The organism is Luteimonas sp. TWI662 (assembly GCF_039673825.1).
GTDB lineage: Bacteria > Pseudomonadota > Gammaproteobacteria > Xanthomonadales > Xanthomonadaceae > Luteimonas.
The window spans coordinates 1-173,298 of record NZ_JBDJMI010000005.1; the positions used below are offsets into that span (position 1 = coordinate 1).

152 protein-coding genes, 1 tRNA gene and 2 pseudogenes are annotated in these 173,298 nt (G+C 69.6%); 109 read left to right on the plus strand and 46 right to left on the minus strand.

What is annotated here, in order from left to right; translation table 11 throughout:
• Window positions 1-120: 120 nt before the first annotated feature.
• Window positions 121-666, minus strand: a complete 546-nt coding sequence (locus ABE488_RS05375; protein ID WP_346442177.1) for a Smr/MutS family protein — start codon at window positions 664-666, stop codon at window positions 121-123.
• Between the two features lie 123 nt (window positions 667-789).
• Between ABE488_RS05375 and surE the strand changes: the two genes are divergently transcribed.
• Genes surE through ABE488_RS05395 form a run of 4 tightly spaced genes read left to right on the plus strand, consistent with a single transcriptional unit; the run spans window position 790 to window position 3,570 of the window.
• The gene (surE, locus tag ABE488_RS05380; protein WP_346447408.1) at window positions 790-1,572 is read left to right on the plus strand and encodes a 5'/3'-nucleotidase SurE; all 783 of its coding nucleotides are present in this window, start codon (window positions 790-792) and stop codon (window positions 1,570-1,572) included.
• Window positions 1,569-2,264, plus strand: a complete 696-nt coding sequence (locus ABE488_RS05385) for a protein-L-isoaspartate(D-aspartate) O-methyltransferase (protein WP_346442175.1) — start codon at window positions 1,569-1,571, stop codon at window positions 2,262-2,264. The genes surE and ABE488_RS05385 overlap by 4 nt, the downstream gene beginning before the upstream one ends.
• Window positions 2,264-2,848 carry a YqaA family protein gene (locus ABE488_RS05390; RefSeq protein ID WP_346442174.1) on the plus strand — a complete coding sequence of 195 codons (585 nt, stop codon included), beginning with the start codon at window positions 2,264-2,266 and terminating at the stop codon, window positions 2,846-2,848. Before ABE488_RS05385 ends, ABE488_RS05390 begins: the two co-directional genes overlap by 1 nt.
• Entirely contained in the window at window positions 2,845-3,570 is a 726-nt protein-coding gene (locus ABE488_RS05395; protein WP_346442173.1) for a peptidoglycan DD-metalloendopeptidase family protein, read from the plus strand. The genes ABE488_RS05390 and ABE488_RS05395 overlap by 4 nt, the downstream gene beginning before the upstream one ends.
• A gap of 77 nt (window positions 3,571-3,647) precedes the next feature.
• Here ABE488_RS05395 and ABE488_RS05400 read toward each other — a convergent pair whose 3' ends face one another.
• Window positions 3,648-4,031 (minus strand): Mth938-like domain-containing protein, encoded by a 384-nt coding sequence (locus ABE488_RS05400; RefSeq protein WP_346447409.1) that lies wholly within the window; start codon window positions 4,029-4,031, stop codon window positions 3,648-3,650.
• 17 nt (window positions 4,032-4,048) lie between these two features.
• Window positions 4,049-4,354, minus strand: coding sequence for a ribosome assembly RNA-binding protein YhbY (gene yhbY / locus ABE488_RS05405; RefSeq protein ID WP_346442171.1), 306 nt, complete (start codon window positions 4,352-4,354; stop codon window positions 4,049-4,051).
• An 82-nt stretch (window positions 4,355-4,436) separates the two neighbouring features.
• Here yhbY and rlmE point away from each other — a divergent pair, with 82 nt between their 5' ends.
• From rlmE to ABE488_RS05505, 20 genes and pseudogenes are all read left to right on the plus strand, one after another.
• Window positions 4,437-5,063: a 23S rRNA (uridine(2552)-2'-O)-methyltransferase RlmE gene (rlmE, locus tag ABE488_RS05410; protein ID WP_346442240.1), complete on the plus strand. Its 627-nt coding sequence runs from the start codon at window positions 4,437-4,439 to the stop codon at window positions 5,061-5,063.
• Between the two features lie 115 nt (window positions 5,064-5,178).
• Window positions 5,179-7,107 carry an ATP-dependent zinc metalloprotease FtsH gene (ftsH, locus tag ABE488_RS05415; protein ID WP_346442170.1) on the plus strand — a complete coding sequence of 643 codons (1,929 nt, stop codon included), beginning with the start codon at window positions 5,179-5,181 and terminating at the stop codon, window positions 7,105-7,107.
• Between the two features lie 234 nt (window positions 7,108-7,341).
• On the plus strand, window positions 7,342-8,241 hold the full coding sequence (gene folP / locus ABE488_RS05420; RefSeq protein ID WP_346447410.1) for a dihydropteroate synthase: 900 nt from the start codon (window positions 7,342-7,344) through the stop codon (window positions 8,239-8,241).
• 82 nt (window positions 8,242-8,323) lie between these two features.
• The gene (putP, locus tag ABE488_RS05425) at window positions 8,324-9,808 is read left to right on the plus strand and encodes a sodium/proline symporter PutP (RefSeq protein WP_346442168.1); all 1,485 of its coding nucleotides are present in this window, start codon (window positions 8,324-8,326) and stop codon (window positions 9,806-9,808) included.
• 67 nt (window positions 9,809-9,875) lie between these two features.
• Window positions 9,876-10,856 carry a tRNA (adenosine(37)-N6)-dimethylallyltransferase MiaA gene (gene miaA, locus ABE488_RS05430; protein ID WP_346447411.1) on the plus strand — a complete coding sequence of 327 codons (981 nt, stop codon included), beginning with the start codon at window positions 9,876-9,878 and terminating at the stop codon, window positions 10,854-10,856.
• A gap of 144 nt (window positions 10,857-11,000) precedes the next feature.
• Window positions 11,001-11,279, plus strand: coding sequence for an RNA chaperone Hfq (gene hfq / locus ABE488_RS05435; protein ID WP_346442166.1), 279 nt, complete (start codon window positions 11,001-11,003; stop codon window positions 11,277-11,279).
• Window positions 11,280-11,299: 20 nt separating this feature from the next.
• Window positions 11,300-12,622 (plus strand): ribosome rescue GTPase HflX, encoded by a 1,323-nt coding sequence (hflX, locus tag ABE488_RS05440; RefSeq protein WP_346447412.1) that lies wholly within the window; start codon window positions 11,300-11,302, stop codon window positions 12,620-12,622.
• 197 nt (window positions 12,623-12,819) lie between these two features.
• Window positions 12,820-13,983 (plus strand): FtsH protease activity modulator HflK, encoded by a 1,164-nt coding sequence (hflK, locus tag ABE488_RS05445; protein ID WP_346442164.1) that lies wholly within the window; start codon window positions 12,820-12,822, stop codon window positions 13,981-13,983.
• The gene (gene hflC, locus ABE488_RS05450; RefSeq protein WP_346442163.1) at window positions 13,980-14,843 is read left to right on the plus strand and encodes a protease modulator HflC; all 864 of its coding nucleotides are present in this window, start codon (window positions 13,980-13,982) and stop codon (window positions 14,841-14,843) included. The genes hflK and hflC overlap by 4 nt, the downstream gene beginning before the upstream one ends.
• Window positions 14,844-14,851: 8 nt before the next feature.
• Window positions 14,852-15,043 carry a DUF2065 family protein gene (locus tag ABE488_RS05455; RefSeq protein WP_346447413.1) on the plus strand — a complete coding sequence of 64 codons (192 nt, stop codon included), beginning with the start codon at window positions 14,852-14,854 and terminating at the stop codon, window positions 15,041-15,043.
• 240 nt (window positions 15,044-15,283) lie between these two features.
• Window positions 15,284-16,576 (plus strand): adenylosuccinate synthase, encoded by a 1,293-nt coding sequence (locus ABE488_RS05460; RefSeq protein ID WP_346442161.1) that lies wholly within the window; start codon window positions 15,284-15,286, stop codon window positions 16,574-16,576.
• A 200-nt stretch (window positions 16,577-16,776) separates the two neighbouring features.
• Window positions 16,777-17,832: a DUF2931 family protein gene (locus ABE488_RS05465; protein WP_346447414.1), complete on the plus strand. Its 1,056-nt coding sequence runs from the start codon at window positions 16,777-16,779 to the stop codon at window positions 17,830-17,832.
• 175 nt (window positions 17,833-18,007) lie between these two features.
• Window positions 18,008-18,619, plus strand: coding sequence for an RNA polymerase sigma factor (locus ABE488_RS05470; RefSeq protein ID WP_346442159.1), 612 nt, complete (start codon window positions 18,008-18,010; stop codon window positions 18,617-18,619).
• Window positions 18,612-19,763 carry a FecR domain-containing protein gene (locus tag ABE488_RS05475; RefSeq protein WP_346442158.1) on the plus strand — a complete coding sequence of 384 codons (1,152 nt, stop codon included), beginning with the start codon at window positions 18,612-18,614 and terminating at the stop codon, window positions 19,761-19,763. Before ABE488_RS05470 ends, ABE488_RS05475 begins: the two co-directional genes overlap by 8 nt.
• Before the next feature lie 103 nt (window positions 19,764-19,866).
• Window positions 19,867-22,155 carry a TonB-dependent receptor gene (locus ABE488_RS05480; protein ID WP_346447415.1) on the plus strand — a complete coding sequence of 763 codons (2,289 nt, stop codon included), beginning with the start codon at window positions 19,867-19,869 and terminating at the stop codon, window positions 22,153-22,155.
• Window positions 22,156-22,278: 123 nt separating this feature from the next.
• Window positions 22,279-24,396: a TonB-dependent receptor gene (locus ABE488_RS05485; RefSeq protein WP_346442156.1), complete on the plus strand. Its 2,118-nt coding sequence runs from the start codon at window positions 22,279-22,281 to the stop codon at window positions 24,394-24,396.
• A 55-nt stretch (window positions 24,397-24,451) separates the two neighbouring features.
• Entirely contained in the window at window positions 24,452-26,602 is a 2,151-nt protein-coding gene (locus ABE488_RS05490) for a prolyl oligopeptidase family serine peptidase (RefSeq protein WP_346447416.1), read from the plus strand.
• Between the two features lie 448 nt (window positions 26,603-27,050).
• A pseudogene (locus ABE488_RS05495) lies at window positions 27,051-27,751 on the plus strand (EAL domain-containing protein).
• A 150-nt stretch (window positions 27,752-27,901) separates the two neighbouring features.
• On the plus strand, window positions 27,902-28,342 hold the full coding sequence (locus tag ABE488_RS05500; RefSeq protein WP_346447417.1) for a DUF2231 domain-containing protein: 441 nt from the start codon (window positions 27,902-27,904) through the stop codon (window positions 28,340-28,342).
• Entirely contained in the window at window positions 28,339-29,742 is a 1,404-nt protein-coding gene (locus ABE488_RS05505) for a sorbosone dehydrogenase family protein (RefSeq protein WP_346447418.1), read from the plus strand. The genes ABE488_RS05500 and ABE488_RS05505 overlap by 4 nt, the downstream gene beginning before the upstream one ends.
• 75 nt (window positions 29,743-29,817) lie before the next feature.
• On the opposite strand, the gene ABE488_RS05510 is transcribed toward ABE488_RS05505, so the two are convergent.
• The gene (locus tag ABE488_RS05510; protein WP_346442152.1) at window positions 29,818-30,219 is read right to left on the minus strand and encodes a RidA family protein; all 402 of its coding nucleotides are present in this window, start codon (window positions 30,217-30,219) and stop codon (window positions 29,818-29,820) included.
• Between the two features lie 121 nt (window positions 30,220-30,340).
• Between ABE488_RS05510 and ABE488_RS05515 the strand changes: the two genes are divergently transcribed.
• The 4 genes from ABE488_RS05515 to ABE488_RS05530 all read left to right on the plus strand — a co-directional run bounded on the left by ABE488_RS05515 (window position 30,341) and on the right by ABE488_RS05530 (window position 33,701).
• A complete protein-coding gene (locus ABE488_RS05515; protein WP_346442151.1) occupies window positions 30,341-31,267 on the plus strand; it encodes a LysR family transcriptional regulator in 927 nt (308 codons plus the stop codon).
• 249 nt (window positions 31,268-31,516) lie between these two features.
• Window positions 31,517-32,284, plus strand: a complete 768-nt coding sequence (locus ABE488_RS05520) for a histidine phosphatase family protein (protein ID WP_346442150.1) — start codon at window positions 31,517-31,519, stop codon at window positions 32,282-32,284.
• Window positions 32,281-33,177: an NAD(P)H-hydrate dehydratase gene (locus tag ABE488_RS05525; protein ID WP_346447419.1), complete on the plus strand. Its 897-nt coding sequence runs from the start codon at window positions 32,281-32,283 to the stop codon at window positions 33,175-33,177. Before ABE488_RS05520 ends, ABE488_RS05525 begins: the two co-directional genes overlap by 4 nt.
• 191 nt (window positions 33,178-33,368) lie before the next feature.
• Window positions 33,369-33,701, plus strand: coding sequence for a hypothetical protein (locus ABE488_RS05530; protein ID WP_346447420.1), 333 nt, complete (start codon window positions 33,369-33,371; stop codon window positions 33,699-33,701).
• Between the two features lie 109 nt (window positions 33,702-33,810).
• Here the strand turns inward: ABE488_RS05530 and ABE488_RS05535 are convergent, their stop codons facing one another.
• On the minus strand, window positions 33,811-35,202 hold the full coding sequence (locus ABE488_RS05535) for an NAD-dependent succinate-semialdehyde dehydrogenase (protein ID WP_346447421.1): 1,392 nt from the start codon (window positions 35,200-35,202) through the stop codon (window positions 33,811-33,813).
• A 288-nt stretch (window positions 35,203-35,490) separates the two neighbouring features.
• Here ABE488_RS05535 and ABE488_RS05540 point away from each other — a divergent pair, with 288 nt between their 5' ends.
• A complete protein-coding gene (locus ABE488_RS05540; protein WP_346447422.1) occupies window positions 35,491-36,000 on the plus strand; it encodes a hypothetical protein in 510 nt (169 codons plus the stop codon).
• Window positions 36,001-36,005: 5 nt separating this feature from the next.
• Here ABE488_RS05540 and ABE488_RS05545 read toward each other — a convergent pair whose 3' ends face one another.
• Window positions 36,006-36,689, minus strand: coding sequence for a hypothetical protein (locus ABE488_RS05545; RefSeq protein ID WP_346442145.1), 684 nt, complete (start codon window positions 36,687-36,689; stop codon window positions 36,006-36,008).
• A gap of 277 nt (window positions 36,690-36,966) precedes the next feature.
• On the opposite strand from ABE488_RS05545, the gene ABE488_RS05550 reads away from it, so the two are divergent.
• The 4 genes and pseudogenes from ABE488_RS05550 to ABE488_RS05565 all read left to right on the plus strand — a co-directional run bounded on the left by ABE488_RS05550 (window position 36,967) and on the right by ABE488_RS05565 (window position 42,058).
• On the plus strand, window positions 36,967-37,515 hold the full coding sequence (locus ABE488_RS05550) for a YaeQ family protein (RefSeq protein WP_346442144.1): 549 nt from the start codon (window positions 36,967-36,969) through the stop codon (window positions 37,513-37,515).
• Window positions 37,516-38,502: 987 nt separating this feature from the next.
• The gene (locus tag ABE488_RS05555; protein WP_346442143.1) at window positions 38,503-40,704 is read left to right on the plus strand and encodes a tetratricopeptide repeat-containing diguanylate cyclase; all 2,202 of its coding nucleotides are present in this window, start codon (window positions 38,503-38,505) and stop codon (window positions 40,702-40,704) included.
• 433 nt (window positions 40,705-41,137) lie between these two features.
• Window positions 41,138-41,637: pseudogene (locus ABE488_RS05560) on the plus strand (winged helix-turn-helix domain-containing protein); the annotation flags it as partial.
• A 76-nt stretch (window positions 41,638-41,713) separates the two neighbouring features.
• Entirely contained in the window at window positions 41,714-42,058 is a 345-nt protein-coding gene (locus ABE488_RS05565; RefSeq protein ID WP_346442142.1) for a DUF3024 domain-containing protein, read from the plus strand.
• Window positions 42,059-42,160: 102 nt separating this feature from the next.
• On the opposite strand, the gene ABE488_RS05570 is transcribed toward ABE488_RS05565, so the two are convergent.
• The 3 genes from ABE488_RS05570 to ABE488_RS05580 form a co-directional block, all read right to left on the minus strand.
• Window positions 42,161-44,635, minus strand: coding sequence for a hypothetical protein (locus tag ABE488_RS05570; RefSeq protein WP_346447423.1), 2,475 nt, complete (start codon window positions 44,633-44,635; stop codon window positions 42,161-42,163).
• A gap of 399 nt (window positions 44,636-45,034) precedes the next feature.
• On the minus strand, window positions 45,035-45,607 hold the full coding sequence (locus ABE488_RS05575; RefSeq protein ID WP_346447424.1) for a hypothetical protein: 573 nt from the start codon (window positions 45,605-45,607) through the stop codon (window positions 45,035-45,037).
• Between the two features lie 20 nt (window positions 45,608-45,627).
• Window positions 45,628-47,259, minus strand: a complete 1,632-nt coding sequence (locus ABE488_RS05580; RefSeq protein ID WP_346447425.1) for a hypothetical protein — start codon at window positions 47,257-47,259, stop codon at window positions 45,628-45,630.
• A 169-nt stretch (window positions 47,260-47,428) separates the two neighbouring features.
• Between ABE488_RS05580 and ABE488_RS05585 the strand changes: the two genes are divergently transcribed.
• Both ABE488_RS05585 and ABE488_RS05590 read left to right on the plus strand, forming a co-directional pair.
• On the plus strand, window positions 47,429-47,692 hold the full coding sequence (locus tag ABE488_RS05585; protein ID WP_346447426.1) for a YlcI/YnfO family protein: 264 nt from the start codon (window positions 47,429-47,431) through the stop codon (window positions 47,690-47,692).
• A 3-nt stretch (window positions 47,693-47,695) separates the two neighbouring features.
• The gene (locus tag ABE488_RS05590; protein ID WP_346447427.1) at window positions 47,696-48,004 is read left to right on the plus strand and encodes a type II toxin-antitoxin system RelE/ParE family toxin; all 309 of its coding nucleotides are present in this window, start codon (window positions 47,696-47,698) and stop codon (window positions 48,002-48,004) included.
• A gap of 22 nt (window positions 48,005-48,026) precedes the next feature.
• On the opposite strand, the gene hxsA is transcribed toward ABE488_RS05590, so the two are convergent.
• The 6 genes from hxsA to ABE488_RS05620 all read right to left on the minus strand — a co-directional run bounded on the left by hxsA (window position 48,027) and on the right by ABE488_RS05620 (window position 54,033).
• Window positions 48,027-48,608 carry a His-Xaa-Ser repeat protein HxsA gene (gene hxsA / locus ABE488_RS05595; protein ID WP_346447428.1) on the minus strand — a complete coding sequence of 194 codons (582 nt, stop codon included), beginning with the start codon at window positions 48,606-48,608 and terminating at the stop codon, window positions 48,027-48,029.
• Window positions 48,608-49,825 (minus strand): His-Xaa-Ser system radical SAM maturase HxsC, encoded by a 1,218-nt coding sequence (hxsC, locus tag ABE488_RS05600; RefSeq protein ID WP_346447429.1) that lies wholly within the window; start codon window positions 49,823-49,825, stop codon window positions 48,608-48,610. The genes hxsA and hxsC overlap by 1 nt, the downstream gene beginning before the upstream one ends.
• Window positions 49,812-51,317, minus strand: coding sequence for a His-Xaa-Ser system radical SAM maturase HxsB (gene hxsB, locus ABE488_RS05605; protein WP_346447430.1), 1,506 nt, complete (start codon window positions 51,315-51,317; stop codon window positions 49,812-49,814). Before hxsB ends, hxsC begins: the two co-directional genes overlap by 14 nt.
• A complete protein-coding gene (locus tag ABE488_RS05610) occupies window positions 51,314-51,619 on the minus strand; it encodes a hypothetical protein (RefSeq protein ID WP_346447431.1) in 306 nt (101 codons plus the stop codon). Before ABE488_RS05610 ends, hxsB begins: the two co-directional genes overlap by 4 nt.
• Window positions 51,620-51,766: 147 nt before the next feature.
• The gene (locus ABE488_RS05615; RefSeq protein WP_346447512.1) at window positions 51,767-53,503 is read right to left on the minus strand and encodes a DUF2075 domain-containing protein; all 1,737 of its coding nucleotides are present in this window, start codon (window positions 53,501-53,503) and stop codon (window positions 51,767-51,769) included.
• Window positions 53,504-53,682: 179 nt separating this feature from the next.
• Window positions 53,683-54,033: a nucleotide pyrophosphohydrolase gene (locus tag ABE488_RS05620; protein ID WP_346447432.1), complete on the minus strand. Its 351-nt coding sequence runs from the start codon at window positions 54,031-54,033 to the stop codon at window positions 53,683-53,685.
• A gap of 132 nt (window positions 54,034-54,165) precedes the next feature.
• Here ABE488_RS05620 and ABE488_RS05625 point away from each other — a divergent pair, with 132 nt between their 5' ends.
• From ABE488_RS05625 to ABE488_RS05645, 5 genes are all read left to right on the plus strand, one after another.
• Entirely contained in the window at window positions 54,166-54,417 is a 252-nt protein-coding gene (locus ABE488_RS05625; RefSeq protein ID WP_346447433.1) for a type II toxin-antitoxin system Phd/YefM family antitoxin, read from the plus strand.
• Between the two features lie 9 nt (window positions 54,418-54,426).
• A complete protein-coding gene (locus ABE488_RS05630) occupies window positions 54,427-54,855 on the plus strand; it encodes a type II toxin-antitoxin system VapC family toxin (protein ID WP_346447434.1) in 429 nt (142 codons plus the stop codon).
• Window positions 54,856-55,140: 285 nt separating this feature from the next.
• Window positions 55,141-55,794, plus strand: a complete 654-nt coding sequence (locus tag ABE488_RS05635; protein WP_346447435.1) for a hypothetical protein — start codon at window positions 55,141-55,143, stop codon at window positions 55,792-55,794.
• Between the two features lie 134 nt (window positions 55,795-55,928).
• Window positions 55,929-56,414 carry a hypothetical protein gene (locus ABE488_RS05640; protein WP_346447436.1) on the plus strand — a complete coding sequence of 162 codons (486 nt, stop codon included), beginning with the start codon at window positions 55,929-55,931 and terminating at the stop codon, window positions 56,412-56,414.
• Window positions 56,415-56,656: 242 nt separating this feature from the next.
• Entirely contained in the window at window positions 56,657-57,373 is a 717-nt protein-coding gene (locus tag ABE488_RS05645) for a hypothetical protein (protein ID WP_346447437.1), read from the plus strand.
• Between the two features lie 838 nt (window positions 57,374-58,211).
• On the opposite strand, the gene paoC is transcribed toward ABE488_RS05645, so the two are convergent.
• From paoC to fabR, 5 genes are all read right to left on the minus strand, one after another.
• Complete coding sequence (gene paoC / locus ABE488_RS05650) at window positions 58,212-60,410, minus strand: aldehyde oxidoreductase molybdenum-binding subunit PaoC (RefSeq protein ID WP_346447438.1); 2,199 nt, start codon at window positions 60,408-60,410, stop codon at window positions 58,212-58,214.
• The gene (locus ABE488_RS05655; protein ID WP_346447439.1) at window positions 60,407-61,366 is read right to left on the minus strand and encodes a xanthine dehydrogenase family protein subunit M; all 960 of its coding nucleotides are present in this window, start codon (window positions 61,364-61,366) and stop codon (window positions 60,407-60,409) included. The genes paoC and ABE488_RS05655 overlap by 4 nt, the downstream gene beginning before the upstream one ends.
• A complete protein-coding gene (paoA, locus tag ABE488_RS05660; RefSeq protein ID WP_346442127.1) occupies window positions 61,363-62,016 on the minus strand; it encodes an aldehyde dehydrogenase iron-sulfur subunit PaoA in 654 nt (217 codons plus the stop codon). The genes ABE488_RS05655 and paoA overlap by 4 nt, the downstream gene beginning before the upstream one ends.
• Before the next feature lie 340 nt (window positions 62,017-62,356).
• Complete coding sequence (locus tag ABE488_RS05665) at window positions 62,357-63,367, minus strand: XdhC family protein (protein WP_346447440.1); 1,011 nt, start codon at window positions 63,365-63,367, stop codon at window positions 62,357-62,359.
• A 277-nt stretch (window positions 63,368-63,644) separates the two neighbouring features.
• Window positions 63,645-64,316: an HTH-type transcriptional repressor FabR gene (gene fabR, locus ABE488_RS05670; protein ID WP_346442125.1), complete on the minus strand. Its 672-nt coding sequence runs from the start codon at window positions 64,314-64,316 to the stop codon at window positions 63,645-63,647.
• 134 nt (window positions 64,317-64,450) lie between these two features.
• Between fabR and ABE488_RS05675 the strand changes: the two genes are divergently transcribed.
• A complete protein-coding gene (locus tag ABE488_RS05675) occupies window positions 64,451-65,557 on the plus strand; it encodes a ferredoxin reductase (protein WP_346447441.1) in 1,107 nt (368 codons plus the stop codon).
• An 18-nt stretch (window positions 65,558-65,575) separates the two neighbouring features.
• The gene (locus tag ABE488_RS05680) at window positions 65,576-66,712 is read left to right on the plus strand and encodes an acyl-CoA desaturase (protein WP_346447442.1); all 1,137 of its coding nucleotides are present in this window, start codon (window positions 65,576-65,578) and stop codon (window positions 66,710-66,712) included.
• A 22-nt stretch (window positions 66,713-66,734) separates the two neighbouring features.
• On the opposite strand, the gene ABE488_RS05685 is transcribed toward ABE488_RS05680, so the two are convergent.
• Window positions 66,735-67,226 carry a GNAT family N-acetyltransferase gene (locus ABE488_RS05685; RefSeq protein WP_346447443.1) on the minus strand — a complete coding sequence of 164 codons (492 nt, stop codon included), beginning with the start codon at window positions 67,224-67,226 and terminating at the stop codon, window positions 66,735-66,737.
• A complete protein-coding gene (locus ABE488_RS05690; protein WP_346447444.1) occupies window positions 67,223-67,525 on the minus strand; it encodes a DUF1778 domain-containing protein in 303 nt (100 codons plus the stop codon). Before ABE488_RS05690 ends, ABE488_RS05685 begins: the two co-directional genes overlap by 4 nt.
• A gap of 146 nt (window positions 67,526-67,671) precedes the next feature.
• Between ABE488_RS05690 and ABE488_RS05695 the strand changes: the two genes are divergently transcribed.
• From ABE488_RS05695 to ABE488_RS05710, 4 genes are all read left to right on the plus strand, one after another.
• Entirely contained in the window at window positions 67,672-70,191 is a 2,520-nt protein-coding gene (locus tag ABE488_RS05695) for an excinuclease ABC subunit UvrA (RefSeq protein ID WP_346447445.1), read from the plus strand.
• 116 nt (window positions 70,192-70,307) lie between these two features.
• Window positions 70,308-72,653, plus strand: a complete 2,346-nt coding sequence (locus ABE488_RS05700) for a DPP IV N-terminal domain-containing protein (protein WP_346447446.1) — start codon at window positions 70,308-70,310, stop codon at window positions 72,651-72,653.
• A 23-nt stretch (window positions 72,654-72,676) separates the two neighbouring features.
• A complete protein-coding gene (locus ABE488_RS05705) occupies window positions 72,677-74,473 on the plus strand; it encodes a DUF885 family protein (RefSeq protein ID WP_346447447.1) in 1,797 nt (598 codons plus the stop codon).
• Between the two features lie 74 nt (window positions 74,474-74,547).
• Entirely contained in the window at window positions 74,548-75,882 is a 1,335-nt protein-coding gene (locus ABE488_RS05710) for a DUF763 domain-containing protein (protein ID WP_346447448.1), read from the plus strand.
• 271 nt (window positions 75,883-76,153) lie between these two features.
• Here the strand turns inward: ABE488_RS05710 and ABE488_RS05715 are convergent, their stop codons facing one another.
• Window positions 76,154-76,732: a nucleoside triphosphate pyrophosphatase gene (locus ABE488_RS05715; RefSeq protein ID WP_346442113.1), complete on the minus strand. Its 579-nt coding sequence runs from the start codon at window positions 76,730-76,732 to the stop codon at window positions 76,154-76,156.
• Between the two features lie 260 nt (window positions 76,733-76,992).
• Between ABE488_RS05715 and ABE488_RS05720 the strand changes: the two genes are divergently transcribed.
• From ABE488_RS05720 to fabF, 8 genes are all read left to right on the plus strand, one after another.
• Window positions 76,993-77,511 carry a YceD family protein gene (locus ABE488_RS05720; RefSeq protein ID WP_346442112.1) on the plus strand — a complete coding sequence of 173 codons (519 nt, stop codon included), beginning with the start codon at window positions 76,993-76,995 and terminating at the stop codon, window positions 77,509-77,511.
• Window positions 77,512-77,533: 22 nt separating this feature from the next.
• Window positions 77,534-77,728, plus strand: a complete 195-nt coding sequence (gene rpmF, locus ABE488_RS05725) for a 50S ribosomal protein L32 (protein WP_183425630.1) — start codon at window positions 77,534-77,536, stop codon at window positions 77,726-77,728.
• Window positions 77,729-77,890: 162 nt separating this feature from the next.
• Entirely contained in the window at window positions 77,891-78,874 is a 984-nt protein-coding gene (locus tag ABE488_RS05730; RefSeq protein ID WP_346447449.1) for a beta-ketoacyl-ACP synthase III, read from the plus strand.
• 73 nt (window positions 78,875-78,947) lie between these two features.
• Window positions 78,948-79,742, plus strand: coding sequence for a serine/threonine protein phosphatase (locus ABE488_RS05735; RefSeq protein WP_346447450.1), 795 nt, complete (start codon window positions 78,948-78,950; stop codon window positions 79,740-79,742).
• 139 nt (window positions 79,743-79,881) lie between these two features.
• On the plus strand, window positions 79,882-80,829 hold the full coding sequence (gene fabD / locus ABE488_RS05740) for an ACP S-malonyltransferase (protein ID WP_346447451.1): 948 nt from the start codon (window positions 79,882-79,884) through the stop codon (window positions 80,827-80,829).
• Between the two features lie 139 nt (window positions 80,830-80,968).
• Window positions 80,969-81,712: a 3-oxoacyl-ACP reductase FabG gene (gene fabG / locus ABE488_RS05745; RefSeq protein ID WP_346442108.1), complete on the plus strand. Its 744-nt coding sequence runs from the start codon at window positions 80,969-80,971 to the stop codon at window positions 81,710-81,712.
• Between the two features lie 131 nt (window positions 81,713-81,843).
• Window positions 81,844-82,083: an acyl carrier protein gene (acpP, locus tag ABE488_RS05750; protein ID WP_047137282.1), complete on the plus strand. Its 240-nt coding sequence runs from the start codon at window positions 81,844-81,846 to the stop codon at window positions 82,081-82,083.
• Between the two features lie 154 nt (window positions 82,084-82,237).
• The gene (fabF, locus tag ABE488_RS05755; RefSeq protein ID WP_346447452.1) at window positions 82,238-83,476 is read left to right on the plus strand and encodes a beta-ketoacyl-ACP synthase II; all 1,239 of its coding nucleotides are present in this window, start codon (window positions 82,238-82,240) and stop codon (window positions 83,474-83,476) included.
• Window positions 83,477-84,085: 609 nt separating this feature from the next.
• Here fabF and cysS read toward each other — a convergent pair.
• Window positions 84,086-85,453: a cysteine--tRNA ligase gene (cysS, locus tag ABE488_RS05760; RefSeq protein ID WP_346447453.1), complete on the minus strand. Its 1,368-nt coding sequence runs from the start codon at window positions 85,451-85,453 to the stop codon at window positions 84,086-84,088.
• A 184-nt stretch (window positions 85,454-85,637) separates the two neighbouring features.
• On the opposite strand from cysS, the gene ABE488_RS05765 reads away from it, so the two are divergent.
• The 12 genes from ABE488_RS05765 to ABE488_RS05820 all read left to right on the plus strand — a co-directional run bounded on the left by ABE488_RS05765 (window position 85,638) and on the right by ABE488_RS05820 (window position 98,768).
• Entirely contained in the window at window positions 85,638-86,108 is a 471-nt protein-coding gene (locus ABE488_RS05765; RefSeq protein ID WP_346447454.1) for a hypothetical protein, read from the plus strand.
• Between the two features lie 271 nt (window positions 86,109-86,379).
• A complete protein-coding gene (locus ABE488_RS05770) occupies window positions 86,380-87,390 on the plus strand; it encodes an N-acetylornithine carbamoyltransferase (RefSeq protein WP_346447455.1) in 1,011 nt (336 codons plus the stop codon).
• Between the two features lie 54 nt (window positions 87,391-87,444).
• Entirely contained in the window at window positions 87,445-88,653 is a 1,209-nt protein-coding gene (locus ABE488_RS05775; protein WP_346442103.1) for an argininosuccinate synthase, read from the plus strand.
• Window positions 88,654-88,771: 118 nt separating this feature from the next.
• A complete protein-coding gene (locus ABE488_RS05780) occupies window positions 88,772-89,884 on the plus strand; it encodes an acetylornithine deacetylase (protein WP_346447456.1) in 1,113 nt (370 codons plus the stop codon).
• A gap of 114 nt (window positions 89,885-89,998) precedes the next feature.
• Window positions 89,999-91,315: an acetylglutamate kinase gene (locus tag ABE488_RS05785; protein ID WP_346447457.1), complete on the plus strand. Its 1,317-nt coding sequence runs from the start codon at window positions 89,999-90,001 to the stop codon at window positions 91,313-91,315.
• 10 nt (window positions 91,316-91,325) lie between these two features.
• On the plus strand, window positions 91,326-92,273 hold the full coding sequence (argC, locus tag ABE488_RS05790; protein ID WP_346447458.1) for an N-acetyl-gamma-glutamyl-phosphate reductase: 948 nt from the start codon (window positions 91,326-91,328) through the stop codon (window positions 92,271-92,273).
• Window positions 92,274-92,346: 73 nt separating this feature from the next.
• Complete coding sequence (locus tag ABE488_RS05795) at window positions 92,347-93,642, plus strand: argininosuccinate lyase (protein WP_346447459.1); 1,296 nt, start codon at window positions 92,347-92,349, stop codon at window positions 93,640-93,642.
• Between the two features lie 2 nt (window positions 93,643-93,644).
• Complete coding sequence (locus tag ABE488_RS05800; RefSeq protein WP_346447513.1) at window positions 93,645-93,905, plus strand: YciI family protein; 261 nt, start codon at window positions 93,645-93,647, stop codon at window positions 93,903-93,905.
• 10 nt (window positions 93,906-93,915) lie between these two features.
• Window positions 93,916-95,064, plus strand: a complete 1,149-nt coding sequence (gene proB, locus ABE488_RS05805; RefSeq protein WP_346447460.1) for a glutamate 5-kinase — start codon at window positions 93,916-93,918, stop codon at window positions 95,062-95,064.
• Between the two features lie 91 nt (window positions 95,065-95,155).
• Window positions 95,156-96,631, plus strand: coding sequence for a PA2928 family protein (locus ABE488_RS05810; RefSeq protein ID WP_346447461.1), 1,476 nt, complete (start codon window positions 95,156-95,158; stop codon window positions 96,629-96,631).
• Window positions 96,628-97,446, plus strand: coding sequence for a hypothetical protein (locus ABE488_RS05815; RefSeq protein ID WP_346447462.1), 819 nt, complete (start codon window positions 96,628-96,630; stop codon window positions 97,444-97,446). Before ABE488_RS05810 ends, ABE488_RS05815 begins: the two co-directional genes overlap by 4 nt.
• A 71-nt stretch (window positions 97,447-97,517) precedes the next feature.
• Window positions 97,518-98,768 carry a glutamate-5-semialdehyde dehydrogenase gene (locus ABE488_RS05820; protein ID WP_346447463.1) on the plus strand — a complete coding sequence of 417 codons (1,251 nt, stop codon included), beginning with the start codon at window positions 97,518-97,520 and terminating at the stop codon, window positions 98,766-98,768.
• A 34-nt stretch (window positions 98,769-98,802) separates the two neighbouring features.
• Here the strand turns inward: ABE488_RS05820 and ABE488_RS05825 are convergent, their stop codons facing one another.
• Window positions 98,803-100,485 (minus strand): AMP-binding protein, encoded by a 1,683-nt coding sequence (locus ABE488_RS05825; RefSeq protein WP_346447464.1) that lies wholly within the window; start codon window positions 100,483-100,485, stop codon window positions 98,803-98,805.
• Between the two features lie 152 nt (window positions 100,486-100,637).
• On the opposite strand from ABE488_RS05825, the gene ABE488_RS05830 reads away from it, so the two are divergent.
• Complete coding sequence (locus ABE488_RS05830) at window positions 100,638-101,006, plus strand: hypothetical protein (protein WP_346447465.1); 369 nt, start codon at window positions 100,638-100,640, stop codon at window positions 101,004-101,006.
• A 17-nt stretch (window positions 101,007-101,023) separates the two neighbouring features.
• Here the strand turns inward: ABE488_RS05830 and ABE488_RS05835 are convergent, their stop codons facing one another.
• Window positions 101,024-102,268 (minus strand): MFS transporter, encoded by a 1,245-nt coding sequence (locus ABE488_RS05835; protein WP_346447466.1) that lies wholly within the window; start codon window positions 102,266-102,268, stop codon window positions 101,024-101,026.
• A gap of 84 nt (window positions 102,269-102,352) precedes the next feature.
• Window positions 102,353-102,429, minus strand: a tRNA-Pro gene (locus ABE488_RS05840).
• A gap of 185 nt (window positions 102,430-102,614) precedes the next feature.
• Between ABE488_RS05840 and cydD the strand changes: the two genes are divergently transcribed.
• The 5 genes from cydD to ABE488_RS05865 are packed head-to-tail and all read left to right on the plus strand — an operon-like array spanning window position 102,615 to window position 109,753.
• Complete coding sequence (cydD, locus tag ABE488_RS05845) at window positions 102,615-104,333, plus strand: thiol reductant ABC exporter subunit CydD (RefSeq protein ID WP_346447467.1); 1,719 nt, start codon at window positions 102,615-102,617, stop codon at window positions 104,331-104,333.
• On the plus strand, window positions 104,330-106,012 hold the full coding sequence (gene cydC, locus ABE488_RS05850; protein WP_346447468.1) for a thiol reductant ABC exporter subunit CydC: 1,683 nt from the start codon (window positions 104,330-104,332) through the stop codon (window positions 106,010-106,012). Before cydD ends, cydC begins: the two co-directional genes overlap by 4 nt.
• A gap of 39 nt (window positions 106,013-106,051) precedes the next feature.
• Complete coding sequence (gene hisS, locus ABE488_RS05855) at window positions 106,052-107,437, plus strand: histidine--tRNA ligase (protein WP_346447469.1); 1,386 nt, start codon at window positions 106,052-106,054, stop codon at window positions 107,435-107,437.
• A 40-nt stretch (window positions 107,438-107,477) separates the two neighbouring features.
• Window positions 107,478-109,394, plus strand: coding sequence for an aromatic amino acid lyase (locus ABE488_RS05860; RefSeq protein ID WP_346447470.1), 1,917 nt, complete (start codon window positions 107,478-107,480; stop codon window positions 109,392-109,394).
• Window positions 109,391-109,753 (plus strand): hypothetical protein, encoded by a 363-nt coding sequence (locus ABE488_RS05865; protein WP_346447471.1) that lies wholly within the window; start codon window positions 109,391-109,393, stop codon window positions 109,751-109,753. The genes ABE488_RS05860 and ABE488_RS05865 overlap by 4 nt, the downstream gene beginning before the upstream one ends.
• Window positions 109,754-109,856: 103 nt before the next feature.
• On the opposite strand, the gene ABE488_RS05870 is transcribed toward ABE488_RS05865, so the two are convergent.
• Window positions 109,857-110,180 carry a tetratricopeptide repeat protein gene (locus ABE488_RS05870; RefSeq protein ID WP_346444724.1) on the minus strand — a complete coding sequence of 108 codons (324 nt, stop codon included), beginning with the start codon at window positions 110,178-110,180 and terminating at the stop codon, window positions 109,857-109,859.
• A gap of 225 nt (window positions 110,181-110,405) precedes the next feature.
• On the opposite strand from ABE488_RS05870, the gene ABE488_RS05875 reads away from it, so the two are divergent.
• From ABE488_RS05875 to ABE488_RS05935, 13 genes are read left to right on the plus strand one after another with little or no spacing between them, the layout of a single operon-like run.
• A complete protein-coding gene (locus ABE488_RS05875) occupies window positions 110,406-110,735 on the plus strand; it encodes a YerC/YecD family TrpR-related protein (RefSeq protein WP_346447472.1) in 330 nt (109 codons plus the stop codon).
• Window positions 110,736-110,744: 9 nt separating this feature from the next.
• The gene (hisG, locus tag ABE488_RS05880; protein WP_346447473.1) at window positions 110,745-111,659 is read left to right on the plus strand and encodes an ATP phosphoribosyltransferase; all 915 of its coding nucleotides are present in this window, start codon (window positions 110,745-110,747) and stop codon (window positions 111,657-111,659) included.
• On the plus strand, window positions 111,656-112,993 hold the full coding sequence (gene hisD, locus ABE488_RS05885) for a histidinol dehydrogenase (RefSeq protein WP_346447474.1): 1,338 nt from the start codon (window positions 111,656-111,658) through the stop codon (window positions 112,991-112,993). Before hisG ends, hisD begins: the two co-directional genes overlap by 4 nt.
• Window positions 112,990-114,072 (plus strand): histidinol-phosphate transaminase, encoded by a 1,083-nt coding sequence (gene hisC / locus ABE488_RS05890; protein ID WP_346447475.1) that lies wholly within the window; start codon window positions 112,990-112,992, stop codon window positions 114,070-114,072. The genes hisD and hisC overlap by 4 nt, the downstream gene beginning before the upstream one ends.
• The gene (gene hisB / locus ABE488_RS05895; protein WP_346447476.1) at window positions 114,069-115,148 is read left to right on the plus strand and encodes a bifunctional histidinol-phosphatase/imidazoleglycerol-phosphate dehydratase HisB; all 1,080 of its coding nucleotides are present in this window, start codon (window positions 114,069-114,071) and stop codon (window positions 115,146-115,148) included. Before hisC ends, hisB begins: the two co-directional genes overlap by 4 nt.
• Complete coding sequence (hisH, locus tag ABE488_RS05900) at window positions 115,145-115,762, plus strand: imidazole glycerol phosphate synthase subunit HisH (RefSeq protein ID WP_346444714.1); 618 nt, start codon at window positions 115,145-115,147, stop codon at window positions 115,760-115,762. Before hisB ends, hisH begins: the two co-directional genes overlap by 4 nt.
• Window positions 115,759-116,496 carry a 1-(5-phosphoribosyl)-5-[(5-phosphoribosylamino)methylideneamino]imidazole-4-carboxamide isomerase gene (gene hisA, locus ABE488_RS05905; RefSeq protein WP_346447477.1) on the plus strand — a complete coding sequence of 246 codons (738 nt, stop codon included), beginning with the start codon at window positions 115,759-115,761 and terminating at the stop codon, window positions 116,494-116,496. The genes hisH and hisA overlap by 4 nt, the downstream gene beginning before the upstream one ends.
• The gene (hisF, locus tag ABE488_RS05910) at window positions 116,490-117,263 is read left to right on the plus strand and encodes an imidazole glycerol phosphate synthase subunit HisF (RefSeq protein WP_346447478.1); all 774 of its coding nucleotides are present in this window, start codon (window positions 116,490-116,492) and stop codon (window positions 117,261-117,263) included. Before hisA ends, hisF begins: the two co-directional genes overlap by 7 nt.
• A 55-nt stretch (window positions 117,264-117,318) precedes the next feature.
• On the plus strand, window positions 117,319-117,927 hold the full coding sequence (hisIE, locus tag ABE488_RS05915; protein WP_346447479.1) for a bifunctional phosphoribosyl-AMP cyclohydrolase/phosphoribosyl-ATP diphosphatase HisIE: 609 nt from the start codon (window positions 117,319-117,321) through the stop codon (window positions 117,925-117,927).
• Between the two features lie 11 nt (window positions 117,928-117,938).
• On the plus strand, window positions 117,939-118,466 hold the full coding sequence (locus tag ABE488_RS05920) for a GNAT family N-acetyltransferase (RefSeq protein WP_346447480.1): 528 nt from the start codon (window positions 117,939-117,941) through the stop codon (window positions 118,464-118,466).
• 28 nt (window positions 118,467-118,494) lie between these two features.
• Window positions 118,495-119,283: an SAM-dependent methyltransferase gene (locus ABE488_RS05925; RefSeq protein ID WP_346447481.1), complete on the plus strand. Its 789-nt coding sequence runs from the start codon at window positions 118,495-118,497 to the stop codon at window positions 119,281-119,283.
• Between the two features lie 27 nt (window positions 119,284-119,310).
• Complete coding sequence (locus ABE488_RS05930) at window positions 119,311-119,553, plus strand: hypothetical protein (RefSeq protein ID WP_346444703.1); 243 nt, start codon at window positions 119,311-119,313, stop codon at window positions 119,551-119,553.
• Window positions 119,504-121,417 carry a GGDEF domain-containing protein gene (locus ABE488_RS05935; RefSeq protein WP_346447482.1) on the plus strand — a complete coding sequence of 638 codons (1,914 nt, stop codon included), beginning with the start codon at window positions 119,504-119,506 and terminating at the stop codon, window positions 121,415-121,417. The genes ABE488_RS05930 and ABE488_RS05935 overlap by 50 nt, the downstream gene beginning before the upstream one ends.
• A gap of 22 nt (window positions 121,418-121,439) precedes the next feature.
• On the opposite strand, the gene ABE488_RS05940 is transcribed toward ABE488_RS05935, so the two are convergent.
• From ABE488_RS05940 to xseA, 3 genes are all read right to left on the minus strand, one after another.
• Window positions 121,440-122,906, minus strand: coding sequence for an aldehyde dehydrogenase family protein (locus ABE488_RS05940; RefSeq protein ID WP_346447483.1), 1,467 nt, complete (start codon window positions 122,904-122,906; stop codon window positions 121,440-121,442).
• Between the two features lie 41 nt (window positions 122,907-122,947).
• Window positions 122,948-124,597 carry an acetolactate synthase large subunit gene (locus tag ABE488_RS05945; protein WP_346447484.1) on the minus strand — a complete coding sequence of 550 codons (1,650 nt, stop codon included), beginning with the start codon at window positions 124,595-124,597 and terminating at the stop codon, window positions 122,948-122,950.
• 82 nt (window positions 124,598-124,679) lie between these two features.
• Complete coding sequence (gene xseA, locus ABE488_RS05950; protein ID WP_346447485.1) at window positions 124,680-126,008, minus strand: exodeoxyribonuclease VII large subunit; 1,329 nt, start codon at window positions 126,006-126,008, stop codon at window positions 124,680-124,682.
• A gap of 118 nt (window positions 126,009-126,126) precedes the next feature.
• Here xseA and ABE488_RS05955 point away from each other — a divergent pair, with 118 nt between their 5' ends.
• Window positions 126,127-126,633, plus strand: coding sequence for a copper chaperone PCu(A)C (locus tag ABE488_RS05955; protein WP_346447486.1), 507 nt, complete (start codon window positions 126,127-126,129; stop codon window positions 126,631-126,633).
• Between the two features lie 1,151 nt (window positions 126,634-127,784).
• Here ABE488_RS05955 and mtnC read toward each other — a convergent pair.
• From mtnC to ABE488_RS05990, 7 genes are all read right to left on the minus strand, one after another.
• The gene (gene mtnC / locus ABE488_RS05960; protein ID WP_346444692.1) at window positions 127,785-128,474 is read right to left on the minus strand and encodes an acireductone synthase; all 690 of its coding nucleotides are present in this window, start codon (window positions 128,472-128,474) and stop codon (window positions 127,785-127,787) included.
• Window positions 128,471-128,677, minus strand: coding sequence for a hypothetical protein (locus ABE488_RS05965; protein ID WP_346444690.1), 207 nt, complete (start codon window positions 128,675-128,677; stop codon window positions 128,471-128,473). Before ABE488_RS05965 ends, mtnC begins: the two co-directional genes overlap by 4 nt.
• Window positions 128,678-128,759: 82 nt before the next feature.
• Complete coding sequence (locus tag ABE488_RS05970; protein ID WP_346447487.1) at window positions 128,760-129,317, minus strand: acireductone dioxygenase; 558 nt, start codon at window positions 129,315-129,317, stop codon at window positions 128,760-128,762.
• Window positions 129,318-129,425: 108 nt separating this feature from the next.
• Complete coding sequence (locus tag ABE488_RS05975; protein WP_346444686.1) at window positions 129,426-130,070, minus strand: methylthioribulose 1-phosphate dehydratase; 645 nt, start codon at window positions 130,068-130,070, stop codon at window positions 129,426-129,428.
• Between the two features lie 30 nt (window positions 130,071-130,100).
• On the minus strand, window positions 130,101-130,352 hold the full coding sequence (locus ABE488_RS05980; RefSeq protein WP_346444684.1) for a hypothetical protein: 252 nt from the start codon (window positions 130,350-130,352) through the stop codon (window positions 130,101-130,103).
• A complete protein-coding gene (locus ABE488_RS05985) occupies window positions 130,349-131,656 on the minus strand; it encodes an amino acid permease (RefSeq protein ID WP_346447488.1) in 1,308 nt (435 codons plus the stop codon). Before ABE488_RS05985 ends, ABE488_RS05980 begins: the two co-directional genes overlap by 4 nt.
• A 76-nt stretch (window positions 131,657-131,732) precedes the next feature.
• Window positions 131,733-133,235 carry an amino acid permease gene (locus tag ABE488_RS05990; RefSeq protein WP_346444680.1) on the minus strand — a complete coding sequence of 501 codons (1,503 nt, stop codon included), beginning with the start codon at window positions 133,233-133,235 and terminating at the stop codon, window positions 131,733-131,735.
• A gap of 312 nt (window positions 133,236-133,547) precedes the next feature.
• Between ABE488_RS05990 and ABE488_RS05995 the strand changes: the two genes are divergently transcribed.
• From ABE488_RS05995 to ABE488_RS06005, 3 genes are all read left to right on the plus strand, one after another.
• The gene (locus ABE488_RS05995) at window positions 133,548-134,696 is read left to right on the plus strand and encodes an acyl-CoA dehydrogenase family protein (RefSeq protein ID WP_346447489.1); all 1,149 of its coding nucleotides are present in this window, start codon (window positions 133,548-133,550) and stop codon (window positions 134,694-134,696) included.
• A gap of 306 nt (window positions 134,697-135,002) precedes the next feature.
• Window positions 135,003-139,925 carry an NAD-glutamate dehydrogenase domain-containing protein gene (locus tag ABE488_RS06000; protein WP_346447514.1) on the plus strand — a complete coding sequence of 1,641 codons (4,923 nt, stop codon included), beginning with the start codon at window positions 135,003-135,005 and terminating at the stop codon, window positions 139,923-139,925.
• Window positions 139,926-140,052: 127 nt separating this feature from the next.
• Window positions 140,053-140,820 (plus strand): NAD kinase, encoded by a 768-nt coding sequence (locus ABE488_RS06005; RefSeq protein ID WP_346447490.1) that lies wholly within the window; start codon window positions 140,053-140,055, stop codon window positions 140,818-140,820.
• Window positions 140,821-140,887: 67 nt separating this feature from the next.
• Here the strand turns inward: ABE488_RS06005 and ABE488_RS06010 are convergent, their stop codons facing one another.
• On the minus strand, window positions 140,888-142,945 hold the full coding sequence (locus tag ABE488_RS06010; RefSeq protein WP_346447491.1) for a glycosyl hydrolase family 18 protein: 2,058 nt from the start codon (window positions 142,943-142,945) through the stop codon (window positions 140,888-140,890).
• Window positions 142,946-143,504: 559 nt separating this feature from the next.
• On the opposite strand from ABE488_RS06010, the gene ABE488_RS06015 reads away from it, so the two are divergent.
• The 5 genes from ABE488_RS06015 (at window position 143,505) to ABE488_RS06035 (ending at window position 148,650) form a co-directional block, all read left to right on the plus strand.
• Window positions 143,505-144,410 carry a 5'-nucleotidase gene (locus ABE488_RS06015; RefSeq protein ID WP_241943588.1) on the plus strand — a complete coding sequence of 302 codons (906 nt, stop codon included), beginning with the start codon at window positions 143,505-143,507 and terminating at the stop codon, window positions 144,408-144,410.
• Window positions 144,411-144,418: 8 nt separating this feature from the next.
• Complete coding sequence (locus ABE488_RS06020) at window positions 144,419-145,228, plus strand: transferase (RefSeq protein WP_346447492.1); 810 nt, start codon at window positions 144,419-144,421, stop codon at window positions 145,226-145,228.
• A 197-nt stretch (window positions 145,229-145,425) separates the two neighbouring features.
• Entirely contained in the window at window positions 145,426-145,749 is a 324-nt protein-coding gene (locus ABE488_RS06025) for a DUF2834 domain-containing protein (RefSeq protein ID WP_346447493.1), read from the plus strand.
• A gap of 135 nt (window positions 145,750-145,884) precedes the next feature.
• Complete coding sequence (locus tag ABE488_RS06030; protein WP_346447494.1) at window positions 145,885-147,930, plus strand: S9 family peptidase; 2,046 nt, start codon at window positions 145,885-145,887, stop codon at window positions 147,928-147,930.
• A 261-nt stretch (window positions 147,931-148,191) separates the two neighbouring features.
• On the plus strand, window positions 148,192-148,650 hold the full coding sequence (locus ABE488_RS06035; protein WP_346444670.1) for a PA2169 family four-helix-bundle protein: 459 nt from the start codon (window positions 148,192-148,194) through the stop codon (window positions 148,648-148,650).
• A gap of 113 nt (window positions 148,651-148,763) precedes the next feature.
• Here the strand turns inward: ABE488_RS06035 and ABE488_RS06040 are convergent, their stop codons facing one another.
• Window positions 148,764-149,354 carry a TetR/AcrR family transcriptional regulator gene (locus ABE488_RS06040; RefSeq protein WP_346447495.1) on the minus strand — a complete coding sequence of 197 codons (591 nt, stop codon included), beginning with the start codon at window positions 149,352-149,354 and terminating at the stop codon, window positions 148,764-148,766.
• Window positions 149,355-149,484: 130 nt separating this feature from the next.
• Here ABE488_RS06040 and ABE488_RS06045 point away from each other — a divergent pair, with 130 nt between their 5' ends.
• Entirely contained in the window at window positions 149,485-150,693 is a 1,209-nt protein-coding gene (locus ABE488_RS06045; RefSeq protein ID WP_346447496.1) for an MFS transporter, read from the plus strand.
• Between the two features lie 48 nt (window positions 150,694-150,741).
• Here the strand turns inward: ABE488_RS06045 and ABE488_RS06050 are convergent, their stop codons facing one another.
• Window positions 150,742-151,518 (minus strand): DNA alkylation repair protein, encoded by a 777-nt coding sequence (locus ABE488_RS06050; RefSeq protein ID WP_346444664.1) that lies wholly within the window; start codon window positions 151,516-151,518, stop codon window positions 150,742-150,744.
• Window positions 151,515-152,018, minus strand: coding sequence for a MarR family transcriptional regulator (locus tag ABE488_RS06055; protein ID WP_346444662.1), 504 nt, complete (start codon window positions 152,016-152,018; stop codon window positions 151,515-151,517). The genes ABE488_RS06050 and ABE488_RS06055 overlap by 4 nt, the downstream gene beginning before the upstream one ends.
• 301 nt (window positions 152,019-152,319) lie before the next feature.
• Between ABE488_RS06055 and ABE488_RS06060 the strand changes: the two genes are divergently transcribed.
• The 9 genes from ABE488_RS06060 to ABE488_RS06100 all read left to right on the plus strand — a co-directional run bounded on the left by ABE488_RS06060 (window position 152,320) and on the right by ABE488_RS06100 (window position 161,036).
• Complete coding sequence (locus tag ABE488_RS06060; protein ID WP_346447497.1) at window positions 152,320-154,542, plus strand: TonB-dependent siderophore receptor; 2,223 nt, start codon at window positions 152,320-152,322, stop codon at window positions 154,540-154,542.
• 377 nt (window positions 154,543-154,919) lie between these two features.
• Window positions 154,920-156,191: an MFS transporter gene (locus ABE488_RS06065; protein WP_346447498.1), complete on the plus strand. Its 1,272-nt coding sequence runs from the start codon at window positions 154,920-154,922 to the stop codon at window positions 156,189-156,191.
• 59 nt (window positions 156,192-156,250) lie between these two features.
• Window positions 156,251-156,715, plus strand: coding sequence for a DMT family transporter (locus ABE488_RS06070; RefSeq protein ID WP_346447499.1), 465 nt, complete (start codon window positions 156,251-156,253; stop codon window positions 156,713-156,715).
• Window positions 156,712-157,335 carry a hypothetical protein gene (locus tag ABE488_RS06075; RefSeq protein WP_346444654.1) on the plus strand — a complete coding sequence of 208 codons (624 nt, stop codon included), beginning with the start codon at window positions 156,712-156,714 and terminating at the stop codon, window positions 157,333-157,335. Before ABE488_RS06070 ends, ABE488_RS06075 begins: the two co-directional genes overlap by 4 nt.
• A gap of 53 nt (window positions 157,336-157,388) precedes the next feature.
• Window positions 157,389-157,754 (plus strand): DUF6164 family protein, encoded by a 366-nt coding sequence (locus ABE488_RS06080; protein WP_346444653.1) that lies wholly within the window; start codon window positions 157,389-157,391, stop codon window positions 157,752-157,754.
• Between the two features lie 124 nt (window positions 157,755-157,878).
• A complete protein-coding gene (locus tag ABE488_RS06085) occupies window positions 157,879-158,094 on the plus strand; it encodes a hypothetical protein (RefSeq protein ID WP_346447500.1) in 216 nt (71 codons plus the stop codon).
• A 108-nt stretch (window positions 158,095-158,202) separates the two neighbouring features.
• Complete coding sequence (locus ABE488_RS06090; protein WP_346447501.1) at window positions 158,203-159,762, plus strand: leucyl aminopeptidase; 1,560 nt, start codon at window positions 158,203-158,205, stop codon at window positions 159,760-159,762.
• 300 nt (window positions 159,763-160,062) lie between these two features.
• Window positions 160,063-160,815, plus strand: a complete 753-nt coding sequence (locus ABE488_RS06095) for a sulfurtransferase (protein WP_346447502.1) — start codon at window positions 160,063-160,065, stop codon at window positions 160,813-160,815.
• Window positions 160,812-161,036 carry a hypothetical protein gene (locus ABE488_RS06100; protein WP_346447503.1) on the plus strand — a complete coding sequence of 75 codons (225 nt, stop codon included), beginning with the start codon at window positions 160,812-160,814 and terminating at the stop codon, window positions 161,034-161,036. The genes ABE488_RS06095 and ABE488_RS06100 overlap by 4 nt, the downstream gene beginning before the upstream one ends.
• Before the next feature lie 479 nt (window positions 161,037-161,515).
• Here the strand turns inward: ABE488_RS06100 and ABE488_RS06105 are convergent, their stop codons facing one another.
• The 3 genes from ABE488_RS06105 to ABE488_RS06115 form a co-directional block, all read right to left on the minus strand.
• Complete coding sequence (locus ABE488_RS06105) at window positions 161,516-162,271, minus strand: glutamine amidotransferase (RefSeq protein ID WP_346447504.1); 756 nt, start codon at window positions 162,269-162,271, stop codon at window positions 161,516-161,518.
• 110 nt (window positions 162,272-162,381) lie between these two features.
• The gene (locus ABE488_RS06110) at window positions 162,382-164,211 is read right to left on the minus strand and encodes a DEAD/DEAH box helicase (RefSeq protein ID WP_346447505.1); all 1,830 of its coding nucleotides are present in this window, start codon (window positions 164,209-164,211) and stop codon (window positions 162,382-162,384) included.
• Window positions 164,212-164,397: 186 nt separating this feature from the next.
• Entirely contained in the window at window positions 164,398-165,030 is a 633-nt protein-coding gene (locus ABE488_RS06115; protein ID WP_346447506.1) for a Type 1 glutamine amidotransferase-like domain-containing protein, read from the minus strand.
• A gap of 127 nt (window positions 165,031-165,157) precedes the next feature.
• Here ABE488_RS06115 and ABE488_RS06120 point away from each other — a divergent pair, with 127 nt between their 5' ends.
• Genes ABE488_RS06120 through ABE488_RS06130 form a run of 3 tightly spaced genes read left to right on the plus strand, consistent with a single transcriptional unit; the run spans window position 165,158 to window position 168,143 of the window.
• The gene (locus tag ABE488_RS06120; RefSeq protein WP_346444641.1) at window positions 165,158-165,838 is read left to right on the plus strand and encodes a glutathione S-transferase; all 681 of its coding nucleotides are present in this window, start codon (window positions 165,158-165,160) and stop codon (window positions 165,836-165,838) included.
• Window positions 165,835-167,427, plus strand: a complete 1,593-nt coding sequence (locus tag ABE488_RS06125; protein ID WP_346447507.1) for a protein adenylyltransferase SelO — start codon at window positions 165,835-165,837, stop codon at window positions 167,425-167,427. Before ABE488_RS06120 ends, ABE488_RS06125 begins: the two co-directional genes overlap by 4 nt.
• Complete coding sequence (locus ABE488_RS06130) at window positions 167,379-168,143, plus strand: hypothetical protein (protein ID WP_346447508.1); 765 nt, start codon at window positions 167,379-167,381, stop codon at window positions 168,141-168,143. Before ABE488_RS06125 ends, ABE488_RS06130 begins: the two co-directional genes overlap by 49 nt.
• Before the next feature lie 104 nt (window positions 168,144-168,247).
• Here the strand turns inward: ABE488_RS06130 and ABE488_RS06135 are convergent, their stop codons facing one another.
• Complete coding sequence (locus ABE488_RS06135; protein ID WP_346447509.1) at window positions 168,248-169,237, minus strand: LysM peptidoglycan-binding domain-containing protein; 990 nt, start codon at window positions 169,235-169,237, stop codon at window positions 168,248-168,250.
• A gap of 185 nt (window positions 169,238-169,422) precedes the next feature.
• Between ABE488_RS06135 and ABE488_RS06140 the strand changes: the two genes are divergently transcribed.
• Window positions 169,423-171,318 carry an ATP-binding cassette domain-containing protein gene (locus ABE488_RS06140; protein WP_346447510.1) on the plus strand — a complete coding sequence of 632 codons (1,896 nt, stop codon included), beginning with the start codon at window positions 169,423-169,425 and terminating at the stop codon, window positions 171,316-171,318.
• Window positions 171,319-171,341: 23 nt separating this feature from the next.
• Window positions 171,342-172,691 carry an aminodeoxychorismate synthase component I gene (locus ABE488_RS06145; protein WP_346447511.1) on the plus strand — a complete coding sequence of 450 codons (1,350 nt, stop codon included), beginning with the start codon at window positions 171,342-171,344 and terminating at the stop codon, window positions 172,689-172,691.
• The last annotated feature ends 607 nt before the right edge of the window (window positions 172,692-173,298 follow it).

Here is a 173,298-nt window from a genome sequence, read left to right on the forward strand (position 1 = left end):
TTTCTGGGGCGGCCCCCCGCCCCCCACCCCCCCGCCACCCCCGGGGCTCCGAGTCCCCGGCCGCGAGACAAATGCGCCCGCCCCCCCCGGTTCTGCCGGTTTGCAGCGTCTGCCGGCCGGTCAGCGCCGCGGGCGCAGCAGCACCAGCACCGCGCCGGTGCCGCCCTGGGCGCCGGGCGCGCTGTGGAATGCGAGCACATCGCCGCGCTGGCGCAGCAGGCGATCGACCAGGTTCTTGATGACCGGCGCGTCGGGCGAGGAGTTCATGCCCTTGCCGTGCACGATGCGCACGCAACCCACGCCGGCATCGATCGCGTCGCGCAGGAATAGCCGCAGCAGCGCGGTCGCCTGGGCGGCATCGGCATGGTGCAGATCGAGTTCTTCCTGGGCCGCGTACTCGCCGCGGCCGAGCCGGCGCAGCACCCGGGCGGGAACATCGTCGCGACGGTACTGCATCGCATCGCCGCCCTGCAGCAGCGGGCCGTCGAGCAACTGCCGGAACTCGCTGCGCGCCTCCTCGTCGTCGCGCTCGGCCATGCGCGTGGCCGGGCGCGGGCGGGGCGCCTGCGGCGGCGGCGGGGCGCTGGGCAGTTCGCGTACCGCGCCAATGGCGGCGCGGAACAGCGCGGCATCGTCGTCGTCGGGCGCGTCGTGATTGCGGCTCATGGCATCAGCGTAGCGCGGACGCCGGTCGTGCGCAGGATCGCGCGTCCGCGCAAGCTGGGGCGCGTGGGACGCATCCGCTATCATGTCCGCTTCGCCAACCGCAGGGGGCTTTCGGAAACGTTCATGCGCGTACTGGTCAGCAACGACGATGGCGTCGACGCACCGGGCATCCGGATCCTCGCCCAGGGGCTGCGCGATGCAGGACACGAGGTGCTGATCGTTGCCCCCGATCGCGACCGCTCCGGGGCCAGCAACTCGCTCACACTCGACCTGCCGTTGCGCGTGGTGCAGATCGATGAGACGACCTGGCGGGTCCATGGCACGCCGACCGACTGCGTGCACGTGGCGATGACCGGCCTGCTCGAGCGCGAACCCGACATCGTCGTGTCGGGCATCAACAACACCGCCAATCTCGGCGATGATGTCATCTATTCGGGCACCGTCGCTGCGGCGATGGAGGGGCGCTTCTGCGGCTTGCCTGCGGTCGCGATGTCGTTGGTCACGGCCAATCACGACGGCCGCCATTACCAAACCGCCGCGCGCGCGGCGGTCGAGATCGTCGCCCGGCTCAAGGCCGATCCGCTGCCGGCCGACACGATCCTCAACGTCAACGTGCCCGATGTCGCCTGGGACGCGCTCGCCGGCTTCGAGGTCACGCGGCTGGGCAATCGCCACCGTGCCGAAGGCTGCACGCCGATCGTCGACCCGCGCGGGCGGACATTCTGGTGGATCGGCGCTGCCGGCCCCGAACAGGACGCCGGCCCCGGCACCGATTTCCACGCCGTGCGCACGCGGCATATCTCGATCAGCCCGATCCATGTCGATCTCACCCGATACCAGGCGCTCGAGCATGTCGCCAGCTGGGTCGGCGGACTGGAGGCCGGGCTCCGGGCGACGCAGGCATGATGGCGCGCTTGCGGCTGCAACCCGAGGCGTTGGGCGTGGGCATGACCTCGCAGCGCGTGCGCGACCGCCTGATCGAGCGACTGCGCGATGGCGCGCATCCGGGCGGCGGAATTTCCGATGAGCGCGTGCTCAACGCGATCCGTACCGTGCCCCGGCACCTGTTCGTCGATGAGGCGCTGGCGACCCGCGCCTACGAGGACACCGCGCTGCCGATCGGCCATGGCCAGACAATCTCCCAGCCCTGGGTGGTCGCGCGCATGACCGAGGCGCTGCTGGCCAACGGCATGCCGCGCAAGGTGCTCGAAGTGGGCACCGGCTCGGGCTACCAGGCGACGATCCTCGCCGCGCTGGGCATCGAGGTGCACACGGTCGAACGCATCGGCGAGCTGCTGCGCGTGGCGCGCAAGCGCTTCCGCTCGCTCGGCCTCAACGTTCGCAGCAAGCACGACGACGGCCGCATCGGCTGGCCGGAGAACGGCCCGTTCGACGGCATCGTGGTCACTGCTGCAGGCCCTGCGCTGGTCGATGCGCTGACCGCGCAGCTCGCCGACGGCGGCACGCTGGTCGCGCCGGTCGGCGCGGCGGGTGCGCAGCGGCTGTTGGTGCTGCACAAGCAGGCCGACGGTCGACTCGTGCAGCAGGATGTGGCAGCGGTGGCGTTCGTGCCGTTGCTTTCGGGGTATATCGACTGATGCGCCTGTTCGAAGCGCTCTACGAGCGCGTGCTGTCCTGGTCCCGGCATCGTCATGCGCCGCGTTACCTCACTGCGATGAGCGCGGCCGAATCGGTGGTGTTCCCGATCCCGCCCGACGTGATGCTCGCGCCGATGGCGCTGGCCCAGCCCCGGAATTGGTGGCGTTACGCGTTGCTGTGCACCCTCGGGTCGGTGATCGGTGGCCTCTTGGGCTACGTCATCGGTCACTACGCGCTCGATCTGGTCTGGCCATGGATCGTGCGCATGGGCTGGCAGCCTGCTTTCGAGCAGGTGCAGGCGCTGTTCCTGCGGCACGGTTTCGTCTTCGTTTTCCTCGCCGCCTTCACGCCGATTCCGTACAAGGTGTTCACGATCGCGTCGGGTTCGCTCGGTGTCGGGCTGTTACCGTTCATCGCCGGCTCGTTGGTCGGGCGCGGCGCGCGGTTCTTCCTTGTGGCCGGACTGATGGCCTGGGGCGGCCCGCGCGTGGAGCCGATCCTGCGGCGCTACATCGAGTGGCTGGGCTGGCTGATGGTCGGCCTGGTCGCGGTCGGACTGGTCTGGATGGAGTTTCGCCGATGAGGATCGTGGTACTGGTGTTGACGGCCCTGTTGCTCGTCGGTTGCGGCAGCAGCCGGGTGGTCCGGGAGGGTGGGGCGACGCGCGTCTCGACGCCCAAGCCCGGTCAGAGCGTGGTGGTGCAGCGTGGCGACACGCTCTACCGCATCGCGTCGGGCAATGGCATCAGCGTGCTGGACCTGGCGACCTGGAACAGCATCCCGCCGCCGTACACCATCTATCCCGGCCAGCGGTTGCGTCTGTATCCGGGCGGGCGCGGCACGGCCACCGCGGCGTCGTCCGGAGGCGGACGGCAGCCGGTCCGGCCGACGCAGTCGGCGCCGCAGCCGCCCGCGCCACCGCCGGCACGCAGCCCGTTCCAATGGCAGTGGCCGACCGACGGGCAGTTGATCGCGCGCTATGTCGCCAACGAACCCACCAAGCAGGGCATCGATATCGCCGGCACCGGCGGGCAACCGGTCCGTGCGTCCGCCGACGGCGTGGTGGTGTATTCGGGTTCGGGCCTGGTTGGCTACGGCGAGCTGATCATCGTCAAGCACGATGAGCAATGGCTGTCGGCCTATGGCCACAACCGCACCCGCCGGGTCAACGAGGGCGAGCGCGTCCGTGCCGGCCAGCAGATCGCCGAGATGGGCCGCAGCGGCGCGGCGCGCGACATGCTGCATTTCGAGATTCGCTACAACGGCAAGCCGGTCGATCCGCTGTCGTACCTCCCGGCTCGGTGAGCCGGCGTACGTAAGGGGGCAGGCGTGAAGGCGTGAGGCGTCGATGTCAGCGGTGAGTCGCTGACGTCAATCAGCGATCACCACGCGCCGCCGTCCAACACGAACGCCGCCACCACCCGCCGGCCTTCGCCGGCCAGCACGTTGAACGTACGCGCCGCGGCCGCATTGGTCATCGCTTCCAGGCCGACGCCGCGCGACAGGCAGGCGGCCATTGTCGCCGCCGGCGGGAAGGCCTGCGTGGCGCCGGTCCCCAGCAGGATCACTTCCGGCTCGAGCGCCAGGACCGGGGCGAGGGCGTCGAGATCGAGCGTGCGCACCGAGGTGGCCGGCCAGTCCTCGACCAGCGCGCGCGGCGCGACGATGAAACTGCGGGTCAGCAGGCGATCGTTGACCCGCGCACTGGTGCCGTCGGCGCCGCGCAGGACGTAATCGAAATCGGGCGTTTCGAGGCTGAGCTGCATCGGCGCGAACCGGCTGCTCAGGCCCGCGGCAGCACGATCTGGCGGCGGTCGCGGCTCTGCCGGTAGAGCACGGCGACGTGGCCGATGCGCTGGACCAGCGCGCTGGCGGTGCGCTCGGCCAGTTCTGCGGTCATCGCGTCGCGGGCCTCGCGGTCGGCCGCCCCGACCTTCACTTTGATCAGTTCGTGATGCTCGAGCGCGGCATCGATCTCGGCGACCAGCGCATCGGTGATGCCCTTGCCGCCCACCTGCAGCATGGCCTTGATGCCATGGGCCTGGCCGCGCAGAAAACGGGTCTGGGCAGCGGTCAGGACGTTACTCATGGATGAACCGGTCGCAGGAATGAAAACGGCCCGCAGGATATCATGGCCGTTCGCGTCCTCCGTTCAGCCCGACGAGCCGGCAATGGCCTCCCGCAGCAAAAGCAGCCAGCGCTGGCTGAAGGAACACTTCTCCGACCCCTACGTGAAGAAAGCGCAGGCCGAGGGCCTGCGCTCGCGTGCGGCCTACAAGCTCGAGGAACTGGTCGAGCGCAGCCGGCTGCTGAAGCCAGGCATGGTGGTCGTCGACCTGGGAGCCGCGCCCGGTGGCTGGTCGCAGTGGGTCCGGCAGGCCTTGGGCGACAGCGGACGGGTGATCGCGCTCGACATCCTGGAGATGCCGTCGCTGGCCGGAGTCGAGTTCCTGCACGGCGATTTTCGTGAGGATTCGGTGCTGGCCGCGCTCGAGGCTGCGCTCGGCGGCCAGCAGGTGGACCTTGTGTTGTCGGACATGGCCCCCAACAAGAGCGGTATCGACGCTGTCGACCAGCCACGGGCGATGCACCTGGCCGAGCTGGCGATGGCGTTCGCCGACGACCACCTGCGCACCGGTGGCACCTTCCTCATCAAGCTGTTCCAAGGCACCGATTTCGACGCCTACGTGAAGGACCTGCGGCAGCGGTACGAGAAGCTCTCGATCCGCAAGCCGGCTGCTTCCCGGCAGCGCTCGCCGGAGGTCTACGCCCTGGCCCAGGGCAAGCGGCCGCGCTGAGCGGACGCCGCTCCGGGCCTCGGGACCATGAACGGCGGCACCACATGGCCGTAGTACCATCGGCCGGCGTGGCGACGGTTTTCTCGCTCCACCTAATGAAGAGTCGAACAATCACATGAACGATCTGGTCAAGAATCTGTTGCTCTGGGTGGTGGTCGCCATCGTGCTGATGGTGGTCTTCCAGAGCTTCAGCCCCCGCACCGGCGCCGCCGGCGGCCAGGACGTCCAGTACTCGCAGTTCATGGAGCAGGTCCGCCGCGATCAGATCGGTTCGGTGAAGATCGCCGAGGACGAGCGCACCATCACGTTCAAGACCAAGGGCGGGCAGACGGGCACGGTGATCGCACCGCGGCGCGACGACCGCATGATCGACGACCTGATGAACCACAACGTCGCGATCGACCAGGCACCGCCGTCGAGCGGCATCTCGCTGGGGTACATCCTGATCCAGCTGTTGCCGGTCGCGCTGATCATCGGCTTCTGGTTCTTCATGATGCGGCAGATGCAACAGGGCGGCGGCAAGGGCGCGATGTCCTTCGGCAAATCGCGCGCCAAGTTGCTGAGCGAGGAGCAGACCAAGGTCACCTTCGCCGACGTCGCCGGTTGCGACGAGGCCAAGGAGGAAGTGTCCGAACTCGTCGAGTTCCTGCGCGATCCGTCCAAGTTCCAGAAGCTCGGCGGCAAGATTCCGCGCGGCGTGCTGATGGTCGGCCCGCCGGGCACCGGCAAGACGCTGCTCGCCAAGGCGATCGCCGGCGAAGCCAAGGTGCCGTTCTTCTCGATCTCCGGTTCGGACTTCGTCGAGATGTTCGTCGGCGTCGGTGCCTCGCGCGTGCGCGACATGTTCGAGCAGGCCAAGAAGCAGGCGCCGTGCATCATCTTCATCGACGAGATCGACGCGGTCGGCCGCCATCGCGGCGCCGGCCTGGGGGGCGGTCACGACGAGCGCGAGCAGACCCTCAACCAGTTGCTGGTCGAGATGGACGGCTTCGAGGGCGGCGAGGGCGTGATCGTGGTCGCCGCGACCAACCGGCCCGACGTGCTCGACCCGGCGCTGCTGCGTCCGGGCCGCTTCGACCGCCAGGTCGTGGTGGGCCTGCCCGACGTCAAGGGCCGCGAGCAGATCCTCAAGGTCCACATGCGCAAGGTCCCGCTGGACGAGGACGTGCAGCCGCTGGTCGTGGCCCGCGGCACGCCGGGCTTCTCCGGCGCGGACCTGGCCAACCTGGTGAACGAGGCGGCGCTGTTCGCCGCGCGCGAGAACGCCAAGGAGGTCCGCATGGACCACTTCGATCGCGCGCGCGACAAGATCCTGATGGGCGCCGAGCGCCGCTCGATGGCAATGAGCGAGGACGAGAAGAAGCTCACCGCCTACCATGAGGCCGGCCACGCGATCGTCGGTCGCCTGGTGCCCGAGCACGACCCGGTCTACAAGGTCACGATCATCCCGCGCGGTCGCGCGCTGGGCGTGACCATGTACCTGCCCGAGGGCGACAAGTACTCGATGAACCGCGTGGCGATCGAGTCCCAGCTGTGCTCGCTCTACGGCGGGCGCGTGGCCGAGGAACTGATCTTCGGCGAGGACAAGGTCACCACCGGGGCCTCGAACGACATCGAACGCGCGACCAAGATTGCCCGCAACATGGTCACCAAGTGGGGCCTGTCGGACGTCATGGGGCCGATCGCCTACGGTGAAGAGGACGATGAGGTGTTCCTGGGCCGTTCGGTCACCCAGCACAAGAGCGTCTCCGACGACACCGCGCGTAAGATCGACGAGGTGGTGCGCGAGATCCTGGATCGTGCCTATTCCCGCACCCGCGAGATCCTGACCGGCAACATCGACAAGCTGCACGCGATGTCCAAGCTGCTGCTCGAGTACGAAACGATCGACGTGCCGCAGATCGACGCGATCATGGAAGGCCGCGATCCGCCGCCGCCGATGGGCTGGGGCAAGGCCAACCCGCCCGGCGGTGGGAGCGACGACGGCGACACGGGCGGCAAGCGCCCGCTGCAGCCGATCGGCGGCGCTGCCGAGCAGGCCTGACGCAGGATGTGATGATCCGCAGAACGGGATGCGTCCTGGGTGAGCGGTGATTGGACAGCGGCGCCGGAGACGGCGCCGTTGTCGTTTGCGCGTCCGTCAGGCGGCTGCCGGGCACGTCGCGCCGACTCACGATGCCCGCGCCGCGTATACGATGGGCCCGACAGCCGCCAGCCGCGGCGCCGTTTCGCGCTTGCGGCCCCCCCCGCTCGAATGACCGATCACCATCACACGCCCATGTTCGACACCGCTCCCCAGCTCGATTGCAATGGCCGCGTCCTGCGGCTCGACCGCCCGCGGGTCATGGGCATCGTCAACGTCACGCCCGATTCGTTTTCCGACGGCGGCACGTACGCGACTGCCGAGGCCGCGATCGCGCACGGGCTGCGGCTGGCCGAGGCGGGCGCCGACGTGCTCGACGTCGGTGGCGAGTCGACCCGGCCCGGCGCCGATGACGTGCCGGTCGACGAGGAACTGCGGCGGGTGCTGCCGGTCGTCGAGGCGCTGGTCGCGCAGACCGGGCTGCCGGTCAGCATCGACACCTCCAAGCCCGAGGTCATGCGCGCCGCGGTCGCGGCCGGTGCGGGCCTGATCAACGATGTCTACGGGCTGCGCCGCGAGGGTGCACTCGAGACTGCCGCCGCGCTCGGCGTGCCGGTCGTGCTGATGCACATGCTCGGCGAGCCGCGCGGCATGCAGGATGCGCCCGAATACGACGACGTGGTCGCCGACGTGCACCGGTTCCTGGCCGAGCGCATGTTCGCTGCCGAGATGGCGGGCATCGAGCGCCGTCGGATCGTCGTCGACCCGGGCTTTGGCTTCGGCAAGACCACCGCGCACAATCTCGCGTTGCTGGCGCAGCTCGCGCGCCTGGGCGAGCTCGGCGTCCCGGTGCTGGCTGGCCTGTCGCGCAAGCGCAGCATCGGCGAGTTGACCGGGCGCGAGGTGGCGGCCGAGCGCGTCGCCGGTTCGGTCGCAGCCCACCTGATCGCCGCCCAGAACGGCGCTCGGCTGCTGCGCGTGCACGATGTGGCGGCCACCGTCGACGCGCTGCAGGTCTGGCGCGCGGTGGCGGCGGTGCCGCGTCCCCGTGCCGCGTCGGCGGCGCCGGCGATCCAGTGGCCCGACGATGCGTAGCGCGCGGCGCGCGCTCACGACCACGGGCGATCGCGGTTAAGCTTCCGTCCCTGTCGCCGCCGCCCGCGGCAGGGGAGCCCGCATGACTGTCACGCCGCTGTACGTCACATTCGCCGCCTATCTGTTGCTGATGGTCGGGATCGGCCTGTGGGCTTGGTACCGCACGCGGACCTTCGACGACTACATCCTCGGCGGCCGGTCGCTGGGCAGCTATGTGACTGCATTGTCGGCCGGCGCCTCCGACATGAGCGGCTGGTTGCTGATGGGCCTGCCGGGGGCGCTGTACCTGACCGGCGTCTCTGAGGCCTGGATCGCCATCGGGCTGACGATCGGCGCCTGGTTCAACTGGCGCTATGTTGCCGGGCCACTGAGGCTCTACACCGAGCGCACCCATAACGCGCTGACGTTGCCGGACTACTTCACCCATCGTTTCGACGACCGCCGCAAGCTGCTGCGCGTCCTTGCTGCGCTGGTGATTCTTGTGTTTTTCGCGGTCTACTGCGCCTCGGGCATCGTGGCGGGCGCGCGGCTATTCGAAAGTGTCTTCGGCATTCCTTATGCGCAGGCGCTCTGGTGGGGGGCGGCCGCGACGATTGTGTACACGCTGATCGGCGGCTTTCTGGCGGTGAGCTGGACCGATATGGTGCAGGCGACGCTGATGATCTTCGCCTTGTTGCTGGTGCCGACCATCGTCGTCGTCGCCAACGGGGGGATCGGGCCGAGTCTGGCATTGGTGGAGCAGGTCGATCCGACCCGGCTGGAATGGGTGGGCGCCGGAGGCCTGGTGGCCGTGGTGTCGGCGCTCGCCTGGGGCTTTGGCTACTTCGGTCAGCCCCACATCCTGGCTCGCTTCATGGCCGCCGAGAACGTGGCCACGATTCCCCGCGCGCGCCGCATCGCGATGACCTGGATGATCCTGTGTCTGGTGGGTGCGATATCGACCGGGTTCTTCGGAGTGGCGTATTTCTCGGCCAATCCCGGCCTGGCCGGCCCGGTCGATGACAATCCCGAACGTGTGTTCATCGTTCTGGCCGAGTTGCTGTTCAATCCCTGGATCGCTGGCGTGCTGTTGTCGGCGATTCTGGCTGCGGTGATGAGTACGCTCTCGTGCCAATTGCTGGTGTGTTCGAGCGCGCTGACCGAAGATTTCTATCGCGGTTTCCTGCGGCCGGACGCAGGGCACCGCGAGCTGGTTTGGGTGGGCAGGCTCATGGTCGCGGCGATTGCATTGCTGGCAATCTGGATCGCACGCGATCCCGACAGCCGTGTGCTCGGATTGGTGGCCTACGCTTGGGCCGGCTTCGGCGCGGCGTTCGGGCCCGTCGTGCTCCTGTCGCTGTTCTGGCAGCGCATGACCCGCAATGGCGCGATCGCTGGCATGCTCGCCGGCGCATCGACCGTCGTGCTCTGGAAGCTGACGGGCAGCGCGCTCTACGAGATGGTGCCTGGCGTGATCGTCTCGACCGTGGCGATCGTCGTCTTCAGCGTGCTGGGCAGGGCGCCGCCGCAGCACGTCCAGGACACGCATGAGCAGGTGCGGATGGCGCTGAAGGAAAGCGGCTACTGAGCTGCTGGACGCGATCGCCGTGGTCGACCCGCCGGCTGGACGAGAAGAACGACATGAGAGATCGCGCATGACCGACGCGCGACCACCCGCGATCGCGCTGATGGGCCCGACCGCGTCGGGCAAGTCCGCGCTGGCGCTGGCCCTGGCCGAGCGCTTCGGTGGGGAGATCGTCAGCGTCGATTCGGCGCTGGTCTACCGCGGCCTGGAGATCGGCGCGGCCAAGCCCGATGCCGCCGAGCGCGCCCGTGTCGCGCATCACATGCTCGACCTGCGCGATCCGTGGCAGACCTACTCGGCGGCCGAATTCGCCGACGATGGGCGCCGCGCGATCGACGCCATCCTCGTGCGTGGGCGGCTGCCGATCCTCGTCGGCGGTACCGGGCTGTACTTCGCCGCCCTGCTCGAAGGCCTGTCGCCGATGCCGGCGGCCGATCCGGCGGTGCGGGCGGAGATTGCGGCGCAAGCCGCCGCACTCGGCTGGCCGGCACTGCACGCCCAGCTTGCGGCGGTCGACCCGGACGCCGCGGCGCGGATCGGCCCGGGCGATCCACAGCGTATCCAGCGGGCGCTCGAGGTGCATCGCCTGAGCGGCGTGCCGATCAGCGAATGGCAGCGCCGCCCGCCCGAGGTGCCGCCGCTGCCTGTGCGCGTGCTGCAACTGGCGATCGCGCCGCGCGAGCGCGCCGAGTTGCATGCGCGGATCGCCGCGCGCTTCGACGCGATGGTCGCGGCCGGCTTCCTCGACGAAGTGCGTGCACTGCGCGCCTTGCCGCAGTTGCGCGCGCATCCGGCGCCGCTGGAACTGCCGGCGATCCGTGCGGTCGGCTACCGCCAGGCCTGGGAGCACCTCGATGGGCTGGGCGATGCGGCATGGATGCGCGAGCGCGCGATCGCTGCGACCCGGCAACTGGCCAAGCGCCAGTTCACCTGGCTGCGCGGACGCAGTCAGGTGCGCTGGTTCGACCCGGCGCGCGAACGTGCCGCGCTCGATGCCGCCGTGGAACAGGCACTGGCTGCGCATCCCGGGGCGCCGGCAGTCGGCGGCTGAGCGTCTGGTTCGGCCGCGCGGGCCGCTCGAGACGAACCGTCCCGTACGCGTGAGGCGAGGGTTGTGTAACATCGGCGGGTCGCGTCACGGGGAGTGGCGTCGACGGGCCAGCGCCCGACAACAATAACCAAGCTGGGGAACACGATGTCCAAGGGACAGTCCTTGCAGGATCCTTTCCTGAACGCACTGCGCCGTGAGCGCGTACCGGTCTCGATTTACCTCGTCAACGGCATCAAACTGCAGGGCACGATCGAGTCGTTCGACCAGTTCGTGGTGTTGCTGCGCAACACCGTGAGCCAGATGGTCTACAAGCATGCGATCTCGACCGTGGTGCCGGCGCGCAATGTGCGCATGGCGTCCGGTGGCGGTGTCGTCGAGTCTGCCAACGGGGCAGGCGATGATCCCGCCGAACAGCCCGAATGACCCCAGAGGCCTGACCCCGCTTGTTTGAACGCTCCCGCAAGGGTGAAAACGCGCTGCTGATCCAGCCCCACGCGCACGGTCCGGCCGACGAAGGCGTGCTCGAGGAATTTTCCGAGCTCGCACGGTCGGCCGGTGCCCATGTCGCGATGGTGATCCCTGCGCGCATCGACCGCCCCAATGCCGCCACGCTGATCGGCAGCGGCAAGCTGGAGGAGGTCAAGGCCGCCGCCGAGGCCAGCGGCGCCGACCTGATCCTGGTCAATCACCGTCTCTCGCCTGGACAGGAGCGCAACCTCGAGCGTGCGCTCGAACGGCGCGTGGTCGACCGTACCGGGCTGATTCTCGACATCTTCGCCCAGCGCGCGCGCAGCCATGAAGGCAAGCTGCAGGTCGAGCTGGCGCAGCTGCGGCACATGGCCACGCGCCTGGTGCGCGGCTGGACCCACCTGGAGCGCCAGCGCGGTGGTTCGATTGGCCTGCGTGGGCCCGGCGAGACCCAGCTCGAGACCGACCGCCGCTTGCTGCAGAAGCGGGTCGAGCAGTTGCAGGCCAGACTGGGCAAGGTCGAGGTGCAGCGCACGCAGATGCGCCGTGCACGCGTGCGCAGCGAACTGCCGCGCGTCGCCCTGGTCGGCTACACCAACGCCGGCAAGTCGACGCTGTTCAACACGCTCAGCGGCGCGGATGCCTACGCGGCCGACCAGCTGTTCGCGACCCTGGACCCGACCGTGCGCCGGGTCGATCTGTCGGGCGGGGCGATCGTGCTCGCCGACACCGTCGGCTTCGTCCGCGACTTGCCGCACGAGCTGGTCGCCGCGTTCCGCTCCACGCTGAGCGAAGCGCGCGAGGCCGACCTGCTGCTGCATGTCATCGACGCCGCCGATCCATTGCGCAACGAGCGCATCGCCCAGGTCGACGCGGTGCTCGGCGAGATCGGCGCCGGTGAGCTGCCGCAGTTGCTGGTGTTCAACAAGATCGACCGTATCGAGGGCGCCGCGCCGCGCTACGACATGGATCCGGCCGCGCTCGCCGACGATGCGGTACGCGAGGCGGTGTGGATGTCCGCGCGCGATGGGCTCGGCCTGGATCTGTTGTCGCAGGCGCTGGCGCGTCGGCTGGGGATACGGCGGATCGTCGGCAGCTTGGCGCTGCCGCCCGAGGCCGGCCGGTTGCGCGCACGCCTGCATGCGCTCGAGGCGGTGCGCGAGGAAGCGGTCGAGGAGGCCGGCGGCTGGCGGCTTGAGATCGACCTGGCGCATGCCGACGCCGCGCGTCTGGCGGCACAGCCCGAAGGTGCTCCGTTGCGCGCGCTCTTGCCTGTCGACGACCCCGACACCATCTGATCCCTAGGGTGCGGGCGTGGGCGCGCCGGCGCCGGCGCACCGATCACGTCCGTTCCCCGATCTTCCCCCGCGTTTCCCCGACATCGACGACCGTGTTGCCTGCTGCCGCCGTGGCGTTCGCAGACCGGGAGCCGGTTAGACTATGCAATCCCCGCGCCGTCGCCGACGCAGGCTGCGCGCCCGAAACTGGAGCAGGCATGGCCTGGAACATTCCCGGCAAGAACAAGGACAACGAAACCCCGGACCGTCGTGGATCCGGCGGTGGCGACCGCAATCCCTGGCCACCGCGCCGCAATGGCGGTCGGCGTGGTCGCGGCGGTGGCGGTGCGTTTGACGGCCTGATCGACCAGTTGCGCGGCCTGTTCGGCGGCGGCGGTGGCGGCAACCCGCTGCGCTGGATTGCCGTCGCGCTGGTCGTCGTGCTGCTGCTCAACTGCTTCGTGCTGATCGGCGAACAGCAGCGCGGCGTCGTGCTGCGTTTCGGCCAGGCTGCGCGCGTCATGGGCCCGGGTCCGAACTTCAAGCTGCCCTGGCCGATCGAGCGCGTGACCAAGGTCGATGCGACGACGGTGCAGTCCTACAGCAACACCGTGCCGGTGCTGACCCGCGACGAGAACATCGTCGTGGTCTCGTTCAACGTGCAGTACCGGGTCGGCGATCCGATCAAGTACCTCTACGGGACCCGCAACGCGCGCGAGATGCTCGAGCAGACCGCGGTCAGCGCGGTACGCGAGCAGATCGGCCGTGCCAACCTCGACGCCGCGCTCAACGCCCGTGGCCCGTTGTCGACCGCTGCGCAGGAATCGCTGCAGGCCTCGCTCAACAGCTACCAGACCGGTCTGGCGGTCACCGAACTCAACCTGCAGGACGCGCGTCCGCCCGAAGAGGTCAAGCCGGCCTTCGACGAGGTCAACAGCGCCCAGCAGATGAACGAACAGCTGGTCAAGGAAGCCGGGGCCTACGCCGCCAAGATCGTGCCCGAGGCACGCGGTGAGGCCGCGCGCATCCGGGCGCAGGCCGAGGGTTACAAGACCGCCGAGATCGCCCGCGCCACCGGTGATGCGACCCGCTTCTCGTTGCTGGTCGACGAGTACGCCAAGGTGCCCGAGGTCACCCGCAAGCGCCTGTGGCTGGATACCGTGCAGCAGGTGCTCGCCAAGAACCGCACCGTGGTCGGCGGCGATGGCCGCCAGTTGATCTACGTGCCGATGGCCGGGGGTGGGGCGTCGTCGCAGCCGGCGCCGTCCCTGGTTCCGCCCGAGGTGCTGTCGCCGACCGTCGAGGCCACCCGCGAGGCCGCCCAGGCGCCCGCGCGGTCCTCGCAGTTGCCGCGCCCGCCGCGCGATGGAGGCTCCCGATGAGACTGAACTTCGTCATTCCGCTGCTGATCGTCGTACTGCTGGGCCTGATGGGCTCGGTATTCGTGGTCCGTGAAGGCCAGGTCGCCCTGGTGCTCAACCTCGGCCGTGTGGCCCGTACTGATATCGGCCCAGGCCTGCACTTCAAGATCCCGCTGATCGAGTCGGCGCGGATCTTCGACCGTCGCTTCAACGCCAGCGCGTTCTCGCCCGAGCGCTCGCTGACCTCCGAGCGCAAGGACGTCAGCGTCGACTTCGTCGCGATCGTCACCATCAGCGACGCCGCCGCGTTCTATCGCGCCACCCAGGGCCGGGAGGACGATGCCAGCCTGCGTCTGGAGCCGATCATCAAGAACTCGCTGCGCAACGAGATCAACGCCAACACGCTGACCGAGCTGGTCTCGGGCAACCGGGCGCAGTTCGTCGACCGCCAGCTGCCGGGCATCAACGAGGCCGCCAAGTCGCTGGGCATGCAGATCGTCGATATCCGCCTCAAGCAGATCGACCTGCCCACCGACAGTCAGGTCATCGTGCAGGTCTACGACCGCATGCGCGCCGAGCGCCGCGAGGTCGCCACCCGGCTGCGTGCCGAGGGCGAGGAGCAGGCGCGCGCGATCCGTGGCCAGGCCGACCGCGAGCAGACGGTGCTGCTGGCCGAGGCCGAGCGCGATGCGCAGAAGCTGCGAGGTGAGGGCGATGCCGAGGCGACCCGCATCTACGGCGAGGCCGCCAGCCGCGATCCGGGGTTCTATGCGTTCCAGCGCAGCCTGGAGTCGTACCGCAAGGCGTTCGAGAAGGGCGACAGCGTGATCGTGCTCGAGCGCAACGACCCGTTCCTGCAGTACCTGCGCAGCGACCGCTGAGTACGTCGATGTCGCAGCTGTGGGCGGCGCTGTGCCTGGTAGCGGTGATCGAGGGCCTGATCCTCTTCGTCGCTCCAGGGCTGTGGAAGCGCACCGCCGCCCAGATGCTGGCGATGTCGGCAGGATCGCTGCGGCGCGTGGGCGGGGTGATCCTGCTGCTGGGCGTGACCGCCCTGGTGTTGGTGCGCGGCGCAGGCTGAAAGGCGCCCGTGCGCGGGGGCTGAACCTCTGGCCCCACTGGGGTGGCCCCGCGCGAAGAAAACCCGGAGAATGCACAAAAGCCGGCTGGCCGCCCCTGTAAGGGCGCGCTTGCCGGCTTTTTCCGTGTCCGGGTCCGGCGCGGCGGACGTGCCCCGATGGCACGGTCCGCAGCAGCGCGTCGTCCCAGGTGCGGACCCACTCTGCGGCCCCGATGGCCGCACGCAACAGGAGTCATCAAGATGGGTCAGTCAGTCGTAGTGCTCGGCGCGCAATGGGGCGACGAAGGCAAGGGCAAGATCGTCGATCTGCTCACGCAGGATATCGGCGCCGTGGTGCGCTTCCAGGGCGGCCACAACGCCGGCCATACGCTGGTCATCGGCGGCAAGAAGACCGTCCTCCACCTCATTCCCTCGGGCATCCTGCGCGACGATGCGCTGTGCCTGATCGGCAACGGCGTGGTGCTCAGCCCCGCGGCGTTGATCAAGGAGATCGGCGAGCTCGAGGCTGCCGGTATCGAGGTGCGTTCGCGGCTGAAGATCAGCCCGGCCACGCCGCTGATCATGCCCTACCACATTGCTCTCGATCAGGCCCGCGAGAAGGCCGCCGGCGGCAAGGCCATCGGTACTACCGGCCGCGGCATCGGCCCGGCGTACGAGGACAAGGTCGCCCGTCGGGGTATCCGCGTCGCCGACCTGCACTATCCCAAGCAGCTCGAGGACCAGCTGCGCACCGCGCTCGACTACCACAACTTCGTGCTGACCCAGTACCTGGGCGTGGAGGCGGTGGACTTCCAGAAGACCTACGACGAGGCGCTGGCCTTCGGCGAGTACGTCGAGCCGATGAAGTCCGACGTCGCCGGCATCCTGCACGACCTGCGCAAGCAGGGCAGCAAGGTGCTGTTCGAGGGTGCGCAGGGGGCGCTGCTGGACATCGACCACGGCACCTATCCCTACGTCACCAGTTCCAACACCACCGTCGGCGGCGCGCTGGCCGGCGCCGGCGTGGGCGCGGATGCGATCGACTACGTGCTGGGCATCGCCAAGGCCTATGCCACGCGCGTGGGCGGCGGCCCGTTCCCGACCGAGCTCGACGACGAGATCGGGCAGGGCATCCGCGACCGCGGCCAGGAGTACGGCGCCTCGACCGGTCGCCCGCGTCGCTGCGGCTGGATGGACATCGTCGCGCTCAAGCGCGCGGTCGCCATCAACGGCATCTCCGGGCTGTGCATCACCAAGCTCGACGTGCTCGACGGCATGGAGAAGCTCAAGGTCTGCATCGCCTACGAGTACCGCGGCAAGCGCACCGAGTACGCGCCGCTCGATGCCGCCGGCTGGGACGAGTGCACGCCGGTGTACCTCGAGTTCCCGGGCTGGGAAGAAACCACGCACGGCATCACCGAATGGGACGATCTGCCGCCCGCAGCCCGCGCCTACCTGCGCGCGCTCGAGGAACTGGCCGGCTGCCCGATCAGCATCGTGAGCACCGGCCCCGACCGCGCGCACACGATGGTGCTGCAGGACCCGTTCGCCTGATCGCGGACGCGGCCTGAACGACACGGCCCGGCACGTCCGGGCCGTGTCGTATCCGGGCGCCGGCATTGCCGGCCGCGGCGGCCCGGCGGGCAGGCCACGTGCGTGCACGCCGGGCTTGCGCGCAGCGACGCCGGACGCAACGATGCGTCCATCACGCCGCCTCCGGCGTGCGATCGCCCGTTGCCGCCACCGAGACCCCGATGCGCCTGTTCCCCGCCGTCCTCGCCGTCGCCGCCGCCCTGTGTGCAGGCTGCCAGGCCGACGCGAAGGATCCGCCGCTGCCGTCGTTCGGCATCGACCTGTCGCATCCCGACAATCCCTATCTGGTCACGCCGGTCGAAGGCCATGTCGTGCTGCTCGACGGTCGCCAGGTCGCGCTGCCCTACGGCAGCAGTTCGGGCACTTGGGGCCAGTCGGGCAAAGGCGCCGGCGAGGATCGCGGCATTCCGGTGGGCGCGCAGATCGTCTACTACGCCCGGTACGACGACACCTTCTACCGGCTGGATGCGGCCTTCCCGCGCGCGCTGATGGAGACGCTGGCCTACCGGGCCTATCCCAACAGCGAGTCCGACTCCAGCGAGCAGCCGCTCCAGCCCTATATCGACGTGCGCCAGGTGCCGGACTACGCGCGGCAGTTCAATCGCTTCGGCACGAGCTACTACCCGATGCGCGGGCTGGTGTTCGGCTTCGCGCCCGAAGGCCTGGTCGCGGTCTGGGTGCGCTACGGCGCTCAGCAGGTCCAGATCGGCACGTTCCGGGCCCAGCCGATCGAGGACGATGCGCGCTATGCGGACGCGCTGTTTTCGACCATCTCGGTGACGCGCGCGCAGATGCGGGCCCAGGTAATGCCCGACGCCTCGGCCCGTCCTTGGCTGGACTACCAGCAGCGCTACGACCGGGCCCCGGTGTTCGAGCCGCCCAGTTCCGATGCCGAGCTCTACCAGGTCGTCACCGAGTACTTCAACGGCGAGCGCGAGATCATGCTGCGTCCCTGGGTGGGTCAGGGGATCGCCCAGTCGCGCGCGGTGCCCCGGGAGATGACCCTGTACTGGCGCTCGCCCAGCGGCACGACGCTCGAGACCGCGGCCCGGTTCGACTGGGCCGTGTTGAACCGGCTGTTCGCCAGCCAGTCCGGCGCCCGTGCGCTGCGCTTCGTCGACGATGGCCACGGCGGCCTGGACGTCATGCTGGGCGATGTCGCCGTGCCGACGCTGCACCTGGATTCGGCGCGCAGCGGGTTCACGTTCAAGCCCTGAGCGGGGCCTGCCCGGCGCCGGGCCGAGACCGCCGCTGACAGCGGTCGGCGGGGCGCCGAGAAGGCAGCGATTGTCGGCGGCATCGCGGCTTGCCATGATGCGGGCGAGGGTTCATCGGTTTGCCGGATGCAGGCCACGCATTTCACTTTTGCAGGGCTGGTTCGTCCAGGCATCCATGGAGTCCGTCCGTCATCCCATCGAGCCCTTGCCCGAGGCCGGCGCGCCCGCTGCGCCGCCGTCGGGCCGGCCTGCTCCCGGCGCCCCCGGCACACTCGATGCGGCCGAGTTGGTCCGCAACCTCAACACGACCCTCGTGCGCTCGCTGCAGCACCGGCTGGGGTCCTACGAGGACGCGCGCGAGGTCGCCCAGGAGGCCTATGCCCGGCTGCTGCACTTGGGCAATGCCCAGGTCGTCAGCTTCCAGCGCGCGCTGCTGTTCAAGATCGCCCAGAACCTGGCCACCGACCTGCTGCGGCGACGCGCCTACACCGAGCTTCCCGAGCCGGACGGTCTGGAGCTGTGGCCCGACCCGGGCACCGATCCCGAGCGCTCCGCGCGCGCCCGGCGGGTGGTGGAGCGGCTGCCGGCCGTGCTCGCCGAGCTGCCGGAGAAGTGCGCCGAGGCGTTCCGCCTGGTGCGAATGGAGCAATGCAGTTTCAAGGAAGCGGGGGAACGTCTGAACCTCACCGACCGGATGGTGCGAATCCATGTCGCGCGCGCGTTGGCGCTGTGCCAGCAGCGTTTCGACGAACTCAGGGACGATGCGGAAGGCGACGACCATGCATGACCCCACTGCCGCGCGCCGCGCCCAGGCGCTCGAAGAGGCCGCGACCTGGCTCATCCGGCTGGGCGAGCACGACCTGAGCGACGCCGACGTCGACGCCTGGAATGCCTGGATGGAGGCCTCGCCGCTACATGCGCAGGCGTTCGCCGACATCGATCTGCTCTGGGAGGCGGCCGCCGACGTCGACCCCGGCCGCGTCCAGGCCGCGCGCGAGACGCAAGCGACGCGCGCAGTCCCGGCAGGCGGGGATGGGGCGCGCGCCGCGACGATTCCGGCCGTCACTGAGGCCACGTTCCGGCCGCGTCCGTCGGTGCGCACGACGCGTGCGGGCCGCCGCGGTCGCCGTGCCGGCGCCTGGGCGGCGCTTGCCGCGGGCGTCGCCGCGGTCGCAGTGACGGTGGGCCTGTGGCGAGCCGATGTGCCGGACGCCGGGCCCGAGATGCACCTGGTCGCTGCCGTCGGCATGCCGCGACAGGCGACGCTCGCCGACGGCTCGCGCATCGATCTCGATGCCGGCAGCGAGGTCGTCGTGCAGTACAGCAGCCAGCGGCGACAGGTGGAACTGGTCCGCGGGCAGGCCTATTTCTCGGTTGCGAAGGATCCTGCGCGGCCGTTCGAGGTTCGCGCCGGTGGCGCGATGGCGCAGGCGCTGGGCACCCGTTTCGTGGTCGCGCGCCGCACCGAGGGCGAGCGCGTCTCGGTCACCGAGGGCCGCGTGCAGGTGACCGACCTGCGGGTCGACGGCGGTTCGGCGCACCAGGTGGTGCAACTGGCGGCGAACCAGAGCACCACCCTGGTCGAGGACGGGCCGCTGCTCGCGCCCGTGGCGCACGAGCCCGCGTCGACGCTGTCCTGGCTCGACGGCAAGGTGACCTATCGGCGCGAGTCGCTGCGCAACGTGGTCGCCGATCTCAATCGTTACTCGTCCCGCCCGATCGTGCTGCAGGACGAGGCCATGGCGCGGTTGCAGGTCACCGGCCGCTGGCAGACGGGCGACCTGGACGCCTGGCTCGACAGCGTCGCCCGTGCGCTGTCGCTGCGCGTCGTACGCGATGGCAAGCGGATCGTGCTGACCCGGTCCGGCCCCGACCCGCGCACGTCCGATCACAGTGGGCCGGATGCGGCGGCCGCGCGGGCGCTGCAATGACCGGGAGACGCCGAAGAACTTGAGCGCACACCGTCGCCGGGCGGCATCCTGCGTTCCCCGCGCTCTGCGGTCGGGGGCGGGCGCGCGATGGCTGCTGTCGGCGGTGGCGGCGTTTTCGCTGTGGACCGCCCCCCTGCACGCCGCCGAGCCAGCGGCCACGCGGACCGTCTTCGATCTGCCGCCGCAGGCGCTCGAGGATGCGTTGATCCAGTTCTCCGAGCAGTCGGGGCGGCAGTTCGTGGCGATCGGCGATCTGCGCGCCGCGCCCAGGACACCCCGGGTGCACGGCGCGATGGACGATCGCGATGCCTTGCGGCGATTGCTCGCCGGCAGCGGCTTCGATTTTCGCGTCAGCGAGGACGGCGTCGTCGCCATCGCGCCGGCGGCGGCGCCACCGCGCGTCCCGGGGCCGCCGAGGCAGCCGGCACCGGCGTCGACGCGTACGCCGGTCGATATGGGCAAAGTGCAGGTGACCGCACGGCGCCGGAGCGAGCGCAGCCTGGATGTGCCATTGGCGGTGACCGCGCTGCGCGGCGCGCAGCTCGAGGCTGCCGGTGTCATGAATGTCGCCCAGGCGATCGATTCGGTGGCCGGCGCCTCGACGGTCGATGTCGGCGGCGGCTTCACCCAGGTGCAGATCCGCGGGGTGTCGAGTTCGCTGGGCGGCAACGACAACGGGTACTACATCGACGAAATCCCGTTCACCGGCGTCACCGTGCCCTGGCATCCCGACGCGCGCGCATTCGACCTGGACCGCGTCGAGGTCCTGCGCGGCCCGCAGGGCACGCTGTTTGGCGAAGGCTCGATGGGCGGAACGGTGCGCATCCTGACTCATGCGCCGGCCTTCGATGGCGTCGCGCTGCGCGCCACCGCGGGCCTGTCGACCGTGCGCGGCGGCGGCAACGGCCGCAGTGCCAAGCTGATGGCCAATCTGCCGCTGGTGGCCGAACGCCTGGCGCTGCGTGCGGTCGCCACCGACGAATCGCTGCCCGGCTGGGTCGATGACGCCCGCGACGGTCGACGCGACATCAATACCCAGCACGTGCGCACCGGCCGCCTGCGCCTGTCCGCGCTGCCCACCGACCGCTGGCGGCTCGACGCCGCGCACTGGACTTACGACTCCGACGCGCCGGGCGGCGGTTATGCAGCCGATGACGCGATGCGGACGTCGTACTTCTACGGTCGCGATGTGCGTTGGACCACGTCCAACCTGGTCAGCACCTTCGAGGCCGACGCCTCGACGCTGGTCTACACGCATGCCCAGGCCGACCTCGCACAGCAGCAGGCTGGCGAGATCCTGCCCGGCGTCGCCTACGCCAGCGCGATCGACATCGCATTGCGGACCGACGAGTTGCGCTGGAGCTCGACCGGTCGCGGCGCGCTGTCGTGGACGCTCGGTGCCTACCGGCGGCATGCGGCCCGCGCCGATGTCGCCGCGATCGGGGCCGTTGCGCCCAGCCGCGCACGGCAGACCAACGACGGCGCGGCGTACTTCGGCGACGCGACGCTGCAGCTGCCGATGCCGGACTGGAGTGTCAACCTGGGGTTGCGCTACTTCGAGGATCGTGTGCGCGGCGCGTCGCTGACCACAGATGCCCAGACGCTGCTCGACGAGACCTTCCACAGCTGGAATCCCCGCTTGGGGGTGTCGTGGAAGCCGACCGCGGACGCCACTGTCTACGCGAGCGTTGCCAAGGGCTTCCGCTCCGGCCAGTTGCAGCCGGTGACCTCGGTGCTGCTGGCGCAGGCGGCCGGCATCGCACTGCCGACCAAGATCGACGCCGACCGCATCCTGACCAGCGAAGTCGGGGCGAAGCTGCTGCTGCACGATCGCCGGGTGCTGCTCGAGACCGCGGTGTTCGACAGCCGCTGGCGCGACGTGCCCATTCGCGTGCCGGTGACTGACGTGTTCAACGGCCTGGCCAATTCGGAAGGGGCGCACATCCGCGGGGCCGAACTCGGGCTGACCGTGCAGTCGCGCGCCGACACCGACTTCCAGCTCGAGGCCGCATGGATCGATGCCGCCTACATCGCACGCGTCGAGGGCACGACCATCGTGCCGGGCACGCCGGTCTACAACATTCCGCGGCTGACCGCGGGGGCATCGGCCGAGCATCGCTACGATGTGCGCAACGGCCTGCAACTCGTCACGCGTGCCGGGCTGCGCTATCACAGTGCGCGCCGGGTCTCGTTGACCCAGGGCACGCCGGGCGACGCCATCGTGTGGGCGAATGCCCGGGTGGGATTGGAGTCGGACGCGGGCTGGAGCCTGGCGCTGTACTGCGACAACCTGACCAACGAATCGGGCGCCGACGATGCCCGCAACATCCGCGGCATGGCGACGCGCCTGCGGCCGCTGACGGTGGGCGTGGAGTTCGAGACACGCTACTGATCCATGCGCATGACACGCGCATTTCACTTTTTCTTCATCCAATCGTCACGGCTTTCGGAAGGCCACGCACACCGCGGGTCTTCGACGCGCACATCGCGCCCCACCGATCGCCAGGAGAGAGCCGTGACCCGTATCGCCCGAGCTTCGCATCGTCCATCCGCCCCCGTTCGCCAGGTGCTGTGCGTGGGTATCGCCACGGCCCTGCTGTTCGCGGCGAATGCGCATGCGAACGACGCCATCGCCACCGACGCCCAGGCCGACGGCGCGGCCCAGGCCACCTCGCACGACGCCACGGTCAAGGAGCTGGGCAGCGTCACTGTGACCGCGCGCAAGCGCAGCGAGCGCCAGATCGACGTGCCGATCGCGATGTCGGCCATTACCGGCGAGCAGATCGACGCCTTCGGCATCAACAACGTCTCGGAGATCATCACGATGACGCCCGGTGCCGCCTCGGTCGACAACGGCGGCGGCTTCACCCAGGTGCAGATCCGCGGCGTGTCCAGCTCGCTGGGCGGCAACGACAACGGCTACTACCTCGACGAGATCCCGTTCACCGGCGTCAGCGTGCCGTGGTATCCCGAAGCGCGCTCGTGGGACATCGACCGTGTCGAGATCCTCAAGGGGCCGCAGGGCACGCTGTTTGGCGAAGGCTCGATGGGCGGTACGGTGCGCATCCTCACCCGCAAGCCCGACTTCAACACCTTCGGCGGCGCCTTCGAGGGGTCGGCCTCGACGACCAAGGGCGGCAGCAACGGCTGGGGCGGCAAGGGCGTGGTGAACATTCCGCTGATCGAGGATCGTCTGGCCGCGCGCGTGGCGATCACCGACGAAAAGCTCTCGGGCTGGACCGACGACAATGTCACCGGCAACAAGGACATCAACGAACAGCGCGTGAAGACTGGACGGGTGAAGGTGCGCTTTGCGCCTGTCGACCAGTGGACCATGGACCTGGCGTACTGGAAGTACGAATCCAAGGCGCCCGGTGGCGGCAATGGCGCACTCGACGACCTGACGACCAACTCGTTCTACAGCAATGACGACAAGTGGCACACCGCCAGCTTCGTCAGCACCTATGACTTCGGCGGCTCGGAACTGTTCTACTCGTTCGCCGATGCCGAGCTCGATTACGCCAACGACGGCAAGCTCAACCCGACGACGACCTACGTCAGCAACATCAACCTGCAGGTGCGCACTCAGGAATTGCGCTGGTCGTCCACCGGCGACCGCCAGGTCGACTGGACCATGGGCTACTACCTGCGCAAGGCGCAGCGCAATGACGGCTCGCAGGTCGGCGGCGCGCCGCCGAGCCGGTCCAGCCAGACCAATGACGCCTACGCGGTGTTCGGCGAGGTCACGGTGAAGTTGCCCGATCCACGCTGGGCACTGACCGGCGGTCTGCGCTACTTCAGCGACGACGTCGACGCGATCTCGGTCTCCACCACGCGCACCTCGACGCTCAATGCGAACTTCGACAGCTGGAACCCGCGCGTGTCGGTGTCCTTCAAGCCTGAGCGCGACACCACGCTGTACGCCAGTGCGGCGCGCGGCTTCCGCTCCGGCCAGTTGCAGCCGATCTCCTCGATCCTGCTGGCCGAGCAGAACGGCATCGTGTTGCCGTCGACCATCGATCCCGACTCGATCACCACCTACGAGCTCGGTGCCAAGTCGCTGTTCCTCGACGGCAGCCTGCTGGTGGAAGGCGCGCTGTTCTACAGCGACTGGAAGGACGTGGCGGTGCGCGTGCCGATCACCTCGACCATCAACGGCCTGACCAACTCCAAGGGCACCGAGAACAAGGGCGTCGAATTCAACCTGGTCTACACGCCGACCGCATCGCTGATGCTGCAGCTCGGTGGCGCGGTCATCGACGCCACCTACGTTGCCGACGTGCCCGGCACCCCGCTCAACAAGGGCACTGACGTCTACAACGTGCCGCGCAATAGCCTGTCGGCCTCGGCCGCCTACAGCTGGGACATCCGCAGCGACCTGCGCGGCGTGGTGCGTTCCGGTCTGGTCCACGACTCGGCGCGCAAGACCGCGTTGACCGCGGGTTCGCCAGGCGATGCGATCACGATGCTCGATGCGCGCATCGGCGTCGAGGCCGATGCTGGCTGGTCGGCCTTCCTCTACGGCGAAAACCTCACCAATGAGGACGGTGCGCTCAATGCCCGCACGACCCTGGGCGTGGCCAACCGCTTGCGGCCGCGGACCTTCGGCGTGCTGGTGCGCTACAGCTTCTGACCCGCCCCGGCCGGCGCCCGGTGACGGGCGCCGGTCTTTCGACAGGACCGACCTCATGCCTTTCTCGCAACGGATTCACCCCGGTGCCCGGCTGCTGGCACTCTCGGCGCTCGCGGCCCTCGCACCGGCGATGGCGCAGACCGCCGATCCGCAATGGCTGGAACCGCCGCACGACGCCCGCGCGTTGGAGTGGGCGCGCGCCAAGACCGCGGCCTCGGAAGCCGCGATCCGCGCGATGCCCGCCTATGCCCAGGTCAAGGCCGAACTGGCCGGTGCGCTCGCCACCGGCGCCGCTGAACCGGACATCACCTTGATGGGCCCGCGGGCGCTGCGCTTCTTCCGCGACGCCGCGCATCCCTATGGCCTGCTGCAGCGCGCCGACCGCGACGCAGACGGCCTACCTGGGCCGTGGCGCACCGTGCTCGATGTCGGGCAACTGCGTCAGGCCGAAGGCACGCCGTTCGAGCTGCAGGCCTACGACCTGTCCAGCGCCTGCCTCGCGCCGACGTTCGCGCGCTGCCTGCTGCGATTGTCGCCGGCGGGCGGCGACGAGGTCGAGATCCGCGAGTTCGATCTGGACGCCGCGCGCTTCGTCGACGACGGCTTCCGCACACCGAAGGCCCGCGCCTTCGCCGAATGGATGGGCCCCGACCAGGTGCTCGTCGAACACACTGCCGATGGCGCGCCGACAACGATGGCCGGCTGGCCGGCGTCGGTACGTCTGTGGCAGCGCGGCGAACCATTGGCGCGCGCGCGTGAGGTTTACGCCGCCCAGCCGACCGATGCGATCGTGCAGTTGTTCGCGGTCGGCGAAGGGGCGCAGCGCCGCGGCGTGATCGTGCGCGCGATCGATTACTCGACGTTCGAAGTCTTCGGCGTCGGCCAGGATGGCGCCGTCGAACAAGCGCCGCTGCCGCGCGCGCTCAAGCCGATGGCCGTGCAGGCGCTGGTCGGCGGGCAGGTGGTCGTGCAACTCGGCGTCGATGCCACGGTCGAAGGCACGGCGTACCCGGCCGAGACGCTGCTGGCTTGGAACACCGATCCGGCGACGGCCGGTGCGCGCGTCACTCGGATCTATACCCCCGCCGACGGCGATTACCTGGGCGGCCGCAGCGACATCGCCAGCGCCCAGGGCAAGCTGGCGTTCGTGGTCAACCAACTGCTGGTGCCGCGCGTGCTGCTGGCGACGCCGGGCGAGGCGGGCTGGCGCGTGGACGAAGCGATCGCCGGCGCACCGGGCGATACGCTGTCGGTGCGTGGCGGCGGCAGTTCGGCCGACGACCTGATCGTGACTCGCGAAGGGTTCGTCGCACCGCGCCGGCAGTCGCTGTACCGGCCCGGACAACCGCTGCGGCTGCTGGCCGAGGACCGCAGCCTGTTCGACGGCGCGGGCTACATCACCGAGATCCGCACCGCGACCTCGCGTGACGGCACCACGGTCGACTACTGGCTGCTGCGACCCAAGACACTGGCACCCGGCCCGCAGCCGTTGTTCATGACCGGCTACGGCGCGTTCGGCATCTCCTACCGCCCCGGTTACTTCGATCACACGGTCGGCGGCCCGGCCTTCAAGCTGTGGCTCGACCGCGGCGGCTCGCTGGCGATTCCGGCGGTGCGCGGCGGCGGCGAGCGTGGCGAGGCCTGGCACCAGGCGGCGATCCGCACCCAGCGCCAGCGCTCCTACGACGACTTCATCGCCGTGGCCGAGCAACTGGTGTCGAGCGGCTACACGGTGCCGGCGAAGATCGGCGTGTTCGGCATGTCCAACGGCGGCCTGCTGTCGGCGACGCTGGGCACCCAGCGTCCCGAGCTGTTCGGTGCGGTGGTCAGCGATGTGCCGCTGACCGACCTGATCCGGATGCGGCACATGGGCATGGGCGCGGCCTGGATCAACGAGTACGGCGATCCCGACAAGCCCGACGAGGCGGCGGCGATGCTCGCGTACTCGCCGATGCAGAACGTGCGTGCGGGCGTGACCTATCCGCCGTTCCTGGTGACGATCTCGACCGAGGACAACCGCGTCGGACCGGGCCATGCCCGCAAGCTGGCGGCGCGGCTCGACGACGTCGGCGCACCGGTGTACTTCCTCGAGAACGAGGAGGGCGGGCACGGCGTCAGCGACGCATTCCGCAACCCCGAACTCATGGCCTTGCGCATGACCTTCCTGATCGACACCTTGCTGCCTGCGACGAACGCCACGCCCTGACGGCGTTGGTATGACTGCCCCAAGACCACGCCGGGCTCGACCTGGCGTGGTTTTTTGCACGTGGCGCTGGCAAGGGCGCCGGCCTGCGTACCCTCCAGCGCGTGACGCCTGGCCCCACCCAATCCTCCCCCGCGAGCGGGGGAGGGCGACAGGGACGCGTCCGGCGTTTCGGTCGCTGATGTGACCCGGACTCGTGTGCGGTCGCTGATGTGAACAGGGTTCGTGTGCGTGGGAGCGCTTCAGTCTGGCGTAGAGCAGGCGCGCGATCGCGCTGCTCGCATCACGTGGCATGACGGGACTCGGGGGCACGATCGCGCCCGCGACCCACCGCAAGACCCGACGGCTCGAGGGAGCGCCCGTGTACCTGCAGACTGTGTTCGGCGATGCGCGCCATCCCAATCCCTGTCGTGGCTGTGGCGCCGACGATCCGCTCGGCTTCGATGTCCGCATGGCCTTCCAGCCGATCGTCGATGCGCGCGACCGCTCGATCTTCGGCTATGAAGCGCTGGTGCGGTCGATGGATGGCGGTGGCGCTGCGGCGCTCATCGCCCAGGTGCGCCCCGAGCAGCTTTATCGCTTCGACCAGACCTGCCGGGTCAAGGCGATCGAGACCGCCGCGCGTCTGGCCTGCGCGAGCGCCTGTCGATCAACTTCTTTCCCAACGCCGTCTACGAGCCGGCGACCTGCATCCGTCTGACGCTCGCCGCCGCGCAGACCTTCGGCTTCCCGACCGACAAGCTGATCTTCGAGACTGCGGAATCGGAACAGGTGCACGACCACGGCCACCTGACCCGGATCTTCCGCGACTACCACAGCCGCGGCTTTCTGACCGCGATCGACGATTTCGGCGCCGGCTACGCCGGCCAGAGCCTGTTGGCGGACTTCCAGCCCGACCTGCTCAAGCTGGATATGGCGCTGGTGCGCAATGTCGACGCCGACCCCAACCGCGCCGCGATCATCGGCGGTGTGGTGCGAATCGCCCAATCGCTGGGCTGCACGGTGCTCGCCGAAGGCGTCGAACGCGACGCCGAGTACCACGCGCTGCGGGCGCTGGGCGTGCCGCTGTTCCAGGGCTATCTGTTCGGCAAGCCCACGCTGGAAGCCCTGGCGCCGGTCCCGGACGCCCTCTGGGCCCATCTCGAGGCCTGAGGCGCCGGTGGCGGCCGCCTGGGCGTGGTCGGCGCGGGCAGGGCGCCCACATTGCGGCCGTTTCACCAGCTCTTGCCGCCGCTTCGGGGAGGATGGCCGGTGCCGCGCGTAGCCCGCGCGCGGCGCGTCCCGCCCTCATCGAGACCGTCCATGGACACACGCCCTGTCGTCGTGGCGCCATTGCACAGGCCGCTGCACCCCTTGCACATGCTGCTGGTCACCAGCGCATTCCCGCTGTTTCTCGGCGCGCTGATGGCCGATATCGGCTACGCGCGCAGCTACGAGATCCAGTGGACCAATTTCGCGTCCTGGCTGCTGGTCGGCGCGATGGTGTTCGCGGTCATTGGCCTGGTCTGGGCGCTGGTCTCGCTGGCCACGCCGACCGCGCGCACGCGCACTCGGTTCCTCTATGTCGGCCTGCTGGCGCTGACCTGCGTGCTGGGCTTTCTCAATTCGCTGATCCACGCGATGGATGCGTGGCAGAAGATGCCGCAGGCACTGGTGTGGTCGACGCTGTGCGTGCTGTCGATCGCCGCGACCCTGTGGTTTGCACTGGGCGGCACGCTCCGCCGCCGGGAGGTCGTGGCATGAACATCCGGCATTCCCGATCGAAAACCGCCTTGCGTGTGCTGGTGCCCGCGCTGGCGTTCGTGCTCGCGTCCTGCAGCGGTACGCCGGACGAGACCTATGTCGGCCCGTCGCCCGACCTGCCCAAGCCGCAGCGCGGCCTGTTCCCGACGCTGAAGGTGTCGCTGCCGGCGCAATGGGGCGACGCGCGCCCGCAGGTGCCCGAGGGCTACGAGATCACGCCGATCGCCGACAACCTGCAGATTCCGCGACAGATGCTGGTGCTGCCCAACGGCGACATCCTGGTCGCCGAGGGCCGCGGCGGCCGCGCGCCCAAGCTCACGCCCAAGGACATCATTGCCGGCGTCATCAAGGGCCGCGGCAATACCCAAGTCGAAAGCGGCAACCGCATCACCTTGCTGCGCGACGGCGATGGCGACGGTGCCTACGAGAGTCGCTCGATCTTCGCCGAGGGCCTGGATGCGCCGTATGGCCTGGCCTTCGGCAACGATTCGATCTATGTCGCGACGCAGGATGCGCTGCTGCGCTTCGACTACACGCCCGGCGCGGTCAATGCCGCCGGGCCGCCGCAGGAGATCACCCGGCTCCCGGCGGCGATCAACCACCACTGGACCAAGTCGCTGGCGATCAGCCATGACGGTCGCTACCTGTTCGTGGGCATCGGCTCGGACAGCAACATCACCGAGCGCGGGCTGGCAGTGGAAGAGAACCGCGCGATGATCTGGCAGGTCGACGCGCAGACCGGCTTCCATCGCGTCTTCGCGACCGGCCTGCGCAACCCGACCGCGCTGGCGATGCAGCCGGGCATGGACCAACTGTGGGCGGTGGTCAACGAACGCGACGAGATCGGCGACGAGCTCGTACCCGACTATCTGACCAGCGTGCGCCCCGGCGGCTTCTACGGCTGGCCCTACAGCTACTGGGGGCAGCATGTAGATGAGCGGGTGCGGCCACAGAAACCGGACAAGGTCGCCAGCGCGATCGTGCCGGACTTCGCACTCGGCTCGCACGTCGCCGCGCTCGGCCTGGCGTTCTCGTCGCCCGCGATGGGCGCGCAGTTCGCCAACGGCGTGTTCGTCGGCCAGCACGGTAGCTGGAACCGCGATCCGCCGGTTGGCTACAAGGTCTCGTTCGTCCCGTTCCGCGACGGCCGTCCGTCGGGCGAGGCGATCGACTTCGCGACCGGCTTTCTCGGCGAGGACGGCAAGGCCCGTGGCCGCCCGGTGGGCGTGGCGGTGGACCCGCGCGGCGCGCTGCTGGTCGCCGATGACCTGGCCAACACCATCTGGCGGATCGTGCCGACCGGGGCAGCGGCGGCCACGGCCCCGGCCGCAACCTCCGCGCCCGCGGAGCCCCCATCTGCCGACGCGCCTGCGCCGGCATCACCGCCGCCCGCCGGCTGACGGCGCTTCACACACGATGACGGACGGGGCCTGCGGGGCCCGTCCTGCCGATTGCCTTGATTGCGCCGTGGCGGCTCAGCCCGCGTCGCGCGGGAGCTTGGCGACCACCTTGATCTCGAAATCGAAGCCGGCCAGCCAGGTCACACCGACCACGGTCGCAGTCGGGAACGGCGCCTGTCCCCAGTACTCGGGCACGATCGCCCACGCCTGCTCGAAGCGGGTCGCCGGGTCGACGACGAAGAACGTCACATCAATCACGTCGTCGAATGTGCAGCCGGCGGCATCGAGTACCGCATTGAGGTTCTCGAACGCCCGGTGCACCTGGCGTTCGAAGTCCGGCTCCGGCGATCCGTCCTCGCGGCTGCCGACTTGACCGGAGACGAACAGCAGGCCGTCGGCGCGGACTGCCGGCGAGTAACGATGGCGCTCGTACAGCGCATGGCGGTGAGCGGGAAACACGACATCGCGTGCGGTCATGGCGGTGCACCTTCCAGAACAGGACAGACCCCAGTGTGGTGGCCGCCGGCGGCGGGATAAACGCGCTGCGCTGTCCAGCACTGTTCGTAGAATCCGGACAATCCTTTCTGTGGGACGCCCGATGGACCGTTTCGATGCGATGCAGGCCTTCGCGCGCGTGGTGGAGACCGGCAGCTTCACCAAGGCCGCGGCCACGCTGCACATGAGCCGCACGACAGTGACGCAGTTGGTCCAGCAGTTGGAGGCGCGGCTGCGGGTGCGGTTGCTCAACCGCACCACGCGCCAGGTCAATGTGACTGCCGATGGCGCCGCCTATTACGACCGCGTGGTGCAATTGCTGGCCGACATGGATGATGCCGAGACCAGCCTGTCGAGCGCCGTCGCCGCGCCGCGCGGGCGGCTGCGCGTGGACGTGCCCAGCCCGTTCGCGCAGTTGGTGCTGGTGCCCGCGCTGCCGCAGTTCCATGCCCGCTACCCGGACATCCAGCTCGACCTCGGCGTCAGCGACCGCCGCGTCGACCTGATCGGCGAACACGTCGATTGCGTGGTGCGCGGTGGCACGATCACCGACCAGTCCCTGATCGCGCGGCACGTCGGCGACCTGCAGCTCGGTGTGTACGCCGCGCCCGCGTACTTGCAACGCATGGGCCTGCCGGCGCATCCGCGCGAGCTCGAGGACAGCGCGCACCGCATCGTCGGCTTCCTGTGGGCGCGCACCGGCAGGGCGCTGCCGTATGCGATGCGCCGCGGCGACGAACACCTGCAGGCGCAAGGGCGCTACGTGGTCGCACTCGACGACGGCAATGCCTACCTCGCCGCCGGCCTCGCCGGTCTGGGCGTGCTGTGGCTGCCCGACTACATGGCCAAAGCCCCGGCGGCGAGCGGCGCCCTGGTGCGCCTGTTCGAGGACTGGCAACTCGATCCGATGCCGATGCACATCGCATTCCCGCCCAATCGCCACGTCAGCGCGAAGGTGCGGGTGTTCATCGACTGGATCATCGCGCTGATGGCCGAGCACGCCCCGCTGGCGCGACAGCCACCCACCTGACGCCCACCGCACGCAGCATCACTCCCTCCCCCGCATGCGGGGGAGGGCTGGGGTGGGGGCGGCCTCCGCCCACACGCGGATTCGCGCCTCCTTGACGATTCGCTGGCGATCCTGCGGTGCCACACAACGGAGATTTGCATGATGATGCGCGCCTGCGGCCTCGGCCGCGTCCCGATCGCAGTGTGGGCCAACCGCCTCACGTCGGCTTCGCCCCTTGCCCGCGGCGCACGCCGCGCGGAGCGCTGAGCGATGGCGCGGCTCCGTCACACCGATTGGCCTGACCGGCTGTGGATCGTGCGGCATGGACAAAGTGCCGGCAATGTCGCGCGCGATGAGGCCGAGCTCGCACAGACCCATCTGATCGACATCGAGACCCGCGACGCCGACACCCCGCTCTCGGACCTCGGACATCGCCAGTCCGAAGCGCTGGCCGCCTGGTTCGCCGAGCTGCCGGCCGACGAACGCCCCAACGTGCTGCTGACCTCGCCGTTCGTCCGCGCCCAGCAGACCATCCATGCGGTGGCCGATGCACTGTGCATCGATCGCGCCGACATCGGCGTCGACGAGCGCCTGCGCGAGAAGGAGTTCGGCATTCTCGACCGCTACACCGTGGCCGGCATCCAGGCCACGTTCCCGGAGCTGGCGGCGCAGCGCGCGCAGGTCGGCAAGTTCTACTTCCGCCCGCCAGGCGGCGAAAGCTGGTGCGACGTGCTGCTGCGCCTGCGCAGCGTGACCGAGGTGTTGCGCCGCGACCATGTCGGCGAGCGCGTGCTGATCGTCGCCCATCAGGTCATCGTCAACTGCTTCCGCTATCTGCTCGAGTGCATGGACGAACAGCAGATCCTCGCCATCGACCGCGAGGCCGACGTGCCCAACTGTTCGATCACCGAGTACGCACTCGACCGCAACTGGCGCGACGCCCGCTTCGAGCTGAAGGTCGCGAACTTCGCGCTGCCGGTCGAGGCGGGTGGGGCGCCGGTGACCGACGCGGCCGACACCCCGGCCGGACCAAAATGACCGCACGCACGCCGCGCCGGCCTGCCGTGCGCCGGCTGACTGCGCCGCTGCTGCGTGCCTGGCCGTTGCCGGACCCTTCGGCTGGCGAGAGCAAGGAGGACCGCGGCCGCGTGCTGGCGATCGGCGGCAGTGTGCAGGTGCCAGGTGCCGTGCTGCTGGCCGGTCTGGCGGCGCTGCGTGCCGGCGCGGGCAAACTGCAGGTAGCGACCGTCGCCGAGGCCGCGCTGCCGCTGGCGATCGCAATGCCCGAGGCCAAGGTCATGGGGCTGCCGGGCACCCGGCACGGCGCGATCCGCGACCTCGGCCGCGACGTCGTCGACGCAGTCTGCAGCGCAGGCGCGGTGCTGGTCGGCCCCGGCATGGACTGCACCACGGCCACGCGACGCGTCGTCGCGGCGGTGCTCGAGGCGGCGGCATGCCCGGTCGTGCTCGACGCGGGTGCCTTGCAGTCCGACGTCGTGCGCGCAGTGCGGCGACGGGCCGGGCAGGGCGCGACGATCATGACGCCGCATATCGGTGAGATGGCCGGCATGCTGGACACCGATGCCGACGCGATTTCCGCCGACGCGCAAGCCGTCGCCCGCGATCACGCACGCGACTGGAACGTGGTGCTGGTGCTCAAGGGCCCGACCACCACCATTGCCGCGCCCGACGGCCGCATCTGGATCAACACCACCGGCAGCGCAGGTCTCGGCACATCGGGCTCGGGCGATGTCCTCGCCGGTCTCATCGCCGGCCTTCTCGCGCGCGGCGCGGCGCCCGAACAGGCTGCCGCCTGGGGCGTGCACCTGCATGCCCGCGCGGGCGCACGGCTCTCGCGGCGGCGGGGCCTGGTCGGTTTCCTCGCCCGCGAAATCGGCGACGAGATTCCCGCGCTGATGCAGCGGCTGTAACCGGGCAGGAAGCAGGCGCGATTCGTCGCCATTGCGCGATGCCGCGTGAGCAAAGGCGCAGCGGGGCGCTGGGCATCGCCGCGTTGCAGCAGAACTCAGCACAGCGGCCCGGCCGGAATCAGCATCGGTCCGATGGGCCTGGCCGGCGGCCGGTTGCAGGCTGGGCTTGTCATCCAGGCAGGAGCAAGGCAATGCCGATCATCGACACCAACAAGAAGGCCACCACCGCCCGCAACAGCGCGATCAGCGAACGGCACAGCGAGAAGCAGAAAGGCATCGCAAAGTGGAGGTCGTACCTCAACCGCAACAACACCAATCCGGACCTGTATGTCCTGGCCGGCGCTGTCGTCGTGCGCCTGGATCACTTTGAACCGAGCACCGACGACGGCCCGGGCACGGTCTACAAGGACAAGAGCGGCTATTACTACGGCGAAATCGTGCCGCCGAGCGACCAGGGCGGCGACGACATCCCCCCGCAGCCCGACCGCGGCATGCCGCCGTCCTCGGACGACGAGGACGACTAATGCCCCCAACGAAGTCGTCGTCAGAACACCCGCGGCTATCCGCCATCAGCGCGCCTATCCACTCCCTCCCCCGCACGCGGGGGAGGGCTGGGGTGGGGGCGAGCGTGCCTCAGAACGACCCGTGGATGTCCGTCACCACGACGACCTTCTCATTGACGAACTCCGTCAATCCCAGGTCGATCAGCTCGTGGCCATAGCCCGAGTTCTTGACGCCGCCGAACGGGATATCGGCTTTCACGCCGGTGGGCTGGTTGATGTAGACCATCCCGGTCTCCAGCCGCGCGGCCACGCGCTTGGCGCGCTCGGTGTCCTGGCTGAAGACCGAACCGCCCAGGCCGTAGGGCGAGTCGTTCGCCAGCTGGATCGCCGCGTCCTCGTCAGCCACGCGGTAGACCTGGCTCACCGGTCCGAAGAACTCGGTGCGATAGGCCGGGTTGTCGGCGGTGATGCCGGTCAGCAGCGTCGGCTGGTAGAACGCCCCCTGCGTGGGCACCGGCGCACCCAGCGTCTCGGCCTTGGCGCCGTTGGCGATCGCTTCTTCGACCTGCCGCGCCAGCCCGTCGCGCGCGCTCTGCGAGGACAGCGGCGCCAACGTCGTGGCCGGGTCCATCGGGTCGCCGGCCTGCAGCGCGGCCACGCCGGCGCGGTAGTGCTCGAGGAACTGCTCGTACACCGGCGCCTCGACGATGATGCGCTTGGACGACACACACACCTGGCCGGCGTTCCAGTGGCGGCCGAACACCGCCCACTTCGCGGCTTGTGCCACGTCGGCATCCGACAGCACGATGAACGCATCGGCGCCGCCCAGTTCCAGCGTGCTCTTCTTCATGTACTTGCCCGCCAGCGCCGCCACCGCCGAGCCCGCGCGCTCGCTGCCGGTCAGCGCCACACCGCGCACGCGTGGGTCGGCGACCACGCGCTCCACGTTGTCATGCGAGACGAACAGGTTGGTCAGCAGCCCGTCCGGCGCGCCGGCGTCGCGGAACAACTGCGCCATCGCCAGCGCCGATTGCGGCACATTGGCCGCGTGCTTGAGCACGATCGCGTTGCCCGCGGTCGCCTGCGGCGCGGTGATGCGGATCACCTGGTAGAACGGGAAGTTCCACGGCTCCACCGCGAACAGCACGCCCAGCGGCTCCTTGACCAACTGCACGTCGGTCTCGCCGAAGCCTTCGGCGGGCAGGTAGCGCGGGCCCATCGCCTTGGCGCCGTGCTGGACGTAGTAGTCAAGGATCTTGGCGCACAGCTCGACCTCGGCCTCGGCCTCGCCGATCAGCTTGCCCATCTCCAGGGTCAGGATCTGCGCGAACGCACGCGGCTTGGCGCGCAGCAGTTCGGCGGCGCGGCGCAACACCTGTGCACGCTGCTCGAACGAGGTCTCGCGCCAGCGCAGGAACGCGGCGTGCGCGCGGCCGACGGCCGCGTCGATCTCAGCCGGCGTGGCCTCCTCGAACGTCTTGACGGTCTCGCCGGTGTAGGGATTGGTGGTCGCAAATGCCATGGGTGTCTCCTTCGCAGGGATGGGCAGCTCGTGGACACAACAGGCAGGGAGAGCTGTCCAAGGAGACCCTGCGTCGGCGGCGTCGCGATGCAAGCGGCTGCGTCCGGTCCACAGCACGTTGGGGCGAACCGGCGGGGTGCCAATGCGACACGATGCCGCGGGCGCAGAACGATGCGTGCCGCACGCAGGCGTGCCGCCGGCGGGAAGATCTGCACAAGACGGCGGCCAGCGCGTGTCCGCTGTACGCCGGTGTCCTACGATGCCCGCCCGCTCGTCCACGACTGGGTCATGTCCGCCCGACCATCTGCCACGTCGCCCCGTAGCGCCCGCTTCGCGAGCGCCGATTCGCCTGACGTCGCCGCCGCCCGGCTGGCTACCGGGGTACGGCGACGCGGCATCCTGCCGCCACGCGAGGAGGTCATGATCGGCCGCGTCTCCGCGGGCCGGGTCGTACTCGAGCGCCACGTCCCACGCACGCGCAGCGCCTTCAAGCCGGTGTTCGTCGGCAGGTTCGAACCCGCGGGCACCGGCAGCGTGCTCGTCGGCCGCTTCGCGATGCACTGGAGCGTGCGCGCCTTCCTCGCGTTCTGGTTCGGCTTCGCCTTGCTTTGGACGGGCGGTGCCGTCTTGCAGGTGATCGCCGGAACGCCACGCGCCTGGCTGTTGCTGCCGGTGGGCGGCGTGTTGGGGCTGATCGGCGCCGGTCTCGTCGCATTCGGCCGGAGCCTGGCGCAGACCGACGTCGCCTGGCTGTCGGCCCGCATCGCCGCCGCGCTCGACAGCCCGCCCGATCGCTGATGCGACTAAGGCGTCTGGGCTTCCGGCGCCAGGGTGTGCACCACTTTGCCCTGCGCATCGAGGAACTCGATGGCGCCATAGCCTTCCGGCGTGACGGTCAAGCGCAGCCGGGTCCGGTCTTGCGCATCGCTCAGGGCGATCGCCGGCGTGCCATCGGCGGCCACGCGCATCTCGATCCGCGTGGGGACCTGCACGCCCGGCACCAGCTTGTTGTCCAACGCGGGTTCGCGGATCGGCGGCGGTGCCTGGTTGATCGAGAACCGGACGTCGCCATCAGGCGACACCCGCCAGCCGATCGCATCCATGGCCGGATGATCCAGTGCGAGCACCGCCATCCCCCCATCGATATCGGCGGTTCCCAAGCCGCCGCGCTCGCTGCCGGTCTCGTCGTACAGCACCATGCCCGCCACGTTGAACGCGCGCTTGTACTGGATGCCGTCGATGATCGGCGCCGGGGTCTGCCCCGAAAGCGTCATGCGGATCACGCCCTTGTCATCCACGATGTCGATGCGCCGTGCAGTGATGCGCTCGCTGTCGGGCGTGTCCACCCGCGTCTGCGGAGACCGATCGACGATCAGGCGCTGCAACTGCTCGGCCGAGGGGCGCTTGGGGGCGTCCGTGGAGTCGGCCCATGCATCGGCGCCCAGGAGTGCGGCCATGGCGATGGCGAACTGTCCGATCTGCTTCATCTGATCCCCTTCGTGGCGAGTGTTGTCCGCAACAGGTGCTTGCCGCACCGAGTGCCTACCAGAACGGCACGCGGACGCGCCAAGATGGCACTGTCCGCGACCGGGGCCGCGGCGCAGTCGGCGGTGCGCGCAGTAGACCACAGCGCAGGCCGTCGGGATCGAATGCGCCTCCGGCCGATGCGCGTCCACGGGGCGTCGGCGGCAAGACAGCAGCGGCGCGACCGGCGGCGACCGCGCCGCGCGCCTACAATGGCGCTCCTCTCCAGATGGCCTGCGCATGGCGCCCAACGCGACGATCTACCGGCTGGAACTGCAGGTCAGCGACATGGACCGGCATTACTACGCCGAACACAACCTCACGCTCGCCCAGCATCCGTCGGAGACCCCGAACCGGCTGATGGTGCGGCTGATCGCGTTCGCGTTGTACGCGCACGAGCGGCTGGAGTTCGGCCGCGGCCTGAGCAACGACGAAGAGCCCGACCTGTGGCTGCGCGATTACACCGGCGACACCGAGCAATGGATCGACCTCGGTCAGCCCGATGAAAGCCGCATCCGCAAGGCCTGCGCCCGGGCGCGCAGCGTCGTCGTGGTGAACTACAGCGGCGGCAGCGCCGAGATCTGGTGGAGCAAGCAGGCCGCCGCGCTCGCGCGGCTGAAGAACCTGACCGTCCTCGATCTCGACCCGGCCGACGTCGAGGCCGCTGTCGGCCTGCTGGAGCGCGGCATGCGCCTGACCGCGATGATCCAAGATGGCGAACTGCAGCTGATGAGCGACCGCGCCAGCGTCGCGCTGACGCCGCGGGTACGGATGGCGCCGACCGGGTAGGGCGCACGTCGGGTTCGGAACGAACGCGGGCGGCATCTCCCGCATGCCAACACGCCGGTGACGCAGAGCCTGGGCAACGGGTGCGAAGCGGACTGTTCGTCCTTCTCCGAGTTCATGCTCGACGCGATTGAGACGAGTCTTCAGGAGGCCATCCAACCAGAGACGCCGGGGAAAACGCCGGGGAAAACGACGGACCGCATCCTGGACGTGTTGGCCAAGGCGCCGACACTGTCGTTTCTCGAGATCCGCCCGGCTCGGCAAGTCCGAACATGCCGTTGAACGCGCCATTCGCACGCTGCGCGATGCCGGGCGTCTGGCCAGGATCGGCCCGGCCAAGGGCGGGTGCTGGCAGGTGTTGTCCTAGCGGCGAGCGTGGCATTTCGAATGCGCTCGGCCGGCGAACCGCAACCGCTGCGCCGTCGATAGGCACTCGCGCTGACCCCAGGGCAGGCACCACCGCCGAACAGCTCCCATCTTGCCTACCGCGCCGCGACGCCGCTGGCCCTGCTGCCACCGCGCCGGGTCCAGCCTTGCACCGGCAGCGCAAACGCCAGTAACACCAGCAGCGCGGGCACGAAGCTGCCCGGGCCCAGGCGTTCGAGCAGTAATCCGCCGATCAGGCCGCCGCCGGCGATCGCCGTGTTCCATGCCGGGCGGACGGCGGCGTTCCACCTGCTCTGGCCGGCAAGCCGGCATCCCGCACCGAAGGTCCGCGCGCTGGTCGACTTCCTCGGCGCACGGCTGTTTCCTGCGACCGTGCCTGGTCACGATGCCAGCCTGTCCCCCGCGAGGGACGCAACGTGATGCATTCCACCTCCCGTACGTGACCATCATCACTTAATCTTCACTACAGGTCGGGCAGCCGCTGCCGATACGAGACATCCGGGCAATGCGACACCGCGTCGCAGACCGGGGAGGGCGATCGACGGCGGCGCGCCGGTCGGCCAGGGAGCGCCAGCGCGCCAGTGTCTTGCTGGGGACCTGTCCATGTCGCATCGCGCCCGTTCGCATTCGTTGCTGTTGCCGTGGCTGCTCGCTGCCGTGGGCCCCTCGCTGGCCGCCGACCCGGCCACCGCCGCATCCTGCACGACGCCGGACGACCTGCCGGCCTGCGTCGCCGACCTCACCTCGCGCGACCCGGCCGCGGCCCTGCGCATCGGCGAGCCCGCCTGGCAGGCGAGCGTGGCCGCTGCGCCGGATGTCGCGCTGGGCCTGGTGCTGGTCGACGCCGCGAGTGCCGCCGGCCGACGCGATGCCGTGATCGAGATCGGCAGCGCGCTGCGCACCGGCGCGCACCTGACGCCCGAGCAGACGCTGCGCCTGCTCAAGAAGCTCAACGGCGCCATCGGGCAGGCCCGCGATGCCGCGCGCATCGCCGAACTCGAAACCGAGACCGCGCGGCTGGAAACTCGTCTCGGCGGCGAGCAGGACCTTGCCGAACTGTGGCGGCAGCTCGCCGCGTCCTACTACAACATGGGCGCGCAGGACGACGCCTTGCGCGTGGCGCGCATCGCGCTGTTGAAGGTGCCCACGCACCCGCACCTGGTGGAATACAACGCCAACCAGATCGTCTTCATCATTTCCGCCCAGCAAGGCCGCATGCCCGAGGCGATCGAGGCCTTGCTGGAGGTCGAGCGCGTGGGCAAGGCGCTCAACCGCCCGGCCGACCCGGCCTTGCTCCAGAACGCCACCGGCGTGTTCGTCTACGCCCAGGACTGGCCCAAGGCCATCGAGTACGGCCGTCGCGCGCTGGCCGCCTACGACGCCAAGCCCCGGCCCGGCCTGCCGCGTGCCGAGATCCTCAGCAACCTCGGCTCGGCCTACGAAGGCGCCACCCGCCTGGGCCAGGCCGAAGCGCTCTACCGCCAAGCGCTCGACAGCGCCCGCGCCGAGGGCGCCTCGCCCGTCGCCGCCCTCAACAACCTGGCCAACGTGCTGCGTCGCCTCAATCGTCCGCGTGAAGCATTGCCGCTGCTGCGCGAGGCCGCGGACGCGATCGAAGGGGCCGGCGACAACGGCGATGCCGCGATCGTCTACTCCAACATCGGCGCCGCCCATGCGGACCTGGGCGAACACGAGGCTGCGGCCGTCGCGTTCGAGCGCTCGCGTGCACTGTTCGCCCAGTCCGACAACGTGCCGCGCCGGCTGGAGCTCTACCCGCGCATGATCGACACCCTCGATGTGCTGGGCCGCCACCGCGAGGCGCTTGCGCTGATGCGCGAATACAAGGCACTCAACGACGCATCGGTGAACGTCGAATCGCGCACGCGCATCGCCGAACTCGAATCGGCCATCGGCCTGGCCCGCAAGGAGAGCGAACTGGCCGCCGTCGAGCGTGCCCGCGCCGACGAACAGGTCGCCTTTGCCGCGCTGCAGACCAGCGAACAGCGCCAGCGCAGCATCGTCTACGGCCTGCTGGCGGCCCTACTGGCGCTGGGCACCTTCGTCGTACTGAAGCTGCGCGAAGGCCGCCGCCGCCGTCAAGCCAACGCCGAACTCGCCCGCAAGAATGTCGAGATCGAGGCCCAACACCGCGAACTCGAACTGCTCAACGCCGCGATCCGCCGCCAGAGCGAGGAAGACGCATTGACCGGCCTGCGCAATCGCCGCTACGTGCAGACCTGGTTGGACACGCGCGTCGCCGCCCAGACACAAGGTCAAGTGCAGGCACCGATGCTCGTCGCGCTGCTCGATCTCGACCACTTCAAGCGCGTCAACGACCTGCACGGCCACGAAGGCGGCGACCACGCCCTGATGCACCTGGGCGACATCCTGTGCGACTGCGGCCGCACCGGCGACGTCATCGCCCGCTGGGGCGGCGAGGAGTTCCTGTGGATCTGCCCCGGCAGCACGTTGGCTGACGCGCCCGCGCTGTTCCGCCGCCTGCGCGAACGCCTGCAGGCCGAACCGCTGGTGCGCCCCACCGGCACCGTCGTGCTCAGCGTCTCGATGGGCGCCAGCCTATTTCCCGCCCACCCCAGCCGCAGCGGCGACTGGCCGCTGAGCCTGCGTATCGCCGATGCCGCGCTGTATCGCGCCAAGCACGAAGGCCGCGGCCGCTGGGTGGGCTATGCCGTTGCCGGCGACGGCCCGCTGCTGGCCGACGACGAACTCGACCTGGCCGTGGACCTGCTGGAAACGCGGGGGCGGCTGCGCCTGGTGGGGGATGTGGCGCCTATGACGGTGTAACGGGGCGGGCAGGGCGGACGATGCAAGGCTGCTGTCACGCCGAGGTGTAGGCCACGCCTCTCCTTTGCTGATTGCAAGCGCGCTCGACTTGCAGCTTCACGCTCAACGCCGTCGGTGTCTCGGTTGTCATCGTACCTGTGACCCTGAGGCCATATACGGTCTGAAACGCACGCAGCGCCGTTTGGATCCCGAGTCTGACGAATGCGACCGGTGCGAACTGTGGGACCGGTGTGAACGATGGCTTCGATGGCCTGCATGGAGGTTGTCGAGCCCGGCGTTGAGCGATGAGCTCAATACAGTCGAATACTTGGCATCAGCGGCGACGAGTCCAGCAGGTCTGTCGGGCGCTGTGGGGGGCTTTGGCGCAAAGGCGCTTGTAGATTCGGCCCATAAATAGTGTGGGCGATCTGCCGCCCGTGGTGTCCACTGCGTCATGGAGAACGAAGGCGCACGCCGACTTAGCCCGTCAGAGCAACACGAACGTCGCCGGCAGGTCATCCGCAGCTGGAAGCGGGGCATCAACAAAAGGCTGATTGGCCGTGATGTTGGCTGAGCTACTCAGCGGTCCGCAAGATCATCGACCGGTACGAAGCTGGTGGGCCGAAGTCGCTGGTACGGCGCACACGCGGGCGCAAGGCAGGCGAGCAACGCAGGTTGAGCACCGGGCAGGAAGAGCACATCCAACGGCTGATCTGCGAGCGTCGGCCCGAGCAGCTGAAGATGGTTTTCGCGCTGTGGAGCCGGCCTGCGGTGAAGTATCTGGCGTATTGGGGATTCACGCCACAGAAGCCGATTCGGCGTGCTTATGAGCAATCGCCGCAGGCGGTGAGGGTTTGGCTGGACGATGAATATCCGGCCATCGCCAAGCGCGCGAAGGCCGAGAGTACCGAGATTCACTGGGGCGACGAGACGGGGTTGGAGGATAGGCGTGGCGCTTGCGTGTAGTGAGTTTGGAGACCGCGCGCCTCTTGGCAGCCAGCGGCTTTGCAGGCAACCTGTGTGCATGACGATGAGCGAGTTCGAGATCCACCGTGTCGAGCGGCTGCTGGCCGGTCTCGTGGAACGCAAACGCCCGCCACCGCATCTCCGCCCGCAGTTGGACCTGGCCTGGCGGCGCGAGGGGCATCGGTTCGAGGTGTTCGAAGTGCGGGCGCGCTGGCAAGGCGCTCCGGGCGAGACCATCGAGAACCCTGTGGCCCGTACTACCTGGGTCAAGAGCCGCCGGCTCTGGCGGCTTTACTGGATGCGTGCCGACGGGAAATGGCATCGCTACGACCCCTTACCCGAGGCCAGGACCCTGGAGGCAGTGCTCGAGGAAATCGAGGCCGACCGCTTCGGATGCTTCTGGGGGTGAAGCGGAGCCTCGTTTGGCGCGGCGTGTCGGCATCGCGCGACCACCATGGTCTGAAACGCCGATAGCGGCGTCATGGCGCGCTCCTGCGCTCGTGGTGGCGCCTCAGCGCGGTTTGCGCTTGCGGCCACGGCCGGGGCGCTGCGTGTCCAGCCCCAAGCCGCCCGACAGACCGAACAAGGTTTCGAACTGTGCCAACTCGGCTGCAGCCTCCCGTTCCTCGGCGCGGAAACGCGCCTGCAGTCTGCGGGTCAACATGTCCACGCGCCGCGCATCGCCGAGTGCATCGATCTCGTCCTGGATTTCCTGGCACCACTGCCGGCACTGGGCGATGCGCATCCGCAAGGCACGTTCCAGCTCGCTGCGGCGAGGCCGGGCACCGATCAGGTCCATCTCCATCGCCACCGGATACAGCAGGGCGTCGAGCTCGCCGTCCAGGGCCTGCGCCTGATCGCGCAGGACCGCGTTGTAGTGCTTGAGCCGCGCTGGCGGCAGCGCGGCCATGTGCGCCGCGTCGATCTGCTCGATCTGCAGTTGCAGGGTCAACAGCTGCAGCAGATCGTTGGCGCGGTAGGCGCGGTTGACTTGCTGCATCAGCTCGGTTTTGCGCGCACGTTGCGCAGGATCGGGCTCTCGGTCGGGATGCAGGCTGGTGATCAGCTTGCGGAAGAGCTCCTTGACCGACTGGCTGGCTTCGCGCTCGGCCTGTGCCCGACGCTCGGCGGCCGCCCGCGTGCGTCCGTCGACCGGCTCGGCTTCCTGCTGCTCGGCCTCGCGCTCGCGTAGCCGCGCCTGGACGTGTTCGAACAGGCTCTGCGCGTCCTCACCCTCGTGGCCATCGACCACGTCATCGCCCAAGAGCCCGCCCAGCATCGTTTCGGCCATCGCCTTCTCGAATACCCGGTCATGGTCGCGCAGTGCCTCGATGTCGTCGCCGGTGTGCTTGCGCAGCAGTGCGGCCAGTTCCGCCTCGTCCGGGCCGTCGTGGATCTGGAGCAGTTCGAGCGCGCGCTCGCCGAGGTAGGTGCGCAGGGTGTCGCGCTGCGCCTTGCGCAACTGCGGCTGTGCATCGGATGCGAGTGCGGCGTCCAGGCGGCGTACCAGCTCGACCTCGGCCGCGTACTGCTGCCGCCGCAGCGGCGCGTACTCATCGGTCATGCGCTCGGCATAGGTGTCCAGCCACGCCCGCCAGTCGGTGAGTTCGGTGCGCTTGCGTTCGATCTGCCCGACCAGGCGCGCGAAGGTCTTTTGCTCGCGCGTGGGAGCCGGGCCGGGCGTGGCGAGCGCGACCAGTGCATGGCCACTCGAGTGGGGCGATGCGGCCGCGCCGTGCGATGCCTTGGCCGATGCTGTCGCCTGTGGCTTGGACGGCTCAGGCCCCGGCGCCGCAGCGGCGCGTCCGGATGGCGGCAGCAGCGCATCGTTGGCGTAGCGGCCCTGCGCACGCAACTGCGACAGTGTGGTGGTGTAGCTGCGGCGCAAGTCCGGGCCGAGCCAGGCGCTGCTCAACAGCAGCGAATCGCAGACCAGGATGCCGCGATAGGGCAGTACCGCCGTCTCGACGAATAAGCCGGAACCGCCGGTGATGTCGCGCAGCCGTTGGGTCAGGCCGAGCACACCGTAGGCGACATCGCCTTCTGGATCGATGAAAATCGAATGGCTGCGCGTGTCGCGCAGGTAGACCCAGCGCTGAACGTGCAGCGCTCGCATTGCGTGCAGCAACTCGGCGTCCAGCGCCGTGCCGGCCTTGCGCAGCGTCTTGATCGCGGTCTCGAGCAACGCCGGCTCGCGGACCAGACGCGCGCGCGCATCGACCAGATGCTGGTGGAAGGCATCGCCGTCGGGCGGCGGCCCGCCGATCTGCAGCAGGACCGCCTTGTAAGTCTGGATGAACGTCTGGGCCGAGGCCGGATCGAGCATCAGCGGTTGCGAGGCGGCGCGGGTCGTGTTCGCAGACCGTTCCGCGCTCGGGGCCTTCGCCGCGTTCTCAGTGACCGACGGCAGCTTCCAGCGCCGCGCAAGCTTGACCAGTGCGGCATTGATCGCCTCGACATCGCAGGCATCCGGGTCGAACCCCTCGCCGAGCCATTCGCGCAGATCGTCGTGATCCTCGTGATCGGGATCAGCCAGCGCATCGCGCAAGTGCGCATAACCTGGCGGGCCGCCGCAGTCTTCCGGCGGGCAGGCGCCCGTCGCGCCCAGGCAATGCAAGGCGACCGTGGTCGGTGCAGGCGCGTCCACGGCCTCGACCACGATCGCGTGTTGCCAATCGTCGCCGAAATCGTAGCAATACCCGAACCGGCTGCCGGCATGCGGCGCGATCTGCGACAGCGTGTGCGCCGCCTCGCTCAGCGGCGGTGGGCCGAAACCGAAGGTTTGCAGGCGCGGGCCGAAGCGCTGGCGATGGCGCCCCTTGCCAACAGAGAACTCGTGCAGATGTTCGTCCTGCCAGCCCATTACGACCTGGATGACGGTGTGCAGCCGGGCCAGCGACAGATCGGCGGGCACCAGACAGATGCGTTCGACAGGCGGCGCCACATGGTTGAGGCGGAGACGCAAGCGGTAGAGCGGTGCGGACATCGGAGCGGCGGAAGGATGCGAAGCGATGTGGAGGGACAGCATACTGCCGCCTCGGGCGGTGGGGGCAGCCCGGCCTGGGTGAGGGCCGGGCTGCTCCAACGTCGATGGCGCAGGGGACCCGTCCCGCGAGGTTATGGCTCGGTGTCGGTCGCGATATCGAGCCGGACATTTGCCGGAGGGCGTCAAGCGCCGCGTCGGCTCTGCGCCCCTATGCAGGACGAACAACGATCTGCATTTGTTGCGCTCGCTACTTGTCAGATGCCTGGGCTGCATCGAGCTTGTGCTGCAGGCGCTCCCTGACGGCATCCGGGTGGCCTCAAGCAGCTACGCGCCGACATGGGGGACGATCGGCGGCTGTGGTCGCGTACTGAGGGGGGGGCAGGGCGTCCGCCTCGTGCCTCAGCGCGCGACAGGCGTCGCCGTCACCTCGATGGCGGCATCGCCCTGCAGCCGCGCCACGACCTCGGCCGCGCGCGTGGGTTCGTAAGCGATCGCGACGAAGCGCAGCACCGCCCCGGTGCCCGTGCGTTCGAGCGACGGCGCTGCGTAGGCGCCGCCCAGCGCGGCGATGGCCTCGATGTCGGCTGCATTGCGCGGGTGCACCGCCTTCCCATCGACGGCATCGGCGAAGCGCGCCACCACGTCCGCCCACCAGTCCGTCGGTGCGTCCGCACCGCAGGTCGAGAGCAACCGGGCCAGCCCCGCGGCGTCGCCTGCCGCCACGACCGTGCCGTCGGGCAGCGTGGCGAGCGCCCGCTCAGGCGCATCGAAACGGTCCTTGGCGAGCGCGGTGTGGAACTGGCAGCCGGCATGGTCGAGCCGCGTGTTGCGCAGGATCTCGATGTCCTCGCCGTGCGTGCCCGCAGCCGTGGCCGCCTCGAGCAAGGCATCGTGTCGGTCGGTGTGGTCCATGGTCGTATCCCGTGCGCAGGCGGTGGTGGCGAGCGCCAGGAGCAGGGCGGAGCCGAGCATCCTGGCCATATCAGGCGGGGTCATGCGTTGTCGATATTGCCGGGCGGCACCGGCGCATCACCGGTGGGATCGGCGTACTGCGAGGACGGCAGATCCACCTGGTCCTGAATGTACTGCTTGAGCTCGTCATGCGTCGCATTCTCCGGCACCGGCACGCCGGTCATCAATGACAACTGCTCGGCGAACTTCAATGCCTCCTCGGGGCTGCTGTCGATCGCGGCCTCCGACCTTGCGCGGTAGCCGCCGGTGATCTGGTTCTGCCAGCGGTCCATCGCCTCGGCGTTCGTCGGCTCGCGCCCGAACTCCGCCTTGAAGCCCGTGTACCAGGCCCGGTACTCCTGCTCCAGGTATTCGAAGGTGTTGGAGACGCGGTCGCCGGCCAGGATGTGGTTCACCTCGTGGGCGACCGTGTGCAGCACCACGTGCTTGGAGTTGTAGGTCTCGTTCAGCGGTCCATTGCCGGCGTTGACCATGTTGGCGTTGAACGTGATCGTGCCGTTGCCGGCCGTCCCGTACAGGCCGAAATTGGAGTTGATGTCGCCTTTGTAGCTGTCGTCCCAGGCGAACACGATGTCCGAATCGGGCGAAAGCACATGGTCGAGCGTATTCGCGTTGATCTGCGCATCGCCCGCATCGTTCTGCGAGATGTACGCGATCGCCTTGAGCGTGCGCTGCTTGTCGTCGAGGTCGAAACCCTGGAACCAGTCCTTCGCCAGCAGCCGTTCGATGTTCGCCACCGAGCGTCCGTCGGGATAGTTGGCCGCTTGACTCAACACCGCCGTCTGCTCGGCAGCGCCCAGGCCCTGGAAGTCCCCGCTTTCGAGCAGGGACTTCAGCGCGCCTGGCAGGGCGGTGTCATCGGCGCCACGCCCCTCCAGCGCCGTACGCACCAGCCGCTGGTCGGACGCCGACAACGCCTGATACTCGGGCGACTGCAACACCGCGAACTCGGTGAGCTTGGCCTGCTGCTGCGCCGGAGGCAGTGCCTGGAAGGCCGGATCGCCGATCAGCGCCTGCAGGTCGCGTGCCACATCGGCTTGGGCGCCGCCATCGCGCAGCGCCTCCACGACCAGCGCCCGCTGCTCTGGCGATAGCGCCTGGAACGCCGGGCTGGACTGGAGCGCGGTCACGGCCTCCCAGGCATCGCCATCCATGCCGGCCAGCACCTCGCCGACGGGCCGGCCCTCGGTGCCGGACTGCAGCAGCCGGAGTGTGTCTTTGACCTCAGCCGGTACTCCCGGATCAGCGAGGGCCGCCTCGATGTCCCGCGCGCCGATCTCCCCGTCGCGCGCGCCCTGCACGAACGGATTCCACGACCCGCCGCGGCCGGCTGCCGTGTCCAGCAACTCGTCGTAGTACTCGCCCGACGCAATGGTTTCCAGCGCTGCTTCCAGGTCCTCACGGCTGATCCGGCCATCGGCGCCGCCCTTGCCGGCGCCGACATCGAGGAAGTTGCGCGACACCTCGCTGTCGAGCAGAAACTGCGCCGCATCGCGCAGGTCCTGCGGCGCGTCGGCATCCTGCGCAATGCGTTCAAGGTCTCCCTCGCGGATATTGCCGCCGCCGAAGACACTCAACAGGCCCGTGCGCCCGTCAAGCACCTGGTCGTAGTGGGTGAGCAGGGTGTTGGTGGCGGACTGGAGGGTGGTCATGACACGGCGTTTCCATACGGGATGTTGTGACGCTATGCCGATAGCTGGCCCGATGAAAGCTGGGGCGTGTCCCAGGGGATCGCCATCCCAGACATAGCGTGAATGGGCCGGGTTGAAAAAGCCGTGTCCAGCGCGGATGATGCATCGCAATTGCAACGCAAGGTGCCGCATGAAGACTGCCACCCTCCCATCTCTGCGTGTCGACCCCGCACTCCGCCAAGCGGCGGAAGCCGTGCTGCAGGAGGGCGAGACGCTCTCGAGCTTTGTCGAACAATCGGTACGCGCCCAGGTCCAGTTGCGGCAGCAGCAGGACGCCTTCATTGCCCGCGGCCTGGCTGCGCGTGAGAGCGCACGACGCTCCGGAAAATACGCCTCCGCGCACGACGTTCTTGAAAGCCTGAAGAACCGATTGGACCAAGCTCGGGGAGTTTGATTCTTGGCGTTCGACGTTCGTTTCACGGAAGAGGCGCAAGACGACCTTGAGCGCCTCTACGACTGGCTGCTGCAACGCGCAGACGGTGACTTCACTACGGCCGAGCGTGCGCTGCAGGTGATTCGGGACGGCATGTCAGTGCTGGCAGTCGCGCCGCTCGCATGTCGAAAGGCGACCGCCCATGATCCCTTTCTACGCGAGCTAGTTATCGGTTTTGGCGCCAGTGGCTATGTGTTGCTGTTCGAAGTGGAAGACAGCCGGACTGTGACCGTGCTGGCGGTGCGCCACCAGCGGGAAGACGATTACCATTGAGTGGTATCGTGACGCGTGCGTATTACAACCTCACGCTCAACGCTGTCAGTGTCTCGGTCGTCATCGTGCCTGTGACGTTGAGACCGTAGGCAGCCTGAAACGCACGCAGCGCGGCTTGCGTCTTGGTGCTCATCACGCCGTCAATTGCGCCTGGGTCGTAGTTGCGAGAGAAGAGCGCAGCTTGGACACGCATGATCAGCATGCTCAGGTCTTCAGCATTCCGCCGCGGCGCCTGAGTCTGCAGAGTTGCCGGGCTCAAGCTGGTGCTCGTGGATTGGGTGCTTCGTGATTCGTCGAGTGGTCTCACCTGACTCGGTGTAGGCGTTGGCCGTGGCGGGGGGGTGTAAGTCGACGGTGGCGTGTAGGAGCGGTAGGAACTGCCCGAGCCTGACGAATGCGACCGGTGTGAACTGTGGGATCGATGTGAACTGTGGCTCCGATGGCCTGCGTAGAGGTTGTCGAGCCCAGCGTTGAGTGATGAGCTCAATACAGTCGAATACTTGGCATCCGCGGCGGCGAGTTCCAGCAGGTTTGTCGGGTGCTGCGGGGGTTCCGGCGAAAAGGCGCCTAATGCGCCGCTGGTGAGGATGAGAGCAGTGGACATCAGGCGGCCTCCAAGTTGAGTTCAATTGGGGTAATTGCTCGGCTCGTCCATTGGGGCGTTACCCAGGAGAAGAAGCCACCGCAACGATGCTTCACGGCGCACGCGGCACAAGCATCGAGGTAGTCGTTCTTCCAATTGGAGATGCTTTGGCGTGCAAATGACCAAAGCGACTTTGGAATAATGCACAAGGGCAGGTTGTAGAGCGAGACATCCAGTCCGCGATGGCTCAGGGCATCTACTGCACCTTGCAGTTGCGCGCTGTAGTCGGCCGGATCTGCCCAGAGTGCTGCGTGATGCGCCTTGGCAAAGCCGATCGGCTCGATGCCCATCAGCGCAACATGCTCGACGAACGGAAGATTGCGAAGAATGAAGCGAACGAGCGCCTCCAGACGCTCGAGCGATGGCTTCACCAGTACGATGCGGATCTCGATGCGTTGCCTGGCGGCCTCGAGTGCATACAGACCACGCAATGTTTGTGCGAATGCGCCCTCACTCTGGACCACATAGTCGTGCAAGGCGTAGTGGTCACCATATAGAGGGATGCCCCAGGTCAAGTGAGGGTGGATGCCCTCGAACTGCTTAGCGAGATCGGTGCTACCGAGAAGACGACCATTGGAAAGTACGTGCAAGTGGGTATCGGGGAGGCCCCCCGAGCACTTGGCTACAACACTGGCAAGACCATCGCCCAGCAGTGTCGGCTCTCCACCGCTGATGGCCAGCGATGGCTCAGTGGCATCGATGAGATCTACCAGATCGCAAAGATGCTGGATCCGCCAATCATCCTCGACTTGGCGCGGCGGCTGGGAACACATCAGGCAGTAGCTGTTGCAGCGCTCGGTGGCGAACAACACATTGCCGTTGTCACCACGGCGATAGCGTACAGCGGCGCGTTGACGGTAGGGATCGAGCTCAAGGACGTCGCCGGGCTTGGCGATGGCGCTGTCACCTTGCAGTGCCGCCACCGGACGCCCAGACGACCAGGGCTGCGCGAGCATGCCGTCTGGAACGACGTCCTCCCATGGATGGGCGCCAATGAGTGCGCCCCATCGTAGGTCGAGAAGTTCAGGCGTCATCGCATCCCTGGGAAGCGATCTCAGGTCCAAGGCCATCCGCTCAAGTGGGTACTGGCCCTCGGCGAGTTCGGTTAGGCCAGCGAGCTTGACGAGCAGCGGACTCGTCAGGCCGGTAATCTCAGCTCTGGTTTCAAGCGGCAGCATCGAGTGCGTCCTGTGCTTCGTGGCTACCGGTATTCCCGAAAGCCCAGCTTTCCAGCACATGGCGGTCCGTGGAATCTGCGGATTCGTAGCGTTGCAGCAGCAAATCGAACATCCCCATCTGTCGCTGGCAGAAGTCGCTTGTTGGGCGGTGGCCGGTGGTGTCACCCTGACGTGCATAGTGCTCAATGGGGTCTGCGCCGCACATCGGGACATAGGCGCACTCGCTGCAAGTAGGCAGTGATTCGGCAACGCCAGCAGCCATCAGGCTTGCCATGGCGGGTGAAGCCAACCAGTCGCTCACCGGCTGACCGACGTGGCCGAGCGCGAACGAGGTATCTCCCATGGCAGCCAACATGCGCGCCTCGTCGGATGGGTAGACCCGTCCATCGTAGTCGTAGATGACGGCGCCAAAGCCTCCGCCTGTAGGCGAGCGCAAGTCCACATAGCCGTGGCCAAAAGGGCCAAGAAGCTGCGAGAGCAGCAAGCTGGCAAACGTCTCATCCATGACGTAGCCGGAGCGATTGACTGCCAGCAGGTGCTCCAGCGCCTGCCTGTAGAACGCAAGATAAGTCGCTGTGCTGTAGCCATTGCGCTCGCGGGTCTTTGCGGCAAAGCCGTAGGGGCTCAGCGGACGCAGTGAGATGGAATGGAGGCCCAGCTTCCGATACTCGTCGATGATGGCTTCAGGCGCTTCAAGGCTGCGACGGGTCAGTGTGGTCAGCGCCGACACCGCATCATCCCCCAGCACTTTGCGGCCGCGCGCCATGCCCTCGACCGTACGCCGGTAGCTATCGCGCTCCGGCCTTGGACGATTGGCGTTGTGGAGCCACTCTGGACCATCGAGCGAGGTCGAGAGTTTGAAACGGTGCTCTTGGAGAAACGCCAGCTGGGCGTCGGTGAGGTCGTGCAAGGTGGAGGCCAGAACAAAACGTAATGCGCGCTTCTCGAAAATATTGCGCGCCACGATTCGCTCGGTAATGGCACGCACCTGGTCGAAATTGAGTAGGGGCTCCCCACCTTGGAACTCGATGGTCAACTCGCGCGAAGGCCATTCGAACAGGCGCTCTACCGCGAGACTGGCGGATTTCTGGTCAAGATCGAAGTCTGTCGCCGAGGTCTGTTGACGGGATACTTGGCAATAGTTGCAAGTGTGGTGACATCGCAGCGAGACCACGAAGATGTGAAGCGCCGGGCCTCCGAACAAGTAGGACTTCCGTGTCCGGTATTGGCTTAGTAACGGGGCAAACGTGCTGCGCTGGGGATCGATCACCGCTAGGTGACGCGCCTGTAGGTCGGCCAGCAAGGGGTCATGCACGTCCAGCGCGTGGTTGACGAACCGATCAAATTCGTCGCGGGGCATCATCAGCCAGTCGCCCGCCAGCGATGAGACGAACACGCGGTCGCGATCCCACGGAAGGCGACGAAAACGAAGCGGAAGCAGCCGGTAGCTCTGGGTAGAACCAGTAAACGAGTCTGGGAGGCGAAACTTCATGGCCTGCCATCCGTGCGCCGCGGCATCGCTTCGCGTAGCGCTGCACGGATCAGTTCCGCATGTAGATCGCACGTCTCTTCGCGAACAGATTGCCGCAGCCGTTCGTCCAGCGCGTCGTCCCGAAATCGGGCTTCCAAGTCAGACGGCCGCTCGACGCCGGCACGCGGTGTGAGCGCCACGCCTATCTCGTCCGCAGTGCTATGGACGGAAACGTGAAAGAAATTCGTATAGCGATGCGCCGTGCGCGCGATGATCTCGTCGCCGAAGAGACCGCGGTCAAACCGGATCGTGGAGCTGTCCATCGCTCATCCCCTGTGCCGCCCCCCGCGGCTTAGGAACTGTGCGCTAGGTCGCGATTTTGCGCAAGTGAAAATTCGGTGGGAAGCCGATTCAGCGCCAGAGCCCTATTCACGTTGCGTCGAGCGAACCGGCGCAACTTCAAACGCCTGTCAATCATCTGTTTTCCGGCTTCGGCGCAGATCGGGGAATTTGTGCGGGATGCGATTGATATCCGTCGCATACACATAGCACCCCTTCATCCCCCGGCTCATCAGCGTCTTATAGGTGTTACGAATGATCCGATCCACCCGCTCCCGGGTGGCCTCGGGGTCCTGCTTCATCAGCGTCTTGTAACCGCGAATCGAGCGGTCCATGCGTGAGCGGTGTTCGGGGGCTGTGACCAACTGGCCGTCGCGTGATTGCAGGTCCGGGCCGATGATCACGCCGACGTAGTCCAGCTCCAGGCCCTGACAGGTGTGGATGCAACCGACCTGTTCGACGGAACCATCGGCGACGATCCAGAGGCTTTCGTCCTTCGTCAGGTTCCATTGCGCGCGGTAGTCGAACGCCGGGATCACGATGTCGTCGGCGTTCGGGTTCTTCTTGCTGTTCCAATCCCAGCAGTAGCCCGCCACGACGCGCGACTTGTTGTTGACCTTGTTTTTCTCTCGGATCAGGTCGTGCAGCTCGACCGGTGAATCAACGATGCGGAAGTCGAAGGCATCGCGGTCGAAGTCCGGGTTGGCGGTCTCGCGCAGGCCCAGCCAGTCGTCGAGCCAGGCGATGTAGCCGTCCGAGCCGCTGCAGCGGAACTGCGAGGCCAGTTCCAGCATCGTGACCTGGGCGCCGGCGGCGTTGGCCCACTGGACGAGTTCGCTCGTGTGTCCGATATCGGCCAGGGTCACGATCTGGTCGTCGTCGACGAAGAAGATCGTGCACTTGGCGCTGCGGATCAGTTCCATCACCTGGTTCTGGCCGAGGTTGCCGTACAGGCCGCTCTTGGCGTTGAGGCGGTGGGCTTCGTCCACGACCAGCGTGTCGAAGACATGGGGCTCGGCGGTGTGGAACCGCCCGGAGCCCGAGAACAGCGCGCTGATCTCGGCTTTGCGCAGGTGACCGGCCAGCTTCTGCGCATAGACCGCGCGAGGGGCCGCGTTCTTGGAGACGTATTGGGTCAGCAGGCCGCGCTTGGTCAGTTCGACCAAGAGGTTCACCGCCACCACGGATTTACCGGTGCCCGGGCCCCCTTTGACAATGACCACTTGCTTGCGCTCGGGGCTGGCCTCCACAGACCGCGCCAGGCAGGTCTCGTAGACCACCTTCTGGTCGTCGATCAGCACGAATTCGCGGTTGCCCTTGAGCATCTTGACGACGCTGTCGGCCAGCATCTTGGACGGTCGGATGCGGCCGTTCTCGATCTGGTAGAGCAGGGCGCCGCCGTCGCCCTTGCGCACGTGCTGGCGGATGAACGCGCGCAGGCGCTCCAGTTCATCGTCGCCCCGCAGGAACAGCGGCGCCTTGTCGAGGTAGGGAGCGTAATGCGGGTGGCGGATGACGCCGTCATCGCGGTAGTTGTGCAGGTAGGCGCATGGCCGCAGTTCGGTGCCGCTGTCGTAGACGGCCGCGTTGAAGCCGTCGAGCAGGGCAGCGTAGGACCACGCCTGATAGCTGGGGTGTGGGCCTTCGGTCTCGCTGCGGCCGCCACGGTTGGCGACGATGAGGCCGTCCTTCTCGCTCAGTCGCGCGCTCGACCACTGTTTGAGCTCCACGATCACCACATGCGGTGTGCCGTTCTCGGCATGACCGGAGAGGATGAAATCGATGCGCTTGCCGCTTTGCGGAATGCCGAACTCGACGCCGACGCCGGTGTCGTCGGGAATCTGGCGGTCGCGCAGCACGCGTGCCATTTCGCGCAATGACCCGTGCCAGGCGCGGGACTCGCTCTCACTGGCGTAGCGCCCGGTCTTGCGCACGTACGCATCGCGGATCAGGTCCTCGATGTCGCGGTTGTCGCTGTCGTCGAGGAACTGCTGTTTGGTGGACTGGTAAACGATCACGCGGCCGGCTCCCCCCGGTAGGCCTGTGGCTAGAGCTCGGTGTACTTGGCGCTGCTGCCCTTGGCGCGCTCGACGGGATAACGCTCGGCATTGCGGGCGAGCTTGTCGCGTGCGGCGGTCAGGGGGTCGATGCCCAGTTTGTCGGCCAGTTGCAGCAGATAGAGCAGCACATCGGCGATCTCGTCGGCCACCTGCGCCGTGCGCTCGGCATCGAGCTGGCGGCTCTGCGCATCAGTGAGCCACTGGAAGTGCTCCAGCACTTCAGCGGCCTCGATCGATAGCGAGGCCGCGAGGTTCTTGGGGCTATGGAACTGCTCCCAGTCGCGCGCCTGCGCGAAGGCACGCAATGCGGCCTGGAGGGCCTTGATGTCCTGGCTCAAGCAGTGAGGTCCGTTCCCTGTTGGCTGGCAGTATAGCGATGAGATGGCCGTCACATACCACGGTTTAGATCCCGTTCGCCCATCTCTTCAAAATTGTAGTAATGTTGCTACACCCGGTTTGGAGCGCCCGTTATGACCACCTTAACTAGCCGCGAACTCAACCAAGATGTTGGCCGTGCCAAGCGCGAGGCTAACCACGGCCCAGTGTTCATCACCGATCGTGGAAAGCCTGCGCACGTGTTGCTGTCCATTGAAGACTATCGGCGATTGACTGGGCGCCGCCGAAGCTTAGCCGAGGCGTTGGCAATGCCGGGGGCGGCTGATATTGAATTTGATCCGCCGCGCCCGCGCGACGTACCGCGCCTTCATGAGTTCGATCTGTGAATCGCCGATATGTACTTGTTGGATACCAATGTCATATCCGAGCTACGTAAGGCGGCTGAAGGGAGAGCTGATCCGCGGGTTGCCGCATGGCAGGCCAACGTTGATGAGTTTGCATGCTTCCTCTCAGTTATCACGCTGCAAGAGTTAGAATTCGGCGTTCTGCGCCTTGAGCGGCGAGATGCTCCACAGGGCGAGACATTGCGAGGCTGGTTGAATCAACGTGTAGTTCCAGCATTCGCGGGCCGTATCCTGCCGATCGACGACGCCGTCGCATTGCGATGTGCGCAGCTTCATGTGCCGGATCCGAGGCCCGCGCATGACGCTTTGATTGCTGCAACCGCGCTGACACATGGCCTCAGAGTGGTGACGCGTAATGCCGCCGATTTTGCGCCGATGGGCGTCGACTTGCTTGATCCGTGGCAGTACAGAAGCGAGTAACTAGCTTGCGATTTAGGGCTTGACATCCCGTTCTTTCAGTAGCACGCTCGTCCATGGAGCCTCGAAACTCCGCACACAGCGGTACCCACCTCCGAAAAACCGGTGGGTTTTTTGTGCCTGAGATGTTCGCAGGTGCAACCGGCGCGATTGTCTGCGTCGGGAGGGCGGTGAATACAACACCCGAAAGGGGAATAAGCCCGCCGGCTGTGTGCGGTTTCGAGCCTCCCGACTTCCCGTCCACCGTGCGCGGTGGCGGGTACTTCCCATGGAATGGAGGCAAACGCGATGTCCAAGCATGACCATGATGATCAGCATCAGCCTGGCTACTTCGTACCGGAAGACAGCCGCACGCGGCTGCGGCAGCTGATCGAGCATATGCAGTTCTTGTCGGAACTGGCGCAGCCGCGCTCGCTGGCGGATGAGGAGCAAGGCATCCCGCAGGTGCGTGGCGGCGATGTGGCCACCTGCCTGACGCTGTTGGCCGAGCAGGCCGATCAGTTGCTCGAAGCGATGACGTGGCGCTCGTCGCGGGCGGCGCGGCAGGATGCGTACACGCCGCCGGAGGACGTGGAAGCTACCGAGGCTACGAGTGCCGATGATGCGCCGCACGAAGCCACGATGGGCGCGTACGCGAAGGCACGCGCAGCGGAGGCGTTTGATGTGCCGGACGACTTCGTGTTCGGGGTGACCATCGATCAGGCCGATGCGCTGGACCGTCTGGTGCAGACGCTGATGGCGCATGGCGATGTGCTGGCGTCCGGTCATGAAGGCGATCTGGCTGACGCCACGATCTCGACGCTGGGGCTGGCGATCTCGGAAGGTGCCGACACGGTGCGCGAGATTCTGGAGCAAGTGCAGGAGCAGCAGTTGCACGCGCCGTCGCGGCCGGCCACGGGTGTGCGTGAGCCGCGACCTGCCTATGGGGCCGCGCTGCACTGATCGGGTGAGGTGTGGGGCCGGGCGTGCGGCAACGTTGCACGTCCGGCTCCGATTATCTAAACTTCAGATTGATGGTGCAGGGAACCTCGGCTGGATGGGTGCCGCGGATGGCACGCGGCGGAGGGTTCCACGCCATGCACGTACTGACTTCTCTGGACTCACTGCACAGGAAGCTCAACGCCATGACAGCGCAAAGGATGAGGGCCGGCGTCACGCTGGACCAAGTGGATCGCCTCGACCACCTACTGCAATCGATCACCGCCCTGGGTGATGTGCTCGCGATGGGGGATGTGCCCGTGCTGCACAAGGAAACCGTGCCCACGATCGGGCACGCGGTCTTCCGGGCCGGGTGCGAGGCACGGGAGATTCTGGACACGTTCGACGTGCCTCGGCCCGACGCGGACGCGTCAGATGCAACGGTGGAGGAGAGCGACGACCCGATGGACGCCGCCGCTGCGGCGCGTGCCGCAAAGGAAGAGGATGTGCGACGCCGCCTCGACGAAGCGCGCACGCCAGAGGAACTTAACGCGGTGCTGGCAGACAGCTACTTCGACAAGATCCGCCAGGTGCTGGCCGATGGGCCTGGGGGTGATATCGAGGACGAGGATGAGGATGAGTAGTTCGGTGGGGCTGGCCCGTGTCTTTCGATCGTGACGCGCGCGTGGTCCTGCCCATCACACCGAAACGCGTACGCATCGAGGCAAACCCCGACACCGCAGACCGGACATTTCCGATAGCGCGTGTCGGGCATGCCTTCGATGATTGAGCTCGACGCCTTCTTCGACGCAGTCACGCATAAGGCGTCGTCCCCCACACACGGAGGTGAGTGATGACCGGATCATCGAACGACACGCCCGAAGGCTTGGGCTACTACCTGTCGGTGGATGCGCAGTTCCGCCTGGAGCGGCTGCGCGTGTTCATGCGCTTTATCGCGCGGTTGGCGGAGCCGCGCACCAGTGACGACGACCCGCCGCAACTGGACTGGCAGGAACTGCAGTTCTGCATGGAGCAGTTGGCCGAGCAGATCGACAGCGTGATGGAGGTGCTCGACTGGCCGGCGCGGCGGAATGCGGCTGACCACGTTGACGGGGATGCAACGTCCGCGTCGTTCGACGAGGACGTGCACGACGCGGTACCTGCCGAACGTGCGGCCAAGACGGCACGGCCCGGCGACCAGGCGTCGCGCGCGTCGACCGGCCAGGCTGAGGACGCACCTGCGGCGACCTCGTTCGGCCAGTGCACGGACGGCGAGCCGTTTGTCTTCGGCCTCACGACGGACCAGGCCGATGCATTGGGGCGGCTGTTGCAGACGATTGCCGCCCATGGCGACGTCATCGCCTCCGATCACGCGGACGACCTCGCCGACGACACCTTGTCGACGTTGGGTCTGGCGATCTCCGAGGGCGCGGATGACGCCCGTGTGCTGTTGGATCAGATCGAGGCGCAGCGCCTCGGCGTCGCCTCGCGGCCGATCCACGGCGTCGAAGAACCCCGGCCTCGCTATGGCGCTGGCGTGGTGCAGCTCGCACATCGCCGCACCCATCTGCGCACGGCCGCACCGGCGTATCAGGTGCATTGATCGGAGTGGCGCTGCCGGACGCGGCACGGCGTCCGGCAGTGCCAGTTCCTCTTAGGGCCGTGCAGGGCAGGCCGGCGGCGATCGCCAGCAGCACCAGCGCGAGCGCGCCGACGAGGTTGGCCAGCCAGACCACGCTCCAGGCACGCAGCAGACGCGTCGAACCGAGGCGGCGCTGGGCGAGCGGCAAGGTCATCAGCGTGTTGCCGGTGAACAGTTCGGCGCCGGCCAGCAGCACCAGGATCAGGCCGAGTGCGAAGCCGGTGCCGATCGCGAGTTGCGTGGGGCCGTAGGGCAGGTCCTCGGTGCCGGCGCCGAGCAACGCGGCCATCAGGCTGCCGAAGCCGATGTAGACGCCGGCCAGGATGCCCAGGCCGATCATCGCGCCGAGCGGCCGATGGGCCTTGTCGACGCAGGTCTCGGACAGGGTCTTGGCGATGGCCTCGGGCGGTGGCATCGCAAGGGCAGGCGTCGTCATCGGCGCGGTCCGTGCGGAGGGACAGATGTAGCGGATGCGCGGTGAATGCAGCGGCCAGAGCTTTTTTCGCGAACGGCGGCCCCCATCCCAACCTTCCCCCGCGCGCGGGGGAAGGAGACCCGGTTCCTCGCCGTCTGGTGCTCCCGTGGCAATCTTCCCGCGCGCGCGCGGGAAGGAGACGGGCGGTCGCTCGCGTGGTCGCCTCCACCGCGAGCGGAGAAAGGAAACACGCGATGATCTTGATCGTGACCTTCCCCGCGTGCGCGGGAGATCGGTGCCGTGGGCACCGGCACGACACGCACGAGACGAGATTGTCGCCTTGTGCGTGTCGATGCAGAGCGCCGGATCTGCCAGAGAATGACGTCAGGCGACGTCCGGCAACCCCGGCAGCAGTTTGTCGAGTGTGATCGGGTAGTCGCGCACGCGCACGCCGGTGGCGTTGTGGATGGCGTTCGCGATCGCGGCGCTGACGCCGCACAGGCCCAGTTCGCCGACGCCCTTGGCCTTCATCGGTGAGCTGTCCGCGTCGGCTTCGTCCAGGAACACGACCTCCTGCTCGGGTACGTCGGCATGCACGGGCACCTCGTAGCCGGCGAGGTCGTGATTGACGAAGAAGCCCAGGCGCTCGTCGACGGCCAATTCTTCAGACAAGGCGGCGCCGATGCCCATCGTCATCGCGCCGATGACCTGGCTGCGCGCCTGCTTCGGGTTGAGGATGCGGCCGGCCGCGCAGACGGCAAGCATGCGGCGCACGCGGGTTTCGCCGGTCAAGGCGTCGACGCCGACTTCGCAGAAATGTGCGGCGAACGTCGACAGCTGTTTGCGCTTGTCGAGGTCGCCGAATTCGATCGCGTCTTCGACGACGATCTGGCCGTCGCCGGCCACCTCGGCGAGCTTGACCGCACGTTCGCCGCCGCGCACTTCGCCGTCGACGAACTCCACCGTTGCAGGGTCGAGATCGAGCCGGGTCGCGATCACTTCGCGCAGTTTCATGCAGGCGGCATAGACGCCGGCGGTCGCGCTGTTGGCGCCCCACTGGCCGCCGGAGCCTGCGGACGCCGGGAAATCGGAATCACCGAGCTTGACCTCGATCTGGTCGATCGACAGGCCGAGCGTCTCGGCCGCGGTCTGCGCGATGATCGTGTAGCTGCCGGTGCCGATGTCGGTCATGTCGGTTTCGACCGTGACGCGGCCGTCGGGGTGCAGCCGCGCACGGGCGCCGGACTTGGTGACCGGTGCGTTGCGGAAGCCGACGGCCATGCCGAGGCCGACAAGCCAGCGGCCATCGCGGACGCTGCCATGCGCGGCACGGCGATGCCAGCCGAAGCGCTCGGCGCCCTGGCGCAGGCATTCGACGAGCTGGCGCTGCGAGAACGGCCGCTCGGGTTTCTCGGGATCGACCTGGGTGTCGTTGCGGATGCGGAACTCCACCGGGTCCATGCCGAGCTTGTCGGCCATTTCGTCCATGGCGATTTCCAGCGCCATCAGCCCGGGCGTCTCGCCCGGCGCACGCATTGCGTTGCCCTCCGGCAGGTCGAGCGTGGCCAGCCGCATCTTGGTCATGCGGTGTTCGCCGGCGTAAAGCAGCCGGGTCTGCTGCACCGCGACTTCCGGCCCGCCGCCAGGCAAGTCGCCCGACCAGCTTTCGTGCCCGATGGCGGTGATCCGCCCATCGCGACCGGCGCCGATGCGGATGCGTTGCTCGGTGGCGGGGCGGTGGGTGGTGTTGTTGGCGATCAGCGGTCGATGCAGGGCGACCTTGACCGGACGCTTGGCGGCGCGTGCGCCGAGTGCGGCGAGGATGGCGTCGGCGCGCACGAACAGCTTGCCGCCGAAGCCGCCGCCGATGTACGGCGAGACCAGGCGCACTTTCTCCGGCGCAAGCCCCAGCGTGCGGGCGACGTCGCCGCGGCTCCAGGCGATCATCTGGTTGGAGGTCCAGATCGTTACATGGTCGCCGTCCCAGGCGGCGAGCGAGGCCATCGGCTCCATCATCGCGTGCGACTGGTCGGGCGTGGTGTAGGTCGCATCGAGCGTGACTTCGGCCGATGCGAACGCGCTGTCGAAATCGCCGACCGCGGTATCGGCCGGCGTGTCGCCGTCCGGCTTGATGGCGCGGTCCTTTTCGGCATGCAGCGAGAAGCGGCCGGGCTCGCGCGCATAGGTCACGCGGACCAGGGCGGCCGCCGCGCGCGCCTGCTCGAAGGTCTCGGCGACGACCAGCGCGATGGCCTGGTGGTAGTGCTCGATCGCCGGGCCGCCGAGCAAGGTCGCGGTGTTCATCCTGCCTTTGCCGAGCTCGCCGGCGTTGCGCGCGGTGACGACTGCCAGCACGCCCGGCGCGCGTTCTGCCGCCGAGGTGTCGAGTGCGGCGATGCGGCCCTTGGCGATGTCCGCGCCGACGACGTGGCCATAAGCGGCGCGCTCGGTGACGTCGTGCCATTCGTAGGCATACGGGGCGGTGCCGGTGACCTTGTGCGGGCCGTCGATGCGGTCGAGCGGCTGGCCGACCACGCGCAGGCGGTCGATCGGGTTGCGGCCGGCAGGGGTGTCGAATTTCATGCGCGGGTCTCCTGTGCCTCGACGAGCACGGCCGCGATCGTGCGCTGGGCGAGCGTGAGCTTGAAGCGGTTGTCGTCGGTGGGCGTAGCGCCGTCGAACAGGCGCGCCGCGACGGCGGTTGCGCCGTTGGGCAGTTCGGCATCGGCGGCCTCGCTGCGCCAAGGCGTGTGCGCGACGCCGCCCACGGCGATGCGGCCGCGGCCATCGTCGTGCACGATCGCCGCGACCGACACCAGCGCAAAGGCGTACGAGGCCCGGTCGCGGATCTTGCGATAGAGCTGGCGACCGCCCACCGGTGGCGGCAGCGCGACTGCCGTGATCAGTTCGCCGGGGGCGAGCACGGTCTCGCGCTGCGGCGTGTCGCCCGGCGCGAGATACAGATCGGCGAGCGCGATGTGACGTTCGCTTCCGTCGGGCTGGACGGTCTCCACGACCGCATCGAGTGCGCGCATCGCGACCGCCATGTCGCTGGGATGGGTGGCGATGCAGGTGCGACTGCCGCCGATGACCGCGAGCTGCCGGCTGTAGCCGTCCAGCGCGCCGCAGCCGCTGCCGGGCAGGCGCTTGTTGCAGGGCTGCGCGGTGTCGTAGAAGTAGGGGCAGCGCGTGCGTTGCAGCAGGTTGCCGGCAGTGGTCGCGCGGTTGCGCAACTGGCCGGAGGCGCCGGCGAGCAGGGCGCGCGACAGCACCGGATAGTCGCGGCGCACGCGAGCATCGGCGGCAAGATCGGTGTTGCGCACCAGGGCGCCGATGCGCAGGCCGCCATCGGGCGTCGCGTCGATGGTATCCAGCGCCAGGCCGTTGACGTCGATGAGCTCGGCAGGCGTCTCGATCTCGAGCTTCATCAGGTCGAGCAGATTGGTGCCGCCGGCGATGAACTTCGCGCTGGGGGCGCGGGCGACGGCTGCGGCGGCTTCGGCCGGGGACGTGGCACGCGTGTAGTCGAAGGCCTTCATGCGTCAGCCTCCGTCGCGCGGCGGCTACCGGCCACGTCCTCGATCGCGTCGAGGATGTTGGCGTAGGCGCCGCAGCGGCAGAGGTTGCCGCTCATGCGCTCTCGGATCTCGTCGGGGCTGAGCGTAGGACGCGCGGTGAGGTCGCCGGTGACATGGCTCGGAATGCCGGCGCGCACTTCGTCGAGCACCGCCACCGCCGAGCAGATCTGCCCGGGCGTGCAGTAGCCGCACTGATAGCCGTCGTGCTTGACGAATGCGGCCTGCATCGGATGCAGGCGCTCTGGCGTGCCGAGGCCTTCGATCGTGGTGACCTTGGCGCCGGTGTTCATCACCGCCAGCGTCAGGCAGGTATTGATGCGGCGGCCGTCGACGATCGCGGTACACGCACCGCACTGGCCGTGGTCGCAGCCCTTCTTGGTGCCGGTGAGCTGCAGGTGTTCGCGCAGCAGGTCCAGCAGCGTGGTGCGGGTGTCCACCTCGCGCTCAATGCGGCGGCCGTTGACCTCGAGCGTGACGCGCTGCATGACGGGTGGGCGGGGCGGCGCAGCAGTCACGGATGCGGTGGCGGCCTGGGCGATGCCGGGCGCAGCGACAGCGCCGGCCGAGGCCGCGCCTGCCTTGAGCAGTTCGCGGCGGGAGAGCGGGGACATGGCGGAATCCTTCTGGCTGGCGACCGGGGGCACGGGCTGGCGGGGATCGGGATGGGGCGGAATGCGTGCGCGGGGCGAGCGCACGCGAGCGGGATGCCAGCGAGCGTGCCGGTCGTGGCGTGTCGAGGGGATCAAGAACACGGCGGAATTTTGATCGGCGTGAGCGGTACGCCTATTCATTCGCCGCAAGCGGATGCGATGTGCGGCCTTGCGGCGTGCTGGCGGTGGGGTCCCACCTGTCGCGACCGCCACCGATCTCAGCTGCACAGGGACCTGCATGCGCGCGGGCGTTCATTCGGAGAATGGGGCCGCGCTCGACCGTCACATGCGCTGCGCGTGCCTACGCGTGCACGCCGCGCCACAGCTGCAGTTGCGTGGCGATGCTCAACGCAATCGCGGCCGCGCCGCGGCCGCAACCGGGAACCCCGACCGGCGATTGCAGGCGCTCGGCGAGCGGGTCGCGATCTTCAGCGCGCAGCAACTTGAACAGGTCGCGCCGCCGACGCTCAGGGCCGAGCAGGCCGATGAAGGGAATGCGCGAATCTGCCAGTGCCTCGAGCGCGTTGCGATCGGCCTCGAAGCTATGGTGCATGACCAGCGCGACGTCGGCATCGGCATGCGCGGCGATCGCGGCGGTGGGGGCTGCCTCGATCACGTCGATATCCGGCGCAACACGGGCGCGCCAGGCATCGCGCGCATCGGCGACGACGACACGCCACCCCAGTGTGCGCAGCATCGGCGCCAGCACTGGCGTTTCCGGCCCGGTGCCGAGCACGAGCACGGCGGGCGCGCGTCGCACGACGACCGGCCAGCGGTCCACGGCGGAGGGCGGCACCGGTTCGCTGGGCAGGCGCCAATGCCATCGGCGTGCGCCGATGCGGCAGTCGATGTCGCCATCGCGACCGAACACGATCGTCAGGTCCTGGTGGTCGGCAAGCCAGGCCTGCAAGGCGGTGTCGATGCCCCGTAGCGCGGCGAGCGGCAACAACGCGATCAGTTGGCGCCCCCGACAGCCGACGGCCGAGCCGAGGAACAGGGCGCCATCGTCGGTCGTGTCGATCTCGAGCCAGCCCACCTGTTGGGTGGCTGCGGCGTCCATCGCCAACCGCGCGATCTCCGGTTCCAGGCAGCCGCCGCTGATCCAGCCATGCGGCCTGGCTTCGCCGAACAGCGCGAGCGTGCCGGGCGCGGCATAGGTCGAGCCCTCGGTCTCGACGACGACCGCCAGCACCGGGCGCTGACCTGCCGTCAGCGCATCGCGCGCGGCCTGCAGCACCGTGCCCGGGTCGCCGTCCGCGAAGCGGGATCGCGGCATCTGCGCACGCGGCAGCAATGCCGGCGCGGTCGGCATCGGCGGCGTGCGAAGTAGGGGGGCGACTGCGACCATCGGGATCGGGAAGGCCGGCAGCGGAGCGATGCCGGACGCAAGCGAGGGAGGTGCCAGCCTCTATCAGTGGGTGTGAAGGTGGGTTGTAGGGTGCGCGGGCGTCAGGTTTAAGGTCCAGGCGAAAGCGGCCCCCATCCCAACCTTCCCCCGTAAACGGGGGAAGGGGCACAGGCGTTGCCTATCCCGCTCGCGGGGGAAGTCGCCGCGCGCAGCGTGACGGGTGGGGGCAGCTCTTCGCCTGTCAGCCGCGGTGCGCGCGGTCGGCGCCGACCGCGGCGGCGCCGCGCAGCAGCATGCGGATCATCTTCGCGAGGTCGTCGACCAGGGCCTCGTCGCGCTCGGGCGGCGAGTCGAGTGCAGTGCCGCCCAGCGCGAACACCAGGCGGGTGATCGCGCGGGCCACCAGCGCGGGTTCGTGGAAGGCCGCGCCCTGGGCGGCGGCGATGCGCACCAGATCGGCGCGCAGTTCGTCCTCGAAGAAATGCAGTTGCCGGTCCACCGCGCGCTTGAATGCGTCCGAGCCCACGGTGCCTTCGCGCAGCAACACATGCAGCAGTTTGTCGTCGGCGCGCAGGCGTTCCATGAACGCCTCCAGCGACCCGCGCACGATGCTGCGGCCCGAGACCGCGCGCTTGCGGGCGTCGCCGACGATGCGGCGCAGCGATTCGCCGGCCTGGTCGATCAGCGCGACGGCCAGCTCGTCCATATCGTGGAACTGGCGGTAGAAGCTGTTGGGGGCGATGCCGGCTTCGCGCGCGACCTCGCGCAGGCTCAGCGTCGAGACACTGCGGTGCGGACCGATCAGGCGCAACGTCGCGGCAATCAGGTCGTCGCGCACGATGGTCGGCTTACGGCCGGGTTGACCGTCCTGAGCGGCGGGATCGCCGGCGGGCGCGGGGGCGGTGACGGTCAAAGGGAAAGCCAGATGGAGCGGGCGACCAGCATAACAGCGCCTCCGGACTCCCCGCCTGACCGCGGTCTGTGGGCGGCTGAACAATTAATGCACAACTGTATACACGCCTGTGCGGATGCCTGTACAGTCGCGCCATGTCCGCCGTCTCCCCGCTTGCTTCCCGCCCGCGCAGCCCGCTTCGTCGGCTTGCCGCGCCTTTCGTCGCGCCTCCGGTGTTCGACTTCTGGGCCCGCCGGCTGCATCCCACGTGGACCTGGGAGCGGCCGCTTGCACGGGTCGTCGGCCGAGTACCGGCCGCCGAAGGCGCGGTCACGCTGACCTTGCAGCCCAATCGTCACTGGACGGGGGCGCAACCGGGCCAGCACGTCAATCTCGGTGTCGAGATCGACGGCGTGCGCGTCACGCGCAGCTACAGCCTCGATGCGCCGGTCGGCGCCGATGGACGGCTGACAATCACGGTCAAGCAGGTCGAGGGCGGCCGCGTCAGTGGGCACCTGCTCGAGCACGCACGGCGCGGCGACGTGTTCGACATCGGTCCGGGCTTCGGCGATCTGGTCCTGCCGGAGGCGCCGCAGGGCGCCTGGCTGCTGTTGGCCGCTGGCAGCGGGATCACGCCGATGATGGCGCTGATCCGGCAACTGGCCGCGCAGGACATGCCGGTGCCGGTGACGCTGCTGTACTGGGTGCGCCGTCGTGCGCAGGCCTGTTTCGTCGAGGAACTCAGAACCCTGGCCGCACGCCATGCCGGCTTCGACATGCAGTTCGTGCTGACGGGCGAGGTGCCCGCGACCGGCGACGAAGCCGGCGGCCGTATCGATGTCGCGCTGCTGGAGACGCGGGTCCCCGATCTTGCGCAGCGCCAGGTGTATGCGTGCGGGCCCGGCGGCTTCGTCGCCACCGCGCAAACCTTGCTCGACGGGCGCGTGCCGCTGTTGCGCAGCGAGGCGTTCACGCCGCCGCCGAGTCCGCCGGTCGACGACAGCGGCACGGTGTCGGTGCATCTGGCGCGCAGCGGACGCGCGCTGACATTGCCGCGTGGCACCAACCTGCTCGCAGCGCTCGAAGCCGAGGGGCTCAAGCCCCGTTCGGGCTGCCGCATGGGCATCTGCAACACCTGCGCCTGCGGCAAGTCCGCCGGCGCCGCGCGCGACCTGCGTACCGGCCACGTCCACGGCGAGCCCTCGGCTGCGCTGAAGCTGTGCGTCAGCAGTGCGGTCACCGATCTCGTTCTCGATCTTTAGAAATTGCGGAGCTCCCTGATGTCCAAGACCACCGCCCGCCGCCTGGGCGCGCAGGAACTCGAAGCCTTCGGCGCCGAACTCGACGCGCTGCACACGCGCACGATGGCGCAGGTGGGCAAGGTCGATGCCGACTACATCCGTCGGATCGTCGCGGCGGTGCGCTGGACGGGCCTGGCCGGTCGCGCGCTGCTGATGCTCGGCGCAGTCGTCGGCGCCTTTGTCCCGTGGGTGCTGTGGGCGGCGTGGCCGGTGGGCGTGCTGCTGCTGGCGCTGGCCAAGATCCTGGAGAACATGGAGGTCGGGCACAACGTGATGCACGGCCAGTACGACTTCATGGGCGATCCGCAACTCGAGGGCCGGCGCTACGAGTGGGACATCGTCGCGACCGGCGACAACTGGCGGCATTCGCACAACTACCGCCACCACACGTATACGAATGTGCGCGGCATGGACGATGACATCGGCTACGGCCTGCTGCGGATCTTCCCCGAGCAGCGCTGGAAGCCGTTCTATCTGTTGCAGCCGCTGATCGCGCCGGTGTTCGCGCTGTACTTCCAGTGGGGCGTGGCGATCCAGGAACTGAAGGTCGGCCGCTGGTTCGCCGGCAAGATGCCCAAGGGCAAGCTCGCGCGCGATTTCGCGCCGGTCGGGCGCAAGATGGGCCGACAGCTGCTCAAGGACTACGTGGTGTTCCCGGCACTGGCCGGGCCGTTCTTCCTGCCGGTGCTGCTGGGCAACCTGGTCGCCAATGGCCTGCGTAACATCTGGACGTTCGTGGTGATCTTCTGCGGGCACTTCACCGCCGATGCGGAGGTGTTCCCGAAGGACTGCCTGCGCCAGGAGACCCGCGGCCATTGGTACCTGCGTCAGCTGCGCGGTTCGTCGAACATCGGCGGCGGCCGGCTGATGCATCTGCTGACCGGCAATCTGAGCCACCAGATCGAGCATCACTTCTATCCCGACGTGCCGGCGCATCGCTACGGCGCGATGGCGGTCGAGGTGCGCGAGATCTGCGCGCGTTACGGCCAGCCCTACAACACCGGTTCGCTGCTGCGGCAGTTCGGCCAGGTGACCTGGCGGATCGTGCGGCATGCGTTCCCAAGCCGGCCGCGCCGCGCCGCCGCGCCGCTGGTCGGCGCGCCGCAGCAGGCCTGACAGGCCGGCACGCGCCGCGCGGTCAAAGACTCGCGCGCAGGTCGGTCAGGGTCGCCATCAGCAGCATCGGATCGAGCGGCGAAGACTCGAATCCCACCTGCCGGTAGAAGCGGGCGGCGTCTTGCGACAGCGCGTGCACCAGTAGGCCGCGGATGCCGATGGTGTCGGCCGCCTGCAGGACGCGCAGCGCGGCATCGCGGACGAGCGCGCGTCCGATGCCGCGCCCCTGCAGCGATCGATCCACGGCCAAGCGGCCGAGGACGACGACGGGGATCGGCTCGGGCATGTTGCGTCGGAAGCGGCCCGGCGCCGAGGCGACGGCGACTGCGCTCGAGGCCAGTGCGTAGTACGCCATGACGCGTTCATCGGCGCATGCGACGAAGGTTCGCGACGCGCCGCTGGTCTGGTTGGCGAGCGCGCGCCGTCGCAACCACCGGTCCAGCCCGTCTTCGCCCGAGTCGAACGCGTCGACATCGTGCAGGGCGGTCAACGGTTCAGGAGCAGAGAGCGTCATCGCGTCTGCGTGGCGGTGTCCCAGGGGGCCGGGGTCTGCATGGTCGTACGCAACTGGACGTTCGGCTCGGGCGGCTGGTCCAGCCGCGTGAGGAAGGCAGCGTAGGCCTTGCTGTCGACATGGAAGGTCGCCTGGTCGAGCAGTGCTTCCTCGGCAGCGGCGCGGGCGGCTGCCAGCACGAACTCGGTGCGGTTTTTGCCGAGGGTCTTGGCGGCGCGATCGATCAGCGCCCGGTCCTCTACCCGGATCCGAAGATTCAAGGTCTCGCGCTTGATGGGGGGGCGGCTGGTGGTGGGCATGACGACGGGCCTAGCGTGGGCTGATGGAATCATCGCACAGGTGTAATGACGATGTCGTTACGCCGGGCCGGGGCGGCGCGCCGGCCGACGCGGCCGATACGGTGGCGGGTCGATAATGCCGGCCGCTTCCGCTTTTCAGGCCGCCCATGCCCAATCCGCCGTCGTCGACGCCTTCCGGTCCTGCGCAATGCGTGCGTGTGAGTGGCGCGCGCGAACATAACCTCAAGGACGTCGATGTCGACATCCCGCGCGATGCACTGGTGGTGTTCACCGGCGTGTCGGGCTCGGGCAAGTCGTCGCTGGCCTTCGGCACGCTGTTTGCCGAGGCGCAGCGCCGCTATCTCGATTCGATCTCGCCCTACGCGCGTCGGTTGATCGACCAGGCGGGCGTGCCGCAGGTCGATGCGATCGAGGGCCTGCCACCGGCAGTGGCGCTGCAGCAGGCGCGCGGCACGCCGACGGCGCGCTCGTCGGTGGGCAGCCTGACGACGATCTCCAATTCGCTGCGCATGCTGTATTCGCGCGCCGGCGACTACCCGCCGGGGCAGGCGATCATCTACGCCGACGGGTTCTCGCCCAACACCCCGGCCGGCGCCTGCCCGACCTGTCACGGGCTGGGCCGGATCTACGACGCGACCGAGGCGTCGATGGTCCCCGATCGCAGCCTGACGATCCGCGAGCGCGCGGTCGCGGCTTGGCCGGGCGCCTGGCACGGCCAGAACCAGCGCGACATCCTGACCACGCTCGGTATCGACGTCGACGTGCCGTGGGCGAAGCTGCCCAAGAAGACCCGCGACTGGATTCTGTTCACCGACGAGCAGCCGGTGGTGCCGGTCTACGCCGGCTTCAGCCTCGACGAGGTGCAGCGTGCGCTGAAAAAGAAAATGGAGCCCAGCTACATGGGCACCTTCACCAGTGCGCGGCGCCACGTGCTGCACACCTTCGCCCATACCCAGAGCCCGCAGCAGAAGAAGCGCGCGGCGCAATACCTGATCGGCGCCGACTGCCCGGATTGCGACGGCAAGCGCCTGCGGCGCGAGGCGCTGTCGGTGACGTTCGCCGGGCTCGACATCGCCGCGTTCTCGCAGCGCCCGCTCGACGAACTCGCCGGCCTGCTGGCCCCGGCCGCGGCCGGCAAGACGCATGCCCGCGCGCACCCCGAGCAGGCGTTGGCCGCGCAGCGGATCGCGCAGGACCTGCTGGCGCGCATCGCGGTGCTGCAGGACCTGGGGCTGGGCTATCTGACGCTGGCGCGCAGCACGCCGACGCTGTCGCCGGGCGAGCTGCAGCGGCTGCGCCTGGGTACCCAGATCCGCTCGCAACTGTTCGGCGTGGTCTACGTGATGGACGAGCCCTCGGCCGGCCTGCATCCGGCCGATGCGCAGGCGCTGCTGCGCGCCCTCGACCAGCTCAAGCGCGCCGGCAATTCGCTGTTCGTGGTCGAGCACGAGATCGATGTGATCCGGCATGCGGACTGGATCGTCGATGTCGGGCCAGCCGCGGGCGAGCAGGGCGGCCGGGTGCTCTACAGCGGGCCGCCGGCGGGCTTGGCGCAGGTCGAGGCCTCGGCGACGCGGCGCTATCTGTTCGCCGGGCACGCGCCCGAGGCCAGCCGCCTGCGCGCGCCGACCGGCTGGTTGCAACTGCGTGGCATCGTGCGCAACAACGTGTGTGGGCTCGATGTCGACCTGCCGCTGGGCGTGTTCGCGACCGTCACCGGCGTCAGCGGGTCGGGCAAGTCGTCATTGGTGAGCCAGGCGCTGGTGGAATTGCTGGGCGCGCACCTGGGCCAGGCCGGGGAGGCCGACGAGGCGCCGCTCGACCCGCTCGAGCGCGGCGTCGAGACGCCGGTCGAGGGGCGGATCGTCGGCGGGCTCGACGCCGTGCGCCGGCTGGTGCGCGTGGACCAGAAGCCGATCGGGCGCACGCCGCGCTCGAACCTGGCGACCTATACCGGCCTGTTCGACCACGTGCGCAAGCGCTTCGCCGATACGCCGGCCGCGCGCCGCCGCCGGTTCGATGCCGGGCATTTCTCGTTCAACGTCGCCAAGGGGCGCTGCGCGACCTGCGAGGGCGAAGGCTTCGTCAGCGTGGAACTGCTGTTCATGCCCAGCGTCTATGCGCCGTGCCCGACCTGCCACGGCAGCCGTTTCGACGCGAAGACGCTGACGATCACGCTGCGGGGCAAGACCATCGCCGACGTGCTCGGCATGACCGTCGCCGAGGCGGCGGCGTTCTTCGAGGACGACACCGCGATCGCGCGACCGTTGCAGGTGCTGCTCGAGGTCGGCCTGGGGTACCTGCGACTGGGACAGCCGGCGACCGAGCTGTCGGGCGGCGAAGCCCAGCGCATCAAGCTGGCCAGCGAACTGCAGCGGGCGCAGCGGCGCGGCACGGTCTACGTGCTCGACGAGCCGACGACCGGTCTGCATCCGAGCGATGTCGACACCTTGATGACGCAGTTGCACGGGCTGGTGGACGCGGGCAATACCGTGATCGTCGTCGAGCACGACATGCGCGTGGCCGCGGCCAGCGACTGGGTCGTCGATATGGGGCCGGGCGCGGGCGCGGCCGGCGGCCATGTGGTCGTGGCCGGAACGCCGGCGGCCGTCGCCAAGCACCGCACCAGTCGGACCGCGCCGTTCCTGCGCGAGGCGATGGCCTGATTCCGTCGCGCGCGCGGTGGCCGCGGTGGCCGCGGTGGCGGCGTGCCCCACGGCGGTTGCCGTGATCCCGGTGCCTGTGGCATACGACTCGGTCGGCCGATCGGGCCGCAGCGGCGATGGGGACGATGGCACGAGCGGACGGGCGGGGCATGAGGCGGCTGGCGACGTGGGCGATGGCACTGCTGGCGCTTCCTGCCGCCGCGCTGGCGGCAGGCCCCAGCGCCGACGACTACGCGCGCTCGCTGGCGCTGCGCGCGCAGTGGAGTGAGTTGACGCGCAATGTGACCTGGCCGGCGCGCTGGACCGACGACGGGCGCTTTCACTATCGCGCGACCGTCGAGGGCGGGTTCGCATTCCTGCGTTACGACCTGGCCGGTGGCGGGTCGCGCCGCGCGTTCGACCATGGCGCGATCGCGGCCGCATTGGGCCGCGCCGACGGCACGCGCCACGATCCGCTGCACCTGCCGTTCGATGCGTTCGACTACGAGGCCGGCGGTCGTGCGATCGTGTTCCAGGTCGGCGACGTGCGCTGGGGCTGCACGCTGCATCCCGCGCATTGCGCGCCGAAGCCGGCGCGCCCGGGCCGTCCGCGCGCATTCGGCGTGGTGCGCGACCTCACGGTGGCCGCCGACACGACGCCGCGGCCATCGCCCGACGGGCGCTACGAGGCCCAGGTCGAAGGCGACAACGTCGTTGTGCGCCGGGTCGCCGATGGCCAGGTGGTGCTGCGTGGCAGCGGCGGGAGTGCAGCGGCGTTCGACGATCCGCAGACGCTGGCCTGGTCGCCCGATTCGCGCTGGCTGGCGGGCTATCGCGTCGTGCCGGGCGATCGCCGCGAGGTCGTGCGGGTGGAGACCGCGCCGCGCGACCAGCGCCAGCCGCGGGTGCACACCCAGCTCTATCCCAAGCCCGGCGACCGGGTCGACATCGAGCGGCCGGTGCTGTTCGATCTCGCGCAGGGCCGGCAACTGGAGATCGAGGCGTCGATGTTCGCCGATCCCTACCGGCTCTCGCCGATCCAGTGGCGTCGCGACAGCGGCAGCTTCGCGTTCGAGGTCGTGCATCGCGGCCACCAGCGCGTGGACGTGATCGCAGTCGACGTGCCGGCCGGCGATGGCGCGGCGATCGCGCGGATCGCGATCGCCGAGCCCAGCGCGACCTTCGTCGACACCTGGCGGGGGTTCCGCCACGAGGTCGGCGGGCTCGGTGATGAGATCGTCTGGGTGTCGGAACGCGACGGCTGGCGTCACCTGTACCTGTTCGACGGCCGCAGTGGCGCGATCCGCCGCCAGCTCACCCGCGGCGACTGGGTCGTGCGCGAGGTACTGCGGGTCGACGAGACCACGCGCCAGGTCTGGTTCACCGCCAGCGGGATGGATGCGGGGCGCGATCCGTATTTCCGGCAGCTGTTTCGCGTCGGCCTCGACGGCGGCGATCCGGTGCGCTTGACTGAGGTGGATGCCGACCACGACATCGCACTCTCGCCCGATGGCGCGTACTACGTCGACGCGTACTCGCGCGTCGATCTGCCGCCGGTGATGGAACTGCGCCACGCCGACGGCCGTCTGGTCGCGGAGATCGCGCGCGGCGACGTCTCCGCGCTGCGTGCGGCCGGCTGGCGACCACCCGAGCCGTTCGTCGCCAAGGGGCGCGACGGCGTCACCGACATCTGGGGATTGGTGGTGCGCCCGCGCGATTACGATCCGGCGCGGCGCTACCCGGTGATCGAGAACATCTACGCCGGCCCGCACGATGCGTTCGTGCCCAAGACGTTCTGGCCGTTCGGCTACCACAGCGGCGGCGACAAGCCGATCGGCATGCAGGCGCTGGCGGACCTGGGCTTCATCGTCGTGCAGATCGACGGCATGGGCACGGCGCATCGGGGCAAGGCCTTCCACGACGTGGCGTGGCGCAACCTGGGCGACTCGGGCTTCCCGGATCGCATTGCCTGGCACCGTGCGCTGGCCGCGGTCGATCCGGCCTACGACATCTCGCGCGTGGGCATCTACGGCGCCTCGGCCGGCGGCCAGAGCACGCTCGGTGCGCTGCTGTTCCATCCGGCGTTCTACAAGGTCGGCGTGGCCTGGAACGGCTGCTACGACAACCGCATGGACAAGATCAGCTGGAACGAGCAGTGGATGGGCCTGCCCGAGGGCGAAGGCGACCACTACGCGCGAGCGTCGGGCGTGGGCAATGCGCACCGCCTGCAGGGCGAGCTGCTGCTGATCCTCGGCGAGCAGGACGATAACGTCGACCCGGCCTCGACGATGCAGGTCGCCGATGCGCTGATCCGCGCCGGCAAGGATTTCGAACTGCTCGCCATCCCCGGCGGCGGCCATGCCGTCGGCCGGTCCAATGGGCCGATCGACTACGCCCACCGTCGCCAGGCCGATTTCTTCGTCCGCCATCTGCTCGGCGCCGCGCCGCCGCGCTGGAACCGTGCCGCGGCCGCCGCCCCATGAAACCGTTGTCCAGGAGTTGCCCGATGTCCATGCCACCGCGTCGTCGCACGACGCTGTCCGTTCTCGCCCTGTCGGTCTCGCTCGCGATCGGCGCCGTCGTGCCTGCGTTGGCGCAGGACGCGCCTCCCGCGCCGCTGGCCGCACCGGCGAACGCCGCAGAAGCCGCCCTGCGCGCGCTCTACACGCAGGAGTGGGCGTGGCGGCAGCGCGAGTTCGTGCGCGAGAAGGTCGACGGGCGCTGGCAATCCGGCGATCGCCTGCCGTCGGTGACCCCCGAGGCCTGGGCGCGCCGCGCCGACTACTGGACGCAGACGCTGGCCGCGCTCGATGCCATCGACGCCGATGCGCTCGGCGGCGAGGAGCGCATCAATGCCGCGGTGTTCCGCGCCACCCTCGAGGCCAATGTCGCCAACGCGCAGTGGCGCACCTACGAAGCACCGTTCAACAGCGACAGTTTCTTCTGGGGCGGGATCAACCCGCGCCAGCCGTTCCAGACCGAGGCCGACTGGCGCCGGTTCATCGGCCGGCTGGCGGACGTGCCTCGGTACTTCGACGAGCAGATCGCGAACATGGAACGTGGCCTGGCGCGGGGCTGGAGCGTGCCGCGGGCGACGCTCACAGGTCGCGACAACACGCTCGACCCCTACGTGCAGACGGGCGAGGGCAATCCGCTGCTGGCGACCTTCGAGCGCATTCCCGCCACCATCCCCGAGCCCGTGCGCGCGCAGCTGCGCGAGGAAGGCCGGCGTGTGGTGCTCGAACGCGCGATCCCGGCGTACAGCAAGCTGCTGGGCTTCATCCGCGGCGAGTACCTGCCGCGCACGCGCACCACGATCGCCGCCAGCGACCTGCCCGACGGCCGCGCGTTCTATCGCGCGCAGATCCGCGAGTACGTGACCCGCGACATGGACCCGCGGCAGATCCACGACCTGGGCCTGGCCGAGGTCGCGCGCATCACCGCCGAAATGGAGCAGGTCAAGCAACGCGCCGGCTTCACCGGGACTCTGGCGCAGTTCATCGAGTTCCTGCGCACCGACCCGCAGTTCTATGCGACCACGCCGCGCGGGCTATTGGCCGAGGCGTCGTTGATCGCCAAGAAGATCGACGGCCAGTTGCAGTACGTGGTCGGCACGCTGCCGCGCTACCGCTTCACGATCCTGCCGGTGGCCGATGACATCGCGCCGATCTACACCTCCGGCCGCGGCGGGCTGGAGGCGTGTTTCTTCAACACCTACGACCTGCCGTCGCGGCCGTTGTACAACCTGCCGGCGCTGGTGCTGCACGAGTGCGCGCCGGGCCACAGCTTCCAGGCCGCACTTGCGCTCGAAGCGCCGGCACGTCCGGACTTCCGCCAGCAGACCTACTTCTCCGGCTACGGCGAGGGCTGGGGCCTGTACACCGAGTGGCTGGGCACGCGCATGGGCCTGTACGAGACGCCCTACGAGGAGTTTGGCCGGCTGACGTTCGAGATGTGGCGCGCGGCGCGGCTGGTGATCGACACCGGCCTGCACGAGGATGGCTGGAGCCGCGAGCAGGCGATCGACTACCTCGCCAGCCACACCGCGCTCGCCAAGCACGATGTCGTGACCGAGGTCGACCGCTACATCTCCTGGCCGGGCCAGGCGCTGTCGTACTACATCGGCTACAAGACCATCCTCGACCTGCGCGCCGAGGCCGAGCGCGCGCTCGGGCCCGCGTTCGACCAGCGGCCGTTCCACGACACGATCCTGAATCTGGGCTCGGTGCCGTTGCCGGTGCTCGAGGCGGAGGTGCGGCGCTTCATCGCGGAACAGAAGGCGACGCCGGCAGCGCGAAGCTGACGACGGCGTGGGCGCCGACGTGCCGCTGGCGGGCGATCTCACGGTTTGAGACGTCGCCGCGGCAGCCTGTGCGCATGTCCCGACGTACCGGCAGCGCTGACCTTCCCCTGCATGGCGGGCGTGTGCCCGCGTGGCTGGGGCGGCGCATGACCCGGCTGGGGGCGGTGCTGTGCGAGGCCATCGTGCTCGAGTACGGGCGCGCCGAGCTGCTGCGCCGGCTGGCGCATCCGTTCTGGTTCCAGGCCTTCGGCGCGGTGATGGGGATGGACTGGCATTCGTCGGGCATCACCACCAGCGTGGTCGGCGCGCTCAAGCGCGGGCTGGCGCCGTTGTCGGGCGAACTCGGCCTGCATGTCTGCGGCGGGCGCGGGCGGCATTCCCGGGCGACCCCCGATGAACTGCTGGCGGTCGGCGCGCGCACCGGGCTCGATGGCGCGGCGCTGGCGCGCACCAGTCGGCTGGTCGCCAAGGTCGACAGCGCGGCGGTGCAGGACGGCTTCGATCTCTATCTGCACGGCTTCATCGTCGCCGACGACGGCCAGTGGGTCGTGATCCAGCAGGGCATGCACGGCGGGCGAGGGCAGGCGCGTCGCTACCACTGGCTGTCCGAGGGCCTGGAGAGCTTCGTCGATGCGCCGCACGCCGCGATCGACGGGCCGGGGCAGGGGCGGATCGTCAATCTCGCCGATCGGCGCGCGGCCGCCTCGCGCGCATCGCAGGTCGCGCTGCTGCAGGAGATGGCGCCTGCGCAGTTGGTGCGGGAATTCGGGCAACTGGAACGGGTGGCCGGCGCGGTACCCGCACGTGCCACGCGCGCGGCACCGGTATCGATGGCGCCGGGCACGACCGGCGATCTGTTTGCGCCGGTCGATGTTGGTGCGCCGCCGCTACAGCCGCATCTGAGCCTGCCCGATCACCACGATGTCCGCAGTGGTGATGTCGTGCTGCGGCGTCTGCACGGCGCCCTGGCCGCGGCGGCCGAATGCGGGCCGCGCGATTTCACCGAGCTGCTGCAGGTGCCGGGGGTCGGGGCCCGCACGGTGCGGGCGCTGGCACTGGTCGCCGAGGTCGTGCACGGCACGCCGTGCCGATTCAGCGATCCGGCGCGGTTCTCGCTCGCACACGGCGGCAAGGACCGGCATCCGTATCCGGTGCCCACACAGGTGCTGGACCGCACGATCGACGTGATGCGCACCGCGGTGGCGCGCGCCAAGCTCGGCAACGACGACCGGCTGGCGGCGATCCGCCGGCTCGATGCGCAATCGCGCGCGCTGGAAGCGACCGCGGGCGGCCCGTCGCTGGCGGCGTTCCTGGCCCAGGAGCGCGCCGCCTCGCACGCCTACGGCGGCCGCAGCGTGTTCGGCTGGGAGCCGCCGGCCGATGACGCAGGCGCGGCACGCGCCGGGTGAGATATCCGCGAGGCGTCTGCCCCCGCCCCAGCCCTCCACCCGTCAAGGGCGCAATGCCCCGCACGCGGGCAGGCTGAGGCATCGTCGTGGGTGTTCGCCCCCACCTCAACCCTCCCCCGCGCGTGCGGGGGGAGGGGGCGTTACTCGGCGAGTAGGGAGGGCGCTGTCTTGTGGGGCGGGCGGCGCTTTGCGGTAGGGTCACCGCCCCCGCGACGCGGGGGCGGTCGGCGCGCATGGCGCGCCGGGTGGGGCGCGGCTCCAGGCAGGATTCTCAAGGCACCGCGTAGCCTGCCTCGCGCAGCAGGCGGGCGGTCTCGATCAGCGGCAGGCCGATCAGCGCGGTCGGGTCGTCGCTGGTGATCGCCTCGAACAGGGCGATGCCCAGGCCCTCGCATTTGAAACTGCCGGCACAGTCGAAGGGCTGTTCGGCGTCGACGTAGCGCTCGATCGTGGCCCGGTCGAGGGCGCGAAAGCGCACCTGCGTGCGGTCGAGGACCTGACGTGCCGGCTCGCCGTTGCGGACCAGGGCCACGGCGGTGTGGAACACCACGGTGCGGCCCGCCATCGCCGACAGCTGGACGATGGCGCCGTTGCGGTCGCCGGGCTTGCCCAGCGGCGCGCCGTCGAGCGCGGCGACCTGGTCGGAGCCGATGACCCAGCTGTCGGGTGCATGGGTCGCTACGTCGACCGCCTTGGCCAGCGCCAGGCGGATCGCCAGCGTCTGCGCATCCTCGCCCGGCGCCGGTGTCTCGGACACCTCCGGGCGCCTGCATTCGAAGGGCAGGCGCAGGCGCGCGAGCAACTCGCGGCGGTAGGGCGAGGTGGAGCCGAGGATCAGGGGGGCGGGCATATTGGGTCCTGTGGCGTCGCGAGGATCAGGGAGCGGACCGGCGGCGTGCGGTCCATCGTGCGTTGTCCGGATGCATGAGCGGTCGCAGCACGGCCGCGACGCTTGCCCCCGCGGTTACAATACCAATCCATCGGTCGGCGGCGGCAGCATCTCCAGGCGGAGTCGAACGATGCCGGCAGCATCGCCGGGCACTCGAAGACGATTCCGGGGCGATGGCGTATTTGACAGGCTCTCGGCACGTCTTTAACATTCAGCGGCTTATGTCCGCGCAAATGCCCGAGTTGGTCGATGCTTGGCGTCTGGTCGCGGCCTCAAGCCGTCTGGAAGCCAAGGTTCCGTTGTCGTCGATGTCGCGTCTTCGCGACGTCCTGGCCGACACCGAGGCCGACGACGTCGTCTGCTCGATCGAGTTCGGTCGCGACGCGCTGCAGATCCCGTACGCGGAGCTGCGGATCGACGCGATGCTGCCGCTGATGTGCCAGCGCAGCCTGCAGCGGTTCGTGCTGCCGGTCGGGACGGTGCAGCGGCTGGGCCTGATCCGCGACGAGGCGGACGAGGCCGGGCTGCTGCCGGAGTACGAAGCGTTGCTGGTCCCCGAGGACGGCATGCTGTCGCCGGCCGCGCTGGTCGAGGACGAGCTGATTCTCGCGGTACCGCTGATTCCGGCGGCCCCGGGGTCGGAGACGGTCGAGCGCGACTGGCCGGTGTCGACCGAAGAAGAAACACGCGTCAATCCGTTCGCGGCATTGGCGGATCTCAAGAAAGAACGAAACAACTGAACCTGTTGCTGGAGCAATTCCCATGGCTGTGCAGAAATCCCGAGTGACCCCGTCCCGCCGTGGCCAGCGCCGCGCGCACGACAAGCTGAGCGCCAAGCTGCTGTCGACCGACCCGACGACCGGCGAGACCCATATCCGCCACCACGTCACGGCCGATGGCTACTACCGCGGCAAGCAGGTGATCCAGCCCAAGACGCGGATCGTCGAGGAAGACTGAGGTCTTTCCCGGGTCCGTCGCGTCGCGGCGGACCTTTCGGCGTGTATCACGCTTCTTTCCAGGCGACGCGCCGCGTTGCGGCATAGCGCCGGTCGTTTTCGCGAACGTGCCGGTCGCCGCCGTCCTTCCCAAGACGTTCATGAGGCGAGGGCAGTCCGCACGATGAGCAGCGAACGCATCTATTCCCGCATCGCAGGCACCGGCAGCTATCTGCCCGAGAAGGTGCTGACCAACGACGACCTGTCGAAGATCGTCGACACCAGCGATGAATGGATCGCGTCCCGCACCGGCATTCGCGAGCGTCATATCGCAGCCGAGGGCGAGACCACCAGCGATCTGGCCTTCCATGCCGCCACGCGCGCAATGGAGGCGGCCGGGGTTTCGGCCGACGAACTCGACCTGATCATCGTCGGCACCACCACGCCCGACATCATCTTCCCGTCCACCGCCTGCCTGCTGCAGGCGCGGCTGGGCGCGGGCGGGTGTGGCGCGTTCGACGTCAACGCGGCCTGCTCGGGCTTCCTGTTTGCGATGTCGGTCGCCGACAAGTTCATCAAGTCCGGTGATGCGAAAACCGTGCTCGTGGTCGGCGCCGAGACCCTCACCCGCATGGTCGACTGGACCGAGCGCACGACCTGCGTGCTGTTCGGCGACGGTGCCGGTGCGGTGGTGCTCAAGGCTGATCGCGAGACCGGCATCCTCAGCACCCATCTGCACGCCGACGGCGCGAAGAAGGAACTGCTGTGGAACCCGGTCGGCGTATCGGCCGGCTTCAAGCCCGACGAGCCCAATGCCGGTGTGCGCATCCGCATGGCCGGCAGTGAGGTGTTCAAGTACGCGGTCAAGGCGCTCGACTCGGTGGTCGACGAGACACTGCACGCCAACGGCCTGGATCGTCACGATATCGACTGGCTGATTCCGCACCAGGCCAATCTGCGCATCATCGAGGCCACCGCCAAGCGGCTGGACCTGCCGATGGACCGCGTGGTCGTGACCGTGGACCGGCATGGCAACACCTCGTCGGGCTCGGTGCCGCTGGCGCTGGACGAGGCGGTGCGTTCGGGTCGCGTCGAGCGCGGCCAACTGCTGCTGCTGGAAGCCTTCGGCGGCGGATTCACATGGGGTTCGGCGCTGTTGCGCTACTGAGTGTCGATCGCGGCGCGCGCGTGACCGGTCCGGCCCCGCGCGGACCGCTTGCGATCGCGTGGAGGATGCCGCCATGGGCGTGCAATCGATCGTCATCGCCGGGCGCGAGGCCTGGCTCAAGGCCTACGAGGCAGGGGACAGCCGCAAGCTGACCCTGGGTCTGCTCGACGCCGTCGTCCGCAAGCTGGAAATCGATGCGCTGCGCCCGCCGCCGCATCCCGGCGGCGAGGAGGCCAAGGCCATCGAGGCGCGCCGCCTGGCCGAACTCGAGGCGCTGGGCATCCGCGTGCCGCGGGTGCTCGGAGAGGGGGAGTCGACGTTGTTGCTCAGCGATATCGGCACCACGTTCGCCGCCCGCCTGCGCGCAGCCGATGGCGATGCAGCCACGATCGATGCGCTGACCCGGCGGGTGATCGCGGCGATCGCCGACGCGCATGCGCGTGGCGCCTATTTCGGGCAGATGGTCCCGCGCAACATCACGATCGACGATGCCGGCCGCGTGGGCTTCATCGACTTCGAGGAAGATCCGCTCGAGGTCATGTCGCTGCCGCAGGCGCAGGCGCGCGACTGGCTGCTGTTCGCGTTCGGCATCGCCAAGTACTACGACGGGCGCACCGATGCACTGGCCGATCTGCTCGCGCCGGCGCTGCGCGATGGGTGCGGCGAGGTCGCACGCCATGCCGGGCAGGTGGGGCGCCTGGAGGGGCTGGCGCGGCGCATGCAATGGCTGGGGCGCTCGGCGCGGCACATCGCCCACTCGATCCTGGTGGTGCATGCCGCGACGCTGCTGCCGCTGTTGGTGATTGCGTTCGTGCTGTGGGACTGGATCGACGACGGCGAGATCGATCTGCTGCAGATGCTGTTCTGAGCCCGCTGGGCCGACCGCTGTGTTGCCCCGCCCAAGGCGTGGCGACGCGCAGGCGATGCCGCCCTGCATACGCCGCAGTACAGACAATGTCGTATCCGGCCCCTTATCATCGCCCCGGTTTTTTCCGCTGGAAGATCGTGTGACCGCATCGCAACTCGCATTCGTGTTTCCCGGGCAGGGCTCGCAGTCGCTGGGCATGCTCGGCGAACTGGCCGCGCAGCACCCGATCGTGGGCGACACGTTCGCGGAAGCCTCCGATGGCGCCAGCGTGGACCTGTGGGCACTGGCCCAGCAGGGACCGGAGGCCGAGCTGGGGCGCACCGAGTTCACCCAGCCGGCGTTGCTGGCGGCCGGTGTCGCGGTGTGGCGTGCATGGGAGCAGCGCGGCGGTGCGCGTCCCAAGGTACTTGCCGGACACAGCCTGGGCGAGTACACCGCCCTGGTCGCGGCCGGTGCGCTGTCGCTGGCCGACGGCGCGCGTCTGGTGCGCCTGCGCGGGCAGCTGATGCAGGACGCCGCGCCGGCCGGGACCGGTGCGATGGCCGCGGTCATCGGCGCCGAGGACGCGCTGGTCGAGACGCTGTGCCGCGAGGCGTCGGTCGACGCCGCGGTGGTGGTGCCGGCCAACTTCAATTCTCCGGGGCAGGTCGTGATCGGCGGGCATGCCGAGGCCGTCGACCGGGCGATCGCGCTGCTGGGCGAGCGTGGCGTGCGCAAGGTGGTGAAGCTGGCGGTCAGCGTGCCGTCGCATACCCCGCTGATGCGCGAGGCCGCCGACCGGCTGGCCGACGCGATGGGCGCGATCGCCTGGCAGGCGCCTGCGCTGCCGGTGGTCCACAACGTCGATGCGGCCGTGCACGAGGACGTTGCCGCGATCCGCGACGCGCTGGTGCGCCAGCTTTACCTGCCGGTGCAGTGGACGCGCTGCGTCGAGGCGTTGGCCGCGCGCGGCACCACTCGCATCGCCGAGTGCGGGCCGGGCAAGGTGCTCGCGGGCCTGGTCAAGCGCATCGACAAGTCGATCGAGGCGCGCGCGCTGGGCCTGCCGGCCGATTTCGACGCCGCGCTGGCCGATTGGGCCGCCTGATCACCGCGTGGCGGCTCGGCCAGCCGGCGCGATCGCGGACAGGGCGGACGGCCATCGCACCGCGCGCCGTTGATCCCGAACGATCCGTGACCCCGCTGTCGATCCGTCGCACCCCGACGTCCTTTTTCCGGAGCATTCAATGAGCACACCGCTTTCGGGCGAGATCGCCCTCGTCACCGGCGCCAGCCGCGGTATCGGCGCCGCCATTGCCGACACCCTGGCCGCGCAGGGCGCGACCGTGATCGGCACCGCGACCAGCGAGGCCGGCGCTGCGAAGATCGGCGAACGCCTGGCCGCGCACGGCGGCCACGGCCGCGTGCTGGACGTGGTGCAGGCCGGTGCGATCGAGGCGCTGGTCGAGTCGATCGCCGCCGAGTTCGGCGCGATCTCGATCCTCGTCAACAACGCCGGCATCACCCGCGACAACCTGCTGATGCGGATGAAGGACGAGGACTGGCAGGCCATCCTCGACACCAACCTGACCAGCGTCTACCGCAGCTCCAAGGCCGTGATGCGCGGCATGATGAAGGCGCGCCGCGGCCGCATCGTCAACATCGCCTCGGTGATCGGCGTGACCGGCAATGCCGGCCAGGCCAACTACGCCGCCGCCAAGGCGGGGATCATCGCTTTCAGCAAGTCGCTGGCCAAGGAGATCGGCTCACGCGGGGTCACGGTCAACGTGGTCGCGCCCGGTTTCATCGCCACCGACATGACCCGCGACCTGCCCGAAGCCTCCAAGGCCGCGCTGACCGAGCAGATCGCACTCGGCCGCCTGGGCGAGCCGAACGACATCGCACAGGCGGTGGCATTCCTGGCCGGCCCGGCCGCCGCCTATATCACCGGTGAAACCCTGCACGTCAACGGCGGCATGTACATGCCCTGAGACGGCGGTCACCGTTCTCCCGATTTCGAGGGCAAGTCGTTGAATGGCAAGGGCTTTGATGGTGGTGCGCCCACTGCCCGGCTTTCCCTTACACTATCCACCGCAAATCGCCTCCCCGGAGCAGAAGACCTATGAGCAACATCGAAGAGCGCGTCAAGAAAATCGTGATCGAACAGTTGGGCGTCAAGGAAGACGAGGTCAGCAACAACGCCTCGTTCGTGGACGACCTGGGCGCCGACTCGCTGGATACCGTCGAGCTGGTGATGGCGCTGGAAGAAGAGTTCGAGTGCGAGATCCCGGACGAAGAAGCCGAGAAGATCACCTCGGTGCAGCAGGCGATCGACTACATCAAGGCACACGCCAAGGGCTGATGCCCGCGTCCTGCGTCGTGCCACTCGGCGGCGCGCGCAGGTGCCGACCGGTCCGCCGGTCGGCTGCCCGATCCGAATCTGTCACGAGGCCGCACTGCGGCCTCGTGCGTATCGGCGGCCGCGATCTGCGCCGCATCCACGTCAGGAGTTCACCATGGCCAAACGCCGCGTCGTCATCACGGGCATCGGCATCCTCTCGCCGCTGGGCAACGACCTGGCCTCGAGTTGGGACGGCATCGTCAACGGGCGTTCGGGCATCGGCCCGATCACGCATTTCGACGCTTCCAACTTCGCCACGCGCATTGCCGGCGAGGTCAAGGGCTTCGATGCCGGACAGTGGATCGGGGCCAAGGACATCAAGAAGATGGACCCGTTCGTGCACTACGGCGTGGCTGGCGGCCTGATGGCGATCGCCGATGCCGGGCTGGAGATTCGCGAGGCGGACGCCGAGCGCATCGGTGTGGCGATCGGCGCGGGCATCGGTGGCCTGAAGGGCATCGAAGAGACCGCGATCAAGTACCACGAGGGCGGCCCGCGCAAGATCTCGCCGTTCTACGTGCCCAGCACGATCATCAACATGATTTCCGGCCAGGTCTCGATCATGACCGGTGCCAAGGGGCCGAACATCGCCGCAGTGACCGCGTGCACGACGGCCACCCACAACATCGGCCTGGCGATGCGCATGATCCAATACGGCGATGCCGATGTGATGATCGCCGGCGGCGCCGAGTTCGCGACCACGCCCACCTCGGTCGGCGGCTTCTGCTCGATGAAGGCGCTGTCCACGCGCAACGACGACCCGACCGCGGCCTCGCGGCCGTGGGACCGCGACCGCGACGGCTTCGTCATGGGCGACGGTGCCGGCATCCTGGTGCTCGAAGAGTACGAGCGCGCCAAGGCGCGCGGCGCACGCATCTACGCCGAGGTCGCCGGCTTCGGCATGAGCGGCGATGCGTACCACATGACCGCGCCCAGCGAGAATGGCGAGGGTGGCGCCCGCTGCATGCGCGCGGCGATCGCCGATGCCGGCATCGACGCTTCGCAGATCGGCTACATCAACGCGCACGGCACCTCGACACCGGCCGGCGATCTGGCCGAGACGATGGGCATCAAGAGCGTGCTCGGCGACCAGGCCGGCAAGGTGATGGTCAGCTCGACGAAGTCGATGACCGGCCACTTGCTCGGCGCGGCCGGCGGTGTGGAAGCGGTGTTCTCGGCGATGGCACTGCACGCCGGCATCATTCCGCCGACGATCAACCTCGACAACCCGGGCGAGGGCTGCGACCTCGACTACGTGCCGCACACCGCGCGGCAGGTGCAGGTCGAGTACGCAATGTCGAACTCGTTCGGCTTCGGCGGCACCAACGGATCGCTGGTGTTGCGTAAGGTCTGACGCCTCTGGTGTCCAGACGACGACAAGGCCCGCGCAAGCGGGCCTTGTCGTTGATGGCATTCAAGAACCCCGCGTGCGCGCGATCAAAGTTCGCCTCCCTAGGCCGGGGCGGCGCACGATCCAGCCCTCCCAGCGTGTGGGCGAGGCAAACGATCCAGCCCTCCCAGCGTGTGGGCGAGGCAAACGATCCAGCCGTCCCAGCGTGTGGGCGAGGCAAACGATCCAAGCCCTCCCCCGCGTGCGGGGGAGGGTTGGGTGGGGGCTGTCAGTGAAGCGGGCCTCCGCATCGCGCGCAGGAGCAGCCCCCACCCGGCGCCTGCGGCGCCGACCGCCCCCGCGCGCCGGGGCGGTGAGTCGTGCGCGTGGTCAGGGGATTAGGCGACCTCCCGACCTCCCGACCGCCCGCGCGCGCGCGGGGCGGTGAACCGGGTGGCGTCTTTCAGAGACGTCGCCGCACGCGGCTCCACGCGGCCTTGAGACCCCCCATCGCGCGCTGCCTCACGCGGTCTTCGAAGCCACCCATCGCGCGCTGCGCTCGCACGGCTACTCGAAGCCTGCCCGTCATCCGCAATCCAAGCCCTCCCCCGCGTGCGGGGGAGGTGTGGGACGTCAGCCACGCTTCCAGCGCACGCCCTGGGGCGTGTCTTCGAGCACGATGCGTTCGGCCGCCAGTTGGTCGCGGATGGCGTCGGCGCGGGCGAAGTCGCGAGCGGCTTTGGCGGCGATGCGTTCGTCGATCAGGGCCTGGATGCGGGCGTCGTCGTCGTCGCTGGCGCCGCGGCCGAACCAGTCGGCCGGCGCCTGCTGCAGCAGGCCCAAGGCCAGGCCTGCGCCGAGCAGCGCGGCCTTGTGCGTGGCACGGGCCTCGAGCGTCTCGGCGCGCCGAGCCTCGCCGGCGATGCGTGCCAGTTCGGCGAGTGCGGCCGGCGTGTTGAGGTCCTCGTCCAGGGCCCGCTCGATGCTGTCGGGGATCGTCGGTGCGGCGTCGACGTCCCGCAGGTCGCGCAGGGTGCCGTAGAGCCGGTCGAGGGTGCGCACCGACTGCGCGATCAAGGCGTCCGACCAGTCCAGCGGCTGACGGTAGTGCGCCGACAGCAGCGCGTAGCGCAGCGCTTCGGGCGGGTGGGCGCGAACCAGGTCGTGCACACGCTCGATATTGCCCAGCGACTTGGACATCTTGCTGCCGGCGAAGGTCAGCATGCCGTTGTGCAGCCACACACGCGCGAACGGCGCGCCGCCGTGGGCGCATTCGCTCTGCGCGATCTCGTTCTCGTGGTGCGGGAACTGCAGGTCGACGCCGCCGGCGTGGATGTCGATCGTGGTGCCCAGGTGCGCGGCGGCCATCGCCGAGCATTCGATGTGCCAGCCCGGGCGGCCGCGGCCCCAGGGCGAGTCCCAGCCGGGCAGGGCGTCGGTCGAGGGCTTCCACAGCACGAAGTCGCCTGGGCCGCGCTTGTAGGGCGCGACCTCGATGCGGGCCCCGGCGAGCATGTCGTCGGGGTCGCGGCGCGAGAGCTTGCCGTAGCCGTCGAAGGTGTCGACCGCGAACAGCACGTGACCTTCGGCCGTGTAGGCGTGACCGGCGGCGATCAGCGATTCGATCATCGCGATGATGCCGTCGATGTGCGCGGTCGCGGCCGGTTCGATGTCCGGCGGGGCGACGCCGAGCGCGGCCATGTCCTCGCGGTAGGCAGCGACGAAGCGGTCGGTGATCGCCGAGATCGGCACGCCCTGAGCGGCCGCGGCGGCGTTGATCTTGTCGTCGACGTCGGTGATGTTGCGCGCATAGCGCAGCGCACCGTACCGGCGGCGCAGCAGGTCGGCCAGCACGCCGAACACGACGGGGCCGCGGGCATTGCCGATGTGCACGTAGTTGTAAACGGTGGGCCCGCAGACGTACATCGTCGGGCAGGCGGGGTCGAGTGGGGCGAAGGGCTCCACCTGACGGCTCAGGCTGTTGTACAGGTGCAGGGACATTGCGCGCTCGCCGGATAACCGCCCGATTCTAGCGGCGGGGCGCCGCGGGCGACAGGCCGCGCGATGGCGTCCGGACGTCGGCCGATCGGGCCGGGCCACGACAGCGAGGATTCAGCCCCGGTCGCCGGGGGGCGCCTACACTGCTTCGGTGCCCACACTCGCCCGTCGAATCCGCCGCTCGTCCATGCCAGTGCCCGTCCTGGCCCTGCTCGCCGTCGCTGCGCCCGTCGCGGCGTTTGCACAATCCTCGCCTGCCGCATCGTCGGCGCCGCAACAGATCGAGAACGCGCGGATCGAGTACGCCCAGGTGCTGCGCGCCGAGCCGGTGTATCAGACGCTGCGCGCCACCAGCATGGTCGAGCGCTGTGAGGCGACCACGCCGGTGACGGCCGAGTCGCAACGCCGCGGCTTCGCGCGGGTGGTGGGAGCGGTCAAGGACGTGCTGCGTTCGGACGACGAGAAGGTCGAAGAAGTCGACCGCTCGGCCGGCGGCGACTGTCGCATGGTGCCGGTCGAGCGCGAGTTCCGCCGGCCGATCGCCTATGACGTCGACTACGTGCACAAGGGGGTCAAGTACCGCTCCCGGCTGCCCTACGACCCCGGCAACCGGCTGCGGGTGCGGGTCTCGGTGACTCCTGTCGTCGAACCGCGTTGAGTCCGCTGCGGGCGCCTGTTGCAGCGCAGCGCGGCGCGTGCGAGGATGCGCGCCCATGACCGCATGCCGCGCCGACGCCGACATCCTGACCTCCGCCCGCATGGCGTCGGGCATGACCTCGCGCGCGCGTCGACCGCAAGCCCACATCCTCCCGGGCTAGACGGAACCTGCCTGCGCGTTTGCGCGGTATCCGACCAAACCCGGCCCAGGCCGGGTTTTTTCGTTTCCGCGCCGACCATTTCCTTTCCCGCCTTCCACGAGCCCATTGCCGATGACCGCCATCCGCCATTTCCTCAACACCCAGGACTGGAGCCGCGCCGACCTCGACGCCGTGCTGGCCGATGCCGCGCGCTTGAAGCGCGAGAAGCTCGGCGACGCGCTCAAGGGCAAGTCGATCGCGCTGGTGTTCTTCAATCCGTCGATGCGCACGCGCACCAGTTTCGAACTCGGCGCGTTCCAGCTCGGCGGCCACGCCATTGTGTTGCAGCCCGGCAAGGATGCCTGGCCGATCGAGTTCGACCTGGGCACCGTGATGGACGGCGACACCGAGGAGCACATCGCCGAAGTCGCGCGGGTGCTGGGCCGCTACGTCGACATGATCGGCGTGCGCGCGTTCCCGAAGTTCGTGGACTGGCAGTACGACCGCCAGGACATCGTGCTCAAGTCCTTCGCCAAGTACTCGCCGGTGCCGGTCATCAACATGGAGACCATCACCCATCCCTGCCAGGAGCTGGCGCACGCGCTGGCCTTGCAGGAGCACTTCGGCACCTCCGATCTGCGCGGCAAGAAGTATGTGCTGACCTGGACCTATCACCCCAAGCCGCTCAACACCGCGGTCGCCAATTCCGCGCTGACCATCGCCACGCGCTTGGGGATGGACGTGACCCTGCTGTGCCCGACGCCGGACTACGTGCTCGACGAACGCTATATGGACTGGGCCAGGCAGAACGTCGCCGAGAGCGGCGGCTCGCTGGCGGTCAGCCACGACATCGACAGTGCCTATGCCGGCGCCGATGTGGTCTACGCCAAGAGTTGGGGCGCGCTGCCGTTCTTCGGCAACTGGGGCCCGGAGAAGCCGATCCGCGACCAGTACCAGCACTTCATCGTCGACGAGGCGAAGATGGCGCTGACCAACAACGGCGTGTTTTCGCACTGTCTGCCGCTGCGGCGCAACGTCAAGGCGACCGACGCTGTCATGGATTCGCCGCAGTGCATCGCCATCGACGAAGCCGAGAACCGCCTGCATGTACAGAAGGCGGTCATGGCGACCCTGATGCGCTGACGCGCACTGCATCCATATCGACTTCCTCTTTCGCATCTCCACGGACCACAGCCCATGACCAGCGCCACCACGTCCCGCGACATCGTCCTTGCCTTCTCCGGCGGCCTCGACACCAGCTTCTGTGTGCCTTATCTGCAAGAGCACGGCTGGACCGTGCACACCGTGTTCGCCGACACCGGCGGCGTGGATGCCGAGGAGCGTGCGTTCATCGAGCAGCGTGCGGCCGAGCTGGGCGTCGCCAGCCATGTCACCATCGATGGAGGGCCGGCGATCTGGGACGGCTTCGTCAAGCCGTTCGTCTGGGCCGGCGAGGCCTATCAGGGCCAGTACCCGCTGCTGGTGTCGGACCGTTACCTGATCGTCGACGCCGCGCTCGCGCGCGCCGCCGAGCTCGGCACGAATGCGATCGCGCACGGCTGCACCGGCATGGGCAACGATCAGGTGCGTTTCGACCTGGCCGTGAAGGCGCAGGGCGATTACCGCATCGTGGCGCCGATCCGCGAGATCCAGAAGGAACACACCCAGACCCGCGCCTACGAGCAGGCGTATCTGGAAGCGCGCGGTTTCGGCGTGCGCGCCAAGCAGCAGGCCTACACGATCAACGAGAACCTGCTGGGCGTGACCATGTCCGGCGGCGAGATCGACCGCTGGGAAGCGCCGGGCGAGGGCGCCCGGGGTTGGTGCGCACCGCGCGCCCAATGGCCGGAAGCGCCGCTGCAGGTCACGCTGCGGTTCGAGCAGGGCACGGCGGTCGCCCTCGATGGCGAAACGCTGCCGGGCGCGCAGATCCTCGCCAAGCTCAACGCGCTGTTCGCGCCCTACGGCGTGGGCCGCGGCGTCTACACCGGCGACACCGTGATCGGGCTCAAGGGTCGCATCGTCTATGAGGCGCCGGGTCTGATCTCGCTGCTCGCCGCGCACCGTGCGCTCGAGGACACCGTGCTCACCAAGCAGCAGAACCGCTTCAAGCCCGAGGTCGCGCGCAAGTGGACCGAGCTGGTGTACGAGGGCTTCTTCCACGACCCGCTCAAGACCGACATCGAAGCGTTCCTGGCCTCGTCGCAGGCCAACGTGACCGGCGAGGTGGTGCTCGAGACCCGCGGCGGACGCGTCGATGCGGTGGCGGTGCGCTCGCCGCACATCCTCAACGCCAAGGGCGCGACCTATGCGCAGTCGGCCGACTGGGGCGTGGAGGAAGCGGAAGGCTTCATCAAGCTCTTTGGCATGAGCTCCACGCTGTACGCGCAGGTCAACCGCGGCTGACCGCGGTTGGCTTGGCTGGGCATTTCACCTTAAACCCCGCGTCGTTGGCGCGCCCCCTTCAGCTGGAAGGGGGCTCTCCTCCAGCCGGATAGAAGCAGTTCTGAAGGCGTGCCAATCCATGCTTGGACAGACTCTCGACCATCTCGAACACCTGGTGGCCTTCGATACCCGCAATCCGCCGCGGGCGATCGCCGCCGAGGGCGGAATCTTCGACTACATCCGTGCGCAGTTGCCGGGCTTCGCGGTCGAGGTGATCGACCACGGCGCCGGCGCGGTCAGCCTGTATGCGGTGCGCGGCGCGCCGAAGGTGCTGTTCAACGTGCACCTGGACACCGTGCCCGACTCGCCGGCGTGGTCGGCCGATCCGCATACGATGCGGCGCCTGGACGACCGCGTGGTCGGGCTGGGCGTATGCGACATCAAGGGCGCAGCCGCGGCGTTGATCGCCGCGGCCAATGCCTGCGACGGCGACGCGGCCTTCCTGTTCTCGTCCGACGAAGAAGCCAACGATCCGCGTTGCATCGCCGCGTTCCTGGCGCGTGGGCTGTCGTTCGATGCGGTGCTGGTCGCCGAGCCGACGCAGTGCGAGGCGGTACTCGCGCATCGCGGCATCAGCTCGGTGCTGATGCGCTTCGCCGGCCGCGCCGGGCATGCCTCCGGGCGCCAGGACCCGGCCGCGAGTGCGTTGCATCAGGCGGTGCGCTGGGGCGACCGTGCGCTCGATCACGTCGCCTCGCTTGACGCCGAGCGCTTCGGCGGTCTGACCGGGCTGCGCTTCAACATCGGCCGGATCGACGGTGGAATCAAGGCCAACATGATCGCGCCCGAGGCCGAACTGCGCTTCGGCTTCCGGCCGCTGCCGTCGATGGATGTCGATGGGCTGCTGGCGACCTTCGCCGGCTTCGCCGAGCCTGCCGCCGCGCATTTCCAAGAGACGTTCCGTGGGCCGAGCCTGCCGTCGGGCGCGGCTTTTGATGGAAGTGCTGCGCGGGCGGAAGAGCGGCGGCTCGCCGCACGCGACATCGCCGATGCGTTCGATCTGCCGATCGGCAACGCGGTCGATTTCTGGACCGAGGCCTCGCTGTTCTCGGCCGCCGGCCATACCGCGCTGGTGTACGGACCGGGCGACATCGCCCAGGCGCATACCGCCGACGAGTTCGTGACCCTCGACCAACTGCAGCGCTACGCCGCCGCGGTGCATCGGATCATCGCCGGCGGCTCGCGTCCATGAGCGCACTGCCCGTCGCGCGCCGTCGTCGCGCTGCCGCGGCCTGATCGCGCGGCGATTCCCGTCCTTCCTCATCCGTCCGCGCCTCCATGCGCGACACATCACAAGCCCAGACCCATGCACGCACACCAACAGACCCGCCAGACCATCGTGCGCCTGCTTTCGAGCATGGCCAGCGCGAAAGAGATCAGCCAATACCTCAAGCGCTTCTCGCAGCTCGATGCCAAGCGTTTCGCCGTGGTCAAGGTCGGTGGCGCGGTCCTGCGCGACGAGCTCGACGATCTGACGTCGTCGCTGTCGTTCCTGCAGGAAGTCGGCCTGACGCCGATCGTGCTGCACGGCGCCGGTCCGCAGCTCGACGCCGAACTGTCGGCGGCCGGGATCGAGAAGAAGACCGTCGACGGCCTGCGCGTGACCACGCCCGAAGCCCTGGCGATCGTGCGCCGCGTGTTCCAGGCCGCCAACCTGCGCCTGGTCGAGGCGTTGCAGAAGAACGGGGCGCGCGCGACCTCGATCACCGGTGGCGTGTTCGAGGCCCATTACCTCGATCGCGAGACCTACGGGCTGGTGGGCGAGGTGGAGCGCGTCAACCTGGCGCCGATCGAGGCCAGCCTGCAGGCCGGCTCGATCCCGGTGATCACCAGCCTGGGCGAGACCGCCTCGGGCCAGATCCTCAACGTCAACGCCGACTTCGCCGCCAACGAGCTGGTGCGCACGCTGCAGCCCTACAAGATCATCTTCCTGACCGGCACCGGCGGGCTGCTCGATGAAAGCGGCAAGGTCATCGACTCGATCAACCTGTCGACCGAATACGATCACCTGATCCGGCAGCCGTGGCTGCACGGCGGCATGAAGGTCAAGATCGAGCAGATCAAGGACCTGCTCGAAGGGCTGCCGCTGGCCTCGTCGGTCTCGATCACCCGGCCCGCGGACCTGGCCAAGGAACTGTTCACGCACAAGGGCTCGGGCACGCTGGTGCGGCGCGGCGAGCGCGTGCTGCGCGCGACCGCGTGGGACGCCCTCGACCTGCCGCGGCTGCGCACGCTGATCGAGTCGAGCTTCGGACGCACGCTGGCCGACGACTACTTCGAGCGCACGCCGCTGTTGCGCGCCTACGTCAGCGAGAACTATCGGGCTGCGGTCGTGCTGACCGCGGCCGAGGGCAGCACCTACCTCGACAAGTTCGCCGTGCTCGACGACGCCCAGGGCGAAGGCCTGGGCCGGGCAGTCTGGCAGGTGATGCGCGAGGAGACGCCGCAGCTGTTCTGGCGCTCGCGTCACCAAAACCCGGTCAACATCTTCTACTACGCCGAATCCGACGGCTGCATCAAGCAGGAGAAGTGGAAGGTGTTCTGGTACGGCCTCGATGGCTTCGAGCAGATCCAGCGTTGCGTGGCACACTGCGCGACGCGCGCCGCGACGCTGGCGGGCTGAGGATACCGACATGACGGACAAGAAGACCATCGGCATCGTCGGCGCGCGCGGCCACACCGGCAGCGAACTGATCCGCCTCGTCGCCGCGCACCCGGGGCTGGACCTGTTGTTCGTGTCCTCGCGCGAGCTCGACGGCCAGCGCGTGGCCGACCACAACGACGCCTGGCAGGGCGCACTGCGCTTCGAGACTCTCGATGCCGACGCAGTCGCGGCCAAGGGCGCGGACGCGGTCATCCTGGCGCTGCCCAATGGCAAGGCGGCGCCGTTCGTTGCGGCGCTCGACGCGGCCCGGCCCGAGACGGTGATCGTCGACCTGTCGGCCGACTACCGGTTCGATCCAGCCTGGTACTACGGCCTGCCGGAACTGACCCGCGATACCTACAACGGCCAGCGACGCATCAGCAATCCGGGCTGCTACGCCACCGCGATGCAGCTGGCGATCGCGCCGCTGCTCGACCAGCTCGCCGGCCCGCCGCAATGCTTCGGCGTGTCCGGTTACTCGGGCGCGGGCACCACGCCGTCGGACAAGAACAATGTCGCGCTGCTGGCCGACAATCTGATGCCCTACGCGCTGACCGGCCATGTGCACGAGCGCGAGGTCTCGGCCCGGCTCGGCGTGCCGGTCGAGTTCATGCCGCACGTGGCGCCGCATTTCCGCGGCATCACGATGACCGTGAACCTGTGGCTGCGCGCACCGCTTTCGCGCGATGCGGTCAAGGCGCGCTTCGAGACCCGCTACGCTGACGAGCCGTTGATCGAGGTAGTCGACGAGGCACCTTGGGTGAGCCGCATCGCCGGCCATCACGGCGCCCAGGTCGGCGGCTTCACGATGGCCCAGGGCAACGGCCGTGTGGTCGTGGTCGCCACGCTCGACAACCTGCTCAAGGGCGCGGCGACGCAGGCGATGCAGAATCTCAACCGCGCGCTGGGGTTCGCCGAACTGACTTCGATCCAGTGACGCGAGTCGCTGGCAAGCGCTCGCACATCCCTGTGCGGGCATCCAACACAAGCCCATTCCGAGACGCATTTCGATGAGCAATCTTCTCTGGCAGAAGCCTGGCGTCGCTGTCGACACCCAGATCCAAGCGTTCCTGGCCGGCGACGACGTGATCCTCGACCGAGCGTTCTTCCTGCACGACATCGCCGCGAGCGCCGCGCATGCGCAAGGACTGCAGCGTGTGGGCATCCTGTCGTCTGACGAACTCGCCGGCCTGGAGCGCGAGCTGGCGACGCTGGCCGAGGACTTCCGCAGCGGCGCGTTCGTGCTCGACGACCGTTTCGAGGATGGCCATTCGGCGATCGAGGCGCGCCTGACCGAGCGCCTGGGCGATGCCGGCCGGCGCATCCACACCGGCCGCAGCCGCAACGACCAGGTGCTGGTCGCCACCCGCCTGTGGCTGAAGGAGAAGCTGGCGCGTCTGGCCGCGCTGTCGCGCGAGATCGCCAAGATCGCGCTGGATCGTGCCGAGGCCGAGCGCGACCTGCCGATTCCCGGCTACACCCACATCCAGCGCGCGGTGCTGTCCTCGGGCGGCATGTGGTGGTCGGGCTGGGCGGAGGCCTTCATCGACGATGCGGTGCGCGCGGCCGACACCCTGGCGCTGATCGACTGCAATCCGCTGGGCACGGCGGCCGGTTACGGCGTGAACCTGGCGCTCGACCGCGACCACACGACGGCCGCGCTGGGGTTCACGCGGTTGCAGGTCTCGCCGGTCTACGCGCAGCTTTCGCGCGGCAAGTTCGAACTCGCCGCGCTCGAGGCGCTGGGCAGTGCGACGCTCGACCTGCGTCGCCTGGCCTGGGACCTGTCGCAGTTCACCAGCGCCGAGTACGGCTTTGTCGCGTTGCCGGCGCAGTACACCACCGGCAGCTCGATCATGCCCAACAAGCGCAATCCCGATGTCGTCGAGCTGATGCGCGCCACGCACGCCAGCGTCGCGGCGGCGCGCACCGAGATCGAGCAGCTGCTGTCGCTGCCGTCGGGCTACCACCGCGACCTGCAGAGCTCCAAGGGCGCGATCGTCCACGGCTTCGGTCGCGGGCTGGCGGCGCTGGAACTGCTGCCGGCGCTGCTGGCGAACCTGGAATGGCGCGAGGACCGGCTGCGCGCGGCGGTCGATTCGGGCATGTACGCGACCGACGTCGCGGTCGAGGCGGCGATCGCCGGCGTGCCGTTCCGGGAGGCCTACCAGGCGGCTGCGGCCAGCGCCGACACCGCCGGCCAGGGCCGCACGCCCGAAGGCAGCCTGGCCGCGCGGACCTCGCCGGGCGGGGCCGCCGACCTGCGGCTGGATGCCTTGCGTGCGCGCTGTGAGGCGCTGGCATGAGCATGGTCACCCGATATCTGGTGCTGGCCATGCGGCGATCGGATTTCGACGACGCGGTCATCGCACCGCACAAGGCCTTCCTCGATGATCTGCGCGCGCGCGGCGTGCTGGAGATGACCGGCGGTTTCGGTGATGGCAGCGGCGGTGCGTATCTGTTGCGCAATGTCGCCTCGCTGGAGGCAGCGCGCGCGATCGCCGCAGCCGATCCGCTGGCGCTGCAGCAGACCAGCGATCTCATCGTCCACGAGTGGCATACCCGCTGAAATCCGGCCGATGACCGCCTCCGACACGCAAGCGTTCCCCGAGCAACCGCTGCCACCGTGGCGGCGCGCGGTGCTCAAGGTCGGCAGCAGTCTGCTGGCCGCCGATGGCGGCGGGCTGTCGCCGCAGTACGCCGCCGCGCTGGCCGGCTTCGTGCGCGCCGCGCATGCGGCCGGGCGCGAGGTCGTGCTGGTCTCGTCGGGGGCGGTGGCCGCCGGCCGCGCGATCCTGCAGGCCGGCGGCGAGCCGGGCGCGCCGATGGCCGAGCGCCAGGCGCTGGCCGCGCTCGGCCAGGCCCGGCTGACCGGGTTCTGGCAGGGCTTCTTCGAGCGGCCCGTGGCGCAGGTGCTGCTGACCCACGACGACCTGCGCAACCGTCGCCGGTATCTCAATGCGCGCGCCACGTTGCAGGCGTTGCTGCGCCACCGCGCCTTGCCGGTCGTCAACGAGAACGACACGGTGTCGGTGGACGAACTCAAGCTGGGCGACAACGACAACCTCGCTGCGATCGTCGCCGCGCTGGTCGATGCCGAGATGTTGTTCATCGCCACCGACATCGATGGCCTCTACGACGCCGACCCGCGGGTCGAGCCGTTCGCACGGCCGATGCCGGTGGTCGCGCAGATGAGCGGGGCGTTGCTCGCGGTGGCGGGCGGTGCGGGCAGCAGCGTCGGCACCGGCGGCATGCGCACCAAGCTCGAAGCCGCTCAGCGCGCGGCCTCGGCCGGCATCGCGACCGTGCTGTTCAACGGCCGTCGCGCCGATGTGCTCGAGGCGCTGGCCCATGACCGGCTGACCGGCACCCGCATCCACGCGCTGCGCACTCGGCTGGCGGCGCGCAAGCACTGGCTGCGCAACGCCCCCGCCGAGCCTGGCGCGCTGGTCGTCGATGCCGGCGCCGCGCACGCGCTGGTGGAGAAGGGCGCGTCGCTGTTGCCCGGCGGCGTGGTCGCGGTCGAGGGGGCGTTCCGTCGCGGCGACCTGGTCGAGATCGTGCGGCGCGATGGCGATGGCCAGGATGCGGTCGCGCGTGGCGTCAGCCAGTATTCGGCCGATGACATCCGCCGCCTGTTGCGCCGGCACACGCGCGACATCGAGTCGGTGCTCGGCTATAGCTACGGCGGCAATATCGTCCACCGCGACGATCTGGTGCTGACGTGAATCCGCGGTTGGCGACCGGTGAGAGCGCCGGACCGGCGCGGCCGCGCGCCGCGGGCGTCGAAGCAACGGGGGAGCGATGATGCGCGGCTCGATGTTCAAGACCGTCGCGGCTGTGGGCCTGGGCCTTGCGCTGGTGGCCGGCCTTCCGTTGCTGGTGAGCTGGCAGCTCTCGCGCTATGCCGATAGCCGGATCCAGTCCGGGCCGCTGCTGCTCGACGATGCAAGCGCGCCGCAGATGGCGTTCGTGCTCGAGGACACGCGCGCGCACGCGGTCGAGAACGGCATCGTGCGCAGTCGCTCGCGTCAGTACGCGCAAGTCGTGGACATGCGCGACGGCCGGTTGCTGTGGAGCCGGCGCTTGGACGCCGAGGATGCGCAAGGCCGCGACTGGGGCCGCGGCGCACTGCTGGGTGCATCGCAGCGCTATCTGTTCGCCTGGCGCAATGCGGTCTATGCCTTCGGCCGTGCCGATGGCCACCGTGAAAAGCCGGACGGCCCCCTGGCCGCACCGGTGGAACGGGCGCGCTACGACGCGCAGGCCGGGCAGTTGGCCGTCGTCGACGTACAGGGCCGCACTTGGCGTATCGACGGCGACACGCTGGCGGCGACGGCTGCAGACGAGATCGATCCGGCGACGCTGTTCGAGAAAGCCGACCCCGGGATGGCCGCGCCTGCGCTGGCGTCGGCCTCGGCGGCGGTCGACGCCGACGGTAGCTGGACGCTGCTGGCGACACCGGCGCAGGCGCAGGCGGTGGCCGCCGGGCGCGAGCGCGCCGGCGACGACATGCTCGATGTGCGCCGTCAAATGCTGCGTGGACGACTGGATTGGCGATCGCCCCAGACCAATCGCTTCGCGCCGGTGGGCGAGGCGGTGTTCATCCGCGGCGTGTTCCTGCGTGATCCGGTGCGCGCACCGCTGGCCGTCGACACGGCGCTGTCGCAGGTCGGACCGGAACATGACGTGCCGAAGCCCGAGTCGCCGCGCATGCCGCATTTCGGGCGCGAGCCGTCCGACTTTCCCAACGAGGCCGCCTATCGACAGGCACGGGCGCGCTACCGTGCGCAGCTGCCGGCCGCGCTGCGCCAGTTCAGCGCCGAGCAGTCGGAGTACACGCGCGCGATGGCCGCCTACCGTGCGCAACGGCAGCAGGCCAATGCGCAAGCACGGCAGACGCGCGCTGCGCGCAATGCGTACGTGAACGCGATGCGCGGCCTGCTGCGGCATGCGCCGCTCGCGGCCGACAACGCCCTGTGGACGGTCGGCGCGGCGCGCGATCGCCTGGTGCTGCACGCCACCCATGCGGCGCGCGGTGCGCCGCAACTGCTCAGTGCGGTCGGCGAGGACGGGCAAGTGCGCTGGACGCTGGCGCTGGAGGTGGAGCGGCTCGATGCGATCTGGCGCGCACGCGACGGCGCGCTGCTGGCCGTTGGACGTAGCGACGATGCGCGCTCGGATGTGCTGTTGCGGGTGGAGCCGGGCAGCGGCACCGGCTGGCGCTACCTGGCGCGCACACGCGACACGCAGCCGTTGGCGCCGGGCGCGCCGGCGTCGGAGGCGACCCGATGATCGAACTGATGGTGGTGCTTGCGGCGATGGCACTGCTGGTGCTGGTGGCGCTGTGGGCTGCGGCGTGGCCGCTGCGGCACTGGTGGCGCTTGCGCAGGATCGCCGCCGCTGGCGTTCGCCGCGAGGCCGAGGTGCTCGCGGCGAGCGCAGGGCCGGGCCCGGCGACCACGGTGACCTTGGCGTTCGACAACCTGAGCGGGCATCGGATCCAGGACGCGGTGACGCTGGTCGACACCCGGCCGCAACTGCGCCGATTCGTGCCCGGTGGGCGCCTGATGGTGCGGCTGGCGCCGGACCCGCGTCGCGCGCCGCGACTGGTGATCGAGGGCGCGCGTTCGCGCCCGGGCATCTGGGCCGGGGCCTTGCCGCTGCTGCCGCTGGGCATCGCCGCGCTGTGCGCCTGGCGCCTGCGGCTGCGCCATTACCAGGCCGGCGGCGAGTGGTCGGAGATGTTCGGTCATGGGCAGGCCGAGTTCGGACTGGCGATCGCGGTGCTGCTGCTGGCGGCGGCGCTGGCGTTCGTCGTGCGGTTGCTGCGGCGCCACGTCGTACCCGTCTCCGTCGAGCTGCGCTACGCCGGCGCGCCGGCGGTGGCCGAGGTGCTGTCGGCCGAGCACACCGGTACGGTGATCAACGAAGCACCCGTCATCGCCCTGCGCCTGCGCTTCGTCGATCGTGCCGGCGTCACCCATACGGTCGTCGCCAAGCGCGCGATCGCGCCGTTGCGGTTGGCGCGCGTGGAGGCGGCGCGCACGCTCGAGGTGCTGTACCTGCCTGCACGCCCCACGCGTGTGGCGTTGCCGACGCTGGATTAGCCGCCCCGGCGCGCCGACGCCGGCTCGGCGATGCTAGGGTGGCGCCCTGTTCATTGGGCACAGGAGCCGACATGCAGACCATCCGCGATCAGGCCCTGGCGTGCCGTGACGCCGCCCGTACGCTGGCCGGCCTGGGGACCGCGGCACGCGACGCGCTGCTGCGCGCGATGGCCGATGCACTGGACGCGCATGCCGAGACGATTCTGGCCGCCAACGCGCGCGACCTCGAGGCGGCGCAGGCGCGCGGCACCGGCGGCGCGTTGCTCGATCGCCTGCGCCTGGACGCGGTGCGGCTGGCGGGCGTGTCGGCGGCGGTGCGCGAGGTGGCGGGGTTGCCCGATCCGGTCGGGCAGGTGACCCGCGACGATGTGCGCCCCAACGGCCTGCACGTGCGCAAGATGCGCGTGCCGCTGGGCGTGATCGCGATGATCTACGAGGCGCGCCCGAACGTGACCGCCGATGCCGCGGCGCTGTGCATCAAGGCCGGCAATGGGGTGATCCTGCGTGGCGGCAGCGAGGCGATCCACTCCAACACCGCGATCGCCGCCGCGCTGCGCGAGGCGATCGCCGCGCACGGCGTCGGCCCCGACGCGTTGACCCTGGTGACCGACCTGCGCCGCGAGACGATGCTCGCCCTGTTGCAGCTCAACGAGATTGTCGACCTGGCGATCCCGCGCGGCGGCGAAGGCCTGATCCGCTTCGTCGCCGAGCACGCCCGGGTGCCGGTGATCAAGCACTACAAGGGGGTGTGCCATCTGTTCGTCGATGCCAGCGCCGATCCCGAGGTTGCATTGCGGCTGCTGATCGACGGCAAGACCAGCCGCCCCAGCGCCTGCAACGCGCTCGAGACACTGCTGGTGCATGCCGACATCGCCGCGACGTTCGTGCCGCGTGCGGTGCAGGCCTTGCAGGCGGCCGGCGTCGAAGTCCGCGGCGATGCGCGCGTCCGCGCCCTGGCCGGCGACGTCGCCGAGGCGAGCGAGGACGACTACGCCGCCGAGTTCCTCGACCTCATCATCGCCGCGCGCGTGGTCGACTCGCTCGACGACGCGATTGCGCACATCCAGCGCTTCGGCTCCGACCACACCGAGGTCATCGCCACGCGCGACGACGACAACGCCACCCGCTTCGTCGCGGCGCTTCGCGCAGCGGTGGTGATGGTCAACGCCTCGTCGCGCTTCAGTGACGGCGGCGAGCTGGGCCTGGGCGCGGAGATCGGCATCTCGACCACACGCCTGCATGCCTACGGGCCGATGGGTCTGGAGGCGCTGACCGTCGAGCGCTTCGTCGTGCAGGGGGCCGGGCAGGTGCGGCACCCGTAGCGGGCTGCCCGCTCTGCACCTGACGCGCCGGCCGTCAGTTCGGCGCGGACCTGCGGCCTGAAGCGATCTCGCGCATCAGATACTTCTGCACCTTGCCGGTGATCGTCATCGGGAAGCCATCGACGAATTCGATGTCGCGCGGAATCTTGTAGTGGGCGATGCGGCCGCGGCAGAACGCGCGGATCTCATCGGCGGTGCACGTCGCACCCTCGGCCAGGCGGATCCAGGCGCAGACTTCCTCGCCGAAGCGCGCGTCCGGCACGCCGAACACCTGCACGTCGGCGACGGCGGGGTGGGTGTGCAGGAATTCCTCGATCTCGCGCGGATAGATGTTCTCGCCGCCGCGGATGAGCATGTCCTTGAGCCGGCCGACGATCCGGCAGTAGCCATCGGCGTCGAGCGTGGCCAGGTCGCCGGTGTGCGTCCAGCCGTCGGCGTCGAGCACTTCGGCGGTGCGTGCGGGTTCGCCCCAGTAGCCGCGCATGACCGAGTAGCCGCGGGTCTGCAGTTCGCCGGTCTCGCCGCGCGCCACGACCACGCCGTCCTTGTCGACGATGCGCACCTCGACGTGCGGATGCACCCGGCCGACCGAGTCGACGCGCCGGTCGAGCGGGTCGTCGGGTGTGGTCTGGAAGCTCACCGGACTGGTCTCGGTCATGCCGTAGGCGATGGTGACCTCGCGCATGTGCATGCGCTCGACGACCTTCTTCATGACCTCGATCGGGCAGGGCGAGCCGGCCATGATCCCGGTGCGCAGCGACGACAGGTCGAAGTCGCCAAAGCGCGGGTGGTCGAGCTCGGCGATGAACATCGTCGGCACGCCATGCAGGCCGGTGCAGCGCTCGCGCTCGACCGTCTGCAGGGTCGTCAGCGGGTCGAAGCCTTCGCCGGGAATCACCATGCACGCCCCGTGGGTGACGCAGGCCAGGTTGCCCAGCACCATGCCGAAGCAGTGATAGAACGGCACCGGGATGCACAGCCGGTCGGCCTCGGTCAGGCGCATGGCCTCGCCGACGAACCAGCCGTTGTTGACGATGTTGCGGTGGCTCAGCGTCGCGCCCTTCGGCGCGCCCGTGGTGCCGGAGGTGAACTGGATGTTGATCGCATCGTCCGGGGACAGGCGGTCCTGCAAGGCCGCCAGCCGGGCGCGTGCGTCGGGTGCGTCGCAGGCGGCCACGGTGTCGAAGCGCAGCGTGCCGGGCACATCGTCACCGTCGCCGAGCACCAGGACCTGGCGCAAGTCGGGCAGGCGGGCGGCCTGCAGTGCGCCGGGTGTCGCGCTGTCGAGTTCGGGGGCCAGTTCGCGCAGCAAGCCAAGGTAGTCGGAGGTCTTGAACGCACGCGCCAGCACCAGCGCTGCGCAACCGACACGCGTCAGCGCGTACTCGAGCTCGTGCGTACGGTAGGCCGGGTTGATGTTGACCAGGACCAGCCCGGCGCGCGCGGACGCGAACTGCATCAGCACCCATTCGGCGCGGTTGAGCGACCAGATGCCGATGCGATCGCCCGGTTCGAGTCCCAGCGCGAGCAGGCCCGCGGCCAGCCGTGTTACCGCGGCATCGAATGCGCGGTAACTGAGCCGCACCGATTGCGACGGGACGACCAGCGCCTCGCGATCGGAGTGCTGGGCCGCCACGCGCGCGAGCATCGCGCCGACGGTCTCCTCGAGCAGGGGCGTCTCGCTGGGGCCGGTGACGTGGCTGGGCGTTTGGTCCATGGGAATCGGCTGCGCTATCGTGAGTGCGCAGGATACGAGGCCCGCCCGGGAAGTTCACGGCGCAGCGACTGCGGTGCAGCCGCCGCGCTGCGCAGATTCAGGCGTCTGTGACCGAACGCGACCACCGATACCTGCGATTGGCCTCGCCGGATATGGACCGCTGTCTGTTGATCCCCTTCGTCTTTCTCTTCCAACTGTTCGGCGGCATCGTCGGCCAGGTGGCGTTGATGCAAGGCATGTTCGTGCTGCGTCCGGCCGAGGCGGGCATCGACCATCCCTCGCGTCCGCACCGACTGTTCTATCGCGGCATGGCGCTGCTGATGTGCAATCTGTGGTCGCTGCTGGCGACCGTTCTGCTGCTCGATGCGGCTGGCGTCGATGTGCTGGCGCCGGATCTGTCGCAGCCGGCGCGCGTGGTGACCTTGGTGCTGTTGCCGCTGCCGTTGCTCGGCGTGTTCTATTGGCTGTACCGGCGATTTCTGCGCTGGGCCGCGCGCGGCGACGGGCGCGCGAACCGCTGACCGCCGGAACGCGTCGCTTACCAGCTGTCCTCGAGTGCACGCGGCTTGCAGGCCAGCCAGCCGCCGACCAACAACACGCCGACGAAGCCGTAGAGCATCGCGAATGGCCAGTGCCAACCGCCGGTCGCACCGTGCAGCACGCCGAACAGCAAGGGTCCGGCGCAGCTGAGCGTGTAGCCCACGCCCTGCATGAAGCCCGACAGCGCGGCCGAGCCGGCGGGTGTGCGCGTGCGCAGGTTGATCAGCGTCAGCGCCAGCGGAAACGTCGACGGGCCCAGACCCAGCAGCACGACCCACAGCACCGGCGCGGCCATCGGCGCCAGCAGCAGGCCGGAGAACGCGGCGATGTGGCAGCAGGCGCACAGCAGCACGATCGCGAACGGATTGCGCACGCGCACCGCGAGCGCCGGCATGCCCAGTGCGCTGACCAGGCCGAGCGCGGAGAACAACGCCACCATCGTGCCGCCGAATGCGGGCGAGGCGCCGGCTTCGCTGAGCAGAGTCGGCAGCCAGGTGAACATCGCGTAGGTGATCAGCGAGGTGGTGCCGAACATCATCGCCATGCCCCAGGCGACCGGCGAACGCCATGCCCGGCCGCGCGCGCCGCCGGACGGGACGCTGGCCACGGCGGTCGACGGGCCATCGACGCGGACGCCGCTGCCGCGTCGCCGCGCCATCGCCAGCAGGCCGACCCACGGCAACGCCGCGGCCAGCGCGGTCAAGGTCCAGGCGCCGAGCGCCACCCGCCAGCCGGCGGCCTCGGCCAGCGGCACGGCCAGCAGTGCGGGCAGCATCGTGCCCAACTGCAACACGGTGATGTAGAGCGTGGAGACCGCGCCGACCCGATCGGGGAAGTAGCGTTTGACCAGTGGCGGCAGCACCACGTTGCCGATGCCCATACCGGCCAGCGCGACGATCGACCCGGCCATCAGCAGGCCCACGCCACCGGCGCACGAGCGCAGCACCAGACCGGCAGTGGCGAGCAGCATCGCCAGCAATGCCGTGCGCTCGATGCCGACGCGGCGCGCGAGCATCGGCGTGGTCACGCCGAAGACGGCGAAGGCCGCGGTGGGCAGCATGCCCAGCACGCCTGCAGTGGCCGAGCCGAAGCCGAATTGGGCGCCGAGCAGGTCGAGCAGCGGGGTCAGCGAGGTCACCGCGGTGCGCAGGTTGAAGGCTGACAGCGCGATGCCCAGCAGCACCACCAGGCGCACCGTGCGCAAGGCGATCGGTGGACGGACGGTGTGGGGCGTGGGGGTCATGGCGGGCGGCATCGCATGCCGCGAACCGGGCACGGCCTTAGATAAACGAAAACCGGCACGACGGCCGGTTTCGGATCACCAGATTGGTCGGGGAGACAGGATTCGAACCTGCGACCTCTACGTCCCGAACGTAGCGCTCTACCAGACTGAGCTACACCCCGACAGGTGAGCCGCGCATTCTACCGATGCACCCGTCACCAGGGCAAGGGGGGCGTGTTCGACGGGGGGCGATCGGCCTCTGGAGGAGGGCGGTGGCGTCGTCGGCGCGGCGGGCTGCGATAATAGCGGGCACGACGCGATACCGACAATGGGGTCGCCGTCATCCGCTGCTGGATGTTTCCGATTCATGACCTCGCCGCCGCAAGGAAAGGACCCGACCGGTCCTCGTCGTCTTCGCCTGCAATGGCTCGATGCGCAACTGCTGCCGAGCCGGTCGCGCCATCGCGTGGCCCAGGCCAGCCAAGTGCTCGCCGGCTGGCTGCTGGTGCCCCAGGCCGCGGCGATCGCCTGGGGGCTGGATGCGGCGCTGATCGACGGACGCGGACTCGATGCGCTGCGTGCGCCGCTCGCGCTGCTGGCGGTCGCCTTGCTGGCGCGCACGCTGCTGGGATGGATCGGGCAGCGCGCGGCCGCCGATGCGGTCGAGGACACGCTGACGCGCATGCGCGTGGGGCTGGCACGTGCAGCGATCGCGCGCGGTCCGGTGTGGCTGCGGGGGCGCCGCAGCGGCGAACTGGTCGCGCTGTCCACCGGCCATGTCGATGCCGCCGCGCCGTACTTCGGCGGCTACCTGCTCGCGCGCGCCGAGGTGATGCTGGTGCCGCCGGTGCTGCTGGTGGCGGTGTTCGCCGCCGATTGGATCGTCGGTCTGCTGCTGTTGGCGGCCGCGCCGCTGGCGCCGTTCTTCATGGCGCTGATCGGCATGCGCGCCGAGGCCGCCGGCCGCGCGCAGCTGTCGGCGCTCGCCAGGGCCGGCGCGCATTTCACCGATCGCTTGCGTGGGCTCGACCTGATCCGGGTCTACGGCCGCGGTGAAGCGGAGCTGGCGCAGGTCGGCGAGGCCACCGAAACCATCCGCGTGCGCAGCATGCGCGTGCTGCGCATCGCGTTTCTGTCCTCGACGGTGCTCGAGTTCTTCGCCTCGGTCAGCGTCGCGCTGGTGGCGCTGTATTTCGGCTTCAGCTATCTGGGGCTGATCGCGTTGCGCGACCCGGCCCCGAGCCTGGCGACCGGCCTGTTCTGCCTGCTGCTGGCGCCGGAGTTCCACGGGCCGATGCGTCGTCTGGCCGGGCATTACCACGATCGTGCGAACGCACTGGCCGCGGTCGCCGAGGTCGAGGCCGCGTTCGACGGCACCCGGCCTGCGCTCGATGCCGCGCCGGCGATCGATCCCGCACCGGTGGCGACCGGTGCGCCGGCGGTGCGGATCGAGGCGATCACGCTGCGCCATCCCGGCGCTGCAATGCCGGCGCTGGCCGGCGCCTCGCGCGATATCCCGGCCGGGCAGCGCCTGGCGATCGTCGCGCCCAGCGGCGGCGGCAAGAGCACGCTGCTCGACGCGCTCGCCGGCTGGCTGCCGCCCGAGTGCGGTCGCATCCACGTGACGGCCGGCACCCGGATCGCCTTGGCCGGGCAGCGGCCGTGGCTGTTCCAGGGCAGCCTGCGCGACAACCTGCGCATCGGCGCGCCGCAGGCCGATGAGGCTGCGGTGCACGAGGCGGCGCAGATCGCGCAGGTCATGCGGTTTGCCGCGCGCCTGCCCGAGGGCTTGGACACGCCCATCGGCGAGCATGGCTTCGGGCTGTCGGGTGGGCAGGCGCGTCGTGTGGCGCTGGCGCGCGCGTTGCTGCTGCGGCCGCAGTTGCTGCTGCTCGATGAGCCGACGGCGTTTCTGGATCCTGCGACCGAAGCCGACCTTCTGGCCGCACTCAACGCTTCGCTGCGCGACTGCACCGTGATCGTCGCCACGCACAGCCAGGCCGTCATGGACTGGGCCGACGCGGTCTGGCGCTTGCCGGGTCCGCTGGTGGCGCCGCTTGAGTCGCCCGTGGAGTCGGTGCGATGAGCGCGGCCTCCGATCGCGCCATCGCCAGCACCCGCATGCTGCTGCGTCGCCATCGCGGGCGCGTGGCTGCGGCGATCGGCCTGCTGGCGCTGACGCTGGTGTCCGGCGTCGCGCTGCTGGGGCTGTCGGGTGGCTTCATCGCGGCGAGCGCGCTGACCTTCGGCACCCTGGGCAGCTTCAACTTCTTCACCCCGTCGGCCGGCATCCGGGCGCTGACCTTCGCGCGCATCGCGTCGCGCTATGTCGAAAAGCTCGCCGGCCACGACGCGATGCTGCGCATCGCCCGCGACCTGCGCAGCTGGTTCTTCGCACGCGCGCTGCGGCTCACGCCCGGCCAGTTGGGGCGCCTGCGCACCGGCGATCTGCTGGCGCGGCTGCTGGGCGACATCGACGCGGTGGACGGTCTGCTGTTGCGCGCGACCGGCCCATTGCTGGCACTGCTCGCGCTCGGCGTGGCGGGCCTGGGCGTTGCCGCCTGGCTGCACCCGCCGACCGCGGCCTGGCTGGCGCTGGTCGCGCTGGCCACCGGGCTCGGCGTGCCCTGGCTGGTCGCCCGCGGGCGGTCGGCGGCCGAGGCCGAGCGGGCGCGGCGCCGGGCCGAGCTGCGCGCCCGCCTGCATGAGCTCTACGACGGGCAGGCCGATCTGGCAGCACTGGGCGTGGCCGATGGCTGGTTGGCCCGCGTCGATGCCGACGCACAAGCGGTGGGCGATGCCGAGCGCGTGCGCCGGCGGCAGCTGGCGGACGGCGGCCTGTGGCATGGGGTGGCGACCGGTGTTGGCCTGGTCGGCACCTTGTGGATCGTCGGCGCCTGCGCGCTGGGCGGGGCGCTGCCGGCCGCGCATGCGGCGGCGCTGTTCTTCCTCGCGATCGGGCTGTTCGAGGCCTGGGCCGGGGCCGGCCTGGCCTGGCAGGCGCTGCTGGCTGCACGTGCATCGATCGCGCGTCTGGACGCGGTGGCCGGCACCGAGCCGACGGTCGTCGATCCCGCGGCGCCGGTGGCCTTGCCGGCCGCCGGGGCGCTGCATTTCGACGAGGTGACCTTCGCCTGGCCGGGCCAGGACCGGCCGGTGCTGCGCGGGCTGACGCTTTCGGTCGCGCCGGGCGAGCGCGTGACGATCGGTGGCGACAGCGGCGGCGGCAAGTCCACGCTGGCGGCGTTGCTGCTGCGCAGTGCCGAGCCCGACGCGGGCACGCTGACGTTCGGCGGCGTCGACCTGCGTCACGTGCGCCAGCGCGACTGGTTCGCGCGGATCGCCTGGTTGCCGCAGAACGCTCCGGTGTTCGCCGGCAGTGTGCGCGACAACCTGGTGTTCGGTGCGCCGCAGGCCGACGACGCGCAGCTGTGGGCGATGCTGGCGCGGGTGCGGCTGGCCGACTGGGCGCGCGCGCTGGGCGGGCTCGATGCCTGGGTCGGCGAGGCCGGCATCACGATGTCCGGGGGGCAGGCGCGGCGGCTGGCGCTGGCCCGTGCGCTGCTGCGCGAGGCCGCGCTGGTGGTGCTCGACGAACCGACCGAGGGCCTGGACCACGACACGGCCGATGCGCTGCTGCGCGAACTGCCCGATCTGCTCGATGGCCGCAGCCTGCTGCTGATCACCCACGGCGCGGTGCCGCCGGGGCTGGCGGACCGCCACCTGTGGCTGCGCGACGGGCACCTGCATGCCGACACGCCCTAGAATGGCGGTCTTCCTCCGCATCACCGACGAGCTGCCCGCATGATCAAGCCCCGGACCCCGCCCGGCGTCATGGAACTGTTGCCGCGCGACCAGATCGCGTTCCAGCGCATGCTGGACACGATCCGCCGCACGTTCGAAGGTTTCGGGTTCCTGCCGATCGAGACGCCGGTGTTCGAACTGTCGGAGACCCTGCTGACCAAGTCGGGCGGTGAGACCGAGCGGCAGGTCTACTTCGTGCAGTCGACCGGTGCGCTCGCCAAATCGGCCGACAGCGGCCAGGCCGACGGCCTGCCGGAACTGGCGCTGCGCTTCGACCTGACCGTGCCGTTGGCGCGTTACGTCGCCGAGCACGAGCACGACCTGGCATTCCCGTTCCGCCGCTACCAGATGCAGCGCGTCTACCGCGGCGAGCGCGCCCAGCGCGGACGCTTCCGCGAGTTCTACCAGTGCGACATCGACGTGATCGGCAAGGACACGCTGTCGCCGCGCTATGACGCCGAGGTGCCGGCGGTGATCAGCGCGGTGTTCGCTGCGCTCGACATTGGCGAATTCACGATCCAGCTCAACCACCGCAAGCTGCTGCGCGGCTACTTCGAAGGGCAGGGCATCGACGACGCGCAGCAGGTGACCGTGCTGCGCGAGATCGACAAGCTCGACAAGCGCGGCGAGGATGCGGTGCGTGCGACGCTGACCGGCGCCGAGTTCGGTTTGTCGGATGCGGTCGCCGACCGCCTGCTGGCGTTCTCGCGCGTGCGCTCGATCGGCCATGACGACGCCCTGGCCAAGCTCGACGCGCTCGGCGCCGGCACGGCGCTGTTCGAGGAAGGGCGCGACGAACTGCGCGATCTGCTCAACCAGCTGCGTGCGCTCGGCGTGCCCGAGTCGCGCTACGCGCTGAACCTGTCGATCGCGCGTGGCCTGGATTACTACACCGGCATGGTCTACGAGACCGTGCTCGATGCGCACCCGCAGATCGGTTCGATCTGTTCGGGCGGACGCTACGACAACCTCGCCAGCCACTACACCAAGTCCAAGCTGCCGGGCGTGGGCATCTCGATCGGCCTGACCCGGCTGTTCTGGCAGCTGCGCGAGGCGGGCCTGGTGCACACCGCCGACAGCTCGGTCGACGTGCTGGTGACGCTGTTCGACGATGCCGGCCTGCCGTCGGCACTGGCGCTGTCGCAGCGCCTGCGCAGTGCCGGGCTCAACGTCGAGACCCAGCTCGAACCGCGCAAGCTCGCCAAGCAAATGCAGTACGCCGATCGCGCCGGCATCCGCTTCGTGGTGATCCGCGGCGACGAGGAAGCGGCGCGCGGCGTGGTTGCGGTCAAGGATCTGCGCCGCGGCGAGCAGTTCGAGGTGGCCGACGACGACCTGCCGCGCACATTGCTGGTCGAGCGGGAGCAGGCGAGATCGATGCCGTGATCGGCCTGCGCGTCGCCGTCGTCTGCAAAGGAGCACATTGATGAAAGCCATCCGTCTCGACGGCCGCTCGCTGACCCGCGCGCAACTGGTGATCGTCGCCCACGGCGCGCCGGTCGAGCTCGACGACCAGGCGCTGCACGCAGTGGCGAACGCAGCCGACTTCCTTGCCGAGCAGGTGCGCCGCGAAGAACCGATCTATGGCGTGTCCACCGGCTTTGGCAGCAATGCCGACCGCCTGCTCGGCGCGCGCCCGCTGCGCGACGACCTGCCGGGCGCCACGCCTTCGGGGCGCGCATTGCACGAGGAACTGCAGCACAACCTCATCGTCACTCACGCGGTCTGCGTCGGCGAGCCGCTGGCGCCGGAGGTGGTGCGCGCGATGCTGTGCATCCGCATCAACACGTTGCTCAAGGGCCATTCGGGCATCCGTGTGGCGACGCTGCAGGCGCTGGCCGACCTGCTCAACGCCGGCATCGTGCCCGTGGTGCCGGGGCTGGGCTCGGTCGGTGCCTCGGGCGACCTGGCGCCGCTGTCGCACCTGGCGATCGTGCTGCTGGGGGGCGGCGAGGCGTTCTTCGCGGGCGAGCGCATGTCCGGCGCGGACGCACTGCGGCGCGCCGGCCTGGCACCGGTCACGCTGTCGTACAAGGAGGGCCTGGCGCTCAACAACGGCACTGCGCAGATGCTCGCCACTGGCGTGCTGGCGCTGCATCGGCTCGACGCATTGCTCGACACCGCCGATCTGGCCGCGGCGATGACCATCGATGCCTTCGCCGGCCGGCTCGGCGCATTCGACGCCGATGTCCACGCGCTGCGCCCGCATCCGGGCCAGGTCGAGGTCGCCGCGCACCTGCGCGAGCTGCTCGACGGCTCGACGCTGGCCGACATCGCCTACCACCTGGTGCCGAAGTTCCGGCCGTGGCTGCCGTCGAGCTGGGACACCGCGCAGGCCCAGGCGCTGCGCTTCGACATCGGCTGGGACTGGGTGCCGAGCGATCAGCGCCATGGTCGCGAGAAGTTCTATGCCCGGTTCCGGCCGTTCCGTGGCGGCAAGAAGCACCAGCCGCAGGACGCCTACTCGCTGCGCTGCATCCCGCAGGTGCACGGCGCGGTGCGCGACGCGGTTGAGCAGGCCAAGCGCGTGTTCGACGTCGAGCTCAACGCGGTCACCGACAACCCGTTGGTGTTCCCGGGCCGCGAGGCCGAGCACGTCGAGCAGCAGGTGATCTCGGCCGGCCATTTCCACGGCATGCCGCTGGCGCTGGCGATGAGCTACGTCAAGGCGGCGATCCCGGTGCTGGCGTCGATCTCCGAGCGCCGGCTGGCCAAGCTCGTCGACCCGGCGACCAACGACGGGCTGCCGGCGTTTTTGATCGGCAACGAGGACGCCACCGAGTCGGGTTTCATGATCGTGCAGTACACCGCGGCGGCGCTGGTCAACGACCTGGCCACGCGCGCGCACCCGGCCAGTGTGTACTCGGTGCCGACCAGCGCCAACGCCGAAGACCACGTCTCGATGGGCACCAACGAGGCGCGTCATGTGCTGGCGATGGCCGACGACCTGGGCAAGGTGCTCGCGCTGGAGCTCTACACCGCAGCCCAGGCGCTGGACCTGCGGATGGACATGATCAACGCCGCGCGCGACCTCGCGGGCCGGGGCGATGCCCAGGTGCTGGCGACGAAGGTGCAGGGCGGCCCGGCGCAGGATCGCGCGACGCACGCCGGCTTCCTCGACGAGGTCGAGGCGCTGCGCGTCGAGCTCGCCGCGTGCGCACCGTTCCACCCCGGCGCGATCGTCGCCGAGGCGCATGCGCGCATCCGCGAGGCGATCCCGTTCCTCGACCGCGACCGCGCGCTCGACGGTGAAGTCGCCGCCGCCGTGCGCCTGGTCGCCGACGGCACCCTGCTGGGCGTGCTGCCGCGCTGGCGGGTGCCGGCCACCGGGCCTGCGGCGTGAACCTGCCGCTGCATTTCGGCTGGCTCGGGGTGCTGGAGGCTGCGCTGATCGCGATGGCGGTCGGTGCGCTATGCTATCTGCTGTTCCACTGGCTGAGCGCGCGCTACCGCTGGGCGCACGGGCATTCGATCGCGTGGAGCAGCCTGGGCGCGCTCGCGATCGCGGTCGGCATCGATGCCTGGCACCTGTTCTACATGGGCGCGGTCAAGCTCGAATCGCCGGTCTATGCGCGCATCGCGCTGCAGAAGATCCACGATCCCAATTTCCTCGCCACCCGGGTGTTCCTGTCCTCGATCGCCGCGTTCTCGGGGGTCGCACTGGCTTGGCTGGGGATGCAGGCCCGCACGCGCGCCGACTGACACACCTCTCAAGAACCGGGGTCCAAGAACCTGGGTCAGAGTGGATTTCTGGAAAGAAATCCACTCTGACCCCGGTTCTGCCGGTTCTGTTTTGGCTGGTGGATCAGGCCTTCGCCTGGCGTGCGCGCTCGATCCGCCGCAGGAACACCGTCATCTCCTTGGACGACTGCACGTCGCCACGCCGCGCCGCGGCGTCGAGCCCGGCGCGCCAGGCCGCTTCGGCATCCGCGTCGCGCCCTTGCGTCAGCAACGCCTTGCCGAGCAGTTTCCACGCGGCCGAGTAGTCCGGATCGTGCCGGGTGGCGGCGGCCAGATGGGTCGCGGCCGAGGCCGGGTCGCCTGCCTGCAGGCAGGCATTGCCCAGCCCGAAGCGCAGCAGGGCGTCGTCGCGCCCGGCATCGAGCAGGGCCTGCAATCGGTCGCGCATGGCGCCCCCGAATCTGAGAGTCGAGGCAGGATCTTCCGGGATCGGCAGGTGAGGGCGGTGGAACGCTGCGGTCCAGTCGGCGCCCTGCGAACGGCCTGCGGCGATGACGCGATGCTCGGGGAGTGCGTGCATCGCCGCTGTACGGCGCCGCCAGCCCGGTTGACTTCGAATCGGAAAGGCGTAATGTACTAGCACGCTATTACATTGATACGTCCGGCGATCCCCGTGAAGCAACGCCCCGAACCCTTGCCCGACCACGAAGCCAGCGCTTCGCTGCAAGCGCTGGCACGCGCGTTTGCGGCGCTGAAGACCGCCGATGAGGTCGCCCGGTTCCTCGACGACCTGTGCACGCCGGCCGAGCTCGAGGCGCTGGTCGACCGGTGGCGGGTCGTGCCGCTGCTGCAGCAGGGCGTGCCGTATCGCGAGATCCACGAGCGCACCGGCGTCAGCGTGACCACCGTCGGCCGCGTCGCACGCACGCTCGACCGCGGCGCCGGCGGCTATGCGATCGCAGCGCGTCGTGTCGGGCGTTTTGCGTCCCCCGATTCCCACTGAGGCTTCCCGATGAGTCCTGTCACTGGCGGCGCCGCGCGCGACCGCCTGCGTATCGCGATCCAGAAATCCGGCCGGCTCAGCGAGCCGGCGCGGGCGTTGCTGGCGTCATGCGGCCTGTCGTGGCGCGAGAGCCGCGACAAGCTGTTCTGTTACGGCGAGACGCTGCCGGTCGACCTGTTGCTGGTCCGCGACGACGACATCCCCGGGTTACTCGCCGATGGCGTCTGCGATTACGGCATCGTCGGCCGCAACGTGCTCGACGAGGTCGCGGCCGACCGGGCCTTGCGCGGCCTGCCGCAGGTGTCCAAGGCGGTCCGTGCGCTCGGCTTCGGCGGCTGCCGGCTCGACATCGCGATTCCAGAGTCGCAGGACTGGTCGGGCCCGGCGCAGTTGCAGGGCAGCCGCATCGCGACCAGCTACCCAGGCCTGCTGCAGCGATGGCTCGACGCGCAGGGGGTGCAGGCGAGCATCGTCACGCTGTCGGGTTCGGTCGAGATCGCGCCGCGGCTGGGCCAGGCCGACGTGATCTGCGACCTGGTGTCCAGCGGCGCGACGTTGACCGCCAATCAGCTCAAGCCCGCGGTCACGCTGATGACCAGCGAGGCGGTGTTGGCCGGCCCGGTGCAGCCGTTCTCCGATGTGCGGGGCGACCTGGCCGCCCTGCTGCTGCGCCGCCTCGATGGCGTGATGCGGCTGCGCGACAGCCGCCTGCTGATGTTCCAATCGCGTCGCGACGGCGTCGATGCGCTGCTCAAACTGTTGCCCGACGCCGAGCCGCCGACGCTGCTGCAGGTCGACGGCAGCGATGCGGTCGCGTTGCAGGTGCTGTGCCACGGCGAGCTGACCTGGCCGCGGCTCGAGGCGCTCAAGCAGGCCGGCGCGGCCGGGCTGATGGTGCTGCCGGTGGAGCGGATGCTGGCATGAACCTCAACGCCCCCTTTTCACTGGACGGCGCGATTCCGGCGATCGTCGACTGGTCGGCCGCCGATGCGGCAGCGCAGGCCGAACTGCTGCGCCGCCCGACGCAAACCGTGGCCGCGCAGACGCGCGCGGCCGTCGCCGACGTGCTCGACGAGGTGCGGACACGCGGCGACGCCGCACTGCGCGCGTTGACCGAACGCTTCGACCGCGTCGCGCTCGACGATTTCGAAGTCGGCGCCGACGAATTCGCCGCGGCCGAGGCCGAGGTCTCGCCGCGCTTGCGCGAGGCAATGGCCAACGCCGCCGCGCGGATCGAGCGCTTCCATGTCGCGGGCAGGGTCGACGGCTACGCCGTGCAGACCGCCGATGGCGTGGAGTGCGCACGGATCGTGCGGCCGATTCCGCGGGTCGGGCTGTACGTGCCGGCCGGGACCGCGCCGCTGCCTTCGACCGCATTGATGCTCGGTGTGCCGGCCCGGCTGGCCGGTTGCCGCGAGGTCGTGCTGTGCACGCCGCCGCGCCCGGACGGCAGCGCCGATCCGGCGGTGCTGGTCGCCGCGCGGCTGACCGGCGTGCACCGGGTATTCAAGCTCGGCGGCGCGCAGGCGATTGCGGCGATGGCGTTCGGCACCGCGTCGGTACCGGCCTGCGACAAGCTGTTCGGGCCGGGCAATGCGTTTGTCACCGAAGCCAAACAGCAGGCGGCGCAGTCGGGCACGGTCGCGATCGACATGCCGGCCGGCCCGTCGGAGGTGCTGGTGATCGCCGATGCCGGCGCCGACGCGGCGTTCGTCGCGGCCGATCTGCTGTCGCAGGCCGAGCACGGGGCCGACTCGCAAGTGCTGCTGCTGAGCGACGACGAGGCGCTGCTGCGCCGCGTGCGCGTCGAGCTGGCGACCCAGCTTGGTGCGCTGCCGCGCGCCGACATCGCGCGCCGGGCGCTGGCGCGCTCGCGGTTGCTGCGGGTGCCGACGCTGGAGGTCGCGTTCGACATCAGCAACCGTTATGCGCCCGAGCATCTGATCCTGGCCCTGCGCGCGCCGCGTGACTGGCTCGACCGGGTCGAGGTCGCCGGTTCGGTGTTCCTGGGCGACTGGACCCCCGAGGCGCTGGGCGACTACTGCAGTGGCACCAACCACGTACTGCCGACTGGCGGCGCCGCGCGCGCCTGGAGCGGCGTTGGCGTGTCCAGCTTCCAGACCCTGGTCAGCGTGCAGAGCGCCGACGCCGCGGGCATCCGCGCGATCGGACCCGATGCGGTGACGCTGGCGCGCGCCGAAGGCCTGGACGCGCACGCCAACGCGGTCGCGCTGCGGCTGGCGAGGGCGGGCGCATGAGCACGGTGCTCGATCTGGTGCGCGACGACCTGCGCGCATTCTCCGGCTATGCCTCGGCGCGGACCCAGGCGCTCCAGGGCGAGATCTGGCTCAATGCCAACGAGGCACCGTGGGCGAATCCCGGCGATGCCGACGGCCAGTGCCGCCGGTATCCGGCGCCACAGCCGCCCGCGCTGCAGGCGCGACTGGCCGCGCTGTACGGCGTGGAGGCCTCGCGCTTGCTGATCGGCCGCGGCAGCGACGAGGCGATCGACCTGCTGGTGCGTGCGTTGTGCGTGCCCGGGCGCGACGCCGTGCTCGCGACGCCCCCGGTGTTCGGCATGTACGCGGTCAGCGCCCGGCTGCAGGGCGCGCCGTTCGCCGAGGTGCCGTTGCGCGATGGCGCCGACGGCTTTGCGCTCGATGTCGATGCCGTGCGCGAAACCGCGCTCGCGCGGGGCGCGCGGTTGGTGTTCCTGTGCTCGCCGTCCAACCCGACCGGTGGCCTGGTGCCGCTGGCCGATGTCGCGGCGTTGGCCACTGCGCTCGACGGGCGCGCTGTCGTCGTCGTGGACGAGGCCTACGTGGAGTTCGCCGACGCGCCGTCGGCGACCACGCGGCTCGACGCCCACGCCAACCTGGTGGTGCTGCGGACACTGTCGAAGGCGCATGGCCTGGCGGCGGCGCGGATCGGCGTGGCAATCGGCGACCCGGCGTTGATCGCGGTGCTGCGGCGCTGCCAGGCGCCGTATCCGGTGCCCACGCCCTGCGCCGAGCTGGCGCTGGCCGGGCTCGCCGACGCGGCGCTCGCGCAGACCCGCGCGCGCGTGGCACAGACGATCGCTGAGCGCGATGGGTTGGCGGCCACGCTGGCGGCGACGCCGGGCGTGCGCCAGGTGTATCCGTCGGCCGGCAACTTCCTGCTGGTGCGCTTCGCCGACGCCTCGCGCGCGTTCGCGGCACTGCTGGCCGCCGGCATCGTCGTGCGCGACCAGCGCGCCGCGCCCGGGCTGGGCGATGCGCTGCGCATCACGGTCGGTACGCCGACGCAGAACGCAGGTGTCGTCCAGGCGTTGCAGACATTGGAGGTCGTGGCATGAGCGGAACCAAGATCCTGTTCGTCGACCGCGACGGCACCCTGATCGAGGAGCCGGCCGACTATCAGATCGACGCCTACGAGAAGCTGCGCTTCGTGCCGGGCGTGATCCCGGCACTGCTGCGGCTGCGTGATGCCGGGTTCGAGTTCGTCATCGTCACCAACCAGGACGGCCTGGGCACCGAGGGCTACCCGCGCGCCAGTTTCGACGGCCCGAACGACCTGATGCTGCAGATCTTCGAAAGCCAGGGCATCACGTTCCGCGAGGTGCTGGTCGATTGCAGCTGGCCGGCCGACAACGCGCCCACGCGCAAGCCGGGCCTGGGGCTGGTGATGCACTACCTGCGCGACCGCGGCATCGATCTCGACGCCTCGGCGATGGTCGGCGATCGCGACACCGACCTGCAGTTCGCCGACAACCTGGGCATCCGCGGCTTCAAGCTGCGGACCCCGCAGTTCGGCGGCGACTGGGACTGGCCCGGCATCGCGCACGCGCTGTGTGATGCGCCGCGCTGCGCGCGCATCGTGCGCAACACGCGCGAGACCCGCATCCGGGTCGAGCTCGACCTCGATGCCGCGCGTGATGCGCAGGTGTCCACGGGGCTTCCGTTCTTCGACCACATGCTCGATCAGATCGGCAAGCACGGCGGCATCGCGCTGACCGTGCAGGCCGAGGGCGACCTGGAGATCGACGAACACCACACCGTCGAGGATGTCGGCATCGCGCTTGGTCAGGCGTTGCGCGCGGCGCTCGGCGACAAGCGTGGCATCGCCCGCTACGGCTTCATGCTGCCGATGGACGAGACCCTTGCCAGCGCCGCGCTCGACTTCGGCGGGCGTCCGTACCTGGTGTTCGACGGCACATTCCGGCGCGAGCGTGTCGGCGACCTGCCGACCGAACTGGTCGCGCATTTCTTCCGCTCGGTCTGCGACTCGGCGGCGTTGAACCTGCACCTCAAGGTCGAGGGCGACAACGACCACCACAAGGTGGAAGCGTGCTTCAAGGCCTTCGCCCGCGCGCTGGGCCAGGCGGTGCGCCGCGACGGGGCCGCGCTGCCGAGCACCAAGGGCGTGCTGTGATGCGCGTGGTGATCGTGGACGCGGGCGGCGCCAACACCGGCTCGGTGCGCTACGCGTTCGAGCGCCTGGGGGTGCGGGCGGCGCTGGTCACCGATGCCGAGGCGATCCGCGGCGCAGACCGCGTGATCCTGCCCGGGGTCGGCACCGCGGCGCAGGTCATGACGCGGCTGCGGGCGCTCGATCTGGTCGAGGTCCTGCGGACACTGGACCGGCCGCTGCTGGGCATCTGCGTGGGCATGCAACTGCTGTTCGAACGCTCGCAGGAAGGCGATGTCGAGGGGCTGGGCCTGCTGCGCGGCACGGTCGCCCGGCTCCACGGCGGCCCCGGTATCCGGGTGCCGCACATGGGCTGGAATCGACTACAGCCGCGGGCCGACAGCGCGTTGCGCACCGGCATCGACGACGGTGCACACGCCTTCTTCGTGCACAGCTATGCAGCCCCGGTGACCGCCGACTGCATCCTTGCCTGCGCCCACGGCCAGCCATTCGCCGCGGCCGTGCAGCGGGGCCTGGTCGCCGGTGCGCAGTTCCATCCCGAGCGTTCGGCTGCGGTCGGCGCGCAGCTGCTGCGCAACTTCCTGTCTCCATCGTTCGATGCTGGAGTCCGTGCATGAGCGGTTTCACCGTCTATCCCGCCATCGACATCCGCGATGGTCGCGTGGTCCGGCTGGCGCAGGGCGACTATGCGCGCGAGACGCGCTACAGCGACGATCCGCTGGCCCAGATCCAGGCCTACGCCGACGCGGGCGCGACGTGGCTGCATCTGGTCGATCTCAATGCCGCACGTGCGGGCGGCTTCACGCTCGCGCCGCTTCTGGCGCGCATCCGTCAGGTCACCGGCCTGCAGGTGCAGACCGGCGGGGGGGTGCGCAGCGTCGACGATGTGGCGCGGATCCTCGATGCAGGCGCCGCCCGCGTGGTCGTCGGGTCGCTCGCGGTGCGCGATGCCGATGCGGTGGCTGGTTGGATCGAGCGTTTCGGTGCCGAGCGCATCACCGTCGCGCTCGACACGCGGCAGGGTGCCGACGGGGTCTGGCGCCTGCCGGTGCACGGCTGGACGCAGACCGCCGAGGCCACTCTCGACACCTTGGCCGTGCGCTATGCGCAGGCCGGGCTGCGTCACCTGCTGAGTACCGACATCGCCCGCGACGGCATGTTGTCGGGACCCAACAGCGCGCTGTACGCGCATGTGCGCGCGCTGGCGCCAGCGCTGCAGGTCCAGGCGTCGGGCGGCGTGCGCGCGCTCGACGATATCGTCGCGGCGCGGAGCCAGGGCTGCGCCGGCATCGTGCTTGGCCGCGCATTGCTCGAAGGCCGCTTCGCACTGCGGGATGCGCTGACATGCTGAGCCGGCGGATCATTCCATGCCTGGACGTGCGCGACGGCCGTGTGGTCAAGGGCGTGCGCTTCCGCGATCACGTCGACATGGGCGATATTGCGGAGCTCGCGCTGCGCTACCGCGACGCGGGCGCCGACGAACTGGTGTTCTACGACATCTCCGCCAGTCCCCAGGGCCGTTCGGTCGACCGCGGTTGGGTCGAACGGGTGTCGCGGCTGATCGACATTCCGTTCTGCGTCGCCGGCGGCATCCGCGATGTCGCCACCGCGCGTGCGGTGCTGCATGCCGGCGCCGACAAGATCTCGATCAACACCCCGGCGCTCGAGCGCCCGGCACTGATCGCCGAACTGGCGGACGCCTTCGGTGTGCAGTGCGTGGTCGTGGGCATCGATTCGATCCGCGAAGCTGACGGCGAGTGGCGGGTGCGCAGCCACACCGGCGATCCGGACCGCACCCGTGCGCTGGCGGTGCGCACGCTGGACTGGATCGTCGAAGCGCAACGGCTGGGCGCCGGCGAGATCGTGCTCAACTGCATGGACAACGACGGTGTGCGCCGCGGCTACGACATCGCGCAGCTGCGCCAGGCGCGCGCACTGTGCGAGGTGCCGTTGGTCGCCTCGGGTGGGGCAGGCGAGACCACCCACTTCATCGATGCGTTTCTCCAGGCCGACGTCGATGGTGCGCTGGCGGCCAGCGTGTTCCACAGTGGCCGCATCGCGATTCCCGACCTCAAGCGCGAGCTGCGCGCGGCCGGCGTGGCGGTGCGCGATGTCTGACCTTCGCGACCAGGGCCCGACGGCCGCGCCCCCCAATGCGCCCCAGGACGATGCCATGACCGACATGTCCTTCGACCCGGCGCGCCTGGACTGGAACAAGGGCGACGGCCTGCTGCCGGCGATCGTCCAGGACGCCGACACGTTGCGCGTGCTGATGCTCGGCTACATGGATCGCGACGCGCTCGATGCCACGCGCCGGCTGGGGCAGGTGACGTTCTTCAGCCGCAGCAAGGGTCGGCTGTGGACCAAGGGCGAACAGTCGGGCCACGTGCTCGAACTGGTCTCGGTCGAGGCCGATTGCGATGCCGACACGCTGCTGGTGCTGGCCCGGCCGCAGGGGCCGACCTGCCATCTGCAGCGGCCCAGCTGTTTCCCATCCGCCCCGGGCGGTGTGTTGGCCGAACTGGATGCGCGCGTCGCGCAGCGCGCACGCGAGCGGCCGGACGGCAGCTACACGACGCGGCTGTTCGACGGCGGCATCCGCCGGATCGCCCAGAAGGTCGGCGAGGAGGGCGTGGAGACTGCATTGGCAGCCGTCGCGCAGGGCGACGACGACCTGCTCGGCGAGAGCGCCGACCTGCTGTACCACCTGCTGGTGCTGCTGCGCGCGCGCGGGCTGTCGCTGGCCGATGTCGAGCGCGTGCTGGCCGCGCGGGGCCGGTGAGGCGGCCTTGCGTGTGGCCCGGGAACTTCGAGGCCGTCGGGGGGCGCGCGACGTTGCTCGCCGACGATGACGCCGCCCTGTTTGTCGCCCTGTACGGCGATCCGGCGACGATGCGGCAGGTCGGCCCGGCGCTCGATCGTTCCGCCGCGACCCGTGCATTCGCTGCGGCGCGTCGGCAAATGCGGGGCGACCCGCCTGCCGCCCGGTTCTGGCGGCTGGAGACTGCCGCCGGCGCGCAGGGATTGCTGTCATTGGTGCCCGATGCGGCCGGTCGGGACGCCGAGACCGGGCTGTTGCTGGCGCCTGCGGCGCAACGGCAGGGGGTAGCGACCGCGGCGCTGGGGCATCTGTGCGAGGTCGCGCTCGGCACCGGCGCATTCGAGGCGCTGTGGACCCGGCACCGGGCCGGCCATGCAGCCGCCGTCGGCCTGATGCGGCGCCTGGGGTTCGTGCGCGCTGCGCCGGTGGAGGGCTGGCAGCGCTGGCGTCTCGGTCGCACGGCCTGGCGCGCGCTTGCCGGCGGTGCATCTGCCGATTAGATTCCGCGCTCGTGCAGGGGAGTTGACGATGGAAGGCAGGGGGCGGCTGGCCTGCGTCGGTGTCGGCATGATGCTCGGCGCGCATCTGGGGCCACGCGCCAGACGCCATATCGAGACGGCGGAGGTCGTCTTCGTCGCCGTCTCCGATCCGCTGGTCGAGCTGTGGGTGCGGAGCATGAATGCGGATGTCCGCAGCCTGCAGCCGTTCTATCGCGAGGGCCGCTCCCGGCACCGCAGTTATGCCGGCATGATCGCTGCGATGCTGGCCGAGGTGCGCGCCGGGCGCGATGTGTGCGGTGCGTTCTACGGCCACCCGGGGGTGTTCGCGCAGGTGCCCCACCAGGCGATCGCGGCGGCCCGTGCCGAGGGCTTTCAGGCCGTCATGGAGCCGGGGATCTCGGCCGAGGACTGTCTGTACGCGGATCTGGGGATCGATCCGGGCGACGTCGGTTGCCAGCACTACGAGGCCAGCCAGTTCCTGTTCTACCGACGGATCGTCGACCCTGCTGCCTGGCTGGTGCTGTGGCAGGTCGGGGTGGCCGGGGTCCGCGACACCGGGCGGTTCCACAGCACCGGCGCGGAGCGCGCCGCGCTGGTCGCCCGCCTGGCCCGGGATTACCCGCCCGGACATGTTGTGACGCTCTACGAAGCTGCTACGCTGCCCACCGTGCGGCCCCGCCTCGAGCGGCTGCCGTTCGAGGCGCTGGCGCAGGCGAGATTGCACCAGCACACGACGCTGGTGGTGCCGCCGGGAAAGGCGCTGGAGCGGGACGTGGGCATGGCATGGTCGGCAGGCGCCGCGGGCGCGGCCGACTGAGCACAATCGAGAACGACTGGGGGGGACATGCTCGACGTTGTCGCGTTGCTGGAATCGGCGGGGGCCGGAACCGCGTTCGATCCGGTCGGTCCGGAAGTCGCCGATGCGGTACTGGCCTTCCTGGCCGACGGGACGAGCGTGCCGGCGATCGTGGCCTGCATGATCATGACTCCCGACGACGGACAGAGCGAACCCCCGCAGGATGAACCGGATCAGGACGATGACGGCGACCGGCGCGATGACGATGATCCGGGCGAACGCTCCGCGTGAGGCCGTGGCCGGCGATGCGCGGGACGTGCGATCGCGCGCGCGCTGGCGGTTGGGTCTGCTTCTGGTCGGGATCGTCCTGTCGCAGGTGGCACTGGCCGGCGACGCGCTCGATGCGCTGATCGAAGAGGCGAGTGCGCTCAGGACGTCCGATCCCCAGCGCGTGGACGCGTTGCTGCGCGACATGGCCGGCCATCTCGAGACCGCGACCGAGGCCCAGCGCGCACGGGTGCAACTGCTGCGGGTGCACCGGATGATGACCAGCGGGCAGTCGGCCATCGCCACCGACCAGCTGACGGCATTGCTGGCGTCGACGGCCGATCCGGTGGCCCGTTTCGAGACCGCGTCGATGCTCGCGAACATCTACGCGGTCCAGCGGCGCTTCGAGGACGCACTGCGGATGCTCGAGACGATGCTGCCGCTGGCCGACCAGGTCGAGGACGCGCAGCTGCGCCATCGCGGCCTGATGGTCGCGGCGATCGTCTACAACCAGGTGGGGGAGTTCGGCCAGGCACAGCAGTATGCCGAGCGCGTGCTGCGCGAAGATCCAGACGGGCGCAATGCCTGCGCGGCCGGCGGTGTGCTGCTCGAGGCGATCAATGGGCTCGGGCAGTCCTTTACCGATGCGGCCGGGCAGAGCGCGCTGGATCGGTGCACTGCGCAGGGCGAGCCGATCTTCGCGGGGTTCGTCCGCCTGCATATCGCCCGCCAATGGGACACGCGCGGCAGATGGGAGGAGGCCTTGGCGCTGCTCGGCGGCGGACTGGCTGCGGTCGAGCGCACCGGCTACCCGTTCCTGATCGCGCAGACCCGCGCGGCGCTTGCGGCATTGAGCCAACGCGCCGGGCAGCCTGCCGCGGCACGCGCGCACGCCGAGGCCGCACTCGCCAACAGCCAGGATGCGACGTCCACCGAGGCGCGCGTCACCGCCCATCGGGTCCAGTACGAACTGGCATTGGCCAAGGGCGATGCGGTGGCCGCGCTGGCAGCCTATCGGCAGTATGTCGATGCCGAGCGCGCCCATTTCAACGATGTGAAAACACGCGAAATGGCGTATCAGGTCGTGCGCCACCAGTCGCTGCAGCAGGCCCAGCAGATCGAGCTGCTGCGCCAGAAGAATCAGTTGCTCGAACTCGAGCGCAGTGTCACCGAGCAGCGCGCGCGCAGCTGGCTGCTGTTGACGCTGGTGCTGGTGGGATTGGTCGCGTCGGTCGGCTACTGGGCCTACAAGACCAAGCGCCTGCAGATGCGCCTGAAGCGGATGACCGAGGTCGATGCGCTGACCGGTATCAGCAATCGGCAGCACTTCAGCGAGCGGGCCGAAGCCGCACTCGCGCAGTGCGCGCGCGAGCGCATGCCGGCGGTGCTGGTGATGTTCGATCTCGACCACTTCAAGCTGGTCAACGACCGCCACGGGCATGCAGCCGGCGACTGGGCCCTGCAGCAGGTGGCAGTCCGTGTGCAGCCGCTGTGCCGGGAGATCGACAGCTTCGGTCGGCTGGGCGGCGAGGAGTTCGCACTGTTGTTGCCGGGGCTGGACGAGTCTGCCGGACGCCGCTTGGCCGGCGATGCGCAGGCGCGGCTGGCCGGCGTCGACACCCAGGCCCAGGGGTATGGGTTCCGGATCGCGGCCAGTTTCGGCGTGGCCAGCGCGATCACGGGCGGCTACAGCCTGGCCGCGCTCATGCGCCAGGCCGACCAGGCGATGTATGCGGCCAAGCGCAATGGTCGGCGGCAGGTCCGGGTGTTCGACCCCCACGCGCAGGGCGACGACCCGGAGGCGTCACAGGCGCTGCGTGGCAGGGTGCATGAGGTCGCGGCTGCGCCGGCACATGCGGGCGATCCGACCCGCCGCGCCATCGCCTGATCACAGGCGGCGCCCCACGGGCTCAGACCGGGTCGCGGATCACCAGCAGCCGATCCTCGCACATGTCGCGGATCGCATAGCGCACGCCTTCGCGGCCGATGCCCGAGTCCTTGATGCCGCCGTAGGGCATGTTGTCGACGCGGAAGCTCGGCACGTCGCCGACGATCACGCCGCCGGCTTCGATCCGGTCCCAGGCGCGCATCGCGTGGGCGAGGTTGCCGGTGAACACGCCGGCCTGCAGGCCGAAATCGCTGTCGTTGACCCGCGCGATCGCCTCGTCGAAGCTGTCCACCGGCTCGAGTAGCGCGACCGGACCGAACACCTCCTTGCGCTGGAGGTCGGCGTCGCGCGGCACCTTTTCCAGCAGCGTGGCCGGAATCATCGTGCCTTCGCGCTTGCCGCCGGCGATCACCTTGGCGCCGCCCTTGCGCGCGGCATCGATCCACGACTGGATGCGGTCGGCCGCATCGGCGTCGATCACCGGGCCGATGAATGTCGTCTCGTCGCGCGGATCGCCCATGCGCAGTGCGCCGACGGCCTTCTTGAGCTTGCGCCGCAGCGCGTCGTGGATCGCGCGATGCGCATAGATGCGCTGGACGCCGATGCAGCTCTGCCCGGACTGATAATAGGCGCCGAACACCAGCCGCTCGACCACGTGGTCCAGGCTCGCGCCCGGATCCTCGTCGACGATGCAGGCGGCGTTGCCGCCCAGCTCCAGCACGACCTTCTTCTTGCCGGCGCGCGCCTTGAGGTCCCAGCCCACCAGGCCGCCGGTGAAGCTCAGCAACGCGATGCGCGCATCCTCGGTCAGCGCGGCGGCGTCCTCGTTGCTGCAGGGGATCACCGAGAACGCGCCCTTGGGCAGGTCGGTCTCGGCCAGGATCTCGCCGATGATCAGCGCGCCGACCGGGGTCTTGGCTGCGGGCTTGAGCACGAACGGACAGCCGGCCGCGATCGCCGGTGCCACCTTGTGCGCGACCAGGTTCAACGGGAAGTTGAACGGGGTGATGAAGCTGCACACGCCCACCGGCACGCGCTTGACCATGCCGCGATAGCCGCGGGTGCGCGACGAGATCTGCAGTTCGACGACCTCGCCGTCGAGCCGGGTCGCCTCGCCGGCGGCGATGCGGAAGGTGTCGATCAGGCGCGTCACTTCGCCGCGTGCGTCCTTGATCGGCTTGCCGGCCTCGATGCACAGCGCCAGCGCGAGCTCCTCGGCGCGGTCTTCGAACCGGCGCACGCAGTGCTCGAGCACATCGCGGCGCTGGTCGGGCGCGAACGCGGCCATCGCCTCGCGGGCCTTGTGCGCGGCGACGATCGCCTTGCGGATCGCCGTCGCATCGCCCATCGCCACGCGCGTGGCGACCTGTCCGCTGTACTTGTCGCGGACTTCGAGATCGGCGTTCGCCGCGACCGCGACGTTGGCGAGGTAGTAGGGGTAGCGGCGGGCGAGCCCGGCGGTCTTGGGGGCGGTCTTGTGCTTGGCCATTGGGCGCTCCGGAGTCGAAAGGCGGAAGGACGCGGCGGCGATCAGTCGATCGCGGCGCTGCGCGCGGGAATCTCGGTGTTGAGCAGGGCGTCGTCGTCGCGATAATCGATGGCCAGATCGATCAGATCCACGCCCGGCGTGTCCAGCGCGGTGCGCAGCGTGTGTGCGAAGGCGGCGGCGCTGGTGGGGCGATGGCCGCGCGCGCCGTAGCTCTGTGCGTAATGCACGAAGTCCGGATTGCCGTAGTCCATGCCGTACACCGGATAATCCTCGTGCTGCTGCTTCCACTTGATCATGCCGTAGGCATCGTCGCGCAGCACGATGACCACCAGGTCGAGCGCCAGGCGCACAGCGGTTTCCAACTCCTGCGAATTCATCATGAAGCCGCCGTCGCCGCAGACTGCGACGATCTTGCGGTCGCCGTGCACCAACCTGGCTGCGATCGCCGAGGGCAGGCCGGCGCCCATGGTCGCCAGTGCGTTGTCCAGCAGCAGGGTGTTGGGCTCGCGGCACCGGTCGTTGCGCGCGAACCACAACTTGTACAGGCCGTTGTCGAGACAGACGATGTCGCGCGGGTCGATCGCATCGCGCAGCGTCTTGACCAAATGCGGCACGTGCACGGGGAAACGGTCGTCGGCGGCGAGTTCGGCGATGTTCCGGCACAGCGCGGTCCGCACGCGATCGAAGAACGTGAAATCCCAGTGCGGCTGCGGGGCATCCAGCGCCTCGGCCAGTTGCCAGACCGTATTGGCGATGTCGCCGATGACCTCGATCTGCGGAAAGTACACCTGATCGACGACGGCGCTTTCGTAGTTGACGTGGATCACCGTGCGCCGGCCGCGGTGCATGAAGAACGGCGGTTTCTCGATGACATCGTGGCCGATGTTGACGATGCAGTCGGCAGCATCGATCGCGCGGTGCACGAAATCGTGATCCGACAGCGCGGCGGTGCCGAGCCACAGCGGATGCGTCTCGTCCAGCACGCCCTTGCCCATCTGGGTGCTGAAGAACGGGATGCCGAGCCGGTCGACGAAGGCCCGCAGCATCTTGGCCGTGGTCTTGCGGTTGGCGCCGGCGCCGATCATCAGCAGCGGATGCCGGGCATTGCGAATCGCCTGCGCGGCATGCGCGATCGCCTTGTGCTCGGCCAATGGACGGCGCGTGTAGGGGGCAGGCAACAGGCGCGCATCGGTGTCGTCGCCGGCGATGTCCTGGGGCAGTTCGAGATGGGTCGCGCCGGGACGTTCCTCCATCGCCCGCTGGAACGCGTCGCGCACGCGCGCGGGGATGGCGTCGGCGGACACCAGTTGATGGGTCGACTTGGTCAGTGGCCGCATCATGTCGACCACGTCGACGATCTGGAAATGCCCCTGCTTGCTGGTCCGGATCGGCTTCTGGCCGGTGATCATCAACATCGGCATCGCGCCCAACTGGGCGTAGGCGGCCGGCGTGACGAGGTTGGTCGCGCCGGGGCCCAGTGTCGACAGGCAGACGCCGGCCTGCCCGGTCAGCCGTCCCCAGGTCGCGGCCATGAAGCCTGCGGCCTGCTCGTGGCGGGTGAGCACCAGCTCGATCGTGGACGCGCGCAGCGATTCGAGCAGGTCGAGGTTCTCCTCGCCCGGGATGCCGAAGACATGGGTCACGCCTTCGGCTTCCAGCGCCGAGACGAACAGGTCGGAGGCCTTGGTCATCGGTCCGTGTACTCCAGCGACAGATCGCCGGTCATCGTGCCAGCCCCGGCGTGATCACCGGGCGAGGGCGGACCGCGCCGCGCTACTGCACCTCGACCCGAAGCGTGCCATCGCCGACGCGTGCATCGAGCCGATCGCCGGGCGCGGCGTCGGCGGTGCTGCGCACGATGCGGCCGTCGTCGCGCTGCAGGATGCTGTAGCCGCGCGCGATCGTCGCCAGCGGGCTCACCGCCTCGAGCGAGCGCACCAGCCCGCGCAGGTGCAGCGCGTCGCGTTGCAGCCGACGGGCGACCGCGGCCTGCGGGCGCGCCTGTAGCGCATCGAGGCGCTGGTGCAGCTGGGCGAGCCGGCGTTGCGGCGAGGCCGCGCGCAGCACCGCGCCGGCATGCTGGAGCCGCGCCTGACGCTGCTGCAGCTGTTGCCGCTGGGCAGCCTGCAGCCGGCGCAGCGCTGCGTCCTGCCGCTGGCGCAGGGCGTCGAGCCGCGCCTGCGGGCGGGTGGCCTGCAGGCGCAGCGCCGCACGGTCGAGCCGCTGCGCGCAGGCCTGCAGCGTGCGCAACTGCACGGCGTCGACCTGGCGTTGCAACTGGCGCACGCGCCCGAGCAGGTCGTTGCGGTCGGGCGTCAGTAGTTCGGCAGCGGCCGACGGCGTGGGTGCGCGCAGGTCGGCGGCAAAGTCCGTCAGGCTGAAGTCGGTCTCGTGCCCGACAGCCGAGACCACGGGCACCGGCGAGGCGGCCACCGCGCGCGCCAGCGCCTCGTCGTTGAAGGCCCACAGGTCCTCGAGCGAGCCACCGCCGCGGGTCAGCAGCAGTACGTCGTAGCGCCCGCTCTCGCCCGCGCGCTGCAGCGTGCGCAGCAGTTGCCCAGGCGCGTCCACGCCCTGGACCAGGGTCGGCAGCACCTCGACCTCGAGCAGCGGGAAGCGCCGCGCCAGCACGCTGAGCACGTCGCGCACCGCTGCGCCCGATGGCGAGGTGATCACGCCCAGGCGCCGCGGAAACGCCGGCAGCGGGCGTTTGCGCTCGGCCTCGAACAGGCCCTCGGCCTGCAGCCGGGCCTTGAGCGCATCGAAGGCCCGCCGCAACGCGCCTTCGCCGGCTTCTTCGAGCGTGTCGAGGATCAACTGGTAGTCGCCGCGCGCCTCGTACAGCGTCACCCGGCCGCGCGCACGCACCAGCATGCCGTCGCGGGGCACGAAGCGCAGCCACTGGCTCTTCTGCCGGAACAGCGCGCAGCGCACCTGGGCGCGCGCGTCCTTGAGCGTGAAGTACATATGGCCCGACGCCGGGCGTGAGACGTTGCACAACTCGCCCTCGACTGCGACCTGGGGGAAGCTGTCCTCCAGCAGCCCGCGGGCGAGGGTGTTGAGCTGGCTCGGGGTCAGGACGTCGCGTGCGGAATCGTGCATGCGCACAAGGATACCGGCACGCGGCGGGCGGGGCTGCGACACCCGGTCGCAGGCACCACGTCCGCAGCCGGCGATAATGGCCGGCCAGGCGCCGCAGGCGTCGCAGTGGAGTACTCGGATGCGCCTTCCCCGTTTCGGTCTTCTTGCCGCCGGCCTGACCGCCGTGGCCCTGGCCGCCTGCCAACCGTCGTCGCCGGAAGGCCCCGCGCCGGCGACCGGGACCGATGCCGCCCAGGTCGCGGTGTCGAACGCCTGGATCCGCGAGACCCCGCCCAACGCGGCGGTGGCCGGTGGTTACTTGACATTGCGCAGTGCCGGCGACGATCGGCTGGTGTCGGTGGAGAGCACCGCCTCCGCTGCGGTGGAGATCCACGAGATGCGCCACGACGGCGGCATGATGCGCATGCGCGAACTGCCCGACGGCGTCCCGCTCGCCGCCGGCACGGAGGTCGAACTGCGCCCAGGTGGCTACCACCTGATGTTCATCGACCCGGTCGAGCCGTTGCGCGCCGGCGCCACGGTCGAGGCGACGCTGCACTTCGAACATGCGCCTGCGCAGCAGGTCCAGTTCGACGTCCGCCCGCTGGCCGGCGATGCCCCGGCCGAGGGCCATGGCGGCCATTGACGACGCGCGCGATCGCGTCGCGCAGACGTTGATCGCGTCGGTGTGGCCTGGGCCGCGCGATGCGGGGCCAACGGGGCTCGAACTTGCCCCCACCCGCCGCGCGTTGCGCGTCGACCTCCCCCGCATGCGGGGGAGGGAATGCGCAGCCGCTGTACGCGGTGCGGGCCTGTGTCGTATCCCGTCGAACGCAGCGCTGCCGTGCTCCCTCCCCGCATGCGGGGGAGGGAATGCACAGCCGCTGTACGCGGTGCGGGCCTGGGCCGTATCCCGTCGAACGCAGCGCTGCCGTGCTCCCTCCCCGCATGCGGGGGAGGGGGCGCACAGCCGCTATGCGCGGTGCGGGCCTGGGCCGTATCCCGTCGAACGCAGCGCTGCCGTGCTCCCTCCCCGCACGCGGGGAGGGGACACATGGCCGCTGTACGCGGTGCGGGCCTGTGTCGTATCCCGTCGAACGCGGCGCTGCGGTGCTCCCTCCCCTGCGTGCGGGGGAGGGATGCACAGCCGCTGTACGCGGTGCGGGCCTGGGCCGTATCCCGTCGAACGCAGCGCTGCGGTGCTCCCTCCCCGCACGCGGGGGAGGGGACGCACAGCCGCTGTACGCGGTGCGGGCCTGGGCCGTATCCCGGTCGAACGCAGCGCTGCGGTGCTCCCTCCCCTGCGTGCGGGGGAGGGCTGGGGTGGGGGGTGGACGCTCGCGGCGATGTTTCGGCGACGCGTGCATGCAAGCCCGTCCTGACCTGCGTTCGCTGCGACGATGGGGAGCGGTGATTGTCCGTCCGGCGTCGGACGATGCGGCGAGCGCGGCACGATAAGACCATCGCGCACCAGACGAGCGCTGAAACGCAAAAACCCGCGCAGGCGCGGGTTTTCCGAAAGATGACCGGCTGGCGAGCGAGGGCTGGCGGGCGGGTCGTACGCGGCTGGCTGGCGATGGCGGGCTTGCGGCGTGCGTCGATTCTAGCGAGCGCACGCGGCCTATGACGGAATGAGAATTGCTCTCGTTACAAGGCGGCGCGGCGCGCGCGACGCCGCATCTGTTGGCGATGCGCACCCGGCGATTGCCCCCAGGTGCGCTCGCCGTTCGACCTCCGTCTCCGCAGGCCGGTTTTGACGCGCGTGCGGTGCTCAGCGCGGGCGCAAGACGAGGGCGGTCAGGTTGCCGGATCGATCGTGTCGAACGAGGTCACGCGGCGGTGGCCGTTCGCGGCGGCGGCATCGCGCGGTTCGGGATAGTCGTCGAGGCGGTCCACCAGCACCGTGCGCAGCCCGGCGTCGCGCGCGGCATCGAGTTCGGCCACCACGTCGGACAGGAACACGATGGCGTCCGGGGGCTGCTGCAACGCCTCGGCGATGCGCGCATAGCTCGCCGCCTCGCGCTTGCCGCCGACTTCGGTGTCGAACCAGGCCGAGATCAGACCGGTCAGGTCGCCGGCGTCGCTGTGCCCGAAGAACAGTTTCTGCGCCGGCACCGAGCCGGACGAGTACACCGCCAGGCGTTCGCCGGCCGCATGCCAGCGGCGCAGCGCCTGCGCCGCGTCGGGATAGAGATGCGCGGTGAAGTCGGCCTCGCGGTAGCCCGCTTCCCAGATCCTGCCCTGCAGGGCCTTGAGCGCGGTGTGCTTGCGGTCCTCGTCGATCCAGCCCTGCAGCGTCTCGACGATCATCGCGTCGTCGCACATCGCGCCGTGCTCGGTCGCCACCACGTCCAGCCAGCGCCGGACCTCGGGATCGGCGCCATGCGCGGCGACGAAGCCGGGCAGGGCGCGGCGGGCATAGGGAAAGAGGACGTCTTTGACGAACGAAATGCTGCTGGTGGTGCCTTCGATGTCGGTGAGGATCATGCGATCTGTTGCTCTCGTCGCGCGCGTGAAAAGGAGGCCGTCCCTGGCGTTGCATCCTCGCCCACACCTGGCACCGGCCCGGTCATCCCTGGCCGGTCGTTCGCGCGCATTGCGTCCGCCTGGACGGCGGACGCAGGGCCTGCGCGCTCATCCTCGACGAACGAAATGCTGCTGGTGGTGCCTTCGATGTCGGTCAGGATCATCGCGTCGGAACTGCGGACAAAACGGACGCGGCATGATGCCACCGGCGGCCGTGCGCCGGGGCGATGCCAGCCTCGGGGTTGTTCAGTCGCGCGCGCCCGGCTCGTAGCGCGGGAACTGCTGGGCGATGTCGGAGCCGGTGAAGTGGCCGATCCAGCCGTCGGGCTGCTGGAAAAAGCGGATCGCCACGAAGCGCGGTTCCGGCCCCATGTCGAACCAGTGGGTCACGCCGTGCGGCACGCCGATCAGGTCGCCCTTGACGCATTCGATCTCGTAGACCTTGTCTTCGACATGCAGCGTGAACAGCCCCGAGCCGTCGACGAAGAAGCGGACCTCGTCTTCCTTGTGCAGGTGTTCGTCGAGGAATTTCTTGCGCAGTTCGTCGCGGTTGGGATTGTCCGGCGCGATGCTGATCACATCCACCGTGGTGAAGCCGCGCTCGGCGCTGATGCGGTCGATGTCGGCCTTGTAGGCGGCCAGCACCTGCTCGGGCGAGGCGCCGGCGGCGACCGGCTGCGAGGCTTCCCAGCGTTCGAAGGTCGCGCCCAGTGCGCCGAGCTCGCGGGCGATCTCCTCGCCGTCGCGGCTGTCGAACAGCGGCGTATCAGGGGCGTTGTCGGCGAAGATGCGGAGGCGGCTCATGGCGGTCTGGCTCGGGCAAAGAGGGGCGCGCCAGACTAGCAGCTGCTCCGGAAGGCAGCGTTGACCGGCGCGGAACGCGGGCGTTCCACGCACGCGCGGAACGGGAGGTCAACGAGCGCGCAGTCGATGCAGCGCCAGTTCGCAGTGCAGCAGGAAATCGAAGGCTTCCAGGTGCCGGCGCGCCTCGGCCATGTCGCGGCCCCAGGCATACAGGCCATGGCCGTCGATCAGGTAGCCCCACATCGGGCCGGCATCGAGCAGGCATTCGACCTGCGCGGCCAGCGTGGGCATATGCTGGCTGTTGGGCAGCACCGGCACGTCGATCGCGGTCTCGTGGGTTGCGTTGCCGGCGAAGGCCTTGAGCAGTTCGTAGCCTTCGATGCGCACATGCCCGGCCCCCGCGTACAGGCGCGAGGCGATGGTCTGGTTGGGCGAATGGGTGTGCAGGATGCAGCCGACCTCGGGGAACCGGCGATAGAGCTGGGTATGCAGCAGTGTCTCGGCCGACGGCCGATGGGTGCTGCCGACAGCCTGGCCGTCGAAGTCGACGACCATGATGTCGCCTTCCTGCAGCCGGCCCTTGTCGCGGCCCGACACCGTGATCGCCGCGTGGCGGTCGTCGAGGCGCTGCGAGAAGTTGCTGCTGGTCGCCGGCGTCCAGCCGGCCTGGGCGAGTTCGCGGACATTGACGATCAGCTCGCCTGCGAGCTCGCGCAGGCGGTGGGGGTCGAAGGAGGGCGTCGGTGCGTGCATGGCGCAGAGTCTACCGCGCGCCCGTGTCCTTCAACGACGCCAGCGCCAGCGCGGTGGTTCGCCCTTCAGCGCGCAGGTCGCGATCAACAGACCGGTGGCCAGCGACAGGCAGCCGAAGAAGGCGGCCGGATCGCGCTGCGGCGGAAACCGCAGCAGCACGACGATGACGCTGAGCGCATAGACCGCCAGCACCGCCCAACCCTGCCAGCGCCGTGGGGCGCCCCAGCCCCAGCCGAAGGACTTGGCTGGAAACCAGTAGTCCTCCTTGCGGGGCGCGGTCACGGCGCGGCATCCGGCCGTGTGCGGCGGCCGAAGCCGCGATAGCCGGCCCAGGCCAGCAACGCGATGATCGCCGCGCCCATCAACGTCTCGATCGGCGTCGACCAGACCAGCAGCCCGCAGGCGAGCAGGGCGCCCATGCCGAGCAGGCGCTCGCGCGTGCCCGAGACATGGGTCCGGTTGCCCAGCAACAGGCTCAGGCCCGCGGCCGCATAGGCCATCACCACCAGCGTCACCGCCATGTTGATGATGGTCTCGAACTGGTTGGCCACCGAGTCGGAGAAGGTGGTCAGGGCGATCGCGGTCATCGAGATCACGACGATCAGCAAGCCGGTGGCGGCCGCGCCATTGCGCAGCAGCCGCCCGAAGATCGCCGGCAGAAAGCCGCGCTGGGCGGCGCGCGCGCCCGACTCGCCGGTCACCAGCATCCAGCCGCCGAGCGTACCGGTGGCCTTCAGGGCGGCGGCTGCGGCGATCACCGGGATCGCCCAGGCCCCGAACATCTGGCCGGCGACCAGTGCGAACGGTGCGCTCGATTGCGCGAGCTCGGCGACCGGCACGATGCCCATCATCAGCACCGAGGAGACCAGGTAGACGACGCCGGCCAGCAGGATGCCGCCGAGCGTGGCGATCGGCACGTTGCGGTCCGGGTCGCGGACGACACCGGCGACCATCGCCCCGGTCTCCAGGCCGATGAACGCCCAGAACACCACCGACAGCGAACCGATCGCGACCGCCGCGTCCGATTGCCCGCTGACGTTCCAGCCGGCCAGGTACAGATCGGGATCGAAGTGCGCCCAGCCGGCGATCAGGATCGCCGCGACCGGCAGCAGGCCGAACACCACGCAGAACGACTGGAACCGGGCGATGGTGCGTGGCCCGAACAGGTTCAGCGCGAACATCGACCAGATCAGCACGACCTGCCCGACGACCTGCGCACCGGGGGTCGCCTCGACCGGCAGCAGGATGATCAGGTAGCCGAACGCCGCCACCGCGATCGCGTTGTTGCCGATCCACGACGACAGCCAATACAGCGTGGACGCCAGAAAGCCCATGTCGCGCCCCAGTGTCGGGCGGATGTAGTCGTCGGGCGATTCGAGGTTCGGGTACTGCCGGGCCAGGCGCGCGAATGCACCGCCCAGCGCCACGGCCAGCAGCGTGCCGAGCAGCCACGACAATGCCGTCACCGCACCGGAGCGCGCCAGCGTGGCCGGCAACAGGAAGAAGCCCGAGCCGATCATGTTGTTGGCGACCATGAACGTCGCCAGCACCGGTCCGATCTTCCGGGCCGTCGAGGGAATGGACATCGCGGAATCTCGCAGTGGCGCGCAGCGCCAAGTCGGAAACGGACACGGCCCGCGCGATGCGGGCCGTGGACGGAACTCAGCGGGCGTTGCGCAGCTTGCTGTGCCGGTAGCCGTAGGCGAAGTAGATCGTGAAGCCGATCACCGTCCAGCCCAGCAGCACCATCCAGTTGAGCATCGGCATGATCGCCACCAGCCCCAGGCACGCCAGCACGCCCAGCGTGCCGACGACATAGACGGCCGGCGTGCGGAACGGGCGGTGCAGCCCCGGCTGCGTGCGACGCAGCACCATCACGCCCAGGCACACGGTCGCGAACGCGACCAGCGTCCCCATCGACACCACGTCGCCGAGCAGCTGGATCGGCAGCAGTGCGGCCATGATCGCAGCGACCGCGGCGACCAGCACGGTGCCCTTGTGCGGGGTGCGGAAGCGCTTGTGCACCGCGCCGAAGAAGCGCGGCAGCAGCCCGTCCTGGGCCATCGAGAAGAAGATCCGCGGCTGGCCCATCAGCATCACCAGGATCACCGTGGTCAGGCCGGCGATCGCGCCGACTTCCACCAGGACCTTGAGCCAGGCGAGGCTCGGATAGGCCTCCAGCGCGGTCGCCACCGGCTTGGCGGTGCCGAGCGCGGTGTAGGGCACCATGCCGGTCAGCACGGCGGAGACCGCGATGTAGATCAGCGTGCACAGCACCAGCGAGCCGAGGATGCCGATCGGCATGTCGCGCTGCGGGTTCTTGACCTCCTGGGCGGCGGTGGAGACCGCGTCGAAGCCGATGTAGGCGAAGAACACGATCGAGGCGCCGCGCAGCACGCCCTCCCAGCCGAAGCGGTCGCCGCCCTGGTTTTCGGGAATGAACGGCAACCAGTTGTCGACATTCACGTACTGGGCGCCGAAGGCCAGCAGCAGCAGGATCACCACGACCTTGATCGAGACGATGATCGCGTTGGCGGTTGCCGACTGGGTGATGCCGACGTAGCACAGCGTGCCCACGGCGGCGACGATCAGCAGCGCCGGCAGGTTGAACAGCGCGCCGGTCAGCACGAACCGGCCGAACTCGCAGGCGCCGGCCTGCGCGGCTTCGTGGGTACAGAAGTTGATCGGCGCCTGGGTCAATGCCGCGGGTAGATGGAGCCCGAACGACTCCAGGAAACTGACCGTGTAGCCCGACCAGCCGACGGCGACCGTGGAGGCCGCGAACAGGTACTCGAGCACCAGGCTCCAGCCGACGAACCAGGCCAGCGCCTCGCCGAGGGTGGCGTAGGTGTAGCTGTAGGCGCTGCCCGAGGCGGGGATCATCGCGGCGAACTCGGCGTAGCACAGGCCTGCCATCGCGCAGGCGAAGGCGGCGATGACGAAGCTGAGCATGATCGCCGGCCCGGCGTGATTGGCAGCCGCAGTGCCGGTGATCACGAAGATGCCCGCGCCGATGACCGCACCCAGCCCCAGCATCACCAGGTGCTTGGCGGTGAGCGTGCGCTTGAAGCTGGCTTCGCCCGACAGGCCGCCTTCGACCGGTTCGCCGGCATCGACACGCGGTTGGGCCTGGATAGGCTTGGTGATCAGCAGATTCTTGAGCATCGGGTTCCCCGGGTTGGACGGTCGGTCGGGCACACGAATGGGCGGCTCCCTGCCGATTCCCCCTGAATCCCGATGCGCCCCGCGAATCGCCGTACCTTGCCAAACGCAGCGTTCCGGCACAAGCAACGCCGTCGTATTCATTGCAGCCCGTCCGGCGGCGCATCGCGATATCGGATGGCGCGACGCGTGTGCCTTGCGGCCTGGACGGGTTCGGGGCGGATTCATGCTGCAGTGCGCAACGTCCGCTCCCACAGTCGGGATGCGTTCGTCGCTACAATTGTCCGCTGACCTTGATGCAGAAGCGGAGCGGCCGTGGAGTTCGGTTTCAACGAAGAGCAGTTGATGATCCAGGACATCGCGCGCCGGATCGCAAAAGAGAAGATCGCGCCCAGCGCCGAGCACTTCGACCGCACGGGCGAGTTCCCGCTGGAGAACATCCGCCTGCTCGGCGAGAACGGCCTGATGGGTATCGAAGTGCCGGCCGAGTACGGTGGCGCGGGCATGGACCCGATCGCCTACGTGCTGGCGATGATCGAGATCGCCGCCGGCGATGCCGCGCACTCGACGATCATGTCGGTCAACAATTCGCTGTTCTGCAACGGCATCCTGACCCACGGCACCGAGGCCCAGAAGGGCACCTACGTCTCGGCGATCGCCCAGGGGCGGGAGATCGGCGCGTTCGCGCTGACCGAACCGCAGTCGGGGTCGGATGCGACCGCGATGCGCTGTCGCGCGGTCAAGCAGGCCGACGGCAGCTTCGTGGTCAATGGCAAGAAAAGCTGGATCACCTCCGGCCCGGTCGCCAAGTATTTCGTGCTGTTCGCGATGACCGAGCCCGACAAGGGCGCCCGCGGCGTGACTGCGTTCCTGGTCGACGGCGAGCGCGCCGGGTTCCACCGCGGCAAGACCGAGCCCAAGCTCGGCATCCGCGCCTCGGCGACCTGCGAGATCGAGTTCCAGGATTATGTCGTCCAGCCCGACGAGGTGCTCGGCGAGGAAGGGCAGGGCTTCAAGATCGCGATGGGCGTGCTCGATGCCGGGCGCATCGGCATCGCCTCGCAGGCCATCGGCATCGCCCGCGCCGCGTACGAGGCGACGCTTGCCTACGTCAAGGAGCGCAAGGCGTTCGGTCAGCCGATCGGCGCGTTCCAGATGACCCAGGCCAAGATCGCCGACATGAAGTGCCGGCTCGATGCGGCGCTGCTGCTGACCTTGCGCGCGGCCTGGACGAAGGGCCAGGGCCAGCGCTTCGGCAACGAGGCGGCGATCGCCAAGCTCACCGCGTCCGAGACCGCGATGTGGATCACCCATCAGGCGCTGCAGATCCACGGCGGCATGGGCTACTCGAAGGAAATGCCGATCGAGCGGTACTTCCGAGACGCCAAGATCACCGAGATCTACGAGGGCACCTCGGAGATCCAGCGGCTGGTCATCGCCCGCAACGAGACCGGCCTGCGCTGAGCGCTTCGTGATCCCTCGCCCCGTTCCCGTCGTCCGCTCCACCGGTCCGCGCCGCCCCGAAGGCTGCGCGGCAGCTTCCGTCGTCCCCGATCCGGCCGCCAGCCGCAGTTCGCGCGGCATGCCACCCGTCGGTTTCCTGTTCCCTGTCGGCCCGCGTGAGAACGCGGGCCTCATTGCATCGGACCTATCGTCGTCATGAGCACATCCCGCAAGACCGGTACCTCTTCTTCCAAACGCAAGGCCGCCGCGGCCCCGACCCCGGCACCGCGCAAGCGCGCCAAGCCGCAGGGCAGCAGCGCCAGCGTCATGCCCGCGCCGTCCAGGCCCGCAGGGTCCGGGTTGCTGGACCCGATCTTCGAGGCCGTGCGGCGGCGCGCAGGCAAGGCCGCCCAGCGCGGTGCCGACGCCTTCGCGCAGGCGTTCTACCGGCGCATGACCGAGGACGAGATTCCGCTGCACAGCGCCGATGGCTGGGCGGCCCTGGCCGCCGACCTGTTCGAATTCGCCGCACGTCGCAAGCCGGGCACCGCCAACGTGCGGCTGTTCAATCCGGCGCAGGACACCCACGGCTGGGAATCGCCGCACACCGTGCTGCAGATCGTCAACGACGACATGCCGTTCCTGGTCGACTCGGTGACGATGGCGCTGGCCGAGCGCAGCATTGGCGTGCACGTGCTGGGCCACCCGGTCCTGCACATCGCGCGCGACCGCAGCGGCCGCCTGACCGGCGTGGGCGAGGGCGATGCCGAGTCGGTGATGCACCTGGAGATCGATCGCCAGACGCCCGAAGCGAGCGCACGTATCGAGCAGGTCGTGCGTCGCGTGCTCGACGACGTGCGCGCGATCGTGGCCGATTGGGGGCCGATGCGCGAGAAAATGCAGGAGGTCGCCGCCGATCTCGTCGCGCGGCCGATGCCGGTCGCCGACGCCAGCCGGCGCGAGGCGCAGGAGTTCCTGCGCTGGGCGGCCAGCGACCACTTCACATTCTTCGGCTACCGCGAGTACAAGGTGCGCCGCAAGGGCACCGATGGCGTGCTCGAGCCCGTCGCCGACAGTGGCCTGGGCCTGCTGCGCACGCCGGCCACGGTCAAGTCGCGCCCGCTCAGCGAACTCGGCGCCGATGCGCTGCGGCGTGCGGGCGAGGTCGATGCGCTGATCCTCACCAAGACCAGTGCCCGCTCCACCGTGCATCGTCCCGGTTACATGGACTACATCGGCGTGCTGCGTTACGACGCCAAGGGCCAGGTGGTCGGCGAACAGCGCTTCCTCGGCCTCTACACCTCCAGCGCCTACACCCGCCGGCCCTGGGACATCCCGCTGGTGCGCGAGCGGTTCGAGCACGTGATGAGCGAGTCCGGCCTCAAGCCGACCGGCCATAGCGGCAAGACCCTCAAGCACCTGCTCGAGACCCTGCCGCGCGACGAGCTGTTCCAGTCCACGCCCGATGAGCTGTTCCGCCTGGGCACCGGCATCCTCGGCCTGCAGGAGCGCGTGCGCAGCCGGCTGTTCCTGCGCCGCGACCGCTACGGCCGCTTCTATTCGGTGCTGGTCTACATCCCGCGCGACCGTTTCAACACCGACGTGCGCCACCGTGTCGAGGACATGCTGCGCGAGACGATGCAGGCCGACCACGTCGATGCACACGTGGTGCTGGGTGAGTCGCCGCTGGCGCAGTTGCACTTGATCGTGCGCCCGCGTGCGGGCGTGCAGGGCGAGGTCGACCAGGCTGCGCTCGAGCAGGCGCTGCAGAAGATCGTACGCAACTGGCACGACGACCTGCGCGACGAGCTCGTGCGTCGCCAGGGCGAAGGCGAAGGCCTGCGTCTGGCCGGCCGCCTGGGACGCGGCCTGTCGGCTGCCTACATCGAGTTCGCATCGCCGGCCGTCGCCGCGACCGATGTCGAGAAGCTCGCCGCCGCCCAGGCGAGCGGCGCGCTGCAACTGAGCTTCTACACCCAGCCCACGTCGTCGGCCGGCGATGCGCTGCTGCACTTCAAGCTCTACCGCAGCGGCGAACACCTGCCGCTGTCGGAGGTGCTGCCGGTGATGGAGAACCTCGGCCTGCGGGTCATCGCCGAGAATCCCACGCGTCTGATCGTCGATGGCACCACGCTCTACATCCAGGACTTCTTCGTCGAGACCCTGGCCGCGAACGTCGATATCGACGCGCGCGCGGCCGCGTTCACCGAAGCGTTCGACCGCGTGTGGCGCGGCGATGCCGAGAATGACGGCTTCAACCGGCTGATCCTCGCCGCCGATCTCGACTGGCGTCAGGTGGCGATGCTGCGCGCGTACTGCAAGTACCTGCAGCAGGTCGGCGTGCCGTTCTCCCAGGCCTACGTCGAGGACACGCTCGGCCGCTATCCGCTGCTTGCGCGGCTGCTGGTGGAAGTGTTCGAAGCCCGTTTCGATCCGGCCACCGGCCGCGAGAGCGGCGCGCAGGTCGCCGCCGGTATCGAGATGCTGGCCAGCCAGCTCGGTGCGCTGTCGGGCGACGACGCCACGCGGGCACTGCTGCAGCCGGTGCTCGATGCCCGCGCGCAGGACCGCGACGCGCAGTACGATGCGGCGCGCACTGCGCTCACGGGGCTGCTCGACCGCGTCGCAAGCCTCGACGAGGACCGCATTCTGCGCAGCTACCTGGGCGTGATCGACGCGACCTTGCGCACCAGCTATTACCAGCGCACCCGCGAAGGCGCGGTGCGCGACACGATCGCCTTCAAGTTCGATTCGGTGCGCGTGCCCGAACTGCCCAAGCCGCGTCCGTACCGCGAGATCTTCGTCTACGGCCCGCGGGTGGAGGGCACCCACCTGCGCTTCGGGCCGGTGGCCCGCGGCGGCCTGCGCTGGTCGGATCGCCGCGAGGACTTCCGCACCGAGGTGCTGGGCCTGGTCAAGGCGCAGATGGTCAAGAACACGGTCATCGTGCCGGTCGGCTCGAAGGGCGGCTTCATCGTCAAGCGGCCGCCGGCCGGGGGCGACCGTGATGCGCTGTTCGCCGAGGGCGTGGCCTGCTACACGCTGTTCATCAACGGCCTGCTGGACATCACCGACAACATCGTCGACGGCGCGATCGTGCCGCCGCGCGACGTGGTCCGTCACGACGACGACGACCCGTACCTGGTCGTTGCCGCCGACAAGGGCACCGCGACGTTCTCCGACATCGCCAACGGCATCGCCCGCGAGCATGGCTTCTGGCTCGACGATGCGTTCGCGTCGGGCGGCTCGGTCGGCTACGACCACAAGGGCATGGGCATCACCGCGCGCGGCGCCTGGGAATCGGTCAAGCGTCACTTCCGGGCGCTGGGCCGCAACTCGCAGACCCAGGACTTCACCGCGGTCGGCGTCGGCGACATGTCCGGCGACGTGTTCGGCAACGGCATGCTGCTGTCGCAGCACATCCGGCTGGTGGCCGCGTTCGATCATCGGCATGTGTTCATCGACCCGGCGCCCGACGCGACGGTCTCCTACGCCGAGCGCCAGCGACTGTTCACGCTGCCGCGCTCGAACTGGGCGGACTACGACGCCAAGCTGATCAGCAAGGGCGGCGGCGTGTGGCCGCGCAGCGCCAAGTCGATCCCGCTGTCCAAGGAGGCCCGCGAGGTGCTGGGCATCGATGGCGACACCGCCGCGCTCAGCCCCAACGAGCTGATGTCGGCGATCCTGCGCGCGCCGGTCGACCTGCTGTGGAATGGCGGCATCGGCACCTACGTCAAGGCGTCGTCGGAAAGCCACGCCGATGTCGGCGACCGGGCCAACAACGCGCTGCGCGTCGATGGCCGAGAGCTGCGCTGCAAGGTCGTGGGCGAGGGCGGCAACCTGGGCATGACCCAGCTCGGCCGCATCGAGGCCGCGCAGGCCGGTGTGCTGCTCAACACCGACTTCATCGACAACTCGGCTGGCGTGGACACCTCCGACCACGAGGTCAACATCAAGATCCTGCTCAACGAGGTGGTGCAGGCCAAGAAGCTGACCGTGCCCGCGCGCAACAAGCTGCTGGCCTCGATGACTGACGAGGTCGCCGAATTGGTGCTGTGGGACAACTACCGCCAGAACCAGGCGCTGAGCCTGATGGAGCGCATGAGCGTCTCGCGGCTGGGGTCCAAGCGCCACTTCATCCGCACGCTCGAAGCGCAGGGTCTGCTCGATCGCCAGATCGAGTTCCTGCCGTCGGATGCCGAACTGTCCGAGCGCAAGGCCAAAGGCCTGGGCCTGACCCGGCCTGAGCTGGCGGTCCTGCTGTCGTACTCCAAGCTCGTCGCCTTCGACCAGATGCTCGCCTCCGACATCCCCGAAGATCCGTATCTGTCGCGCGAGCTGCAGCGTTACTTCCCCGTGCCGCTGCAGAAGAAGTACGCCGCGACCATGGAGCAGCACCGCCTCAAGCGCGAGATCATCGCCACCGCGGTGACCAACCAGATGATCAACCGCATGGGCGCGACATTCCTGCTGCGCATGCAGGAAGACAGCGGGCGCTCGCCGGGCGAGATCGCCAAGGCGTTCACGATCACCCGCGAGACGATCGAGGCGCGCGCGCTGTGGAACAGCATCGACGCACTCGATGGCACCGTGCCCGAGTCGGTGCAGGTCGATGCCCTGCAGGTGATCTGGAACCTGCAGCGGGCCTTCACCCGCTGGCTGCTGGCGCGTGCCGGTGCGATCCCGGACATCACCACGGCCGTGGCGCGCTATCACGACGGTTTCCACGCCATCCGCATCGGCAGCCAGATCATCGCCGACAGCCAGCGCGCCGAGCACGACGCCAGCCTGCAGAGCTGGCGCGAGAAGGGCGTGCCGGAGGACCTGGCCGAGCAGCTTGCCGCGTTGCCGTACCTGGAAGCGGCATGGGACATCATCGAGGTCGCCAGCGAGACGCGGCGCAAGCCGATCGATGTCGCGCGCGTGCACTTCCGTCTCGGCGAAGCGCTCAATCTGCCCTGGCTGACCGCGCAGATCGACGCGCTCGAGGTCGATGGCCGCTGGCACGCGGTGGCACGCGGCGTGCTGCGCGAGGATCTCGGCCAGCAGCATCGCCTGCTCGTCGGCCAGGTGCTGGCGATGCCCGGCGACACGCCCGAGGAGAAGGTCCGCACCTGGCTCGAGCGCGACGATCCGACGCTGCGCTTCACGCTGGCGATGCTGGCCGAACTGGCGGCGCAGAAGACGCTCGACTACCCGACGGTATCGGTCGCGGTGCAGCGCGTCTCGCAGCTCGTCCAGCGCAGCTGAGGCCAACGGGGAGGGCGCACAGGCGCCCTCCCTGTCCTTTGCGGGATCGATCCGCGGCTGCCGCATCGACCCGCCGCCACACCACCTGCGCTAAGCTGCGCGCCGACGTTCCCGCACCGGCCCGCCGATGACCGCAACGCCCCGCCTCGCCTTCGTCGCCAGCCAGACCGCCGATGCCCAGGAGGCGCTGCAGGTGCTCGGCGCCGAGCACGGCCAGTGCGATCCGGCAGACGCCGACGTCCTGGTGCCGCTCGGTGGCGACGGCTTCATGCTGCAGACGCTGCATCGCCACGGCCATCTCGGCAAGCCGGTCTACGGCATGAAGCTGGGCACCGTGGGGTTTTTGATGAACCAGCACCGCCAGGGCGACCTGCTGGCGCGCATCGCCGCGGCCCAGCCCGCGGTGCTGCATCCGCTGGAGATGCTGGCAGAGACCGAGTCCGGCGCCACTGTCTCGTCGCTGGCCTACAACGAGGTCTCGTTGCTGCGCCAGACGCGCCAGGCCGCGCATATGCGCATCGAACTCAACGGTGTCACGCGTCTGGAGGAACTGGTCGGCGATGGCGTGATCCTGTCCACCGCCGCCGGCAGCACGGCCTACAACTTTTCCGCGCACGGCCCGATCCTGCCGCTGGGCGCGGGCATCGTCGCATTGACCCCGATCGCACCGTTCCGACCGCGTCGCTGGCGCGGCGCGATCCTGCGCGCCGAGACCGAGGTCCGCTTCCGCGTGCTCGATCCCTACAAACGGCCGGTCAGCGCGACGGCCGACTCGCACGAGGTGCGCGATGTCGTGCAGGTCACCGTGCGCGAATCCGAGCGCACGGTGACGCTGCTGTTCGACCCCGAGCACAATCTCGAGGAACGCATTCTCAGCGAGCAGTTCGTGGCGTGAGTCGTGCGGGCGCCCAGTGCGCCCACGCGGTCCGGCGAGTCCGTCCCTGGACCCGCCGGACGTGGCCTCAGCGCAGGCCCTGCTCGATCGCCCGCGTCAGCGTGCCGCTGCTGTCGTCGCCGCTGAACTCCCAGAAGAACGCGCCGCCCAGGCCCTGCGCCTTGACGTAGGCCATCTTCTCGGCGATCAGCGCCGGGTCGTCGAACGACCAGAACGTCGTGCCGTTGTAGATCCACTGCGCGCGCGCGGTCGAATCGACGAAGCGCGGCCAGCCGAGCGTCTTGAGCACCTTCCAATCCTCGATCCCGGCCTCGTACGTACCCGGCGCCGCGGTGCCGGTCTGATACAGCCCGTTGTTGGCGTTGGGGACATTGGTCCAGCCGCGCCCGTAGTAGCCGATGCCGAGGTTGAGCTTGGACGCCGGCACGCCGAGGTCCAGGAAGGCCTGGATCGCATCGTCGGTGTTGTACAGGCGCACATCGCCCGTGGACGGATCGCTCGGGGAGGCGAACAGCGCCGAGTGGTGGTTGGTGCGTGGCTCCCAGCCGCCGTGGAAGTCGTAGGTCATCACATTGATGTAGTCCAGCGACGGGTGGTAGAGGTTCGGGTCGGTGACGCGGATCTTGTCGACGCCCGCACCCACGGCCACTGTCAGCAGCAAGCCCGGCCGCACCGCATTGAGCTGGCTGCGGAATTCGGCCAGCAGCGCGGTGAAGTTCTGCCGGTCTTCCGCCGTGCCGCAGGCGATCCCGCAGGCCACCGGATACTCCCAGTCGATGTCGATGCCGTCGAACACCCCGGCCGCGGCCGCAGCACCGCCCGCACCGTCGGTGACCGGCAGGTTGCCGCGGATGTAGGCGTCGATGCACGAGGCCACAAATGCCTGCCGGTTCTCCGGTCGTGCGGCCTGCGAGAACCCACGCGACCAGGTCCAGCCGCCCAGCGAGATCAGCACTTTCAGTCCGGGATGGCGGGCCTTGAGCTTGCGCAGCTGGTTCCAGTTGCCGCGCAGCGACTGGTCCCAGGTGTCGGCGACGCCGTCGACGCTTTCGGCCGCCGAGAACGCCTTGGTGTAGTCGGCGAAGGCGTCGCCACCGGCCCCCGTGTTCGGATCGGCCGGCTGGGTGACGCCGACCTCGCAGCGGTTGTTGCGCACGTTGCCGAACGCGTAGTTGATATGCGTGAGTCGGGCGGCCGAGCCACTGGTCTCGATGTCCCGCACGCGGTAGTTGCGGCCGTAGATGCCCCACTGGGTGAAGTAGCCGATCACCCGCTTGTCGCCGCCGGCATTGGCCGCGACCGTACGCGCGACGATCTCCGGCGAGGACGCCGACGCGTTGCCGCTGCGGTCACGTGCGCGGACCCGGTAGGTGTAGGCGGTATTGGCCGACAACGGGCTGTCGGTGTAGCCGGGCGTGGTCGGCGAGCCGACGATCTGGCCATTGCGATAGACGTCGTAGCCGGCCATGCCACTGCCGCCGACGTTGTCGGTCGAGGCGGTCCAGGTCAGCGTGATGCTGGCGGCCGTCTGCTGCGTTGCCTGCAGCCCGGTCGGCACGCTGGGCGCGGTGGTGTCCGGGCCGGTGCCGCCGCCGACGGTGATCGTCACTGCGGCGGAGGTCGTTGTCGCGCCCTTGTTGTCGGTGGCCACCGCGGTCAGCACGTGCTGGCCGGCGGTCGCGTTCTGCCAGGTCAGGGCGTAGGGCGCGCTGGTGTCGGTCCCCAGCGACACCGCGCCGCGGAAGAACTGCACCGAGGCGATCGTGCCATCGTTGTCATTGGCATTGGCGGTGATCGTCACCGAGGCGCCGGTGGCGAATGTCGCCCCCTGGGCGGGCGCGGTGAGCGCCACAGTCGGTGGCTGATTGGCGGTGCCGCCGCTGCATGACCCCAGGTCCTGGTACCAGCCGCAAGAGGTGCAGTAATCGGGCGCCGCGTTCCAGATCTGGGTGCGTGCCTCGTACAGTCGGTTCTGGTAGGTCAGGCGGTCGCCCGGGTTGTAGATGGTGCTGGCGTTCCATGCGGGAACGCCCCCACAGGCGGCGGTTTGCGCCTGTGCGCTGGCGGCCATGCCGGCCGAGGCCAGCAGGCACAGCGACAGTGCGGCGAGTCTGCGATGCATCATGACGAAGTCTCCCTTTCCGATGCCGAGTGAAGCCGGCGCCCAGCCGCCGTCGGCACGCCGACAGCGGAGCGCAGCGCCGACCGGATGCCCTTTCCGCCGCCTCCTGGGATCCAGGGGGCAGCGGAAACCGGTACAAGGTCGGAGCAAGGGGATGTCGGCTGCCATGTGCGTCCTGAAAGACAACGTTGTCAATGGCAGGTGCCCGGAATGCGAAGCCAGTCACGCTTGTGCGTGTCGAGGCGGTTGGACGTCCCGGTATTCATGATGCGGTGCAGCGAATGCGTCCGCGGCTACACGGCGCGCGTTGAGACCGGGCGGGGTTCTGGCGGAGGGGCCTGCGCGCGCGGGAGGTCGGACGCCAGTTCGTGTCCCCGCCACCTCGACACGCGGGTGAGGACGCTTCTGGTTAGGGCAGGCAGGGCGGCGGGTCGGGTCGCGGCACAGGCTGGCATAATGGCGGGTCGGTCCGCGATGCCTGCGACTCGGCGGCGGGCCTGCTGTCCATCCGACGATCCCCGCTGGCGGGGCGTCGCAGTCCCTTTCGAGCTCACGCCCTGCCATGCCCGACACCTTCGTCCCCACGCTGACCGTCGCGATCTCCTCGCGGGCATTGTTCGACCTCGAGGACAGCCACACGCTGTTCGAGAGCGAGGGGATCGATGCTTACGCCGAGCACCAGCGGGCGCACGAGGACGACGTGCTGGAGCCGGGGATCGCATTTCCGCTTGTCCGCAAGTTGCTGGCGCTGAACGTGGACGCGCCGCCTGATGCGCCGCGCGTGGAGGTGATCCTGCTGTCGCGCAACTCGGCCGATACGGGCTTGCGGATCTTCAACTCGATCCAGCATCACAACCTGGGCATCATCCGCGCGACGTTCACCTCGGGCGAACCGACCTGGCCCTACATCAAGCCATTCGGCACGCAGTTGTTCCTGTCGGCCAACCCCGATTCGGTGCGACGCGCGCTGGAGAACGGCATCGCGGCGGCGACGATCATTCCGGCGCGCGCACCGGCGCATCGCAACGACCAGTTGCGGATCGCATTCGACGGCGATGCGGTGATCTTCGGCGACGAAGGCGAGCGGTTGTCGCAGGAAGGCGGGCTGGACGCGTTCCACAAGCATGAGCGCGAGCGCGCGCGCGAGGAAATGACCGGCGGCCCGTTCCGTGGGTTCCTGGCGGCGCTGCACGATCTGCAGGCGGCGTATCCGGCGGGCAAGGACGCGCCGATCCGCACCGCCCTGGTCACCGCGCGCTCGGCGCCCGCGCACGAGCGGGTCATCCGCACCCTGCGTGCCTGGGGCGTGCGCCTGGACGAGGCGCTGTTCCTGGGCGGGCGGCCGAAGGGGCCGTTCCTGGATGCGTTCGGGGCGGACATCTTCTTCGACGACTCGCAGCACAACATCGATTCGGCGCGGCCGCACGTCGCCGCCGGGCATGTGCCGCACGGCTGGTCGAACCGCTGAGCGCCGGCATGGGGCAGGGGGACGACACCGGGGCGCGGCCGTGGTGGGCGCGATGGCTGGCCCACTGGCGCGGCCGCAGTGCCCCCAAGCGGCCCTACGTGCGCCGGCACGATGGCTTCACCTCGCTGCAGTTCGTGCGCCGGCAGACGCAGAGCCGCATGGTCAGCGGCGATCCCGATCGACTGTTGGTCGACTACACGCGCACGATGTTCGCCGCGCTGTTGTGGCAGCCGGCGCCGGCGGTGCTCGGCATGGTCGGCCTGGGCGGGGGCTCGCAGGCGAAGTTCGCTTATCGCCACCTGCCGGACACGCGGATCGAGGTGGTCGAGAACAACCCGCACGTGGTCGCGCTGCGCGCGGAGTTCGGCGTGCCGGCCGACGACGCGCGGCTGGAGGTCGTGATCGATGACGGGGCGCAGTTCGTGGCGTCGCGCCGGGCGCGTTTCGACCTGTTGTTGGTCGACGGCTACGACGAACACGGCATTCCGGCAGCGCTGTCGAGTCAGGCGTTCTACGACGACTGTCGCGATGCGCTGGTCGCCGACGGTGTGCTGGCCTGCAACCTGTACGTGCGCGATCCCGACACCCATGTGGCCCGGCTGCAGCAGGCCTTCGGTCAGGCGCAGGTGTTGGTGGTCGACGAGCCGAAGATGAGTAATCGGGTTGCCTTCGCGTGGCGTGGCCCGCTGCCGGCATTCGATGCCGCGGCGCTGGTGGCGCGGGTGCCCGAACCTGTGCGTGCCTTGTTGCCGGAGGTGTTTGCGCGCATCGCCGCACGCGTGGTGCGGCACAGGACGATGGCAGCGCGCACGGCGTAGTGGGGGCAGCCCGATGCGTGGTTCATTGCCATGCGGATTCTGGACCGGGGGCGGCCTGCGTCGACATCGGAGCGGTGTCGGTCCATTCGCGCAGGCTGCCGCGTTCGTCGTGACCGGCACGGTGATTTCAATCGCCGTCAGGATCGGATAGCGTTCGCCGGCCTTCTGCCGAGATCGGGATCCCGATGAGACACGCCATGCAATGGATCTATCTCGTGCTGTGCGTGTTGGGCGCTGCGCTCCCGCTCTCTCGGTTCCTGCCGTGGCTTGCCCGGCACGGCGTCGATGTGCCGTTGTTGGTGGCGCAAGCGGTGGCCACGCCCATTGCCGCATTCGCTTGGGCGGATGTTCTGGTGTCCGGTGTTGTGGTCATCGTGCTGATCGTCGCCGAAGGGCGGCGGCTCCGGATGCGCGGGCTGTGGCTCCCACTTGGATGCCTGGCCGTCGGTCCCTCGCTTGCATTGCCTGCGTTTCTCCTGATGCGAGAGCGTCATCTGGCCGCTTGCGGACGCACGCGATAACGCAGCGTCTGGCGCGCGTGGGCGGGTCAGGCGAGGGGGCGCTTGGCGCCTGGTCGCTGTTCGGCCCGCGCGCCGTTGCGCCGCTCGTCGAAGCCGGTCAAAGTCCGAGGCTGTCTTTCGATCGGGGAAATCCGGATGCAACGTTGGATCATGGGCATCGCCTGCGCGCTGGTGCTGGCGACCGCGACGCCGGCCGTCGCCGCGCGCCAGAGCGCCGGCATGACGCTCGAACAGGTGGCGCAGACGCGGGCCGCGAACCAGGCCGCGATCAGCCCCGACGGCAGCGAAGTGGCCTACGTCCTGTCGGTGCCGCGCACGCTGGGCACCGACCCCGACGGTCCGGCGCGCAGCGAACTGCACGTGGTCGACCGTGCAGGCCACGACCGTGGCTTCGTGACTGGCCAGGTCGATGTCTCCGCGCCGCGCTGGCTGCCCGATGGGCAGTCGATCGCTTACCTGAGCAAGCGCGAAGGCGACGCGACCCGGCGGCTGTACACGATTCCGCTGCGTGGCGGCGAATCGACCGCGGTTGCGCACCTGGCCGGCGACATCAGCAGTTTCGATCTTTCGCCCGACGGCCACCGCGCCGCGCTGCTGGCGGCGCAGCCCGAGGACGCGGCGCGCAAGCAACTGCGCGAGCAGGGCTTCTCGCAGAAGGTCTACGAGGAGGACTGGCGCCCGGTCGAGGTGTGGATCGCCGAACTGGGCGGCAGCGCAGCGCCGCGCAAGCTCGCGATCGAAGGCAGCGTGCGCACCGTGCGCTGGAGCCCGGCCGGCGATCGGCTGGCGGTGGTCGTGGCCCCGCGCCAGCTCACCGACGACATGATGGTCGATGCGCGCGTGCGCATCTATTCGGCCGAGGGCCGCGAACTGGGGCGCGTGGACAACCCCGGCAAGCTCGGCGAGATCGCCTGGAGCCCGGATGGCGAACACCTGGCGATCATCTCGGCCGCCGATGCCAACGATCCGAGCGAAGGTCGGCTGACCGTGGTCGGCAAGACCGGCGGCGCGCAGCGCGACCTGCTGCCCGGGCTCGAAGGCCACGTCTGGCATGTCGGCTGGCGCGATGCGTCGACGCTGGTGTTCCTCAGCCAGGAGGGCGTGCAGAGCCGGCTGGCCGAGATCGCCGTGGACGGCACCGGCCAGCGCACCTTGCTGCCGGCCGCAGGCCCGGTGCACATGGGCCTGAGCGTAGCGCGCAACGGCGACCTCGCCCTGGTCGGCAGCACGCCGGCGCACCCGTCGGAGATCTTCCACCTGGCCGCCGGCAGCGCCGAGCCGCGACGGTTGACCGACAGCAACCCGTGGCTCGCCGATGTGCGGCTGGCGCGGCAGGAGGTCGTGCGCTACACCGCGCGCGACGGCCTGGAGTTGGAAGGCCTGCTGGTGCACCCGCTCGAGCGCCGGGGCCATGCGCGGGTGCCGCTGGTGGTGGTCGTCCACGGCGGCCCCGAGTCGCACAACGTCAACGGTTGGCTCAACAGCTACGCGCAGCCGGCGCAGACGCTGGCCGCGCAGGGCTTCGCTTCGTTCTTCCCCAACTACCGCGCCAGCACCGGCCGCGGCGTCGCGTTCTCCAAACTCGACCACGGCCGGCCGGGCATGGAAGAGTTCGACGACCTGGTCGACGGCGTGGATCATCTGGTCGACATCGGCCTGGTGGACCGCGACAAGGTCGGCATCACCGGAGGCTCGTACGGCGGCTACGCCAGCGCTTGGGGCGCCACCTACTACAGCGCGCGCTTCGCCGCGTCGGTGATGTTCGTCGGCATCTCGGATCAGGCCAGCCTGGTCACCACCGGCGACATCCCGCGCGAGCAGTACCAGGTGCACATGCAGACCTGGCCGTGGGAGAGCCCGGAGATGTACCGCCAGGCCAGTCCGATCACGCACGCGCAGAAGTCGCGCACGCCGACGCTGATCCTGCACGGCGAGGCCGACCCGCGCGTGCCGGTGATGCAGTCCTACATGCTCTACCGGTATCTCAAGCTGGCCGGCCAGGCCCCGGTGCGCCTGGTGCTGTACCCCGGCGAGGGCCACGGCAACAGCCGCGGCGCTTCGCGCTACGACTATTCGCTCCGCCTGGTGCAGTGGATGCGCCACTACCTGACCGGGCCGGGCGGCGAGCCGCCGGCCTACCAGCTCGATTACGCGCTGCCGAAGGCCGACGCCGCAGGTTGAGGCCTGCATCGATACAGCGCCCTGCCGCGGTGACGGGAGGGCGCTGCCCTGGTCTGGAGCAACCGCAGCGCATGCGCATGCCGGGCCTTCGCGCTTTCACAAGATCGTCGCTCGCGCGTCACGTCTCCTTGCCCGGCCGGTCTTTAGGGTAGGCCCCATCGCTCCACGGCCACGCGCAGTCATTGCCCGCCTGGACGATGCGGCCCGCGACCTTCCATCGCGCTCGCGCCGCGCCATCCCCTCATTCGATCGGAGACCCAAATGACCAACAAGTCCGCGCATACGCTCAACGACCTCATCGCCATCGCCCGCGACGGCAAGGATTTCTACGAGGAAGCTGCGCAGAAGGTCGATCACGCCGAGCTCAAGACGCTGTTCTCGCGCATCGCTGCGCACAAGTCGCAGCTGGTGACCGACCTGAGCGCCGCTGTACAGGCCGTCGGCGGCAAGCCGGAGACCTCGGGCACGATGGTCGGCTCGCTGCAGCAGTTCTACGGCAAGGTGCGCGCCGCGTTCGGCGACAAGGAATACGGCTACGTCGCCGAGTTGGAAGAGTCGGAAGACCGCCTGCTCGAGGCGTTCGACGAAGCCGCGCGCGATGCGGACACGCCGCCGGCCGCGCGCGACGTCGTGACCCGCCTGCTGCCGGAAGTGCGGGCGACGCACGACGAGCTGCGCGCGCGCAAGCACGCGCTCAAGGAACTCAAGGACCGCGGCTGATCGTCGGCCGGCCTTCAGGGGCCGGCCCACGCGTCCGTTTCGAGGCCCCGGCTTGCGCCGGGGCTTTTTCGTTGTGCGCGGCCGATTCTTTGCGAGCTGACCGGCGATGGGCCTCAAGCAAGCAACAGTCCGCGCAACAACAGGTCCAGTGCGTCGAGACTCCGTGCCAGTCGCGCCTGGTCGTCGCCGTCGTCGCCGGTCGCGATCCAGACCGCAGCCTCGGTCAGGCTGCCGTGGAGCAGCGCGGCCAGCGCCTGCGGGTCGGTCGTGGCGACGACGCCTTGTGCCATCAGCGATTCGAGCAGGCCCTGCATCGATGCGATGCACGCGCGCTGCGACTGCGCCGATGCGCCGCCCAGCACGATCCGGGCATCGCGCAGCACCACCTGCTGGATCTCCGGTTCCAGGGCCATCTCCAGATACGCACGGCAACGACTCGTAAGTCCTGTCCAGGGGGTGTCGGCCGATTCGGAGAGTGCGTGCAGGCGCGCGTCCATCTCGGCATCGATCTGCGCGACCACGGCGGCCAGCAGGCCAGGCTTGTCGCCGAAGTGGTGATACAGCGCGCCGCGGGTCAGGCCGGCCTGGGCGGTGAGCGCGTCCATCGAGGCCTCCGCGTAGCCGTGGTGGGCGAACGCGTCGCGGGCGGCGGCCAGCAAGGCCGCCCGGGTTTTCTCCATTTCCGCGCGGGTGCGACGCACCATCGCCATCTCCTCGATTTCGACACAACAGTATTTACATACGAAACGTATGAATATACGATTCTATTCATACGAGACGTATGCATTGTCGGCTTGACGCGCCCGCGCGGCAAGCGCATCCAGGAGGCCGGTGTTGCGCAATCCCTATGTGGAACTGTTCGCCTTGCCCGGCACCCGCGGGCTGGTGCTCGCCGGTGTGCTGGCCCGGATCCCGTTGCCGATGGCCGGCATCGGCATCATCACGATGCTGGCGCAACTGCGCGGCAGCTATGCGCTCGCAGGCGCGGTGTCGGCGGCGTTCGTGCTGACCTATGCGCTGCTGTCGCCGCAGATCTCGAGGTGGGTGGACCAATACGGACAGCGCCGCGTGTTGCCGGTCGCGAGCGCGATCAGCGTCGCCGGCTTGGGCCTGTTGATCGCAGGGTCGCACTGGCCGGCCGCCGACTGGACGCTGTTCGCCGGCGCGCTGCTGGCCGGCTGTATGCCGAGCATGTCGGCGATGGTGCGGGCGCGCTGGACGGCGATCTATCGCGGACAGCCGCGGCTGCAGACCGCGTACTCGCTGGAAACAGTGCTCGATGAGGTCGCCTTCATCGCAGGGCCACCGCTGTCGGTGGGGGTGTCGGTGGTCATCTGGCCCCAGGCCGGCCTACTGGTGGCGGCCCTGCTGCTGGCCCTGGGCACCGCGGCGCTGGTCGTGCAGCGCGGCACCGAGCCGCCGGCCGCGGGACAGGGCGGCGGCGCTGATCGCTCGGGCTCGGTGATCCGCTTGGCCGAGGTGCGCTTGCTGGCGCTGCTGCTGCTGGCGATGGGCGTCATCGTCGGCACGGTGGACATCGTGAGCGTGGCGTTCGCCGGGCAGATGGGCCAGCCCGCGGCCGCCAGCCTGGTGCTGTCGGCCTACGCCTTCGGTTCGTGTCTGGCCGGATTGCTGTTCGGCGCCGTGCGCCTGGCGATGCCGCTGCATCGGCAGTTGCTGACGGGCGGGCTGGCGACGGCCGCGACGACGATGCCGTTGTGGCTGGTCGACAGCATCGGCGCACTCGCCGGGATGGTCTTCATCGCCGGGCTTTTCTTCGCGCCCACGATGATCGTGGCCATGTCGCTGATCGAGCGCGTGGTGCCCGCGCATCGATTGACCGAAGGCATGACCTGGCTGCTGGCCGGCTTGAATGTCGGCGTGGCGCTGGGGGCGGCGGCCTCCGGACAGGTCGTCGATCACAGTGGCACGCGTGCCGGTTTCGCCGTCGGATTGGTGGCCGGCGCCGCAGTGCTGCTGTTCGCACTGTGGGGCAGCGTCCGCCTGCGCGGACGCGATGTGCAGGCCGGCGAGCTGGCATGACACGCGGGAGTGTCCGGCGCGTCGGCGTGCGGAGCTGGGCGCGTGCTGTCAGTCCAGACTGCGCAGGGCGCGGGTGCAGATACGGCGCGTGGCTTCGGTCGGCTGCCCCTGACGCCAGCGCGTGCAGAGCCCGCGGACCCAGTCGGGGCGATCCTTCGCTGCATCGTTGAGCCAGTTCGCCACCGAGTCCTGGACGTAGGTGGCGGGGTCGGCGCGGAGCGGTTCGAGCAGAGGCAGCGCGATCTGCGGCTGCTGCTTGAGGGCCGGGATATGCGCGCACCAGACACCGCGCGGGCGCAAGGCTTCGCTGGCGAAACGGCGCAGGCGTTCGGAGGGCGAGGCGGTCCACGGGGTCAGCTGCGCAATGGCCGCGTTCAGGTCCTGCGCCAGCTGCGGGCGAACCGCCATCCAGGCCCACTCGCGGACGCCGAAGTGCAGGTCGTCGGCCAACGGTCGGATCGCCTCCAGCCGGCGGGGCAGGTCGATGTCCGGCTGCTGGCCGATCATGAAACAAGCCCAGCCGCGCACGGTGTCCGAGGCATGCGCTTGGCAGTCCGCGATGCCGGCCGGCCCCAGGGCCTGCAGCAGCACCTGGGCGATCGCGCGCATGCGCTTGAGGATGCCGAGCCGGCAGGCGGCGTCCGCGTTGGTCAGGGCGTGCGGCGGCAAGCGCGGAAAGACCGTCCGCAACAGCCGGGCCTGATCGACCGCGAGACCTTCGGCCAGCGTCGCACTGGGCAGCGCGCCGAGCGACAGCGCCTCGAGCACCTCGACAGGGATGTCGGATGCGCGGATGGCGCCCGTGCGCCGGGCCGATGCGCTCATTGTGCTGCCGCCTGCAGGGCAGGGGGCAACCGCATCGCGACCTTGTCCAGCAGTGTCGCCAGTTGGGTGCGCTCGGCTGGGTTCAATCCGCCGAACAGACTGGCGATCCACCGCGTATGCGCATCGAACACACGGCGCGCCCGCTGCTTGCCCTGACGGGTGAGATGGATGCGCAGCGCGCGGCGATCATGGGGATCGGCCCTGCGCTCGATGAGGCCCTCGCGCGCCAGGCCGTCGAGCAGCCCGGTCACCGTGGCGCGGGTGACCCCCGCACGTTCGGCAAGCGCGTGCGGGGCCAGTCCTTCGCCGGCTTCGAGCAGGAAGAGCATCACAAAGCGCCCTTCCGACAATCCGTAGGGCGCCAGCAGCGCGGCGCAATCGCGATCGATGGCCGCGGCCAGCGACAGCGTCCGGAAGCACAGGGCCATGCCGTCGACGTCCGGGAGTTGCCGTTGTTCGGCTTGCTGCAACAACGCGCGGTACTTCTGTTCCAACTCCATGTGTTGCCGCCATATGATGTGGCGCCTAATCGTATCCTCGATGTGTCGATCTGTCCAATCGCGCCAGGGTCGCGCGGGGGCGGTGACGTAGGGCGCGTCGCGCGTCCAGGCACGACGCACGCGTTGACATTGCGTTAATGAACGATAATCATTCTCGAATTCGGCGTGCCCTCTGGGCGCCGATCACCGCAGTCGCCACCCGTGCGCAACCGCTCGCACCGGCCAGCCCTCCCTGCCACCCGTCGCGCCGCTTCCGGCGCGCGACGCATGCCGTCTTTTGCCCGTCGTCCAAGGAACCCCCATGTCCCGTTGTACCGCTCGACTTGTCCGCTCCACTGCCTCGTCTCCTGTGTTCGGCTGTGCCGTCCCCGCGACGGCGGCGCCGCTCGCCCGTCGTCCATTGGCGCTGGCGCTCGGTCTGCTCGTGGCAGCCGCGCCGATCCTGGTGCAAGCCGAGGACAACGACAGCGGCCGCTACGCGGATGCGACCTCGCTCGACCAGGTCAATGTGCACGGCACGCGCTACGCGGCCGGCATCAAGCAGGCGGTGGATCTGAAGGACATTCCACAGACGATCTCGGTGATCTCGCGTGAGCAGATCGAACTGCGCAACCTCTACACGCTCGAGGACGCGTTGATGCAGACGCCCGGCATCACGGTGACCGGCGTCAGCTCCGAAGGACAGACCTACATCTCGCGCGGCTTCAACATCAGCACCTACCTCATCGACGGCGTGCCGTCGACCGGCTACCCCGGACCGCGGCCCGACCTGACCGTGTACGAGAGCGTCGAAGTCCTGCGCGGGGCGTCGAGCCTGTTTTCCGGTGCCGCGCAGCCTGGCGGCGCGATCAACCTGGTGCGCAAGCGCCCGCAACGCACGTTCCACGCCAGCGGCGCGCTGCTGGCAGGCAGCTGGGACAATACCCGCGCCGAGATCGACGTCGGCGGACCGCTGGTCGAAGGCGGACAACTGCGCGGCCGTTTTGCCGCCTCCGCGCACGAATCGGACATGTTCTACGACGTCGGCCGCCGCGAACGCTATGTCGCCTACGGCGTGACCTCGCTGGATCTGGGCGACGCCGCGACGCTGACCGTCGGCGCGCACTATCAGGACTATCTGGCGCCAATCCAGACCGGTCTGCCGGGCTATGTGGGCGGCGGCCTGCTGCCCGTGCGGCGTTCGACCTATCTGGGGGCCGACTGGAACGCGCTCGACAGCCAGAGCATCGTCGGCTTCGCCGAACTCGACTGGCGTCTGGGCGAGGACTGGCATGCCAAGGCCACGTTCCAGCGCGCCCGCGACGACTCGGAGAACTACTACGCCTACATCGGCAACGGCGCGGTCCGCCCGGACAACGGCTGGGTCAACCAGATCGCCTACTACGGCGACACGACCGAACGCTGGACCAGCGTGGACGTCAATGTCGGCGGCGCGTTCGACCTGTTCGGCCGCGAGCATGACGTGCTGATCGGCGCGGATCTGCAAAAGAGCGACTACAGCTACGTCGAATGGCGCGACAGCGCGTTCGCACGCATCGACGTGTTCAATCCGGACACCGCGATCCCGCGCCCCGGCTATCAGCCCAACAGCGGCGGCCTGAGCAAGACCCGCCAGTGGGGCGTGTACGGTCATGCCAATCTGAGCCTGAGCGAGCGCCTGAACCTGTTGGCCGGCGCGCGCCTGAGCCAGTGGCAGATCCAGGCGCGCAACGGCTTCACTCGCGACCGTCCCAGCCTGACCAATCCGCAGCCGGTGCGTCTGGGCCCCTGGACGGAGAATCGCATGCCGTCGGAAGTCACGCCCTTCGCGGGCCTGACCTACGATCTGAGCGGGGAATGGACGGTCTACGGCAGCTACGTCGAAAGCCTGCAGCCGCAAGAGCGCCGTACCGCCGATGGCCGGCTGATCGATCCCTCGCGCGGCGAGCAGTGGGAAGGTGGCGTCAAGGGGGCGCTGATGGACGGCCGCCTGCTGCTCAGCGCCGCCGCCTATCGCATCGATCAGGTCGGTCGCGCGCAACCTGACCCGGACAACGAGGGCTTCTACGTCGCCGAGGGCGAGGTCGAGTCCAAGGGTGTCGAGCTGGAAGCCAACGGCCGGATCACCGAGAACTGGTCGATCTTCGGCGGCTACGCCTACAACACCAACGCCTATGCCAAGGACAGTACCAACGAGAACCGGCCGTTCACGCGGATCTCGCCCAAGCATGGCCTGAAGCTGTTCACCCATTACGACGTGACCGCCGGTGCACTCGCAGGCCTGCAACTGGGCGCAGGCGTGAATTGGTACTCGCCGGTGGAAGGCGGCAACGCCTACGCGGCGGTGCCGACCGTGGTGCGGCAGGGCGGCTACGCCGTCGTCGATGCACTGGTCGGCTACCGGGTGCGCGACAACCTCACTGTGCGCCTGAATGTCGGCAACCTGTTCGACAAGGTCTACTACACTCGGATCTCCGCCACCGGCCGCGGCAATTTCTACGGCGAACCGCGCAACGTGACCCTGTCGCTGCGCACGACGTTCTGATCCCGCGCGGCGTGTCGGGCGGGCCCGTGCCCCCACCCGACACGCTGCGCGTGTCGACCTCCCCCGCGTGCGGGGGAGGTGAGGACCCGCACTGCGCAGAGTGCCGCCAGTTGGTGGACCTCCCCCGCGTACGGGGGAGGTGATCCCGCGCGATGACGGCTTTGAGCTGCTTCCCCCGGCTTACGGAGCATTGCGCCCTTTACGGGTGGAAGGTTGGGATGGGGGCCTTTTTCCGCGACGAGCCTGTGCCCCAACCGACACGCCGGCGCGTGTCCAATGCCGCCGCAGGCAGGGAGAGGTGACGCGCACAGCCGGCATCTTTGCAAGCCATGGCCAGTCCTGCACAGAATGCCGGCTCTCCCCGCGCCGCCTTCACCATGTCCCCGACGCCGCCCAACTCGAAAGGCCGTGTGCTGTTTGCAAGCCTGATCGGCACGACCATCGAGTTCTTCGACTTCTACATCTATGCCACCGCGGCCGTGCTGGTGTTCCCGGCGCTGTTCTTCCCCGACGCCGATCCCGCCGCGGCGACGCTGCAGTCGCTCGCCACCTTCGCGCTGGCGTTCATCGCCCGCCCGATAGGATCGGCGGTCTTCGGCCACTACGGCGACCGCATCGGCCGCAAGGCCACGCTCGTGGCCGCGCTGTTGACGATGGGCATTTCCACCGTCGTCATCGGCCTGCTCCCCACCCACGCCCAGATCGGCATCGCCGCGCCGATCGCGCTCGCGCTGTGCCGTTTCGGTCAGGGGTTGGGCCTGGGCGGCGAGTGGGGCGGGGCGGTGCTGCTGGCGACCGAGAATGCACCGCCCGGCAAGCGCGCCTGGTACGGCATGTTCCCGCAACTCGGCGCGCCGCTGGGCTTCTTCCTGTCGACGTCCACCTTCCTGCTGCTCGGCCGGCTGATGGACGAGTCGGCGTTCCTGGCCTGGGGCTGGCGCATTCCGTTCCTGGCCAGCGCCCTGCTGGTGCTCGTCGGCCTGTGGGTGCGCCTGCGCATCACCGAGACGCCCGACTTCCAGCGTGTGCTCGACGGTCATGCGCGAGTGCGCCTGCCGATGCGCGAGGTGCTGCTGCGCCATGGGCGCGGCGTGCTGCTGGGCACGCTGCTCGCGCTGGCCACGTTCGTGCTGTTCTACCTGATGACGGTCTTCGCGCTGAGCTGGGGGACCGCGCGGCTCGGTTACACCCGCGAGCAGTTCCTGCTGCTGCAACTGGTCGGCGTCCTGTGTTTCGCTGCGACGATTCCAGTGTCGGCGCTGTATGCCGACCGCGTCGGCCGTCGCCGCACGATGATCCTGGCCAGCATCGCCATCGCCCTGTTCGGCCTGGGCTTTGCGCCGTTGTTCGTCGCCGGCAGCTCCGGTGCCACGCTCGCGTTCCTGATGATCGGCTTGGGGCTGATGGGCCTGACCTATGGCCCGGTCGGCACGCTGCTGGCCGAGCTGTTTCCCGCCACGGTCCGCTACACCGGCGCCTCGCTGGCGTTCAACCTGGCCGGCATCTTCGGCGCCTCGCTTGCGCCGTATCTGGCGACCTGGCTGGGCGGTCGCTTCGGCCTGCACGCAGTCGGTGCCTACCTCGCGGTGGCGGCGCTGTTGAGCCTGGGTGCGCTGCTGGCCTTGCCGCGCGACCGCCCGGCGGCATGAGCGCGCGCAGGCTCGGGCCGCGGCACGTAGACTGATCCGCCGCCCTGCCGGAGCTCCGCATGAACATCTGGCTGCTGTCCAGCATCGCGCTCGCCGCGATCGTGGGGATGGCGCTGCCGCTGCAGGCCTTGCTCAATGCGCGCCTGGGCGCGCTGACCCACGGGGCGCTGTTCGCGTCCTTCGTCTCGTTCGCCGTCGGCACCTGCGCGCTCGGGCTGGCCCTGGCGGCCAGCCGCACGCCCTGGCCGACGCTGCGCGAGCTGGCCGCGCTGCCGCCGTGGCTGTGGTTGGGCGGGCTGATCGGTGCGGTGTTCGTGTTCAGTGGCACCTTGCTGGTGCCACGGCTCGGCGCGGCCGGCATGATCTGCCTGATCGTGGCCGGGCAACTGGTCGGCTCGCTGCTGGTCGATCATTTCGGCGTGCTCTCGCAGCCGCGCCCGATCGATGCGATGCGGGTCGTGGGCGCGGTGCTGGTGGGCATCGGTGCGCTGCTGGTGGTGCGGCCGTGGCGGGTGGCGACATGACCCGGCCGGGACCGATCGCGTTGCCGGCACCGATGCGCGCTGCGCTGGAGGCGGCCTACGCCACGCCACCGCGCGCCTATCACAACCTCGAGCATGTGGCCGAGCTGCTGCGCCACTACGATGCCGTCGCCGCGGCCGAGGGCTGGGCGCAGCCGGTCGAGGTGTGGCTGGCGGTGCTCTACCACGACGCGATCTACGAGGCCGGCCGCAGTGACAACGAGGCACGCTCGGCGCAATTGGCGGCCGACGCGATCGCGCGCTGGCTGCCCGAGGCGGGCGTCGATGTCGCGCGCGTGGTCGAGCTGATCGAGCTCACCGCGCGCCACGGCAGCCTCGCGCCGGACGACTTCTCGCATGACGCGCAGGGCGACGACACCCGGCGCTTCCTCGACTGCGACATGGCCATTCTCGGCGCCGATCCCGCCGCGTTCGATGCCTACGATCGTGGCATCGCGTCCGAGTACCGCCATGTGCCGCGCTGGCTGTATGCGCTCAACCGTCGACGCTTTCTCAAGGCGTTGTTGGCGCGCGACCGGCTGTATCTCGACGACGGCTTCCATGCGCGCCTGGATACCCAGGCGCGCCACAACCTGCGTCGCGCGGTGACGACCAAACGCTGAGGCCGGGCTATCATCGGCGCACGCTGCCGCCGTCCCCGTTTTCTCCGATCGCCATGGCCAAACTGCTGCTCAACCTGCGCTACGTGCCCGAGGACGAGGCCGCCGACGTGCGCGCCTTCCTCGACGAGGCCCGCATCGACTGGTACCAGACCCGGCCCAGCCCGTTCGGGATCTCGCAGGGCGGTATCTGGCTGCGTGACAACGACGACCTGCCGCGCGCCAAGGCGCTGATGGCCGACTACCAGGCCAAGCGCCAGGCACGCGCGCGTGCCGACCAGGCGCAGGCCGAGCGCGATGGGACCGCCGAGACCTTCGCCGACATCATGCGGGCCAACCCGCTGCGCGTGGCACTGATCGTCGCCGCGATCGTGGCGCTGATCGGGCTGATGGCGGTGCCCGGGTACATGCTCTCGCGCTGAGCCCACGTCACGCCGGGGCGACGTCGGGCACTGCAAGCTCGCGACCGTCCCGTCGTCGTCCTGGCCGGCATCGCTGCCGGCGGACGGGGACGGGCGACCCTTCGCACTCGATGAGCGCATCGCCATGTCCGGTACGCCGACCCGCGCGCAGCCCAAGCCCAAGACCAAACCCTGGACGCGGCCGAATCCGAAGCCGCAGTCCGCACGGACCCGGTTGAGCACGGCGCAGAAGAACGCAGCGCAGCAGCGTGCCGACGAGAACGGCCGGCGTTATCCCAACCTCGTCGACAACATGTGGGCCAGTCGCCATCTCGCGAAGGACGGCTCGCCGAAAGCGTGAGCGCGGTCGGGCAGGCATGACCATCGGCACGGCGTCAGACGCGCCGGCATTGTTAAGGTCGATAGTTGCCCGCAAGCGCGGGCCCGCCCTTCGCCCATCGGAGATTCCATGCGCCGACCCCGACCGCTGCAGCCGCTGCTGCTCGCGAGCCTGATCGCCACCTTTGCCCTGCCTGCCGCTGCGCAGCGCGACATCCGCTTCGACAGCGCACAGACGCCGGCCGGCGGCACCCTGGTGCTGGCGGTTCCGGACGTCACCGACGGCGGCGCACGCAGCGGCGCGTTCGCACAGATCGACGCCGCCAGTCACGGTGCGCTGTCCCGGGCCATCGCCGCGGCCGGCTTCAGCGGCAAGGCCGACAGCCAGCTCGACCTGCCGGGCATCGCCGGCTACGACCGCGTGCTGCTGATCGGCACCGGCGCCGGCACGCCCGATACGCGCCGGATCGAGGACGTCGGCGGCCAGGTCGGTCGGTTCGCCGCACGCAGCCGTGCGCCGCAGATCGACGTACTGTGGGAAGGCGCCGAATCGGGCGCCGCCGCGCACCTCGCGTTCGGCGCCGCGCTGGGCCAGTATCGCTTCGACACCTACCGCAGCGGGGGCGACGCCCAGGCGGCCGGGACCGGCACGCTGGTCGTGCGCAGCCCCGCGGGCGCCGATGCCGCGCGCACCTGGGACGGCGATTGGAAGGCGGTGGCCGAGGGGGTGGCGTTCGCACGCGACCTGGTCACCGAACCGGCCAACGTGCTGTATCCCGAGGTGTTCGTCGCGCGGACGCGCGAGGCGTTCGCCGGCAAACCGAACGTCAGCATCGAGGTGCTCGACGTGCCGGCGATGGACAAGCTGGGCATGGGCAGCCTGCTGGCCGTGGGGCAGGGCAGTGCGCGGCCGCCGCGGCTGATGGTCGTGCGCTACAACGGCGGCGCGCGCGGCGAGGCCCCGGTCGCGTTCGTCGGCAAGGGCATCACTTTCGACACCGGCGGCATCTCGATCAAGGGCAGCGAGAACATGTGGCGCATGAAGTACGACATGACCGGCGCGGCCAGTGCGACCGGCGCCGTGCTCGCGCTCGCCGGCCGCAACGCGAAGGTCAACGCCGTGGCCGTGGCCGCGCTGGCCGAGAACATGCCCTCGGGCACCGCCGCGCGCCCCGGCGACGTGGTGCGCACCGCGTCCGGCAAGACCTACGAAATCATGAGCACCGACGCGGAAGGGCGCATGGTGCTGGTCGATGCGCTGTGGTACGTCCAGCGCCAGGACAACCCGCGCGTGATTATCGATATCGCCACGCTGACCGGCGCGATCGTCACCGCGCTGGGCAACGATTACGCCGGCCTGTTCACCCGCGACGATGCCCTGGCCGCGCAACTCACTGCCGCAGGCCAGGCGGCCGGCGAGCCGGTCTGGCGCATGCCGATGCATCCGGGCTACGGCAAGCTGCTCGAATCGCCGATCGCCGACCTGCGCAACGGCGGCGGCCGCCCGGGCTCGGGCACGGCGGCGCACTTCATCGGCGAGTGGATCGATCCGGGCCGCGCCTGGGCGCACCTGGACATCGCCGGCATGGCCTGGCGCGACGGCAACGAGCTGCCGACGACCCCGGCCGGCGCATCGGCCTTTGGTGTGCGGCTGTTCGACCGCTTCGTGCGGGAGAACTACGAGCGCTGAGGTCGTCCCTCACGTTCGGCGTTCTGTGCTGACCGCTTGGACCAAGGCGCCGGGATGGCTCCCTGCCTGCAAAGCGGGGGCGGGCTGTCCCGCAATCACCGCGCGCTCCCTCCCCCGCATCGCGGGGGAGGGCTGGGGTGGGGGCATCGGGCCGCTGGCGGAACCTCCCGGTCCCGAGATCGGCTCTCATGCCGCGCTCTGGGTTTTCGGCGGCCCGATCGTTTGCGCTCTGCCAACCGGTTCCCGCGGGCGAGGGCGTCGGCGCGGAGGCCGAGGGCGGGCCCCGCTACAATTGCGCCCATGATCGACAACCTCGCCGCCTACCACTTCGCCGCCATCGACGATCCGGCTGCCGTCGCCGACTGGCTGCGTGCGCTGGCCGAAGCCGGCGAACTGCGCGGCACGGTGCTCGTCGCCCCGGAGGGGATCAACCTGTTCCTGGCCGGCGCCGCTGCGGCCATCGACACGCTGGTCGAAGCAGTACGCGCTGACCCGCGATTTTCCACGCTGCAGGTCAAGCGCAGCGGCAGCGAGGGGGTGCCGTTCGCACGGCTGAAGGTCAAGGTCAAACCCGAGATCATCAGTTTCCGCAGGCCCGAGGCGATGCCGCTGGCGGCACCGGCCCGTGCGCCCGATGTCGCGCCCGAAGACCTGGCGCGCTGGATCGCGCAGGGTCACGACGATGCAGGTCGCCGGCTGGTGTTGCTCGACACGCGCAACCGCGAGGAAGTCGCCCACGGCAGCTTCGCCGGCGCGCTGAGCCTGCCGATCGACAACTTCACCGAACTGCCGGAGGCGCTGGCGCCGCACCGCGATGGGCTGCGCGATGCGACCATCGTGAGCTTTTGCACCGGCGGCATCCGTTGCGAGAAGGCGGCGCTGTGGATGCGTGCCGACGGCATGGACAATGTGCTGCAACTCGACGGCGGCATTCTGGGGTACTTCGAACGCGTGGGCGGCTTCGGCTACGACGGCCGCTGCTTCGTCTTCGACGAGCGCGTCGCGCTCGATCCCGCGCTGCGCCCGCTGCACGATGGAGCGGAGGCCGCGTGAGCTGGCTCGGCTTCGTCCTGGTCATCGTCGGCATCTGGCTGGCCTTCAAGGTGGCCGGCGTGGTGCTGCGTCTGCTGGTGACCGTGTTGATCCTGGTCGCCGCCTACTGGTGGCTGGCGCCGTATCTGGGCTGGCCGCCGCTGGCCGAGGTCTGGCATGTGCTGGGTCCGGATGTCCGGCTGCCGGACGCCTCGCTGCCGAAGATCGGCGGGTTGTTTTAAGCGGCGGGCCTGTGCCCCCACCCGACGCGCGCTGCGCGTCGACCTCCCCCGCAGGCGGGGGAGGGGCAAGCTTGCGTCCCCTCACCCGCGGCGCTGCAGCTCTGCGCCCTCCCCGAACGCACGGGCTGCGGCTCTGCCCCTTCCGCGACGTGCGGGATAGCGCTGCCCCTTCCCCGGAACGCACGGATCGCGGCTCTGCCCCTTCCCCCGCGGGATAGCTCTGCCTCTTCCCCGGAACGTGCGGGCTGCGGCTCTGCCCCTTCCCCCGCGGGGTAGCTCTGCCCTTTCCCCGGAACGCACGGATCGCGGCTCTGCCACTTCCCCCCGGGGTAGCTCTGCCTCCTCCCCGGAACGTGCGGGCTGCGGCTCTGCCCCTTCCCCCGCGACGCGGGGGAAGGTTGGGATGGGGGCGCTTTTGGGGGCGACCCGTGTCCACCCGCGCGCCGGGCAGGTCGGCCTCGGCACGCTGATGTGCCGGCTCAGCCGAACTCCCGCGATGGCAGCACGAAGCGGCGGTCGGGGCGGCCAACGAGGTCGAGGAAGGTGTTGAAGACCGCCTCGGCGCGCGCCTGCATCGGTGCGATGTGCTGCGCGGTCAGTGCGCGGATCGCATCGGCGTCGTGCGGCAGGCCGGCGCTGGCGAGCTCGTCGCGATAGGCCGGCGTGCCGAGCCAGCGTTCGATCAGCGGCGCGTCCATCTCCAGGTGGAACTGGAACCCGTAGGCGTTGTCGCCATAGCGGAAGGCCTGCTGCTCGCAACTGTCGGTGCGCGCCAGGTGCACGGCGCTGCCGGGAATCTCGAAATGCCGACCATGCCACTGGAACACCGGGGCACCGGCACCGAGCGGGGCGAGCACGGGGTCGCCGAGCCCGGCCTCGGTGCTGCGCAGCGGATACCAGCCGATCTCAGGCCGCTCGATGCGCCTCACCGGCGCACCGAGCACGTGCGCCAGCAACTGCGCGCCCAGGCAGATGCCCAGCACCGGGCGACCGAGTTCGAGCATGCGCTCGATCGCGCGCAACTCGGTCAGCAGATGCGCCCGTGCGTGCCGGTCCTCGACGTTCATCGGACCGCCCAGCACGATCAGACCGCGGTAGCGATCGACCGTCGGCTGCGCATCGGGCTCACGCTCGAAGTTGACGAAGCGGATCCGGTGTCCGCGTCGGCGGATCAGCGGATCGAGCGTGCCCAACGGCTCGGCGGCGACATGCTGGAAAACAAGAATGCGGGGCATCCCCCGATTCTAGGCACATCCCAAACCGGGGTCAGAGTCGAATTTCGCTATGGAACACCGGGGTCGAGCGCACGTCAGGCGAAATTCGACTCTGACCCCGGTTTCTAGTGTCAGTCGCGGCGGGGGCCTTTGCGCGGACCGCCGGGGCGGAAGCCGGGCTTGCCGTGCGGCTTGCCGGCGAACGGACGCTTGCCGCTGCGCGGCGGGGCGGCGGCCATGTCGGCCTCCTCGGCGCGGCGCATGCGGATCGATTGACCGGCCACACGCACCTTCTTCAGGTGCTCGAGCAGCTCGCGCGGCATGCCTTCGGGCAGGTCGACCAGGCTGTAGTCGTCGCGGATGTCGATCCGGCCGATGTAGCGGCTTTCCAGGTCGGCCTCGTTGGCGATCGCACCGACGATGTTGCCCGGCTGCACGCCGTGCACGTAGCCGACTTCGATGCGGAAGGTCTCCATGCCCACGTCGGGCTCGCGCGGGCCCTGGTCGGGGCGCGGCGCACGAGGCTCGCGGGGCTCCCGCGGCTCGCGTGCGGCGCGCGAGGCTTCGCGACCACCGGGCCGCTCGACGAATTCGCGCTCGAACGGCTTCTCGGGCTTGCGCGGCGGATCGAGCAACAGCGGCGTGTCGCCCTGGACCAGGGTGGCCAGGGCCGCGGCGATCTCGGCGGCGGGCACGTTGTGCTCGCGCTCGTAGCGATCGACCAGGTCGCGGAACTGCGCCAGTTGCGGGCTCTCCAGCGCGCCGGTGATCTTCTCCAGGAAGCGGTCGACGCGGCGTTCGTTGACGATCTCGACCGTCGGCAGTTGCATCTGCTCGATCTTCTGCCGGGTCGCGCGCTCGATCGCGCCGAGCATGCCGCGCTCGCGCGGGGCCACGAACAGGATCGCCTCGCCGCTGCGCCCGGCGCGGCCGGTACGGCCGATCCGGTGCACGTAGCTTTCGGTGTCGTAGGGGATGTCGTAGTTGAGCACGTGGCTGATGCGCTCCACGTCCAGCCCGCGCGCGGCGACGTCGGTCGCCACCAGGACATCGATACGGCCATCCTTGAGCTGCTGGATGGTCTTCTCGCGCTGCTTCTGGTCGAGATCGCCGTTGATCGCGGCCGCGGCCAGGCCGCGCGCCGAGAGCTTCTCGGCCAGTTCCTCGGTCGCCAGCTTGGTGCGCGCGAAGATGATCATCGCGTCGAACGGTTCGGCTTCCAGGATCCGGGTCAGCGCATCGAGCTTGTTGGTGCCGCTGACCATCCAGTAGCGCTGGCGAATGTTGGCGGCCGTCGTGGTGGTCGCCTTGATCGCGATCTCGACCGGCTCGCGCAGATAGGTCTGCGCGATGCGCCGGATCTGGGTCGGCATCGTCGCCGAGAACAGCGCCACCTGGCGCGTGTCCGGCGTCTTCTTCAGCACCGCTTCGACGTCATCGATGAAGCCCATGCGCAGCATCTCGTCGGCCTCGTCGAGCACCAGCGCGCGCAGCTCCGACAGATCGAGCGAGCCGCGCTCGAGGTGGTCGATCACGCGGCCGGGCGTGCCGACGATCACCTGCACGCCGCGCTTGAGCGCCGACAGCTGCTGGCCGTAGCCCTGACCGCCGTAGATCGGCAGCACATGGAAGCCGGGCATGTGCGCGGCGTACTTCTGGAACGCCTCGGCGACCTGGATCGCCAGTTCGCGGGTGGGGGCGAGCACCAGCGCCTGCGGCTTGCGGGCGGCCGGGTCGATGCGCGCCAGGATCGGCAGCGCGAATGCGGCGGTCTTGCCGGTGCCGGTCTGCGCCTGGCCGAGCACGTCGCGGCCTTCGAGCAGCGGGGGGATGGTCGCGGCCTGGATCGGCGACGGCGACTCGTAGCCCACGCCGGCCAGCGCGCGCAGCAGCGTCTCGGGCAAGGCGAGGTCGGTGAACTTGGGGGTCGAAGCGGGGGCGATGGGCGTCTCGGCGCTCATGGTGCGGTCTCTCGTAGCGCCGGCGCGGTGCCGGTCGGGGGAACCGCATAGTGTAACCCGCGATGGCCCCGGGATCGCGGAATGCGTATCGAAGCCGACGGCAGCAGCCGGCCTGGAGCCCTGACGACGCGTGGTGCGACCAGGCGCGGATGCCTGCGCGATCCGGATCGCCCGGTCCGCGGCTGCTCAGGGCGAGGCGATCAGGCGCGGCGCTGCATCGTCGATCCGCAGGGCTTGGTCGTCGTCGAGGAACGTGAGGGGATATGTGGCCCCGTAGGTGCGGCGGATCTCGGCGATCAGGGCGGGCGGATACGGCGGCAAGGCACCGTCGGCGTGCGGGATCACGACGGTATCGACCAGCCCAAGTCCCCGACGCTCGGCCAGCGCCGGCGCCTCGGCCGGGTCGTCCATCAGCGATGCGGGTTCGATACTGGGACCGGTCACGATCGCTCCGGCACTGGCCCCGATATAGGGCAGGCCGGCCTGGACCTGCGCCACCAACGCCGCGTCGACATTGCGGCGACGCAATGCCGCCAGCAGGGCGAACGTATTGCCGCCGGCGACGTAGAGCGCATCGAGTCCCTCGAGCGTTGCGCCGAACGCGGCCGGATCCTCGAAGTCGCCCGCGGTCAGCGCGATCACCCGGTACCCCTGGGCCACGATCCGCGCGCGCTCGGCGGCCACGAACGGCAGCCCCGCGTAGGGACGCGCGGCGTCGTCGAGATAGCCCAGTCGCACAGTCGACGCGGGCCGACCGACGTGGTCGGCGATGAAGTCGGGAAGCGCCCCGGTCCCGAGCGAGAGCAGCAGAAGTCGCATGGCCCATTGTAGTGGCTGCGCTGCGTGCAGCGATTGCCGACCGTTGGAGCGCGCTTTGCTCCGATTCTCCGCGTCTTGTCATGCTCTGGCCCATCATGGCGCCCACAAGCCGAACGCAGAGGAACCGATGGCGACGATCCGCGTCCACCACCTGAACAACTCCCGCTCCCAGCGCGTGCTGTGGTTGCTCGAGGAGCTGGGGCAACCCTACGAGGTCGTGCGCTATCAGCGCGACGCCCGCACCATGCTTGCCCCCGAGGCGCTGCGCGCGGTGCATCCGCTGGGAAAATCGCCGGTGGTCGAGCTCGACGGCCGCGTGCTGGTGGAGTCGGGGGCGATCGTCGAAACTCTGGTCGAGCGCTTCGACCCCACGCATACGCTCTCGCCCGCGCCGGACGACGAGGACGCGCGGCTGCGCTACCGGCAATGGCTGCACTACGCCGAAGGCTCGGCGATGCCGCCGCTGCTGCTGACCCTGGTGATGGCGCGCCTGCGCAGCGCGCCGATGCCGTTCTTCGTGCGGCCGATCGCGCGCGGCATCGCCGACCGGACGATGCAGGCGTTTGTCGGCCCGCAACTGGCCACGCATCTGGGCTATGTCGAGCGCGAACTGCAGGCGCAGCCGTGGTTGCTCGGCGAGCGCTTCAGCGCGGCCGACATCCAGATGAGCTTTCCGCTGGAGGCCGCAGTGGCGCGCGCGGGCGAGTACGTCGGTCCGCATATCCGCGACTTCGTCGAGCGGATCCATGCGCGGCCGGCCTACCGGCGCGCGCTCGAGGTCGGCGGTCCCTACGAGCTGGGGCGATGAGCACGACGGTCCTGCCGCAGGTCGCGCTGACGCATGGTCTGCGCTTGGACAACTGCTTCGTGCGCGAGCTGCCGGGCGATGCCGAGGCCGGCAGCCGGCGGCGCCAGGTCGAGGGTGCGCTGTGGTCGCCGGTCCTGCCGACGCCGGTCGCTGCGCCGCGCTTGCTCGCGCATTCGGCCGAGATGGCGCAGGCGCTGGGCTTCGATGCCCAGACCGTCGCCTCGCCGGCATTCGCGCAGGTCTTCGGCGGCAACGCGCTCGCACCGGGGATGATGCCCTTCGCCGGCAACTACGGCGGGCACCAGTTCGGTCACTGGGCCGGGCAGCTCGGCGATGGCCGCGCGATCACCCTGGGCGAGGGCGTTGCCGACGACGGACAGCGTTGGGAGTTGCAGCTCAAGGGCGCCGGGCCCACGCCGTACTCGCGCACTGCCGACGGCCGGGCGGTGCTGCGCTCGTCGATCCGCGAATTCGTCTGCAGTGAGGCGATGCATCACCTGGGCATCCCGACCACGCGCGCCCTGTCGCTGGTCGCCACCGGCGATGCGGTCGTGCGCGACATGTTCTACGACGGCCATCCGGCCGCCGAGCCGGGCGCGGTGGTGTGCCGGGTCGCGCCGTCGTTCGTGCGCTTCGGGCATTTCGAGTTGCCGGCCGCGCGCGGCGACCTTGCGCTGCTCAAGCGCCTGGCCGACTTCACGATCGCCCGCGACTTTCCGCATCTGGCCGGCCAGGGCGAGACGCGATACGGCGACTGGTTCGCCGAGGTCTGTACCCGCACTGCGACAATGATCGCCGGCTGGATGCGCGTGGGCTTCGTGCACGGCGTCATGAACACCGACAACATGTCGATCCTGGGCCTGACGATCGACTACGGGCCGTATGGCTGGGTCGACGACTACGACCCGGACTGGACGCCCAATACCACCGATGCCCAGGGCCGGCGCTATCGCTTCGGTTGGCAGCCGCGGATCGCGCACTGGAACCTCGGGCGGCTGGCGCAGGCACTGGCGCCGCTGTTCGGTGAGGTCGCGCCGCTGCAGGCCGGGCTCGACGCCTATGCCGCCGCCTACGGCGCCGCCGATCGCGACAACACCGCCGCCAAGCTCGGTCTGCCGGATGCGCGCGAGGGCGACGTCGCGCTGATGCAGCGCCTGTACGGCCTGCTGCAGGAAGGGGAGGCCGACATGACACTGTTCTTCCGAGGGCTGGCCGATCTCGACCTCGCCGCGCCGTCGCTCGATCCGGTTGGCGAGGCGTTCTACGACCCGGCGCGCCGCGCGGCGGTCGAGGACGGGCTGGCCGCGTGGTTGCGCGACTACGCCACGCGCCTGGCCGACACCGCCGAACCCGCCGAGACCCGACGGTCGCGCATGCACGCGGCCAACCCGCGCTACGTGCCGCGCAACTACCTGACCCAGCAGGCGATCGACCGCGCCGAGGGCGGCGATGCGGCAGGCATTGCCGAGCTGCTGGACGTGCTGCGCCGCCCCTACGACGATCAGCCGGGGCGTGACGCCTTCGCCGCGCGCCGGCCGGATTGGGCGCGCAGCAAGCCGGGCTGCTCGATGCTCTCGTGCAGTTCCTGACGGTCTGGTTGCGCCGGGCGATCGCGCGGGGACGTGGCGCCAGTCGTGACCGCGGTCGCGGCCTGCCGACACCGGGCATGGCAGGCTGGCGTTGTCTCTGGCTGCCTGGTGTTCCCATGAAACCGCTCGCTGCCTCGCTCTCGCTGCTGCTGCTCGCCGCGTGCACCGACGCCGATCGTGCACCGACGTCTCCCGGCGCTACGGCCGATCCTGGCGTTGCGCCGACATCGGACGCCCGCGCCACACCCGCTCCGCCGCCCGCCACGACCGGCGCCCCGGCGCCGGAGGCCGTCACATTCTGTCCGGACGGCGAAACCGTCGTATTCGGCTGCCGCAACGCAGCAGGGGTCGATGCGTTGTGCGGGTCGCCCGACGGCGCGCGCATGACGTACCGAAGCGGCGCAGCGCAGGGAACGGCGCCCCCCGTGGTCTATCCGTCCGACGACACCGCGCCGGCGCAGGCGTTTCGTGGCGGCACACTGATGTATTCGGGCGGTGGCGGCGCCTTCCTGCGCTTCGATTACCAGGGGCAGGTCCACACGCTGTTTACCGGCATCGGACGCGGCTGGGAGAAGGCCGGCGTCGCGATCGCGCCGGTCGGCGGTGGCGACGCGGTCGAGCGCCGCTGCGATGGCGAGGCGGTGTCGCAGATCGGGCCTGCGTTGTTCGAGCGGCTCGGGATCCCGAACGACCCCGCAGGCTTCGACATTCCCTAGGGCGCAGCGTCGGCCGCCGCGCGGCACCATGACCCCGGGCCGGGGGCCGGTCGGTCATGCGGCACGGCATGATCGACCGGCGTGTACGCCTTCCGCTGCGCCGCTCAGTTCAGGATCGCGCTGGCGCGCGCGTAGTAGGCCTCGCGGTCGGCCAGGCCGTTGGTGCCGCCATTGATCAGGCGCGTGACCTGGGTGAAGTTGCCGGCATCGGCGGCGGCGTTGATACCGCGGCTTTCCCAATACCAGGCGGCGATGCGTGCGGCGTTCTCCGGCTGCGCGGCGAGCTCGGGGTTGTTCACCAGGTCCAGGCCGAGGGCGCGCCCGGCCTCGGTGTAGTTGTGGCGGCCGGTCACCTGGATGTAGCCGCGCCCCTTGTAACGCTCGCCGTCGCCCGGCTGGGTGTTGCCCAGGTCCGCGCGGCCTTCGTATGCCGCACCGCTGGCGATCTCTTCCATGTAATGGAAGCCGCCGCTCTCGTGCGCCAATTGGGCGATGAACATCGCCTGGCGCTGCGGGGTGTCGATGTTGGCCTCGGCCATCGCGGCATTGAGGTGCGGCGCCACCGCTTCGGCCTTCGCGGCGCTGAGGGTCGGCACGATCTGCTGCAGCTCGGCTGCGGTGACGCCGCCCGCGCCGCCGGTCGCGGGCGGTGCGGTCGGGTCCGGGCCCTCGACCGGGCCGGCACCGTCGCCGCCGGTCCCGCCACCGCTGGGACCCGGCAGCTGGATCCGGTCGCCGACCACGATCAGGTCGGGGTTGTGGATCTGCGGGTTGGCGTCGAGCAGCGCCTGCACGGTCGTGCCGTTGGCCGAGGCGATGCCCGACAGCGAGTCGCCGGGCTGCACGGTGTAGCTGCCACCGCCGCCGCTGGCGGCCTGCGTGGTGCCGCCGGGGACGTTGATGGCATCGCCGGGATAGATGACATCGGGGTTCAGCACCTGAGGGTTCGCCGCCAGCAGCGTGTCGAGCGGCACCCCGAGCTGCGCGGCCAGGCCGGACAGGGTGTCGCCGTGCTGGACGGTCAGCGCGCGCCCGCTGGGCGCATCGGAAGCGGGAAGGGCGGTCTGCGGACCGACGGCGGAAATGGCATTCATCGACGTCTCCTTCGGGGGGCGATCGCGCTGCGACGCGGACGTGCGATCAGGGGTGTCTTTCTGGATACGCCGGTTCCGGGGCCGGTCCAACTAGGGATCACCCTAAGGGCGCGGGTTCAGGTGCGTCCGATGTCCGAGACTGCGATGGCGGTCCGGTCAGCGGCGCGGACCGCTACACTGTGCGGATGCCTTTGATGACCTTGAATGCCGTCGACTACAGCGTCGGCGGCCCTTTGCTGCTGGACGGCGTGGAATTTTCGATCGAACGCGGCGAGCGCGTGGCGCTGATCGGCCGCAACGGTGCCGGCAAGTCCACCCTGATGCGCCTGATCGACGGCGAGCTGAAGCCCGACGACGGCGAGATCCGCCGCGAGCAGGGCGTACGCGTGACCCGCCTGGAGCAGGAAGTGCCCGCGGGCGCTGACGGCAGCATCTTCGACGTCGTGGCGGGTGGCCTGGGCGAGGCGGGCGCGGCGCTGGCCGAGTACCACCGCCTGCTGCACGCCGAGGACTACGACGCACTCGCCGACGTCCAGGCGCGCATCGACGCCCTCGACGGCTGGCGCATCGACCAGCGTGTGACCGAGGTCCTCGAACGCCTGCAGCTCGACGGCGATGCCGCATTCACCCGGCTGTCGGGTGGCATGAAGCGCCGCGTGCTGCTGGCGCGTGCGGTGGTGTCGGTGCCGGACATCCTGCTGCTCGACGAGCCGACCAATCATCTCGACATCGCCGCGATCGACTGGCTCGAAGGCTTCCTCAAGCAGTGGCCCGGCGCGATCGTGTTCGTCACCCATGACCGCCGATTCCTGCGTGCGCTGGCCACGCGCATCATCGAGATCGATCGCGGCAAGCTGACCAGCTGGCCCGGCGACTGGGACAACTACGTGCGCCGCCGCGAGGAACGCCTCAACGCCGAGGCCCAGGAGCAGGCGCGTTTCGACAAGATGCTGGCGCAGGAAGAGGCGTGGATCCGACAGGGCATCAAGGCCCGCCGTACCCGCGACGAAGGCCGCGTGCGCCGGCTCAAGGCGATGCGCGTCGAACGTGCGCAGCGCCGCGATCTCACCGGTAACGTGCGCATGGCGGCGGCCTCGGCCGGCAATTCCGGCAAGAAGGTCGTCGAGCTCAAAGACATCAGCTTCGGCTTCGGCGATCGCGTCCTGATCCGCGATTTCTCCACGACGATCTTCCGCGGCGATCGCATCGGCCTGATCGGCGCCAACGGCACCGGCAAGACCACGCTGCTCAAATTGCTGCTGGGCGAGCTGCAGCCGCAGACCGGTGAGGTGCGCGCGGGCACGCAGCTTCAGATCGCGTACTTCGACCAGTACCGCGCGACGCTGCGCGAGGACTGGAACGCGTTGGAGAACGTGGCCGAGGGCCAGGACTTCGTCGAGATCAACGGCACCCGCAAGCACGTGATCGGCTATCTGCAGGATTTCCTGTTCACGCCCGAACGCGCGCGTGCGCCGATCACCCGCCTCTCGGGCGGCGAGCGCAACCGTCTGCTGCTGGCCAAGCTGTTCGCGCAGCCGTCCAACCTGCTGGTGATGGACGAACCGACCAACGACCTCGACGTCGAGACGCTGGAACTGCTCGAAGAACTGCTGGGCGAGTATCCCGGCACGCTGCTGCTGGTCAGCCACGACCGCGACTTCCTCGACAACGTGGTCACCTCGACGCTGGTGATGGAAGGCGAGGGTCACGTCGGCGAGTACATCGGCGGGTACGAGGACTGGCTGCGCCAACGCCCGCAGCCGGGCGAGGCGCTGCCGGCGACCACGCTCGCGGCGAAATCCGCGGCCAGCGCAGTGCACGCCGCTTCGACGCCGGCCGTGACCGAGGCGCCGGTCACGGCCAAGCGCAAGCTCAGCTACAAGGACCAGCGCGAGCTCGAACAATTGCCCGGCCGCATCGAGCAGTTGGAGACGGACATCGCGCGCATGACCGAGGAGATGAACACGCCGGCGTTCTATCAGCGCGACGCCGCCGGCATCGCCGCGCATGGCCAGCAGCTGCAGCAGCTGCAGGACGCGCTCGATGCCGCCTACCTGCGCTGGACCGAACTCGACGCCTGACGCTCACTCACGACGGCCGCCCCGTGCTGATCACCCGACCGCTGCCCGCCGACACCGACCTGCTCGCGCTGCAGCGCGCCGCGCCCGCACGCCATCCACTGCTGCTGCAGTCGGTGGCGCACGGCACCGCGCAATCGCGCTGGGACCTGCTGCTGGCGACCGACGGCGCATCGCTGCGACTGGATGCCGATGGCATCACGCGCGATGCCGACGGTCGCAGCCTCGAGGGCGCATTTCTCGATTTGCTCGATGCCCAGTGGCGCGCCGCACGCAGCGATCGCGACGAACCGCGCTGGCCCTTCCGCGGCGGCTGGGCGCTGTACCTGGGCTATGAACTCGCCGGCCAAGTCGAACCGGTGCTGGACCTGCCCGCCGCTGTCGGCCATCTGCCGGTCGCGATGGCCTGGCGCTGTCCGGCCGCGGTGCTGCGCGACCACGCCACGGGCGAGGTCGTCGCGGTCGCCGAGCCCGGCCACGCCGCGTTGCTCGACGCCCTGATCGAGGCGGCGGCGGTCGCGCCTGCGCCGTTGCCCGCCTGGCGCGCGCCGCTCGCGCTCGACGAAGACACCCCGGCGCGCTTCACCGACGGGGTGCGCCACGTGCTCGACTACCTCGCTGCCGGCGACGTGTTTCAGGCCAACCTCTCGCGCGGCTGGCGTGCGACCTTCGCCGGCGCGCTCGATCCTGCCGCGCTTTACGCCCGCCTGCGCGAGCACAACCCCGCGCCATTCGCCGGCCTGCTGCAGGGCGCGGGCTGGGCGGTCGCCAGCGCCTCGCCCGAGCGTCTGGTCTCGGTACGCGGCGACCTCGTCGAGACCCGGCCGATCGCCGGCACCCGCGCCCGCTTCGACGGCGACGACGACCTGGCCCGCGTGCAGGAACTGGTCGGCCACCCGAAGGAGCGCGCCGAGCATGTGATGCTGGTGGACCTGGAGCGCAACGACCTGGGGCGCGTGTGCGTGGCCGGCAGCGTCGAAGTCGACGAGCTGATGTGCGTGGAGAGCTACGCGCACGTGCACCACATCGTCAGCAATGTGCGCGGCCGACTGCGCTCCGACGCGACGCCGGGGCGGACGATCGCCGCGGTGTTCCCCGGCGGCACGATCACCGGCTGCCCGAAGGTCCGCTGCATGCAGATCATCGCCGAGCTCGAAGGGCAGGGCCGTGGTGCCTACACCGGCGCGATGGGCTGGCTGAACCGTGATGGCGACCTCGATCTCAACATCCTGATCCGCAGCGCCGAGATCGAAGGCGACACCGCGCGCTTCCGCACCGGCGCCGGCATCGTCGCCGACTCCGACCCTGCGCGCGAACTCGACGAGACCCGCGCCAAGGCCCGCGGCACCCTCCGCGCGCTGGGGTGCGATGGCTGAGGCGTTCGTCGCGCAGGTCTTGCGCGAGGACGCACGCCCCCGCAATCAACTCCCCCGCACGCGGGGAGGTCGGTGCCGGAGGCGCCCGGTGGGGGCAAGCGCTTGTCGCGGAAAGGGCCCCCATCCCAGCCTTCCCCCGTAAAAAACGGGGGAAGGGGCCAAAAGCCCTCATCGCGCGAGAACACCTCGCCGCCTGAGGCGGTGCGCGGAATCACCTCCCCGCTCGCGGGGAGGTCGGTGCGCACCGTGCGCCGGGTGGGGGCAAGCGCTTGTCGCGGAACGCGACCCCCATCCCAGCCTTCCCCCGTAAAAACGGGGGAAGGGGACAAAAGCCTTCATTGCACGAGAACACCTCGACCGCCTGAGAGGGTGCGCGGAATCACCTCCTCCGCTCGCGAGGAGGTCGGTGCCGAAGGCGCCGGGTGGGGGTAAGTGCTTGTCGCGGAACGCGGCCCCCATCCCAGCCTTCCCCCGTAAAAAACGGGGGAAGGGGCCAAAAGCCCTCATCGCGCGAGAACACCCCCACGCCTGAGGCGGTGCGCGGAATCACCTCCCCCGCTCGCGGGGAGGTCGGTGCGCACCGCGCGCCGGGGGGGGGCGAGCGCGT

What these genes read in the sequence shown, in the direction of transcription:
- ABE488_RS05935 (WP_346447482.1), top strand. Translation starts at nt 119,504, where the DNA reads ATGACGGCGACCGGCGCGATGACGATGATCCGGGCGAACGCTCCGCGT.
- ABE488_RS05585 (WP_346447426.1), top strand. Translation starts at nt 47,429, where the DNA reads ATGAAGACTGCCACCCTCCCATCTCTGCGTGTCGACCCCGCACTCCGC.
- ABE488_RS05690 (WP_346447444.1), bottom strand. Translation starts at nt 67,525, where the DNA reads ATGCCCACCACCAGCCGCCCCCCCATCAAGCGCGAGACCTTGAATCTT.
- ABE488_RS05625 (WP_346447433.1), top strand. Translation starts at nt 54,166, where the DNA reads ATGACCACCTTAACTAGCCGCGAACTCAACCAAGATGTTGGCCGTGCC.
- ABE488_RS05685 (WP_346447443.1), bottom strand. Translation starts at nt 67,226, where the DNA reads ATGACGCTCTCTGCTCCTGAACCGTTGACCGCCCTGCACGATGTCGAC.
- hflK (WP_346442164.1), top strand. Translation starts at nt 12,820, where the DNA reads ATGGCCTGGAACATTCCCGGCAAGAACAAGGACAACGAAACCCCGGAC.
- ABE488_RS05810 (WP_346447461.1), top strand. Translation starts at nt 95,156, where the DNA reads ATGTTCAAGACCGTCGCGGCTGTGGGCCTGGGCCTTGCGCTGGTGGCC.
- ABE488_RS06105 (WP_346447504.1), bottom strand. Translation starts at nt 162,271, where the DNA reads ATGCCCCGCATTCTTGTTTTCCAGCATGTCGCCGCCGAGCCGTTGGGC.
- ABE488_RS05930 (WP_346444703.1), top strand. Translation starts at nt 119,311, where the DNA reads ATGCTCGACGTTGTCGCGTTGCTGGAATCGGCGGGGGCCGGAACCGCG.
- ABE488_RS05550 (WP_346442144.1), top strand. Translation starts at nt 36,967, where the DNA reads ATGGCGCCCAACGCGACGATCTACCGGCTGGAACTGCAGGTCAGCGAC.
- ABE488_RS06050 (WP_346444664.1), bottom strand. Translation starts at nt 151,518, where the DNA reads ATGAGCGCATCGGCCCGGCGCACGGGCGCCATCCGCGCATCCGACATC.
- ABE488_RS05580 (WP_346447425.1), bottom strand. Translation starts at nt 47,259, where the DNA reads ATGACCACCCTCCAGTCCGCCACCAACACCCTGCTCACCCACTACGAC.
- ABE488_RS05535 (WP_346447421.1), bottom strand. Translation starts at nt 35,202, where the DNA reads ATGGCATTTGCGACCACCAATCCCTACACCGGCGAGACCGTCAAGACG.
- ABE488_RS05680 (WP_346447442.1), top strand. Translation starts at nt 65,576, where the DNA reads ATGTCCAAGACCACCGCCCGCCGCCTGGGCGCGCAGGAACTCGAAGCC.
- ABE488_RS05735 (WP_346447450.1), top strand. Translation starts at nt 78,948, where the DNA reads ATGGGCGTGCAATCGATCGTCATCGCCGGGCGCGAGGCCTGGCTCAAG.
- hisS (WP_346447469.1), top strand. Translation starts at nt 106,052, where the DNA reads ATGATCAAGCCCCGGACCCCGCCCGGCGTCATGGAACTGTTGCCGCGC.
- ABE488_RS05395 (WP_346442173.1), top strand. Translation starts at nt 2,845, where the DNA reads ATGAGGATCGTGGTACTGGTGTTGACGGCCCTGTTGCTCGTCGGTTGC.
- ABE488_RS05975 (WP_346444686.1), bottom strand. Translation starts at nt 130,070, where the DNA reads ATGCACGCACCGACGCCCTCCTTCGACCCCCACCGCCTGCGCGAGCTC.
- hxsB (WP_346447430.1), bottom strand. Translation starts at nt 51,317, where the DNA reads ATGAAGTTTCGCCTCCCAGACTCGTTTACTGGTTCTACCCAGAGCTAC.
- ABE488_RS05965 (WP_346444690.1), bottom strand. Translation starts at nt 128,677, where the DNA reads ATGATCCTGACCGACATCGAAGGCACCACCAGCAGCATTTCGTTCGTC.
- ABE488_RS06120 (WP_346444641.1), top strand. Translation starts at nt 165,158, where the DNA reads ATGGCGACGATCCGCGTCCACCACCTGAACAACTCCCGCTCCCAGCGC.
- hisD (WP_346447474.1), top strand. Translation starts at nt 111,656, where the DNA reads ATGAACCTCAACGCCCCCTTTTCACTGGACGGCGCGATTCCGGCGATC.
- ABE488_RS06080 (WP_346444653.1), top strand. Translation starts at nt 157,389, where the DNA reads ATGGCCAAACTGCTGCTCAACCTGCGCTACGTGCCCGAGGACGAGGCC.
- ABE488_RS05475 (WP_346442158.1), top strand. Translation starts at nt 18,612, where the DNA reads ATGCATGACCCCACTGCCGCGCGCCGCGCCCAGGCGCTCGAAGAGGCC.
- ABE488_RS05510 (WP_346442152.1), bottom strand. Translation starts at nt 30,219, where the DNA reads ATGACCGCACGCGATGTCGTGTTTCCCGCTCACCGCCATGCGCTGTAC.
- hisA (WP_346447477.1), top strand. Translation starts at nt 115,759, where the DNA reads ATGAGCGGTTTCACCGTCTATCCCGCCATCGACATCCGCGATGGTCGC.
- hisC (WP_346447475.1), top strand. Translation starts at nt 112,990, where the DNA reads ATGAGCACGGTGCTCGATCTGGTGCGCGACGACCTGCGCGCATTCTCC.
- hisF (WP_346447478.1), top strand. Translation starts at nt 116,490, where the DNA reads ATGCTGAGCCGGCGGATCATTCCATGCCTGGACGTGCGCGACGGCCGT.
- ABE488_RS06020 (WP_346447492.1), top strand. Translation starts at nt 144,419, where the DNA reads ATGGGGCAGGGGGACGACACCGGGGCGCGGCCGTGGTGGGCGCGATGG.
- ABE488_RS05700 (WP_346447446.1), top strand. Translation starts at nt 70,308, where the DNA reads ATGGGGACGATGGCACGAGCGGACGGGCGGGGCATGAGGCGGCTGGCG.
- putP (WP_346442168.1), top strand. Translation starts at nt 8,324, where the DNA reads ATGACTGTCACGCCGCTGTACGTCACATTCGCCGCCTATCTGTTGCTG.
- ABE488_RS06000 (WP_346447514.1), top strand. Translation starts at nt 135,003, where the DNA reads ATGCCCGCGCCGTCCAGGCCCGCAGGGTCCGGGTTGCTGGACCCGATC.
- ABE488_RS05655 (WP_346447439.1), bottom strand. Translation starts at nt 61,366, where the DNA reads ATGAAGGCCTTCGACTACACGCGTGCCACGTCCCCGGCCGAAGCCGCC.
- ABE488_RS05500 (WP_346447417.1), top strand. Translation starts at nt 27,902, where the DNA reads ATGGACACACGCCCTGTCGTCGTGGCGCCATTGCACAGGCCGCTGCAC.
- ABE488_RS05555 (WP_346442143.1), top strand. Translation starts at nt 38,503, where the DNA reads ATGTCGCATCGCGCCCGTTCGCATTCGTTGCTGTTGCCGTGGCTGCTC.
- xseA (WP_346447485.1), bottom strand. Translation starts at nt 126,008, where the DNA reads ATGCACGATTCCGCACGCGACGTCCTGACCCCGAGCCAGCTCAACACC.
- surE (WP_346447408.1), top strand. Translation starts at nt 790, where the DNA reads ATGCGCGTACTGGTCAGCAACGACGATGGCGTCGACGCACCGGGCATC.
- rlmE (WP_346442240.1), top strand. Translation starts at nt 4,437, where the DNA reads ATGGCCTCCCGCAGCAAAAGCAGCCAGCGCTGGCTGAAGGAACACTTC.
- ABE488_RS06095 (WP_346447502.1), top strand. Translation starts at nt 160,063, where the DNA reads ATGATCGACAACCTCGCCGCCTACCACTTCGCCGCCATCGACGATCCG.
- ABE488_RS05610 (WP_346447431.1), bottom strand. Translation starts at nt 51,619, where the DNA reads ATGGACAGCTCCACGATCCGGTTTGACCGCGGTCTCTTCGGCGACGAG.
- ABE488_RS05800 (WP_346447513.1), top strand. Translation starts at nt 93,645, where the DNA reads ATGGTCACCCGATATCTGGTGCTGGCCATGCGGCGATCGGATTTCGAC.
- ABE488_RS05635 (WP_346447435.1), top strand. Translation starts at nt 55,141, where the DNA reads ATGTCCAAGCATGACCATGATGATCAGCATCAGCCTGGCTACTTCGTA.
- ABE488_RS05455 (WP_346447413.1), top strand. Translation starts at nt 14,852, where the DNA reads ATGTCGCAGCTGTGGGCGGCGCTGTGCCTGGTAGCGGTGATCGAGGGC.
- hflC (WP_346442163.1), top strand. Translation starts at nt 13,980, where the DNA reads ATGAGACTGAACTTCGTCATTCCGCTGCTGATCGTCGTACTGCTGGGC.
- ABE488_RS05945 (WP_346447484.1), bottom strand. Translation starts at nt 124,597, where the DNA reads ATGACCAAGGCCTCCGACCTGTTCGTCTCGGCGCTGGAAGCCGAAGGC.
- ABE488_RS05520 (WP_346442150.1), top strand. Translation starts at nt 31,517, where the DNA reads ATGGCGCGGCTCCGTCACACCGATTGGCCTGACCGGCTGTGGATCGTG.
- ABE488_RS06075 (WP_346444654.1), top strand. Translation starts at nt 156,712, where the DNA reads ATGACCCGGCCGGGACCGATCGCGTTGCCGGCACCGATGCGCGCTGCG.
- ftsH (WP_346442170.1), top strand. Translation starts at nt 5,179, where the DNA reads ATGAACGATCTGGTCAAGAATCTGTTGCTCTGGGTGGTGGTCGCCATC.
- ABE488_RS05985 (WP_346447488.1), bottom strand. Translation starts at nt 131,656, where the DNA reads ATGTCCATTCCCTCGACGGCCCGGAAGATCGGACCGGTGCTGGCGACG.
- hisG (WP_346447473.1), top strand. Translation starts at nt 110,745, where the DNA reads ATGAGTCCTGTCACTGGCGGCGCCGCGCGCGACCGCCTGCGTATCGCG.
- ABE488_RS05540 (WP_346447422.1), top strand. Translation starts at nt 35,491, where the DNA reads ATGTCCGCCCGACCATCTGCCACGTCGCCCCGTAGCGCCCGCTTCGCG.
- ABE488_RS05470 (WP_346442159.1), top strand. Translation starts at nt 18,008, where the DNA reads ATGGAGTCCGTCCGTCATCCCATCGAGCCCTTGCCCGAGGCCGGCGCG.
- ABE488_RS05515 (WP_346442151.1), top strand. Translation starts at nt 30,341, where the DNA reads ATGGACCGTTTCGATGCGATGCAGGCCTTCGCGCGCGTGGTGGAGACC.
- miaA (WP_346447411.1), top strand. Translation starts at nt 9,876, where the DNA reads ATGACCGACGCGCGACCACCCGCGATCGCGCTGATGGGCCCGACCGCG.
- ABE488_RS05385 (WP_346442175.1), top strand. Translation starts at nt 1,569, where the DNA reads ATGATGGCGCGCTTGCGGCTGCAACCCGAGGCGTTGGGCGTGGGCATG.
- ABE488_RS06015 (WP_241943588.1), top strand. Translation starts at nt 143,505, where the DNA reads ATGCCCGACACCTTCGTCCCCACGCTGACCGTCGCGATCTCCTCGCGG.
- hisB (WP_346447476.1), top strand. Translation starts at nt 114,069, where the DNA reads ATGAGCGGAACCAAGATCCTGTTCGTCGACCGCGACGGCACCCTGATC.
- ABE488_RS05820 (WP_346447463.1), top strand. Translation starts at nt 97,518, where the DNA reads ATGCAGACCATCCGCGATCAGGCCCTGGCGTGCCGTGACGCCGCCCGT.
- hxsA (WP_346447428.1), bottom strand. Translation starts at nt 48,608, where the DNA reads ATGTCCACTGCTCTCATCCTCACCAGCGGCGCATTAGGCGCCTTTTCG.
- ABE488_RS05720 (WP_346442112.1), top strand. Translation starts at nt 76,993, where the DNA reads ATGTCCGCGCAAATGCCCGAGTTGGTCGATGCTTGGCGTCTGGTCGCG.
- ABE488_RS05955 (WP_346447486.1), top strand. Translation starts at nt 126,127, where the DNA reads ATGCGCCTTCCCCGTTTCGGTCTTCTTGCCGCCGGCCTGACCGCCGTG.
- ABE488_RS06065 (WP_346447498.1), top strand. Translation starts at nt 154,920, where the DNA reads ATGTCCCCGACGCCGCCCAACTCGAAAGGCCGTGTGCTGTTTGCAAGC.
- ABE488_RS05825 (WP_346447464.1), bottom strand. Translation starts at nt 100,485, where the DNA reads ATGGACCAAACGCCCAGCCACGTCACCGGCCCCAGCGAGACGCCCCTG.
- ABE488_RS05460 (WP_346442161.1), top strand. Translation starts at nt 15,284, where the DNA reads ATGGGTCAGTCAGTCGTAGTGCTCGGCGCGCAATGGGGCGACGAAGGC.
- ABE488_RS05545 (WP_346442145.1), bottom strand. Translation starts at nt 36,689, where the DNA reads ATGAAGCAGATCGGACAGTTCGCCATCGCCATGGCCGCACTCCTGGGC.
- ABE488_RS06135 (WP_346447509.1), bottom strand. Translation starts at nt 169,237, where the DNA reads ATGAATGCCATTTCCGCCGTCGGTCCGCAGACCGCCCTTCCCGCTTCC.
- folP (WP_346447410.1), top strand. Translation starts at nt 7,342, where the DNA reads ATGTTCGACACCGCTCCCCAGCTCGATTGCAATGGCCGCGTCCTGCGG.
- ABE488_RS05730 (WP_346447449.1), top strand. Translation starts at nt 77,891, where the DNA reads ATGAGCAGCGAACGCATCTATTCCCGCATCGCAGGCACCGGCAGCTAT.
- ABE488_RS05835 (WP_346447466.1), bottom strand. Translation starts at nt 102,268, where the DNA reads ATGACCCCCACGCCCCACACCGTCCGTCCACCGATCGCCTTGCGCACG.
- ABE488_RS06010 (WP_346447491.1), bottom strand. Translation starts at nt 142,945, where the DNA reads ATGATGCATCGCAGACTCGCCGCACTGTCGCTGTGCCTGCTGGCCTCG.
- ABE488_RS05765 (WP_346447454.1), top strand. Translation starts at nt 85,638, where the DNA reads ATGCCAGTGCCCGTCCTGGCCCTGCTCGCCGTCGCTGCGCCCGTCGCG.
- ABE488_RS06025 (WP_346447493.1), top strand. Translation starts at nt 145,426, where the DNA reads ATGCAATGGATCTATCTCGTGCTGTGCGTGTTGGGCGCTGCGCTCCCG.
- ABE488_RS05815 (WP_346447462.1), top strand. Translation starts at nt 96,628, where the DNA reads ATGATCGAACTGATGGTGGTGCTTGCGGCGATGGCACTGCTGGTGCTG.
- hisIE (WP_346447479.1), top strand. Translation starts at nt 117,319, where the DNA reads ATGACCGACATGTCCTTCGACCCGGCGCGCCTGGACTGGAACAAGGGC.
- ABE488_RS05705 (WP_346447447.1), top strand. Translation starts at nt 72,677, where the DNA reads ATGTCCATGCCACCGCGTCGTCGCACGACGCTGTCCGTTCTCGCCCTG.
- ABE488_RS05570 (WP_346447423.1), bottom strand. Translation starts at nt 44,635, where the DNA reads ATGTCCGCACCGCTCTACCGCTTGCGTCTCCGCCTCAACCATGTGGCG.
- ABE488_RS05630 (WP_346447434.1), top strand. Translation starts at nt 54,427, where the DNA reads ATGTACTTGTTGGATACCAATGTCATATCCGAGCTACGTAAGGCGGCT.
- paoA (WP_346442127.1), bottom strand. Translation starts at nt 62,016, where the DNA reads ATGTCCCCGCTCTCCCGCCGCGAACTGCTCAAGGCAGGCGCGGCCTCG.
- ABE488_RS05870 (WP_346444724.1), bottom strand. Translation starts at nt 110,180, where the DNA reads ATGCGCGACCGATTGCAGGCCCTGCTCGATGCCGGGCGCGACGACGCC.
- ABE488_RS06005 (WP_346447490.1), top strand. Translation starts at nt 140,053, where the DNA reads ATGACCGCAACGCCCCGCCTCGCCTTCGTCGCCAGCCAGACCGCCGAT.
- ABE488_RS05695 (WP_346447445.1), top strand. Translation starts at nt 67,672, where the DNA reads ATGCCCAATCCGCCGTCGTCGACGCCTTCCGGTCCTGCGCAATGCGTG.
- ABE488_RS06035 (WP_346444670.1), top strand. Translation starts at nt 148,192, where the DNA reads ATGACCAACAAGTCCGCGCATACGCTCAACGACCTCATCGCCATCGCC.
- ABE488_RS05715 (WP_346442113.1), bottom strand. Translation starts at nt 76,732, where the DNA reads ATGCCCGCCCCCCTGATCCTCGGCTCCACCTCGCCCTACCGCCGCGAG.
- ABE488_RS05400 (WP_346447409.1), bottom strand. Translation starts at nt 4,031, where the DNA reads ATGCAGCTCAGCCTCGAAACGCCCGATTTCGATTACGTCCTGCGCGGC.
- ABE488_RS05640 (WP_346447436.1), top strand. Translation starts at nt 55,929, where the DNA reads ATGCACGTACTGACTTCTCTGGACTCACTGCACAGGAAGCTCAACGCC.
- ABE488_RS05675 (WP_346447441.1), top strand. Translation starts at nt 64,451, where the DNA reads ATGTCCGCCGTCTCCCCGCTTGCTTCCCGCCCGCGCAGCCCGCTTCGT.
- cydC (WP_346447468.1), top strand. Translation starts at nt 104,330, where the DNA reads ATGAGCGCGGCCTCCGATCGCGCCATCGCCAGCACCCGCATGCTGCTG.
- fabF (WP_346447452.1), top strand. Translation starts at nt 82,238, where the DNA reads ATGGCCAAACGCCGCGTCGTCATCACGGGCATCGGCATCCTCTCGCCG.
- paoC (WP_346447438.1), bottom strand. Translation starts at nt 60,410, where the DNA reads ATGAAATTCGACACCCCTGCCGGCCGCAACCCGATCGACCGCCTGCGC.
- ABE488_RS06060 (WP_346447497.1), top strand. Translation starts at nt 152,320, where the DNA reads ATGTCCCGTTGTACCGCTCGACTTGTCCGCTCCACTGCCTCGTCTCCT.
- ABE488_RS05710 (WP_346447448.1), top strand. Translation starts at nt 74,548, where the DNA reads ATGTCCCGACGTACCGGCAGCGCTGACCTTCCCCTGCATGGCGGGCGT.
- ABE488_RS05775 (WP_346442103.1), top strand. Translation starts at nt 87,445, where the DNA reads ATGACCAGCGCCACCACGTCCCGCGACATCGTCCTTGCCTTCTCCGGC.
- proB (WP_346447460.1), top strand. Translation starts at nt 93,916, where the DNA reads ATGACCGCCTCCGACACGCAAGCGTTCCCCGAGCAACCGCTGCCACCG.
- ABE488_RS05830 (WP_346447465.1), top strand. Translation starts at nt 100,638, where the DNA reads ATGGACCGCTGTCTGTTGATCCCCTTCGTCTTTCTCTTCCAACTGTTC.
- ABE488_RS05785 (WP_346447457.1), top strand. Translation starts at nt 89,999, where the DNA reads ATGCACGCACACCAACAGACCCGCCAGACCATCGTGCGCCTGCTTTCG.
- ABE488_RS05665 (WP_346447440.1), bottom strand. Translation starts at nt 63,367, where the DNA reads ATGCCGACCGCGCCGGCATTGCTGCCGCGTGCGCAGATGCCGCGATCC.
- ABE488_RS05465 (WP_346447414.1), top strand. Translation starts at nt 16,777, where the DNA reads ATGCGCCTGTTCCCCGCCGTCCTCGCCGTCGCCGCCGCCCTGTGTGCA.
- ABE488_RS06055 (WP_346444662.1), bottom strand. Translation starts at nt 152,018, where the DNA reads ATGGAGTTGGAACAGAAGTACCGCGCGTTGTTGCAGCAAGCCGAACAA.
- ABE488_RS05505 (WP_346447418.1), top strand. Translation starts at nt 28,339, where the DNA reads ATGAACATCCGGCATTCCCGATCGAAAACCGCCTTGCGTGTGCTGGTG.
- ABE488_RS05940 (WP_346447483.1), bottom strand. Translation starts at nt 122,906, where the DNA reads ATGGCCAAGCACAAGACCGCCCCCAAGACCGCCGGGCTCGCCCGCCGC.
- ABE488_RS05990 (WP_346444680.1), bottom strand. Translation starts at nt 133,235, where the DNA reads ATGCTCAAGAATCTGCTGATCACCAAGCCTATCCAGGCCCAACCGCGT.
- ABE488_RS05795 (WP_346447459.1), top strand. Translation starts at nt 92,347, where the DNA reads ATGAGCAATCTTCTCTGGCAGAAGCCTGGCGTCGCTGTCGACACCCAG.
- ABE488_RS06030 (WP_346447494.1), top strand. Translation starts at nt 145,885, where the DNA reads ATGCAACGTTGGATCATGGGCATCGCCTGCGCGCTGGTGCTGGCGACC.
- ABE488_RS05925 (WP_346447481.1), top strand. Translation starts at nt 118,495, where the DNA reads ATGGAAGGCAGGGGGCGGCTGGCCTGCGTCGGTGTCGGCATGATGCTC.
- acpP (WP_047137282.1), top strand. Translation starts at nt 81,844, where the DNA reads ATGAGCAACATCGAAGAGCGCGTCAAGAAAATCGTGATCGAACAGTTG.
- mtnC (WP_346444692.1), bottom strand. Translation starts at nt 128,474, where the DNA reads ATGATCCTCACCGACATCGAAGGCACCACCAGCAGCATTTCGTTCGTC.
- ABE488_RS05530 (WP_346447420.1), top strand. Translation starts at nt 33,369, where the DNA reads ATGCCGATCATCGACACCAACAAGAAGGCCACCACCGCCCGCAACAGC.
- hxsC (WP_346447429.1), bottom strand. Translation starts at nt 49,825, where the DNA reads ATGCTGCCGCTTGAAACCAGAGCTGAGATTACCGGCCTGACGAGTCCG.
- rpmF (WP_183425630.1), top strand. Translation starts at nt 77,534, where the DNA reads ATGGCTGTGCAGAAATCCCGAGTGACCCCGTCCCGCCGTGGCCAGCGC.
- fabG (WP_346442108.1), top strand. Translation starts at nt 80,969, where the DNA reads ATGAGCACACCGCTTTCGGGCGAGATCGCCCTCGTCACCGGCGCCAGC.
- ABE488_RS05525 (WP_346447419.1), top strand. Translation starts at nt 32,281, where the DNA reads ATGACCGCACGCACGCCGCGCCGGCCTGCCGTGCGCCGGCTGACTGCG.
- ABE488_RS05375 (WP_346442177.1), bottom strand. Translation starts at nt 666, where the DNA reads ATGAGCCGCAATCACGACGCGCCCGACGACGACGATGCCGCGCTGTTC.
- cysS (WP_346447453.1), bottom strand. Translation starts at nt 85,453, where the DNA reads ATGTCCCTGCACCTGTACAACAGCCTGAGCCGTCAGGTGGAGCCCTTC.
- ABE488_RS06115 (WP_346447506.1), bottom strand. Translation starts at nt 165,030, where the DNA reads ATGCGACTTCTGCTGCTCTCGCTCGGGACCGGGGCGCTTCCCGACTTC.
- hfq (WP_346442166.1), top strand. Translation starts at nt 11,001, where the DNA reads ATGTCCAAGGGACAGTCCTTGCAGGATCCTTTCCTGAACGCACTGCGC.
- ABE488_RS06085 (WP_346447500.1), top strand. Translation starts at nt 157,879, where the DNA reads ATGTCCGGTACGCCGACCCGCGCGCAGCCCAAGCCCAAGACCAAACCC.
- ABE488_RS05860 (WP_346447470.1), top strand. Translation starts at nt 107,478, where the DNA reads ATGAAAGCCATCCGTCTCGACGGCCGCTCGCTGACCCGCGCGCAACTG.
- argC (WP_346447458.1), top strand. Translation starts at nt 91,326, where the DNA reads ATGACGGACAAGAAGACCATCGGCATCGTCGGCGCGCGCGGCCACACC.
- ABE488_RS06040 (WP_346447495.1), bottom strand. Translation starts at nt 149,354, where the DNA reads ATGGTGCGTCGCACCCGCGCGGAAATGGAGAAAACCCGGGCGGCCTTG.
- ABE488_RS05615 (WP_346447512.1), bottom strand. Translation starts at nt 53,503, where the DNA reads ATGGCACGCGTGCTGCGCGACCGCCAGATTCCCGACGACACCGGCGTC.
- ABE488_RS06070 (WP_346447499.1), top strand. Translation starts at nt 156,251, where the DNA reads ATGAACATCTGGCTGCTGTCCAGCATCGCGCTCGCCGCGATCGTGGGG.
- ABE488_RS06125 (WP_346447507.1), top strand. Translation starts at nt 165,835, where the DNA reads ATGAGCACGACGGTCCTGCCGCAGGTCGCGCTGACGCATGGTCTGCGC.
- ABE488_RS05780 (WP_346447456.1), top strand. Translation starts at nt 88,772, where the DNA reads ATGCTTGGACAGACTCTCGACCATCTCGAACACCTGGTGGCCTTCGAT.
- ABE488_RS06110 (WP_346447505.1), bottom strand. Translation starts at nt 164,211, where the DNA reads ATGAGCGCCGAGACGCCCATCGCCCCCGCTTCGACCCCCAAGTTCACC.
- ABE488_RS05575 (WP_346447424.1), bottom strand. Translation starts at nt 45,607, where the DNA reads ATGCTCGGCTCCGCCCTGCTCCTGGCGCTCGCCACCACCGCCTGCGCA.
- ABE488_RS05390 (WP_346442174.1), top strand. Translation starts at nt 2,264, where the DNA reads ATGCGCCTGTTCGAAGCGCTCTACGAGCGCGTGCTGTCCTGGTCCCGG.
- ABE488_RS06140 (WP_346447510.1), top strand. Translation starts at nt 169,423, where the DNA reads ATGCCTTTGATGACCTTGAATGCCGTCGACTACAGCGTCGGCGGCCCT.
- ABE488_RS05770 (WP_346447455.1), top strand. Translation starts at nt 86,380, where the DNA reads ATGACCGCCATCCGCCATTTCCTCAACACCCAGGACTGGAGCCGCGCC.
- ABE488_RS05970 (WP_346447487.1), bottom strand. Translation starts at nt 129,317, where the DNA reads ATGAGCCGCCTCCGCATCTTCGCCGACAACGCCCCTGATACGCCGCTG.
- cydD (WP_346447467.1), top strand. Translation starts at nt 102,615, where the DNA reads ATGACCTCGCCGCCGCAAGGAAAGGACCCGACCGGTCCTCGTCGTCTT.
- ABE488_RS05565 (WP_346442142.1), top strand. Translation starts at nt 41,714, where the DNA reads ATGAGCGAGTTCGAGATCCACCGTGTCGAGCGGCTGCTGGCCGGTCTC.
- yhbY (WP_346442171.1), bottom strand. Translation starts at nt 4,354, where the DNA reads ATGAGTAACGTCCTGACCGCTGCCCAGACCCGTTTTCTGCGCGGCCAG.
- ABE488_RS05490 (WP_346447416.1), top strand. Translation starts at nt 24,452, where the DNA reads ATGCCTTTCTCGCAACGGATTCACCCCGGTGCCCGGCTGCTGGCACTC.
- ABE488_RS06090 (WP_346447501.1), top strand. Translation starts at nt 158,203, where the DNA reads ATGCGCCGACCCCGACCGCTGCAGCCGCTGCTGCTCGCGAGCCTGATC.